Below are 230,686 nucleotides of genomic sequence, written 5' to 3'. Positions count from 1 at the left end.
TCTTGGTCTGTGCCTGCTCGCCCTGCACCAGGGCGGCATCGGCACCTCGTCGGTCGGTAGCTGGCACGGGTACCGCCGCGCCCGCCGCTGAGCGCAGGAGGGGGCGCCGCCCGGTGGGGCGGCGCCCTTCCGCGTCCGTGGGAGAGGCTCTAGCCGGATCGGGCGCCCGCCGCCACCGGCCGGCGTTCGGCGGCCTCCTCGCGGGCGGACCGGGCCGCCAGCTCGAACTCGTGCCGCGGATGCTGGATGGCGCCTATGGCGACGATCTCGCGTTTGAACAGGAAGCCGAGAGTCCAGTCGATCAGTACGCGGGTCTTCTTGTTGAGCGTCGGGACCTTGGAGAGGTGGTAGGTGCGGTGCAGGAACCAGGCGGGGAATCCGCGCAGCTGGTATCCGTAGATGTTGGCGACGCCCCGGTACAGGCCGAGGCTCGCGACCGAGCCGACGCTCTTGTGCCTGTACGGCCTGCGCGGCGCGCCGCGCAGCATCGCGATGAGGTTGTCGGCCAGCCGCGGGGCCTGCCGTACGGCGTGCTGGGCGTTGGGCGGGGTGGTCTGGCCGGGCCGGGTGAGGTCGGGTACGGCCGCGCAGTCGCCCGCCGAGAAGGCGAAGGGACTCCCCTCGACGGTGAGGTACTCGTCGACCTTGACGCGGTCGCGGGAGTCGCGGGGCAGGTCGGTGTCCTTGATCAGTGGATTCGGTTTGACACCCGCGGTCCACACCAGGGTGTCGGCGTCGAACTCCTCGCCGTCGCTGAGGACGATGTGGTGGTCGACGGCCGAGCGCAGCAGGGTGCGGGTGCGCACCTCGATCCCCCGGCTCCGCAGTTGCTGGACCGCCCACTCCCCCAGTTCGAGGCCCACCTCGGGCATGATCTTGTCGGTGGCCTCGACGAGGACCCACCGCATGTCGGAGGGTTCCAGGCTGGGGAAGTAGCGGCAGGCGTCGGCCGCCATGTCCTCGAGTTCGGCCAGGGCCTCCACGCCGGCGTATCCGGCGCCGACGAAGACGAAGCTCAGCGCCCGCCGGCGTACCCGCTCGTCGGTGGTCGAGGCGACGAGGTCGAGCTTGTCGAGCACGTGGTTGCGCAGATAGATGGCCTCTTCCAGGGTCTTGAAGCCGATGCCGTGCTCGGCGACGCCCGGGATCGGAAGGGCCCGGGAGATGGAGCCGGGCGCGTAGACCAGGTAGTCGAACCCGATGCGCCAGCCCGGTCCCTCGTGGGGCTGGAAGTCGGCCGTCCGGTCGGCCAGGCTGACCCGCACCACCCGGCCGCTGAGCACGGTGCACCTCGGCAGCAGGCGGCGCAGGAAGACCACGACATGGCGGGCCTCCACGTTGCCCCCGGCCACTTCCGGCAGGAAGGGCTGGTAGGTCATGTAGGAGTCGAGGTCGACCACGGTGACCTCTGCCTCGTCGGGGCGGAGCTTCTTCTGCAGGCGCAGAGCGGTGTACATGCCGACGTAGCCGCCTCCCACGACGAGCACGTGCGGGATTCGCTGAGTCATAGATGGGGACGTACCCCGGCAAGCACCGTTATAGGGGCATTTGCCCAAGTCCGAAGCGCATTATGACGTTTGTCCCGGCTGGCCCGGTTCGTAGTAGAAGCTCCTTCACCAGCCGCCTGACCACCCACAGGCCCATGCCACTGGTGGAGTAGTCATGGGGGGCGGTCATCCCGGGCAGCTCGTCGGGCACCCAGTAGCCGTCGTCGTGCACGTCGATGACGAGGTCGCCACCGTCGAGCCACACACGCAGCCGCGCCTTGGCCGTCCCGTGTGTCACCGCGTTGGTGGCGACCTCGTTGATGGCGAGCAGGAAGTCGCCGATGGCCTCCTCCGCCATGCCGGCCCGCCGGGCCTGCAGGGCGGCGAAGTCGCGCACGTCGGGGAGGTCCCCGACGCAGAACGTCATTTCCCGGACCGCCGCGCCGGACGGAGGCGGCCAGGGGCCGCCCCCGTCCGAAAGGAAGCGGGGAGGAGGGACTCCGTCCTCGTTCACCCGATAACCGCCTCCAACAGCGATCCGCTCTAAAAGTTCCCCCTGCGTCCGGAGTCGCCGACTACTCCGACGTAGATACTCCGGCATACACGCCCCCCGAGGGAAGTGCCCCACTCACGCACCTTCTGTTCCACGCGTGAGCTGCCCCAGGATAGGGGCCTTAATCACGCCGAGACCAGTTGCGCCCGCAGCTGGTCGAGGACCTTGCGGAGGATCCGGGAGACGTGCATCTGGGAGATGCCGAACTCCGCGGCGATCTCGGCCTGGGTCATGTTCCCGTAGAAGCGCAGCAGGAGGATGTTGCGCTCGCGGTCGGGAAGCTGGTCGATCAGGGGCTTGACCGCCTCGCGGTCGACGAGCGTGCCGAGCTCGTCGTCGTCGTCCGGGATGACCTCGCCGAGCGCCGCGGCGTCGTCGTCGGCGCCCATCGGGGCGTCCAGCGACAGGGTGCTGTAGGCGGCGGAGGCGTCCATGGTGAGGAGCATGTCCTCCTCGGAGATGCCCATCTTCTCGGCCAGCTCGGCGACGGTGGGGAACCGCCCGAGCTCCTGCGTGAAGTCGGCGACCAGGCGGTTCAGCTCCGAGCGCCGCTCCTGGTAGAGGCGCGGGACCCGGACGGCCCAGGTGCGGTCGCGGAAGTGGCGCTTCACTTCGCCGGTCATGGTCACCATGGCATAGCCTCTGAAGCTATGCCCCAGCTCAGCGTCGAACCCGTTGATCGCCTTCATGAGCCCGACGTACGCGGCCTGGAGAAGATCCTCCATCGGCTCGCCCCGGTGGCGATAGCGGCGCGCGATCTCGCGGGCCATGGGCAGGTGCATCTCGACGATCATCTCGCGCAGCCGGGCCCGCCTGGCCTCGGTGGTGTCCGGCTCGGCCAGCTCGCGGAGCAGGTCCTCGGCGGTGATCTCGGTGTCGGAGGAGAACGTGCGGTTCTCGGCAGCCATTTGCTGCTCCCTCGTATGCCTTGCAAGCGAGGCGGACCGCCTGGACCCATGCAGAGCAGACGTCGCCTCGCGTACTACTGTCGAGACGAGGCCCTCTGCTGGACCTCGGCTCCAGTATTCCCCAAAAATCAAGAGTATTGCTACCCCCCAGGCAACAGTAAGGTTGCGGTTGACCCCGTCCGGGGTTGGCGCCTTGCGCCAGGGAAGCGGCGAGGAGGCGCGTGGTGACCGTTCCAGATAGGGCGAATTCAGCCCTGACCCTTACTTCGGCGGTCGCCGAGGGGGGCATCCCCGTCGTGCACGTCAGCGGCATCCTGGACGCGACCACGCGTGAGCGGTTCACCGAGCGGCTGGCCGAGATCGCCGACGACCACGGCCCCGACCTCGTGCTCGACCTCGCCGGGGTGACCTTCATGGACTCCCGGGCGCTGGGGCTGATCGTGCACCACTGGCAGCGCACCATGGCGGCGCAGGGACATTTCGCCCTCGTCGGAGTCCAGTACTCCAACTCCAAGGTGATGTGGGTCACCGGCCTCGCGCAGCGCCTCCCGCTGTACGACACCCTGGAGGAGGCGCTGGCCGCCTTCAAGGGCTGAGCCCCCGCGCCGCGGGCGGAGCCGTCAGGACGGCGCGGCGCCGCCGTGCTTGCTCTGGTGCTCGCTGACCAGCAGCCGGGCCAGGTCGGCCACCTTGACCTGGTGGTGCTGCGACAGACGGCGCAGCTCGTCGAAGGCCGCCTCGGCCGAGCAGCCGCTCGCGTGCATGATGATGCCCTTGGCCTGGTCGATCACGGCCCGGCCGGCGAGGGCCTCCTGCAGCTGGGCGGCGTCGGTGAGCACGTCGTCGTAGTCGCTGATGTTGGCGAGCGCGACGGTGAGCTGCTCGGTGAGCAGGGTGGCGAGGGCGTCGACCTGGCCGCCCGCGAAGGCGCCCGGCCGCACGGCGTACAGTCCGAGCACGAGCGTCGCCCCGTCGATCCTGATCGGCAGCACGAGCGTGGAGCGCACGCCATGGGTGACGGCCGTGGCGGCGTAGCGGGGCCAGCGCGGGTCGACCAGCAGGTCGGGCACCAGGACGCTGCGGCCGGAGGCGAGCGCCTCGGCCGACGGGCCCTCGCCGAGGGCCTGCTCGCGGTCGACCAGCGTGATCAGGTCGCTGTGGGAGGCGACGAGCATGATGCGCTCCTCCCGCCGCAGCTCCACCGTGCCGCCGGCGCAGCCGGGCACCCCGACCGCGACGGCCTCGGTGATCCCCCGCAGCACGCTCTCAGTCGAGGTGCCCTCGTGGACGCGGCCGAGAGCCGCGAGGTCACGCGCCAGAGCCGGACCGAACATCCGCATCGTCTCCATACAAGCCTTCTGCTTCCCTGGGATGCCAGATTAATTCCAGGCACGAGATGCTCATCGAAGGGTGACCCCCGTTTGACGTACCGTCTAGCAGGGGAAGCCTTCGCTCCCCTCGGCCATACGAAGGACGTCAATTGACCGACCTGACCGATCTTCCCGCGCTCGAACAGGCGCTGAACGGCCTCACGGCCCGCATATCCTCCCTCCGCGACGCCCGGGCGGCCTACCCCAAGGAGCCGGGGCCCACTCTGGACGCCGCGCTGGTGGAGCTCGACACGGCCCGCGACCTGCTGCGGGCCGCGCTCGGCGAGCTCGGCAAGTCCCGCCGCAGGGCGGGCGGCAAGGACGGCGGCTCCAACCGCGAGCTGAAGCTGCTGCGCACGGTGTACCGCACCATGCCGGTGCCGGTGATCATCCTGGACCAGGCCGCGACGGTGCGGCGGGTGAACGCCGAGGCCTCCCGCCTGCTCGGCAGCCCCGACGGGTACCTGACCGGCCGGGCCTTCCCGCTGCTGGTCGACGTCTCCCGGCGCGCCGCGTTCCGGTCGCACCTCACCGCGGTGCTCCACACCGGGGAGACCGCGGCCTTCCCGACCCGGCTCACCCACCAGGGCCGCGCCCACAACGTCCGGCTCGTGCTGACCCAGTTGCGCATGCCGGGTGAGCCGCAGGAGATGATCGCCGCGGTGGCGCTCCCGGTCGAGGTGCGCGTGGCCGAGTCCGCGCCGGCCGAGAGCGGGCAGCGGCCGGAGGAGTCGCAGGTCTTCGCGGCCGCGCGGCGTCAGGAGCTGATGTCGCAGCTCACCCGCCTGCTGCTCGACGAGGAGAGCCTCAGCGAGCCGGTGGCCCTCATCCGGGCCGGGCGGCTGCTGGCCTCCCATACGGCCGACTGGGTGTTCGCCGACGTGTTCCGGGGCGGGGTGCCGCAGCGGTCGCTGGTCATCGGCCCCACCAACCAGCCGGTGTCGCGCCTGGTGCAGACCCTGGAGCGCATGGACCCCTCGGCGGCGCCGATCGTCTCCCAGGTGCTGGAGAGCGGGGACGGCGTGGTGCACGAGATGGTGGAGGACGAGTCGCTGCTAGGAGCGCTCCCGGACGGCGCCCCCGTGCTGCAGGCGACGCGGGCGGGCTCGGTGCTGAGCGTGCCGATCCACGCCGGCGGCGAGGTCTTCGGGGTGCTCACCCTGCTGCGGCTGCGGGAGCGGCCCCCGTTCGGCCTGGCCGACCTCGCCCTGCTGGAGGACGCCGGCACCCACATCGGGCTCGCCCTGCGGGCGCAGCGGGTCTTCCAGGGCAGGTCGCAGGCGGCCGACACCCTCCAGACCGGCGTGCTGCCGCGCACCCTGCCCGAGATCCCCGGCTACGACACCGCGGCCGCCTACCACACCGGCGCCGGCCCGAGGGCGATCGGCGGGGAGTTCTACGACGTCTTCCGGGTGAAGGACGGCTGGGGGTTCGCGGTCGGCGGCGTGGTCGGCCAGGGCGAGGAGGCCGCGTCGGTCACCGCCATGGTCCGTGGCGGCCTGCGCACGCTGAGCGTGTTGGAGGACGACCCGGGGGCCGTGGTGGCCAGGCTCAACGACGCCCTGGTCGTGCAGGACACCGGCATGTTCGTCATGGTGGCCGCCGGGTTCGTCACCCCCGGCAGGCGCGCGGGACGGGTGCGGCTGGCCTCGGCGGGCAACCACCCTCCGGCGGTGCTGAAGTCCGACGGCGGGGTGCGCTACACGCTGGGCGGCGGGATGCCCCTCGGCATCGAGCCCGGCGCCGAGATCTCCGTGGAGGAGGTCGCCGTGGCGCCGGGCGAGACGCTGGTGCTGTACTCCGACGGGCTCGCGGGCTCGCGCGGCAGGTCGGGGCAGGCCGAGCTGGCCTACGGCGAGGGGCGGCTGACCGAGGTGCTGGCGCGCTGCACCGGGCAGACGGCCTCGGCGGTGGTCAAGGCCGTCGAGGACGACCACCTGGCGTTCTGCGGCGGGCAGGTGCTGGACGAGACCACGGTCCTGGCGCTGCGCCGCACCCGCTGAGGCCTGTTCTCCGCACGAGCCCGATGCCCTCCGGCCGGACCCTGTGAGCGGTCCGGCGCTCGCAGGTCGATGAGGGCGACGTGCGGGAAACGGGCCTGAGGCCGCTGCGGGCCGGGCGCCGCGACGGGCGCCCGGCCGGCGGCCCCACCCTTCCCTTGCGAGAACTTTTCAAGATTTTTTGCCTCGAAGAGGTTTGCGTCTTTCCGGACGCCGGTACACTGTCATACAGATTTCGTGCCTAAGACGCAGGCACAACTCAGTACGTCTGTGGGCCCCGACGCGGCCCGACTTTCCTGAGGTGTGCCGTGAACATCGCCATCGTCTCTGTGCACGAACTTCCCGCCGACATCCCGGCCATCGCCCGTGAACTGGGCACTTCCCACCGGGTCACCGTTTACACCCGTCGTGACCGTGCCGACCGCAAGCCGCGTGTGAAGATGGCGGCCGGTGTGACGGTCGAATACCTGACGGCCGGCCCCGCCGAGGAGCTTCCCGAGTCCGGCGTGATGCCGTACATCTCCGACTTCAGCGCCCAGCTCGCCCAGCGGTGGGTCAAGGAGCGCCCCGACGTGATCCACGCCCACTCCTGGAGCGGCGGCCTGGCCGCGATCGCCGGAGCCGAGGGCCTGGAGACGCCCATCGTCCAGACCTTCCACCGGCTCGGCTCGACCGGCCTGCGCCCCGGCGCGAAGACGGACCCGGCGCGGGCCCGCCTGGAGCGCGCGATCGGCCGCCGCGCGAACGCCGTGATCGCCTTCTGCTGCCAGGAGGCGGACGAGCTGATCCGCATGGGCGTGCCGCGCCGGAACATCGCGGTCGTCCCGCACGGCGTCGACGTCGAGCGCTTCCGCCGCCAGGGCGCCTCGCACCCGCGGGGTCAGCGGCCCCGCCTGCTGCACGTCGGCCACATCACCCGGGGAGGCGGCGCGCACGCCGCGATCCGTGCCCTGGACGGCATCCCCGACGCCGAGCTGCTGATCGCGGGCGGCCCGGTGGCCGGCTCCCCCGACACCGAGCAGGACCTCGAGCGCCTGCGGATCCTCGCCAAGGAGGTCGGCGTCGAGGACCGGGTGACCCTGCTCGGCCACGTGTCGCACTCGGCGATGCCGAAGCTCATGCGCAGCGCCGACGTCGTGCTCTCGCTCCCGGTCGCCGTGCCCAACGGCAAGGTGGCGCTGGAGGCGATGGCCTGCGGCGTCCCGGTGATCGCCTCCGCGGTCGGCGCCCACCTCGACTCGGTCGTCGACGGCGTGACGGGCCTGCTGGTGCATCCCGGCAACGTCGCGCTGCTCGCCCGCCGCACCCGCCAGCTGCTCGGCGACCTCACCCGCCGGACCGCCCTCGGGTACGCCGGCGCCGACCGGGCGGGCTCCCGCTACTCCCTGGAGCGCATCAGCCGCGAGCTGGTCCGCGTCTACGACGGCGTGACCGGCCGCCAGCAGCCCGTGGACGTCGAGGAGACCGAGGCCGAGGCCGCCTGACGACCACCCCTCAGCACCACTCCCCCACCCGGCTGAGCCCGTGCCACCCCATCGGTGGCACGGGCTCAGTCATGCTCGCGGCCTTCCCCGAAGCCTGGACCGTGCACACTGCACAGCCACGCCGTCCGCACTGTGGAATATCAACACTGACACCTGCGTGACCGGTGCATACCGTAAGCGGCCAAGCAACAGGTTTCGCTCGCGAAGGAGGTCGGCATGGCCTCAGCTGTCGGTGTCGACGATTACGCGCTCACCAGGGTGCCCGAACGCGCCCGCTACTCCTGGTTGTCGGTCGCGGTCCAGCGCTTCGGCCAGGTCTCCGCGCTGAGCCAGTTCCTGCTCGGCGCCACCCTCGGGTTCGGGATGGGGTTCTGGCAGGCGTTCCTCGCGCTGACCCTGGGCGCCGTCATCCTCGAGGTGGTGGCCGTCTTCGTCGGGGTGATCGGGGTGCGGGAGGGGCTGTCCACCTCCATGCTGGCCCGCTGGACGGGGTTCGGCCGGGCGGGGTCGGCGGTGATCGGGCTGGCGATCGGCATCAGCCTGATCGGATGGTTCGGCATCCAGTCGGCGGTCTCCGCGCAGGGGCTGGCCGGCCTGGTGGGCGGGCTGCCCGAGTGGGGGTGGTCGCTGGTGTTCGGGCTGCTGGTCACGGCCATCGTGCTGTGGGGCTTCCATTCGATGGCGTGGACGGCCTACCTGACGGTGCCGGCGTTCCTGCTCCTGGTCGGCTGGTCGATCGTGACCGAACTGTCCCGGCACGACGTCGGCGCGCTGGTCGCCTCGCCGCCGCCGGGGCCGCACCTGACCCTGCTGCAGGGCACCACGCTGGTCGCGGGCGGCTTCATCGTGGGAGCGATCATCACCCCCGACATGACGCGCTTCAACCGCAGCGTCGCCGACGTGGTGAAGCAGACGCTGGTGGGCGTCACGCTCGGGGAGTACGTGATCGGCATGGCCGGCGTGCTGCTCGCGCACGCCGTCGGCACCAGTGAGATCACCACGATCGTCACCTCCTCGGTCGGCTGGGTCGGCATCCTGGTGATCGTCGCGGGCACCATCAAGATCAACGACTGGAACCTGTACTCGTCGGGCCTGGGGCTGGTGAGCTTCGTCGGCACGGTCTTCGGCAGGCGAGTCCACCGCGGGGCGGCCACCGCGGTCATCGGCCTGGTGGGCAGCGTCCTCGCCGCCGCCGGCATCCTGAACCAGTTCATCGAGTTCCTGATGCTGCTCGGGGTGGTCTTCCCGCCGATCGCCGGGATCATGGTGGCCGAGTACTTCGTGGTGCGGCGCTGGCGCGGGGAGCTAGAGGCCGCCAGGGCGGCCGGCGCGCTGCCCGAGCAGGCGCCCAACTGGGTCCCGGCCACCCTGGTCATATGGCTGGCCGCCGCCCTGGTCGGCAAGTTCGTCGACGTCGGGCTCGGCAGCATCAACGCCCTGGTCGTCGCGTTCGTCCTCTATGTCGCCGCCGGGAAGCTGGGGTTCGTGCGCGGCGTGGGGACCGGCCGTACGGCGGACGCCTCCGCCGTACCGGTGGCCTGAGCCAGGAGAAGGCCGACAAAGCCGTCTGAAGAGGAGTTGTGAATCTCGTGCGTATCGGCATCGACGTGGGTGGCACCAACACCGACGCCGTCCTGCTGGACGGCAGGCAGGTGCTCGCCGCCGTCAAGACCAGCACCACCACCGACGTCACCTCCGGCATCGTGGCCGCCGTCGAGGGGCTGCAGGCGCAGCGGGCGTTCGACCCGGCGGAGGTGCGGGCGGTGATGATCGGCACCACCCACTTCATCAACGCCCTGGTGGAGGCCCGCCGGCTCGCGCCGACCGCGGCGCTGCGGCTGAGCCTGCCCGCCGGCGCGTCACTGCCGCCGATGGTCGACTGGCCGCAGCGGCTGGTCGACGCGGTGGCGGGCCGAAGCTACCTCGTGCACGGCGGGCACGAGTTCGACGGCAGGCACATCGCGGAGCTGGACGAGGCCGAGATCCGCAAGGCGGCCGAGGACATGGGGCTGGCCGGGGTGCGCAGCGTCGCGATCACCTCGGTCTTCTCCCCGGTCAACGCCGAGTTCGAGGCCCGCGCGGCGGAGATCATCGCGGCGGAGCTGCCGGACGTGGCGGTCTCCCTGTCGCACGAGATCGGACGGATCGGCCTGCTGGAGCGGGAGAACGCGACCATCATCAACGCCGCGCTCCGCGAGCTGGCCGCGCACATCGTGGACGGCCTGGCGACCTCGGTCAGCGGGGCGGGCATCACCGCCCCGCTGTACCTGAGCCAGAACGACGGCACGCTGATGGACGTCGACTTCGCCCGCCGCTATCCGGTGGCGACGTTCGCCTCGGGCCCGACCAACTCCATGCGCGGCGCCGCCGTGCTGTCCGGCCTGGACACCTGCGCGGTGGTGGACGTGGGCGGCACCACCAGCGACGTGGGCGTGCTGCGGCACGGGTTCCCGCGCGAGGCGACGACCGACGTGACCGTGGCGGGCATCCGTACCAACTTCCGCATGCCGGACGTGCTGTCGATCGGCATCGGCGGCGGCAGCCGGGTCCGCGGCGACGCGGGCGGGGTGACGGTCGGGCCCGACTCGGTGGGCTACGAGCTGACGTCGAAGGCGCTGGTGTTCGGCGGCGACACGCTGACCGCCACCGACATCGCCGTGGCCGCGGGCCGGGCGCGGATAGGCGACCCGGGCCTGGTGGCCCACCTGGACAAGGACCTGGTCGAGGCCGCCCTCCGGCGCATCGCCGGCGACGTCGCCGACGCCGTGGAGCGCATGCGCACCTCCGCCGAGCCGCTGCCGGTGGTCGCGGTCGGCGGCGGCTCGATGCTGCTGCCCGACGAGCTGGGCGACGTGGGCGCCGTGCACCGGCCCGAGCACTACGCGGTGGCCAACGCGATCGGCGCGGCCATCGCCCAGATCGGCGGCGAGGTCGACCGGGTGTACGCCGTGGAGCCCGGCCGCCGTGACACCGTGGTCGACGCGGCCAAGCAGGAGGCGGTGGACCGGGCCGTGGCGGCGGGCGCGTCCCCCTCGACCGTCCAGATCGTGGACTTCGACGAGGTGCCGATCCCCTACCTGCCCGGCAACGGGACCCGCATCAGGGCCAAGGCCGTGGGCGAGCTGCAGCTGACCGACACGAAGGGACGCTGACATGCGCGAGATCACCCTTGCGGACCTGGACGACATCGCGCGCGGCGCGGCGATCCTGGGCACGGGCGGCGGCGGCGACCCGCACATCGGCCGGCTGCTGGCCGCCTCCGCCCTGCGCCGCCACGGCCCGGTGCGGCTGTGCCCGCTGGAGGAGCTGCCCGCCGACGCCTCCGTCCTGCCGGTGGCGATGATGGGCGCGCCCACCGTGATGGTGGAGAAGCTGCCGGTCACCGACCAGGTCGCCGTCGCGGCCGAGGCCCTGGCCGGCTACCTCGGCCGCGAGCTCACCCACATCGCCTGCGCCGAGGCGGGCGGGGTCAACTCGCTGATCCCCGTGGTCGCCGCGGCACAGCTGGGACTGCCGCTGGTGGACGCCGACGGCATGGGCCGGGCGTTCCCGGAGATCCAGATGGTGCTCCCCACGCTGTACGGGGTGCGGGCCACGCCCATGGCGATCGCCGACGAGAAGGGCAACCGGGCCGTCCTGGACACCGTGGACAACCACTGGGCCGAACGGCTGGCCCGCTCGGCGACCATCGACATGGGCTGCTCGGCCATGATCAGCTCGTACGCGATGACCGGCGCCCAGGCGGCCGAGTCGCTCGTGCCGGGCACCCTCAGCCTGTGCGCCGAGCTGGGCGCGCTGGTGCGTCAGGCCCGCGCCGGGCACGCCGACCCGGTGGACGCCGTGGTGGCGCGGCTGGGGGGCCGCAGGCTGTTCGGCGGGAAGGTGGTCGACGTCGAGCGCCGGACCGTGACCGGCTTCGCCCGCGGCACCGCGACGCTGTCGGGCACGGACGGCGACACCGGCGGCGAGCTGGTGCTCCGCTTCCAGAACGAGTACCTGGTGGCCGAGGTCGACGGCGCGGTGCAGGCCTGCGTGCCCGACCTGATCTGCACCCTGGACCGCGAGACCGGCGACGCCGTGACCACCGAGTCGCTGCGGTTCGGGCAGCGGGTGACCGTCATCTCCGCCCCGTGCGACCCGCGCTGGCACACCCCCGAGGGCCTGGCGCTGGCCGGGCCGCGCTACTTCGGCTACGACCTCGACCCGGTGGGGGCGGGACGGTGAGCCGGTCGCTGACCGAACAGGACCTTCCGGACCTGGCCCGCGGTGCCGCCGTCCTGGGCACGGGCGGCGGCGGCGACCCGTACGTCGGGCGGTTGCTGGTGCGGCAGGCGATCCGCGAGCACGGTCCGGTCACCGTCCTCGACCCCGACGAGCTGGCCGACGACGCCCTGGTCATCCCGACGGCGCAGATGGGCGCGCCGACCGTGGTGCACGAGAAGCTGCCGTGCGGCACCGAGCCGATCGCCGCGCTGCGCGCGCTGGAGGCGCACCTGGGCCGCAGGGCCGGCGCCACCATGCCGATCGAATGCGGCGGGATCAACTCGATGATCCCCCTCGTGGTGGCCGCCCGCACCGGCCTGCCGGTCGTGGACGCCGACGGCATGGGCCGTGCCTTCCCCGAGCTGCAGATGGAGACCTTCGGCGTGTACGGGGTGCCGGGCTCTCCGATGGCCGTCGCTGGCGAGCGCGGCGAGACCACGATCATCGACACCGGCCGCGACAACAAACGGATGGAGTGGCTGGCCCGCGGGATCACGATCCGGCTGGGCGGGGTGGCGCACATCGCCGAGTACGCGATGAGCGGCGCGGAGGTCAGGCGCACGGCGGTGCCGCGCACGCTGACGCTCGCGCTGACCGTCGGCCGTACGATCCGGCAGGCCAGGGAACGCGGCGCCGACCCGGTGGCGGCGCTGGCCGAGGCGCTGCGCGACACGCTGTACGGGCACCTGCGGGTGCTGTTCCGCGGCAAGATCTCCGACGTGGAGCGGCGCACCGAGGCGGGCTTCGCACGCGGCCGGGCGGCGGCGGTGTCGTTCGACGGCAGGCACAAGCTGGAGCTGGTGTTCCAGAACGAGCACCTGGTGGCGCTGGTGGACGGCGAGGTGCGGTGCGTCGTGCCCGACCTGGTGTGCGTGCTGGAGGCCGACCAGGCCGAGCCGATCACGACGGAGAACCTGCGCTACGGCCAGCGGGTCACCGTCGTGGGCATCTCCACCCCTGATCTGATGAGGACGCCGGAGGCGCTCGCGGTGTTCGGGCCCGCCGCGTTCGGCCTGCCCCACGACTTCAGGCCCGTGGAGGAGCTTCGATGAACGGGCGCACGGTAGTGATCATCGGCGGCGGATCGGGCATCGGCCTGGAGGTGGCCCGGCGGTCGGTGGCCGCCGGGGCCCGGGTGGTGCTCGGCGGCCGCACCCGGGCACGGCTGGAGGCGGCCGCCGCCGAACTCGGCGAGGCGGCGAGCTGGCACGTCGTGGACACCACCGACACCGATTCGCTGGCCGCGTTCTTCGCCGCGGTCGACCGCGTGGACCACCTGTTCACCCCGGCCGCCTCCTACACGGTCGGCCCGATGCGGGAGCTCGGCGACGAGGAGGCGCGCAGCCCGTTCGAGTCGAAGTTCTGGGGCCAGTACCACGCCGTCCGGTTCGCCCTGCCGAAGCTCGGCGAGGACGCGTCGATCGTGCTGATGTCAGGTGCGGCGAGCGTCAGGCCACCCGCGGCGGCCCCCGCGTACGTGGCGTGCAACGCCGCCATCGAGGGGCTCGGCCGCGGCCTGGCCGTGGAACTGGCGCCCGTCCGGGTGAACGTCGTCTCCCCCGGCACCATCGACGGCAACCTGTGGTCGCAGCGGCCGGCGGAGGTGCGGCGGGCGAGCTTCGCGCAGTACTCCCGCGACACGCTGCTCGGCCGGGTGGGCCGGGAGGGGGAGGTGGCGGACGCCGTCATGTTCCTGTTCACCGCCACCTACATGACCGGCTCGGCCCTGTACCCCGACGGCGGCTACGCGCTCAGGTGAACACGTGCGGCAAGCTGATGGGGTGCGGATCGACGTGGCGGACGTGGCGGCCCTGGAACGGGGGGTCGCCGTGCTCGGCTCCGGAGGCGGCGGGGACAGCCGGACCGCGGCGACCCTGCTGCGCCGGCGGCTGGCCTCCGGCCTCGACATCGCCGTGCACCCGATCGCCGACCTGCCGCCCGACGCGTGGATCGTCCCGGTGGGGGTGGTCGGCGCGACGGCCGTGTTCACCGAGAAGCTGCCGGGCGGCCACGAGTTCGCCGCGGCCGTCGGCGCCGTCGAACGCTGGACGGGCACCCGCGCCGACGCGCTGGTCTCCATCGAGATCGGCGGGCTGAACGGCGTGATGCCGCTGGTCGCCGCCTGCGACCTCGGCCTGTCCACCGTGGACGCCGACCTGTCCGGCCGCGGGCTGCCGCGGCTGGACCAGCTCTCCCTCGGGGCCGCGGGCCGCCCGGTCGTGCCCGCGGCGCTGGCCGAGCCGAGCGGGCAGGTGCTCCTGCAGGCCACCGGCGCGCCGGGCGACCTGGAGCGCATGGCGCGGGCGTTCCTGCCCAGCGCGGGCGGGTGGGCGATGCTGGCCCTCGCGCCGATCCGGGCGCGGGAGCTCGCCGCCTGCGCCGTGGTCGCCTCGGTGTCCTCCGCGCTGTGGCTGGGCCGCCAGGTGCTGGCCCTGGGCGAGTCCCCCGACCCGGCCCGGCTGGCCGCCGCCACGAACGGACGCGTACTGGCGCTCGGCCGCGTGGCCGAGGTGACCCGGCGCCCGGGCCCCGAACTGCACGGCCGCGCCGGATTCGCGCGGGGCAGCGTCACGCTGGCCGACCACGCCTCCGGCGCGCTGCTGCGCCTGGAGATGGAGAACGAATACCTCCTGGCGCTGCGCGACGGGCTCGTCGTGGCGTCCACCCCCGACGTGCTCGCGGTGCTGGACCGCCGCACCGCCGTGCCGATCGCGTGCGACACGGTCCGCCCGGGCATGGAGGTCATGGTGCTGCAGCTGGCGATCTCACCGTTCTGGACCCACCCGGGCAGGCTGGACGTCCTCGCGCCGCGCGCCTACGGCATCGACTGCGACCCCGCGCTGCTGGGGACGGGCCGATGACCAGCGTACGCAGGCTGCTGGCGTTGCCCGAGTGGAGCGGCGAGGTGCGTGTGCTGGCCGGATCGGCGGGGCTCGACGCGCCGGTGCGCACGGTCCGCCCGGTCGCCGGCCCGGGAGCCGGCGGTCCCGTCGCCGGCGACGAACTGGTCGTCGTGACGGGACGGCTCGACCCCGGCGACTGGCGCGTCGACGCGCTGCTGCGGCGGGTGGCGGACGCGGGCGGGGCGGGCGTGCTCGTGCCCTGCGGCCCGCCGCGCGCCACGCTGCTGCTGGCCGACCGGCTCGGGCTTCCCCTTCTCGGCACCGGCGGGGATCCGTTGGACCTGGTCGTCGCGGCGCGTCTGCTGCTGGCCGCGCCGGAGATCGACCGCGCCCGGCTCGTGCTCGCCGCGCACCGCGCCTTCGACCGGCCGTGCACCCCGGAGGAGGTGGTGCGGCGGCTGAGGGACCTGCTCGGCACTCCGGTGGGCCTGCTCGACGACCGGGGGCAGCCGCTGGCGGGCGACCTGGCCGAGCCCGGCGCCGTACGGGCCGACGAACCCGTCCCGCAGCGCGCCGACCTCCCCGACGGGGTGCTGCTCGCGCACCCGGCGCTGCTGCCGCACCCGGCGCGCCCGACGTTCTGGCTGGCCACCGAGCTGCGCGGCACGGCGGCGGCGCGCGCCGACGTCGTGCCCCCCGCCCTGGCCGTGGCGGCCGCCGCGGTGCAGCGCTGGCTGCTGTCCCACCGGCTGGAGCTGGAACGCGACGCGCGGGCGCGTACCGCGCTGCTCGGCGACCTGCTGCGCCTGGACGGCGAGCCGCCCGCCGAGCTGCGCAGGCGGGTGGCCGACGCCGGGTGGCGGCTCGGCGGCTGGCACGTCGGCATCCGTATCGGCGCGGTGTCGGCGCTCGACATCGTGGCCCGGACGGCGGAGATCTCCCGCGTCCTGCACGGCGAGGGCATCGACGCCGTCGTCGTCGAGCACGGCGAAGGGTGGACGGCGTGGACGACGTTCGCCCAGGAGCCCACCGCCGCCCGGGTGCGCGCCCTGGCGGCCGACCTGCACGCCGCCAACCGCAAGCTGCAGGGCTCGATCAGCGCCCACATGGGCGTCGGCCGGCCGCACCCCCGGGCCGACGGGCTGGCGGGCACGCTGGCGGAGGCCACCGACGCGGCCAGGCTCGCGGCGACCCGCCCCGAGACGGGCTTCTTCCTGCACGTCGACCAGCTCGGCATGGCACAGCTGCTGCTGGAGTGGACGCGGACCGACACCTTCGAGCCGGCGGCGCGCGCGCTGCTGGCACCGCTGCGCGACCAGCCGGGCGACCTGGTGCGCACGCTGTCGGCCTACCTCGACGCGGAGTCGTCGATCGCGGAGACGGCGGCGGTGCTGGGGGTGCACCGCAACACCGTGACGGCGCGGATCGACCGGATCGAGCGGCTGCTGGGGGTGGACCTGCGCCACCGCGACGAACGCCTGGCCCTCCACCTGGCCTGCCGCACGGTCACCCTCCCCGGCCGCTGACCCGGCGCCCCCGGACCGGCCGGCGCGAGGAGCACGGACCGGAAGTGTGCGGGTGTCGCTCAGCCGGAGATCTCGACGACCGCCCGCCAGGTGCGGCGGTCGTCGATCAGGGAGAGCACGCAGTCGGCCAGGTCGGCCCGGGCGACCGACCTGGCGCCGGGGAGGGGCGCGCCGATCGCCGTCCGGTACCGGCCTGTGAGAGGGCCGTCGGTCAGCATCGGCGGCCGGATGACGGTCCAGTCGGCGTCGCTCGCCCTGACGAGGCGTTCCATCTCGGCCATGTCGGCGTAACCGTGGCGGTAGAGGCGCTGGATGACGAATCGGGTGACCAGGCGCTGCGGCAGCGGGGTCCCGGGCGCGATCTCCAGGCCGGCCGAGGACAGGCAGACGAAGCGGCGCGCCCCGGCGGGGCGCATGGCCTCGAGGATGTTGGCCGAACCCTGGGAGTAGACCGTGGTGGGGTGCTTGCGGTCGGTGCTGCCGAGGCAGGAGAGCACGGCGTCGTGGCCGGGGACCGCCGCGCGCCACGTCCCCGGTTCGAGCACGTCGCCGCGGAGCACGGTCAGGCGGTCGTGGCCCCGCTCGCCGACCGAGCCGGGGTCGCGGGCGACCGCGGTCACCTCGTGCCCCGCGGCGAGTGCCTGTTGCAGCAGCCGGGCGCCTGTGCCGCCCGTGACCCCGAAGATCAGCAATCTCACGACAGCCTCGCCAGGCCCTCGACCACCGCGGCGGCCACGGCCCGCTGGCCGGCCGGGGTGAGGTGCACCCCGTCGTCGAGGTGCAGCCCGCTCTCCGTGCCGCCTATCGTGGCGGTCCGGGTGTCGACGGCCGGTTCCGGCCGGTCGAGCAGGAAGCGGGCGATGGCGTCGATGTCGCCGTTGCCCCAGCTGAGCCCGGCACGCTGGAAGTGCGGGTAGGCGGCGGCCCGCCGTTCGTCCACCGCGCTCGGCGTGAGCCAGACCCACCGGGCCGGGACGTGCGCGGCGGCCAGATCGCGCAGGGCGAGCAGGTTGCGTTCGGTCTCGGCCAGGCTGACCAGCGTGGGCCCGTCCGCGCCCCCGAGGCGCCGGGCGTCGTTGCCGCCGAGCATGCACAGCACCCAGTCGGGGCGGTGGTGGGCGAGGCCGGGCAGGCCGGTCAGGGCCTGGGTGGTGGTGCAGCCCGAGATCGCGAGGTTCGTGAACGTGATCCCGTCGGAGGGGCGCCGCAGGGAGACCAGGTGCCGCAGGATCTCGAACCAGGACAACCGGTCGGCGCTGGTGCTCTCGCCGATGACGACGACGTGGTCTCCGGGGGCGAACGGCAGCCGGTCGACCCGCTCGGCCGTCCCGGGGTCGCCCAGGAGATCGGCCGCCGCCTTCCGGACCTGCTCGTCGAAGCCTTCGAGCAGGGCCCGGTGTTCGTCGGGGTCGAGGCCGAACAGATGGGCTTCGTCGACCTTGCCGAGGTAGGTCAGGACCTTCTCGGGCTGCTGGAAGCGCACGAGACGTTCGGTGAAGGGGAAGTTCATGTGATCTCTCCGGGGTGGGGTCGTCCGGCCGTGGGCCGATGGGCTTGCCGCGGGGCGCGGCCAGGAAGGGTCATGCGATGACCCGGCCGCCGGTCAGGTCGAGGGTGACCCCGGTGACCCAGGACGACGCGGCCGAGGCCAGGTACAGCACGGCGTGCGCGACGTCCTCCGGCATCCCCAGCCGGCCGAGCGGGAACGCGCGGGCCAGCCGCTCGCGCTCCTCGTCCGGCATGAAGCGCCGCATCTTGCCGTTGAGGACCGCCGACGGCGCCAGGCAGTTGACCCGCACGCCCGCGGGCCCGACCTCGTTGGCGAGGTGCTTGGCGAGCATGATCACCCCGGCCTTGGCGGCGGCGTAGGCGGCGTTGGCGCCGCTCGGCAGCCGCCCGGCCGAGGACGCCATCATGATCACTGATCCGGCCCCGCGTTCCACCATCCCGGGAAGGAACTCCCGCACCGTGAGGAAGGCCGAGGTCAGGTCGGAGTCGATGACGGCCCGCCACTGGTCGGGGGCCAGCTCCACCGTGGGCACGGGCCTGCCCTGGCCGCCGGCGAACGGCGCGAGGACGTCCACCGGGCCGAGCGCGCTCTCCACGGTCTCGCGCATCCGCGCGACCGCTTCGGGATCGGTGACATCGCCGGGCACCGCGACCGCCTGCCCGCCGGCCGCCTCGATGGCTTCGACGACCGCGTCGATCGCCACCCGGTCGCGGCCGTTGACGCCCACCTTGACGCCGTTGGCCGCGAGGGCGCGGCTGGTCGCGGCGCCGATCTCGCCGGAACCGCCGGTGACCAGCGCGACCTTGCCGTCGAGGCCGGGGTGCCGGGGCCAGGCGCCGGCCGTCTCCGCTGCGTTCACGTCGAACTCCGTTCTCTGAGGTGAATGATTCACTATGGAGAATGATTCTGATGCGAGTACGATAGGACAGTGACCGCACCCTGGCAACCGACCGACGGCGAGCACCCCCGGCCGAGGGGAGTGGCGTTCCTGCTGGCGCAGCTCGGCGCCCACGCGACAGGGCGCTTCGCCGAGCGGGTCGGCGAACTCGGGCTGACCCCGCCCGACATCGGGCTGCTGCGCATGATCGCCACCAGCCCGGGCCGCAGCCAGCAGTCGCTGGCCGCCGATCTCGGTGTCGTGCCCAGCCGCGTCGTCACGCTGATCGACAACCTCGACCGCAAGGGGCTCGTGGAGCGGCGCCGCAGCCCCGAGGACCGCCGCAACCACGCCCTGCACCTCACCCCCGAGGCGGAGCGCCTCATGGGCGAGATCTGGCGCGTGGCCTCCGCCCACGAGGACGACATCTGTTCCGGGCTGGACGAGTCCCAGCGGGAACAACTCGCCACCCTGCTCGGGCTCATCGCCGACCGGCAGGGGCTCACGGCCGGCGTGCACCCCGGGTACCGGCGACCCGCCCACGCCCGCCGCCCCGACACCTCTCGGTGACAAGAGCCTCAGCGGGCGGCCCGATGCGACACCGAATCGCTATAAGCCGGTGATCAGGGGTGTTCGCTTGCTTTCATGGGCGCATGTCGATTCGTAACGCGTACATGATCGTAGCGGCGACGACGTTGAGCCTCTGTCCCGGTCCGGGGCACGACGGCCCGTACGGGGGCCACCCGGTCGGCGCGGCCCGCCCGCCCGCGGCGCACGGCCGCCCCTCCCCCTCGGCCCAGGACCACCCTCCGCACGCCGGCCCGGTCACCGGCCGCCCGGCGAGCGGCGGCCACCCGTCCGGGTACGGTCCCACGTCCCCTCCGCCGCCGGTGTACGACCGCCGGTACGAACGCCCCGTCCCCCCGCCCGCCTCGTACGGCCGCCCCTCCGCGAGCGCCACGCGACGCCCCGCCGTGAGCGCGCCCTCCGGGCAGGCCACCCAGCGCGTCTCGGCGCAGCCGGACGCCCGGTGGGGCACGCCGGTGCTGGTGGAGAACTTCGACGGCGGCGCGATCGACCGGAGCAGATGGGAGGTGTACGACTCCCCCGACGCCCAGGTGAACCCCCGGACGGCGCGCGCCACCACCGTTCACGACGGCGTGCTGCACATGACCGGCGGCTTCTACGGCGGGAAGGACCTCTCCGGCGGGGTCGCGAGCCACCTGTCGCAGACGTACGGCCGGTGGGAGGTGCGGTTCCGGGGCGAGGCGGGCGCCGGGTACTCCCTGGTCACCCTGCTGTGGCCGAGCAGCGAGAACGGCGAGTACTCCGAGATCGACTTCGCCGAGGTGATCGACCCCTCGCGGCGGACCGGCGGCATCTACGTCCACCGGGGCGAGGCCCCGCAGGCGCAGAGCCAGATGCGCGCCGACTTCACCCAGTGGCACACCGTGGCCGTCGACTGGCTGCCCGGCCGGCTGACCTTCTGGCTCGACGGGCAGAAGACCTGGGACTACGCCGGGCCCCGCGTGCCGGAGGGGCAGCCGATGCACCTGACGCTGCAGAACGACGTGGTGTGCAACCAGTGGTCCCCCTGCCGCAACGCCTCCACGCCCCGGACGGTCTCGATGTTCGTCGACTGGGTCAAGATCTACCGCGCGCCCTGAGGTCCGCCGAGGAGCTCGGCGGCCTTGAGGGCGAGGTGGAGGACCAGGCGGTTCTCGCCGTCGGCGAGGTCGAGCCCGGTCAGGCGCTCGGCCTTGGCCAGCCGGTAGTACAGCGTCTGCCGGTGCACCCCGAGCCGCGCGGCGGTCTCTCCCGCCTGCCCGGCCCGGTCGAGGTAGGTCTCGACGGTGCGGGCCAGCTCGGGTTCGAGCGCGCCCGCCTCGGCCGCCAGGTCGGCGAGCTGCGCCCCGGACAGGCGCGCCAGGACGCGGTGGACGCCCAGGTCGGCCCAGGCGGCGACAGAGGCGAACCTCGGCACCCTCTGGGCCACCCGCAGGGCCAGCGTCGCCTCCCGCCAGCTCCGCCACGCCTCGCCCGGATCCTCCCGGGCCCCGCCGATGCCGGCGGCCGTGCCGTACAGGGCCTGGACGCGGCCGGCGACCGCGCGGGCCTGCGCGGCGGGCGCCAGGACGGCGGTGACGGGGTCGCCGGCGTCGGCGAGGACGCCGCGCGGCAGCGTCCACAGCGGCACCACCCGGCCGGAGACGCTGTGGACGGCGATCGCGGCGACGGGCCCGGCCAGGTCGAGGCCCGCGGCGGCGCGCAGCTCGGGATCGGCCGACAGCAGGTCGCGCAGGCGCGCCCCGAGGTCGGCGCGGCTGCGGGCCTCGCGGGCGAGCACGGCCGCGGCCTGCTCGACCAGCGGCGAGACGCTCGCGAGCAGCCGGTCGTCCAGCTTCCCCGAGTCGAGCAGCCACAGATACCCGTAGGTCACCTCGCGGTGGCGCAGCGGCACGCAGACCCGGGCGAGCACGCCGAGACGCTCGTCGGCGGGGATGCGCACCGGCCCGGGCGCCGAGGCGATGCCGTACCCCTCGAAGTAGGCGCGGACCTCGTCGGAGGCGCGGCGGCGCAGGATCGACTCGCGCCGCACCGTGTCGATGTCGCCGCTCTGGGCGGCGTAGGCGAGCAACTGGAAGGAGCGGTCTTCCAGTGTCGCCGAGGCGTCGAGCACGCGGGCGATCTCGTCGACGATTTCCTGCAGGTCCACCCGCCCATTGTCATACATATGTATGAACGGGGTAGCCGTGAGCCGTGGCGGTTGTCCATGGATGCCGCTGAACTGCGGATTTAGGGTGGTGAACATGCTCGGTTCCGTACTTTTGGCGGCGTCGCGGAGTTCCCTCGCGCGCCGCGCCGTCTCCGGTCTCCCGGTCACCCGGCACGTGGTCGACCGGTTCGTCGCCGGTGAGGGCACCGCGGACGCCCTGTCGGCGGTCCAGCGCCTCACCGACGCCCGCCTCACGGTCACCCTCGACCACCTGGGCGAGGAGACCAAGGACGCCAGGGCCGCGGCGGAGACCGTCAAGGCGTACGTCGCCATGCTCGACGCGCTCCGCCCGCTCGGGCTCGGCGACCGCGCCGAGGTGTCGGTCAAGCTGTCGGCCGTCGGCCAGGTGCTCGACCAGGGCATGGCCCTCGACCACGCCAGGGAGATCTGCTCCGCCGCCCGCGACGCCGGCACCACCGTGACCCTCGACATGGAGGACCACACCACGGTCGACTCCACGCTGTCGATCCTGCGCACGCTGCGCGAGGACTTCCCCGCCACCGGCGTGGCCGTCCAGGCCTACCTGTACCGCAGCGAGTCCGACCTGCGCGATCTGGCCTACGAGGGGTCGCGGGTGCGCCTGGTCAAGGGTGCCTACGCCGAGCCGATGACGGTGGCGTACCAGAAGAAGACCGACGTCGACAAGGCGTACGTGCGGTGCCTGCGGATCCTCATGGAGGGGAAGGGGTATCCCATGGTGGCCACGCACGACGACCGGCTGATCGCCATCACCGAGCTGCTGGCCGACCGCCACGGGCGCGGCCGCGACAGTTTCGAATACCAGATGCTCTACGGGATCAGGACCGACAAGCAGGAGGCGCTCGCCATCGCGGGCTCGAAGGTCCGCGTCTACGTGCCCTACGGCGACGACTGGTACGGCTACTTCATGCGCCGCCTGGCCGAGCGCCCTGCCAACGTCGCGTTCTTCCTGCGTTCACTCCGCTCCAAGTGAGGTCTTCCATGGATGCCGTCAGCAACGTCCCCGTCCCGGCGAACGAGCCGGTGTACGGCTACGCCCCCGGCAGCGCCGAGCGTTCCGCGCTCGAGAGCCGTATCAAGGAGCTCTCCGGCGCCGCGATCGACCTGACCATGACGATCGGCGGCGAGCAGCGCATGGCGTCGGGCGCCGCGATCGACGTCGTGCAGCCGCACAACCACGCCCACGTGCTCGGACGCACGGCCGACGCCTCGGCCACCGACGTGCGTGCCGCCATCGACGCCGCCCTGAAGGCGGCCCCGGCCTGGCGGGCGCTGTCGTTCGACGAGCGCGCGGCGATCTTCCTCAAGGCCGCCGACCTGCTCGCCGGCCCGCGCCGCGCGACGCTGAACGCCGCGACGATCCTCGGCCAGTCGAAGTCGGCGCAGCAGGCGGAGATCGACGCGGCCTGCGAGCTGATCGACTTCCTGCGCTTCAACGTGGCCTTCGCCCGCCAGCTGCTGAACGAGCAGCCGATCTCCTCCCCCGGCGTGTGGAACCGGATGGAGTACCGGCCGCTCGAGGGCTTCGTGCTGGCGATCACGCCGTTCAACTTCACCGCCATCGCCGGCAACCTGCCGACCTCGGCCGCTCTCATGGGCAACGTCGTGGTCTGGAAGCCGTCCCCGACGCAGCAGTTCGCCGCGCACTTCACCATGCGGCTGCTGGAGGAGGCCGGGCTGCCTCCCGGTGTGATCAACATGGTCACCGGCAACGGCGCCGCGGTGTCGGAGGTGGCGCTGACCGACCCGAACCTGGCCGGCATCCACTTCACCGGCTCCACGGCCACCTTCCAGCACCTGTGGGCGACCGTGGGGGCCAACATCGCCTCCTACCGCGGCTACCCGCGCCTGGTCGGCGAGACCGGCGGCAAGGACTTCGTGCTCGCCCACCCCTCGGCCGACCCGGCGGTGCTGACCACCGCGCTGATCCGTGGCGCGTTCGAGTACCAGGGCCAGAAGTGCTCGGCGGCCTCGCGGGCGTACGTCCCGCGCTCCATCTGGTCGGCGATCCGCGACGAGGTGGTGGCCACGGCCGAGTCGCTGACCGTGGGCGACGTCGCCGCCGACCTGTCGACGTTCATGGGCGCCGTGATCGACGGCCGGGCCTTCGCCAAGAACAAGGCCGCCATCGACCGGGCGCGCGCCACCGACTCGATCAACGTGCTCACCGGCTCCTACGACGACTCCACCGGCTACTTCATCAGGCCGACCGTCCTGGAGGGCTCGGACCCGGCGGACGAGATCTTCGTGAAGGAGTACTTCGGGCCGGTCCTGGCGGTGCACGTGTACGACGACAGCCGTTACGACGCGGTGCTCGACCAGATGGAGAGCGTCTCGCCGTACGCCCTCACCGGCTCGATCATCGCCCAGGACCGGTACGCCATCGCCTCGGCGAGCGAGCGGCTGCGCTTCGCCGCCGGCAACTTCTACGTCAACGACAAGCCCACCGGCGCCGTCGTCGGCCAGCAGCCCTTCGGCGGGGCCCGCGCGTCGGGCACCAACGACAAGGCCGGCTCGATCTTCAACCTGGTCCGCTGGGTCAACGCCCGCGCGGTCAAGGAGACCTTCAACCCGCCGGTCGACCACCGCTACCCGCACATGGGCTGAGCCCCACCCGCGGTGCCGGGGGCGCGGACACCCGCCCTCGGCGCCACCAGGCCTCTTGGCCACCATCTCCCGCAGGGACAGCGATGCCCGGACGGTCGTGCCGACCGTCCGGGCTTTTCGCTTGCTCCGCCGCGGCGTTCACCCCGAGATGACCCCGGCCCGGGCCGCCGCCAGCGCCGCCGCGGCGGCGCGATCCGCGGCGGCGTCGTCCAGGGGTTCCCCGGTGTTGAGCAGGGCGTAGTACAGGGGCGCGGAGACGGCGGCGATCACCCGGCGCGGGTCGGTGCCGGGAGGCAGTTCGCCTCGTTCTATGGCGTCGGTGACGCAGCCGGACCACTCCTCGATGCGTACGGCGTAGAAGCGGTGCAGCGCCTGCGTGGCCTGGTCGTTGCAGAGTGAGGCGGCGATCAGCGCCTTGAACAGCCGGCCCTGGCGGGGATCGGTGAGGGTCTTGACCACCAGGCGGGCGTTGTCGCGCAGGTCCTGGCCGACGTCGCCGTTGCGGGAGCGGGGCAGGGATCGTTCGGCCATGTCCTGGAGAAGGTCGGCGGCGAGCGCGCCGGGTGTGCCCCAGCGGCGGTAGACGGTGGTCTTCCCGACGCCCGCCGCCCGCGCGATCTCGCCGAGGTCGAGCCCGTCGAAGCCCTTCTCCGCCAGGGCGTCACCGGCGGCCTCGAGGACGGCCTCGCGAACGCGGGCGGTGCGCCCGCCAGGTCGGACGGCACCGGGTTGTGGAGCGGCGGCCATGACGGACTCCTCCTCAAGGGCCCCCTTATCGGTACTTCAGTTCCCTTAGGGGCGCATCTAGTGCTACGGTTCTCTCAGTTTAACGGAACTGCAGGCCTGTTTGGCCGTCATCGGCGTTCCTGAAGGGAACTCTCTGTCATGTCCATCACGAAACCCCTGCCGGCGTCCGCGCACGAGGCGCCGCCACGACACCTGACCGGCCGCCTCAAGGTCATCCTCACGGTGCTGCTGGTCGCCCAGTTCATGCTGGCCGTGGACTTCTCGATCCTGAACGTGGCCCTGCCCCGCATCGGCGACGACCTCGGCTTCTCCCTGGCCGATCTGCAGTGGATCGCCACCGCCTTCGCCCTGTGCGCGGCCGGGTTCACCCTCTTCTTCGGCCGCGTCGGCGACCTGATCGGCCGTAAGCGCATCTTCCTCGGCAGCCTCGCGCTGCTCAGCGTGGCCTCGCTCGCCGGCGGGCTCGCCCCATCCCCCGAGGTCCTCATCATCGCCCGGATCGCCCAGGGGCTCGCGACCGCCGCCGCCACCCCCGCGGGCCTCGCCCTGCTCACCACGTCCTTCCCCGAAGGACCGCTGCGGCAGAAGGCCCTGGGCCTCAACGGCGCCCTCATGTCCGCCGGGTTCACCACCGGCGCGGTCCTCGGCGGCGTCCTCACCGACCTGCTCTCCTGGCGCTGGGCGTTCTTCATCAACGTCCCCGTCGCGCTCGCCGTGCTCGCCGTCGCGCCCGCCGTCATCGCCGAATCCCGGCCCGCCGACCGCCCCAAGATCGACCTGCCGGGCGTGCTGAGCGTCACCCTCGGGCTGCTCGGCATCGTCTACGGCCTGACCCAGGCCGGCGAGCACGGCTGGACCCACCCCCTCGCCGTGGCGGGGCTGCTGGCCGGCGCGCTGCTGCTGATCGTCTTCTACCTCGTCGAGCGCAGGGCCGCCCAGCCCCTGGTCCCGTTGCGGGTGCTCGGCAAGCGGACCGTGGCCTGGGGCAACCTGCTCGGGATGCTCGCCTTCGTCACCGAGACCTCCCTGGTGTACCTGCTCACCCTCTACCTGCAGAAGACCCTCGGCTTCTCGGCCCTGGGCGCCGGGCTCTCCTTCGGCGTCCTCGGCCTCGGGACCGTCGCCGGCGGGCTGCTCGCCCCGAAGGTGATCACCCGCACCTCCACCACGGCCGTCCTGGTCGGAGGCGGGCTGCTGCAGGCGGCCTTCACCGCCGTCCTGCTCCTCCTGGGAGACACGCCGGCCTCCATGGGGCTGCTGCTGCCCGCCACCTTCCTCGGCGGCGTGGGCAACATGCTGGTCATCGTCGGCTTCATGGTCACCGCCACCACCGGCCTGCCGGACCACGAGCAGGGGCTGGCCACCGGGCTGGCCTCGATGTCCCAGCAGATCGGGATCACCATGGGCACCCCGATCATGTCCGCGATCGTCACCGCCACGACGGGCGGCGCGGTGTCCGCGGGGGCCATCCTGCACGGCGTCACCACCGCCATCGCCGTCAACGCCGTTCTCGTCCTGCTCGGCGTCGTCATCGCCGCCGTCGCCCTGCGCACCCGGCGCGCCTGACTCTTCGGCACCCGGCGGCTCCGCCGGCCGACCGGACGGCCGGCGGCGGGCCGCCGGCCGAGGAGCCCCGCGCCGGTCGTGAACACGGCCACGGCGATCCGTTCCCGACATGAGGAGCATCCATGGTCATGCCCATGACGACCGGCGAGCGCCGGTCGTGGTCCCGGCTCGTCCTTCCCGGCGCCCGCCCCCTCCCGGTCCAGGTCTACCGACCGCAGGACCGTCCCGAGGCCGGGCTGCTGGTCTGGGCGCACGGCGGAAGCTGGCAGCACGGTTCGGCGGCCGAGTGGCACCACGCCACCGCGGCCCTGGCCGCGCACTCCGGATGGTCGGTGATCAGCGTCGACTACCGGCTCGCGCCGCGTCACCGCCACCCCAGCGCCGTGCGGGACGTCCTCACGGCCCTCGCCTGGGCCCGTGACCAGGCGGCGGGGAGCCCGCTCGCGGTGGGCGGCGACAGCGCGGGCGGCACGCTCGCCGCCTGCGCCGCCCTGGCCGCACGGGACCGCGGCCTGCCGCTGGCCGCGCAGGTGCTGGCCTACCCGCCGCTGGACCCCACATGCGGCAGCCCGTCCTACCACCGCTCACCCTCCGCCTACCCGCAGGCGTCCGTGCTGCGCCAGGCCTGGCGCGCCTGGCGAGGGACCGGCGAGAGCGCCGCCTACGACCACGACGGCACCCGCCTGTACTCGACGCCCTGGGAGGCGCCGTCCCTGGCCGGGGTCGCGCCCGCCGTCCTCGCCGTCGGCCGCGACGACCCCGTCCACGACGACGTCGTGACCTACGCGCACCGCCTGCGCCGGGTCGGCGTCCCCGTACGGCTCCTCCACCCGCCGGGCGCCGCCCACGGCGACATCCTGCGCCCGGACGGCCCCCTCATCCACCACCTCGCCCGAGCCCTGCGAAAGGACCTGCCGTGACCTCCACCGCCCCTGCCCCGCTCGAGGCGCTGATCCGCCACTTCGGCGACCTGCGCGACGGCACCCATGCCGGGCACGCCACCCGCCACGGCAAGGAGAGCGCCTTCCGGCAGGCGGTCGGCCTGCTCGACGCGCCCGCACGGCAGGTGCTCGCCGAGTTCGACCGGCACCTCCTGCTGGGGACGGGCACGATCCAGGCCACCGGTCCGCGCGCCGACACGGCGGGCGGCAGCTTCGCCGCCTGGCGGCTGTCGTGGCCGGCGCAGCGCACGGCGGGCATCGCGCCGATCACGCTGACCGCCCACTACGGCGCCGGGTTCCACCACCCGCACCTGCGGGGCGCCACGGTCGGCGAGTGGCCGCTCAACGTGACGGACGCGGAGCAGGCGGCCGAACTCGTTCCCGTCCTGCGCGCCATCGCCGCCGCCGACCTGCACAACCTCGTGTTCCAGCGCGACTGGCGCATCGTCCCCGCGATCCACCCGCGTCCGGCAGCGTCCTGATCTGGCGGAGGACGCGATCGCCGCGGCGGAGGCCCTGGACCGGAGCGACTACGCCGACATGTGCCTGGACACCGGCGGCCTCACGGTGCCCGAGGTGGCCCGGCTGATCGGCGAGCGGGCCGGGGATGGCCGGGCGCCCTGCCCGCCGCGCCGTCCCGGAATCCCCTCGGGCGGCAGAGCCGTCCGCCGGCACCACAGGTCGATGCCGCACCCGCTACCGCGCCCCTACCCGTGCTGTGGCTCTGCGGCGCGACGGCGGCCGGGAAGTCGGCGGTCGGCTACGAGATCTTCACGCAGGTCCACCGGACCGGCGTGCGAGCCGCCTACGTCGATGTGAAGCAGATCGGTGCGCTGCGTCCCGTCGCGGACGACGACGTGGGCGGCCATCGCCTCAAGGCGCGCAACCTCGCGGCGATCTGGGCCGGATACCGCGCGGCGGGCGCGCGGTGCCTGATCGTCTCCGGGGAAGCCGACTCCGGCGACACCATTCGTGCCTATGCCGAGTTGCCGCCTGGAACGGCATCGACCGTGTGCCGTCTGCATGCAGGGCCGGCGACGCTGGCCGAGCGCGTCGCGCGGCGCGGCCGGGGAGGCGGGCCGGCCCTACCCGGTGACGAGCTGAGAGGGCTGGATCCGGACGCCCTGGACCGTGTCGCCGAACGCGCGGCGCGAGGCCGAGGCGCTCGACCGTGCCGGGGCGGGTGATCTGCGCGTGGACACCGATGGCCGGTCCGTGCAGGAGGTGGCCGCGGAGATACGCGCTCGCAGCGGCGACTGGCCGGGTCGCCTCGTTTGAGGACCGTCCTGCCGGCCGGGCCGCGGGCCGGGAGGACGACGCGGCCCGGTATGGTCGCGGCGGGTGCCGGGAGGATGAACCTGAGGGCGCCGAACCGAGTTGCCGTGGAGGCCGGATGTCCGAGGACCCGCTGCCCTGGTTGGACGAGCACACTGCCGTCGTCGCGGCCGGGCCCGAGGCGCTGTGGCAGGCGACGGCCCAGGTGTTCGGCCGATCCTTCTCGCGCGGCCTCTCGGCCCGCTACGCCCGGCTCGTCGGAGCCGAGCCACTTGTGGCGACCGGGCCGTGGCCGCCCGCCGAAGGCTCGACCGTGCCGGGCTTCCGGGTCGTGTCAGCCGTATCCGGACGAGAGCTGGGGCTGGCGGGGCGGCACCGCTTCTCGGACTACACCCTGGTGTTCCGGATCGAACCGCTCGAGGCGGGCCGCAGCCGGCTGCGCGCCGAGAGCCGGGCCGCCTTCCCGGGCCGCGCCGGGCGCGGCTACCGGGCGCTGGTGATCGGCACGGGGGCCCATGTGGCCGGCATGCGCCGCCTGCTCGCCGCGATCCGCCGTCAGGCCGAGGCGCCCGAGCACGACGGGGACCGCGGATAGGGCGCACGCCACGTCACCACAGGATTCCGTGAGGGACCGCCCGCCGGCGCCGTCAGGCTTCCTCACCACCAGACCCATGCGGCTGTGGCGTCGTCGTGGCGCTTGGCTCCGCCGGGAGTGCCGTGCGCGGACTCCGCCTCCCGCACCTGGGCGATCAACCGGCCGGGTCCCTCGTTCGCGGCCGTCTCCACCAGCTGCTCCCAGGTCCGCCCGTACCACTGGACCAAGCGCGTGACCCCGTCCGTGGCCAGGAGGACCCCGCGCAGGTCCTCGGCCCGGACGGAGCCGGCGAGCGCCTCACAGGCGGCCTCCGGCCTCGTGCTCGCCACCCAGAACCCGCCCGGCCGGTTCCGCAGTGACCGCACGAGTTCGAGGCTGTAGGGCCGGCCGCCGGGCAGATGCTCGGTCCGGTCGTCATCGATCACGGTGACCGTGCCGTCGGTGAAGGCCAGCGCGACGGGCGAGTCGCACAGCACGAGATAGTCGACCGTCTCGGCACGCCGGCGGACCATGGCCACCGTCGAGGACGGCGAGTCGGCGTTGGTGAGGTCACAGCCGTCCTGGTGAGCGGCCATGACCTCGCGGACGGCTTCGGAGAGGACGTCCACCAGGCCGGACTCCGGCGTGGTGGTCAGCCCGCGGCCGAGTGCGGCGCCGAGCCGGCCGGTGAACCACGCCACGTCGTGACGGCAGCCGGAATCGACACCCGCCGGGGCGGTCGCCCCGTCCAGGACGGCGATCCAGTCCGGGCCCGCGATCACGAAGTCCTCGTTGCGGCGTCCAGGGGACGGCGCCGGCACGGTGCGGTAGGAGATGTGCACGGGAATCCTCGCTCGGGGACGGGACGGGCTCGGCCGGATGCGCCCGGAGAAGACGGAGCGACCCCGGCGGCGTTCGTCACCCCCGTGCGGTCTCCTCCGGCGCGCCGTCCCGCCCGCGTTCCGCCGCCCCCGTTCGCACGCCGCCACGGTACCGTGCCACGCCGTGGCCCAGCGCCTGGAGCGGTGCGGTGCGCCCGGTCAGGGCTCGGCGCGCACGACGTGGTCGCCCATCACGAGGAGGTCCATGCCGGATGACAGGAACGTGCGCAGGGCGTCGTCGGGGGACTCGACGATGGGCTCGCCCGCGATGTTGAACGAGGTGTTGAGCAGGACGGGGACCCCGGTGCGCCGGCCGAACGCGGTGAGCAGCTCGTGCAGCCGGGCGTTCTGCGAGCGGTTCACGGTCTGCACCCGCGCGCTGCCGTCGACGTGCGTCACGGCCGGCAGGCGGCCGGACCGTACGGGAACGACGCGCAGCATCATCGGCGAGGGGCCGTCGAGCTCGAACCAGTCCGCGGCGTGCTCCTCCAGGACGGCCGGGGCGAAGGGGCGGAAGGCCTCGCGGCCCTTCACCCTCCGGTTCAGGTGGTCCTGCATGCCCGGGTCGCGGGGGTCGGCGAGGATGCTGCGGTTGCCGAGAGCGCGCGGGCCGAACTCGCAGCGCCCCTGGAACCAGCCGACGATCGCCCCCTCGGCGAGGGCCGCGGCGGTCGTCTCCGCCGTCCGGGCGGGGGGCAGGATCTCGGCCCGGCGGCCCGCGCGGGCGACGGCGGCGCCGATCTCCCCCGCGGAGTATTCACGGCCGTAGTCGTCGCGGATGGGTTCGACCACCCTTGTGCCGGCCTTGGCGTGGTGGACGGCGAGGGCCGCGCCGATGGCCGTCCCGTTGTCCTCGCAGGAGCCGTTCATGCGGAGGTCGATGCCGAGAGTGCGCACCAGATGCTGGTTGGCGATGCCGTTCAGCGCGACCCCGCCGCTGTAACAGACGACGTCGGTCTCGTACCTGCTCCTCAGCAGCCGCACCAGCCGGGTCAGGAAGTCGTCGGTGACCTCCTGCACGTGGGCGGCGAGGTCCTCGTAGTGCTTCACGCCGGTCACGTCGCGGGCCTCGGTGTTGGGCCGCCCGAAGCGGTCGAAGAGCGCCGCGAAGTCGATCGACAGGTCGCCGTCGGGGCTCATCGTCACGGTCCGCAGGTCGCGGTGGACGGCGGGGTCGCCGAACGGAGCCAGGCCCATCACCTTGCCGGCCTCGTTGACGCCGCCGTGGCAGTAGTGCGCCGCCCACTGCCACAGGTGGCCGAGGCTCACCAGCACCTCGCCGTGCGGGGTGCGGAACACCGCGCCGGGCGGCCGGCAGGGCGCGGGACCGTGGGCGATGCGGTGGATCAGCCGCAGGTCGCGGCCGTCGTAGGTGTAGGCGGAGATCGACTCCTTGCCGGACGCGGTCACGTGGCGGACCGGGTCGGCTTCGAGCTCCTGGATGTCGAGCCCAGCGCGGTGGTGCTCGAAGGTGCCGCTGCCGTCGCAGACCAGGACGATCGACGGCTCGGCGGGCGCGTAGTGGATGACGTATTCGGCGTGCGCGAGGTGGTGCGGTACGGAGACGAACGGCGGCAGGCCCACGGGCGCGGCGGCGGGGTCCTCGAAGAGGAACCTGGCCGCGGGCTCGTACGGCGAGCACGTCGCGATGGCGTCGATGTCGGGCAGGTCGATGCCGGCCGCGCGCAGGCAGTACTCGATGACGCGGACGGCGTCGCCGGACATGCGGGACAGGTCGATCGCGTGGCGTTTGATCCGGGTCAGCCTCTCGGTCTGCACCGCCACGACCACGACACCGTCGTGGACCAGCGCCGCCGCCGAGTTGTGGCTACCGGCGATTCCGAGGATCCACATGCGCCTCGTCCTTTCCAGTGTCATGACATGCCGGCGCGGGCTCCCTCGACTGCAGCACGACTCCGGCCGCGAGCAGCCGCCGCAGCGCGTCGAGGACCTCCTGCCGCGTCGCCGTGCCGGCCGCGGAGGCCAGCAGATCGCGCACTCCCACCGGTCCCTCGGCCGCGAGGACGCGGCACACGAGGAGGTCGGCGGGGCCGGCGAGACGGCCGTCGATCGGGTAGGCCGGATCGGCGGACGTCACGGCCCGGCCGTCGCAGCGGATCAGGGGCGAGGCGAGCAGGACGACGGCGCCGGGATCGGGTTCGAGGTCCTGTGTGCGGGTCGCGTACGGCCGGATGATCGCGCGTGCCCGCTCGTCGAGCGCCGCGGGCGGGAGCGGGAGCGGGAAGGAGCGGGAGCCGGCGCCGGAGAGACGGACCGAGTGCTCCTGGACGAGCCGCAGGCCGAGGGAGGTCCACCGGTGCGGGCGTGCCGGGCGGGGACGGGCGAGCAGGCGCCGCACCTCGAGCAGCAGGTGATCGGCACACTGGTCGATCGCGTAACGATCACGTGCCCTGGCGGCCGCCGCCTCGCCCATCCGCCTGCGCGCCGGCCCGTCGGCGGCGAGGTCGAGCGCGTGCCGTACGGCGGCGGGGTGGTCGACGGCGATCCCCGCCGCGGTGACGACCGTCGGCACGCGGAACCCTGTCACGCCGTCGTCGATCGTGTCGCGGAGCCCGCCCCAGTCGGTGCCGATCACCGGCAGGCCCGCGGCCATCGCCTCGACGACGCTGAACCCGAAGTTCTCGTCGCGGTTCACGGTGAGGTTCACGCCGATGTCGGCGGCGGCGAGGACGCGCGGGAGCAGTTCCTGGGGCACGCCGCCCCAGAACGAGACGCGCCCGGCGCCGTCCCCGCCCAGGCCGGCGGCGAGCAGGTCCTTGTACGGGCCCGCGGGGACCGCCGCGAGGGGATGCGGTCCGGGCATCAGCCGGAAGTCCCCGGGAACGGGACCGACGACCCACAGACGGCACGCGGGGGCGCGGCGGGCCACCTCACCGAACACGGCCGCCACCCCGTGCACATTCTTCTCCGGATCAAGCCGCCCATGAACGACAAATACGACCTCTTCATGATTTATCCCTAAATGTCGCCTCGTGGTCGCTCGAGTTGCGGCCGCGCCGGAATAAGGGGCGAGGTCGATCCCGAAAGGAAGGACGCGGATACGCGCCCTGGGCGAGGCGACGAGCAGATCATGGACCTGACGATCGGCGGCACTGGAGAACCAAATGAGATCGTCGGGGCCGAGATACTGGTGGAAATGACGGTAGAACCAGGCTCCGCGGGGGAACTCGCCGAGCGGAAGATACACAAAGGGTATGCGTCGCCGTAATTGTCGGCGCACCAGGAACAACGCCTCAAGATCGGCCGGATGCGGCGGAAGCGACAGCACCAACGCGTCGACCTCGCCCAGCAGCTCCTCGGCGATCTCGACGGCCTGCCGCGGAGCAATGCCATAAAAATACGGAGGAAGCCGACGTAAGGAGCATTTCTGGCGCAGGCTCCGCTCCAGCAGGGAGAACAGCAATCGCGTCCCCGGAGACGCGCCGAGGCCGGACCCCTCGGTGCCGCCGTGGCGGGCGATTCCGATCACGAGACTTCTCACGGGCCTCCGCCGGGCGTCGAGGGAAACGAGCGGACTCGCAAAGGCCATAGGCGATTATGGCACGAGGAGAAGGGAATTCAAGATCTTTAATTAATGCTTGCCAGGCCATTATCCCACGGGTACGGTACACACGACATCGCCAATAGCCGGCACGGGCAATGTCGTTCACCACCAAAGCCGCGTGGCACCCCCACATCACCGAAATGGGCTCGACCGGGCAGAAACCGGCCCAGAGGGGGAAATGATGACCTCATCCGAAGAAGAAGGCGCGCCAGGCGCCGACCGTCCCAAGATCCGTCTCGTCGATCGCGACCGCGTCCAGGTCGAGTTCCTGATCGACGACCTCATCCGCCAGATCAAAGTCGAGGGCATCAGGCCCGTCGTGTCCTGCAACGGCTGCAACAGCTGCAGCGCCGCGGCTCCGGAGGTGGACCGATGACCGAGTCAAGCGGTTCCGAGCGCCGGGTTCGCAAGATCACCTCGCTCGAGGAGGCGTCGGTACAGCTGACCGACGACCACCACCTCGCCGTCGAGTTCCGCATCCAGGACCTCGTCCGGCGCCTCGCGCCCGACGGCGACCTGGTCTCCAGCTGCGGCGGCTGCAACGGCTGCAGCGGCTGCTCCATGTAACCCGCGCATGAGCGCATCCCACTCACGCCGGCGGCCGGTCCCCGCGCCGCCGGCCCGATGAACTAGAGGCGGCGGATGTGCGGCATCGCGGGAACCGTCGGAACGACCGGCGCGGGCGCGGTCGAGCAGATGACGCTCGCCCTGTCCCATCGGGGGCCGGACGGGCGCGGCTGGACCGGCGCCGGCGCCGCCCGGGTGGGGGCGACCCGCCTCGCGATCGTCGACCCCGCCGCCGGCTCCCAGCCGATCTCCGACGAGACCGGCACGATCCACCTCGTCTTCAACGGCGAGATCTACAACCACCGTGAGCTGCGCGCCGAGTTGGCCGCAAGAGGGCACCGCTTCCGTACCCGCTGCGACAGCGAGGTCGTGCTCCACCTGTACGAAGAGCACGGCGAGGGGTGCGTCCAGCGGCTGCGGGGCATGTTCGCCTTCGCCGTCCTGCACGGCGACCGGCTCTTCCTCGCCCGCGACCGGCTCGGCATCAAGCCGCTCTACTACGCGCTCGTCCCCGAGACCCCGGCGTTCCTGTTCGCCTCCGAGGCCAAGGCGATCCTTCCCCGGCTCGGGCGCCGGCCACGGCTCGACCGGCAGGCCTTCGCCGACCTCGTCGTCCTCGGCCACCTCGTCGGCGACCAGACCCTGTTCGACGGCGTCCGCGCGCTGCCGCCCGGGCACACCATGCGGGTCTCGTTCGCCGGCGCGCTCCAGGTGGAGCCACCCGCGCCGTACCACTCCTCCGACTCCGCGCGCGACGACGCGATGACCTACGAAGAGGCCGAGGAGCGTCTGGCCGCCGCGTTCGAGGACGCCGTGCGCACCCACCTCGCGGCGGACGTCGAGGTCGGGTTCACCCTTTCCGGAGGCATCGACTCCACCCTGCTGGCGCTCTTCGCCCGCGAGCAGACCGACCTCCCGTTGCGCACCTTCACCGTGGCCGACCACGCCGAGCATCCCGACATCGTGCAGGCCGAGACGGTCGCGAAGCTGATCGGCTCCGACCACCGCACCTGCGTCCTCGACGCCGGCTCCTACCTGGAGACGATCCCCGCCCTCGTCCGCTCCGAGGAAGGGCCCGCCAGTCTGTTCGGGGCGAGCTTCCAGTACCTCTGCGGGCGGATCGCGGGCGAGGTCAAGGCGTGCGTCCACGGCGAAGGGGCCGATGAGCTGTTCGGCGGGTACCCCGAGTACCTCGACCGCGGCTACCGGGCGAGGTCCTTCCAGCGGCGGCTGGGGCTGCTCAAGCGGCTCGGCACGGCGCCGAGCGACCTCGCGGCGCAGACCATCGTGCGGCTGTCGGCGGCGGGGCCGTTCGACGAGCACCTTCGCGCCGTGTTCGAGGTGAACCTCGGCGACCCGCTGCAGCGCCTGCACCTCGACGTCGTGGACCGGTGCGCCATGTCCGCCGGGCTGGAGATGCGCGTGCCGTACCTCGACGACCCCATGGTGGAGCTCGCCCGGCGCATCCCCCTGCGGCACCTGGTGCGCGCCGACATCGGCGTGCGCAAGTACATCCTCCGGCGGCTCGCCCTGCGGCGCTTCGCCCCGGTCTACGGCCCGGCGGTCGTCGACGTCGTCCTGCGCGAGAAGCTCGGCGCGCCGTCCTCCGGCGTCCGCCGGCTGCAGGAGTTCGATCAGCTGTGCGAGAGCCGCCTGCCCGGCGACTACCTCGACCGTCACGAGCTCGGCTTCTGCTTCACCGCCAAACGCCAGTTGCTCATGTTCGAGTACTTCTGCGAGGCCTTCATGGAACATCACGGCGATGTGGACGCCGTGGGCGGCATCCTCGACTTCATCGAGTCACGGGCGCGGTGCCGCCCGTGAGCCTCCTCGAGATGCAGTCGTGCCTGGCCCGGCTCTACGTCAGCGACACCTTCCGCACCCTCTTCCGCGCCGACCCGGCGGGCACGCTCGCCGGGTACGACCTCACCGCCCGCGAGGCGGCGGCGCTCGAGGCCGTCGACCAGCGGATGCTGGAGGTGTTCGCCGCGACCCTGCGCAACAAGCGGGGCAAGCGTCTGCGGCGGGCCTACTCCGCCTCGTTCGCCTGGAACCACGCGGCCATGGAGGCCGTGCTCGCACGCCACCTCGAGGTGTCCTGCGCCCGCCCGGCGGGGACCTCCCACCGGGACGTCCTCGACTTCGGCGGCTTCGCCGAGCAGACCCTGGCCGATCCCGGCCGGTTCCCCCCTGCCGTCGCCGAGCTCCTGCGGTTCGAGCGGCTGGCGTACGAGGCGACCTTCGTGTGGCGGGCCGTCGCCGGGGGCGAACACGCGCGGGAGATGGCGCCGTCCGACATCCCGGTCGTGCCGGCCGGAGTCCTGATCGACGACTTCGGCCACGACGTCGTCGCCCTCGACGCCGCGCTGCGGGCGGGCGAGGCCGCGGGGGATCCGCCGCCGTCCCCGAACACCGTGGTCTTCCGGCCGGGCCGGGACGCCGGCGAGCAGCGGATGCTCCGCGTCAACGGGGCGACCGCGCTGGTGCTCCGCCTGTGCGACGGGCGGCGGACCGCCGCCGGTGTCGTGGGCGAGGCCGAGAAGGCGCTGCGGTCCGGCGATCTGACAGCCGCCGTCCTCGGCACGCTGCGCCGGCTCGCCGGCCTCGGGGTCGTGACGGTCGCGGCAAGGGAGGCAGAGGCATGACATCTTCCGGCGAGCACCTCCCCGGCGTCCCCCACCTGGGATCCGGGCTCGGTTACCGGCGCGAGCTGCGCGACCACATCCTGCGGGCGGCCGGGCGCATCGACGTCCTCGAAATCGTCACCGAGCAGTTCATGGACGCCGAAGGCGAGCTGGAGGAACTCGCCGACCATTTCCCGGTCATCCCGCACGGCGTCGGCCTGTCGCTCGGCACCGTCGGGCCGCTCGACCGCGACTACCTGAGCCGCGTGAAGCGGGTCTGCGACCTCATCGACGCGCCCTACTACAGCGAGCACCTGGCGATCACCCGGGCGCCCGGGATCGACATCGGTCACCTGTCCCCCGTGTGGTTCGTCGAGGACCAGCTGCGCACCGTCGTCGACAACATCGCGGCCGTGCAGGACTTCCTCGGCAGGCCGCTCGTGGTCGAGAACATCTCCTACCTTCTCGAGATCCCGTACGCCACGATGAGCCAGGGCGAGTTCTTCCACCGCATGGTTGAGGCGACCGGCTGCGGCGTGCTGCTCGACGTCGCCAACGTCCACATCAACTCCTGCAACCACGGCTTCTCCGCCGAGGCGTTCCTCGACTCGATGCCGCTCCACGCCGTGGTGCAGATCCACCTGGCGGGCGGCTTCCTGGACGGCGACGTCTACATCGACGGCCACTGCGCCCGGGTGAACGAGCCGACCTGGAAGCTGCTGGAGGTGCTGGCCGAGCGGGTCCCGGTGCGGGTGAGCATCCTCGAGCAGGACGCCGACTTCCCCGACGAGCTCACGCCGATGCTCGACGACGTCGACCGGTCGCGGCAGATCATCACCGCCGCGGGAGAGGGCCGCCGGTGATCCCCATGCGCGTCTGCATCGTGGGCAAGTACCCGCCGATCGAGGGCGGGGTCAGCTCCTCGACGTACTGGCTCGCCCGGGGGCTGGCCGCGCGGGGTCACGAGGTGCACGTGGTGACCAACGCCGACGAGGTCGACGACCGCTACCGCATCACGCTCGGGCCGCGGGACGCCCCGCTGATGCAGCCGGAGTTCCCCGGCACGGGCGGGCGGGTGCGCGTGCACGGCGTGGAGTCCTTCGCCCGGCGCGCGATGGCGCACATCCCGGTCGCCGACCCGTACGTGACCCGGCTGTCCTCCCTGGCCACGGACGTCGTGCGCCGGCACGGATGCGAGGTCGTGCTCGCGTACTACTTCGAGCCGTACGGCGTGGCCGGGTGGCTCGCCTCACGGTGGACCGGCCGCCCGCTGATCGTCAAGCACGCGGGCAGCGACCTCGACCGGCTCGCCGGGGTGCCCGGCCTGGCCACGGCGTACAAAGAGGTCCTCAGGAGCGCCGACGCGGTGGTGACGCGACGTCACCTCGTGCGGCGCTTCGCGGGCATGGGTGTGCCGCCCGGCCGCATCGTCCTCGACCCGCCGTACGCCCTCGCCCCGGCGTTCCACCCCGGCGCCGAACCGCTGGACGTCGACGCGGTCGCGCTGCGCGACGGCGAGGGCAACCGGCCGCGCCCGTTCGACCCCGCGGTCCCCGCCATCGGCGTCTACGGCAAGGTCGGTGAGACGAAGGGCACGTTCGACCTGGTGCGGGCGCTCGGCCGGCTGGCCGCCGAGGGCAGGTCCTTCACCTTCCTCGCCATGGTCGGCGGCCCGATGGGCGAGCTCCTCGCGCCCGCGCTGCGGGACGCCGGGCTGGCCAAGCGCACGATCATCCTGCCGTACCTCCCCAACTGGAGGGTGCCGTCGTTCATCCGGGCCTGCACGGCCGTGTGCTTCCTCGAACGCGACTTCCCCGTCGCCATCCACGGCCCGGTCGTCGCCCGCGAGGTCATGGCCTGCGGCACCTGCCTGGTGCTGTCGGGAGAGATCGCCGACAAGCAGGGGCACGGCGACGGGCCACGGCCGGGTGAGAATCCCCTGGTCGTCGGCGACCCCAAGGACGGTGACGCGCTGACGGCCGCGCTCAGGTGGGTCGTCGACGACCCCGAGGGCGCCAGGCGGCTCGGCGCGGCCGGCGCGCAGACCGGCGGCGGCACGCCGGGGGACTTCGAGGCGTACGTCGCCGCCTGGGAGGACCTCCTCCGGCACCATGCCCGGCCGAAGGCCGCCGCTGACGGCCCGGCGGCGCCGGGTGACGTGGAGGACGTGCTCGGGCTGGTCGCGCCCTCCCTGCTGCGGTACGTGCGGGCGAGCTGGCCGTCCGCCGTGGAGGAGTTCGCGGCCACCGGCCCGGCGACCGACCCGGCCTCGTGCGGGCTGCGGTTCTGCGCGTTCCTCGCCGGCCGCCTGGCGTCGGGGCCTCTCGCCGGGTACGCGCCCGTCGTGCGGGACGCCCTGCGCTACCAGGCCGCCCGGATCCACGCGAGTCACGACATGCCGGACGCCCCGCCGCCGTACGCCGTGGTCGACCGGCTCGGCGGCCGGCCGGTCGGCGGCGACGCGGACGGCCTGTACCCCGTGCGGGCCGTCACGGCGTGGGCCGAGCGGTTCGAGCACGACGTGGCGGCGCTGTTCCCCGTGTGGGCCGACCCCGCCGGCCGCTCCCCCGCCGACGGCGAGGCCTTCCGGTCGGTGACGGCGCGGCCGATGCTGGTGCTGTTCCAGCGGCTGCCCAACCTCATCCCCCGCGAACTGGAGATCGACGAGCGCACCCTGGAGCTCCTTTCCCGTTGCGACGGAAGCCTCACGACCGGCGAGGTCGTGGCCGCCACGGCATCGGACGCCGGTCCTGAGGCTCGGGCCGCCGTCCTGGCCGCGCTCGACCGGCTGTACCGGCTGGGGGTGATCGTCTTCGGTGAGACCGATCCCGTCCTGGGGTGGCGCAAGGGGGCCCGGTCCGATCCGGCCGCGCTCCCGCCGCTGCTGCGGTCGCCCCTCGGGTGAGGCGGACGGCATGTGCGGTTTCGCCGGAACCGTGGGGGGCTCGCCCGAGCCGGGCGCGGAGGTCCACCTGCTGCGGGCCATGGGCCGCCTTCTCGCGGCCCGCGGCCCCGACGGCGAGAGCCTCCACGCCGACGACCACTTCCGCGTGGTCTTCAGACGCCTCGCCGTCAACGACCTGACCGGCGGCCACCAGCCGTTCCGGTCCCCGGACGGCCGGCTGACCGTGGTGGTGAACGGCGAGATCTACAACCACGCCGAGCTGGCACGCCGTCACGTGCCGGGGGACCGCCTTCGCACCCGCTCCGACTGCGAGATCGTGCTGCACCTGTTCGCGTCGATGGGGACCTCGGCGTTCGCGGAGCTGAACGGCATGTTCTCCATCGCCGTCTGGGACGCCTGGGAACGCCGCCTCGTGCTCGCCCGCGACCGTCTCGGCGTCAAGCCGCTGTACTACGCCGAGCTCGGCGGGCGGCTGGTGTTCGCCTCGGAGCTCCGGGCGCTGCTCGTCCACCCCGACGCGCCGAGGTCTCTGGACTGGGACGCCTTCCACGACGTGCCCGGCCTGAGCTTCCCCTACCAGCGCCCGGCGGGGCGGGCGGTCCCGTCCGGGGTCGAGGGGGTCGAGCAGGTGGAGCCCGGCTGCTACGTGGAGTGGCGTCCCGGCCGTCCGGTGACCGGCACCCGCTACTGGGAGCCCGCCGGGCCGTCGCCGGACGGGGCCGGGGACGCGGCCGGATGGATCGAACGGTACGCCGAGCTGCTGGCCGACAGCGTGCGCCTGCGGCTCATGAGCGACGTGCCGGTCGGGGTGTTCCTCAGCGGAGGGGTCGACTCGGCGCTGGTGGCCGCCCTCGCGGCGCGGCACAACGACGCGCTGGAGGCGTTCACGCTGGTGGAGCCGTCGATCACGGCGGCCGGTGATCCGGCGGCCGCCCGGTCCGCCGCCCGTGCCCTCGGCCTGCCGCTGCACGCGGTGCGGGTCGACGCCGACGCGCTCGCCTCGACCATCGGGCTCGGCCTCCCGACGCTGGAGCACCTCGTCTGGATCATGGACTTCCCGGTGTTCGACCCCGAGATCCTCTTCAAGCACGAACTCCACCGCTACGTCGCCGCGACCCGCCCCGACATGAAGGTCGTCCTGCTCGGCCAGGGCGCGGACGAGTTCGCCGGCGGGTACTCCCGGCTCGGCTCGTCCACCTGGGCCGAGTGGACCCGGCACGAGGCCGCCGCGCTGCGCCGCGCGCGGGCCCGCACGCTCGGGATCCCCGCCGCGTTCGCCCCGCTGGTCGGCGCGCGGGTCACCGACGCCCCGCCGGCGGACCTCCCCGCGTCGTCGCCCGCCTGGCAGGCGGCGCGGTTCGGCGACCTCGCCGCGCACAACCTGTGGCACGAGGACCGCACGGCCTCGGCGAGCGGCCGGGAGAGCAGGGTGCCCTTCCTCGACCACCGGCTCGTCGAGCTGCTGTGCTCGGTACCGCCCGCGCTGCACGAGCGGCTCTTCCACGACAAGCGCATCGTCCGGCTCGTCGCCGAACGGGTTCTCCCCGCCTCGATCGCCCACCGGCCCAAGACCCCCATGTACGCCACCGGCGGGCGCGGCGGGTCGATCCGGCTGCTCCGCTCGCGGCTGATCGAGGCGTCGTTCGGCGACTTCCGGGAGAAGTACCTCCGCGCGGACGACACGCTGTTCGACGAGCGGCGCCTCGTCGAGCTCCACGACCGCGCCGCCCGCGCCGGGGCGGCCGACGACGCGGCCGCCCTGCTTCTGCGGTGCATGGCCATCGCGGTTTTCGAGCGGACCTGCCGCGATCTGGCCCGGCCCGGCCTGCGGCCGCCCCTCTCCCGGGCCCTGCCGTGCCCGCTGCCGGCTCCCGGGGTCGCCGCCGGCACCGTACCGGCCCCCGAGAGCGTCCCCGGCGCCGTACCGGCCGAGGCCGCGGGCGGCGCGGCGGCGCGCCCGCTGCCCGGAGCCGCGTTCCGGCCCGCGAAGGGCGTGACCCTGGCCGTCACCACCGGCCCGGAGCGCCACCTGCTCGTCATCCACGGCGGCGGGGTGGTGGCCCGGGTCGAGCTCGCGCCGGACTGCCCGGCCGCCCGGCTCGACCGGCTGATCCGTTCCCCGCGGCTGGGCCTCGCCGACCTGGCGGCCGCCCTCGGCGTGAGCGCCGACGTGGCGGCCCCCGTGGTCGAGGCGTTCCTGGCGCGCCGCTGGCTCGTCGAAGCCACGCCGGCCGGGTGTCCGGACGCCTCGCCCGACCTCACGGCGGCGGCGAGCGGCCTCCCCGCGGGACCGGCGGCGTGAGCGGCTCCGGGGAACTCCCCGACATCTCCGGCTTCGCCCGGGTGCGCCCGGAGGCGTGGCGGGCGTTCGGACTCAGGCTGGCCGAGGTCGGCTTCGGCCCCGCCTACTGCGCGGCGATGTGGAGGGCGCCGCGTGACCGGTACCCCGGCCTGCACCGGCCGATCCACCAGTGGCGCGCGAGCGGGCTCGAGGAGCCCGCAGCCGACGTCTACCGGCTGTTCTGCCTGGGACAACCGATCGGCGAGCGGGCGGCGGCCGCCGCCCTGACCCGTCCCGTACTGGCCACCGCCCTCGACGCGGGCCTGCTGCTGGAGGCGCCCGGAGGAACGGTACGGTCGGACCTGCTGCTGCGCGCCCAGGGGGACCTGTTCGTGCTGTGCGACGACGTCACCCGGCGCGGCGACGCGGTGTTCGGCGGCGGCCTCGGCAACGAGGCCTTCCGCGGCGTGGTGTCGGCCCGCTGGCCCGCGGGTGTGGCCGCCGACATCGGGTGCGGGGCGGGCGCGGCGGCCCTCGCCCTGAGCCGGCACGCCTCCAGGGTGGTCGCCACCGACGTCAACGAGCGGGCGCTCGCGCTCGCCCGGGTCAACGCCCGGGTGAACGGCGTGACCACCGTGGAGTTCAGGTCGGGGGACCTGTTCGACCCCGTCGCCGGGGAGCGGTTCGACCTCATCGTCGCGCAGCCCCCCTTCGTCCCCCGGCCGCCGGAGACGGCCGAGGCCGCGTACCTGTACGGCGGCCGGCGGGGCGTCGACCTGCCGTCCCGGGTCATCGCCGGGGCCCCGGCCCACCTGCGGGCGGGAGGGCGGGCGGCGGTCGTCTACGAGGCCCCGGTGACCTCCGGCGGGGACGACGCCGACCCGTGGCGGCTGCCGGCGCCGGAGCCGGGCCTGTGCGGCCTGCGCCTTCTCGGCTCGCCGGTGGACGCCGACGTCTACAGCACGAGGTACGCCCTGCCCCTGCTGCGTGAGGGCGTGGCCTCCTTCGACGCCGCCGTCCCCGCCATGCGGACGCATCTCGCCCGGGTCGGGCTGGCGGCCCTCAGGCCGGCGATCGCGGTGTTCGAGCGTCCGGCGGCCACCTGCCGCGGCTGGCGGGAGACCGTCCAGGTGGACGGCAGCCTGTGGGACGGCGTCGCACCCCTGTCGATCGTGCGCCTGCTCCGCGGCATCTCCGCGGTGCACCGGGGGCGGGACGCCGTGCTGGCGGCGCCGATCCGCGTCCCGGGCGACGCCCTCGTCATCGAAGCATTCGCCGGTCCCGCGGACGTGGTCCACCTCGCCCTTCCCCCAGGGCACCTCGGCCGGACCGTGACGCTGTCCCGCGCGGACCTCGACCTGCTGCGCGGCACCGTCGCCGGCTCCCCCGACCGGCGGCTTCACGTGCGCACCCTGGCCCTGCGCGCCGGACTGTGGGACGACGACGCCTTCGACCCGAAGGACTAGACGTACCGCATGGTGATGGTCAGGCGCCGGGGTGGCCGCTCGGGCGACACGCGCAGGAGCGGGGGGACCTCGTGCCAGACCCTCGGGCCGAGGACGCTCATCGCCCCCTCGCCGTCGTAGTGCGTCTCGAGGTACCCCCCGGACAGCACGCGCAGGCCGCCGACGCCGTCGAGGGTCACCGGGAAGGTGACGTCGATGCGGTCCCCCATGTGGGCGTCGTCGTGGGGGCTGATGTAGTCGCCCTCGTCGTACAGGTTGAAGAACATGCGCTCGTAGACGGCCGGCCCGATGACGTGCCGCAGGATCGGTGCGAGCCGGTCGGCGAGGAGCCTGCCGAACTCCACGAGCCCGACCGCCCTCAGCACCGAGGCGAGGGCGTCGCCCTGGCCGTCCCGCTCCAGCGAGCCGGTGTCGACCCGGCGCAACCGCCCGCCGCCCAGCAGGGTGCCCGCCGGCCCGGTGGTGTGTGGAACCCGCACCGCGAACGCCAGCGGCGACAGGATCGGCCACAGCTCCCCGGCCAGCGCCTCGAGCGCGGCCGGCGAGACGACGCCGGGGATCCGGACGAAGCCGGCCCGAAGGAAGCGATCTCCGGCCTCGTGGGCCGGGCCGGGGCTCCGGATGATCGCTTCGGCGTGCGGCGTCAGGGCGAGCACCTCGCAGTAGCGGTCGTCCAGCGCGTCGAGGTGGGGACGCAACGTCGAGTCGATGTTCATGACGTCCTTTCGGGGACGGCCGGCCGCTACAGGGCGACGCGGCGTGCTCCGGGGACGGGCTCGGGGGCCCGGCTCTGGAGGAGGCCGAGCTTGAGGAGCCGGTGGGCCTCCTCCCACACGACCGAGGGGTCACCGCCGAGGGCGTCGGCGATGTCGCGCACGCGGAACGCCGCGCTCTGGGCGAGCAGGAGGTCGATCGCCCCCGCACGCGCGGGATGCATCGGGCGGGTGCGCAGGTGGGCGCGTACGCCGTCGACGAGCTCGGGTTCGAGGCCGGGTGCCGGGCGCAGGGGCCGCTCCCAGACGCCGCGCGGGTCGACGACGAACCCGAAGGAGAGGGTGAGCCTGCTGGTCTCCCCGGTGACGGGCGTGGCGCCGTGGACGAGCTCGGTCGGGTGGAAGGCCCACATGCCGCGGTCGGGCACGTCGACCTCGACGCCCGCGATCACGGGCATGCCCCCGCCCTCGGGCCGGCGTACCAGGACGTTGCACCGCAGCAGCGGCACGAGGCCGTCGCCGATGGGCAGCCGGGCGTCCTTGTGGGTGTGGACGTCGCCCCCGGGACCGACGCTGGTGAGGAAGGAGCCCTTGTAGGGGTCGTCGGCGAGAGCCTCGATGCCGAGCCGGGCGATCACCCTGGCGCGGATCGCCCAGAACTCCTCGGGGAGCGGGCCGAGAGGCGTGCCGGAGACGTCGGGGACCCACACCATCGCCGAGCCGGCCGCCTCGGCCCGGCCTGCGCGCGTCATCGGGGTGAGCCCCCGGTCGCCCGCGGCGAGGTAGGGGGTCGACAGCGACGCGGCGTCGACGGGGTTGCGCAGCAGCCCGCCCCGGGCACGCCGCTCGGCGGCCCAGGAGCACAGGACCTCCTGCTCGCGAGGCGTGACCACCTCGTCGAGGACGAGCACCTCGTCGAGCCCCAGGAAGGCGGGAGGCGGCGGGCCTGCGGCGTCGTCGTGACCGGACATCTGTCACTCCCACCTCTACGGGCCGTGGCGCGGCTCTCCACCGAGAGTAGTCCAGCCCGTGGAGGCTGGACAGCGTTTCGCCCACGGGCGCACTGTCCTCATCTGGCCACGTGGTCGAGGATGCCGTGCCTGCTCAGGACCGCCGCGAACCGGAGGAGGTAGCCGGTCTCGACGGGGATCTCGGCGCCGATGTCGGCGTAGGTGCGCCTGCCGTCGCAGAGGCTGAGGAGCTTGAAGGCGTCGGGGGCGAGCTCCAGGGGGTCGGACCGGTCGCCGAAGGTGAGGACGACCTTGTCCGCCGACGGCGGCAGTCCTGCGCCCGTTCCGTCCGGCGTCTGGAAGGCCAGGGCGACGCCCGTGACCCTGCGGCCGATCAGCGGGACGTCCTCGGGGCCGGGGTTCTCCAGCGGGACGGGCGTCCTGCGCGGCTGCGGGCCGTCCGGTCGCGGCGTCTTGGTGATGAGCAGGTCGCCGAGCACGAGGGCGTCCAGCCCGCATTCGAGGAAGAAGGAGAGCGCCTCCTGCGGCGACTCGACGATGGGCATGCCGCGCCTGTTGAGCGAGGTGTTCAGCAGGACGGGAAGCCCCGTCCGCCGCTGGAAGGCGCGAAGCAGCCGGAAGTACCGGGGCTCGCTCTGCTCGGTCACCGTCTGCAGGCGCGCGCTGCCGTCCTCGTGGACGACGTTGACCAGGGCTTCGCGCCACTCGGGCCGGACGTCGAAGACGAGGATCATGTGCGGGCTGTCGTGTCCCTCGCAGTCGAAGTACGTCGCCGCCTCCTGGAGGATGACCGAGGGGGCGAAGGGCCGGAAGTCCTCGCGGAACTTGATGTCGCGGTTGATGTGGTCGCGCAGGCCCGGGACGCCGGGGTGGGCCAGGATGCTGCGGTGGCCGAGCGCCCTCGGCCCGAACTCCGCGCCGCCCTGGTACCAGCCCACGACCTTGCCCTCGGCGAGGAGCCGGGCGGTCTCCTCCACCACGTCCGCGGGCTGTTCGGCCCGGACGCGGCCGCCCGCCGCCTCCACCGCCTTGCGGACCTCCTCGGCCGGGTGGCGCGGGCCGAAGTAGGTGGACTGGTCGTGGCGGACCCGTTCCCGGCCGAGCACCTCCAGCCAGCCGTAGTAGGCGCAGCCGATGGCCAGGCCGTTGTCGCCCGCGGCGGGCTGCACGTAGAGCCGGCGGAACCCGGTCTCGCGGAGGATGCGGCTGTTGGCGACGGCGTTGAGCGCCACCCCGCCGGCGTAGGAGAGATTGGGCGAGGGCCACCGCTCGTACCGGTCGCGGACCAGGTGGAGGAGGGCACGCTCGACCTCGCGCTGCACCCAGTACGCGAGGTCGGCGTAGTACTGGAAGTCGTCCTTCAGGCCCGGCCGGGAGGCGCGCGGGGCCGTGAACGCCTCGAGGGCCTCCCTTCGCACGAGCACCCGTCCCGCCTCCAGCTCGAAGATCGGCTGGTCGAACCGGCCGGGCCGGCCGTACGGCGCGAGGCCCATGAGCTTGCCCGAGTCGTCGAAGCCGCCGAAGACGTATCCGCTGAAGGCGCGGTACACACCGCCGATGGAGTGGAGGGTGCTGGGCGGCGTCACCGGCCACCCCTTGGCCCCCCATGGCGAGAAGTCCTTGACGACGGGCCTGAGGGTGCCGCCCTCGGCGGCGTAGTAGCTGTCCTTCTCGAAGTACAGGTGCCCGAGCCCGGGCGGGACGCCGGTCGGGAGGTGCGCGCCCGCGAGGTCGAGGCAGTCTTCGTGGGCGTTGCCGCAGCCGTCGACGACCAGGACGGCCGTCTCGTCGAACGGGCAGCCGCCGAAGGCGCTGTAGGCGTGGGCGAGGTGGTGGGAGATGGTGACGACGTTCGTCGCGTCGCCGAGCAGGCGGCCGCTCCCCCCGTACTCGGCGTTGCCCTCGCGGAACATGCCGAAGTTCTCGTTCTGGACGACGACCGCCACCTCGTCGAGCGTGATCCCGGCCCGGTCGAGGACGTACTCCATCGCCAGCCGGTCGTTGCCGCCGTCGTGTTTGATCCGGGTGAGGCGCTCCTTCTCGATGGCGAGCGCGATGACGCCGTCGGCGAGCAGGCAGACGGAGCCGTCGTGGGACAGACCGGTGCCGAGGACATAGGTGGGGGCCGCCATCTCGTCACCGCCCCGGCCGGTGGGGCGGGGACGTCTCCGGCACGCGCATCGCCATCGCGGATCCTCCGGCCAGGCCTGGCTTCACGGTCTGTGCTCACCTTGACACATCTCGGCGTCACAGGCCATGCCGGAAGGGGACCGGGCTCGCCCAGGGCGCGGTGATCGCCCACATGGGGCCTTCATGACAGACCTGTTGACCAGGTGTTTCGGGTTGGGTCTACTCTAAAGTTTCTTTACTTATTACGCTCATGGAGTGGATTTAGAAGTGCGTCATCTGCGTGCCGTCTGCGCGATCGCCGATCACGGGAGCATTTCCAAGGCCGCCGTCGCGCTGAAGACCTCACAGCCGTCGCTGGCGGCCCAGCTGCGGCGTATCGAGTCGATGTTCGGCAGCCCGCTGTTCGAGCGGGGCCGGGCGGGCGCCACCCCGACCCCGCTCGGCGACTGGGTGCTGGCCCGCTCCCGGTCCCTGCTGCCCGCCTTCGAGGAACTGCGCCGCGACGGAATGCGGTACGCGGGCCGCAAGCTCGTGCGGGCCGGTTGCATCTCCACCCACCTCGCCGTCCATATCGTCAAGGCGTTGCGCGAGCTGATGCCCGACGCCGAGATCGACATGCGGACCGAGGAGGCCATGGACGTGCTGCCGACGTTGCTGCGGGCACAGCGGCTCGAACTGGCGACCCTCGCCGACTACCCCGACCGCGTGCTCGTCCCGCCCTCCGGGGTCGGCTACGCCGCCGTGGCCGCCGAGCCGATCTTCGTCGGGCTGGCCCGGACGCATCCCCTGGCGGACCGGGAGGAGGTGGAGCTGGGCGATCTGGCGGACGAGCAGTGGTGCCTGCCCGTGATGATGGAGGTCGGCCACCGGGACCATTTCACCGAGGCCTGCGAGAAGGCCGGGTTCGTCCCGGCCATCGGATGCGAGGTCACCGTCAGCGTGGCGGTGGACCTCATCGCGGCGGGCCGCTGCGTGGGCATGTTCCAGGCGACCAGCAGGGGCTACCCGGGCCTCGTCATCCGGCCGCTGGCGGGCACGCCGCTGAGCTTTCGCCACCTGGTCGGCTGGACGGAGGCGGGACCGGTCGCGCCGCACATCAGGAAGCTGGTGGCGACGGTGCGGCAGGACTACTGGGCCAAGGCCGGGCAGTCGCCGGTGTACCGCGGCTGGCTGAGACGTTACGGCCCGCTCCCCCAGCCGTGACGTCCGGATGGCCATAGGGCGAACGTATGCAAACCTGCGGGGTTACCCGTTTCGCGCCCGCGGTGCCACCGTGTGGTGCAGCCCCGGCCGGGCTCCTCCCTCTAACCCCCCAAGGGACAGGAGTCACCAGGAGTGAAACCCAAGCTCAGGTCGGGCGCGCTCGCCGTCCTCACGGCGGCCGCCCTGACCACGTCCTACCTCACCGGTCAGGCGGACGCCACCGCGTCCGCCGGCCGGGAGCACGTCCCGGCCGCGGCGGGCGGCGACGGGGCCACGGCCACCGCCGGCGCCCCCGGCGCGTTCGTCCAGCCGGACCCCACCGCCCGCAAGCGGGCCATCTCCGCCGCCGCCGGCGCCCTGGCCGCCTCGGCCAAGGCGCTGCACACCGCGGACGACGACGCGTTCATCTTGGACAAGTCGGTCGTCGGCACCCGGGGCCTGCAGTACCTCACCTACGCCCGCACCCACGCGGGCCTGCCCGTCTACGGCGGCGACGTCATCGTCTCCACCGACCCGACCGGGCAGGCCGTGCAGACCGTCGTCACCGGCCAGCGCGCCGAGCTCAAGGTGGCCGCCGTGCCCCGGGTGACCGAGGACGCCGCCGCGCGCACCGCACGCCGGCTGCTGTCGCCGGTGGACAGCGTGAGCGCCCCCACGCTGCTCGTCGACGCGGCCCTCGACACGCCCAGGCTCGCCTGGGAGGTGGTGGTCACCGGCACGCGGCACGGCGGGCCCAGCGTGCTGCACGTGTTCGTCGACGCGGTGAACGGCAAGGTGCTGGACTCCTACGACGACGTCCGGGACGGCACCGGCCACTCCTTCTACAACGGCAACCCGATCACGATCCAGACGTCCGGGTCGACCGGCTCGTATTCGATGACCGACACCACCCGGCCCGGCCTGCGTTGCGGCGGCCAGGGCGGCACCGCGTACACCGGCCCGGACGACGACTGGGGCAACGCCCGCGGCACCGACCTGGAGACCGCCTGCGTCGACACGCTGTACGACGCGCAGACCGAGTGGAACATGCTGCGCGACTGGCTCGGCCGCAGCGGGTTCGACGGACGGGGCGGCGCGTTCCCCGCGCGGGTCGGGCTGGCCGACGTCAACGCCTACTGGAACGGCAGCTACACCAACTTCGGCCACAACCAGTCCAACACCCAGCAGGCCACCACGATGGACGTGGTCGGCCACGAGTACGGCCACTCGATCTTCGAGAACTCGGGCAGCGGCGGCTCGGGCAGCGGCAACGAGACCGGCGGCCTCAACGAGTCGACCGGCGACATCTTCGGCGCCCTCACCGAGCACTACGCCAACCAGCCCGCCAACCTCGACCCGCCCGACTACCTGGTGGGCGAGGAGGTCAACCTCACGGGCACCGGCGAGATCCGCAACATGTACAACCCGTCGGCGAAGGGCGACCCGAACTGCTACTCGGCGTCGATCCCCTCGACCGAGGTGCACTCGGCGGCCGGCCCGCAGAACCACTGGTTCTACCTGCTGGCCGAGGGCAGCAACCCCTCAGGCGGGCCGTCCAGCCCCACCTGCAACAGCTCGTCGGTCACCGGCATCGGGATCCAGAAGGCCGGCCAGATCTACATGGGCGCGCTCAACCTCAAGACCGTGCCGTGGACCTACGCCAAGGCGCGGGTGGCGACGCTGAACGCCGCCAAGTCGGTCTTCCCGGGCAGCTGCACCGAGTTCAACGCGGTCAAGGCCGCCTGGACGGCCGTGAGCGTCCCGGCGACGAACGACCCCACCTGCACGGCGACCCCGACCAGCGACTTCGCCATGTCGCTGAACCCGGCCTCCGGCAGCGTGCGCGCGGGCCAGTCGGTCACCACGACCGTGAGCACCTCGGTGACCCAGGGCAGCGCCCAGCAGATCACGCTCAAGACAGCGACGCCGCTGCCCACGGGCATCACCGCGAGCTTCTCCCCGGCCACGATCACCGCTGGCCAGAGTTCGACGCTGACGCTGTCCGCCGCCTCGAACGCGGCCTCCGGCTCCTACTCCGTCAGAGTCATCGGCGACGGCACCAGCGTGGACAAGGAGGCGGTGTACGGGCTGACGGTCGGCACCACCCAGCCGCCCACGTCGCCCGACATCCCCGTCGCGAACGTGGCCGCGCACCTGAGCCAGCTGCAGTCGATCGGCAACCGGCCCTCGCCCTCGGCGGCGTACACCAACGCCCTGAACTACGTGAAGGGCAAGCTGGACGCCGCGGGCTACACCACGCGGGTGCAGAACTTCACCTACAACGGCCAGACGCACTCCAACCTCATCGCCGACTGGACCGGCGGCCCGTCCGGCCCGACGCTGATGCTCGGCGCCCACCTCGACAGCGTCGCGGCCGGCCCCGGCATCAACGACAACGGCTCCGGTTCGGCCACACTGCTGGAGCTCGCGCTAACGCTGGCCTCGCGCAACCCGACCCTCACCAAGCACGTGCGTTTCGCCTGGTGGGGCGCCGAGGAGCTCGGCATGCAGGGTTCCACCTACTACGTGAACAACGGCGGCGCGACCGGCGTCGAGACCTACCTCAACTTCGACATGACGGCCTCGCCCAACGCCGGCTACTTCGTCTACGACGACGACGCCGCGCTGCAGAAGCTGTTCAACGACTACTACGCCACGCTGAGCGTGCCGACCGAGATCGAGACCGAGGGCGACGGCCGCAGCGACCACACGCCGTTCAAGAACGCCGGTGTGCGGGTCGGCGGCCTGTTCACCGGCGCCGAGACGGTCAAGACCTCGGCGCAGGCGCAGAAGTGGGGCGGCACGGCCGGGCAGGCGTTCGACCGCTGCTACCACTCGGCCTGCGACACCTACCCCTCCAACATCAACACCACGGCGCTGGACCGCAACGCCGACGCCACGGCCTACGTGCTGTGGAAGCTCGCCGTGAGCGACACCCAGACGCCCACCGACGACTACTCCGTCTCGGTGAACCCCTCGTCGGCCTCGGTGCAGGCCGGGCAGTCGGCCACGGCGACCCTGGCGACGCAGGTCACCTCGGGCTCCGCGCAGTCGGTCACGCTGTCGGCGTCCGGGGCGCCCGCCGGGGTGACGGTGACGTTCTCCCCCTCGACGATCACCTCCGGGCAGTCGGCCTCGGTGACGATCGCCACGTCCGCGAGCACGCCCGCGGGCACCTACTCGATCTCGCTGAACGCCGACGGCGCCTCCGCCGACCACTCGGCGGCCTTCTCCCTGACCGTGGGCGGCGGCCAGGGCGGCACCACGTGGCAGACCTACACGGCCTACGCCGTCGGTGACGTGGTGACCTACCAGGGCGTCAGCTACCGATGCCTGCAGGCGCACACCTCACTGCCGGGCTGGGAGCCGCCCAACGTCCCGGCTCTCTGGCAGCGCCAGTGATCCCCGGAGCGGGCGGCCCACCGCACCGCCGCCCGCTCCGGCACCCTCCGAATCCGATAAGGAGACCCCTGTGGAAGACGAGAAGTCCGGCATCACCCGCAAGGACCTGCTCAAGGCGGCCCTGGTCGCCGCCCCGCTCCCGCTGCTGGCCGGCCAGGCCCCGGCCCTCGCCCGCACGGCCGCCTCGTCCGGCACGACGCTCACCCCCACGCCGTTCTGCCACGACGGCGACGAGGTCACCCGTGAGCAGACCGAAGGGCCCTACTTCAAGCCGAACTCCCCGCTGCGCAGCACGCTCCCGGGCAGCGGGACGCCGCTGACGGTGAGCGGCTACGTGTTCGGGGTCAACTGCCAGCCGCTGGCGAACGTGCTGCTGGACTTCTGGCAGGCCGACAACAACGGCGCCTACGACAACGTCGGGTTCAACTTCCGCGGGCACCAGTTCACCGACGCGCAGGGCGCCTACAAGCTCACCACGATCGTGCCCGGCCTGTATCCCGGCCGTACCCGGCACATCCACGTGAAGGCGCAGGCGCCGAACAAGCCGATCCTCACCACGCAGCTGTACTTCCCGGGCGAGCCGCGCAACAGCACCGACACGATCTACGACCCGGCGCTGCTCATGACCGTGCGCACGGTGGGGTCGGGCAAGGAGGGGACGTTCGACTTCGTCCTGAACGTCACCGGCGGCGGCGGTCCCACCCCGACCCCGACGCCCACGCCCACGCCGGGCGGCACCTGGCAGGCCGGCCACACCTACCAGGCCGGTGACCAGGTGACCTACGGCGGGGTGACCTACCGGTGCATCCAGGGGCACACGGCCCTGGTGGGATGGGAGCCGCCGAACGTCCCCTCCCTCTGGCAGCGCGTCGGCTGACCGGGCCCTCGCACTCCTCCTCGCCCGGGTGCCGCTGCCCGGGCGAGGAGCGCGGGACGTGGAACGGGCCGACCGGTCACCGCCGGTGCCCTGAAATCATCCCCTCGGCACGATGACGCCGCTCGCCGCCCCTGGTCCACCGGACCAGTACAGCCACAGCCGTACGACGTCGGGGAAGTAGACGACCGTGGCCGTGAGGTAGGCCAGTGCGAGCACGGTCAGTGTCACCTTGACCACCGACGTCGGCACCCCCTTGACGGACGCCACGGCGGCGGTTTCGACAGCGGTCCGGCCGCGCCGTCGCCGGACGATCGACGACAGCGCGATCCCGAGCACCGCCGCAGGTACCGCGAGGACGACGCCGGGCACCGCGATCACGTGGAGGTCTTCCGCCAGGGTCGCGGCCGCGGCGGGCCCGCACCGCCCCCGCCCGCCGCCGAACACGTCCATGCATGTCGCGGCGGCGCGACCGGCGGCCACGCCCGCCGTGCCGGTCAGGCCGGTCAGTGATACGGCGAGCAGGGTCAGGGGCGGCCGCAGCCGGGTGGTCGACGCGGCCGTGACGGCCGCCACGGCCACCTGTCCGAAGACGACGATCCATATGCAGGTGTGCCAGTACACGGCCGGGAAACTCCAGGACCCTCCATCCCCGGGGGCATGCCGTAGCGCATCCGGCAGGGCCGCCCGCGCGGCGAAGGGAAGCGCCAGGCCCGCGGCGAGGACGAGCAGGCCTCCTGCGGCTCCGATGAGCAGGGAGCGCCGCAGATCCCCCAGAGTCTCGGACCGGGCCAGGACGAGGACCGGCACCAGCCACAGCAGGGTCAGGCCGGGCAGGGTCAGTGGATTGACCGTCACGCCGTCCAGCGCGGGGAAGGACACGCCGCTCGCGTAAGACCAGGCGTCGTACCAGTGGCCGTCCAGGGGCGTGCCGTAGCGGAAGAAGGGCCGCCAGATCTGCGCCACGTCGGTGTCCCTGAAGGCGTACCACGCGCTGAACCAGGCCGTGCCGCTGATCACCGCCGCCGCGGTGACGGCGGGCATGGCCCACCTTCGATGGTGATCGCTGGGCAGGACGTGGAACGTCACCGACAGGAACCACGTCGAGACCACCAGTGCCCCGGCCGCGAACAGCACGCTCGTCACGACCACCTGATCCCAGCGCATCGCCGCCACCTCGTCCCCGGCACCCGCGTCGAGGCCGGGCGTGAGGCGCCGGACGAAGAACGGCAGCAGGGAACCGGCGAGAAATCCCGTGGCCAGGACGAGCGGCGCCCCTGTCCACAGCAGCGGCCCCGCCGGCCGCGACGCTGCCGCCCGCCACAGGGACACTGTGAACAGCCCGATCAGCAGGGGGCCGATCAGAAGCCCGGTGACGAGGTCGGCCGAGAGGGTGTTCACCCACCGGAAAGTCAGCACGAGTTGCTTTTCGGCCAGCACCTGGAGGTTCACCGCGAGCAGCCCGACGATCGCCCCGATCGTCGCGAACTCCGTCAGCGAGGGCCGCAGTGCCAGCGCCGGGTGCCGGCTCACCTCGAGGCGGCGGACCGGGGAGGGATGGTCGCGCAACACCACCCATCGGGCAGCCGTCGCCGTCCTGGCCCTGTCCGCGAGCACCTGCAACAGTGATTCCAGGGCCCCGCCCTGGCGCGCGGCCGTGCTGTCGGCTTCGGTCTCGCGGGTCCGCAAGACCGCGTTGCGCGCCAGGTATATCAGCCCGGCGAGGATCGGGATCAGACCGAAGACATAGGGGTCGACAAGAGCGAACGCCACGTCGATCCCGCTGTAGAACCGGACGACGGCCCGCTCGTTGGTCACGCTGGGCGGCGCCTCTAGGCCGATGATCACCATGTCCGCCGGCAGCCGGATCACCGGAGCGGTCCACGGTAGCGTCTGGTAGACGACCAGTGCGGCGAAAGGCACGGCCGCCACGACGATGAACGACCACCATAGGCACAGGGACATGTAGGTCTTGCCCACGTCGCGGTTGCGCAGGTGTGCCAGCTCGTGCAACACGATGGCCTCCGCCTGCGGGTCGCCCCGCGACAGCCGTACGGCCAGGCCGAGATCGAGCACGATGTAGTGCCGTCCGAACCGTCCGAACGCCTGCCCGTCGCTCCCCCGGGGACGAGGGGCCAGCAGCCACGTCGGCGGGCGGGTGAGGCCCATGCGCACGCGCAGCCGGTCCAGCGCGGCCTCGGTCGACCCGTGGCGCGCCGGATCGAGGGGGCGAAACCGGCCGCGCCGGATCATCCACCAGGGGTGGAGCCAGTAGAGGGCCAGGGCGAGACCGAACAGCAGAGCCATGCCCAGGATCAGCCAGGAGGCCGCATCAAGGAAGAAGGGGCGCTGGCAGCTCTCCAGCGCCTGCCTCATCGCCTCGTACGCGCGGGCCTGCCCGGGGTCGCCGGTGCCGCTCCACGGTTCCTGGGCTCCTGGAACCGTTTCGTAGCAGTGCCATATCCCCAGAAGGTAGGTCTCTAATTTTAGCGGTATTAAGTCGTAAATCGGAGAAAATGTATATAAACCGCCAACCGTGACCGCCAGAATGAGCAGGATGAACCGGATCGTGGTTCCCGCGGGCGGCCGGTATCCGCTCCCGCACCTTCCGGTGACGCCCGTTTCCTCCACCTCTGGCGGTTCCCGCCCTTTTCCCGTTCTGTCCAGAGCGGACCCGCCGGCCGCTTCCTTCTCCCCCGGAGCAGGCTCCTTCCCGCCCGGCGCGGGCTCTCCGAACACCTCTCCGCCGCCTCTCCCGTCCGTCAGCCCTCAAGCCGGTCATCAGCCGGCCGGCCCGCCGCGGCGTCACCGGCACCGGCCGCCGGCCCGTCGACGACGCCGTTCCCCCAACGCCCCTCGACACCCGCAGCCTGACCGGCGCTCGAGGTGACCCCAGGAAGGAGCATGGCGACGACCGCGTTGGCCATGACTTCCGCCTTATCGGCCTTCGCGCCGTGCCGGCACGCGACCTCGATCGCGACCTCGCGCACCTGAGCCAGTTGCTCCGGCGTCAGTGACAGCGGCGGGTCCGAAGGTTGCCGCGGCTCCGGCGAGGGACGCGGTTCGAGGGCGGCCCTGCCGCGGTTCCCCTCGCCTGTCGCCCTCCCAAGGCCGAACAACCGTTTCAACGCCCCCGGCAGCGCCGAGGGTTTGACACCCTTCAACGTCTCGCTCACGGTGTGCTCCACGGTCGCGTTCATGACCGCCAGCGCCACCACCGACATCAGGTCGACCAGCTCGGCGGCGCCGAACCGCAACGGGCCGCCACCTGCCCCACCCCCGGTCAGCACGCGCTCCGGGGCCGCGAAGTAGGCATCACTGATTTCCGGAAAGAACGGCAGTTCTTCGGGCGCGACCTGGCGCACGATAATCTCGGCGCCATATCGGATGATTGCCTCATCTGTCATGATTTGCAGATGCCTCTTCCTGGTACCACCCAAGCGCATTCTCCCTCTACCGGGAGACATTTCGCCATTCTTCCAGAAAGTCGCGGCCAACGAAATACCGCCGCGGCCTCGTCAAGGTGATAATCCCGGCACACGGCCGGAGAAGGGCGGCTCAGCCCCGGTGTCCCCACCCGGCCACCGGTGCCACCGCCTGCCACCGGGCTCGGACCGGCGCGGCCGGGCCGCGGTCGTCCGGATCCGGGTCGTGAGGCCGCCCTGTCGGGTCACGGCAGCCGGGGCAGCAGCAGGCGGGCCACGTCGTAGGCACGGCTGATCGGGGACCGGTCGTCGCCGGGCTTCCAGTCCTCCGCCGTCCACACATCCGACATGACCGCCTTGACGAAACCCCAGGCCACGACGCGGTCCACCGGGATCGCCAGCTCGTCGGACAGCTGCTCGACCCGGGCCGGGACCAGTGCGGTCAGCGCCTCGTCGCGGTCGTCCGGATCCGGGTCGAACAGCATCGTGGCGGCGTCGTAGCCGGGGTCGCCGACCAGACCGTGCGGGTCGATCGCCAGCCAGGGCTCCCGCGTCGCGCTCAGGACGTTGTCGTGGTGCAGGTCACCGTGCAGGACGACGCGTTCGGTGGCCGAGGCGCACAGCTCGCGCATCAGCCCGCCCGCGCGCACGACGAGGTCCAGAGGCAACGGCCCGGCCTCACCGTGCGTGGCGGCGTAGTCGTCGAACGCCTTGACCTGCGACGACGCCTCCGGCAGCGGGCAGCCGGGCGGTGGTGGAACGTGCAGGCGCCGCATGACGGCGGCCAGCGCCGAGGTCGCCTCGGAGTCCCTGCCGGGCACCAGATGACGAAGGCGCCGGCCGGGGACGGCGCGCTCCAGCAGCAGCGCGCCGCGTGCGAGGTCGACGCGCAGCGGCCGGACCGCTCCGCGGCCGCCGAACGCCGCGAGAGCGGGCGCCTCCTCGGCCAGCGACGTACCGCTCGGCACGCCCAGCTTGAGCACGGCCGGCGTGCCGTCCCCGAGGACCACCCGCGTGACGTAGTGGTAGGACAGCTCGTACGGCTCCCCCACCGTCAGGTCCCAGTCGCGGGCCACGGCCTCCAGGATGGTCGGCAGCTCCGCCAGCCACCGGGCGCCGTCGTCGCCCCACACCCCCATGACGTTCCCGGCCAGTTCATCGGTCACCATGATCACCACCGTAGCGGAGCCGCGACCGCCCGGCGGCGACGCCTTCGCGTTCCGGCCGGACGGCTCCTCGCGGTGAATCGCGGGCGATCGCGGAATCGGCCCGCGCCGGCGAACTGAAAGTTTCAACTTCCCGGTGTGACGTTTTCGGACTCGAATTCGTCAGTTAATATGACGATCAGCTTTGGGAGCACTCCCACTCACCGGAACCCCCTCCCACATGGACCAGTCGTTCTACTTCTGCAGCGACGTGAACTTCACGTGACCGCGGGGCTCCGCCGGGGCACCCTCTCCCCCGGCGGAGCCCCGCCAGGGCACCACCCGCCGACGCGGCGGGAACCACGACGGGGTACGGTCACGGACAGCGAGGCCGGCGGCCGCCGGTCCTCGCCGTCGCTCGTTCGACGCCGTGACCGCCCGCCGGAAGGCCCATGATGACGATCGCGACCGCCGACCTGTACGACGAGCGGGGAGACGAGCTCGACTCCTGCGACCTGCAGCTGCGCCAGTACGGCGGGCGCCGCGCCTTCCACGGCGTGATCGCCACTGTGCGCTGTCACCAGGACAACGCCCTGCTCAAGGGCTACCTGTCCGAACCCGGCGAAGGACGGGTGCTGGTGGTCGACGGCGGCGGGTCGCTGCACACCGCCCTGATGGGCGACGTCATCGCGGGCATGGCCGTGGCCTCCGGCTGGTCGGGCGTCGTCATCAACGGAGCCGTCCGCGACGTCGCGGCCCTGGCCGCCCTCGACCTCGGCGTCAAGGCCCTGGGGTCCAATCCCCGCAAGAGCACCAAGAACGGCACCGGGGAACGCGACGTGCCGGTGAGCTTCGGCGGGGTCACCTTCCTGCCCGGGGCCGAGCTCTTCAGCGACGACGACGGCATCCTCGTCACCAGGAAGTGAACCCGCGGGACGCTCAGGCGTCCCCGGGCGGCAGCAGTTGCTCGGCCCAGATGATCTTCCCCATGGAGGTCTGCCGGCTGCCCCAGCGGTCGGCGACCTGGGCCACCAGGAGCAGGCCGCGGCCTCCCTCGTCGAAGACCCGCGCGCGGCGAAGGTGCGGGGCGGCGCTGCTGCCGTCGGACACCTCGCAGATGAGGGCGTCGTCGCGGATCAACCGCACCTGTATCGGGGCGCCGCCGTACCGGATGGCGTTGGTGACCAGCTCGCTGACGATCAGCTCGGTCGCGGGCACCATCTCCTCCAGCCCCCACGCCACCAGTTGCCGGGCCGCCGCCCGGCGCGCCTCGGGGACCGCCAGGGGCTCCGAGGGGAGCCGCCACGTGCGCACCTGGTCGGCGGCGAGCGTGGCGGTCCGGGCCAGGACCAGGGCGATGTCGTCGGCGGGGCGCTGGGTCAGCACGGCGTCGAGCACGTTGTCGCAGGTCTCCTCCAGCGAGCGGGCGGGGCCGTCGAGGGCCCGCCGCAGCAGGCCGAGCCCCACCTCGATGTCGCGGTCGGCGGTCTCGATGAGGCCGTCGGTGTACAGCGCGAGCAGGCTGCCCTCGGCGAGTTCGATCTCGACGGCCTCGAACGGCAGCCCGCCCAGGCCGAGCGGAGGCCCGGGCGGCAGGTCCACCAGCCGCACCCCGCCCTCCGCGTCGGCCAGCACGGGCGGAGGATGGCCGGCCCGCGCCATGCTGCAGCGCCGGGTCACCGGGTCGTACACCGCGTACAGGCAGGTGGCGCCGACCTCGCCCATGGTGCCCTCCGGCTGCCCCCGCGCGTCGGGGCCCTCCTCGCGGTCGAGGCGGACGACCAGGTCGTCCAGCCGGGTGAGCAGTTCGTCGGGGGGAAGGTCGACGTCGGCCAGGGTGCGCACGGCGACGCGCAGCCGGCCCATGGTCGCGGAGGCCTGGACACCGTGGCCGACCACGTCGCCGACGACCAGCGCGACCCGGGCGCCGGACAGCGGGATGGCGTCGAACCAGTCGCCGCCGATGTGGAGGCCGGAGCTGGACGGCAGGTAGCGGTAGGCGACCTCCATCGCGGGCAGTCCCGGCGGCCGTTCGGGGAGCAGGCTGCGCTGCAGCGTCAGGGCGGTGCTGCGCTCGTGGGTGTACCGGCGGGCGTTGTCGATGGTCACCGCCGCCCTGGCGACGATCTCCTCGGCCAGCAGCAGGTCGTCCTCGGTGAAGGGCTCGGACGTACGGTGCCGGAGGAAGTGCGCCAGCCCCAGGGTCGCGCCGCGTGCGCGCAGCGGCAGCAGCATCACCGAGTGGATGCCCACCTGGGCCGCGCGCGCGGCGCGCGGCGCGCACGCCCGGACCCACTCCCACAGCAGGGGGTCGTCGGGACGGTGCTTGGTGGCCCTGCCCGTCGCCAGCGCCTGGACCGGCGCGGAGCACGCCGGGTACACGCCGCTCTCCCCCTGCGCCATCACCGCCTCCGGGCAGCCCTCCAGAACCGAGCGGTGGGCCGCCCGGCGGAACTCCGCCGGCTCGTCGTACGGCACCGGTTCCGGCTCGTCGCCCCGCGCGACCGACTCCAGCAGGTCGATGGCGGCGAAGTCGGCGAGCCCGTCGACGGCCACCTCCGCCAGTTCCTCCGCCGTCCTGACCACGTCGAGGGTGCTGCCGATGCGCTCGGCGGCGTCGTTGAGCACGGCCAGGCGCCGCCTGGCCCAGTGCTGGTCGGTGACGTCGAAGACCGTGGTCGACGTCCCGCGCACGCCGCCGGTCTCGTCGGCGACCGGGGAGAAGATCACCGACCAGTACCGCTCCTCCGGGTGCCCGGGGGGCCTGCCGTAGGACTCGCGGGACACCACCTCACCGGTCCGCAGCACGTGCCGGTGGATGTCGTCGTACTCGTCGTAGGGAGGGTAGGGCAGGATCTCCCGCGGGGTGAGGCCCAGCATCTCCTCTTCGCCGCGGCCCAGCAGGCGCGTCATCCGCTCGTTGGCGCCGACCAGCCGCGCCTCGTGGTCGTACACGGCCACGGGCACCGGGAGCTGAGCGAGCGCGGAGTTCCACAACTCCGCCGCCTCCGACGGAACCAGCCGGTCGTGTCGTTCTCCCAGAGGGGGGACGATCTCGTCGTCCATGCGTTCCCCGCCATCGTTCTCGTGCGGAGCGCGGCCGGTGAGGGCCCGTCGGGACACCGGCGTCCCCGCACACCGCCCTTGCGAGCCTACCGCCCGGACCGGCCGCCCTCCCGCGACGACCCCCTGCCCGCCGACGGCGTTCTCTCACCACCAAGGTGGTACGCATCCTCTTACTTCTACTCGCACATTGAAGCAGAATTAGTAAGTGATAGCGTAGCAATATGAAGGATCACCAGGCGACGCCCCTATCCCCGCCCCAGCGAGACGGAGGTGCTCGGCGGGCGGGCGCGCCCCACTGGACCGAGCACGTGATCTGGTGGCACGTCCACCCACTGGGATTCACCGGGGCCGAACCCGAGGCCGTGTCCGCTCCGGTCCGCCACCGCCTCGACCGGATCATCGGCTGGCTCGACTACGCCGTCGAGCTCGGCGCGTCCGGGCTGCTGCTGGGACCGATCTTCGCGTCGGAGACCCACGGGTACGACACCGTCGATCACCACCGCCTCGACCCCCGGCTGGGCGACGCCGGGGATTTCGCCCGGCTGGTCACGGCCGCGCACGACCGGGGCATGCGGGTGCTGCTCGACGGTGTGTTCAACCACGTCGGCCGCGGTTTCCCGGCCTTCCGCCGCGTCCTCGCACAGGGCCTGGCGGCGCCGGAGGCGAACTGGTTCCACCTGAGCCAGCCGGACGGCGCGGGTCCCGGCGCCGAACCCGGCTACGAGACGTTCGAGGGGCACCGGCGGCTGGTCGCGCTGAACCACTCCGAACCGGCGGTGGCCGATCACGTCACCGATGTCATGTGCCACTGGCTCGACGCGGGGGCCGACGGCTGGCGCCTGGACGCGGCCTACGCCGTGCCGCCGGCGTTCTGGGCCGAGGTCCTCACCCGCGTCCGCGCCGAGCACCCTGGCGCGTACTTCGCCGGCGAGGTGATCCACGGCGACTACGCCGCGATCGTCCGCGACTCCACGATGGACACGGTGACGCAGTACGAGCTGTGGAAGGCGATCTGGAGCTCCCTCAACGACCGCAACCTCTTCGAGCTCGCCTGGGCGCTCGACCGGCACAACTCCTTCCTCGCCTCCTTCGCCCCGCTGACGTTCGCCGGCAACCACGACGTCACGCGCCTGGCCAGCGCCCTGACCGACCTGCGCCACCTGCCGCACGCCCTGGCCGTTCTGTTCACCGTCGGCGGCACCCCCGTCGTCTACTACGGGGACGAACAGGCGTTCCGGGGCGTCAAGGAGCACCGCGCCGGCGGCGACGACGCGATCCGCCCGCCCTTCCCCGCCGGCGGCCCCGGGGAGCTCGACCCCGGCGGGTGGCCGGTGTACCGGCTGCACCAGGACCTCATCGGGCTGCGCCGGCGCCATCCCTGGCTGCACCGCGCGCGGAGCCGGCCTCTGCACCTGTCCGGCACCCGGCTGGCGCTCGAGGTGAGCGACGGCCGGCAGCGGCTGGTGACCGTCCTCAACCTCGACGACGCCCCCTTCGAGCAGACCGTCCCCGGCCTCACCCGGGTGCTGGCGGGAGAGGCGGTCCTGCGCGGCGCGACCGTCACCCTGCCCGGCCACGGCTGGGCCGTGCTGGGCGACCACGACCCTCTGGAACGGAAAGGACAGTCATGACCACCTCCCCCGCACCGGCCTCGCCGCCCGCCTACCCGATGGCCCGGACGTGCCCGTACGGCTTACCGCCCGATCTCTCCCGCCTGCGGGAGGAGGAGCCGATCACCAGGGTGCGGCTGTGGGACGGCAGCACTCCGTGGCTGGTGACCCGCTACGACGACGTGCGCGCGGTGCTGGCCGACCCGAGGTTCAGCGCCGACGCCGGCCGGCCGGGGTACCCGGCGCGCGGGCCGTCCAGCCGGGCACGCCGACAGGGGCCCGGCTCGTTCATCACCATGGACCCGCCCGAGCACACCCGCCACCGCCGGATGCTGATCAGGGAGTTCACGGTGCGGCGGACCGAGACGCTGCGCCCGGTGGTCGAGGAGACCGTCGAGCGGCTCCTGTCCGGCATGGCCGCGGGCGGGCAGCCCGTGGACCTGGTCCAGGCCTTCGCGCTCCCTCTCCCGTCGACCGTCATCTGCCACCTGCTCGGTGTGCCGTACGCCGACCACGCCTTCTTCGAAGAGCAGAGCCGCCGCATGCTCGACCTCCAGGGCGATCCCTCCGCCGCCGCGGACGCGGCCCGGACCCTCGCCGCCTACCTTCGCGACCTGGTCGTCGCCAAGGCCGCCGCCCCGGGAGACGATCTCATCGGCCGGCTCGTCCTGCGGCACGTCCGTACCGGGGAGCTGACCCTGCGGGAGACCGTGGCCACCGCGATGCTGCTGCTCGTGGCCGGGCACGAGACCACCGCGAACATGATCGGCCTCGGGGTGCTGACGCTGCTGCGCCATCCGGAGCAGGCCGCCGAGATCCGTGACGCGGACGATCCCGCCGTCGCGGACGCCGCCGTGGAGGAGTTGCTGCGCCTGCTCACGGTCGCCCACACCGGCAGGCGCCGGGTCGCCGTCGAGGACGTCGAGCTGGGCGGGGTGACGATCAGGGCGGGCGAGGGCGTCATCGCCGCCGCGGACGCCGCCAACCGCGACCCCGCCGTCTTCGCCGTCCCCGACGAGCTGGACATCCACCGCGCTCCCAACCACCACGTCGCGTTCGGCTTCGGGGTGCACCAGTGCCTCGGCCAGCCGCTCGCCCGGCTGGAACTGCGGATCGCCTACCGGGCCCTGTTCCGCCGCTTCCCCTCCCTGCGCCTGGCCGTCCCCGACGACCGGCTGAGCTTCCTCCACACCATGCCCATCTACGGCGTCAGGTCGCTCCCCGTCACCTGGTGACGGCCCGGCCGGGCCGGATCTCTGGCGTAATCTGCAATATCTGTGACGTTGACGCCATCCGGGGCCCGCGACCAGCATGGAAGGCATGCAGCGGCATGTCGTGATCGTGGCCTTCGAAGGCTTCCAGCTGCTCGACCTGGCCGGACCGGCCGATGTGTTCTCCACCGCGAGCCTGCTGGTGCGGGACGGCGGCTACCGGGTCGAGGTGGCCGCCGTACGCGAAGGGCCGGTCGCCGCCGGCAACGGGATCACGGTGACCGCCGCCCGCGCGCTCGGCGAGATCGAGGGCCCGGTCGACACGTTGCTGGTCGTCGGCGGCCTGTCGGTGCCGGAGCACCTGGCCGACCGGGAGCTGGTCGGCGCGATCGCGCGCCTGGCCGCCGGCGCCCGCAGGGTCACGTCGGTGTGCAACGGCGCGTTGCTCCTCGCGGAGGCCGGCCTGCTGAACGGCCGCCGGGCGACCACCCACTGGCTCACCGCCGGCGACCTGGCCGCCCGGTACCCGGAGGTGGAGGTGGACGCCGACCCGATCTACATCGAGGACGGGAAGGTGTGGACCTCGGCCGGGGTCAGCTCGGGTGTCGACCTGGCGCTCGCCCTGGTGGCCCGCGACCACGGGCACGCCCTGGCCCGGAACGTGGCCTGCGGCCTGGTGGTGTACCTCCACCGGCCCGGCGGGCAGAGCCAGTTCAGCACGCCGATGCAGGCGATGACGCCGCGCAGCGAGCCGCTGCGGGAGCTCCAGGCGTACATCGACCTCAATCCCGCCGCCGACCTGAGCGTCCCCGCCCTGGCCCGCCGGGCGGGGATGAGCGAGCGGCACTTCTCACGGGTTTTCACCGAGCAGACCGGGCTCTCGCCGGGCAGGTACGTCGAGCGCAGCCGCGCCGACACGGCCCGGCGGCTCCTGGAGGTCACCGGTCACCCCCTGGACAGGGTGGCCAGGGAGTCCGGGTTCGGTACGCCGGAGACCCTTTACCGCGTGTTCCGCCGCCACTGGCGGATCTCACCCGGCGACCACCGTCGCCGGTTCCAGTCGAAGGAGAATCCACGTTGCGCGTCGCCATCCCTCTCTACCCCCGCTTCACCGCCCTCGACGCCGTCGGGCCGTACACGGTGATGGCCTTCGCCCCGGGGTGCACGGTGACCTTCGTCGCCGCCGAGCCCGGTCCCGTCCTGGACGACCGGGGGACCCTCAGCCTGGCGGCCACGGCCTCCTACGCCGACCTGCCCGACCCCGACGTGGTGATCGTGCCGGGCGGACCGGGGACGGGGGACGCCCTGTCCGACCCGGACCTGGTGGGCTGGATCGCCCGGGCGCACGAGCACACGCGCTGGACGACGTCGGTGTGCAGCGGGTCGTTCCTGCTGGGCAAGGCGGGACTGCTCGGTGGCAGGAGGGCGACCTCGCACTGGGCCATCCTCGATCAGCTCGCGAAGTTCGGGGCCCAGCCGGTGAGCGAGCGGGTCGTGACCGACGGCAGGATCGTGACCGCGGCGGGCGTGTCCTCGGGCATCGACATGGCCTTGGCGCTGCTCGCCCGCGCCTTCGACGAGACGACGGCGCAGGCGGTGCAACTGGTGATCGAGTACGACCCACAGCCGCCGTTCGACGCCGGCTCCCCGAAGACGGCTCCGGCGGGGCTGGCCGAGCGGGCGCTGAGCCTTCTTTAGAGCGCCTTCCTCCGCCCGGTGGGCCAGAGGTGCTCCTCGAGGCAGCGGTCGTGCTCATGGCCGCGCTCCGCTCGGCGGCGAGGGGCGCCCCTCGAGGCCCTCACTCGGCGATGGCGCGCATGGCGATGACCTTGGTGATGCGGACCCGTACGACGATCTCGCCGGGGACGCCGTTGCGCCTGCCGAACTCCTCGGCGCGGTCGGGGCCCATGTAGCGCCCGCCGAGCACCGTGGCCCATTTGACCAGCTCGTCCAGGTCGTCGGAGAGGGTCGCGGTGCCGTCGATCATGACGAAGGAGTACGGCGGGCGCTCCTCGTCGACGCAGGCGGCGAGCCGGGGATCGCGGCGCAGGCTCTTGGACTTCTGGCCGGTGCCGCTGGTGGTGAAGACCAGGTCGTCACCGTCGAGAGTGAACCAGACGGGGGTGACGTGCGGGCGGCCGTCGCCCCGCGCCACCCCGATCTTCGCCGTCCGCGTCCCCTCGAGCACGAACTCGCGCCACTCACTGTCACCCATTCGCTCCATACCGTCACGGTACCGGCACACCGCGCCGATCTCGGGCCGGACCCGCCGGAACGGTCAGCGGCGGCGCGCGGCCCGTTCGGCGGCGTCCATGGCCTCGGCCTCGTCCGGGGTGGGGGCGGAGCCGCCGAGGTGGGCGGGCTGCCACCAGGCCCCCGGGCGGCCGCCGGGATAGGCGCGCTGCACCCGCTCGAGCTGCTCGGACAGTCGGACGCGCAGGTCGGCGGTGAGCCGGGCGACGTCCTCCCCCGGCTTGGGGAACATGGGCTCGCCGACGTCGACGGTGACGGGCAGACGCCGCTGGAGGAGGTTCTTCGGGCGGCCCTTGGTCCACATGCGCTGGGTGCCCCAGACGACGACGGGGATGAGCGGCACCTCGGCGGCGGCCGCCATGCGGACCGCGCCGTTCTTGATCTCCTTGACGGTGAAGGACCGGCTGATCGTCGCCTCGGCGAACACCCCGACCACCTCGCCGGACCGCAGGTCGCGCACGGCCCGGTCGTACGCCCCGGCCCCCGCCGCCCGGTCGACGGGGATGTGGCGCATGCCGCGCATCAGCGGCCCGGAGACCGGGTGGGCGAAGACCTCCTTCTTGGCCATGAACCGCACCAGGCGGCGGGAGGGCAGCGCGCCGTACCCCACGAAGATGAAGTCGAGATAGCTCACGTGGTTGCTCACCAGCACCGCGCCGCCGCTCGCCGGCACCCGCCCGGCCCCCTCCACGGCGACCCGGAGGTCGAGCGCCTTGAACAGCCCGCGCGCGGTCGCGATCACCAGGGGGTACACGATCTCAGCCATGTACCGAACAGTAACCTACGTTCGCGTAAGTTGCGCGCGGTGTCCAGGAGCGTGCCTACTTCAGTCCCGAGAAGCTCATGGTCGCCACGAAGTGCCGCTGCGCGACGATGAACGCCACGACCAGCGGGAGCGTCGCGGCGAGGTTGCCCGCCATCAGCGCCGACCACTCGGTGTGCCGGGCCCCCGCGAAGGTGGCCAGGCCCATCTGCACCGTGTAGGTGTCCTCGGAGCTGATCGCGACGAGCGGCCAGATCAGGTCGTTCCAGGCGCCGAGCAGCGTGAAGACGGTCAGCGTGGCGAGCGCCGGGCGGGCGAGCGGGAGCACGACCCTGAAGAACACGCCGAGACGCGAGGCCCCGTCGATCGTCGCGGCCTCCTCCAGCTCCCGGGGCAGCGACAGGAAGAACTGCCGCATCAGGAAGACGCCGAAGGCCGAGGCCAGCCAGGGGACGAAGGCCGCGCCGAGCGTGTCGATCAGCCGCAGGTTCCGGAACATCATGAAGGTCGGGATCATGAGCACCTGCACCGGCACCATGACCGTGGCCATGATCAGGGCGAAGGTGACCCCCCTGCCCCGGAACCGCAGGCGGGCGAAGCCGTAGCCCGCCAGGGAGCAGAGCACCAGGTGCCCGGCCACGGCGACCGCGGAGACGATGACCGTGTTCAGCAGCCAGCGCGGGTAGTCGTCCTCGGTGAAGATCCGCTGGAAACCGGCCAGGGTGAAGTGGGAGGGCCACAGGCGCGGCGGATAGCGGTTGATGTCGGTGTCCGGCATGAACGCGGTGAGCGTCATCCACACCAGCGGCGCCACGAACACCAGTGCCGTCGGCATCAGGATCAGGTGGGCGAGCCAGTGCCGCCGCCCCTTCCCGGACGGGTGCGGGCGCCGGTGGAGCGCGGTCGTTCCGGTCATTTGGCCTCCCCCCGGCGCGAGTACCACAGGGCCAGCGCCGACACCACGAGCGTGAGCACGAACAGGCCGTAGGCGACCGCGGCCCCGTAGCCGGAGTGGAACAGCTGGAACGCCTGCTGGTACAGGTAGAAGACGATCACGGTGGTGGAGTCGAGCGGCTGCCCCTTGGTGGTGGTGTAGACGAGGTCGAACAACTGGAGCGCGTTGATCGTCTGCCAGATCACCAGGAACACCGTGGCCGGGCGCAGCTGGGGCACGGTGACGTTCGTGAACACCTGCCACCAGCCGGCGCCGTCGACCCGCGCGGCCTCCGTCAGCTCGCGCGGGATGTCCTGCAGCGCCGCGAGGTACACCACGGCCGGGAGGCCGACGCCGCCCCACAGGGAGATGACGACCAGCACGATCATGGCCTGACCGGGGTCCTGCATGAACCCCATGCGGGGCAGGCCGACCGCCTGGAGCAGCGTGTTGGCCACGCCGAACTCCGGGTCGAAGACGAAGTCGGCGAGGATGCCGGTGGCGGCGGCCGAGACGACGTACGGCACGAAGATGCAGGTGCGGTAGAACCCGATCAGCCTGATGGGCCGGTTGAGGGCGATCGCCAGCGGCAGCCCGAGGAGCACCGAGCCGGGCACGAACAGCACGGTGTACAGCAGCGTGTGCCCGGTCGCGGCCAGCAGGTCGGTGTCGCTCAGCATGTCGCGGTAGTTCTGCAGCCCGACGAACTCCCCGCCGGAGATCAGGTCTCCGTCGCGCAGCGACAGCAGCAGCGCCCACGCCGCCGGGAACAGCGACAGCCCCACGATCACCAGGGTCGCCGGGAGCACGAAGCCCCATCCGGTCAGGTCGGGCAGCAGGCGGCGGGGACCCACGCGGAGAGGCACCCGCCGCACGCCCACGGAGACGCTCATCGTGACCTCGCGAGCACCCGGCCGGACTCCTCGGCCGCCTGGTCGAGGGCCTGCTGCGGCGGCGTGCCGCCGATCATCGCCCGGGCGATGGCGTTGCCCATCTTCTCGGACAGGTCCGGATAGGCCTCCAGGACCGGGCGGGCCTGCTTGGCGTTGGCGAGGTTGGCGGTGAACACGTCCACGCCGGGGAAGTCCTTGACGAACTTCTTGTAGGCCGGCAATTCCATGGTCGCCTTGCGGACGGGGAGGTTGCCGAGGCCGAGCGTCCACCGGGCGTCCTGCTCTGGCCGTGTGAGCCAGGTCAGGAAGTCGGTGGCGGCCTTGGCCCGGCGCGAGCCGTTGTCGAACACCACCCAGTTGTCCGGACCGGCGATGGTCTCGTGGTTCCCCGCGTATCCCGGCAGGACCTGGACGCCGTAGGAGATCTTGTGCTCGATGAAGTCGAGCAGCGCGTAGGGCCCGGCGACGACCATGCCGAGCTTCCCGCTCTGGAACAGCGGCAGGAACTTCTCGCCGTTCTGGTCAAGGTAGACCGACTTGTCCTGGCGGGCCATCGCCTGCCAGAGGCCGAGCGCCTGCACCGCCTGCGGGGTGTTGACGGTCGCCTTCTTCCCGTCCGCCGAGACGATCGCACCGCCCTGCTGCCACAGCATGGGCCAGAACCGCCACGTGGTGTCCTCGGTGCCGGTGACCGGGTAGGCCGTGCCGTACACGCCCTTGTCGGGCGAGGTCAGCTTCTTGGCGGCGGCGCGGAAGTCGTCCCAGGTCCAGTCCTTGGACGGGTACGGCACCCCCGCCGCGTCGAACAGCTTCTTGTTGTAGACGACGGCGAGGTTGTCGACGATGGCCGGGATGCCGATGACCTTGTCCTTCACCTCGGCCACCGCCCGCTCCGAGGGCCAGAAGTCGTCCCAGCCGAACGCCGGGTCGTGTACGACCTTGCTCAGGTCGTACACCTTCGGGCTCTTGGCCAGGTGGGCCCCCCAGGAGCCGTACATGTAGGCGATGTCCGGGGCGTCCCCGCCCGCGAGCGCCGCCTGCACCTTCTGCAGCATGTTGTCGACGTTGGTGGTGCCGACGGCCGGCACGACCTGGACGCCCGGGTGGGTGCGGTTGTAGTCGGCCGCGAGCCCGTCGATGACCTTGGCCTGGAGCTCCACCTGGCCGTGCCACCAGACGACCTTCACCGGACCCGAGGAATCCTCGGCGGGCGCCCCGCACGCGGCGAGCGCCGCGACCGCGACGGCCGCGGCGACCAGCGCTCCCCTCAGGCGCCCGCTCACGACCGGCTCCGCAGCGGCTCCGGCAGCAGGTCGCCGTGCGCCCGCACCATGTCGTCGCACAGCTCCGCGATGGCCTCGACGGTGAGCGACGCTGCGGTGTTGGGGTCGGCCATCATGGCGTGCCGGATGTACTCCGGCCGCCCCTCGACGGCGGCGCGCACGGTGAGCTCGTTGACGGCGACGTACGCGCGGTTCAGGGCCGCGCACTGCGGCGGCAGGTCCGGCACCGCGGTGGGACGCACGCCGAGCGCGTCCACCGCGCACGGGACCTCCACGACGGAGCCCGCGGGGAGGTTGCCGATCAGCCCGCGGTTCACCACGTTGCCGTAGACCACGCGGGGAGTGCCGGTGACGATGCTGTGGATGATCTGCGGCGCGTACTCCATGGTGGCCTCGACGGCGATCGGCCGGCCGGCCCGCAGGGCGTCCCGGGTGGCCTCGTAGCGGCGCACGTTCTCCTCGCTGATGCCGATGTAGGCGCCCACCGGGAGGCGCAGCCGCTCGATCTCCTGGTCGCTGTGCAGGTACCAGGGGACGTACTCCGCCGAGTGCTCGCTGCTCTCGGTGGGATAGACCCCCAGCCGCCGGTACATGTCGACGCGGACCCGCCGCAGCAGGCCGGGGTCGCGCTCGATGGCCTCGTCGAGGAGCGGGTACAGGCTCTCCCCCGCCCGCTCGAACCGCAGCACCCACGCCTGGTGGTTCACCCCGGCCGCGAGGTAGGAGACCTCTTCCAGGGGGACGCCGACGAGCTGGGCGAGGTCGTGCATCGTCCAGTGCACCGAGTGGCACAGGCCGACGACGTTCTTGACGGGGGTGGCCGCGGCGAGGTACCAGACGTTCATCGCCATCGGGTTGGTGTAGTTGAGCAGCCAGGCGTCCGGGCACAGCTCGGCGATGTCGCGGCCGATCCCGTCCAGCACCGGGAAGGTGCGCAGCGCCCGGAAGATCCCGCCGACACCGAGGGTGTCGCCGATGGTCTGGCGCAGGCCGTGGCGCGCCGGGATCTCGAAGTCGGTCCGCGTCGCGTCGATCATCCCGACCTGGATGATGTTGATCACGAAGTCGGCGCCGTCGAGGGCGGGCCGCCGCTCCAGGTGGGTGGTGATCTTCAGCGCGCCGCCCGCGCCCTTCTCGGCGGCGATGTAGCGGGCCGCGGCCTCGGCCGTCTCCAGGCGGTCGGGGTTGATGTCGTGCAGGGCGATCTCCAGGTCGGAGCGCTCTCGCAGTTCGGGGAAGCCGAACAGGTCGGTGAGCAGTCCCTGCGTGAACTCGACGCTGCCGGCGCCGAGGAATGCGATCTTCACAAGAGGTGCACCTCGTCCCAGGTGGGCTGCGCGGCGGTACCACCCGCCGCGCGGGTCGAAAGGGTCCCGGACGCCGCGGCGACCAGGACGCTCTGTCGAAGGTCCAGGCCGCGCAGCCGGGCCGCGATGAATCCGGCATTGAAGGAGTCGCCGGCGCCGACGGTGTCGACCACCGGCCCGGCTTGCGGCAGGTGGGGCGGGAGGACCCGTACGGCCTCGCCGTCCTGCCAGGTCAGCGCCCCGGCGGCGCCGTCCTTGACGACCGGCAGCACGCCGCGCGCGGCGAGCGCCCCGGCGGCCTTCTCCAGCACGTCCTCACGGGTGATGGCCAGGGCCTCGGCGGCGTTGGGCAGCAGCACGTCCACCGCCGCGAGCACCTCCTCGAGCCCCCGCCACTGCCCCGACGGGTCGTCGTTGGTGTCCAGCGAGGTCGTACCGGGCGCCGCCCGCAGCAGGTCCGGCAGCCCGGCGGCCAGGCGCGGCTGGAGGAAGTAGGACGCCACGTGCACGTGCCGGGCGGCCGCGACGAGCCGTTCGGGCACGTCGGCGGCGGTGAGGTACGGCAGGCAGCCGGGCGCGGTGAGGATGGCCCGCTCCCCCGCGCCCTCGGTCAGCACGACGGTCAGCGCGGTCGGCCGCTCGTCGATCACGCAGTGGGAGGTGTCGACGCCGGCCTCGGCGAGCACGCCGAGGACCAGGCGGCCGGCGGCGTCGTCCCCGACGCGCCCGGCGAAGGCGGTGCGCAGCCCCAGGCGGGCGGCCCCGTGCGCGGTGATCGCGCCGGACCCGCCCAGCACCAGCTCACCGCGCTCCACAAGCTCTTCGTGCTGGCCGTACGCCGGCCGGCGTGGCGCTCCGGAGAGCACCACGTCGGGGTTGGCGTCGCCGATGACCAGCAGGTCGTACTCAGGTGCCACGGCAGGGGGTTCGGGGGGTCGCGTCGAGCTCCAGCTTCTTCTTGAGGGAGTTGAAGTTCAGGCTGTTGGCCTTGGAGCAGAACTTTGAGGTGGACAGGTTGTACTCCACTTCGAACACCGCCTTGCCGGCCTTGACGAACTGGTCGTAGCCGTAGTCACCGTTGTCGGCGGTGGTGCACTCGGAGAACTCGAAGCACTGCTCGTTCAACGCGAAGTCGAAGTAGGGCAGCAGCTTCGGGATCTGGGCGTTGTCGTTCTTCAGCGCCACCGACAGGCCGCGCTTGTGGGCCTCGTTGGCGAGCCAGGTGTTGTAGGCCAGCTGGTCCTCCGCCTTGAGCGGGAAGCCGGTCTTGTTGGTGTAGCCGTCGACGTTGTCGGGCTCGACGGCGTCGAAGCCCTTGGCCTTGCACATGTCGAGGCGGGACTTCATGATCGTGCCGAGGGTGCCGCCGTACTGGCGGATGTCGAGCCAGCGCTCGCCCTCCCAGCCGTCCAGGTTCTTGCCGAGCACCGAGGCCGGGAACTGCGCGGCGTCGGGACGCCAGTTCTCGTACGACCCGGCGCTGATGTAGCAGACGACCTTGCGGCCGGCCTTGGTGTCGTGCAGCGACTTCACCAGGGCGCTGCCGGTGTTGAACCCGTCGATGTCGTACATCTGCACGTCGAGGAAGGGAGCCGAGGGCACGCTCTTGAGCTGCCACTGCCAGCTGGTCTGCAGGGCGGGCTTCCAGCAGCCCGAGCAGGCGACCGGGTCGGGCAGGGCGGCGGCCTGGGCCTGCGCCTGGACGGCCGTCAGGGACAGGACCGTCAGCGCGATGATGGATGTCAGCCGCGATAACCGCATGGACACTCCTCGCAAACAAGTAGGTTCCGGTGAAGTGGCGTCATGCGCGCTGTTCCTCACTCTCCGCGCCGCCTTGCCAGGGACGGACGGAGTGGCGAGGCCCATGTACTCGTCAGGGCTCACGCCAGCACGCGCATCGGGTCTCCTTTCCGGCCTACCTCGAATGCCCTTCAGATTTGCGCGTTTCTGCGTGAACTTCAAGCGTTTCGAGCATAAAGAGTCGATTACGGCCGAGTGGCAGGGCGCAGCGCGCTTGCCGGATGGCACCAACGGGCAGAGATCCTGCCGAGGCCACCAACGCCGGCCGAGGGGCGAGGTCATGAAGAAGCTCATCAACAGCCCGGAGAGCGTCGTCACCGACGCGCTCACCGGCATGGCCGAGGCCCACCCCGGCCTCCTCCGCGTGGACCTCGAGAACAAGATCATCTACCGCCGGCAGTGCCCCACCCCCGGCAAGGTCGGGCTGGTCTCCGGGGGCGGCTCCGGCCACGAGCCGCTGCACGCCGGCTTCGTCGGGTACGGCATGCTGGACGCCGCCTGCCCCGGAGAGATCTTCACCTCGCCCGTCCCCGACCAGGTCGCCGAGGCCACCAGGGCGGTCGAGGGCGGCGCCGGGGTGCTGTACGTCGTGAAGAACTACACCGGCGACGTGCTGAACTTCGACATGGCCGCCGAGCTGTGCGCCGAGGACGGCGTCGAGGTGGCCACCGTGCTCGTCAACGACGACGTCGCCGTCAAGGACTCCCTGTTCACCGCCGGCCGGCGCGGCACCGGCGCGACGGTCTTCGTCGAGAAGATCGCCGGGGCGCTGGCCGAGGCGGGTGCGCCGCTGGCGAAGGTGGCCAGGATCGGCGAGGAGGTCAACGCGCGCAGCAGGTCGTTCGGGGTCGCCCTGGCGGCCTGCACGGTTCCGGCCGCCGGCAAGCCGACCTTCGACCTGAGCGACCACGAGGTCGAGCTCGGCATCGGCATCCACGGCGAGCCGGGCCGCACCCGCGCCCCCGCCGCGCCCGCCGCCGACATCGCCCGCCTCGCCTTGGACGCGATCCACGCCGACCGGCCCCTGTCCGGGGGGAACCTGGTGATGGTCAACGGCACCGGCGCCACCCCGCTCGCCGAGCTGTACATCGTGTTCGCCGAGGTCGCCGCGTACATGCGGGAGAAGGGGGCCGAGCCCGTCCGGGCCCTGGTGGGCAACTACGTCACCAGCCTCGACATGCAGGGCTTCTCGATCACCGTGTGCACGCTGAACGACGAGCTCACCCGGCTCTGGGACGCCCCGGTGGAGACCCCCGCGCTCCGCTGGGGCCGATGATGGCAGCAGACCGACCGTCACAGGAGCCGCAACCTCATGGACGCCCAGTTCTTCGCCTCCTGGATCGAGGAGACCGCCCGCGTCGTCACCGACAACCGTGACCGGCTGACGCGGCTCGACGCCGCCATCGGTGACGCCGACCACGGCACCAACCTGCACCGCGGCTTCGTCGCCGCCGTCGACGCGCTGGCGTCCGACCCGCCCGACACCCCGGGGCGGGTACTGGTCGTCACCGGCATGACGCTGATCCGCAAGGTGGGCGGCGCCGCGGGCCCTCTTTACGGGACGGCGTTCCGGCAGATGGGGGTCACCTTCGGCTCCAAGCAGGAGATCACGCTCGCCGACCTCGCGGCGGCCCTGGAGGCGGCCGTGGCCGGCGTGCGCAAGCTCGGCGGCGCCGCCGAGGGCGACAAGACCATGGTGGACGCCCTCGCCCCCGCCGCGCGGGCCCTCACCGAGGCCGCCCACGGCGGGCTGAAGACCGAGGAGGCGCTGGACGTCACCCGGACCGCCGCCGAGGAGGGCGCGCGGGCGACCGTCCCGATGCAGGCGCGCAAGGGCCGGGCCAGCTACCTCGGCGAGCGCAGCATCGGCCATCTCGACCCCGGCGCCGCCTCCAGCGCGCTCATCATCGGCGCCCTGCGGTCGGTAGCCGGCGTATGACCGGTACGCCGGCCGAGAACATCGTCGGCATCGTCCTCGTCTCGCACAGCGCGGCGCTCGCGGCCGAGGCCGCCGCCCTGGCCCTGGAGATCGCCGGCTCCTACGTCCACGTCGTCCCGGCGGGCGGCACCGACGAGGGAGGGTTCGGCAACAGCTACGACAAGGTCGCGGCGGCCATCAGGACGGTCGACCGGCAGCGGGGCGTCGTCCTCATCCCCGACCTCGGCGGCTCGGTGCTCACCGCCCGCCTGTTCGAGGAGCCCGGCTCGATCGTCATCGCCGACGTCCCCTTCGTCGAGGGCGCCATAGCGGCCGCGGTCCTGGCCGGCGCGGGCGCCACCCTGGAGGAGGTCGTCCACGCCGCCGAGGAGGCCCGGCACTACCGCAAGGCCTAGACCCGTTCTCCGCACATCGCCCCGCCGTGCCCGCGGCGAGGTTCAGGAGATCCGCTCGGTGCCGCCGCTCAGCGCCGCGGCCTCGATGGCCGCCAGTAGCCGGTGGAGGCGAGCGGCGGTGTGGAAGCTCGGCCGCGGCAGGCGTCCTTCCTCGATCGCCCGGGCGATCTCCTGGTAGAGGGCCGCGACGTTGGCGACGGGTCCGGCGGCCGGGTCGAAGGGGACGCTTCGGTAGGTGTCCGGCACCTTCACCGGTTCGCCGTCGACGCGGATGTCCCAGTCCGTCCAGTGCAGGTACTTGCCCGGCTCGGTCGGGGTGACGGTCAGCGTGCCCTTGGAGCCGACCAGCTTGACGAGGAATCCGTCCGGACCGCCGCTCCCTCCGTGTACGGCGACCGACGCCGTGGCGCCGTCCCGCAGCGTGCCGTGCAGCAGCACGTGGCCGGGCACCAGGTTGGCCACCGTCCGGCCGGTCCCGGCGACGGCGACCCTGTCATGCGGCCGGGGCAGCCTGGCGGACACCTCCACGAGCTCACCCGCCATCCGCTCCAACGTCGCCAGGAAGTGACCGGCCATGATCGTCAGCACCGTGGTGCCTCCCGCCGGATCGGTGCTCCACTCGAGCTCCGGCGGGATGCTCGGGCCGCCCAGAGGAGCCCCCGAGGCGACCATGATGGCCGACTCCAGACGCCCGATGCGGCCCTCGGCGATCAGGTCCGCGACGAAGCGGGCGTCAGGGGACTGATATCCCTGCAGGCACACGGCGTGGACCACTCCGGCGGCCTCGGCGAGCTCGGCGAGCTCGCCCGCCTCGTCGTGGTCGACGGTCAGCGGCCATTCGGAGAGCACGTGCTTGCGTGCTTCCAGCGCGGCTCTGATGATCGCGGCGTGCCCGGGCGCCTTCACCGACACCACGACCAGGTCGACGTCGCTGTGGGCGACGAGCGCCGCCGCGTCCCCGAACGCGAGAGGGACGCCGTGCGCGGCCGCCGCCTTGTCGGCGCTCGCCTGGTTGGTCGTCGCCACCGCGGTCACGCCGAACTCCGCCAGCCCGGCGAGGGCGGGCAGGTGCGAGACGCCCGCCCAGCCGCTCGCTCCGACGACTCCGACTCTGATCATACGGATGACCCCCTAGTTGTATACCGATTGGTATGAAACTAAGGGAGGCGGAGCCGGGAGTTCAAGAGGTAATGTACTGATAGGTAAAAAACTTTGAGGAGGTTCCGGCATGGCAGGCGGCCGCCCCCGCGCCTTCGACGTCGACGCCGCACTCGACCGCGCCCTGGAGGTGTTCTGGCGGCAGGGGTACGAGGGCACTTCGCTGTCGGACCTGACGGCCGCGATGGGCATCAACCGGCCCAGCCTGTACGCGGCCTTCGGCAACAAGGAGGAGCTGTTCGCCAAGGTCCTGGACCGCTACATCACCGGCCCGGGAGCCTTCGCCGCCGAGGCCCTGACGGCCCCGACCGCGCGCGAGGTCGTCGCCCGCATGGTCGGCGGAGCCGTCGAGCTGACCACGGGACCGCACACGCCTCCGGGATGCCTGAGCGTGAACAGCGTCCACGCCTGCGGCCCGGCCTCGGCGCCGGCCCGCCAGGCGGCCATCGCCGCCCGGAAGGCCGGCGAGGTGGCCCTGCGCCGGCGGTTCGAGCAGGCGTCCGACCTGCCCGCGGGCCACGACCCCGCCACCCTCGCCCGGCTCGTCCACACCATCACCGACGGCATCGCGGTGCAGGCGGCGAGCGGCCGCGGCCGCGACGAGCTGCGCCAGATCGCCGACCTCGCGCTGGGCGCCCTGTTCTCCTCGCCGAGCTGAGGACGCGACCGGAGGGCACCGCTCCCCCGTCACCCGGGGTGGCCCGCACGCGCCCGCGGAGCGGCACGGCCCTCCACGCGTTCCCCGTCATGGGTTTGAAATCGGATCAGCATTAAGGTTAGCCTTACCTAAATCGCGCTGCGGGAGCTCCGCCGGCGCGACCTCTTCGGCTCGACCTCCCCTTTTCCTGAGTCGGACGCCGTCCCCTGCCCATGAATGACGAGGAACACCCATGCCGTTCAGGTACACGCTCCCGGCGATCGCCCTCGCAGCCGTGCTGGCCCTCAGCGGCTGTTCCGGCGCCGAGAAGGAGAGCGCGGCCACGCCCGCCGCGACCGGCGGCGCGGCGTTCCCCGTGACGATCGACAGCGCGCTCGGCCAGGCGAAGATCACCAAGAGGCCCGAACGCGTCGTCACCCTCGGGCAGGGATCGGCCGAGACCGCCATCGCCCTGGGCGACACGCCGGTGGGGATCGAGAGCTACCCCTGGGGCAGCGACAAGACGGGATACCTGCCGTGGATCCACGAGGCGGTGACCAAGGCCGGCGGCATCCTGCCCAAGCAGTTCACCGGCGGGGAGGACATCGACTTCGACACCATCGTCGAACTCGACCCGGACGTGATCCTCGCCCCGTGGTCCGGGATCACCAAGGAGCAGTACGCCATCCTGTCGGACATCGCGCCCACGGTGGCCTACCCCGGCCTCCCGTGGAGCACCAGGTGGGACCAGCAGATCGAGATCATCGGTAAGGCCCTCGGCAAGCCCGCCGAGGCACGAACGCTGATCTCGCAGGTCAGGAAGCGGCTCGCCGACGCGGCCGCGTCGCGGCCGCGGTACAAGAGCGTCACCTTCTCCTACATCTACACCACGGGCCCCGGCACACTCGGCGTGTTCATGCCCGAGGAGCAGCGGGTCGAGATGGTCTCCTCCCTCGGGCTCACCGTGGACCCGGTGGTGAACACCTTCAAGGAGACCGAGGGCACCGCCTCCGCGGTCATCGGCCTGGAGAACGCCCAGAAGCTCGCCGGCAGCGACCTGGTCTTCACCTTCTACATGGACGGCAGGACCCGCGCCGAGATCCAGGCGCAGAAACTGTACGCGGCGATCCCCGCGGTCAAGCGCGGCGCCGTCGTGGCGAGCGAGGACAACTCCTTCGTCACCGCGTCGTCCATCATCAACCCGCTCACGGTGCCCTGGGTGGTCGACCGCTACCTGCCGCTGATCGACAAAGCCGTCTCCACCCTCCACGGCTGAGGCCGCACACCCTCCATGGTCACCCACAGCACATCCCTGCCGGGCGGTGCCCGCGCGAGAGGCGGCGCGACCCGGCAGGCGGTCATCCTGGCCGCCGGTCTCGCCGTGCTCGCGGCCGCCGTGCTGGCCAGCATCGCCTTCGGCAGCCGTCCCACCGCGTTCGGGGACGTCCTGCGCGTCCTCGGCGGCACCGCCGACCCCGCCACCACCGCGGTCGTCGAGAGCCGCTACCCCCGGACCGCGCTCGGCCTGCTCGCCGGGCTCTGCCTCGCCGTGGCCGGGACGCTCCTGCAGGGGGTGACCCGCAACCCCCTCGCCGATCCGGGGCTGTTCGGGATCACCGCGGGCGCGTCGGCGGCCATCGTCACCGCGACGGCGTTCCTCGGCGCCTCGGGGCAGGCGGCCGCCGTGTGGTGGGCGCTCCCGGGCGCCCTCCTCGCCGGGCTGCTCGTGTACGTGATCGGCGCGGCCGGGTCCGGGGCGGGGCCGGCGCGGCTCGTCCTCTCCGGGGCGGTCGTCTCGGCGGTGCTGACGGCGTACGTGCAGGCGGTGGCGCTGGGCAAGCCGCGCGTCTTCGACAGCTACCGCTACTGGGTCGTCGGGGCGCTCGGCGGCAGGGACTTCGACGTGTTCGTCTCGGTGCTGCCCCCGGCCGTGCTCGGCCTGCTGCTCGCGGTGCCGCTGGGCTCGGGTCTCAACGCGCTCGCGCTCGGCGAGGAGTCCGCCTCCGCGCTCGGCGCGAACCCCGCCCTGGTGCGTTCGGGCGGGCTTCTCGCGGCGACGCTGCTGAGCACGGCGGCGACCGCGGCGACCGGCCCCATCGCGTTCGTCGGCCTGGCCGTCCCGCACGTGGTGCGGGCGCTGGTGGGCGCCGACTTCCGCGCGCAGATCGCCTTCTCGGCCGTCGCCGGCCCGGCGCTGCTGCTCGCGGCCGACGTGGTGGGACGGGTCGTGCTGCGCCCGCAGGAACTGATGGTCGGCGTCGTGACCGCGTTCATCGGGGCGCCGGCCCTGCTGGTCGCCGTCCGCAGGATGAGGGGCGGCGCATGACCCCCACCCGCCCGGCGCCCCCGCCGGGTTTCCTGACGATCGGACGCAGGGTGGCGATCCCGGTCGCGCGGGTCTCCCTCGTCACCGCGGTCGTCACGGTGGCGCTCCTCCTCGCGGCGGCCGTCGCCACGCTGTCGCTCGGGCGGCTCGGCATCCCCCTGGCCGACCTTCCCGGCGCCCTCACCGGAGGCGCCGAGGGCGGCGACGCGTTCGTGCTGGAACGCCTGCGCGGGCCGCGCCTGGCCGTGGCCGCCGGCACGGGCGCCGCGCTCGGCCTGTCGGGCGCGCTGTTCCAGACGGTGACCCGCAACCCGCTCGCCAGCCCCGACGTGATCGGGCTGAACGCCGGCGCGGGAGCCGGCGCCGCCGTCGCCACGCTGCTCCTGCCGGGGACGCTGCCGCCCCCCGTCGGCGCCCTCGCCGGCGCGGTGCTCGCCATGGCGCTGGTGCATCTGTCCACCGGGGCCGGGTTCCGCGATCCGGGACGCCTCGTCGTCGCCGGCATCGGCGTCTACGCGATCGCCACGGCGTTCACCCAGTACGTCGTCTACGCGGTGGAGCGCGACAAGGCGAGCGCCCTCACCGCCTACCTCAACGGCAGCCTCGCGGCCCGCTCGTGGGAGCACGCCGCCACGATCTGGGCGGTCCTCCTGATCGTGGCCCCCCTGGTCGCCCTCGTCGCGCCGCGCCTGTGCGCCGCGGAGATGGGCGACGAACTCGCCGGCGGGCTCGGAGCCGAGCCGGCGCGGACCAGGGGCGTCGCCGTCGTCCTGTCGATCGTGCTGTCCGCCGGGGCCGTCAGCGTCGCCGGCCCCGTCGCCTTCGTCGCCCTGACCGCCCCGCAGATCGCCAGGCGGATCACCCGCGGGGCGGGCCCGCACCTGACGCTCGCCGCGCTGATGGGGGCCCTGCTGCTGGTGCTGGCGGATCTCGCCGCGCAACGGTCGCCCGTCCCCGGCAACCTGCCCGTCGGCATCTACACGCTGGCTCTCGGCGGCGCCTACCTCGGATACCTGCTCACCCGGGAATGGAAGAGAGGAACTCTATGAGCGCCGGGACGGGCCTCGGCACCCACGGCCTCACCGTCTCCTACGGGGGCGCCCCTGTGGTGCGCGAGGTGAGCGTCACCGTTCCGCGGGGGGCGTTCACCGTGATCGTCGGCCCCAACGGGTGCGGCAAGTCGACCCTCCTCAAAGCCCTCGCCCGCGTGCGGCGGCCCGACAGCGGGCAGGTGACGCTGCACGGCCGCGACCTGTGGTCGTACCGGGCGAAGGAGGCCGCCCGCCACCTGGCGCTCCTGCCGCAGACCCCGGTCGCGCCCGACGGGATCAGCGTGCGCGGCCTGGTACGGCGGGGCCGCTACCCGCACCACACCCTGCTGCGCCAATGGTCGCCGGAGGACGACGCGGCGATCGGCTTCGCCCTCGACCGCACCGGCCTCGGCGACCTGGCGGACGCCAAGGTGAGCGAGCTGTCCGGCGGGCAGCGGCAGCGCGCGTGGATCGCGATGGTCCTCGCGCAGCGCACGGACCTGCTGCTGCTCGACGAGCCGACCACCTTCCTCGACATCGCCCACCAGTACGACCTGCTGGAGCTCTGCCACGAGCTGTACCGGGACGGCCGGACCATCGTGGCCGTCCTGCACGACCTCAACCAGGCCGCCCGCTTCGCCTCTCATCTGGTCGTGATGAAGAGCGGGCGGGTGGTCGCCTCGGGCGCTCCCCCGCAGGTGCTGACCGCGCCCCTGGTCGAGGAGGTGTTCGGGCTGGCCTGCGACGTCGTTCCCGATCCGCGGACGGGCACCCCGATGGTGGTCCCGCACGCCCGCTTCCCCGGCCTGGTGCACCCGGGCGGGAGCCAGGGCACGCCGTAGCCGCCGGCGCCTCCCGGGCCGGGCGGGCACGGCCGCCGGGAGGCCGGGCACGGCCCCTACTCGGGGATGCGGGCCATCATCCGTTCCATGCCGTTGACCCAGTTGTCGCGCAGGGCGGCGGCGGCCCCGGCCAGGTCGCCGGCCTGCAGCCTCTCGGCGATGCGGCGGTGCTCGGCGGCCTCGCGCTCCAGCTTGGCGTCGTCACCGGCGAGCAGGTGGGCGTAGCGGCGCATCCCGGCCTTGACGCTGGTGATCAGGTCGAGCAGCCGCTCGTTGGGGCAGCCGCTGACCAGCAGGTCGTGCCACTCGTCGTCGTGCCGCTCGATCACCTGCTGCTCGGCCACCGGGTCGGGGAAGTCGTCGGCCATCCGGAGCAGGCCGGGGGCGATCGAGCGCAGGTGGGCGGGCTCGGAGCTCTCCAGCGCCAGCGCCTCCAGGGCGGCGACGATCGCGCACAGCTCGCGGAACTCCTTCCGGCTGACCGGCGCGAACCTGAAGCCCCGCCCCTGGTTGCTCTCCAGCACGCCCTCTCCCGCGAGGGTGATGAGCGCCTCCCGCAGCGGCGTGCGGCTCACGCCCAGTTCGGCGGCGAGGGCGGCCTCGTTGATGTCGGTGCCCGAGGCGAAGTCACCCCGGTCGAGCCTGAGCAGGAGTTCCTCTCTGATGTGCTCGCGCAGCGGACGCCGCTCGATCGGCATGACGCTCCTCACTCTCCTCCGTACCCCGCGAAGTTTATCCCTTGACGGCACTCATAATACTGTCCTATGAATTCTGCATACAAAATTCAGGGCTTTGGAGGTGACCGAAATGCTGACCCGGGTGCCGGGGCTGCTGTTCGGCGGGGACTACAACCCCGAACAGTGGCCGGAGGAGGTGTGGGCCGAGGACGTACGGCTCATGGCGGAGGCCGGGGTGAACCTGGTGACCGTCGCCGTGTTCTCGTGGTCGCGCCTCGAACCGCGGCCCGGCGGCTTCGACTTCGGCTGGCTGGACCGCGTGCTGGACCTGCTGCACGAGCACGGGATCGCCGCCGACCTCGCCACCGCGACCGCGACCCCGCCCCCGTGGCTGGTGCGCGAGCACCCCGAGGTCATGCCGGTCGACTCCTCGGGCACCCGCCTGGAATTCGGCTCGCGCCAGGGCTACTGCCCGAGCTCCCCCGTCTTCCGCGAGCACACCGTACGGCTGGCGCGGGCCATGGCGACGCGCTACTCCTCCCACCCGGCGCTGGCCATGTGGCACGTCGGCAACGAGTACGCCGACCACACGCTGGAGTGCTTCTGCCCGGTCTCCGCCGCCCACTTCCGGCGCTGGCTGCGCGAGCGGTACGGCGACGTCGACGGCCTCAACGCGGCCTGGGGCACCTCCTGCTGGGGGCAGCATTACACCGGTTTCGAGCAGGTCGAGCCGCCCCGCCGCGCGCCCGGCCCGGTCAACCCCGCCCAGGTGCTCGACTGGCGCCGCTTCTGCAGCGACGCGCTGCTGGAGTGCTTCCTGCTGGAGCGCGACGCGCTGCGGGAGATCACCCCGGACGTCCCCGTCACCACCAACTTCATGAGCATCCTGCACGGCCTGGACTACTGGAAGTGGGCCGCCGAGGAGGACGTGGTCAGTGACGACGCCTATCCCGACCCCGCCGACCCGGACGCCCACGTCGCGGTCGCGCTGAGCTACGACCTGATGCGCTCGCTCAAGGGCGGGCCGTGGCTGCTGCTGGAGTCGGCGCCCTCGGCCGTCTCCTGGCGCGAGGTCAACCTCCCCAAGCCTCCCGGGGTCATGCGCCTGCACAGCCTGCAGGCCCTGGCGCACGGCTCCGACGGCGCGATGTTCTTCCAGTGGCGCCAGGCCCGCTACGGCCCGGAGAAGTTCCACTCGGCGCTGCTCCCCCACGCCGGCACCGACACCCGCGGCTGGCGCGAGACCCTGGAGCTCGGCCGCGACCTGCGGGCGCTCGGCGAGATCGCCGGGACTCCCACGGCGGCCGAGGTGGCGCTGGTCCTCGGCTGGGACAGCTGGTGGGGGCTGGAGGCGCCGGAGTCGATGCCGTCCGACCGGCTGAAGCTCAAGCGGCTCCTGCTCGACTGGTACGCGCCGCTGCACGCCCGGGGCGTCGCCGTGGACCTCGCGCCCCCGGGCCGCGACCTGTCCGGCTACCGGCTGGTGATCGTGCCCAACCTCTACCTGTGCACCGAGGAGCAGGCGGCGGCGCTCGCCTCGGCGCCCGGCCGCCTGATCGTCGGGCCGTTCAGCGGCGTGGTCGACGCCGCCGACCAGGTCCACCCCGGCAGCGCCCCCGGCCCCCTGCGCGAACTGCTCGGCGTCCGGGTGGAGGAGTTCTGGCCACTGCCCGACGGCGCCCGGCAGCCGGTGAGGTTCACCGGCGGCGGGCGGACCGGGTCGGCGAGCACGTGGGCGGAGTGGATCAGCCCGCTGGACGCCGAGCCGCTCGCCCACTACGCCGGAGGCGACCTGGACGGCCGGCCCGCGATCGTCAGGCGGGGGCGGGCGACGTACGTGAGCTGCCTGCTCGACGACGTGACCGCGCTGCTCGACGCCGAGCTGGCCGAGGCCGGGGTGCGCCCGGTGGCCGAGGTCCCGGCCGGCGTCGAGGCCACCCGCCGGGGCGCCTACCTCTTCCTGCTCAACCACACCACCGCCCCGGCCCGGCTCACCCTGCCGTGCCCGGGCGCCGACCTGCTCACCGGACGGCGGCTGCGGGGCGAGATCGAGATCGCCCCCCGCGACGCCGTCGTGCTGAGGATCGAAGGAGACCAGTGACCCATCCCTACATCCCGAACGCCGAACCCGGGGTGCGGGCCGAGATGCTCGCCGCGATCGGCGTGGGCGACGTCGGGGAGTTCTACGCCGACATCCCCGCCCACCTGCGTCTGGACCGCGCGCTCGACCTGCCGGAGCCCCTGGTCGCCGAGCACGACCTGGTGCGGCACATGCGCTCCCTGCTGGATCGCACGGTCGACACCACCCGCGCGCTCAGCTTCCTCGGCCACGGCTGCTACCCGCACCACGTGCCCGCGGTGTGCGACGAGGTGAACGGCAGGAGCGAGTTCCTCACCGCCTACGCCGGCGAGCCGTACGAGGACCACGGCCGGTTCCAGGCCCTGTTCGAGTACGTCAGCATGATGGCCGAGCTGCTGGAGATGGACGTCGTCAACGTCCCGACCTACGACGGCTACCAGGCCGCGGGGACGGCGCTGCGCATGGCGTGCCGGCACACCGGACGCTCGAAGGTGCTGGTCAGCGGTGCCGTCGCCGACGGCAAGCTGAGCAAGCTGCGCGACTTCCTCAGTCCCGACATCGAGATCGTCCTGGCGCCCACGACGCCCGGCGGGGAGATGGGCGAGGTCGGGCTGGACGGCTCGTACGCCGCGATCTACCTGGAGACCCCGAACGTCTACGGCGTCGTCGAGACCCGGGGCCGGGAGCTGGCGGACCTCGCCCACGCGCACGGCGCCCTGCTGGTCGTCGGCGCCGACCCGATCTCGCTCGGCGTCCTCGCGCCGCCGGCCTCCTACGGCGCCGACATCGCCTGCGGGGACATCCAGTCGCTCGGCATGCACCAGAGCCACGGCGGCGGGCAGGCCGGCTACATCGCCACCCACGACGACGAGCTGGTGGCGCAGTTCCCCTCGCGCCTGTTCGGCATCGCCCCGACGGCGGTCCCCGGCGAGTACGGCTTCGGGGACGTCTTCTACGACCGCACCTCCTTCGCGCTGCGCGAGGAGGGCAAGGAGTGGGTGGGCACCGCCGCGGCCCTGTGGGGCATCACCGCCGGGGTCTACCTCGCCCTGATGGGCCCGCAGGGCATGCGGGAGCTGGGCGAGACCATCCTGGCCCGCACCCGCTACGCGATGGAGGCCCTGGCCGCCGCCGGGGTCCGCGTCCTGCACAGGGACGCGATCCACTTCCGCGAGTTCGCGATCGAGGTGGACGACTCCGCCGCGCTCCTCGCCGCGCTGCGCGAGCAGGCCATCTACGGCGGCGTGCCGCTCGACGGGCGGACGGTGCTCGTCTGCGTGACCGAGCGGCACTCGATCGCCGACATCGACCGGCTGGCGGCGGCCGTACGGCAGGCCACGGCCACGACCACCGAAGGGGACCCCCGATGAGCGGGCACGGCACCGAGTCCTTCGCGAAGCTCCCGGTGGCGCCCAAGCCGCCGCTGCGCCGCTTCCACCAGGCCCGATGGGACGAGCCGATCATCTTCGAGATGTCCCGGCCCGGACGGCGGGGCGTCGCCGTCCCCGAGCCGGGCGCGCCCGCCGTGGAGCTGCCCGAGTCCGTCCGCCGGGCCGAGCCGCCCGCGCTGCCCGAGATGGCGCAGCCGCACGTGCTGCGGCACTACCTGCGGCTGTCGCAGGAGAACCTCGGGGCCGACCTCAACATCGACGTCGGCCAGGGCACCTGCACGATGAAGTACAGCCCGAAGGTCAACGACTCCTTCGCGCGGGCCGTGGCCGAGCTGCACCCCGAGCAGCACGAGGACACGCAGCAGGGCGTGCTGGAGATCTACTGGCGGATGGAGCGCATGCTGGCCGAGGTCAGCGGCATGGCGCGGGTCTCGCTGCAGCCGGGCTCCGGATCGGCCGCGATCTACGCCAACGTCTCGATGATCCGCGCCTACCACGCCGCGCGCGGGGAGGGCCACCGCGACCAGGTCATCACCACGATGTTCTCCCACCCCTCGAACGCCGCCTGCGCCAAGACGGCCGGGTACGAGGTGATCACGCTGATGCCGGACGCCGACGGGCTGCCCGACATCGAGGCCCTGCGCGCGGCCGTCGGCCCCCGCACCGCCGCGCTGATGATCACCAACCCGGAGGACACGGGCATCTTCAACCCGCGCATCGAGGAGTTCGTGGAGCTGGTGCACCGCGCGGGCGGGCTGGCCTGCTACGACCAGGCCAACGCCAACGGCATCCTCGGCATCACCCGGGCCCGTGACGCGGGGTTCGACCTGTGCCACTTCAACCTGCACAAGACCTTCTCCACGCCGCACTCCTGCGGCGGCCCGGCCGCCGGGGCGTGTGGGGTGGCTCCGGAACTGGCGGAGTTCCTGCCGGGGCCGGTGGTGGAGCGCGAGGGCGACCGGTACGTGCTGGCGACGCCGGAACGCTCGGTGGGCAAGATCCGGCCGTTCCTCGGCGTCACGCCGAACATCGTGCGCGCCTACGCCTGGATCATGTCGCTGGGCGCCGAGGGCCTGCGCCAGGTGGCCGAGACGGCGGCGCTCAACAACAACTACCTGATGCACAAGGTGCTGCAGATCCCGGGCGCCTCGGCGCACTGGGACCGGCGCCGCATCGAGCAGGTGCGCTACTCCTGGAAGGAACTGTCGGAGGAGACCGGCGTCCACTCCGAGGAGATCGGCGTCCGGGCCGCCGACTTCGGCGTCCACTACTGGACCAGCCACCACCCCTACCTGGTGCCCGAGCCGTTCACGCTGGAGCCGACCGAGTCGTACTCGCGCGAGGACCTCGACGAGTACGCGGCGATCCTGGCGCACGTGGCCGGCGAGGCGCGCACGGATCCGGATTTGGTGAAGGGCGCGCCGTACAACTCCCCCGTCCACAAGATCGACCCGACGCCGCTCGACGACCCCGAGCAGTGGGCGCCGACCTGGCGAGCGTACGTCCGCAAGCACCTCGGCGGGAAGTGACCGGTGGAGCACCACGTGGGCGGCGCCCCCTTCACCGTCGGGCTGGTCGTCAACCCGGTCGCCGGGATCGGCGGCCCGGCGGGGCTGAAGGGCAGCGACGGGGAGCGCGTGCAGCGTGAGGCGCTGGCCCGCGGGGCCGTGCCGCAGGCGGGACGGCGGGCGGCGGCGGCCGTGCGTGCCCTGCTCGCGCGGCTGCCGGACGTCCGCCTGGTGACCGTGGCGGGCGCCATGGGCGAGGACAGCGTCCGCGCGGCCGGCGGCACCGCCGAGCTGGTGCTCCGTCCCGGCGACAGCACCGCGGCCGCCGACACCAGGGCGGCCGTGCGGGCGATGGCCGGGGTCGATCTGCTGCTCTTCGCGGGCGGGGACGGCACCGCGCGGGACGTGCTGGACGCCCTGCGGGCCCTGGGCGGGCGCGCCCCCGCCGTCCTCGGCGTCCCGGCGGGGGTGAAGGTCTACTCCGGGTGCTTCGCCACCGGCCCGGCCGCCGCCGGGCTGGTGGCGGCCGGCCACGCCGGGGCGGGCCGGGTCGCCGAGGCCGAGGTGGTGGACCTCGACGAGGAGGCCTACCGGCAGGGCCTGGTGAGTCCCCGCCTGTACGGGACCGTGAGGGTGCCGGCGACCGGTCATCGCCTGTCGGGCAGGAAGACGGGCTCCGCCTCCGCCTCTCCGGGGTCGGTCGAGGGCATCGCCCGGGAAATTGTTGCCACTATGCGACCCAATGTCCGTTATGTTCTAGGTCCCGGCGCGACCACCCTCGCCGTCGGCCGCGAGCTGGGCCTGACCACCACCCTGCTCGGGGTGGACGTCGTGGAGGCGGGGCCGTCCCCCCGCCTGACCGGCGCCGACGTCACCGAGGCGGAGCTGCTCGGCCTGGTCACCGGGCACGAGACGGCCCTCGTCCTGTCGGTGATCGGCGGGCAGGGGTTCGTGCTCGGGCGGGGCAACCAGCAGATCTCCCCCAGGGTCCTGCGGGCCGTCACCGCCGGCGGGACCGGGACCGGCCGGGCCCTGGTGGTCCTGGCGACGCAGCAGAAACTGGCCGCGCTCGGCGGCCGGCCGCTGCTCGCCGACACCGGCGACCCGGAGGCCGACCGGGCGCTCGCCGGCCACGTCCGGGTGGTCACCGGATACCGCGAAAGCACCGTCTACCGCATCGCAGCGGCAAGTGAGGAGTACCAATGAACGCCCTGGAGGGCAAGGTCGCGATCGTCACCGGCGGCGCGTCGGGCATCGGGAGGGCCACGGCGCTGCTGTTCGCGGCCGAGGGCGCCAAGGTCGTGGTGGCCGACCTCGACGGCGACGGCGCCGAGGCGACGGCCGCGCGGATCGGCGCGGCGGCGCTCGCCGTACGGGCCGACGTGTCCTCGCCGGACGACTGCGAGAACGTCGTGCGCACCGCCGTCGAACGGTTCGGCGGGCTGAACGTGCTGTTCAACAACGCCGGGATCATCCGCCGCAGCACCGCACTGGATCTCGGCGTCGAGGACTGGGACCGGGTCATGGCGGTGAACGTCCGCTCGGTCTTCCTCATGTGCAAGTACGCGATCCCCGCCATGACCGGCGGCGGGTCGATCGTCAACACCGGGTCGGGGTGGGGCCTGAAGGGCGGCGGCAACGCGCTGTCGTACTGCGCCTCCAAGGCCGCCGTCGTCAACATGACGCGGGCCCTGGCCATCGACCACGCCGCGGCGGGGATCCGCGTGAACTCCGTCAACCCCGGCGACACCGACACCCCGATGCTGCGGGACGAGGCCCGCCAGCTCGGGGAGGACTGGGCGGCGTTCGCCGCCGACGCGGCCGACCGGCCGATGGGCCGCGCCGGCACCCCCGAGGAGATCGCGCAGGCCGTGCTCTTCCTGGCGAGCGACGCCTCCTCCTACGTCACCGGTTCCGCCCTCGTCGTGGACGGCGGCGGCCTGGCCTGAGCGCCACCCCCACACACCCCCCATTTCGCAAGGAGAGACGCGTGAAGCGTGCCACAGCCATAGCGGCTCTGATGATGGTGGCGGCCACGGCCGCGTGCAGCGGCCCCGGAGCGTCCGGCTCGGGAGGCGCCGCCGGCGGGCAGGTCCTGCTGCGGTGGTCCACCTGGGGCTCCGCCGACGACATCAAGCACTTCCAGGCGTTCACCGACGACTTCGAGAAGCGCCACCCGAACATCAAGCTCAAGCTGGAGTCGGTGCCCAAGTACGCCGACTACCACCCCAAGCTGCTCACCCAGCTCACCAGCAAGACCGCGCCCGACGTCTTCTTCGTCGGCGACGACAACGTCGGCAAGTTCGTCTCGGCCGGCGTGCTCCAGCCGCTCAACACCCTGCTGGCCGGCCCCGACTCCAAGAGCAGGCCGGAGGACTTCTTCGAGGGGGTGTACGGCGGGGCCAAGAAGGACGGGCAGATCTACGGCGTCCCCAACGACACCAACCCCGAGGTGTTGTGGTTCGACAAGAAGGCGCTCAAGGACGCCGGCGTCACCGAGGACCCGGCCGCGCTGAACGAGGCCGGTCAGTGGACCATGACGAAGTACCTGGAGATGAACGCCGCGCTGAAGAAGGCGGGCAAGGCGGGCTCGATCTTCTGGAACTGGTACGGCTCGACCTACAGCGTCATCGGCGGGTTCGGCGGCAAGGTGTGGGACGGCGGGAAGTTCGTCGCGACCACCGACCCGAACTCGCAGAAGGCCCTGCAGACCCTCGCCAAGGGGTACCAGGACAAGACGTTCCTGTCGGCGGACCTGCTGCCCGCCAGCAACGGCGCCGACACGCAGTTCCTCAAGCACAAGGTGGGCTTCTACGCCGGCGGGCGCTGGATGATCGACACGATCAAGAAGGGCGGCGAGCAGGACGACTACGACATCGTCCCCTTCCCCTCCCCCGACGGCAAGCCGATGCCCGGCGCGGTCGCCGCGTCGTACCTGTCGATCAACAAGGACACCGCGCACCCCAAGGAGGCCTTCACCTTCCTGACGGAATTCGTCAGCAAGGAGGGCCAGGCACTGCGCCTGAAGGAGGGCGGCGCGGTGCCGTCGATCAAGGGCGCCGAGCAGGTCGTGCTGGACGGCTACCCGGCGCACGCGCAGACCTTCATCGACGTCCGTGACACGGGCTTCGCCAACTACCCCGAGGAGGTCGGCGTCCCGGGCCTCACCGCGGCGATCAACGACGAGCTGCTGAAGGTCTGGGGCGGGCAGGTGCCGTTCGACCAGGGCATGGCCGAGCTGCGCAAGGTCGTCGAGAGCAAGATGGGATAACCGTGGCCACGATCGCCGACGTCTCCCCCCGCGCGGTACCGGCCCCTCGGCGGGTGCGCACCCGCGACGGCTGGTGGGCCGCCTTCTTCCTCGCCCCGCAGCTGGCCGCCCTGGTCGTCTTCCTGGTCGTCCCGCTGGGCTTCGCCGTCGTGCTGGCGATGGTGCAGTGGGACGGCTTCGGCCAGAAGACCTGGGTCGGCTTCGGCAACTTCGCCGCCCAGCTCACCGACCCGGGCTTCCTGCGGGCGGTGTGGAACACCGTGAAGCTGGCCCTGCTGACCGTGCCGATCGGCCTCGGGCTGGCGCTGGCGATCGCGGTGGCGCTCAACAACATCAAGGGCAGCGACGTCTACCGCGTGCTGTACTTCCTGCCCGTGGTGACCAGTTCGGTCGCGGTGGCGCTGATGTGGCAGATCATCCTGGCCGACGACGACAACGGCGTGCTGAACGCGTCGCTGCGGCGGTGGTTCGGCGTCAGCGGGCCCGACTGGCTCGGCGACCCCGGCTGGGTGATCGTGGCCATCGCGGTGGTGACGATCTGGTCGTCGCTCGGGCTGAACGTCGTCATCTTCCTCGCCGGCCTCCAGACGATCCCGCCGCAGATCCTGGAGGCCGCGCGCATCGACGGCGCCGGCGCCTGGCGGACGTTCCGCTCGGTGACGCTGCCGCTGCTGTCCCCGACGATCTTCTTCTCGACGGTGGTCGCGGTGATCAGCTCGTTCCAGGCGTTCGACCAGATCTACGTGCTGCTCGACCCGAAGGACAACGTGGGCGCGCAGACGATCGTCTACCAGGTCTACAAGCTCGGCTTCAAGGACTTCCAGTTCGGCATGAGCAGCGCCGCGGCGCTCATCCTTCTCGTGCTGACGCTGCTGGTCACCCTCGTCCAGTTCGCGGCGCAGAAGCGCCTCGTCCACTACGACTCCTAGGGAGCCTCGATGCGACTGCGTCAGGCTGCTCTGCACGCCGCGCTGGCCGCCGGCGGGCTGCTGATGCTCTTCCCGTTCGTCTGGATGCTGCTCACCTCCTTCAAGGGCCTGCACCAGATGCTGAACGACCCCCTCGCGTGGCTGCCCAATCCCTGGCGTCCGCAGAACTACCCGGACGCGCTGGCCAAGATGCCGTTCGGCCGGGCGTACTGGAACAGCCTCTACATCGCCGTGGTGAACGTGGCGCTCACGCTGCTGACCTCCGCCATGGCGGCCTACGCCTTCGCCCGGATCAGATTCCGGGGGTCGGGCGCGCTGTTCGTGCTGTTCTTGGCCACGCAGATGGTGCCGACGCAGGTGACGGTCGTGCCGCTCTACCTGATGCTGTCGTCGTTCGGCTGGATCGACTCGCATCTGTCGCTGATCGTGCCCACCATCGCCAACCCCTTCGCGGTGTTCCTGCTGCGCCAGTTCATCCGGGCGGTGCCCGTCGAGCTGGAGGAGGCGGCCAGGATCGACGGCGCCGGGCGGTGGACGATCTTCTGGCGGATCGTGCTGCCCAACATCAGGCCCGGCCTGGGCGCGCTCGGCATCATCGTCTTCCTCACCTCCTGGAACTCCTACTTCTTCCCGCTGATCTTCCTGAACTCGCCGGAGATGGCGACGCTGCCGCTGCTGCTCAGCCAGTTCGCCGGCGAGCACCAGGCCGTCGACTACGGCCTGGTGCTCGCCGCCTCGGCGGTCTGCGTGGTGCCCACGCTGATCGCGTTCCTCATCGGCCAGCGGAAGATCATCAACTCGATGGCCGCCTCCGGCCTGGGAGGACGCTGACATGCTCGACCTGCGCGAGATGCCCTTCACCGACCGGGGCTCCCGCCTGCTGGTGACCCTCGCCGAGGACGGCGCGCTCCAGGTGGCGCGGGCGGAGTACGAGACCCCGCTCGCCGCCACCACCGTGCTCACCGGGCTGCGCCTGGTGTCCGGCGACCGCCCGCTTTCGGTCCGCCGGGCGCTGCCCGACCGGGTGGAGTTCGAGGGCGGCCCGTGCCTGGCGTTCGCCGACGCCGAGACGCTCGTGCTCACCGGCGCGCCGGGCCTCGCGGGCCTGCGGGCGGTCTGGGACGGCGGCGGCGCGGACGCCGGCGACTGCCTCACGCTCGTCGGCGACGGATCGTACGACCCCGCCGCCGTGCTCGCCCGGGCCGCCGAGAGGTGGGCGGCGTGGTTCGCCCGCATGCCGGCGGTGCGGGCCGACCTGCGGGAGCGGGCCGAGCAGGCGTGGTGGACGCTCGCCGTCAACCTGGTGACCATCCAGGGACGCGAGGCGCTCATCCCCTCGAAGTACGGATATGTCGGCTTCTGGAACTGGGACGCCTGCTTCCACGCCGTCGGGCTCCGGCACGGCGCCCCCGAACTCGCCCGGGAGCAGATCCGCATCCTGCTCGACCACCAGCTCCCCGACGGCCTGCTGCCCGACGTGATCCACGACCGCGGCGTGCTCGCCGAGACCACCGATCTCCCGAGATCGGACCACATGCGGCTCGCGCAGCACGTCGGCGGCGCGACGGACGGGGCGATCGTCGGCGGCGTCGTCCCGGTCACCAAGCCGCCGGTGACCGCGTGGGCGGTGTGGAAGGTGCACCGGGCCGCGCCGGACCCCGGCTTCCTGGCGGAGGTGTACGAGCCGCTGGTCCGCGCGCAGAGCTGGTGGCTCACCCACTCCGACCCCGACGGCGACGGGCTCGCGGAGTACCTGCACCCCTACTCCTCGGGACTGGACGACAGCCCCATCTGGGACCGCGGCCCCCGCGCCGAGCCCCCCGACCTCAACTCCTACCTGGCGGTGCAGTACGACCGGCTGGCCGACATCGCGGACGCCCTCGGGCGCGCGGAGGACGCCGAGCGGTGGCGGGGCCACGCCCAGGCGCACACCGACCTGCTGGTCCGCCGGCGCTGGAACGGCTCCCGCTTCGTCACCCTGGTCGGCCGCGCCGAGGGCCCGCGGACGGTGTCGGCCACGCGAACCCCTCTCGACCTGATGCCACTGCTGACCGGCAGGCTGCCCCGGCCGGTCGCGGTCGCCCTGGTGGCGCAGCTGCTCTCGCCGAGCTTCTGGGGCGAGGGGCCGGTGCCGAGCGTGGCGTTCGACGATCCCGACTTCGACCCGGACGCCATGTGGCGCGGCCCGGTCTGGCTGAACGTCAACCACCTGCTCGTCGACGGCCTGCGCCGCTCCGGTTTCCCGGTCGTGGCCGCCGAGCTGGCCGAGCGGACGCTGGCCATGGTGCGCGACGGCGGCGGCCTGTACGAGTACTGGAACCCGCTCACCGGGGCCCGGGCGAAGCGCGCGACGTCGGGCTTCGGCTGGTCGTCCGCCCTCTTCCTCGACCTCGCGGCCATGGCCGGCGACGACGAGGCTCAGGTGGACTGACGGACGACGAGGGCAGGGTCGAAGATCACTGAGGTGGGGGGCAGGCCCGGCCGCTCGACGTGGTCGAGGAGCAGGCGGGCCATCTCGGCGGCCATGTCCTCCACGGGATGCCGGACCGTGGTGAGCGGCGGCCGGCAGGCGGTGGCCGCGCTGCTGTCGTCGAAGCCGACGACCGCGACGTCCTCCGGGACCCGCCGGCCGTGCTGCCGCAGCACCGGGAGGGCCCCCTGGGCCATGAGGTCGTTGGCCACGAAGACGCCGTCGAGGTCGGGATGCTCGGCCAGGAGCCGCTCCATGGCGGCCTCCCCGCTGTCGTAGGTGAACCCGCCCTCCGCGCAGGGGACGTAGGCGCGGCCGTGCGCGGCCAGCGCGTCGCGGAAGCCGGCCAGACGGTCCTGACCGGCGGGCACGTCGAGAGGGCCGGAGATCGTGACGATGCGGCGGCGGTCCCGCGCCAGGAGGTGGTCGGCGGCGAGCTTGGCGCCGGCCCGGTGGTCGAGGTCGACGTAGCTGATGGGGATCGGCCGCGCGGGCTTGGCGAACAGGACGGCCGGCAGGCCCGCCTCGACCAGCAGCGCGGGGAGCGGGTCGTCGGCGTGGGTGGAGACCAGCACGGCCCCGTCGGCGTTGCCCTGCCGGAGCGAGGTGAGCACCTGCGCCTGGCTCTCGGCGGTCTCGGCGAACATCAGCAGCGGGTGGACGCCTCGGGGGCGGAGAAAGGAGACGATCCCGGCGGCCACCCGGCCGAAGAACGGGTCGGTCAGGATGTTCGAGAGCCCCGACTCGTCCCCCGCGCCCGACACCACCAGCGCGATCGCGCCGGTGCGCCGGGTGACGAGGGAGCGGGCCGCGCGGTTCGGCACGTACCCGGTCTCCTCCACGGCGCGCCTGACGGCCTCCTGGATGGCGGGGTCGACGTTGCGGACGCCGTTGATCACACGGGACACCGTGGCGCGCGACACGCCCGCCGCGCGGGCCACGTCCTCCAGGGTGGGGAGGGATTCCGACGCCGGCCGGAGGTGGGGGCTCATGGGGGCCTTTATAGCAGAGAAAGGGAGAGCGCTCTCCAAGGCGCCTCACACCCGGATCGCGGCCGAGAGCGGAAGCTCGGCGGACGAGCGGCCGGCGAGGACGGTGAAGCGTCCGGCCTCCGTGCGCCAGGCGCCGCGCTCGGTGTCCCAGTGCTGGAAGGCCCGCGCCGGGAGCCGCAGTTCGGCCTCGGCCGTCTCACCGGGCCGCGCGCCGGCCAGGGTGTAGCCCGCCAGCCAGCGCGCAGGGCGCGCGACCGCCGACCCCGGCCGGGCGAGATACACCTGGACGACCTCGCGTCCCGGCCGCGCGCCGGTGTTGCGCAGCCGCACGCGGACCGTCACGGGCAGGCCTGGGGCGGCCTCGGCGGGCACGGACAGCTCCTCGTACGCCCAGGTCGTGTAGCCCAGCCCGTGCCCGAACCAGTACGCCGGCGGCTCCGCCTGACGCAGCCAGGCGCGGTGGCCGATGTCCAGCCCCTCGGCGTAGGTGAGCGTGCCGTCCACGGGGACGGTGGAGGTCAGCGACCGATCGGCGAAGGTGACGGGCAGCCGCCCGCCGGGTTCGGCCCGCCCGAACAGGACGTCCGCCAGGCCGTGCCCCGCCTCCTGCCCGGGGAACCAGTTGAGCAGCACGGCGGGCACCTCATCCCGCCACGGGAGGGCGACGGGGCCGCCGGCGTTGACGATCACGACGGTGGCCGGGTTCGCCGCCGCCACCGCCCGCACGAGCTCGTCCTGGCGGCCTGGCAGGTCCAGGTCCGTCCGGTCGGCGCCCTCGCTCTCGGCTTCCGGGCCGGTCCCCACCACGACGACGGCCACGTCGGCGGAGCGCGCGAGGCCGGCCGCGGCCCGCACCCCGGCCGTCTCGTCCGGCCGGGGCGGGTCGGCGGCCAGCGCCGAGGCCACGCCGGTCCCGGGGTCCAGGCGCCGCCGGGACACCAGTTCGACCTCGCGGCCGGCCTCCAGCGCCAGCCGTGCCGTCCGGTACGGCGGGGACAGGTGCACGGTCGCCGGGTCGTCGGTGTCGCGCTCGACCTCCTCGTCGACCAGCACGCGGCCGTCCGCCTCCAGGGTGACGCGCCCCCAGCCCGCGACGCCCAGCTCCCACGGGCCGCTCACGTCAGGGCGCAGGAGCGCGCGGATCTCGACGGCCGCCGCGCTGGAGCGGACGGTGCGCGCGGGCTCCGGGACGTGGCCGGTCAGGCGGTGTTCGGCGTGGATCTCCCGCCCGGCGGCGTCCAGCAGCCGCACCAGCAGGCCGGGCTCGCCGGTGCGCGGGTCGCGGGCGTTGCCGGTGCCGAGGGCGGTGGGACCGGCGCCGCGGGCGACGCCGGCGGCGTGGACCACCTCCACGGTCGCGGGCAGCGCCTCGCGGACGCCGTCGAGGGGCGAGACCGTGCGCCGCGGGTACACCCCCGCGCTGCCGCCGCCCTGGACGCGGGGGGTGGCGGCGCCGGGCCCGAGCACCGCGACCCGGCGCGGGCGCGCGGGGTCCAGGGGCAGCAGCCCGCCCTCGTTGCGCAGCAGCACCGCGCTCGCGGCGACGGCGCGCCGCAGCAGCGTGCGCGCGGCCTCCTCCCCTCGTGCCGCCTCCGCACCCTCGTCCCGACCGGCCTCGCCGTCCGCCCCTTCCGCCGCTTCCGGCCTCCCGCCGCGACCTGCGCGCGCCTCGCCGTCCGCCGGCTCCGCACCCTCGTCGCGGCCCGCGCCGGCCTCGCTGCCCGGCGCGGGTCCCCGCGGGGACGACGGCGAAGTGCCGAGCGCGGGGCAGTGGGCGACCGGCGGCCAGGAGTCGTCCGCCGGGAGGTCGAGCGCGCCGACCCGGGCGGCCAGCAGGAGCAGACGTCTCACCTTGTCGTCGACCGCGGCCTCGGGCACCTGCCCGGCGCGCACGGCGGCGGCCAGCGCCCGCCCCCACGGGCCGTCCGGGCCCGGCATGGCGAGGTCCTGCGCGGCCCGGCCCGCGGCGGCCGTGGAGCGGACGGCGCCCCAATCCGACACCACCACGCCGTCGAACCCCCACTCGTCCTTCAGCGGGGTCGCGAGCAGCGGGTTCTCCGACATCGTGATCGAGTTCACCGCGTTGTAGGCGGACATGACCACCCAGACGCCCGCCGCCACCACGGCCTCGAACGGCGCCAGGTACAGCTCGCGCAGGGTCCGCTCGTCGACGCGGGCGTCGAGGGTCAGCCGTTCGGTCTCGGAGTCGTTGGCGACGTAGTGCTTGGCGGTCGCGGCCACCCCGCCCGCCTGGACCCCGCCGACGAGGGCCGCGCCGATCCGGCCGGCCAGCACCGGGTCCTCGGAGTAGCACTCGAAGTGGCGCCCGGCGAGCGGAGAGCGGTGCAGGTTCAGCGTCGGGGCGAGCAGGACGTCCACGCCCTTGCGCCGCGCCTCGGCCGCGAGGAGCCCGCCGAGCCGCGCGACGAGGTCCTCGTCCCACGTCGCGGCGAGCGCCGTCGGGCAGGGCAGGGTCAGGGAGGTGTCGCGCTCGTCCCAGCCCTCACCGCGCACGCCGGCGGGGCCGTCGGAGAACACCATGGCCCGCAGCCCGATGCCCGGCTCGGCATGGGTCCGCCACACGCTCGCGCCGGTGACCAGCCGGGACTTCTGGTCCAGATCGAGCTTGTGCACCAGGCGATCGACGTCGTCGTTGATCACACATGTTCCCTTCATCGTGGGAGATCGCTGTGCTCGAGATCCGCACGGCGTCCCCGCCCGTGCGGAGCGTGCCGAGGGCGGGGGGCTCAGCCGCCGTCCTGGATCCCGTCCAGCAGGCGGCGTTCGGCCGCCCCGCTCCGCTCGATCGCGGCGGCGAGGTCCTTCGTGGCGCGGTCCGCACCCGATAGGCGCTCCGAGCGGGACACCATGGCCGTCTGGTCGAGGTGCTCGCGCAGCCGGGTCACGAAGAGCCGGTCGAAGGCGGCGCCGGTGGTCGCCGCCAGCGCCGCGAGCTTGGCGGGGGTCACCATGCCGGGCATGTCATGGCCTTCGTGGACGTTCCGGGCGGGCAGCGCGGCACGGCGGAGCCCGTCCCGCAGGCGCCCCAGCCCGGTCGCGTGGTCCGGCCGGATGCGGCCCGCCAGCCGCCGTACGGCCGGAGAGCGCCCGCGTCGCGCGCCGAGATCGAGCAGGGGGAGCACCCGCTCCTCCATCGCGAACATCAGCTGCAGCCAGGCCCTGTCGGTGGGGTTGAACCCGGGGGCCACGGCCGCCGGAAGCGGGTGGTGCGGTGCGGGGGCGGCCGAGCGGACCAGGCAGCCTGTCACCAGGGCGAACGCCGCCCCGAACACCAGGAGCCGCGCCGGCGCCGCGGGAACGCCTCTCATATGGAGCCTCTCGATTCGGTCCGTGCCGGGCGGGGGCCTCCGGCGCCCGGCACGGTGATCACCTCCCGGAGGAGCCGGGCGTCAGGGCAGTTCGAAGTTCTCGGTGAGGGCGGCCCCGCGGTGCGGCTTGTACTGGTCGTAGCCGCGGGGGTCGCACTGCAGGCCGCCGTTGATGCAGTGGGTCACCAGCGCGTCCAGGATCGCGGGGTCGTCCCAGGCGTTGAAGAAGTCGTAGTGCCAGGTGTAGCCGCGCCCGCTGGCCAGCCGCGCCTGCGACAGGTCGCCACTGGCCGGGAAGGCGATCTTGAACTCCAGCATCGGCACGGCGACCGGGTGGCTGGCCGGGCAGTAGCCGCCGGCCGGGTAGGCCATGTGGCTCTTGTGGTCGGCGCTGTCGAGGTGAACGCCGTCCCAGCAGCTCGGCGCCTGGTAGCGCACGTTGACCTGGGTGCCCGCCGGGCACGACTGCGGGATGTCCCAGCTGTGGGAGACGTCACCGCACTCGAAGCCCTCGACCGCGCCCGGGGAGTCGCGGAACTGCTCCAGGGTCGCCGTCGGGCTGCCCACGACGAAGCGCAGCCCCTGCGGGAACGGCTGGACGCGCCAGTACTCCAGGATCCCGGACTTGTAGTAGATCACCTGGTTCCCGGTCGGCTGGACCAGCTGGTCGCCCTTGTAGAAGCTGGGGAACCAGTACGCGGACCGGTCGTGCGGGTTGGTGCAGGACGTGCCGCCGGCCAGCAGCGAGGACGCCGTGCTGCCGGCGTTGGTGGTCCTGTTGCCCACGAAGGTGTGCATGTGGGACGCGCCCGGCAGGCCGGGGAAGACGATCGGGTCGTCGGGCCGGTTGGCCGTCCAGGAGCAGTTGGCCTGGAATTCGTGGTGCGTCACCTGGTCGGTGAAGGTCGGCCTCGGCCGGGGCGTGGTCCCGTCGCCTCCGGTGCCGTACACCTTGAACTCCCACAGGGAGTAGCCGTAGCCGGTTGCGCGCGCGGTGCCGTACAGCCGCACGTACCGGCCGGTGCCGGTGACGGCGAGGGTCTGGGTGCCGCCGGTGCCGGAGGTGGTGGAGTACACGTCGGTCCAGCTCTGCCCGTCGGGCGAGGTCTGGAGCTTGAACGCCTTGGCGTAGGCGCCCTCCCAGACCAGCACGACCTGCGAGACGGTCGCCGGGCCGCCGAGGTCGACCTGCAGCCACTGCGGGTCGGCGGCGAGGCTGGACCAGCGGGTCGCGGTGTCGCCGTCGACGGCGGCACCGGCCTCGTACCCCGCCCCCTCCACCGAGGAGGCGGTGACGACGCGTCCCTGCGAGAGCAGGGCGTCCGCCGCGCGCGCCGGCGCGATCATCAGCAGCGCGGCGGCCACGACCGTGGCCAGCGCGCCGGCGAACAGGGCCAGGTTGAGCCTGGCGGGGCTTCGGGAGGATTTCATGATCTCTCCTTGGGGGACCGTCGGACGGCAAGGAGAGCGCTCTCCAATGAGAGTCGGGTCTCGGGCCGGGCTTGTCAAGGCGCGGTGACTCCGACCGAAAAGAGAAGTTCACCGCGCCGACACCTCAACCCCATGACCTGCGAGGATCCGGACCGCCCTCCGCCGGAATGTTTCGCGCGGATGAGCGGCGCATTTCTAGATCGTCGGAAATGGGCCTTGACTGGGTCCGATTTCCCCGGCACCCTCGCTGCTACGGAGAGCGCTCTCCCCTCTGTCGCCGGTGCGGCGGCCACCCCCCATGTCCCGAGGAGAGACAGTGCGTCCAGCTCGAAGTACCGGCTTGCCGCGACCAGCCCTGGTCGTCGTCGCCCTGGTGGGGCTGCTCCTTTCCGGCCTGGCCTTCACCGGCCCCGCCGCCGCGGCCGACACCCTGCTGTCGCAGGGGAGGACGGCGACCGCGTCCTCGTCGGAAGGCGCCGCCTACCCGGCCGCGGCCGCCGTGGACGGCGACACCGGCACACGATGGTCGAGCTCGTTCGGCGACCCCCAGTGGCTGCAGGTCGACCTCGGCGCCCAGGCGACGATCAGCAAGGTCGTCCTGGTCTGGGAGGCCGCCTACGGCAAGGCCTTCCGCGTCCAGACCTCGCCCGACGGGCAGAGCTGGACCGACGTGTACTCCACCACCTCCGGCACCGGCGGCACCCAGACCCTCGCCGTCACCGGCACCGGCCGGTACGTGCGGCTGTACGGCACCGCGCGCGGCACCGGCTACGGCTACTCCCTGTGGGAGTTCCAGGTCTACGGCCAGACCGGCCCGCCTCCCGGAGACGGCTGGACCGAGGTGTGGCGGGACGACTTCGCCGGCCAGAACGGCGCCTCCCCCGCCGCCTCCGACTGGATCCTGCGCACCGGCACCCAGTATCCGGGCGGCGCCGCGAAATGGGGCACCGGAGAGGTCGAGACCATGAGCGCCTCGACCGCCAACGTGTTCCTCGACGGATCCGGCCACCTGGACATCAAGGCGATCAGGGACGCCTCCGGCGGCTGGACCTCCGGGCGCGTCGAGACCCAGCGCACCGACTTCGAGCCGAAGCCGGGCGAGATGCTGAGGTTCAGCGCCCGCATCAGGCAGCCCGACGTCCCCGGCGCCCTCGGCTACTGGCCGGGCTTCCGCGCGACCGGCGCCGCCTTCCGCGGGAACTACACCAACTGGCCGTCGGTGGGCGAGACCGACATCATGACCGACGTCAACGGCCGCGACCAGCTCGCCACCACCCTGCACTGCGGCACCGCCCCCGGCGGAGCCTGCAACGAGTACGACGGCCGGACCAGCGGCTTCGCCACCTGCGGCGGCTGCCAGAGCGACTACCACGAGTACAGCCAGGTGATCGACCGGACCAGGACCGACGAGGAGATCCGCTTCTACCTCGACGGCAGGCAGACCTGGGTCGTCCGCGAGAGCCAGGTCGGCCTGGCCGCGTGGAACGCCGCCGTCCACCACGGCTTCTCCCTGCGCCTGGACCTCGCCATGGGCGGCTCGCTGCCCGACGCGATCGCCGGCCGAGCCACGCCGACGGCGGCCACCACCTCCGGCGGCGTGCTCAGCGTGGACTGGATCTCGGTCGCCCGGCAGGCGGGCACGACCCCGCCGGCCATGACCGACCCGGCAGTCCCCGCCGGACCGAGCGTCGTGAAGGTCACCGGCTCGCAGGGCGACTGGCAGCTGCAGGTGAACGGCCGGCCGTACCTGGTCAAGGGCGTGACCTACGGCCCGCCGCAGGGAGCCGCCGACGCGTACATGCGGGACCTGGCCGCGATGGGCGTCAACACGATCCGCATCTGGGGCGTCGACGACGCGGCCACCCCGGGCCTGCTCGACACCGCCGCCCGGCACGGCATCAGGGTCGTCGTCGGCCACTGGCTCAACCAGGGCGCCGACTACGTCAACGACACCGCCTACAAGACCAGCGTGAAGAACGAGATCGTCGCCCGGGTCAACGCCCTGAAGAACCGCCAGGGCGTGCTGATGTGGAACGTCGGCAACGAGGTCATCCTGACCATGCAGGACCACGGCCTGCCCGCGGACGTGGTCGAGCAGCGGCGGGTGGCCTACGCGAGGTTCGTCAACGAGCTCGCCGAGGCGATCCACGCCGCCGACCCCGGCCACCCGGTCACCTCGACCGACGCCTGGACCGGCGCCTGGGCGTACTACAAGGCGTACTCCCCGGCGCTCGACCTGCTCGCCGTCAACAGCTACGGCGCCCTCAAGAGCGTGAAGGACGACTGGGTCAAGGGCGGGTACACCAAGCCGTACATCGTCACCGAGGCCGGGCCCGACGGCGAGTGGGAGGTCCCGGACGACGTCAACGGCCGCCCCGCCGAGCCGTCCGACCAGCAGAAACGCGACATGTACACCGCGAGCTGGAACGCGGTCCGGAACCACCCCGGGGTGGCGCTCGGCATGACGGCGTTCAACTACGGGCTGGAGGACGACTTCGGCGGGGTCTGGCTGAACGTCCTCACCGGAGGGTGGCGGCGGCTGGGGTACCACGCGCTGGCGCAGGCCTACGGCGGGCAGGTCTCGGCGAACACCCCGCCGCAGATCACCTCGATGACCGTGGGCACGCAGACCGCCGTTCAGGCCGGCCGTCCCTTCACCGTGGACGCGGCGGTCACCGACCCCGATGGCGACCCGATCCGCTACAACCTGATGTTCAGCGACAAGTACGTCACCGGGAGCGGCGGGCTGCGCCACGTCTCCTTCACCCAGACCGCGCCGGGACGGTTCACCGTCACCGCCCCCGAGCAACTGGGCGTATGGAAGGTGTACGTCTACGCCTACGACGGGCAGGGCGGCGTGGGCATCGAGCAGCGCTCGTTCCGCGTGGTCCCGCCGTCGGTGGACGGGACCGACGTGGCGAAGGGCAGGCCGACCACCGCCTCCAGCCACCAGGCGACCGGCGACGGCGGGCCGTTCACACCGGACCGCGCCACCGACGGCAGCTTCACCACGCGGTGGGCCAGCGAGTGGGCCGACGCCCAGTGGATCACGGTCGACCTCGGCCAGGTCACCGCGTTCAAGCAGGTGCTGCTCGGCTGGGAGGCCGCCTACGGCAAGGCCTACCAGATCCAGACCTCGCCCAACGGCGCCGACTGGACAACCGTCTACGGCACCACCACCGGCGACGGCGGTTTCGACCAGATCCCCCTGAACGCCTCCGCCCGGTACGTACGGCTGAACCTCACCCAGCGAGGCACCCCATACGGCTACTCGCTGTGGGAGTTCGGCGTCTACAGCTGACGCGGCCGGTCGACCACCTCCGCGTCGCGGCGCGCGGGAGAGCTCCCCGCTCCCGCGCGCCGCACCACCCCCCGACGAAAGCGAAGGACATGAGACAAAGGTCAACCCCGGCCGCGCTCGCGGTCCTGGCCGCCCTGCTGGTCACGCCGTCCGTGGTCACGCCCGCGCCGGCCGACGCCTCCCAGGGCCGCGACACCGCCGCCCTCGCCGCCTGCGACACGGCCGACGCCGCGCTGAACAGGCCGGCCACGGCCTCCTCGACCGAGGGCGCGGGCACCCCCGCCTCGGCGGCCTTCGACGGCGACCCCGGGACGCGCTGGTCCAGCGCGTTCAGCGACCCCCAGTGGGTGCAGGTCGACCTCGGCGCCGTACGCGACATCTGCAAGGTCGACCTGTCCTGGGAGACCGCCTACGGCAAGGACTTCACCATCCAGGCCTCCGCTGACGGCATGACGTGGAGCGTGCTGAAGACGGTCACCGGCGGCACTGGAGGCACCGCCTCCTACGACGTCGCCGGCTCGGGCCGCTACCTGCGGATCAACGGCACCGCGCGCGGCACCGGCTACGGCTACTCGCTGTGGGAGGTGGCCGTGCACGTCACGGGCGGGGGCGACCCGCAGCTCCCCGGCGGCGGCGACCTGGGACCGAACGTCAAGGTCTTCGACCCGTCAATGTCCTCGGCGACGATCCAGGGACAGATCGACCAGATCTTCAAGCAGCAGGAGGCCGCGCAGTTCGGCACCGGCCGGTACGCCCTGCTGTTCAAGCCCGGCAGCTACGACGTCAACGTCGACACCGGCTTCTACACCTCGGTGCACGGCCTCGGACGCAACCCCGACGACGTCACCGTCCGGGGCGTGAGCGTGGACGCGGGCTGGTTCAACGGCAACGCCACCCAGAACTTCTGGCGTTCCACCGAGAACCTGTCGGTCAACCCCTACGACGGCACCGACCGGTGGGCGGTCGCGCAGGCCGCGCCGTTCCGCCGCATGCACATCCGCGGCGGGCTGAACCTCGCACCGAGCGGCTACGGCTGGGCGTCCGGCGGCTACATCGCCGACAGCAGGATCGACGGCACCGTCGGGTCGTACTCCCAGCAGCAGTGGTACACCAGGGACAGCTCGATCGGCGGCTGGTCCAACAGCGTCTGGAACATGGTGTTCTCCGGCGTGCAGGGGGCTCCCGCCACCGGCTTCCCCGAGCCGCGTTACACCACGCTCGACACCACCCCCGTCAGCCGTGAGAAGCCGTACCTCTACCTCAACGGGAACGACTACGCGGTGCTCGTCCCCGGCAAGCGCGCCAACGCGCGGGGCACGACCTGGGCGAACGGCCCGACGCCGGGCACGTCGGTCCCGCTCACCCAGTTCTACGTGGCCAAGCCCGGGGTCACGGCCGCCACGCTCAACCGGGCGCTCGCCCAGGGACTGCACCTGCTGTTCACGCCCGGCATCTACCACCTGGACCAGACGATCGAGGTGACCAGGCCCGGCACCATCGTCATGGGGCTCGGCCTCGCGACGCTGGTCCCGGACGGCGGCGTCACGGCCATGAAGGTGGCCGACGTGGACGGGGTGAAGCTGTCGGGCTTCCTGATCGACGCCGGCACGGTCAACTCGCCGACGCTCCTGGAGATCGGCCGTCAGGGCGTCCACACCGACCACGCCGCCGACCCGATCAGCGTCCAGGACGTGTTCGCCCGGATCGGCGGGCAGTTCGCCGGAAAAGCGACGACCAGCGTGGTGGTGTACGCCGACGACACCATCATCGACCACACCTGGATCTGGCGGGCCGACCACGGCGACGGCGTCGGCTGGGACGTCAACGCCGCCGACTACGGCCTGCGGGTGTACGGCGACGACGTGCTGGCCACCGGCCTGTTCGTCGAGCACTTCAAGAAGTACAACGTCGAGTGGCTCGGTGAACGCGGGCGGACGATCTTCTTCCAGAACGAGCTGCCGTACGACCCGCCGAACCAGGCGGCGTACATGAACGGCGGCGTGAAGGGCTGGGCCGCCTACAAGGTCGCCCCGTCGGTGAACACACACGAGGGCTGGGGCCTGGGCAGCTACTGCGTCTTCACCAGCGACCCCACCATCCAGGTGGACCACGGCTTCGAGGTCCCGGTGAAGGCGGGCGTGAAGTTCCACAGCCTCCTGGTCGTCTCCCTCGGCGGCAAGGGCCGGTACAACCACGTGGTCAACGACACCGGCGCCCCGGCGTACGGGACCGACACCATCCCCTCGACGGTCACCACCTATCCGTGACCCCGCCCGATCCGTGTGCCGGGGAGCGGATCCCGGCACACGGATCCCGGCGCGTTCGGCCTCACTCGGGCGCCGCGGCCGGGTACTCGGCGACCTGCCGGAAGCGGCCGTCGTCCACCACGTGGAGCGCGGTCACCGTGGCGACGTTGTCGCCGCGGTCGTCCCAGGCCGAGGGCGAGCGGTACGCGATGCCCTGGAACCGCTGCCCGCGCAGCGCCGCCGCCGTCCCCTCCCGGTCGCCGCCGGCGGCCACCGCGTCGAGCAGCATGCGGGCGGCGTCATAGGAGTTGACCGCGTAGTTGTTGACGGGGCCGTGACGCCGCTCGTACCGCTCGGCGAACTCCGATGACCCCTTCACCTCGCCCAGTTGCGGGGTGGCCGACAGTACCAGCGTCCCCTCGCCCTCGGTCGCGGCCCGCCCGGCGGGACGCAGGAAATCGGCCAGGTCCCAGCAGCCGTCGCCGGTCGCCAGCAGCCGGGTCGAGCCCTGCTCGCGCATGTGCCGCACCAGCGGCGCTCCCTCGAACGTCCCGCCGTAGAAGACCACGTCGGCCTCGCGGGGCAGCGCCGGGAAGGTGTCCTGGCCTTCCTCCACGTCGTAGCGATCCGGCACCCGGCCGCCCAGCGCGGTGAAGGCCCGCTCGATGTCATCTCGACCCCCTATCACGGCCGGGCCCGGATCAACCTTCGGCTGAACGCGTGGCGGCCGGGTCGACCTCTTGCCCGCTGCGGGCCGCGATGCCGGCCATCAGGACGCGCAGTCCCTCCTCGAACGCCGCGTCGCTGTCACCGGCCTCCCGGATGGCCGCCGCGAGGGTGGGAGTGGCCGCGAAGACGTCGGCGGTGGCCGGTGGCCGCCGGGCATCCTCGGTGTGCTCGGTCATGGCCTGTTCGTCGAGAACGAAGCCGTTGACGTAGCGGGTGATGGTGCCGATGGCGTGCAGTGCTCGCGCCGGTGTGAATCCGGCGGCGACGAGCGCGTTCAACTCGGCTTCGAACTTCTCGATGAGGGCCGGTCCCGCTCGGGTGCCGGCCACGAGCCGGGCGGCGTCCCGGCAGGACAGCAGGACCTGGCGGCGTTCGCGTGCCCGCCGGGTCAGCCATTGCGGCCAGGACTCGCCGTCTCGCGGCGGCCCGAAGTCCTGCCGCGACTGGAGCATCTGCGCCATCTCGTCGAGCAGCGCCCGCTTGCTCGAGAAGTGCCAGTAGAGCGCAGGGTTCTTCACGTTGAGGTGCTCGGCCAGGCGGCGCACGGTCAACCCGTCGAGCCCGGTCTCGTCGAGCAGGCTCAGTGCCGCGCTGACGATCTCTTCTCGGTCCACGCTGTCTCCGTTCTGAACCCTTGACAGCTTAGCAACGCTAAGGCATTGTTGCCGAGCCCAGTCATTTAGCATTGCTAAGGAGCGTGAACGATGATCCGGTCCCGTCCGGCGCCGATCCGTACTCTGCTGGCCTGCGGCCTGGCCGCGCCGCTGTTCGTCGTGGTGATCCTCATCGAGGGCGCCCTGCGCCCCGGCTACCGGTCCGTGGACCACTTCATCAGCGAACTCAGCCTCGGCCGGTGGGGCTGGATCCAGATCACGAACTTCATCGTCACCGGCCTGCTGCTGATCGCCTTCGCCGCCGGGCTGCGGCGGGCGCTGCCCACCGGTCGCGGTTCTCGTTCGGCGCCGATCCTGGCGGCCGCCTGCGGTCTGGCACTCATCACGGCCGGCGTCTTCAGCATGGACCCCACGCCCGGCTACCACCCGGACAGCTCAGTGCCCGACGAACCGACGCTCCACGGCACGATTCACGGCTTCATGCCGTTCGCCGTGTATCTCGCCCTCGCCGCGCTCGCCTGCGTCCTCGGCCGGCGTTTCGGCGCCGAACGGCGGCGCGCCTGGATGTGGTACTCCTTCGTCACCGCCGTCGCCACGCCGGCGACGTTCATGCCGGCGGCCGCGCAGTACGACTTCCAGACCCAGGTCGGCCATGGCCACGGCCTGTGGAACCGTGTCAGCCTCGCCATCGGTTTCGCCTGGCTGGGCCTGGTCGCGCTTCGCCTGATCCGGGACGCGGCCGCCAGGCGACGTGCGCCGGCGACGCCCGGCCACCGGCTCACCAAGTTCGCCTCGTAGATGGACACGGGCCCGCCTGCCCCGCTCCGAGCCCACGGCCCGGGACGAGGCGGCGCAGGCCCCCCACAGCAGCTCCGATCTCAGTCCAGGGCCGCCAGGACCTCGGCGGTGGTGCAGACGGTGGCGATGCGCGGGAAGATGTAGTCGAAGGCGAACTCATGGGCGTGCGCGTCGAGTGCCGTGACCGCGTCCTCGGGCAAGATCACCTTGAAGCCGAACTCGTCGGCGAAACGCGCGGTCTGCTCGACGCCGAAGTTCGTGGCGACCCCGGTGATGATCAGCGTGTCGATGGCGCGCTCACGCAACACCTCCTCCAAGCCGGTGTTGTGGAACGCGCCCCAGGTGCCCTTCACGATCTCCAGGTCGCCGGCCACCCCATCCACCAACTCGCTGCCCGGCGGCTGCTCCGCGACGCCCGGCCGCTCGACCCGCACGGCGACCACGAGACCTCCCGCCTTGCGCACCCCCTCGGCCAGGGAGAGGGATCGGGCGACCACGGCAGGTCCGGAATGTGGCGCAGTAGGCTGCTCAACGATGCGCGTCATCAGGTCGATGAGGACCAACGCGGTGTGGCGGGGATCCAGTTTGTCCATGATCGGCATGGTAGCGGCCACCCGTCTGACCACGCCGACGCTCAGCTCGACCGGCGGTCGCCGAGGGCCGCCCGCCAGCCGGCGCGCTCGGTCACGGCCTCGGCCTCCCCCGGGGGCTCGTCCCGGCGTCCGCCGCGGGCGAAGAACTCGGCGAGCGGCAGCGTCACGGCGCCGACCGTGACGGCGTCGGGGCCGAGCCGTCCCGGCTCGACGGTGACCCGCTCGGCGGGGTGCCGCAGGGCGTACGCCGTGGCGTGGCGCCGCACCGAGTCCAGGATGTAGGGCGCGAGCTGGAGCCCGGCCCATCCGCCGAGCAGCACGCGCTCGGGGTTGTAGAGGTTGATCAGCGTCGACAGTCCCGCGCCGAGGTACTCGGCCGTCTCCTCCAGGACGGCGGCGGCGACCGGGTCGGGGGCGCCGCCGTCCACCGGGTAGGCGGCGGCGAGCATGAGGGCGACCGCGGTCTCCTCGTCGGTGTCGGGCGGGAGCACCGCGCCGGCCTCGCGCCAGCGCTGGATCAGCGCCTCGGCCCCGGCGTACGCCTCCAGGCACCCGGGCGAGCCGCAGCGGCAGCGGCGGCCGCGGACGTGGACGGTGCTGTGCCCCCACTCCGACGCGCTGCTGCGGGTGCCCGACAGGATCGTGCCCCCGGTGACGATGCACGCGCTGATGCCCGAGCCGAACAGGACGATGACCGCGTCGCTGACGCCGCGGCCGCCGCCGAACCACATCTCGGCCCTGCCCAGCGTCTTGGCGCCGTTCTCGATGTACAGGCCCGCGCCCGGCGGGAGGTCGACCGCGGCGCGCAGCAGGGCCTCCAGCGGGACGGCGTCCCAGCCGATGGTCTGCCCGTACACCACGGCGCCGTCGGCGGAGTCGCGCTCCACGATTCCGGGCACACCGACGCCGACGCCGAGCAGCCGCTCGGGCGGGATGCCCGCCCGAGCGATCACGTCCGCCACGCCCTCGCCGATGTGCCGCACGATCGAGTCGACGTCGTAGCCGCCCTGTTCCAGGTGATGCTCGCAGCGGGCCAGCTCCGTGAGACCGAGGTCGAACAGCTCCACCGTGACCCGGGTCTCGCCGACGTCGACGCCGATCAGGTGGGCACACCCCGGGGACACGCGCAGCAGCTCGCGGGGACGGCCCCCGTCGGAGTCGACCGTGCCGGCCTCCTCCACCAGCCCTTCCGCGACCAGCTCGGCGACGATCGTGCTGATCGACCCCGAGCTCAGGCCGGTCGCGGCGCCGAGGGCCTGCCTGCTCATGGGAGCGTCGAAATACAACTGTTGCAATACCGCGCTGCGGCTGTTCCGGCGCAGGTCACGGATGGTCTGTCTGTTGGGCCTGGGCATGCGGATCCTTTCCTGACAGCAACCTATCGCGCTTGTGATCCTTGACCGGACACTTCTCTCAGGTATTAACTCAAGCTCTAAATTAAGCCATGACAGCGCTCCCATGGCTTGCACACCGCCCCCCTCGGACCCTCCCGGAAAGGGACGACTCCGCCATGCGCAGACTACGAGCCGCAGCAGCCGTCACCACTCTCGCCGCCCTCGCCGCCGCCGTCGCCGCCTGTGGCGGCGGCACCCCCACGGGCGGAGGCGGCGGCGACAGCTCCCCCAAGACGCTGACCTACTGGGCGTCCAACCAGGGTCCGGACATCGAGGCGGACAAGCGGACCCTCGAGCCCGAGCTGAAGAAGTTCGAGCAGCAGACCGGGATCAAGGTGGAGCTGGAGGTCGTGCCCTGGGCCGACCTGCTCAACCGGATCCTCGCCGCGACCACCTCCGGCCAGGGGCCCGACGTGCTCAACATCGGCAACACCTGGTCGGCCTCGCTCCAGGCGACCGGCGCCCTGCTCCCCTGGGACCAGAAGAACTTCGACCGGATCGGCGGCAAGGACCGCTTCGTCGAGTCCGCCCTCGGCTCGGCCGGCGCGCCCGGCAAGGACCCCGCCGCGGTGCCGCTGTACTCCATGTCCTACGCCCTCTACTACAACAAGAAGGCCTTCAAGGACGCGGGCATCGACAAGCCGCCGGCGACCTGGGACGAGCTGGTCGCCGACGGCAAGAAGCTCACCAAGGACGGCAAGTGGGCCCTGGGGGTGGAGGGCTCCAACCTGTCGGAGAACATCCACCAGGTCTTCGTCCTGGCCAAGCAGCACGGCGCCGACTTCTTCGACTCCTCCGGCAAGCCCGCCTTCACCTCCGACGGCGCGGTCGCGGCCGTGAAGCAGTACGTCGACTTCATGGCGCAGGACAAGATCGTCGCCCCGGGCAACGCCGAGTACGCCCAGAACCAGTCGCTGCAGGACATCGCCACCGGCAAGACCGCCATGATCTTCTGGCAGACCGCCGCGACCACGCTGAAGGCGCACGGCATGAGCCCCGGCGACTGGGGCGTCGCCCCGATCCCCGTCGCCTCGGGCGCCCCCGGGCAGGGCCAGAACGTCAACTCCATGGTGGCCGGCATCAACATGGCCGTCTTCAAGAACAGCGACAACCTCGACGGCGCGCTGAAGTTCGTGAAGTTCATGACGAGCGACGACGAGCAGAAGATCCTCAACCAGACCTACGGCTCCATCCCGCCGGTCAAGACCGCCCAGGAGGACCCGGCGTTCAACACCGAGGACCTCGCCGTGCTGCGCGACACGCTCGCCAAGAGCGCCGCCCCGCTCCCGCAGGTCCCGGCGGAGTCGCAGTTCGAGACCGCCGTCGGCACCGCCGTCAAGGAGCTCTTCGCCGACGCGGCCGCCGGGCGCCCGGTTACCACCGAGTCGGTCAGGGAGCGCCTGACCAAGGCCCAGCAGCAGATGCCGGCGCAGTGAGCGGTGCCGCGATGACCACGGCCACCGAAGGCCACGCCCCGCCGGGACGCGCCGCGCGTCCCGGCGCGGACGGCCGGCGCCGCCCGGCCCTCCCGGTACGGCTGCGGCGGGCCGGCCTGCCGTACCTGCTGCTGCTGCCCGCCGTGCTCCTGGAGCTCCTGGTCCACCTCGTGCCGATGGTCATGGGCGTCCTGATGAGCTTCAAGGAGCTGACCCAGTTCTACATCCGCGACTGGGGCGGCGCCCCCTGGACCGGGCTGCGGAACTACGGCCTCTCGGTCGACTTCAACGCCCCCGTCGGCCAGGACCTGCTGCACTCGTTCTTCGTGACCTGCCTGTTCAGCCTCCTGGCGGTCGCCCTGTGCTGGCTCCTCGGGGTGACGGCCGCGATCTTCATGCAGGAACGTTTCAAGGGCCGGGGGCTGCTGCGCGCGATCTTCCTGACGCCGTACGCGCTCCCTGTCTACGCCGCGGTCATCACCTGGGCCTTCATGCTGCAGCGCGACAACGGCGCGGTGAACCACATCCTGCACGACCAGCTCGGGCTGACCTCCGACCGCCCCTTCTGGCTGCTGGGCGGCAACAGCTTCGCCGCGCTGCTGGTGGTCGCCGTCTGGAAGACCTGGCCGTTCGCGTTCCTCATCGTCATGGCCGCCCTGCAGAACATCCCCGCGGAGCTGTACGAGGCCGCCTCGATCGACGGGGCCGGGATCTGGCAGCAGATCCGCAAGGTCACCCTGCCGTCGCTGCGCCCGATCAACCAGGTGCTGGTCCTGGTGCTGTTCCTGTGGACGTTCAACGACTTCAACACGCCGTACGTCCTGTTCGGCAAGTCGGCGCCGCGGGCCGCGGACCTGATCTCGATCCACATCTACCAGTCGTCGTTCGTCACCTGGAACTTCGGCACCGGCTCGGCCATGTCCGTCCTGCTGCTGCTCTTCCTTCTCCTGGTGACGGCGGTGTACCTGGTGGTCACCTCGCGAGGAAGGAGGGCCGCCGATGCCTGACGCGCCCGTACGGCGCTCGCCGACCGCGCCGCCCCGCTCGTTCCTGTGGGCCCGGCGGGTGTTCCTGACCCTGCTGACCGCCTTCGTGCTCCTGCCGGTGTACGTCATGATCAGCAGCTCCCTGAAGCCGCTGCGGGACGTCTCCGGGCAGTTCAGGTGGCTGCCGAGCGGGCTGACGATCCGGCCGTACATCGACATCTGGAGCACGATCCCGCTCGCCCGCTACTTCGTGAACTCGGTCATCGTGGCGGGCGCGGCGACGGCCTGCTCGGTGGTGATCGCGATCTTCGCGGCGTACGCCGTGAGCCGCTACCGCTTCCGCGGCAAGCGGATCTTCACCGTCACCGTGCTGTCCACGCAGATGTTCCCGGGCATCCTGTTCCTGCTGCCGCTGTTCCTGATCTACGTCAACATCGGCAACGCGACGGGGGTCGCGCTCTACGGCTCGCGCGGCGGCCTGATCCTCACGTACCTGACCTTCTCGCTCCCTTTCTCGATCTGGATGCTCGTCGGGTACTTCGAGTCGATCCCGCGCGCCCTCGACGAGGCCGCGTGGGTGGACGGCTCCGGCCCGATGAGCACGCTGTTCCGGATCGTCATCCCGGCGGCGACCCCCGGCATCGTCGCCGTCGCCGTCTACGCCTTCATGACCGCCTGGGGCGAGGTGCTCTTCGCGTCCATCATGACCAACGACGTGACCCGGACGCTCTCGGTGGGACTGCAGGCCTACGCGACGCTGAACGACGTCTACTGGAACCAGGTCATGGCCGCCTCCCTGGTGGTGAGCGTGCCCATCGTCGCCGGATTCCTCCTCCTGCAGCGCTACCTGGTCGCCGGACTCACGGCGGGGGCCGTCAAGTGACGGTCCCGCTCTCTCCCGAAGGGATATCAATGACCCACCCCATCGACCTCGCCGCCCTGCCCCGGGACTTCGCCTGGGGCGTGGCGACCTCGGCCTACCAGGTCGAGGGAGCCGTGGCGGAGGACGGTCGTTCCCCGTCGATCTGGGACGTCTTCAGCCACACCCCGGGCAAGATCGACAATGGGGACGACGGCGACGCCGCCTGCGACCACTACCATCGCTGGCGCGAGGACGTCGCCCTGATGAAGGAGCTGGGCGTCACGTCCTACCGGTTCTCGGTCGCCTGGCCGCGGGTCCTGCCCGGCGGCGACGGCGCGGTCGACCCGCGGGGGCTGGGCTTCTACTCGCGGCTGGTGGACGCCCTGCTGGAGGCGGGCATCACCCCCAACGTCACGCTCTACCACTGGGACCTCCCGCAGGTCCTCCAGGACCGCGGCGGCTGGCCGGCGCGAGAGACGGCCGAGCGCTTCGCCGCGTACGCCTCGGTGGTGGCCGAGGCCCTCGGCGACCGGGTGCGACAGTGGGCGACGATCAACGAGCCGCTGTGCTGCGCCTGGATCGGCCATCTCGAAGGCAAGATGGCCCCCGGCCTGACCGACATCACCGCCGCCGTCCGCGCCTCCTACCACCTGCTGCTGGGCCACGGCCTCGCCGCCCAGGCCGTGCGGGCCGCCGCGCCGGGCTCGCGGATCGGGATCGTCAACAACCTCTCCACGGTCGCGCCCGCCTCGGACTCCGAGGCCGACGTCGCCGCCGCCCGGCGCATGGACGGCCACACCAACCGCTGGTGGCTCGACCCGGTCACCGGCCGCGGCTTCCCCGCCGACATGCTCGAGGTGTACGGCGTCGACCTGCCCGAACGTCCGGGCGACCTCGCCACGATCGCCCAGCCGCTGGACTGGATGGGGCTCAACTACTACTTCCCGGTGACCGTCGCCGACGACCCCGACGGGCCGCCCCCCTTCGCCCGGCAGGTCGACCGGCCGGGCGTGCCCAGGACGGGGATGGGCTGGGAGGTCGACGCCGGCGGCCTGGAGAGCCTGATCATGCGGCTGACCGAGGAGTACGGCGCCCGGAGGATCTACATCACCGAGAACGGATCCGCCTACCCCGACACCGTCTCCGCCGACGGCACCGTCGACGACCCCGAGCGCACGTCCTACCTGGAGCGGCACCTGGACGCCTGCGCCCGCGCCGCCCGCCGGGGCGCCCCCCTCGCCGGCTACTACGCGTGGTCGCTGCTGGACAACTTCGAGTGGGCCTACGGCTACGACAAGCGCTTCGGCCTGGTCCACGTCGACTACGGCACCCAGCGCCGTACCGTCAAGACCAGTGGCCGCCGCTACCGCGACGTCATCGCGGCCCACCGCACCCACGCCTCCGACGAGGACCAGGACCCGGTGGCGGTCTCGGCCTGAGCCGCGCGGGCCGTGGGGAAGCCGATCGGCACGGCGCCCTCGGAGGCGCGGACCGATCACGGCCCGGCGGGCGTTCGCCGGGCTTCCTCCCGGCTTCCGCCTGGAATCGCACAACACCGGGGTGGCACGGCCACTCCGGCGGCCGGCGCGGGCAGGCTCGGACCGGGAACACGACGAACGGTGAAAGGGCGAGACATGGGCAGCACCCCGGCACGGATCGACGTCAGGGCCCTCAAGCTGCGCCTCGGCAAGGTCGGCGTATGGCTCGCGAACCCGGGTTTCGAGGCGGCCGACACCAGCAGGGCGGCGGCCGCCTCGATCGAGGAGCTCGGATACGGAGCCCTGTGGATCGGTGAGCTGCTCGGCGGCAAGGAGGCCCTGACGAACGCCGCCGTCCTGCTGTCGGGCACCGACGACATCATCGTCGCCACCGGCATCGCCAACATCTGGGCGCGGGACGCGACGGCCGCGGCCGCGGGGGCCGACGCGCTGAGCGAAGCCTGGGGAGGTCGCTTCGTCCTCGGTCTCGGCGTCAGCCACGCCCCGCTGGTGGCCCCACGGGGGCACGACTACGGCAGGCCGGTGGAGACCATGCGCGCGTACCTCGACGCGATGGACCGGGCTCCCTACAACGCGCCGCTGCCCGAGCCGCCGCCGAGGGTGCTCGCGGCGCTGCGGACGAAGATGCTGCGGCTGGCGGCCGAGCGCGCGCAGGGCGCGCACACCTACTTCGTCACCCCGGAGCACACCATGAGGGCGCGGGAGATCCTCGGCCCGGACCCGCTGCTCGCGCCCGAGCAGGCGTTCGTCCTCGACACCCACGCCGAACGGGCGCGCGCCACCGCCCGCGACCACATGGAGTTGTACCTGAAGCTGCCGAACTACCTGAACATGCTGCGCGAGCTGGGCTGGGGCGACGCCGACTTCGAGGACGGCGGCAGCGACGCCCTGGTGGACGCCATCGTGCCCTGGGGCGACCCGGACACGGTCGCGGAGCGGGTACGCGCCCACCACAAGGCCGGAGCCGACCACGTCTGCGTCCAGCCCGTGGCCGACACCTTGGACAAATGCGTCGAGGACCTCCGGCGGCTGGCCAACGCACTGCTGCGCTGATCGGACGGAAGCCTTGACAACGTTGTCAGGGCACCGTTTATTGGTCGTGACAACGTTGTCTGCGTATCAGGCCCGCCCGCCGTACCGGCGGCGGGTCATGTCAACGGGAGCCCCTCACCATCCCCCCGGAGGAGCACTTGTCACGTTCACTGTGCGCGGCGGCGGTGGCCACCGCGCTGCTGATCCCCTCACCCGCCCTGGCCGCCGCGCCGGCGGCGAAGGCCCAGCCGGAGCCCGCGTCGTACGTCAACACCTTCCTCGGCACCCAGGACGGCGGCCCCGACTTCGGGCACGGCGGCGGAGCCGGGATGAACTTCCCCGGCGCGGCCGTGCCCTTCGGCATGATGCAGTGGAGCCCGGACACCGTCCGCAGGTCGGGCGGCGGCTACAAGTACGAGGACAACCGGCTGCGCGGGCTGTCCATGACGCACATCAACGGGCCCGGGTGCAGCGGCGCCCAGGACTTCCCCGTCGTCCCGATCTCCGGGACGATCGGCGCCTCGCCCGCCACCCACGGCGACGACTACATCCAGACCTTCGGCCACGCCGGCGAGACCGCCTCCCCCGGCTACTACGGCGTCACGCTCGACTCCGGCGTCAAGGCCGAGACCACCGCGACGACCCGCGCGGGGATCGGCCGCTTCACCGGTCCCGCCGGGAAGCCGCTGACCCTCCTGATCAACGTCACCGGCTCGGTCAACGGGGTCGGCGACGCCGAGGCGAAGATCAGCGGGAACACCGTCAGCGGCTGGGCCAGGACCGGCGGGTTCTGCGGCACCAAGAACCAGTACTACGTCTACTTCCACGCCACCTTCGACAAGCCGGTCCGCGCCTACGGCACCTGGAAGAACGATTCGGTCGCCCCCGGCACGGCGCAGGTGAGCGGGAGGTCGGAGTCCAGGATCCCGCGGGGCATCGTCAAGCCGCACGGCCTGGCGGCGCCCACCGCGCCCCCCGGTGACGCCACCCCGCCGGGCAAGGACGGCAGGCCCACCCCCGAGCCCAGCCCCGCGCCCGACCCCGGTGCCATGAGGCGGCAGGCGGCGGCGCAGGACGTGATCGTCAAGGGTCCGGGGTCCGGCGTCTACCTGCAGTTCGACCCCGCCACGCCCGTGCAGATGCGGGCCGGGCTGTCGTACGTCGGCATCGACGGGGCCAAGGCCAACCTCAAGCAGGAGATCGGCGGCAAGGGCTTCGACCGGGTCGCCAAGGACGCGCGCGCCGCCTGGAACGAGCAGCTCGGCCGGATCCAGGTGACCGGCGGCGACGACCAGCAGAAGCGCACCTTCTACAGCAACCTGTACCACGCGCTGCTGCAGCCGTACGTGTTCGACGACGCTGACGGCACCTACACCGGCTTCGACTACCGCACCCACACCGTCAGGCGCGGCCACCACCACTACGCGACGTTCTCCGGCTGGGACATCTACCGCAGCGAGGCGCAGCTGATCGCCCTGCTCCGTCCCGACGTGGCGAGCGACATCGCGCAGTCGATGTACGACGACGCCCACTCCATCGGCGACGTCTGGGACCGCTGGTCGCACCAGAACACCATCACCGGCGTGATGAACGGCGACCCGTACCACTCGATCATCGCCAGCGTGTACGCCCTGGGGGCGCGGGACTTCGACGCCAAGGCCGCGCTCGCCGCCATGGTCAAGGGCGCCAGGCGGGTGGGCACCGACCCCGGCACGGGCTACGACGAACGGCCGGGCAACGCCGCGTACATGAAGAACGGCTACGTGCCGGCCGACCCCTCGACCACGCTGGAGTACGGCATCGCGGACTTCGGCATCGCGCAGCTCGCCGAGCGGCTGGGCGACACCGCGACGCGCGACGAGTTCATGAAGCGCGCCCAGGGCTGGCAGAGCACCTACAACCCGGCCAACGGATGGATCCAGCCCCGGTTCGGCGACGGGTCGTTCCTGCCCGGCTTCGACCCGGCGAGCCCCAACTGGTACGTCGAGGGCAACGGCGCGCAGTACCACTGGATGGTGCCGCACAACGCGCGCGGCCTGTTCGACGCCATGGGCGGCGACGGCAAGGCCGTGGAGCGGCTCGACACCTTCTTCACCGAGCTCAACGCCGGGTCCGGCAAGCCGTACGCCTACCTCGGCAACGAGCCGTCCCTGCTGACGCCCTGGCTGTACGTATGGGCCGGCAAGCCGTACAAGACGCAGGACGTCGTGGCACGGGCCCGCAAGGAGCTGTTCAAGCCGACCCCGGACGGCCTCACCGGCAACGACGACCTCGGCACGATGGGCGCCTGGTACGTGTGGGCGTCGCTCGGCATGTATCCGGCGATCCCCGGCCGGGCCGAGCTGGTGCTCAACAGCCCGGCGTTCGAGAAGATCGTCGTCACCCGGTCGAACGGGAAGACGATCACGATCGAGGCGCCCGGCGCGTCCGTACAGAACCGGTACGTGCGGTCGCTGAAGGTCAACGGCGCCGCCTCGACCAAGGCGTGGCTGCCCGAAGGGTTCAGCGGCAGGCTCGACTACACCCTCGGCGCCGAGCCCGACACCGCGTTCGGCAGCGCCCCGCAGGACGCGCCGCCGAGCTTCCAGGCGGGCGCGAAGCCGTACCTGGTGAGCGTCGAGCCGGGCGGGGCGCCGGTCGAGCCGGGCGGGACGCTCACCGCCACCGTGCAGGTGCAGGCGGCCGGCAAGGGCGGCGAGGTGCGGTGGTCGGCCACGCCCCCGGCGGGCGTCACCGTCACGCCGGCGAGCGGATCGCTCCAGGTGCCCGACTACGGCAAGGGGACGGTGCAGGTGACGGTGACCGTGGCGGCCGGCGCCGCCGTCGGCTTCACCTCGGTGCCGTTCGAGGTGGCCGGCGTCCCCGCCGGGCTCAAGCTCAACGTGGCCAGGAAGGGCACCATCGAGTGGTACCACAACAACGCGGGCGTCGGCGACGACACCGAGGCCGGGCTGGCCAACTTCGACGGGGGCGGCTGGAGCTACTCGGCGCAGGCCCTCGCCGCCGTCAAGGCCAAGCCGGGCGCGGCGCTGACCTGGAAGGGCTACACCTTCACCTGGCCGCAGCGCAAGCCCGGCGACCTGGACAACGTCCAGGCGAGCGGGCAGACGATCGACCTGGCCGGCGTGCCGCAGGGCGCCAGGACGCTGGCCCTGCTCGGATCCGGCGCGAGCGGTGACATCCAGACGAAGGTGACGATCACCTACACCGACGGCACGACGCAGGACACCACGGTCGGCTTCAGCGACTGGGCGCTCGCCAAGGACGCCTACCAGCCGAGGTTCGGCAACGAGATCGTCCTGAAGACCCCGTACCGCCTGGACGCGGGCGGCGACAAGCAGGAGATCAACGTGTACGTCTTCGCGGCCACACCTGTGCAGCTGGACGCGGCCAAGCAGGTCAGGAGCATGACCCTGGCCGCCCCCACGGGCCGCGCGACCGCCCACCTGTTCGCCTGGACCTTCGGCACCTGACCCTCGTCCTCCGGCCGTGGCGAACCCACGGCCGGGGCGCCCTTTCACCTCACCCCCCGCTCCCCCACCTCACGGCCTGGGCCCACCACCGCCGCCCCCGGTGTCCTCTTGTCGGCGCCGGGGCGGCGGGAAGGGGGTGCGGCGCAGTCGGCGCCGTGGTACGGCGGGCGGACCGGTGAAGGTGCGGTGGGAGGGGTTACCCTCGAAGGTGAGGAAGCGATCGAACGCCTGAACGCCTTTGGCCCCGCCGCACTCCTCCCAAGTGAGCAGTGCTTGGACTCGGCCCTGTGCATGGCCCGACCGCTTCCTCCGTTGTCGCCCCCCTCTCGCCGGCCGCAGGCCCCCGAAGCCGCGGCCGGCGCGCTCATGCCGTGGCCGCCCGCGCCTTGGCACGGCGCCGGGCCGGGTTGCCGCGCTCCAGCCACCACTCGACGACGAGCAGGGGCACCGTCCACCCCAGCCATCCGGACAGGCCGGAGATCGTCCAGGCCAGCCAGGTCTGGTTGCCCTGGAAGGTCGTGTCGAGCTGCGGGGTGAGCGCGATCGTGAAGACCACGATCCAGACGCGGTTGGTGATGATGGAGAACGTCGAAGTGAAGCTGCGCAGCATCCAGCGGCGGTGCTCGGCGTACCGCCGCTGCCTCGCCATCCGGTAGCCGGCGACGGTGAAGGACAGCCACAGGATCGCCCCGATCACGTCGCTGACCATCAGCATCGGCCCGAAGGGCGTGCGCGCGCCGATGACCAGGGCGGACAGGCCGGCCGGCAGCACCCCGGCGAAGACGTAGACCCGGCCGGTGTACCGGTGCGCCACCGGGTGACGCCGCCGGAACCAGGGCCAGACCTGCAGGAAGCACGTCACCATGGCCACCGACGCGAACATCACGTGGGCGACCAGCAGCGGGTAGTGGGCGGGGAAGCCCTCGGGTTGCGGGACGCGTGCGCGGGCGGGGTCGCCGGTGAAGTACGGCGGCAGCGAGAACGCGAGGAAGAGGACCGTCACGAAGCCGAGCGGCGCCATCCAGGGCCGGCGCCACCATGACTTGCCTCGCCTGGGACGGGCGGCGGGCGGCGGTCCCTGCCCTTCGGCCAGGCCGCTGGTGACATCGGCGTCTCCGTCAGCGGTCGTCGTACCGGCAGGGCTGTTAGCGTATGTCATACGCAGAGCGTAGCTCATACGCAGCAGGTAGGGAATACCCTGACGCGTATGACGTACGCACACCGATAGGATGCCTTCGATGAGCGAGAACAGCGGCCCCGAGCTTCCCCACACGCTGGAGGTCCTCTGGGGCCGGTCGAAACGGCGGGCGAGAGGCCCGGCGCAGGCGCTCAGCCTGGAGCGCATCGTGTCCGCGGCCATCGACATCGCCGACGAGGAGGGGCTGCAGGCCCTCTCGATGGCCCGGCTCGCCGAGCGCCTCGGCTGCGGCACCATGTCGCTCTACCGGCATGTCGCCAACAAGGACGAACTGCAGACCTTCATGCTGGACGCGGTCCCCAGCCTGCCCCCCGGCATCGACTGCGCGGAAGGCTGGCGCGCCGGGCTGTCCCTGTGGGCCACCGCGCTGCTCGCGGTCTACCACGAGCATCCGTGGGTGCTGCAGATCACCGGCGGGCCCCCGCTGGAACCCGGTCAGCTCGCGTGGCTGGACGCCGGCCTGCGCACCCTCGACGGCACGCCCCTGCACCCGCGGGAGAAGATGCAGGTCATCATGCTCGTGCTGCACTACGTGCGGGGCGAGACCCAGCTCACCACCGCCGCGGCGGCCGCGGGCGAGGGCCCCGGGGAGTACGGCCCGCTTCTCGCCCGCCTGGTGACGGCCGAGCGCTTTCCCGCCCTGGCCGAGGCGATCACGGCCGGGGTCTTCAGCGAGCACCCCGAGGAGGATCCGGCCACGGACACGAGGTTCGGCCTCGACCGCATCCTCGACGGCGTCGAGGCCCTGATCCGGCAGCGCTGACCTCGGCCGGCGGCGCCGCGCGCAGCGCCGCCCGATTCCGGCACCGAGCCGAAAAACGATCCGCCCGGCCGCGTGGCGGCCGGGCGGATGACGAGGACGGGGACGTCGTCCCTGGTCAGGAGCCGTAGAGGCGCTTGGCGTACTCCGGGCCGTAGTAGCGCTCCAGCTCCTCCAGGGTCTCCTCGGTGGCCTGGACGCTCTTGACGATCTGCGCGTGGGACGGCAGGGCGCCGGGGTTCCAGGTCTCGGGCTTCCACAGTGCCGAGCGCAGGAACGCCTTGGCGCAGTGGAAGAAGATCTGCTCGATCTCGACGACGAGCGCCAGGGCGGGGCGGTGGCCCTTGACGATCATCTGGTCGAAGAACGGCGCCTCGCGCACGAGGCGGGCCCTGCCGTTGATGCGCAGCGTCTCGTTGCGCCCGGGGACGAGATAGATGAGGCCGACGTGCGGGTTGTCCAGCACGTTGAGGAAGCCGTCGACCCGGCGGTTGCCGGGACGGTCGGGGATGGCGATCGTGGTGTCGTCCAGGACGAGCGTGAAGCCCGCCGGGTCGCCTTTGGGCGAGACGTCGCAGGCGCCGCCGGCGTCGCTGGTGGCGATGAGGCAGAACGGGGACGCCGCCAGCCACTCCTTGTCGCGCTCGTGCAGCGCGAACCGCTCCTTGCTGATCGCCCTCGGTATCGGCTCGCCGAGCAACTCCCGGAGCTCGGTCCTGGAAGTGATCTCCACGATTTCTGCGACCTCGGCCACCGCGTCCCCCTGCCCTTTCCAGGCGATCATTGGCGCCTCAAGCATAGTTCGCCGGTTCTGCACCACTCGGGCGCCCCCTCACGCCCCCGCTCATCCGTCACGAAGTGCGGAGGGCGAGCCGGGCGCGCAGTACCTTCTCAGCCCGATCGAGTCCCCCGGCGAGCCAGGGACCGGCCGAATCGGCGGTCACTTGTGCTTGAAGTACACGAAAAGGCGGCCGTGATTCTTGGCGTCCTTGTCGATGCGGTGGTAGAGGGCCTTGATCTCCTTCTGGTCGAGGAAACGCAGCACCTTCTTCTTGAGCTGGCCGGACCCCTTGCCCGGGATGATCTCGACCTCGGTGGCCTTCTTGCGGATCGCCTCCTGGATGATCCCGTGCAGCGCCCGGTCGATCTCTGCACCCTTGTTGTAGATGTCGTGGAGATCCAGTTTCAGCTTCACGTCGCGATTGTACGCGCCGGCGGGCGGCCGCCTTTGGAACGTTTCCGTCAACTGCGCCGATCACAGCTTCTAACCGGATCGTGTCCACATTTGGTCAGATATTGCCGCAGATCAATGCATAGATGGATCTAGGCGGTTCCTTGGTCCACATCTAGACTCCGTCTGTGTTCGGTCGCCCGGTCACGGGCGGCCGTCCGCTTGTCGCCCGACGGGGAGGGTGGGAGTCCTTCCCGTGCCTGTGGACGGGTGGCCGCGGCTCCTGCATGCCCGCTGGACGGCGAGTCCCAGTGGTTCTCCAGGAGGTGCCGTGCCAAGCAATCCCCCGCCCGCCCGCTTATCCCGCACCCGCCGCATGGTGGTCGCCGGCGCCGCTCTGGCGGTGGCCTGCGCGATGAGCCCCGCCGTCCCGGCGTCCGCGGATCCGGGTCCCACGACGGGTTCGACCAGTAAGTGGAAGGCCACTCCGCTCACCGTCGCGAACCGCGTCCAGGGCGCGAAATCCCCGAGCGGCAAGCTGGCGAAAAGCGATCAATCGCTGTTGAAGTCGACGTCCACCAAGCCGGTGAACGTCGTCGTCAAACTCGACTACGACTCCCTCGCCGCCTACAAGGGCGGCCTCAAGGGCCTTCCGGGCACGAGCCCCCAGGTGACCGGCAAGAGCCTGGACGTGAACAGCGCGCCCGCGAAGCAGTACGAAAAGCACATCGAAGGCGTCGAGAACGCCTTCCTCGGCGAACTCGGCAAGCGCATCCCCGGCGCCAGGGCCGGCCAGAAGCTCCGCACCGTGTACGGCGGCATCGCGCTGACCCTGCCCGCCGACAAGGCCGCCGAGCTGCTGAAGCTGCCCGGCGTGGCGGCGGTGCAGGAGGACAGGCTCCAGCAGCCGCTCACCGATTCCAGCCCCGACTTCATCGGCGCCCCCGCGATCTACAGCAAGCTCGGCGGCAGCTCGTCCTCCGGCAAGGGCGTGATCTTCGGGAGCCTGGACAGCGGCGTCTGGCCCGAGCACCCGTCATTCAAGGACCCGGGTGATCTGCCCGCTCCCCCGGCCACCAAGGACGGCGCGCCGCGCGCCTGCGACTTCGGGGACAACCCGCTGACACCCGCCAACGACCCGTTCACCTGCAACGACAAGCTCATCGGCGGGCGGGCGTTCCTGGACACCTACAACGCCGTCATCGGCGGCGAGGTCTACACCAGCGCCCGCGACTCCAACGGGCACGGCACCCACACCGCCACCACCTCGGCCGGCGGCCCGGTCGCGGACGCCAACCCGCTCGGCATCAGCCGGGGACCGATCCACGGCATCGCCCCCGCGGCGGCCGTGTCGGTGTACAAGGTGTGCGGCGCGCAGGGCTGCTTCCAGTCCGACTCCGCCGCCGCCATCGGCCGGGCCATCCTCGACGGTGTCCGCGTGATCAACTTCTCCATCTCGGGCGGCGGCGACCCGTACAGCGACCCGGTGGAGCTGGCGTTCCTCGACGCGTACGCGGCGGGCGTCTTCGTCTCGGCGTCGGCGGGCAACTCCGGTCCGGGCGCGGGCACCACCGACCACCGCGGCCCGTGGGTCACGACCGTGGCGGCCTCGACCCAGACGCGGACCTACCGCTCGACGGTGACGCTCACCGGGAGCGGCGGGGCGACGGCCACCGTGTCGGGCGCCTCGATCACCCAGGGCGTCTCCTCGCCTCTCCCGGTCGTGTCGGCCGCGGCGGCTCCGTACTCGGACCCGCTGTGCACGACCCCGGCCCCGCCCGGGCTGTTCAGCGGCAAGATCGTGGTCTGCCAGCGCGGCGCGAACCGGGTGCTCAAGAGCTTCAACGTCAAGCAGGGCGGCGCCGCGGGCATGATCCTGTACAACGCCACGCCGCTCGACGTGATGACCGACAACCACTGGATCCCGACGGTCCACCTCGACCAGCCCGACAGCACGACCCTGCTGAACTTCCTGGCGGCCAACCCGGGCGCGACCGCGAAGTTCACCCAGGGCACCAAGACGACCTGGCAGGGCGACGTCATGACGTCGTTCTCCTCGCGGGGACCGGGCGGCGACTTCCTCAAGCCCGACGTCACCGCGCCCGGCCTGCACATCCTCGCCGGCCAGACCCCGACGCCGGAGTCGCCCCTGGAGGGCCCGCCGGGCAACCTCTACCAGGTGATCGCCGGTACGTCGATGTCGTCCCCGCACGTCGCCGGGGCGGGCGCGCTGCTGTTCGCGCTGCACCCGGACTGGACGCCGGGGCAGGTCAAGTCGGCGCTGGAGACCACGGCGAAGACCTCGGTCACCAAGCAGGACCGGGTCACCCCGGCCGACCCGTTCGACTACGGCGGCGGGCGCATCGACCTCACCCGGGCGGGAGACCCCGGCCTGACGCTGGACGAGTCCGCGGCGGACTACGCGGCCTCGGCCGCCGACCCGCTCGACCGGATCGACCTCAACCTGCCGTCGGTCAACGCGCCGGTCATGCCGGGCGCGATCACGGCCAAGCGGACGTTCACCAACGTGACCGGCAAGACGCTCGCCTACACGGCCTCCGGCACCGCGCCCAAGGGGGCCGCCGTGGCGGCGCTGCCGCCGGCGTTCACCGTCAAGCCGGGCAAGAGCGTCAAGCTCACCGTGGTGATCACCGCGCCGGACCTCCCGGAGGGCCAGTACTTCGGGGAGGTCGACCTGAAGCAGGTCGGCGGCGACCGCGACCTGCACCTCCCGGTGGCGTTCTACCGCCAGGAGGGCGCGGTGCCGATCGACCAGACCTGCGCCCCGAGCACGATCGCCAAGAACACCGGCGAGTCCACCTGCACCGTCACGGCGCAGAACACCACGCTCAAGGACACCGACGTCACCGCGCTCACGACGCTCGACCCCAGGCTGCGGCTCACCGGCGTGACCGGGGCCACCCAGGTCGGCTCGCAGATCGCGACGGTGAAGGCCACGCTGAAGGGCCGCCAGCCCGACAAGCCGAACATCGCCCCGGGCAGCGGCCCGGCGGGCTACATCCCGCTGGACGCCTTCGGCATCACCCCGACCCCCATCGGCGACGAGGACTCGGTCAACTTCAACGTCCCGGCGTTCGTCTTCGCGGGCAAGAGCTACACCAGGATCGGCGTCGTCTCCGACGGCTACAGCGTCGCCGGCGGCACCTCCGGCTCGGGTGACATCTCATTCACGCCGCAGAACCTCCCCGACCCGGCCCCGCCGAACAACGTGCTGGCGAGCTACTGGACCGACCTGGACGGCACCGGAGCGCCCGGCGTCTACGCCGGAACGCTCTCCGACGGGGTCTCCAGCTGGATCGTCCTGGAGTGGCGCGTCCACGTGTACGGCCAGACCGCGCTGAAGGTGTTCCAGCAGTGGATCGGCGTCAACGGCAGCGAGGACATCACCTACGCCTACGACCCGTCGAACCTCCCCGGTGACCCCGGCTCCGGCGGCCTGACCGTCGGCGCCGAGAACGCCGACGGCACCGCGGGCGGCCGCATCTCCGGCCCGCCGGCCGAGGACTACAGGATCAGCAGCACGCCCGGCGCCCCCGGCGGCACGCTGACCTACAGCCTCAAGGTCAAGGGCGTCGCGCCGGGCGTCGGCTCGGTGACCACCGCGACCTCGACCCCCGAGGTGAAGGGCGTCACCATCGAAGTGGACAAGATCACCGTCCAGTGACGGCCACGGCGGGGCCCGGTGCCGGGCACCGGGCCCCGCCCCATGCCCGCCGCCCGGCGGCTCGAGGGAATCAACGGTACGACCGGGCCGCCGGCGGGAGGTCAGCTCCTGGACGGGAACCCCGGGGGCATGCGCATCGGGCCGCCGTCCCGGGGGCCGCCGTTGACCAGGACGGTGGAGCCCGCCATGTAGGCGAACTCGTCGGTGGCGAGCGAGACCACCGCCCTGGCGATCTCCTCGGGAGTGGCCATCCGCTGCAGGGCGGAGACGTTCAGCGGCCCCCACGCCCGCTTGAACGCGGTCCACAGCGCGTCCGGCAGGCCCGCCGGCCGTACCAGCGGGGTGTCGGTCGTGCCGGGAGCGATCGCGTTGACGCGGATGCCCTTGGGGCCGTAGTCCATGGCGGCGACCTCGACGATGCCCTTGATCGCCTGCTTGCTCGCCGTGTAGGCGACGCCTCCCGGCCGGCGGGACTCCGACGTCGTACAGATGATCACTCCGCGCCCCGCCTTGAGCATGTGCGGCACCTCGTACCTGATGGACAGCAGCACCCCGCGCGCGTTGGTGTCCAGCACGTCCGTCCAGGTCTCCGGGGGCAGCTCGTGCAGCGGCGCGGACCTGAGGATGCCGGCGTTGTTGAACGCCACGTCCAGCCCGCCGAAGGTGGCCACCGTCTCGTCGACGAACCGCCGGACCTGCTCGGCGTCACGCACGTCCGCCCGGGTGTAACGCGCCGTGCCCCCGGCGGCGCGGATCTCCCGCTCGACCCGCTGCCCGTTCGGGACCCTGCGCCCGCAGAAGGCCACCTTCGCCCCCTCGGCCGCGAACGCCTTGGCGGTGGCCTCGCCGATGCCGGAGGTCGCGCCGGTGATCAGCACGACCTTCCCGGCGAACCGCCCGCGCGGCGGCGCGGCGGGCGGCGGGCTGGTGGGCGGCGAGGTGAGGAACGGCGGGACGGTCACGGCCCCGGCGAGCCCTGCCGCCCCGGCGGCCGCGGCGGCGAGCCCCATGAACGCCCGCCGCCCCCGCCTCGGCGCCCCGTCGCCACCGGTACGGCCACCGGCCGTCCCGGCGCCGGACGCCGCGGGCTCCACGGCCTCGTCTGGCGGGATCGCCTGCCCGTTCTCACCCTTGCGTTCTTCCGCGGCCATGTCGTCGCCCTTCCGTCCCGGCTGGAGGATTCGCCGTCGCCGATCCCGGCGACGGGCTCCAGCCTGTCCGGACGGACAGGCGCCCACCTCATTCCCCTGGCCGCACCACCGGCCTCGCGGACGACCTCCTCCTCCCGGGGGAGGTCGTCCGCCTCAGCCGTGGAGCGGCTTGGCGTAGCAGCGGCTGCCCTCGTGGAAGCGGTAGACGCCGAACTTGGCGCACGGCTCGTAGCCGCTGGACTCGTACAGGTTGACGGCCTCGGGCTGCCTGCTGCCGGTCTCCAGCACCATGCGGACGCGGCCGGCGGCCCGGGCGTCGTCCTCCAGCGCCGCCAGGATGCGCCGGGCCAGGCCGTTGCCGCGGGCCTGCTTGACCACGAACATGCGCTTGATCTCGGCGTCGCCGTCCGAGTACCCCATCTCGTCGGCCTCCCGGGCCCGCCAGCCCCCGGTGGCGAGCGGCGTGCCGTTCTCGTCGTAGGCGACCAGGTACAGGCCGTGCGGCGGCTCGAACATGGACGGGTCCAGCGGCGTCAGGTCGCCGTCGCTCTCGTAGCGCTCGGCGTACTCACGCTGCACCACGTCGTTGAGCTTGACCGCGTCCGGGTGATCGAACGAAACACGGCGGAGTTCCACTGCTGGAAGGCCTTTCTCTGAACCGATGACCATGTTTCGGGACGATATCGCCCCCTTTGTCGCTGTTCGAGGGGGCGGTCGACTGTCGGACCGTCACTGTAAGGTGCGGCGCGTGATCAAGTTACGGGGCCCGCGGCCGCTGCGGGCGGCGCTGGCGGTGGTCGTACTGCTGGGCGGGACCGCCGCCAGCTCGGCCGACGCGACCAAGGCGGTCGTGATCGCCTGCTCGATGCTCTCGGGCGGCGGTTCGATGTCGCTGTCCTGTGGCGACCTTGAACTCGAGGCGGAGATCCGCGCGCGGGCGCTCAAGCCCGACGAGGCCCGCGCGGCCGGCTGCGAGCCGATCACCTGGGACGACGGCTCGGACGGCGGCTCGAATATCACGGCGAACCCCCCGGAGATGATCGCGACGGGCGAGCCGGAGCCCACCTACTCTCCCCGCACGCCCGACCCGGCGGTGCGGGCCCGCGTCGACCGCGCGTGGGACCGCGTCGAGCGCTGGCTCGGCGCCCACGCCTCGGCGACGCTGCGCAAGCTGAAGTTCCCCGCCACGGCGCAGGACCTCGCCCGCTGGGAGGCCGAGCGCGGCCGCAGGCTCCCCGACGACCTGTACGCCTCCTACCTGCGGCACGACGGCGCCGACGGCAACCTCGGCGACGGCTTCCGGCTGCCGCCCGCCTACGGGCTGCTCGGCCTGTACGAGATCGACTACGTGAACCGGGAGAAGTGCGAAGATCTCGTGATGGACGGCGACCGTTCCGCCGCCGACCCGGCGAAGGGGAAATGGCACGGCAGCCTCCTCCCCTTCGGGGACTCCAGCCGGGGCCAGGAGCTGTTCGTCGACCCCCGCACGGGACGGGTGGGCGAGTCGGCCTGGGGCGAGAACCTCCGCTACGACGGGCCGATGGGCTGGCCGTCCTACGCCGCGCTGCTGGAGGCCCTGGCGGGCTCGCTGGAGGCCGGCACGCCGCTGCGCGACTGGTATCCCACGGTCACGGCCACGTGCGAGCTGCGCTGGTCGCCCAAGCCGACCGGCGCGCCGCCCGCGAACTGCGCCGGCGGCCCCCGCCCGGCCCCGGCTCCGACGCCCACGCCGGCTCCCGAGCCGACGGAGGAGGAGAAGCCGACACCGGAGGAGGCGCGCGCCACCGGATGCCGCCCCGCCCGCCGCCGTCCCGTCGTCCGGATGCCCGACCCGGCCGTGGCGGCACGGGTCGAGGCCACGTGGCGGCGCATCGAGGCCTGGCTGGCCCGCAGGGCGCCCGCCACCTACCGCACGCTGCGCGGCCCGGCGACCCCGCGGGCCATCGCCAGGGCCGAGGCGGCCATGGGCCTGACGTTCCCCGACGACCTGCGGGCGTCGTTGCTGCGCCACGACGGAGCCCCCCGCTGGGGAGGGTTCGGCCCGGCGCCGTTCTACGCGTACATGCCGGTCAAGGCGGTGTACTCGGACTGGAAGATGCTGTGCGGCATCGTCCTCGACGGGCCCGCCGATATGGCCGAGGGCTGGTGGGACGGCCACCTGATCCCGTTCGCCTCCGCGATCGACGGCGGGAACCTCTTCGTCGACTCCCGCACCGGGAAGACCGGCGAGTACTTCGACGAGGAGGGCCTGACGCTGGAGGGCGACGTCGTCTGGCCGTCGTACCTGGCCCTGCTGCGCGACACGGCGGAGTCCCTGCGGACCGGCCGCCCGATCAGGGGCTGGCGTCCCAGGGTGAAGAAGGGTGAGCTCGACTGGGTCCAGGCGAAACGACGCTGAGGCGGGCGCCTCGGCATCGGAGTCAGGGCACGACGACGCACTTGACGAACCCCGGGGGGCGGTCGCCGAAGTAGGCGAAACCGGTGTCGAGGTCGTCCAGCGTGACCTGGTGGGTGACGAGGGGTTCAAGGGTCAGCCGGCGTTCGGACATCAGGCGCAGGCCCTCGGCCATCGCCTCCATCAGGCGCCACCGCTGCGGGGTGAAGCCGTTGACGATGGTCACCCCCCGGTACCACAGCTCGACGTCGAGGTCGCGGCGGCCGTCGTGGTGGTACCCGGCGACGCACAGCAGGCCGTGCTCGGCGACCAGGCCGCCCGCCAGGCGCAGCCCGGCGGCGCTCCCCGAGAACTCCACCACCACGTCGAACCGTCCGCGCAGGTCCTGCCCGGCCTCCTCCGGGGTGAGGACGTCACCGGCCCCGAGCCGGGAGGCCAGCTCACGGGCGTGCGGCAGCGGGTCGACCCCGGTCAGGACGGCGGGGGCGCGGGCCGCGGCCACCTGCAGCGCCGTGAGGCCCATGAAGCCGAGGCCCACGACGGCGACCCGCCGTCCCGGCCGCAGGCCGCACCGGGACAGTGCCTCGACCACGCAGGCGACCGGCTCGCCGAGCGCCGCCGGCGCGGCGACGTTGCCGGGCACGGGGAGCAGCGCTCCGGCCTGGACGTTCACCGTGTCGGCGAACACCGGGGAGCCGAAGCCCGTGACGCGGTCCCCGGCGGACCAGCCGTACACGCCGGGCCCGGCCCGCACGATCTCGCCGCTCAGCTCGTGCCCGAGGCGCACGGGCTGGCCGCCGTCGTGGTCCCGCCACACGGGCAGCTCCGACACGCAGACGCCGGACGCCAGCACCCGTACCCGCACCTCCCCCGGCCCGGGAGGTGCGTCGGGGGCCTCGGCGACCTCCGACGTCCGCGCCGCGACGACCTGTGAGTACCGCATCCCTACTCCTCGCTCCGCACGGCGCGCCGGGCCAGTTCGACGGCCCCCCGCACGGGCGGCGCCCGCAGGACCGTGACGGGGACCCCGGGGAGCCGGGAGGCCAGCTCGTCCTCGACCACCTCGCGCAGCCGGGGCCGGTTCACGACGACCCCGCCCGCGGCGACCACGGCCGTACTGTCGGCGCCGCGCCGGGCCAGGCACACCACGAGCCGGGCGAGGGCCCTGCCTCCGTCCCTGATGACGCCCGCGGCGAGGCGCGACCCGCGTTCGGCGGCGTCGAAGACGACGGGGGCGTGCGCGCCCCAGGTCTCCACGCCCTGGTCCCAGCTCATCACCGCCGCGAGCTCGGCGAGGCCGGGGACGCCGAACGACCGCAGAAGCGCGCCTTCGAGCTCGTCGCCGCCCGCGCCCTCGTCCGCCCGCGCGAGCACCGCGCGGGCGGCGTCGCGGACGAGCGCGGAGCCGGACCCCTCGTCGCCCAGGACCCATCCCCAGCCTCCGGCCGACATGTACCGGCCGGTCTCGCGGTGCCTGCCGACGGCGACGGCGCCGGTGCCGGCGATCAGGCCGATGCCGCGGTCCAGACCGGCCGCCGGGACCAGCAGCTCGGCGTCGTTGACGACCGTCGCGGGGACGTCCATCCCGGCCGCCAGTTCGGCGGCCAGGTGGGCGCAGTGCTCCTCGGTCTCGCAGCCCTGCGCCCCGGCGACCAGGTGGAGGATCCGCTCGCCCTCCGGCACGAGGGGACGGACCCGTTCGGCCAGCCAGGCCGCCGCGTCGCGGAAGGCGCGCGTCTGCCACCCCGAGCTCGGCAGCGTGCGTTCGGCGACCGTCAGCCCGCTGCGCGGGTCGGCCAGCCGGATGTGCGTCTTGGTGCCGCCGACGTCGACGCCGGCCACCAGCCCTGTCATCCGACCGGCTCCTCGACCTTGGTGTCGGTGTTGTCGAAGACGAAGTCCTCGATCTCCACGCCGCGCACCGCGGCGAGCGAGCCCGCGAGCCGCTGCATCACCAGCGTCTGGAGCAGGGTTCGCACGGGCAGCGGGGCGTCGGCCGGGACCGGCACCACGTGCAGCGGGCCGCCGGGGCGGACGTCGGCGGAGGTGACGCACAGGGTGAGGTGGCCGGCGCCGGCGAGGCTGCGCGCCAGCTCCACCTCGCGGCCGTCCCCCACGACGACGTGCAGGGTGCGGCCCGCCGACTCCATCTCGCCGTGCAGGTAGGTGCGGGTGACGAGCGCGGACGACGGGAGGCGGCAGACCTCGCGGAGCAGCAGCGCGCCCGCCTCCGAGGCCGAGCGCGCCGCCCCCGAGGCCACGACGTCGGCGGCGACCACGTCTCCGGCGAGCCGGGCCACCTCGTCGACGACGGGGGCGAATGCGTCCTCGTGGCGCACCAGGGCGTCCCCGATGCCGGACCATTCGGCGGCCGCCTCGCCGGGGGTGCCGCCGAGCATGGTTCGGGCGAGCATCGCCAGCGCCATGAGGGTGGCGGTGTAGCCGATGGTGGAGGCGTAGCTGTCGGGCTCGTCCCCGAGGTCGACGCAGTGGGCGACCGAGCCGGCGAGCCGCGACGGGACGACGTTCACCACGGCGGCCCGCCGTTCGCGGGGGACCAGGGCGAGGGCGTCGATGGTCTCCGGGCTGCGTCCCGACTGGGAGACCCCGATCACCAGGTCGGCGCCGGCGAACTCGACGTCCGAGACGATCTCCCCGGCCATCTCGCGGCGTGCCGGGACGCCGCCCTCGGCCAGCATCCGCAGCGGTAAGGCGAGCGCGGCGTAGCTCGCCCCGATGCCGACGAAGACCGGCCGTGCGCAGGTGACCGGCGCGCCTCCCTCGGCGCGGAGGGCGGCGAGCCGCCCGGTCAGGTGGGCGGCGACGCGGTCGAGCGCCGCCGGCTGGGCCGCCCGGCCTTCGACGTAGGAGATCCTCGTTCCGGCCATCTCAGACTCTTCCCTTTCCTGGTTCGTGGGGTGGGGCGGACGCCGTACGGACGTGCGCGCCCTGCGTGCCAGACCACCGGTTCCGAATGAAGGCCACTACAGACCACAACAGGCCGCAAATCGCCCATATAGCGACAACTGGTAGTTGGTGACTTCTCGTGCCCCGGCGGGCGGCGCGGTCAGGCGGAGGTGCCGCCCCGGACGAAGGACGTGCGCAGGCGGTACCTGTCGCCCCGGTAGGTGATGGCCGAGACCAGCACCACGCGCCCGGTCGCGTCGACCATGGACTGGTGCATGACGAGGACCGGCTCTCCGGGCCGCAGGTCGAGGTGCGGGGCGATCTCGGCGGGGCACCCCCTGGCCTCGATCATCGACTCGGCGACGACGGGTTCCACGCCGGCCGCGGCCAGCTCCTCCAGCAGCGACGCGCGGGAGAAGTCGACGGAGGGGAGCCCCGGCGCGAGGTGGAGCGCCACCCGGGAGGCGTCGACCCCTATCGGCACGCCGTCCAGCATGCGGACGCGCTCCAGCGCGAACAGGTCGGTGCCCGCGACCACGCCGAACTCGTCGGCCTCGTCGAGCGACGCGGCCCTGACCTCTGCGCGGATGATCTCGGAGGTGGAGACCAGGCCCTTGCGGCGCGCCGTCTCGGTGAACGACTCCAGGGAGTTCGGCCACTCGCGGTCGGTGCGGGCCGCGACGTACCAGCCGCGTCCGTGCGAGGAGCGCAGGACCCCCGCCTCGACCAGGTGCTGGAGGGCGCGGCGCAGCGTCACGCGGCTGATGCCGAGCTGGGCGCACAGGTCGCGTTCGGCGGGCAGGCGCCGGCCGGTGGGAAGAGCACCCTCCCTCACGCGGCGCTCGATCACCTCGGCCGCCTGCACCCACAACGGCTCAGGGCTGTCGGAGGCGATGAGAGCCGCCTGAGGCACGATGTTCACCCTGTCCATGTCCTTCCCTGACCTCATCCGTCCGCCGGCGAACACAGCGTCCTCGTCCTGACCGATCCGCGCCCCCGGCCGTCATCCATCGCGATCCCCGGCCAAACGATCGAATGCCGCGTCGATGTCACCGTCGACGCGCTGACGCGACGGATCGGCGTCGAACCACTCCAGAATCTCACGCGCCCCCTGGGCGAAGGGCACCTGCGGCGAGAAATCCGGGACCATTCGTTTGATCTTCGAATTATCATAGATCACCGAGTGGCGGAAATCCTCGGTGAGCACCGGCCCCATCCACTCGATCACCCGCCCGATGTCCTCACTCGACCGGTGCACGATTCGGGGTTCGACGCCCGCCGCGCGTGCGAGCGAGAAATGAATCTCGTCCCAGGTGAGCAGTTCGTCGGAAGTGATATGCACGCTCTCCCCGATCCCGCGCCCGTTGACGACCAGCCCCGCGAGGCCGCGGGCGAAATCACGGGCGTGCAGGAGATTCCACATCGAGGTCCCGTCGCCGTGGACGACCACGGGTTTACCGGCCCGCCAGCGCGCGATGGTCGTCCAACCGGCGAGGTTCGGAATGACGGTCTCGTCGTAGACATGGGCCGCCCGCACGATCGTCATCGGGAAGTCCTCGTCGCGAAAGGCCTGTTCCAAGACCTCCTCGCACAACAGCTTTCGCGCGGGATATTCGAATCCGCTGTTCCGCCGGGCGGAGGACTCCACGATCGGCAGCGACGGAGCGGGCCGCGCGTACACCGATCCGGTCGAGATGAAGACGTACCGCGCCGTGCGGCCGCCGAACCGCGCCACGTCCGCCCGGACGTCCTGCGGGGTGTACCCGATGAAGTTCACCACCGCGTCGAAGGTCTCCTCGCCCAGCGCGGCGCGCGTCGCCGCGTCGTCATGGACGTCGGCGTGGAGCGCCCGCACGCCCTCGGGGAGGGGACGCAGCAGCGTCCTGCCCCTGGTGAGGACGGTCAGGTCGGCGTCCCGGGCGAGGAACTCCCGGACGCAGGCGGCGCTGAGCACGCCCGTGCCGCCGAGGAACAGCACTCTGGGCCGTCTCATAGCGGCTCCTGGCTCTCGACCGGGCGCCTTCCCGTCGCGAGCCCGCGTCCGACCAGGTGGTCGTAGCAGCGGCGCAGCAGCTCGTACATGTCCTGACGGGCACGGTCGGCCTCGACGATGTTCCACCGGACGGCCGGGTTGGCGCGGGCGGCCCCGTCGACGTCGACCACTCCCCCCTCGCCGAAGGGCAGCATGAAGTCGTCCATGCCGCGGGCCGGCCCGTCCTTGAGGTGGACGAATTCGAGGCGGTCGCCGAGGGAGGCCGCCAGCGGCGCCGGTTCGAGTCCCGCCGTGCGGGCCCAGTAGACGTCGAGTTCGAGGACGACCGCGGGGTCGAGCTCGCGCAGCAGGATGTCGTAGGCCCGCTCGCCGCCGAAGACGTTCTCGAACTCGGCGAAGTGGTTGTGGTAGGCGATCCGCATGCCCCGCCCGGCGGCGTTCGCCGCCCCCCGGTTGACCCGATCCGCCCCCTCGAGGATCCCGTCGAGGGTGGTGAACTCCTCCGGCTCCAGGCTCCAGACCAGCGTCGAGACGCCGAGTTCCCCGTACTCGTCGAGGATCGCCGCGGCCCCGTCTCCTGAGGGGAAGGGGGCGTGGGCGCTGCAGATGCCGAGGCCGAGCTCGTCGGCCACCCGCCGCACGACGGCCGGCGGATGGCCGTACAGGCTGATGGGCTCGACGGCGGCGTACCCGATCGCGGCGACGCGCCGCAGCACCCCGAGCAGGTCACGGGACGCCTCCTCGTGCAGGGACCACAGCTGCGCGGCGATCGGCGGGGGCCCGCCGGTCTCCTCGCGGTTCACGCCCCGCCTCCGATCGTCCGCCCGTTGCCGAGCGGCCAGCGCGTCGACCACGACGCGATCTCCTCGTCCGGGACGCCCGCGGCCCAGAGCGTCGCCTGCCGTACCAGCTGGCGGAAGCCGGGGTTGCCCCAGGCCCTGGCGTCGTGCCCGAGCGCGATGTAGCACACGCGCCCGGCGCCGTGCCGGCGCGCGTACGCGACCGGCTCGGTGCCGGCGCCCGCCTGCCGCTCGGCGAGGACCTCGACGTCCCCGGCGTACTCCAGGACGTAGAACTCGTCGTCGATCCCGAAGTCGTCCAGGTACCGGGTCACCGGATGCCCTTCCCGCACCTTCACCTCCAGGCGCCCCTCGGACAGGCCGTCGTCGCCGTGGGAGAGGAAGCGGGAGCCGACCAGCGCGAACGCCTCCCGGTCGGCCTCGATGCCGCCCTTCCCGAACCCGAAGAGGTTGCTCGCGTGCAGCGCCACCAGCCCCTTGCCGCCCGCCACCAGATCGGACAGGGCCTTCTGCTGGAGCGGGTCGAACCTGACGCCGGAGCGGTAGAGGACGTAGACGTCCGCCTCGGCGGTCGCCGGCATGGGGTCGGCGAAGCGGTCCGTCCCCACGGCCCGCGCCGCCGGGATGCCGGCCTCGACGACCATCTCCTGCAGCGCCAGCGCGGCGCCGATCAGGTCGTGGTGGATGTCGGTTCCGTCGACGACCACCATGGCCGCCGGTGAACTCCTCAACTTCATGGCCTACCCCCGAGTTCCTTGTCGTCGCACCTGGTCAGCCAGCCTTGGCGGCCGCCTCCGCAAACTCCTCGGCCATGCGGTCGCCGCCGCCCGCCTTCCACTTCTGCACCGCGGAGGCCAGGCTGGACGGCTGCTCGCGCCCCAGGAACACCGAGGTGATCGCGTCCTGCATCTGCTTCTCCAGCGCGGAGCCCTTGGAGTTCTGCGTCTGGGAGTACAGGTGGGCGGCGGGGTTGGGCAGCAGCATCGGCACGACCTGCTTCTGCCACTCGTAGTTCGCCTTGTCGACGCCGGGCGCGCCCTGCGGGTTGCACAGGACCTGCGGGCCGCCGGCGATGTAGGCCAGGCCGAGATCCTGCTCGCGCTGCCCGCGCGAGGTCAGCACGGCGACGCCGTCCTTGACGGTGTAGTCCTCGCCCTCGACACCGTAGTTCATGACGAAGGACTCACGGGAGCCGAAGGGGGCCGCGATGTAGTCGAGGACGCGCAGGAAGCGGTCGACCTTGTTCTTGTCGCTCGTCTTCTTCAGCATCGTCATGGCGTACGCGCCGCCGCCGGTCCAGTAGATCGCCTTGCCGCCGTCCTTCTCGAACGGGACCATCATCCCGAAGACGACGTCCTTGTCGTCGGCGACGATCCCGACCGAGCGGGTGCCGTCCATCATCATCGCGATCTTGCCGGACCTGAACAGCGCGTCGCGCTGCACCTTGCCCGCGTTGGCGTCCATCGTGACGGTGGCCGGGTGGAAGTAGCCGCTCTTGTACATCCCGGCCATCTCCTGGATGGCGGGGACGAAGCCGGGGTGCTCGTAGGCGGAGGTGAAGGAGCCGTCGGCGTTGCGGGTCCACTTGTTGGGGACGCCGAACGCCATCTGCAGGAATTCGGAGATGCTGCCGCCGAAGGCGTAGACGCCGGCCTTGGGGTCGGTCACCGCCTTGGCGAGGTCCCTGAACTCGGCGAGGTTCTTCGGCTGCGCGTTGGCGCCGGCCGCCTGGATGACGTCGGTCTTGGTGTAGATCTGCACGCTGTAGACGGGGTCGGACTTCGGCACGCCGTAGATGCGGCCGTTGAGGTAGCCGTTGAGCCAGCCCGCCTCCTGGATGCCCGCCAGGTTGGGGTACTTCTTCACCGCGTCACCGGACAGGTACTCGCTCAGGTCGGTGAACTGCGTCTCGGCCAGCTGCGGGAGCCGGGCGACGTTCATGTAGAGCGGGATGGAGACGACCTCCGGGAGGTCGTCGCCGGCGACCATCGCGGGGAACTTCTGCGCGAAGTCGGCGAACGGCACCTGGACCGGCTTGACCTGGACGTTCAGCTCCTTGTTCAGCAGCTGCCAGTAGACGTTCTTCTCCACAGGGGGCGCCGGCTGCCCGAAGGTCATGACGAGGAAGTCGAACTCCCCTCCGTCCCCGACCGGGCCGTTCACCGTCTTCGGCCCGTTCAGCGGGAAGGAGTCGTAGACGTCCATGAGCCCCTGCGCGTTGCCCTCCAGGGTCGGCTTCGGCTTGACCGGCGGAACGTAGGTGGGCATGGGCACCGATTTGCCGGCGGCGGGCGCCGCCGCGCCGCCTCCCGCCCCCGGCCCGGAGCCGCCGCACGCGGCGAGGGGGACTCCGAAGGCGGCCAGGGCGGCGCCGAGTCCGGCGCCCCTGAGCAGGGTGCGGCGGCTGAGCGGGGAAGCGGGTCCGTTGTCGATGGTCATGTGCGATTCCTTCTTGCGCGGCGGGGGCTAGCCCTTGATCGCGCCGGTGAGCATGCCTTTGGACATGTGCTTGGTGAGGAACGGGTAGACGCACAGGATCGGGACCGTGGCGATCACCACGAGGGCCATCTGGATCGACTGCGCGGGGGGTGTGACGTGACCCGGGAGCTGGGTCGCGGTCGTGGTGATGGTGTTCTCCAGGACGAACGAGCGCATGACCAGCTGCAGCGGCCACATCTGGCTGTCGTTCAGGTAGAGCAGGGGGCCGAAGTAGTTGTTCCAGTAGCCGACCGCGAGGAAGAGCCCGACGACGGCGATGACGGCTTTGGACAGCGGCAGCACGATGGACCACAGGATCCGCCACTCCCCCGCGCCGTCCATGCGGGCGGCGTCGAAGAGCTCCTGCGGGATGCCCTGGATGAAGCCCCGGATGATGACGATGTTGAAGGCGCTCACCGCCCCGGGGATGATCAGCGCCCAGTAGGTGTTCAGCATGCCGAGCTGCTTGACCATCAGGTAGACGGGGATCATCCCGGGCCCGAAGAGCAGGGTGAGCAGCACGAACGTCAGCAGGCCGCGCTGGAAAAGCGAGCCGCGCCGGCTGAGCCCGTAGGCGGCGAGCACCGTGCAGAACAGGCTGAAGGCCGTTCCGGCCACGGTGATCCCGACGCTGATGACGACGGACCGCGACACCTGGGTTCCGTCGAATATCTGCCGGTAGGCGTCGAAGGAGATGCTCGTGGGCCACAGGACGTAGCCGCCGTTGGCGTCGATCTGCGCCTTGGTCGCCAGGCTGGTGGAGACCACGACGAGGAACGGGAAGACCACCACGCCGCTGATCAGGAGCAGCGCGAGGGCCTTGAGGGCGACGGCGACGGGCTTGGGCCTGCCGAGCCACACGGGACGGTCGGTGACGCTCATCGCCGGTACACACCTTCCTCACCGAGCTTGTGGGCGAGCTTGTTCGCCGCGAGGACCAGGAAGAGGCTGACGACGCCCTTGAGCAGGCCGGCCGCCGTGGCCGACCCCCAGCTGCCGTCGACCACGCCGTTGAAGTAGACGAAGGTGTCGAGGACCTCCGAGGCGCCCGGCCCGACGGCGTCCCGTTGCAGCAGGATCTGCTCGAAGCCCACGGTCAGCGAGTCGCCGAGGCGCAGGATCAGCATCAGGACGATGATCGGCCGCATTCCCGGCAGGGTGACGTGCCAGAACCGGCTCCAGGCCCCGGCGCCGTCGATGACGGCCGACTCGTACAGGCCCTGGTCGATCGCGGCGATCGCGGCGAGGAAGATGATCGTCCCCCACCCGGCGTCCTTCCAGATCGCCTGCGTGGTGAGCAGCAGCTTGAAGAGGTGCGGGTCGGTCATGATGTCGACCGGACTCGCGCCGTGCGTGATGAGGAACCTGTTGACGACGCCGGCCCCGCCCGCGATCTGCTGGAACAGCGCGATGATGACGACCCAGGAGAGGAAGTGCGGCAGGTAGATGACCGACTGCACGAATCTCCTGGCGAACGGCACCGCCACGGTGTTCAGCAGGACCGCGAGCAGGATCGGCACCGGGAAGAACAGCAGCAGCTGCAGGAAGGTTATCTGCAGGGTGTTCCACACCGCGCCCCAGAAGGCCGGGTCCTGGAACAGCGCGGTGAAGTTGTCCCAGCCCACCCATTCCGAGCCGGTGAAACCGAGGAACGGCACGTAGTCCATCCACGCGATCACGCTTCCGAGAAGCGGGATGTACGTGAACAGCAGCAGGACCACCATCGCCGGCGCCACCATGACCAGCAGCGGCGAATCACGCCATAACTTCGTGAGAAACGGGATCTCGCCTGACGCGCGGCGCGGAGCCGGGGGTTTTCCTTCGGGAGGCGATGTGACCCGGAGCGATGCTTGATTGACCGCCATGCCCACCTTCTTCATCCAGTCTCGCTCGACCGCCGACGACCAGTGGTGTTCAGGCGGATACCAGCGAAGTACCGGGACCGTACCACTTGCACCAACTAAATACAACGAGTACCTTCGCCGACGTCGGACGGCGCGATCTCCCCCGCACCGCGCCACTCGGATCGACACCTCGGGACGTACTTTGGACGCCTACTCCTCCCTCCTCCCTCGACCGTCGAAGGCCTCACCACGTCCGGGAGCATGCCGTTTAACTGCGGGAACGATTCTCAAGGTCAACGGTTCCGGCCGGACGCAAGCGATCGCGCAGAGCTTTCTCGCCGACCTCGGCGTCCCCTTCTCGCCGACATCGACGGAGGGCAGACCGCGTAATACCACTAAGACCACGTGGTTCACCGTGAGCGACCGGGACGACCACGTGCCCGGCGGTTACGAGGTGGAGATCTCCGAGGGACGTCTGGACGTCCGCGCGGGCGGGGTGGAAGGGGTCGTCAACGCCCTGACGACGCTCCGGCAGCTCCTGCCCGCGAACGCCTGGCGCCGCGGCGCGGCGCCGGAGGGCGGCTGGAGCGTGCCGTGCGGGATCGTGGCCGACCGTCCGGCGTACGCCTGGCGGGGGGCGATGCTCGACGTCGCGCGGCACTTCTTCCCCAAGCGCACCGTCCTGCGGTACATCGACCTGCTGGCGGCGCACCGCTTCAACCGCCTGCACCTGCACCTGGCCGACGACCAGGGGTGGCGCGTGGAGAGCCGCCGTCACCCCCGCCTGCACCGCGTCGGGAGCTGGCGGCCCTCGACCCGGCTCGGCCCCGACGGCGTGGCCGACGGGACCCCGCACGGCGGCCACTACACGCTGGACGACCTGGCGGAGATGGCCGCCTACGCCCGGTCGCGCGGCATCGAGATCGTCCCGGAGATCGACGTCCCAGGGCACACCTCCGCCCTGCGCGCCGCCTACCCCGAGCTGGGCGAACCCGGACGCGACCAGGCCGTCCTCGACACCGTCTGGGCCGGCGGGTCGTCCATCAGCCCGACCCGCCCGGTGGTGGCCTTCCTCCAGGAGGTGCTGGAGGAGATCCTCGACGCCACCCGGGCGCCCTACGTGCACCTCGGGGGCGACGAGTGCGACATGAGCTGGTGGGCGTCCGACCCGGTCATCGCCGCCGAGATGGCCGAGCACGGCTACACCGACGTCAAGCAGATGCACGGGCACTTCCTGCGCTCCCTCGGCGGCTTCCTGGCCGGGCTCGGCGTGCGCATGGTCGTCTGGGACGAGGCCTTCGTCACCGGCGGCGTGCTCGACGACACCATCGTCATGGCCTGGCGCGGCCACCGGGTGGCCGAGCGCGCCGCCGCGTCCCACGACGTCGTGCGGACCCCGCTGTTCCCGACGTACTTCAACTTCGACCAGTCCGGCCTGCCGCAGGAGCGCCGCTCCGAGGGCGGCCCGATCACCCTGGGCGACGTCGCGGCCTTCTCCCCCGCCCCCGGCGAGTGGCCCGCCGAACGGCGCGCCCGGGTCCTCGGCGGGCAGTTCCAGATCTGGACCGAGTGGGTCCCCGCCGAGCGGCACCTGGACTACCTCGCCTTCCCCCGCGCCTGCGCGCTCGCCGAGGTGCTGTGGTCCGGCGAGATCCTCGACCTGCCCGAGTTCGAGGCCCGTCTCGCCGGGCACCTGGAACGGCTCGACGCGCTCGGCGTGGAGTACCGTCCGCTCGACGGCCCGCACCCGTGGCAGGCCGGGGGCACCGGCGTGTGGCGGCGCGCGCAGTCGGGGCGGATCGAGGAGACCAGGAAATGGGTCGAGTCGATCTCGCACGAACCGTGAGCCGGCCCTTCCCCTGGCCGACCTCCCCTGACCGACGATCCGGAAAGCAGGCACCGATGGAACGCAAGCCGAAGCTCCTGTGGGGCACGGCCACCTCGTCCTACCAGATCGAGGGCGCCGTCGACGAGGACGGCCGCACGCCGTCCATCTGGGACACCTTCTGCGCCACCCCCGGCACCGTCGTGGCCGGGGAGACCGGCGAGATCGCGTGCGACCACTACCACCGGATGCCCGAGGACGTCGCCCTCATGGCCGGGCTCGGCATCGACGTGTACCGCTTCTCGCTGGCGTGGCCCCGCGTGCAGCCGGACGGCACCGGGCCGGGCAACCCCAAGGGCATCGCGTTCTACGACCGCCTCGTGGACGAGCTGCTCGCGCGCGGCATCCTGCCGTGGATCACCCTGTACCACTGGGACCTGCCGCAGGCACTCGAGGATGCCGGAGGATGGCCCGGCCGCGACACGGCCTACCGCTTCGCGGAGTACGCGGCCATCGCCCACGACGCGCTCGGCGATCGCGTCCGGCAGTGGACGACCCTGAACGAGCCGTGGTGCTCGGCGATGCTCGGGTACGTCAGCGGCCGGCACGCGCCGGGACGCCGGGACGCCCGGGCCGGGTTCGCCGCGCTGCACCACCTGCTGCTCGGGCACGGCCTGGCCGCCCAGGCCATCCGGGAGGGGGCCCACGCCGGCGGCCGTGCCGACGGCCTGGAGGTCGGCATCACCCTCAACCTCTCCCCCAAGATCCCCGCGACCGCCTCGCCGGAGGACCTCGCCGCCGCGCTGTGGGAGGACGGGCTCAGCAACCGGCTCTACCTTGACCCGCTGCTGCGCGGGGAGTACCCCGCCGACATCGCCGGGAAGCTGGAGGAGCTGGGCTGCCCGCTGCCGGTCCGCGACGGCGACCTGGCGATCATCGCCCAGCCGCTGGACGTGCTCGGCGTCAACTACTACTCCTCCAGCGTGGTGGCGGCGGCGCCGGCCGGGCAGAACCGGTGGCCGGGGACCGCGACGATCGCCCGGGACGTGGAGCGCACCGCCATGGACTGGGAGGTCACCCCCGAGGAGCTGACGCACCTGCTGCTGCGCCTGGAACGGGAGTACCCGGGCCCGGCCTGGTACATCACCGAGAACGGCGCGGCCTACGCCGACGAGCCCGACGAGAACGGCTACGTCGACGACGTCGACCGGGAGAACTACCTGCGCACCCACATCGACGCCGCCCTGGAGGCCCGCGAGCGGGGCGTGAACCTGCGGGGGTACTTCGCCTGGTCGCTGTTCGACAACTTCGAATGGTCCTTCGGCTACGACCGCCGCTTCGGCATCGTCCGGGTCGACTACGACACCCAGAAACGGACGCCCAAGCGGTCCGCCCGGTACTTCGCCGAACGCGTCGCCCGCGAGAAGGCCCTGGAGTCCTGAGGCGTCGATCCTGTCACCGGCGTCATCCTGTCGCGATCGGGGAGTGAGAGTTGCTGAGCATCCTGACGAGCCACCTGGGGTACAACACGCCCGGCTCGAAGAAGGCCGTGATCCTGCTGCGCGAGCCCGTGGCCGTCGAGGCCGCGTTCCTCGTCGGCGACGGCGGGGCCAGGGTCGAGCTGGAGGTCGGCCCGGAACTGCGGGTCGACCGGTGGTCGATCGGCACCTTCCGGCGCCTCGATTTCAGCCGTGTCCGGGACGAGGGCCGGTTCCGCGTGGAGGTCGTCACCGCGGGGGGCACCCACGTCTCCGAGCCTTTCCAGATCGGGCGGTACCGGTTGCACCACTCGACGCTGTCGGACGCCCTGTACTACTTCAAGGCCGTCCGGTCGAGCGGGGAGATCGACAGGAAGGACCGCCACGCCCGGTTCCACGGTGACGACTCCGGGCGCACGGTCGACGCCCGCGGCGGCTGGCTGGACGCCTCCGGCGACCACAGCAAGTTCCTCAGCCACCTCAACTACACCCGCATGATGAACCCCCAGCAGACCCCGCTGTGCGCGTGGGCGTTCATGGCGGCGCGGGACGAGCTCGGCGCCCGGCATCCCGAGCTGTGGGCGACCCTCGGCGCCCGCATGCGCGACGAAGGGCTGCACGGGGCGGACTTCCTGCTCAGGTTCCAGTCCGAGGAGGGGTACTTCTACACGGCGATCTTCGACGCGCTGACCAAGAGGCTCGACGAACGGGTGATCAACGCGCCGCTGCAGGACAGCGTGCGCACCACGCGCTGGCAGGCCGCCTACCGGCAGGGAGGCGGCATGGCGATCGCCGCCCTCGCGCGGGCCGCCACCCTGGACGACCACGGCGACTTCACCGCGGAGGAGTACTTCCGGGCGGCGTACCGGGGGTTCGCCCACCTGGAGGAGCACAACCACGAGTACCTCTACGACGGCACCGAGTCGGTCATCGACGACTACTGCGCGCTCATGGCGGCGACCGAGCTCCACAGAGCCGCCGCCACCGTGCCCGGCGCCCCGGGCCGGGCCGTGTTCGAGGAGGCCGCCGAACGCCGGGCCGCCTCACTGATGGACCGCTACACCGGGACCGGGAAGGGCTTCGGTCACCTGCGCGGGGACGCCGAGGGCCGGCCGTTCTTCCACGCCGCCGAGTCCGGGCTCCCCGCTGTGGCGCTGATGCGCTTCGCGCAGGTGCTGGACGGCTCCGCGCTCGCCCCGAGGGCGCGGGCGGTGGCGCTGGCGCTGCTGCGGGACGCGGCGTACCTGGCCGACGAGGTGGACAACCCGTTCGGCTACGCCCGGCAGTACGTGCAGCCCGCCGGGGAGGAGCCCCGCACCAGTTTCTTCTACCCGCACCGGAACGAGACCGGCTACTGGTGGCAGGGCGAGAACGCCAACATCGCCTCGGTGGCCTACGCCGCGCTGCTCGCCGCCGGGCTGCCCGAGTGCGACGCGGGCCTGCGCGAGCGGCTGCTGACCCTGGCCGAGGACCAGTTGCACTGGGTGGTCGGGCTCAATCCGTTCGACTCCTCTATGATCCAGGGGCGAGGACGGAACAACGTCGAATACTCCACGGCGTTCCAGAACGTTCCGGGCGGCATCCTCAACGGCGTGACCAGCGGGTTCGACGACGAGCACGACATCGCCTTCATGCCCGCCGAGCAGGCGGGCGGCGGCGAGACGTGGCGCTGGGCCGAGCAGTGGATCCCCCACACCGCCTGGTTCCTCCTCGCCGTCTCAGCCGTCCGCTAGGAGGCCTCGATGCGATCGGCCGAGAAGCCGGCGAAGGTCACGATCCGCCCGTACGAGCCGTTCGACCTGCCCGGCATGTACCGCGTCTGCCTGGCGACCGGCGACTCGGGCAGGGACGCCACGGGCCTGTACGCCAATCCGGACCTGCTGCCGCACATCTACTGCGGCCCGTACCCGGTCGCCGACCCCGGCCTGACGTTCGTGGCCGCCGACGAGCGGGGCGTCGTCGGTTACGTCGTCGCCACCGCCGACACCGTGGGCTTCGAGGCGTGGCTGGAGGACGACTGGTGGCCGCGGCTGCGCGAACAGTACCCCCGGGAGCTCGCCGCCGACCCCGGCGACGGCACGCAGGACCACCTGCGCGTCGCGCACCTGCACGACAGCAGGCCGGCGTCCGACGAGCTGTACGAGCGGTACCCGGCGCACCTGCACATCGACATCCTGCCGCGCGGCCAGGGGGCGGGCCTCGGCCGCGGGCTGATGGGCACCCTCATCGCGGCCCTGCGGTCGCGCCGGGTCCGCGGCCTGCACCTGGGGGTCGGCAGCGGCAATCCGGGGGCGCACGCGTTCTACCTGGCCTGCGGGTTCACCGAGGCGCGCCGCGCCGCCTGGGGGTCGACCATGGTGATGGACCTGCGCGCCGGCTGACCCGCGGCGCCGTCAGCCGTGGAGGTAGTCGACCAGGCTGGCCTTCTCCATCTCGAGTTCCTCGATCTCGCTCTTGACCACGTCGCCGATGCTCACGATGCCGGCCAGCCGGCCGTCGTCCAGCACCGGGATGTGGCGGATGCGGTGCTCGGTCATGGTCTTGCGCAGGACGTGGACGTCGGCGCCGGGCTCGCAGGTGCGGACGGGCGTGGTCATGATCGCCGAGACGGGCTCCTCCAGCACGCGCGGGCCCCGCGCGTGCAGTTGCCGCACCACGTCGCGCTCGGAGACGATGCCCTCGATCGACAGCCCGTCCTCGGAGACCACGACGGCGCCGATGTTGTGCCGGGAGAGGGCCTGTAGTAGTTCGGTGACGCTGGCCTGTGGTCGCACGGTCGCCACCGTGCTGCCCTTAGCTCGCAGGATCGCGCTGATGAGCATCGACACCACCTCATAAGCGTGGGGAGGCCGGAGAGTACCTCTGACTTCCCCACCTCAGCACATCGTTAAGCGCGGGAATCGGTAAAGGGACGAGCGGCGGGGCGGGAAACGGCATATGGCCGAAAATCTCGCAGATCAGTACTATGCCACATATCACAATGTCCACGGGCACGACGGGAACCGCGATGACCGACCAGTTGAACACCGGCAGCCACGACCTGCCGATTTCCGACGCCCTCGCCGACTTCATGACCGAGAGCTGGGCGGACACCAGCCGGCCCGGTCTGGCGCCGCTGCCGCTGGCCGCCTACACCGCCAAGCGCCGCGCCGCGCTCACCCAGCGCTTCCCCGGCGAGCGGCTGGTGATCCCGTCCGGCACGCTGAAGGTGCGCAGCAACGACTCCGACTACCGTTTCCGCGCGCACAGCGCGTTCGCCTACCTGACGGGGAGCCAGGAGCCCGACGACGTGCTGGTCATCGCCCCCTCCGGCGCTGCCACGCTGTTCACCCGCCCCCGCTCCCCGAGGTCCGCCGAGGGCGCGGCGGGCCAGGAGTTCTACCGCGACCGCCGCTACGGCGAGTTCTGGGTGGGCGCGCGCCCCACCCTGGAGGAGGCCGAGGCGCTGTACCAGATCGAGTGCGCGCCGACCGACCGCCTCCGCGACGCGCTCACGGGCCCGGCGCGGGTGCTGCGCGGCGTCGACCCCACCGTGGACGTACAGGTGGCGCCGCACGACGGCGACGCCGAGTTCGCGTCCTTCCTGTCGGAGATGCGGCTGATCAAGGACGAGTGGGAGGTGGCCGAGCTCCAGCACGCGGTGGACGCGACGGGACGCGGCTTCGAGGACGTCGTGCGGGCGCTGCCGCAGGCCCTCGCCCACCCGCGCGGCGAGCGGTACGTCGAGGGCGTGTTCGGGCTGCGGGCGCGGCTGGAGGGGAACGCCGTCGGGTACGACACGATCGCCGCCTCCGGCGCGCACGCGTGCGTGCTGCACTGGATCCGCAACGACGGCCGCCTGAACGGCGACGAGCTGCTGTTGCTGGACGCGGGCGTGGAGACCGACAACCTCTACACCGCCGACATCACCCGCACACTCCCCCTGTCGGGACGCTTCAGCCCGATCCAGCGGCAGGTGTACGAGCTGGTCTACGAGGCGCAGAACGCGGCGATGGAGGTGCTGAGGCCGGGGGCGCGGTTCCGCGACTTCCACCGCGCGGCCATGGCGGTCATCGCCGAGGGGCTGCGCGAGTGGGGCGTGCTGAAGTCCGCGGAGGGCGACCTGCACCGCCGCTACACCCTGTGCAGCAGCGGGCACATGCTCGGGCTGGACGTGCACGACTGCGCCAAGGCCCGCGCGTCGGCGTACCTCGACGGGGTGCTGGAGGCCGGCCAGGTGCTCACGGTCGAGCCCGGCCTCTACCTGCAGCCGGACGACCTGACGCTGCCGCCGGAGTTCCGGGGCATCGGCGTGCGCATCGAGGACGACCTGATCATCACCGAGGACGGCGCCCGGCTGATGTCCTCGGGCCTGCCCCGCCACCCGGACGAGATCGAGTCCTGGATGGGCGTCCTGCTGGGCTGAAGCGGCGGCCCGCATTCTCCCCCAACAATCACATATAAATCAATAAATGCCCGATTTGCGCTTCAGGGATTTTCCGGGGAAAACCAAGAAAGCGCCGATTTACCGGCCCGCCCGTCATTAAGGTGGCTGACTCGTAGAAGTCGTCCGCGAACCACGAGGTGGTCATGGCGGAAACACACGCGATCGGCCGCCGATGACGGGCGGTGAGGGCGCGGCCAGGGGCATGACGCGGCCGGTCGTACGGCTGCTCGGCCGGATCGGCGAGCTGTCCGCCGTCGCCCTGGACGGGCTGCGGCACAGCTGGGACGTCCGCACCTGGTGGTGGGAGTTCGCCGGCCAGTGCTGGTTCCTCGCCAAGGTCACCAGCGTGCCGGTGCTGCTGGTGTCGATCCCGCTCGGCGCGACCATCGCCCTGCAGGTCGGCGACCTCGCCTGGCAGCTCGGCGCCTCCTCCGCCACCGGCGGCGCGGTCGTCGCCGGAGTGGTCCGCGAGGTCGCGCCGATGGCGTCCGCGCTGCTGATCTCCGGCGCGGGCGGGTCGGCGATGACGTCCGACATCGGGGCGCGGCACATCCGTGACGAGCTGGCCGCGATGGAGGTCATGGCCGTCGACCCGGTGCGCCGGCTGGTCACCCCGCGGCTGTGGGCGGCGAGCACCGTGGCCGTGCTGCTGGTGCCGCTGGTCATCCTGTCGGCGGCGGGCGGCGGCTACTTCTTCAACGTGATCGTCCAGGGCGTCACCCCCGGCGCGTACCTCGACGGGGCGCTGTCGCTGCTGCGGCCGGGCGACCTGCTGGTGACGCTGTTCAAGGCTTGGGTGTACGGCCTGGTCACCGCCACCGTGTCGTGCCACATGGGCATGACCTGCGCCACCAGCCCGGTGGGGGTGGGCCGGGCCGTCAACCGGGCGACGGTCGTGACGTTCATGCTGGTCTTCAGCGTCAACTACGTCGTCTCGACCCTGTACTACCTGCTGTTCCCGCCGGGGTCGGCGTGACGGCGGCGGCGCACCGGCTGCTGCGGGGCCCGGCCGAGCGGCTGGCGGCCCTGTCCGAGGTGCCGGTGTTCGTGGGGCGGGTGCTGTTCCACTCGGTGCGCGACGTCGTCCTGCGGCCGAGGTTGGCCAAGGTGGTGCTGCGGCAGGTCAGCGACGTCGTGGTCGGGGTGGGCGCCACGGTCGTCGGCGGCGGCATGGTCTTCGTGGTGTTCACCATGGCGTTCTTCGTCGGCGCCACCGTCGGCCTGCAGGGCTACCAGGGGCTCCAGGCGATCGGCGCCGAGTCGTTCATGGGGCTGATCGGCAGCTTCGTCAACGTGCGCGAGATCACCCCGATCATCGCCGCGGTCGCCCTGGCCGCGCAGACCGGCTCCGCCTACACCGCCGAACTCGGCGCCATGCGCATCTCCGAGGAGATCGACGCGCTGGAGGTGATGGGCGTCGACTCCTTCACCTACCTGGTGTGCACGCGGGTCGTGGCGGCGCTGGCCGCCCTGGTGCCGGTCTACCTGATCGCGCTGTTCTCCAGCTTCTTCGCCACCCGCCTCGTCTGCACGTGGTTCTTCGGCATGGCGCCGGGGGTGTACGACCACTACTTCCACCTGTACCTGCCGGTGCGCGACGTCGTCTGCAGCGTCGCCAAGGTCGCGGTGTTCGCGTTCTCGGTCGTCGTGATCCACTGCTACTACGGCTACAACGCGACCGGCGGCCCGGTCGGCGTGGGTGTCGCGGCGGGCCGCGCCATCAGGCAGTCGATCATCGTCGTCGTGCTGCTGAACCTCCTGCTGTCCTACCTGTTCTGGGGGAACGGCGGGGGCGGGAGGCTGATCGGCTGATGCGCCGGGCACCGCTCGCCGCACGGCTCGCCGTGTCGGTCTCCCTGATCGCCGCGGTCGCCGCCCTGGCGTACGTGATCGGCGAGGCCGGGGAACCGTCCGGGCCCCGGTTCACCGCCGTCTTCGGGCACTCCGGCCAGGGGCTGGACACCAACTCCCCGGTCAAGATCAGGGGCGTCACCGTGGGCCGGGTCACGGGCGTCGAACTCGACGGCGAGGCCCGCTCCGTCGTGGCCGTGCGCCTGGATTCGGGGGTGCGGGTCCCCGACACGGCGCGGGCCACCGTCGAGCCCGTCTCGGTGTTCGGGCCGAAGTTCCTCGACCTGATCCCCGGAGCCCACGAGGGCGACGGCCCCTACCTGCGCCCCGGCGCCCGCATCCTCCGCACCGAGGACCCCGAGGACCTCGCGGGCTCCCTGGCTCGGGCCTACCGGGGCCTGGCCGCCGTCGACCCCAGGGAGGTCGCGGTGGTCGTCCACACCCTGGCCCAGGGGCTGGACGGCAAGGGCGGGGAGCTGAGGCACATCGCCGACGACGCCGGCACGCTCGCCGAGATCGCTTACCGCCACCGGGCCGACGCCCGCCGCTTCCTGGCCGACGCCGCCGCGCTGAGCACGAGCCTGGCGGGCCCGGGCCGGCCGATCGTCGCGATCGCCCGTGACGTGGAGGCGCTCACCCCCGCGCTGCTGCGACGGGCCGACGAGGCACGGGCGCTGCTGCGGGAGATCAGCGCGATCTCGGCGCTCGGCGCGCACGGCCTGAACCGGCACCGGGCCGATCTCCGGGTCGCGGTGAACTCCGGTGAACGGGCGGTGGCGCTCATCTACGCGCAGCTCGGGGTCGCCGGCGACGGCGTGCGGAGCGTGAGGCGGCTCCTCGGCCTGCTCGGCGGTCTGACGAACGCCCCCGGTCCCGCCGGGGCGAACCAGCTGCGGGTCCAGGCGTTCCTCCCCGCCGACCTGTGCGAGCTGGTCGTGGGGGCCTGCGGCCCGTCGGGCGGGAGGTGACATGGGACGCGGCGGGACACTCGCGAAGTTCGCCCTGTTCTTCGCCGTCACCGCGGGGCTGATCGTGGTCATCGCGCTGCAGATCGCCCGGGTGGGCACGGGCGGTGGGCACCGGCTCGTGGCGCGGTTCGACGACGTGTCCGGCCTGCGGGAGGGCGACGAGGTCAAGATCGCGGGCGCCCCCGTGGGGCGGGTCGACGGCATCAGGGTGGTCGACGGCAGGGCCGAGGTCGAGATGTCCGTCCGGGACGACGTCAGGATCCCCGCCGACAGCCAGGCCGCCGTGCGGTGGCGCGACGCCCTCGGGCGGCGGGTGGTCTACCTGCTCCCCGGCACGTCGGGGGACGTCCTCGGCGACGGCGCGCGTATCGCCCGCACCACCTCGGTGACCGACCTCGGCGAGCTGGTCGCCGATCTCGGCCCGCTGACCCGCAGCCTGGACCCCGACGACATCAACCGGCTTCTCACCGCCGCCGGGCGGGCCCTGGACGGCAACGAGAAGGGCATCCCCCGGCTGGCCGGCGACCTCGACGCCCTCACCACGACGATCGCCCGGCGCAGGAGCGCCGTCGAGGGCATGGTGAAGGACTACGCCACGGTCACCGGGGTGATCGCCCGCCGCGACAAGCAGATCGCCCGGCTGATCGACGATCTCGTCACCCTCGGCGACGCCTTCGACGGCAACCGCAGGCTGGTCGACGACGCCCTGGTGGAGCTGTCCGCCACCGTCCGCACCTCCGACGCGATCCTCGGTTCCAACGCCGAGGAGCTCGGCACCGTCGTCGACCGGCTCTCCCTGGTCACCTCGGGGGTCCGCCACCACATCGGCGAGATCGGGTCGGTGCTGGACGGGGTCCGGCCGCTGCTCGCCCGCGCCTTCTCCGCCACCGCCCGGGGGCACTTCGTCACCACCGCGGTCCCCTGCCTCGCCGCCGGCCCGCCGCCCTGCCCGTACCCGATGACCACTCCCCCGCCGTCGCGCGCGGCCACGGCCGAGGGCCTCCGTCACCTGCTGGTGGGCGGCCGGTGAAGTCGTTCAGGGAGCGCGACAAGGTCACCGTGGGCGCGGTGTCGCTCGCCGTCGCCGCCGCCGTGCTGACCGCGACGTTCCTCGTCGGCGGCCTCGGCCTCCTCGGCGGCGGATACCGCATGTCGGCGATCTTCCCCGACTCCGGCGGGCTGCGCGCGGGCGACGACGTCCGGGTGGCCGGGGTCACGGTCGGCAGGGTCACCGAGGTCCGCGCCGACTACGCCCATGGGAACGTCGTCGTCACCTGGCGGGTGGACGACGGTGTCAGGCTCGGCCCGAAGACCAGGGCCGAGGTGACCCTGTCGAACCTCCTCGGCGGCCGCCACCTCCGGCTGAGCGGCCCGGTCGTCCCGCCGTACATGGACACCCTCCCCGAGGAGCGGCGGGTCGTCCCGACGAGCCGCACCGGCACCCCCGTGCTGATCAACGACGCGCTGAAGGACGCCACGCGGGTCGTCCGGCGGATCGACGCCAAAGCCGTCGGCAGGCTGCTCGACGAGCTGGCGAAGGTCCGCACCGGCAGGAAGGGGCAGGTGACCCACCTGCTCGGCAACATCGGCGACCTGGCCGACACCATCGGCAGGAGCGAGCCGCGGCTGCGCGAGCTGGTCGCCAACGGCGACCGCGTCATGCGCCTGGCCGAGGCCAAGGACAGGGAGCTGGGCAGGCTCGTCGACGCCGTCCAGGCCATGCTGGACGAGCTGCGGCGGCGGCGCGACGAGCTGCGCGCCCTGCTCGGGGACGGCAGCCACCTGGTCACCAGCCTGACCAGGCTGATCGACGAGCACGAGAAGGCCCTGATCGGCACCGTCGACGACCTGGACGTGATCTCGGGCAGGCTGCGCGACGGCGACCGCGAGCTCGGCCGGACCCTCGCCTGGGCCGGGCCGACGTTCACCGGTCTGTCCACCATCGGCGGCCGGGGGCCGTGGATCGAGGCGATCACCACCGCGCTCGGCCCGGTGGACCCCGAGGTCCTCGGCCTCCTGCGCCGCCACCGGGAGGGCAGACGATGAGGCGCCTGGTGGCGGCGGCCGCCGTCGCGCTGCTCCCGCTCGCCACGGCGGGCTGCTCGGCGCCGGCGGGCGGCCCCGCGCCCTACCGGCTGGTGGCCTACTTCCCCGCCGCGCCGTCGCTGTACGAGCAGGCCGAGGTGACGGTCATGGGCCTGCCCGCCGGGTCGGTCGACCGCGTCCGGATCGAGGGCGGCCACGTCAGGGTCGAGATGACGATCGACGGGCAGGTGCCGCTGCCCGCCGACGTCCGGGCGGTGGTGGCCCCGCGGACCACCCTGGGTGAGCGCGACGTCGTCCTCTACCCGCCGTGGCGGCCCGGGAAGGCCAGGGCCGCGGCGGGCACGGTGATCCCCGAGGAGCGCACCGACCTGCCGGTGGAGGTCGACGACGCGCTGGAGGCGTTCACCAAGCTGACCGACGCCCTCGACCCCCGCCGCACGCGCGCCTTCGCCGGCAACCTCGCCGGCGGCCTGCGCGGGCGGGGCGGCGACCTCAACCGGGCGCTGTCCGCCACCGCCGGCCTGACCCGCACCCTGGCCGCGCAGGACGACGAGCTGGTCAGGCTGGCGGGCGGCCTCGACCGCCTCGCCACGAGCCTGAACAGGCGGGAGGGCCAGGTGAAGCGGACGATCGACGCCTTCGCCGCGGCGAGCTCGACGCTGGCCGGCGAGCGCGCCCGTGTCCGGGCCTTCGTCCGGGGCGTCGCGGGGTTCGTGCGGCGCGGCGAGGTGCTGGTCGCCGCCTACCAGGAACGGCTGCCGCGCGGGGTCGCCGCGCTCGCCGAGGTGGTGCTCACGCTGAAGGCCGACAGCGAGTCGGTGGCGCGGGCGATCGAGGCGTCGTCGCGCTGGGCCGACGTGATGCTCGACTCCTGGGACAAGGAGCACCACGTGATGAAGATCCGCATCGTGCTCGACGCGATGGTCCGGGCGTGGCTCACCCCTCTGTTCGACTCCCTCGGTCTGGGCGCGGTGCCGTGCCTGCCCGCCGGGCTGAGCGACTGCCGCCGGCGGCGGGGAGGTGACAGGTGAGGATCTCCCGCCGGGGCCGCGCCGCCCCGTACCGCGCGGTGACCGCCCTGCTCGCCGCCGCCGGGCTCCTGGCGGCGGGTTGCGTCCCGCACCTGCCGGGAGAACGCGCCGGAGAGCTCACGATCAGCGCGACCTTCGACGACGTGCAGAGCCTGGTGTCCGGGCACGGCGTGCAGATCTCCGACGTGCGGGTCGGGACGGTCACCGGTGTGGCCCTCGACGGGTACCGGGCGAAGGTGACGATGTCCATCGAGGACGGCCATCCCATCCCGGAAGGGACGACGGCGACCATCGCCAAGACCTCGATCCTCGGCGAGAACTACGTCGCGCTGAACGTCCCCAAGGGCCGCGGCCTCGCCACCGGGCCGTTCATGCGCAGCGGGGAGACGATCGCCGACACCTCCGTGCGGCCCGACATCGAGCAGGTCACCGCCAAGGCGGGGCCGCTGGTCGACGCCCTGGCCGCGCAGGACGTCAGCGCGATCCTGGACGCCGGCGCCACCGCGTTCGCCGGCAAGGGCGACGACCTCAACCGGCTGATCTCCCGCACGACCGAGATCGGCGCGAGCTACGCCCGGGCGCGGGGGGACATCGCCACCGCGATCGACAACCTCGCGCGGCTCGGCGCCGACCTGCGCAGGGGCGGTTCCGAGCTCGACAGGCTGCCGGGGACGCTGGAGGCGGCGACGGCCCGGCTCGTCCACGGCCGCCACCATGTCAAGCAGGCCCTCACCGAGCTCACCGGCCTCGCCCGGGCCGCCGAGGCGACCTTCCGTCCCCGGCACGCGGCCCGGCTGAGGCGGCTGCTGGACCGCCTCGGCGCGATCGCCGCCTCGACGCTGCGCGGCAAGGACGACCTCACCAGGCTGGTCGCCACGATGAACCGCTTCATCTCCACCCCGCCCGTCACCGTCGACGGCCGGTTGCTGATCTACGTGTGGCTCAGGGGACTGCTCCCGCCGAAGGCCCCGCCCCGGTCCTCCCCCGGTAGGCCGCCTGCCCGCGACGGCGGCCTGCTCGACGGCGTGCGACTGCTGCCGGAGCCGCCGCGATGAGGCCCCGCATCGTGGTCAACCTGGTGTTCTTCGCCGTGCTCGGCGTGGTCATGACCGTATGGGCGTTCAGCGGCCTCATCGAGCTCGACGCGATCACCAGGCCCTACCGCGTGGACGCCGAGTTCGCGTCCTCCCCGGGCCTGGTCGAGGGCGTCGACGTCGCCTACCTCGGCGTCCACGTCGGCAAGGTCGGCGAGATCCGCCTGGCCCCCGGGAAGATCGTCGTAGGGCTCGACCTCGGCCGTGACGTACGGCTGCCCCAGGGCGTGACGGCGGCGATCCGCCGCAAGTCGGCCATCGGCGAGCCCTACGTCGAGCTGTCGCCGCCCTCGAACGGCACGGGCGGCCCCAGGCTCGCCGCCGGGGACGTCATCCCCCTGGCCAAGACCTCGGTGCCCGTCGACTACCGGAGGGTCTTCGAGGGGGTCGGCAGGCTCCTCGGCACGGTGCCCCCGGACGAGGCCCGCACGATCGTCCACGAGCTGGCCACCGGCCTCGACGGCCGCTCCCCGGCGATCCGCGGCCTCATCGACGACGCCCACGACCTCACCGCCACCCTCGCCGGTAACGCGGGACTGCTGGACGACCTCGCCGGGCAGCTGACCAGGCTGACCGGCACACTGGCCGGCCGGCGCGACAAGATCGCGGCAGGCGTGCGGAACCTGGCCGCCGTGACCGGGGCGCTACGCCGCTCGCGGGAGGATCTCGACGCCGTCCTCGCTCGCGGGCCGTCCCTGCTGAGGCGGATCGACGGGCTGCTCACGACGGCCCGGCCCGGCCTGTCCTGCCTGCTCACCGCTGCCGCCGAGCATCCAGGCGTCGTCTTCACCCCGCGCGGCTCGCGGTACGTCCACCACGTGCTCGCCGGCCTTCCGACGGCGCTCGCGTTCGCCCGCGACATCACCGACAGGCGGGCGGACGGCGTCTACGCCAGGACGGCGTTCGTCTTCAGCGTCCCCGGGGGCCCGAAGCCCGCGGTGGAGTACGACAGCCCTCTCGCGCCGCCCACGATGCCGGCGCCACGGCACTGCCCCGAGCCGCCACGGCGGCGCTGAACCGCGAGGAGACCGACATCATGCCCGAACCCGCGCTCACCGAGGAACACCACGCGCCCCAGGCCGAGGAGGCCGCCACGCCCGTGAAGCCCTCCGGCGCTCCCGATCCCGGCGGCCCCGCGGCCCCCGTGGTCAGGCGAGGGCGGGCCCGGGCGGCGGGGGCGCTCGGGGTCGTGGCGTTCACCGCGGTGACGGCCGCCGGCGTGCTCCAGTGGCGGGAGGCGAGCGGCCTGTCGCGGGAGCGGGCGACGCGGCTGGCGGTGTCGTCGGCGGCCGCCCGGTTCGGCCGGCTCCTGCTCACCTACGACTACCGCGACCTGCGGCGGGCCCGCCAGGACGTCCTGGCCCTGTCCACCGGCGACTTCCTATCGACCTACGACCAGGCGTTCGTCGGCGGCGCCCTGCAGAACGTGATCGTCAAACTCAAGGCCGTCTCCACGGCCTCGGTGGGCGAGGTCTACGTCGGCGACGTCGACGGCGCCCGCGCCGACGCGCTCGTCCCCGTCGACCAGCAGGTCACCAGCGACGTCGGCACCCGGCGGGTGACCGGCACGTACCTGCGGCTGAAGCTGCTGCTGGACAGGGGCTCCTGGAAGGTCGACCAGGTGGTGACGCTCGGCGCGGCCGACGAGCAGGTGACCGGCAAGGACGGCACCCCGGTACCCGGGCCGGACGCGTCCCCCACCCCGCGCAGGAGCGGCTCCTGACACCGGTTCAGGCGCCGGCGCGCGGGCCGGCCGTCCGTTCGCGGGCGGGCCGGCCCGGGGTCGGGTCCAGGAAGACGTGGCTGATGTCCGGATAGCGTTCCACCAGCCGGTGCTCGATCTCCTCCGAGGCCTGCTCCAGCCGGTCCCCCGTGCACTCGTCGACGAAGTCGATCTTCGCGGCGACCAGCACGTCGTTGGGGCCGAGCATCATGGTCAGCAGCTCGACCACGCCGCTCACCTCGGGCGAGGCCTTCAGCTCGTTCATCACCTCGCGCTGCAGGCTCTGCGGGGCCGCCTGCCCGATGAGCAGCGAGGCGTTGGCCTTGATGAGGTGCAGGGCGATGCCGAGCAGCAGCAGGCCGATCAGCACCGAGGCCAGGCCGTCCCACAGCGGCGACCCGCTGAGCTGGTAACCGAGCAGGCCGATCGCGGCGATCACGATGCCGAGCAGCGCCGCGGAGTCCTCGAACACCACGGCCTTGACGGCCGTGTCGGCGGTGTTGGCGACGTACCGCCCCGTGCTGACGCTCCAGCGCTCGGCCTCGCGCCGGACCTGCTTGACGGCTCTGATGAACGAGACCATCTCGAGCACGAAGGAGATCGCGAGGACGATGTACGAGACGGCGAGGTCGGCGAGCTCCTCGCCGTACAGGATCGTCTGGACGCCGTGGGTGATCGAGAAGCCCGCGCCCACCACCAGCGTCGCGCCCGCCGCCATCAGCGCCCAGAAGAACCCCGCCTTGCCGTACCCGAAGGGGTGCCGCCGGTCGGCGGGCTGCTCGCTGCGCCGCACCGAGACCAGCAGCAGCACCTCGGTCACGGTGTCGGCCGCCGAGTGCGCCGCCTCCGACAGCATGGCGGAGGAGCCGCTGAGCAGGCCCGCCACCAGCTTCGCCGCCGCGATGGCGAGGTTCACCCCTGCCGCCACGAGGACGGTGAGGAAGCTCTCCCTACCCTCGTTCTGCTCCGTCTTGTCGCTCACGCCGCCCCTCCTTCCCCGGCGCGGCCGTCAGTATCGGCCGGAAGGGAATTTTGTTCCGCGCTCATGGGCGCGCCCGCGTCATCTGTCCGTACTGGCCCGCCGCGTCCCATCGGGAGGGAGATAGATTCACTGCATGAGCACGGCGCACTCGGAGGACCTCGAACCCAACTGGCTGAGCGACGAGGAGCAGCGGGCCTGGCGTGCCCATCTCGCCGCGCACAGGCTCCTGGAGCACCGGCTCGATCGCGACCTCCACAGGTTCGGGCTGTCGGTGAACGACTACGAGATCCTCGTCAACCTCTCCGAGAGCCCGGGTCATCGGATGCGGATGAGCGATCTGGCCGAGGCGACGATCCAGTCCCGCAGCCGTCTGTCGCACCAGATCGCCCGCATGGAGGCGGCCTCCCTGGTCGCCAGGGAGAGCTGCCCGGACGACCGGCGCGGCACCTTCGCGGTGCTCACCGAGCACGGCTGGGAGACCATCCAGCGGGTGGCGCCCATGCACGTCGCCAACGTGCGCTACCACTTCATCGACCGCCTCACCCCCGAGCTGGTCACGGCCCTGGAGGCCGCCTACACCCCCGTCGTCGAGCACCTGCTGCGCCTTCGGGCCGAGGAGCGCGCCTAGGTCCCACCCTCGCACGCCGCTCGAGCAGTAGCCCCTTCGGGCGGTTTGCGAGGTATCGGGGGCGGGGCCACCGGGATGCCCCCAAACCGATACCTGCGAATCCACTACCGCTCCCCGAACGATGGCTACCATCCGGGCTGTGTCGAAAAGGTCGCTCACTCTCCTGACCTCCACCCGCACGCCAGGCGCGCCGGCGTCCGAGGTCACCGCGGTCCGGCTCTTCGTCGTGCCGCTCCTGGCGCTGCTGTGCCTGGTGGCGGCGTGCTCGTCGTCACCGGCCGTCACGCTTCCGGCGGGCAAGGACCTGGTGGCCAAGTCCGCGCAGGCCATGCGAACGGTCAAGACCGTCGCCTTCACGATCGCGACCGAGGGCAAGCCACCCGTTCCGGTCAAGCACGCCGAAGGCACCCTCACCGGGCAGGGGGCCGCCAAGGGCACGATCCAGATCCAGGTGCTGGGCAACCTCCAGGAGCTCAACTTCGTACTGACCGGCGACACCGTCTACTTCAAGGGCCCGACCGGCGGCTACCAGACGATGACGCGGCAGCAGCTCGCCGGCATCTACGACCCGTCGGCCATCCTCGATCCCGACAAGGGCGTCGCCCACCTGCTGGCCACCGCCTCCGACCCGCGTACCGAGGCCGAGGAGAAGGTCGGCGGCACCGACGCCTACCGGGTCGCGGTCACCCTGTCGCAGCAGGTCATCGCCACGCTCGTGCCGGGCGTCGGCCAGGGGGTGAACGGCCGGGTGTGGATCGACAAGGCCACCGGCCGCCTGGTGAAGACGAGCCTGCCGGTCGGCACCGGCGCCAACGCCGGCACGGTCGTGGTCACCATGGACGACTACGACGCCCCCGTCACCATCACCCCTCCGGCCAAGCAGTGACGCTCCCCTCCCGCCGCGACGGCGACCGGCCGCCCGGCCCTTCCCACGGACGGCCCGGGAACCAGGACGACGACCGGCCGGGAACTCCCTCCACCGGCGGGGCCGGCTCCGCCGGGGCGACCCGCCGCGTGGCGCTGGGTGTCGGCGGCACGGCGGTGCTGCTGGCCGCGCTCGACGCCTACGTCGTGGTCACCGTCCTGGTCGACATCGCCAAGGACGTCGGGGTGCCGATCAACCACCTCGAGCGCGCCACGCCGGTGGTCACGGGGTTCCTGCTCGGCTACATCGCCGCGATGCCGCTGCTCGGCCAGTTGTCCGACCGGTACGGCCGGCGTCCGCTCATCCACGCCTGCCTCGCCGGCTTCGCGGCCGGGTCCGCGGTGACGGCCCTCGCCACGTCCGTCCCGGCGCTGACGGCCGGGCGTACGCTCCAGGGCATCGCGGGCGGGGCGCTGCTGCCGATCACGATGGCACTGGTCGGCGACCTGTGGGACGAGCGCACCCGGCCGGTCGCGCTCGGCGCCGTGGGCGCCGCGCAGGAGCTCGGCAGCGTCCTCGGGCCGCTGTACGGGGCGGGGCTGGCCGCCCTGGCCGGATGGCGGGGCATCTTCTGGGTGAACATCCCGCTGGCCCTGCTCGCGGCGGTGGCCGCGCACCGTACCGTGCCGCCCCCGGCGCCGCGCACCGGCCCGCGCACCCGCGTCGACGCCGGCGGCGGCCTGCTGCTGGCCCTGGCGCTCGGCCTGCTGGTGGCCGGGCTCTACAACCCCGAGCCCGACAAGGCCGTCCTGCCACCGTGGGGCGTGCCCGCCATCGCCGCCGGCCTGGTCGCCCTGGTGGCGTTCGCGGTGTGGGAGGCGCGGGCGCGCACCCGGCTGCTCGACATGACGGGCGTGCGGCGCGGCCCGTTCGCGGCGTCGCTGGTGGTGAGCTTCCTCACCGGCGCCGCGCTGCTGGTCACGCTGGTGGACGTGCAGCTCACCGCCCAGACGCTGCTGGAGGAGGACACCGTGGGCGGCGCGCTGCTGCTGTCGAGGTTCCTGGTCGCGCTGGCCGTGGCGGCGTTCCTCGGCGGGCTGCTCGCCCGGAGGTTCGGCGAGCGGGCGATCGCCGTGGCCGGGCTCGCGGTCGCCTGCGCCGGGTACGCGCTGATCTCCCGCTGGCCGATGGACCTGGCCGGCGCCGCCTATCCCCTCGGCCTGCCCCGGGTCGACGCCGACCTGGTGGTCGCGGGCCTCGGCGTCGGCGCGGTGATCGCCCCGATCTCCTCGGCGGTGCTGCGGACCACCCCGGCGGAGCGGCACGGCGTGGCCGCCGCGGCCGTCGTGGTGGCCCGCATGATGGGCATGCTGCTCGGCGTCGCCGCCCTGTCGGCGTGGGGCTTCCACCGGTTCCAGTCGCTCACCGCCCACCTGGACACACCGCTGCCGTTCGGCGTGGAGCAGGCGGAGTACGCCCGCCGCCTGGCCGAGTACACCGGCAAGGTCCAGGCGGCCCTGCACACCGAGTACACCGAGATCTTCCTGCTGACGGCGATTCTGTGCGGCGTCGGCGCCTTCGTGGCCCTGGCCCTGCCCGCCCGCGCCGTCCCGGCTCCTGCCGCCGCGCGCCGGGACGACCGGGCCGCCACCGAGCACCCCTGACCGGCCGCCGTCCGCCCCGAAGGGCCTTCATCGACCGGCCGGACGGTGGTCCGGCACCATGCGCATGCCGCCGTCCAGCCGGCCCACCGGGGGTCAGGCCTCGCCTGGGCCGCTCTCCAGCAGGCGGCCCTCCGAGAGGCGCAGCCGGCGGTCCACCCCGATCTCGGCCAGGAACCGCTCGTCGTGGCTGACCACCACGAACGCGCCCTGGTAGGCGGCCAGCGCGCTCTCCAGCTGGCCGACGCTCACCAGGTCGAGGTTGTTGGTGGGCTCGTCCAGCAGCAGGAGCTGGGGGGCCGGCTCCGCGCACAGGACACAGGCCAGCGTCGCGCGCAGCCGCTCGCCCCCGGACAGCACCCCCACGGGCAGGTGGGCGCGGGAGCCGCGGAACAGGAAGCGGGCGAGCAGGTTCATCCGCTCCGCCGGGGCCATCTCCGGCGCGGACGCGGCGAAGTTCTCCGCCACGGTGCGGTCGAGGTCGAGCAGGTCCAGCCGCTGGGACAGGTAGGCGACCCGGCCCTCGGCCCGCCTGACCAGGCCGCCCTCCGGCTCCACCTCGCCCGAGATCATGCGCAGCAGGGTGGACTTGCCCGCGCCGTTGGGCCCGGCCAGGGCGATGCGCTCGGGGCCACGGATGGTCAGGTCGACGCCCTGCCCGGCGAACAGCGGCCGTTCACCGTACCGGGCCTGCAGGTGCTCGCCGTGGAAGACGGTCCGCCCGGCCGGGACGTTGGTCGCCGGCAGCTCAAGGACGAGCTTCAGGTCGTCGCGCAGGGCGCGGCCGGCCTCGTCGAGCCTGGCCCTGGCGTCGTCCACCCGGGCGGCGTGCGTCTGGCCCGCCCGTCCCGCCGACTCCTGGGCCGAGCGCTTGAGGTTCCCGGCGACGATACGCGCCAGGCCGGCGTTCTTGAGGTTGCGGGCCGCGTTGCCCGCCCGGCGCTCGGCACGCTCCCGTGCCTGCTGCATCTCCCGCTTCTCGCGCTTGAGCTCCTGTTCCGCGCTGCGGACGTTCCGCTCGGCGACCTCCTGCTCGGCGCGTACGGCCTCCTCGTAGGCGGTGAAGTTCCCCCCGTACGAGCGGAGCTCGCCCCCGTGAAGCTCGGCGATCCGGTCCATGCGGTCCAGCAGCTCCCGGTCGTGGCTCACCAGCAGCAGGCAACCGTTCCAGTCGTCCAGCACCGCGTAGAGCCTGCGGCGCGCGTCGAGGTCGAGGTTGTTGGTCGGCTCGTCGAGCAGCAGCACGTCGGGCCGCTTCAGCAGCTGAGCGGCCAGCCCCAGCGAGATGACCTCGCCGCCGCTGAGGGTGCGCAGGCGGCGGCCGAAGTCGACCTCGCCGAGGCCGAGCCGGTCGAGCTGGGCGCGCGTGCGCTCCTCGATGTCCCAGTCGTTGCCGATCGTGGTGAAGTGCTCCTCGGCGGCGTCCCCGGACTCGATGGCGTCCAGCGCCGCGATCACCGGGGCGATCCCGAGCACCTCGGCCACGGTCAGGTCACCGGCCAGGGGCAGGCTCTGCGGCAGGTAGCCGACGACGCCGTCCACGGTGACGCTGCCGCCACCCGGCCGGTACTCGCCGGCGAGCAGCTTGAGCAGCGTGCTCTTGCCGGCGCCGTTCGGGGCGACCAGGCCGGTACGGCCGGGGCCGACGGTGAAGGACAGGTCACGGAAGACCGGGGTGTCGTCGGGCCAGGAGAACGACAGGTTGGAGCAGACGACGCAGGTGTAGGACATGCGAGAGACCTCGTAGGAGAACACGGGCGCGCCACAGCCGCCCGGAAAAAGGGGACAGGGATGCGTGTACGACGACACACGGCCGGGGCGGCAGCGGCGATCTCGCACGCCTGCCGGGCCGGTCACATCCGGGTATCACCCGGAGATGTCGTCGTCACCTGCCACGTCTGGTCTCCCTAACTAGCGATCTACGCTCCGCCTACCATACCAGCCCCTCGAACCGAGCCGGTCGGGCGACGAAGAAGCCGGCCCCGTACCGGCCCGCCGGGCGGCAGTGCCCCGCCCGCGGCCGGTCGTCAGGGCTGGAGGGGGCGCACCATGAGGTGCTCCAGCACGCCTGCGGCGTTGGGGTAGGGCTGCGTCTCCCCGGTGGCCGAGAAGCCCAGGCGACGGTACAGGCCCGCCGCGCGGTCGTTGCCGTCGACCACCCACAGCCGTATCTCGCGGTGCCCCTGTGCGGCGGCCCAGCCCACGACCCGCTCCACCAGGAGGGCTGCGGTGCCGGTGCCACGCGCGGCCGGGTCGACCCACATGCTGACGAGCTCGGCGACCCCGCTCCGGTCACCCGTCACCCAGGCGCCGGCCAGGCCGACCGCCCTCCCGGCCGCCACCGCCGCGAACCTGACGCCGTTCTCCGGCCGCAGCCGCTCGCGCCAGCGCGCCTCGTCGTACCCCAGCTCCTGTTCGAGCGTGGCCCCGAACGCCCCGGGCGCGTCCGCGAGGGCCGCGAGCCTGACGTCCCGGAACAGCTTCCAGTCGTCAGGCTCCAGGCGCGAGATCTCCACCCCGATCACCGGCGACGCATCCCCTCTCCCACGGACCCCTGCGGCCCGGAAGCCGCACGTTACGGGCCCGAGGGACGGCTCCGCCACCGAATTACGGCCGGGAGATCACTTCTTCTTCGGGTTGCCGCGCTTCTCGCGGATCTTCATCGTCACCTCGATCGGGGAGCCGGCGAACCCGAACTCCTCGCGGATGCGGCGCTCGATGAAGCGGCGGTAGGTCTCCTCGAGGAAGCCCGAGGTGAACAGCACGAACTTCGGCGGCTCGACCGACGCCTGCGTGGCGAACAGGATCTTCGGCTGCTTGCCGCCCCGCACGGGCGGGGGCGTCGCCGCCACCAGCTCCGACAGGAAGGCGTTCAGCCGGGCCGTGGGCACGCGGGTGCTCCACGACGCCAGCGCCCGCTCGATCGCCGGGACGAGCCGGTCGACGTGCCGGCCGGTCTTGGCGGAGATGTTGACCCGCAGGGCCCACGGGACGCGGACCAGCTGCCGGTCGATCTCCTTCTCGAGGTAGTAGCGGCGGTCCTCGTCGACGAGGTCCCACTTGTTGAACGCCACCACCATGCTGCGGCCCGACTCGATCACCATGCTGATGATGCGGAGGTCCTGCTCGGTGAGCACCTCCGAGGCGTCGATCAGCACGACGGCGACCTCGGAACGCTCGAGGGCGGCCTTGGTGCGCATGCCGGCGTAGAAGTCGGCGCCCTGCAGCTCACGCTCACGGCGCCGGATACCCGCGGTGTCGACGAAACGCCAGGTCCTGCCGCCCAGCTCGACGAGCTCGTCGACCGGGTCACGGGTGGTGCCCGCCATCGGGTCGACCAGCACCCGCTCCTCGCCCGCCAGCTTGTTCAGCAGGGACGACTTGCCGACGTTGGGCTTGCCGACCAGGGCCACGCGGCGTGGGCCGCGCTCGGCGCCGAAACGCTGCGGCGGGGCCTCGGGCAGCCCCTCCAGCACGACGTCGAGCAGGTCGCCGCTCGAACGGCCGTGCAGCGCGGACACCGGGTGCGGCTCGCCGATGCCGAGCGACCACAGCGCGGTGGCCTCCAGCTCCATGCGCTGGTCGTCGACCTTGTTGGCGGCCAGCACGACCGGCTTGCCCGAGCGCCGCAGCACCCCGGCCACGGCCTCGTCGGCGTCGGTCACGCCGACGGTCGCGTCGACCACGAAGAGGATCACGTCGGCCAGCTCGACCGCCACCTGGGCCTGCTCGGCGATGCGCAGCGCCATGCCCGTGGCGTCGGGGTCCCACCCGCCGGTGTCGACGAGGGTGAACCGGCGGCCCCGCCAGTTGCCTTCGTAGGTCACGCGGTCGCGCGTGACGCCGGGCACATCCTCCACGACCGCCTCGCGGCGGCCGATGATGCGGTTGACCAGCGTGGACTTGCCCACGTTGGGCCGCCCCACGACGGCGACCACGGGAAGCGGGCCGGAGTCCGGCTCCACCTCCGTCGAGGCGCCGTCGTCTTCGAATTCAGCGAGGTCGGCCGCGATCCAGCCGTCCTCGTCGCCGTACTCCCCCGTCACGTCACGTCCGTTTCCATTGATGCCCACCCTTCGCCCGCGGCTCGGCCGCAGCCGGCGCACGGGTCAGGTGCGCTCTTTCACAAGTCTCAGCACCTCGGAGATGACCTCTTCGAGGTTGAGCTCCGTGGTGTCCAGTTCGACCGCGTCGGCCGCCATGACCAGCGGGTCGGCCTTACGGGTCGAGTCGAGGGCGTCGCGCCGGGCCATGTCGGCCTGCTGGGTCTCCACCGTCGTGCCGGTGAGCTCGGCGGTGCGGCGCCGGGCGCGGGCCTCGGGGCTCGCGGTGAGGTAGATCTTCACCGGGGCGCCGGGCGCGACCACGGTGCCGATGTCGCGGCCCTCGACGACGATGTCACCCTCGCCGATGATGTCGCGCTGCTGGGCGACCAGCCTCGCGCGGACCTCCGGGACGGCGCTCACCGCGGACACCACCGAGGTGACCTCCTGGGTGCGGATCGGCGCCGAGACGTCGACCCCGTCGACCGTGATGCCCGGGGCGTCAGGGTCGACGGCGATGACCAGCTCCGGCTCGGCGGCGCGATCGGCGATCGCGGCCGGGTCGGTGATGTCGACACCGTGTTCGAGCATCCACCAGGTCATCGCGCGGTACATCGCCCCGGTGTCGAGATAGCGCAGCCCGAGCGCTCGCGCCACTCCGCGCGACGCACTCGACTTGCCCGACCCCGAAGGGCCGTCCATGGCGACGACCAGTGCGGTCACGGCATCTCCCTCTGCGTCCCGATTGAGTTGTCCGCAAAGAGGGTACCGGGAATCGTCCGCCATCCGGGCATCGGAGGCCCTTCAGGGGACGTGCCATCCGTGCGCCCGAAGGGCCTCGGCGAGAACCTCGGCCGCCTCCGGCTGGACGGACAGATCCGCGGCGCCCAGGGGCAGCCCGGGGGCGTGCTCCAGGCGGACGTCCTCGATGTTGACCCCGGCGTCCTTGGCGACCTGGAACAGGCGCGCCAGCTCGCCGGGACGGTCGCCGACCAGGACCTGGACCACGGCGTACGCCCGCGGGGGGCCGCCGTGCTTGCCCGGGATGCGGCTCTGACCGGCGTTGCCGCGCCTGAGCAGCTCGGTGACCCGGCCGATCGCCGTGCCGTCCTCGACGGACACCGCCCGCAGCGCCGCCGCCGCCTCCGCCAGGTCGGCGGCCACCGACTCCAGGATGTTCGCCACGGCCCGGGCGTTGCCCGAGAGGATGACCGTCCACAGGTCGGGGTCGCCCCCGGCCACGCGGGTCACGTCGCGCACACCGGGCCCCGAGAGGCCGAGCGCGGTGTCGGAGGCGTCGGCCAGGCGGGCCGCCACGGCGGCGGCCGCCACGTGCGGGGCGTGCGACACCAGGGCCACGGCCTCGTCGTGCCCGGAGGGATCCACCTGGACGGCGTTGCCCCCGCACAGCTCGATCAGGGACAGCACCGCCCGGACGGCCTCGGGCGCGGCGTCGGGACCCGGGCAGTACGCCCAGGGGCGGCCGAGGAACAGGTCGGCCCGCGCCGCCGCCGGCCCCGAGCGCTCCCGTCCCGCCAGCGGATGGCCGGCCACGTAGCTGGTCATGTCGCAGCCGAGCTGGACGGCCTGCGCGATGGGCAGGGCCTTCACGCTGGCCACGTCGGTGTAGAAGCGGGCGGCCTCGGTCTTCTGGAGGTCGAGCAGCCACTCGGCCACGAACTGCGGCGGCACGGCGATCACCGCCAGGTCGACGCGCCCTTCACCGGGCCGCCACTCCTCGCCCGCGCCCAGCTCGCACGCCACCCGCACGGCCCCGGCGTCCTGGTCGGCGAGCTTGACGGTCAGGCCGCGCTCGCGCAGGGCCAGCCCGACCGACGTGCCGATCAGGCCGGTGCCGACGACCAGGACGCTGGCGATGCTCGGGGACGGGGTGCTCACTGGGCGATGTCCACTCTCAGGGCGGCCGCGCCACGCAGGTAGACGTGCTGGATCTCCTGACGGGGCCGGTCGGTCTCGACGTGGGCCATCAGGCGCACCACGCGCGGCAGCGCGCCGGGCACGTCGATCTCGCTGGCGCAGATGAGCGGCACGTCGTGGAAGCCGAGCTTGCGGGCCGCGAGGGCCGGGAACTCCGCGGTGAGATCGGGCGTCGACGTGAAGATCACGCTGATGACGTCGTCGGTGGTCAGCCGGTTGCGTTCCATGACCTCGCTGACCAGTTCGGTCACCCCGGACAGGATCGCCTCCCGATCGTCGGCGTCGATCTGGATGGCGCCTCGGATCGCCCGCACCATGTCGTCCCCTTCACCAATCGCCGGCGAGCGCGCCCGCCGTCCGCGGCACGTCCCCGCCTCCACCGGACCAGCCTGCCCGGCGTATCCGATATCGATATCCATCCGGCACCGGGCACTCCCACCCGGCACCGCACCCACCCGGCCCCGAGCGTCCCCGCCCGGCACCGCCGTCCATATGCACGACACCGAGCGTCCCCGCCCGATCCCGCTGTCCATATGCACGAAACCGAGCATCCCTGCCCGATCCCGCTGTCCCTGCATGCACGGCACGAGCACCACTGCCCGGCCCCGCTGTCCGCGGCGGCGCGGTCCAGCGGTCCAGGCGCCTCGGCCCGGCGCCGCACCCGTGTCCGTACCGGATCGAACGCGCCGGGCGGAGGGGGCGATCTTCGCCCCCTGCCAGGAGGAAGTGCCCGCCGCCGGCCCAGGAGGACCGCCACCTCTCACGTGTCAGCCCGCACGGACCCGGTCCTGACGGTCGGCGAAGGGTCGATCACTGGATTTCGTGGCGACCGCGCCGGATCGATTCGATTTTCGCACCCAACCGGACGGTTCACGCCGGTTCCCGTACAGCGCGACGCTCGACCGGGTTGCCGGGCGGAGCCGCGCGGTGTGCGAGCCGTCCGGACGGATTCGCCCGGACGGACCCGCTATATGTCCGTATCCGGACAGGTTACATTCCCACGGTGGCGTAAAGGTCGCCGACCTCTTTGAGGGTGAGCGCCCGGACGGTGCCCGGCTTGAGCCTGCCCAGCTTGACCGGCCCGAACTCGATGCGGGCGAGGTCGATCACCGGGTGGCCCTCCTGCTCCAGCATGCGCCGGACGACGTGCTTACGGCCCTCGTGGAGCACGACCTCGACCAGCGCCTGCTGGCCGTGCTCCTGGACGACCGTGAACTCGTCGGCCTTGACGAGGCCGTCCTCGAGCTCGATGCCCTTCTTCAGACGGCGGCCGAGGTCGCGCGGGATCGGTCCGGGGACCTTGGCCCAGTACTTCTTCTGCACGCCGAAGCTCGGGTGGGTCAGCCGGTGGGCCAGTTCCCCGTCGTTGGTGAGGATGATCAGGCCCTCGGTCTCGGTGTCGAGACGCCCCACGTGGAACAGCCGCTCGGTGCGGTCGGCGACGTAGTCGAACAGCGACGGCCGGCCCTCGGGGTCGGACATGGTGCTGACGACGCCGATCGGCTTGTTGATCGCGAAGTAGACCAGATCGGGCGCGGTCGGGATGCGCTTGCCGTCGACGTGGATCACCTGCTTGGCGGGGTCGACGCGGGCACCGAACCTGCGGACGACCTGCCCGTCGACGGTGACCCGGCCCTGCCCGATCATCTCCTCGCAGGTGCGGCGGGCCGCCACTCCGGCCGCTGCGAGCACCTTCTGCAGCCGGGTACCGCCGGGGACCTCGGTGGTGTCGCGCTCGTCGGCGTAGTCGGCAGGGTAGAAGTCGGGGTCGCGCAGCGGCTGGCGGGAGGTCTTGAACGCCCCTCCCCGCTCGGGCCGCGCGGTGGGACGTCCGCTCCGGCCGGCCGAGATGCCGCCGCGGGACGAAGAACCCTCCGCGGAACCGGCGCGGCCGCGACCGCCCTCGGAGCGGCCGTACCGGCCCCGGGAGCCGCCTGCGACGCGCCCGATGGTCTGCACCTCGTCACGCCGGTCGCCACGCCCGTGGCCACGGCCCGCGCCCCGCGCGTCGCCGCGCCCGGCGCTCCCCGCCTCATCGCGCCCGTAGCCGCGCCCGGCGTTCCCCGCCTCGCCGCGCCCGTAGCCACGGCCCGCGCTCCTCGCGTCGTCGCGGAAGCGGGTCTCGCCGCCTACGGGACGGTCGCGCCCGGTGTCGTCCCGGCCGTACCGGGCCCGCGACCCGCCGCGCTCCTCACGGAAGCCGGACCGCTCTTCACGGAAGGCGCCGCGCCGGTCGTCGCCGCCCCGGCCCGCGCCGGAGAAGCCCCTGTCGCCGCCACCGTACGAACCACGGCGGTCGCCACCGAACGCCGCTCCGCGCTCCTCACGGGACGAACCACGGCGGTCGCCGCCGAACGCGGCTCCGCGGTCCTCGCCGAAGGAGCGGCGACGCTCGCCGCCGAAGGCGTCGTCGCGGCCGGATTCCCGGCGGTCGCCGCCGTACGCTCCGCCGCGCTCCTCGCGGAACGACCCGCGGCGGTCGTCGCGGAAGGATGCCCGGCGGGAGTCGTCGCGCCCGGTGTCGCCGGACCGACCGTAGCGGCCCTTGGAGCCCCCCGGCGAGGGCCGGGAGTCGCGATATCCGCCGCCGGGACGGGACTCGCCGCCCGAGCGGAAGTCGCGGTCGTCACCCCGGCCCTCCGGCCGGCGCCCGCCCCCGCGCCGCTCGGCGCGGAAGTCGGCCCCCCTGCCCTCGGACCGGAAGCCGTCCCTGCGCCCCTCGGACCGGGAGCCGTCCCTGCGGCTCTCGGGACGGAAGCCGTCCCTGCGGCCCTCCGGACGGGAGCCGCGGCCCTCGGACCGGAAGCCTTCGCCGCGGCTCGTGGACCGCGAGCCCTCGCCGCGGCCCTCCGGACGGAACGCGTCGCCACGTCCCTCGGAGCGGTAGGCGTCGCGGCGGTCGCTCCCACCGCGGAAACCGCCGCGGGAGCCGCCGGTGGCGCCTCCCCGCGGGCGGCCTCCGCCCCGGAGACCACCGGAACCGGCCCGGAAGCCGCCGCCGCCTCGGGAGCCCGAGCCACCGCTCGGGGCGCCGCCGCGTCCTCGACCGCGTCCATCACCGGACGGGGTACCACGCCTGTTGTTCACTTCGATTGCTCCTCTAGGGTTTCCACGTCGGGGAGGAAGGGCGCGAGCGGAGGCAGCTCGTCGAGGCTCCGCAGCCCCAGTCTCTCCAGGAAGTACGAACTCGTGCGGTAGAGCACCGCCTGGCTCTCGGGATCGGTGCCGGCCTCCTCGACCAGCCCGCGCGCCGCGAGCGTGCGCATGACGCCGTCGCTGTTGACGCCCCGGATCGCCGCGATCTTGGCCCGGCTCACCGGCTGGCGGTAGGCCACGACCGCGAGGGTCTCCAGAGCGGCCTGCGTCAGCCGGGTCTGTTGCCCGTCGCGGACGAAACGCTCCACCAGCGGAGCGCACTCGGCCCGCGTGTAGAAGCGCCAGCCGCCCGCGACCTCTCGCAGATCGAAACCGCGTCCGGCCGCGGTGTATTCCGCCGAGAGCGCGCGCAGCGCCTCGGCGACCTCGCGCGAGGGACGCTCGAGCACCTGTGCCAGCGTGACCTCGGCGACCGGCTCGTCGACCACGAGCAGGATGGCCTCCAGAGCCGCCCGCAGGCTCGGCTCCGCCGACTCACCGGATCCGAAGGGATCGACCGGCCCGGCCTCAGAATGCTCGCCGGGCTCGCCCGGCTGTACGGGCCCGGACGTCGCGGGCACCTGGACGGGTTCGGCCGTCTCCTCAGGAGTCATCGCTCGCTGCCTCTTCGCTCTCTCGGCTCCCGGCGCCCCGGGCGTCGTCGCGGCCCGGTGGGCCCTCGCCGCCCGAAGGCCCCTCGTCGTAGTCGTCGGCGACCGCGATGTCTCCGTCGTCGGCGCCGGTCCAGGTGACGTGCAGATCTCCGAGCGGCTCTATCTGCTCGAAGGAGACCGCGGCCTCCCGGAACAGCTCCAGGATGGCGAGGAAACGCGCGATGACCTCGAACGTGCCCGCGCAGTCGGCGGTCAGGGCCCGGAACGTCGCCCTTCGCATGCGCCGGAGCCGTTCGACAAGGATAGCCGCTTGCTCGCGGACGTTGGCGACCGGTTGGTAGATGTGGGCGGTGGAGACCGAGGGCGGGAGCTTGGGCGTGAACGCCCTGGCGGCGATCTTGGCGAGCCGCTCCGGGCCGATGCCCAGCACCAGCTCGGGCAGCAGGTCGGCGAACTGCGGCTCCATCGGCACCAGCCGGGGGAAGCGGCGGGCCTCCTCGGCCATGCGGCCGGCGAAGACCTTCGCGACCTCCTTGTAGGCGCGGTACTGCAGGAGGCGGGCGAACAGCAGGTCTCGGGCCTCGAGGAGGGCGAGGTCCTCTTCGTCCTCCACCTCGCCGCTGGGCAGCAGCCGCGCGGCCTTGAGGTCGAGCAGCGTCGCGGCGACCAGCAGGAAATGGCTGGCCTGGTCGAGATCCCACTCGGGGCCGCGGGAGCGGATGTAGGAGATGAACTCGTCGGTCACCTGGTGGAGGGACACCTCGGTGATGTCGAGCTTGTGTTTGGAGATGAGCCCGAGCAGCAGGTCGAACGGCCCCTCGAACACCTCCAGATGCACCTGGAAGGCGTCGGGCCTGGCCGCCTGGCCGGTCGCGGGCTGTTCGGTCACCGCCCCATTGTTCCGCACCCGGGTGGCGCCGGACGTCACTTGTCCACAGGCCCGGCGCATGTCGCGCCGTCGAGCCCGGGTTTTCCACAGGCCGGGCGGCCCGCGCTCAGGGCTAGCGTGTGGGCCAGCGGGCGAGGATCTCGCGGGCGAGCTCGCGGTAGGCGGTGGCGCCCATCGAGGCGGGGTCGAACTGGGTGATCGGCTCACCGGCCAACGTGGCGTCGGGGAACCGGACGGTGCGGTTGATCACCGTGTGGAAGACCTTGTCGCCGAACCCCTGCATGATCGTCTGGAGGACCTCGCGGGCGTGCAGCGTACGCGGGTCGTACATCGTGGCGAGGATGCCGTCGATCTCGAGGTTCTTGTTGAGGCGCTCCTGCACCTTGGTGATCGACTCCATGAGCAGCGCGACGCCGCGCAGCGCGAAGAACTCGCACTCGAGGGGCACGATGACGCTGTGCGCGCAGGTCAGGGCGTTGACCGCGAGCAGGCCCAGCGACGGCTGGCAGTCGATCAGGCAGATGTCGTAGTGGGGGAGCAGCGGCTCCAGCGCCCGCCCGAGGGCGTACTCGCGGGCCACCTCGTTGACCAGCCTGATCTCGGCGCCGGACAGGAAGATGTTGCTGGGCAGGAGGTCCATGCCCTCGACGCTGGTGGCGAGCAGGACGTCCTCGGGCGTGACGTCGGGCTCTTCCATGATCAGGTCGTAGACCGTGGCCTCGAGCGGACGCGGGTCGATGCCGAGGCCTACCGACAGGGCGCCCTGCGGGTCGAAGTCGACGAGCAGCACCCGCTGGCCGCACTCGGCGAGCGAGGCTCCGAGGTTGATGGTCGTGGTGGTCTTGCCGACGCCACCCTTCTGGTTGACCATGGCCACGACCCGCGCGGGACCGTGGGTGGTCGGCGGGACGGGCTCCGGGAAGACGGGACGCGGCCGCCCGGTGGGCCCCAGAATGCCGGTGTCACCCCAGGCGTCGGGGGCACCGGGGATATCCCGGAGAGAAGCGTCTGTCGTCGCAGTCACCAGTTGAACCTCCCTGACGGCCCCGAACCGGACCGTCCGGACGGACACTATGGGCTCGGCACGTATGCGGCAAGGCGACGCGCCCTAGAGCTATGAACTTGGATGCCCGGCCCTGGGGCGGGCCGAGGCGTATGCCTCGCGGAGGCTGTCGACCGCGATCAGCGTATAGACCTGGGTGGTCGTCACCGAGGCGTGGCCGAGCAGTTCCTGGACAACCCTAACGTCCACACCTCCGTCAAGGAGGTGGGTTGCGAACGAATGGCGCAACATGTGCGGGGAGACCCCGTCGAGCCCCGCGCGCTCGGCGGCCGACTGGAGGACCTCCCAGGCCCCCTGACGGGTCAGGCGGCCGCCCCGGGCGTTCAGGAACAGGGCCGCCGTCCCACGCCCCTGAGCGCAGATGAGGGGCCGCGCGCGGGTGATGTACGCCCGCAGGGCCTCGCGGGCGTACCTGCCGAGCGGGACGACCCTCGTGCGGCCGCCCTTGCCGCGCAGCCGCACCTGATCGGGCTCGACGTCGTCGACGGCGAGCCCGACGGCCTCGGAGATCCGCGCGCCCGTGCCGTACAGCACCTCGAGCAGGGCGCGGTTGCGGTGGGTGAGCGGCGCGTCGCGCGGACCGGCGGCGGCGATGAGCCGCTCCACCTCGGCCACCCCGATGGCCTTCGGCAGGTGACGCAGCCTGGTGGGCGGGTGCACCCCGCGCGCCGGGTCGTCGGCGCAGACCCCCTCCCGAACGGCGAAGCGGTGGAGCCCGCGTACGGCCGAGACCGCCCTGGCCGCCGAACCGGCCGCCAGGGCGGGGTGCCGCTCGTCGCCTTCGCGCAGAGCGGTCAGGAACGCCCGGACGTCGGCCTCGGCGACCTCGGCCAGGGACAGGCGCCCGCGCGAGCGCAGGTGGAGGAGGTACCGCCTGAGATCACGCCGGTAGGAGGCGACCGTGTTGGCCGCCAGGCCCCGTTCGACGGCCAGATGGGCGAGGTAACCCGCGAGCACGGCCTCGGCGTCGGCGTAGGGGCTCAGGACGGAACCTCCTGTCAGGCCTCCTCAGCGTCGGCGGGACGCAGGGCGGTGAAGCCGTCCGGCAAAGCGGCGTACGCGGCGAGAATACCCGCGACGGCCGGTGCATTGTGGATCATTCCGTTCAGTGCCCGGTCGACCGCCTCCGCCAGAGGCACCCACACCACCGGCATGTCGGTCTCCTCGTGGTGACCGACATAGTCGTTCTCCTCCTCGGGGATCTGCGAGAGATCGCGGGCGAGGAAGACGCGGATGCGCTCGTTCGTGCTGCCCGGCGAGGTGTGGATGTCGAGCAGGGTGTGCCAGGTCTTGGCGCGGTACCCCGCCTCCTCGGCCAGCTCACGCGCGGCGCAGTCGACCAGCGGCTCGCCCTCGACGTCGCGGATGCCCGCGGGCAGCTCCCACAGCAGCGCCCGCACCGGGTGGCGGTACTGCCGCAGCAGCAGCACCCGGTCGTCCTCGTCGAGGGCGACCACGGCCACCGAGCCGGGGTGCACGGCGTAGTCGCGGTCGGCGACGTCGTCCCCCGGCATCCGGACGGTGTCGGTGCGCACCGAGATCACGTGGCCCTGGAACCGCTCCTTGGTGCCGAGCACCTCCCAGGAGGCGGGAGTGTCGCGGACGTCGTCGACGCCCGGCCGCTCCGTGGTGTCGCTCACGCGCCCCGCCCCGCCTTCGTGACGCTCTCGCGGATGTCGGCGTACGTCAGCGCCGCCTCGATGAGGCCCCTGAACAGCGGATGCGGCCGGGTCGGGCGGGAGCGGAACTCGGGGTGGGCCTGGGTTCCGACGAAGAACGGGTGGATGTCGGAGTCGAGCTCGGCGTACTCCACCAGCCGCCCGTCCGGGGACAGGCCGGAGAACACCATGCCGATCCGCTCCAGCGGCTCGCGGTAGGCGTTGCCGACCTCGTAGCGGTGACGGTGGCGCTCGTCGGCCACCGGCGTGCCGTACAGCCTGCGGACGATCGAGCCCTCGGCGAGCTTGGCCGGGTACAGGCCCAGGCGCATGGTGCCGCCCATGTCGCGCTCACCGGCCACGACGTCCTCCTGGTCGGCCATCGTGGAGATCACCGGGTCGGTGGTGTCGGGGTCGAACTCGGCGCTGTTGGCGCCCTCGATGCCGGCGAGGTTGCGCGCGGCCTCGATGACCATGCACTGCATGCCGAGGCAGATGCCGAGCAGCGGGACGCCCCGCTCGCGGGCGTGCCGGATCGCGCCGAGCTTGCCCTCGATGCCCCGCACCCCGAAACCGCCGGGGATCAGCACGCCGTCGACGCCGTCGAGCTCCCGGGCGGCGCCCTCGGGGCTCTCGCAGTCGTCGCTCTTGACCCACCGGATGTTGACCCGCGCGTCGCAGGCGAAGCCGCCGGCGCGCAGCGCCTCGGTGACCGAAAGGTAGGCGTCGGGCAGGTCGATGTACTTGCCGACCAGCGCGATCGTGACCTCCTTGGCCGGGCGGTGCACCCGGCGCAGCAGCTGGTCCCACTCGTGCCAGTCGACGTCGCGGAACGGCAGGCCGAGGCGGCGTATGACGTAGGCGTCCAGGCCCTCGGCGTGCAGCACCTTGGGGATGTCGTAGATGCTCGGCGCGTCGACGGCCGACACCACGGCGTCCTCGTCGACGTCGCACATCAGGCTGATCTTGCGCTTGAGCGAGGTGGTGATCGGCCGGTCGGAGCGGCAGACGATGGCGTCGGGCTGGATGCCGATGCTGCGCAGCGCGGCGACGGAGTGCTGGGTCGGCTTGGTCTTCAGCTCGCCGCTCGGCCCGATGTACGGCAGGAGCGAGACGTGCAGGAAGAACACGTTGTCGCGCCCGACCTCGTGGCGCACCTGGCGGACCGCCTCCAGGAACGGCAGCGACTCGATGTCGCCGACGGTGCCGCCGACCTCGGTGATGACCACATCGACGTCGGGGCCCGCCATGCCCCGGATGCGGTCCTTGATCTCGTTGGTGATGTGCGGGATGACCTGCACGGTGTCGCCGAGGTACTCCCCGCGCCGCTCCTTGGCGATGACGTTGGAGTAGACCTGGCCGGTGGTGACGTTCGCCGACCCGTGCAGTTCGGTGTCGAGGAAGCGCTCGTAGTGGCCGACGTCGAGGTCGGTCTCGGCTCCGTCGTCTGTGACGAAGACCTCACCGTGCTGGAACGGGTTCATCGTCCCAGGGTCGACGTTGAGGTAGGGGTCGAGCTTCTGCATGGTGACCCGGAGGCCGCGTAGCTTCAGCAGGCGCCCCAGGCTCGAGGCTGTCAGCCCCTTGCCGAGACTGGAGGCGACGCCTCCGGTGACGAACAGATGCTTGGTGTTTGCGGCGCTGCGCAAGGAGGGTCTCCCGTGGTCCGTCGTGATCGTGGCCGTCCCGACGGGCGACCGCGTGTCCACGGGCTCTCAGAATATCAAAGGACGCTCGCGAAGTGCCCGAACATCCCCTGGGCGTCCGTTCCCACCAAGATGACCAAGCGGTAACTTTTCCGATTATGTCACCCCGTGATGCACTACGCCGGATCTTCAGCGGCCTGATTCACCGTGCCTGGGCGGCGATCCGCGCGACCGGCGCGGTCACCCCCAGTACCCCCGCGGGGTTCCGGTTCCGCCGTCTGGGAGAGGGGACGTGCCTCTCCTTCCCCCAGGGCGCGATCTTCGGAGAGGCCTGGATCGAGATCGGCGACCACACGCTGGTCGGGGAGCGCGTCTCCATCTCGGCCGGCATGGGCCCGGGCGTCGACCTCGGGCCCGACTCGATCGTCCGCATCGGCGGCGGATGCTCCATCGGGCGCGGCAGCCACATCGTGGGCCACCAGTCGATCGACATCGGCGACAACGTGTTCACCGGCCCGTACGTGTACATCACCGACCAGAACCACGTCTACGACGACCCGGAGATGCCCATCGGCCGCCAGTGGCCGCGCAACAGCGCGGTGTCCATCGGGCCGGGATCCTGGCTGGGCACCGGGGCGATCATCCTGCCGGGGACCCGGATCGGACGGCAGTCGGTGGTGGCGGGCGGGGCGGTGGTCCGCGGGGAGTTCCCCGACCACTGCGTCATCGCCGGCGTCCCCGCCAAGATCGTCCGCCGCTACTCCCCCGAGTCCGGCTGGCACTCCCCCGGAAGCCCGGCCTCCCTGACCGGCCCCTCCACCGGAACCTCTGACGCCGTGGAGCCCGGCCCTGCCGCCGTCGGGGGCGCCCCGGACGACCCGAGCGCTCTCGGCGCCCTCCTCCCGGGCGCCTGACCCACCCCCTCGTCCGCCTCGGCTCCCGACCCGCCGGGCGGGCCTGGACCAGGCCGGGCCCGGGAAGTTACCGTCGCGGCATGCGGACGGCGATCTGCGAGAGATTCGGTGTCGAGTTCCCTCTGTTCGCGTTCAGCCACTGCCGCGACGTGGTCGCGGCCGTCACCAACGCGGGCGGGTTCGGCGTACTGGGCGCGGTCGCCTACTCCCCCGAGCAGCTCGACCGCGAGCTGTCCTGGATCGACCGGCAGGTGCGCGGACGGCCGTACGGCGTGGACGTGCTGGTCCCGTCCAACATCGACCCGTCGGCCGCCGCCCCGGGCGCCCGGGTCCTCGACTCGATCCCGCAGGTCCACCGCGACTTCGTCGCCCACCTGTTCGCCAAGTACGGCGTCAGCCCGGACACGCCCTCCGCCCGCGGACCGTCCAGGAACGCCGACCAGGCGGGGTGGAGGGTCACCCGCGGCGGTGCGACGGAGCTCATCGACGTCGCCCTGTGCCATCCGATCCGGCTGATCGCGAGCGCGCTCGGCACCCCGCCCCCGCTCATGGTCGACAGGGCGCGGGCGGCGGGGGTCCCGGTGGCGGCCCTGGTCGGCACGGTCGAGCACGCCCACCGGCAGGTGGCCGCCGGGGCCGACATCATCGTCGCCCAGGGCACCGAGGCCGGAGGCCACACCGGCGAGGTGTCGACCATGGTCCTGGTGCCCCAGGTGGTCGACGCCGTGGCGCCCGTCCCCGTGGTGGCCGCCGGAGGGATCGCGAACGGACGGCAGATGGCCGCCGCCCTCGCCCTCGGCGCCGAGGGCGTGTGGTGCGGCTCGGTCTGGCTCACCACCGAGGAGGCCGAGACTCCCCCGGTCGTCAAGGAGAAGATGCTCGCCGCGACCTCGCTCGACACCGTCCGCTCCCGCTCGCGGACCGGCAAACCGGCCAGACAGCTGATCTCCGCGTGGACCAGGGAGTGGGACGAGGCCACCGAGAGCCCGGGCGCGCTTCCCATGCCTCTGCAGATGCTGCTCGCCGAGGGGGCGCTCGCGCGCCTGGCGGGCGCGGCCGAGAGGGGCGAGAAGGGGGCCCGGGAGCTGGTGAACTACTTCGTCGGCCAGGTCGTCGGCCAGCTGAACCAGGTCAGGCCGGCTCGCGAGGTCGTCTACGAGATGCTCGAGGAGCTCGCCGGGACGATCGAGCGGATGAAGCAGCTCACCAAGTCCTGACCGCTCCCCTCCGGGCTGTTCAGCCCCCCGACCGGCCTCCCGCTCACCTGCTCCCCCCGGCCCCTGAACCCGGCCCGCCACTCCCCGGTCGGCCGCCGAGCGGGGCGGGACAGGGGCGTCTCCCGCGATCTTGTACGGCAGCGGCCGTCGGCCGTGAATGGGCTCGGGAACGCGGGGCAGGGAGTATTCGTCTTGACTTTCAGGACGCGAGGCGTGGGGAGGTTCGATGCTCGCGGCGCTCACCGGCCTCGGATTGTCGACGGCGGCGGGGCTCAACGCCTACATCCCGCTGCTCGTGGTCGGCCTTCTCGCCGAGTTCACCGACGTCATACGCCTGCCGCACGAGTACGCGTGGCTGACGAGCGGCTGGGTGCTGGCGGTCATCGCGGTCCTGCTGGTGGCCGAGATGGTCCTCGACAAGGTTCCCGTCGTCGACCACGTCAACGACATGATCCAGACGGCGGTACGGCCGGCGGCGGGCGGGGTCGCCTTCAGCGCCACGCAGGCGGCCTCGCGGTTCGACCACTCCGCCTGGATGGCCGAGCATCCATGGGCCAGCTGGGCGCTGGGCATCGTCGTGGCCCTCGCCGTGCATCTCATGAAGGCCTCGGCCCGCCCCGTGGTCAACGTCTCGACCGCCGGCTTCGGCGCCCCGGTCGTCAGCACGGTGGAGGATGCGGGGTCGCTCGGCATGAGCCTGATCGCCGTCTTCTTCCCGCTGCTGGTGGTGATCGCGCTGGTCGTCCTGGCGGTGCCGGCCTGGCTGATCTTCCGCCGCCTCCGCAGACGCCGCGCCGCCAAGGCGAACCGCCTCCGCCACGGCGCGCAACCCACCTGACCCGCGTCGTCCTAGCTCCTGCGGAAGGCGTCGGCGTGCGCGTTCGCCCACTGCCCGAAGGTGCGGGGTGGGCGTCCGGTCACCTCCTGCACTGTGGGAAGGATCCGCGACTCGTCGAGTGTGCCGTCGGCGAAGAAGCGGAAGAACGCGTCGACGTACTGCGCGGGCATGGCCGCCTCCATCTCGGCCCGGGCCTCGGCGTTCGCCAGGCCCGCGCAGCGCAGGTCCCTGCCCAGCACCTCGGCGAGGACGGCGACCTGGTCGGCGGGCAGCAGCGCCTGCGGGCCGGTCAGTTCGTGGATCAGGCCGTCGTGCCCGTCGTCCAGCAGCGTCCGGGCCGCGACGGCGGCGATGTCGAAGGGGTCGATGGCGGCGGTACGCACGTCGGCGAACGGCACGCGCACCACGTCCCCGGCCGCGAGCTGGGGCAGCCAGCGCAGGGCGTTGGACATGAACGACCTCGGCCTCAGGATGGTCCAGGGCAGGCCCGATGCCCGCACGGCCCGCTCGGAGAGGGTCATGTAGCGGGAGACGGCGTTGGACATGTCCTCCAACGCGGCGGAGCCGCCCGACAGCAGCACGACCCGCCGTACTCCGGCCCCACGGGCGCGGGCCAGCAGGCCCGGCATGTCGTCGTAACCGGGCAGGAGGAACAGGCCGTGGACGCCGTCCAGGGCCTCGGTCAAGCTCTCCGGCCGGTTCAGGTCGCCGCCGGCCGGTTCCGCGCCGAGCGGCAGGGCGGCGCGGGCCGGGTCCCGCACCAGCGCCCGCACCGGTTCACCCGCCCCGATCAGGGTCTCGACCAGTTCCGCGCCGACGTTCCCGGTCGCACCCGTCACCAAGATCATTTAATTCCACCTTCGGGTCTACGCGGCACGGATGAGTCCGGCCGCCAGGGCGATGAGCGCCCCCGCGAGAAGCAGGGCCCCGGTCCGCGTGAGCGCCGTGCCGTACGAGGCGCGCCCCTCCTCGCCGACGGCGAGGTGGACGAAGAAGCCGCCCGACTGCGCCAGCACCCCGGCCAGCAGGGCACCGCCGCACAGCCACTCCAGGCCGTCGGGGAAACCGGCGCGGGGCAGGTACAGCAGGTAGACGAGCGAGAGCACCAGGAGCACACCCGCGTGCGCGTGGCCGGCGCGGAAGAAGCGTTCGCGCAGCGCACCGAGCCTGTCGCGGTCGATGGTGATGAAGCGAAGCAACGCGTGCCCGCCGAACTCGACGGTGACGATCGACAGGATCGCGACGATCGGCAGGACTTCGGTGGGCTCCATCAGTGCGCCTCGGCAGGTGCGAGGGCCGCCGCTCGGGGCGGTGGAACGTCGCCGGTCTGGCCCATCAGGTCTCCTAGCTCACAGAACGGCCGTGGCCGCGGAACGCGGCGGCGCGTTGGGGGTCTTGATGCATGGAGATGGTGGCAGGAGACCGGGAACGGCCAATAGTGTCCCAGTAACCGGGCGGATATGCATTTCGCACGGATGTACGGGACCGTGCCGGCGTCCGGCCAGGGAGATCCGGGTTCGTGCGAGAACCGGCCTAGATCCAGCCGGACTCGGTGGCGATCCGGATGGCGTCGACCCGGTTGCGGGCCCCCAGCTTGGTCACCGCCGAGGTGAGGTAGTTGCGGACCGTGCCGTAGGTCAGGAAGAGGCGCTCGGCGATCTCGGCGGGTGGCGCGCCGGTGGCCGACATGCGCAGCACCTCGGTCTCACGCTGGCTGAGCGGGCTCTCCGGCGTCTCCAGCGCGACCAGCGCCAGCGCCGGGTCCACCGCCCGTCCCCCCGCCGCGACCGTCCTGATCGCCTCGGCCAGCTCGGCCGGCCGTATGTCCTTCGGCACGAAGCCCGCCACCTGGGCGCCCAGCGCCCTGCGCAGGACGCCCGGCTTGGTGAGGGCAGTGAGGATCAGGACGGCGCATCCGGGCAGCGCCCTGCGCAGCTCGGCCGCCGCCGCGACGCCGTCCAGCCCCGGCAGATCGATGTCGACCACGGCCACGTCGGGCCGGTGCTCCAGCGCCGCGGGCACGATCTCCAGACCGGAGACGACCCCCGCGACCACCTCGATGTCGTCCTGCAGTGACAGCAGTTCGACCAGTGCTTCACGGAGGATGTGCATGTCCTCCGCGACGAGCACGCGAATCACGGCTCCTCACCCTCCCGGTCTTCGCACCGACAGCCTCTGGGCAACCATCTGATCTCAGCCAAGGGAGAGCCGGCCGCCCGCGACGGAGCCGGAGCCTTCCCGGCCGCCACCGGGGTCGGCCGGTGCCGCGAACTCGGCGAGCACCTCGAAGGTGTCACCGGCCCGGTGGCCCGCCGTCACCCGACCGCTGGTCCGCTTCGCGATGCTGTCGAGCCCGGTGCCGCGCCGTTGCGGCGGCTCCGCTCCCTCAGGCACGGCGGCACCGTCGTTGACCAGCCGTAAGCGTACGTCACCTGCCGTGCCCGACACGGTGATCTCGCAGGTGCGGGCCTGACTGTGGCGCAGGACGTTGGTGACGCCTTCCCGGAGCACGGCGGCCAGCGCGGTGTCGACCGCCGCGGGAAGCGGGCCCGTCTCGACGCGCACCGCCGCCGTGATCCCGGCGCTCGCCAGCACCTCGCGGGCGGCGTCGATCTCACTGCTCAGCCGCAACTCCACCCGGTCGCCGCTGATGGAGTCGAGCTCCGCCAGGGCCCGTTCGACCAGTGACCCGAGTGCGGTGATCTCGGTTCCGGCCCTCGCGGGGTCGGTGCCGAGCAGGCGTTCGGCCACCTCGCCCTTCAGGGCGACCGCCGACAGGCTGTAACCCAGGATGTCGTGCAGGTCACCGGCGATCCGCAGTCGTTCGCGGCGCACCGCCGCCTCGGCGAGCTCGTGCCGCGCCCGCTCCAGCACGGTGAGAAGCCCGCTCAGCCGTCCGAGGCAGTACACCAGCCACATGATCATGACGTGGCCGCCGAAGTAGGCCAGCGCGGCGGGGAGGTCGTCGATGAACAGGTAGTCGCGGTCGATGCGGTGCAGGAACCAGGCGAGGTGTCCGGCGAGGACGACTCCGACGATCAACCATGAGCGCGGCGGCCGCACGTTGAGCAGCAGTTTGCCGGTGAAGATGCTGAGCAGGCGGTCCCAGGCGTCGGGGACGACGGACAGGGGCAGCAGGATCAGCAGGCTCTGCGCGACCAGCACCGCCCGCGACGGCGGGAGCACCTGGAGGATCACGATGACGATGAGCAGGACGGCGGCGAAGGCGAAGGCCGGCCAGTCGCCGGGGCGGACGTAGGCCAGGCTCTTGAGGACGAGCACGCACTGGATGACCAGGACCGCGAGCAGCACACGTCGCGCCAGCCGTGGCGACTCGATCTGCGGCAGGGCCGAGGCGGGCGCGTCCGCGCGGTAGGCGCCGGCCGTGGCGCGCACCTCCGCCAGCGTACGCCGGGCGAGTCCGATGCCTTCCCGGAGGGAGTGCCGTGCCTCCTCCGGCTCCTGCCGGGCCGCCGTCCGCATCCGGAAGACGATCGCCTGGAGTTTCCCGCCGAGCAGGTGCCGCAGCTCTCCGTCCAACCGCAGGCGTTCCCTGGACAGGGCCGTCCGGGCCAGTTCCTCGCGGGTCCGGTGCAGTCTCGTGACGGCCATGACGAGCCTGGACAGGCCGAAGACGATGAGACCGTCGTCCGCTGTGACGATCATGTACCCGAGCCCGGCCTGGACCTCCTGCCCGGGAGCGGCGTCGTAGCCGAGGATGAAGACCGAGGCGCCGCCCGCGGCCACGATGAGGACGAACAGCGGCCAGGCGATCCGTGTGGGGAGCGCGCACAGCACGGCGGCGGCCACGGTCCACGGCATCCAGTCCCAGGACTCGCCGACGAACGGGAACGGCAGGAAGTAGAGCAGCACCACGGCGGCACAGAGCCCGTATCGGACGGCCGGCCTCCAGCACCACATCGCCAGCGCGATGAGCGGCGGATAGGACGCCATCGGGAGCAGCACGCCGAGCAGGCGGGCGCCGTCGTCCAGCGCGCCGAACGCACGGATGTAGACGAGGATGCCGAACGAGACCCACAACATGGCCCTGGCCAGCCGGAGCGGAAGGTCTTCCGCCGATCGCCCCACTCGCCGGGACCCTCCCGTGAACGGTGCAAAATGCACCTCTTGCCGATGACGGGGACACTATCAGGCACGCTTCCCGCGATGTCACGATCTCGTACGCCGCCGGCTGGATCGCCCCGCGTCGGCCCGGCCATCCGCGGCACAAGATCGTTCATGTCGGAAGCCCCTGCGAACGGAGAGCACGGGCGGCATGGCCACACCACCCCGCCCACCGGCCTCCCGCAGCCCATGGAGACAACCATGCTGAACAGACTGTCCCTGTCCGTCGTCTCGGCCGTGGCCGTCCTGGCCCTGACCGGCACGCCGGCCGCCGCGACGGCACCGGTCACCACCGCGGCGCCGCTCAGCGCGACGGCCGTCCGGACCCACGGCGCGCCCGCCGATCCGCTTGCGCCCGGGCCCTACCACCGGCGGCTCGACCCGCTGATCGGAACCTGGAAGGCCACCAAGTACAACTACATCCTCGGCCGCGACGGCGAACCGGTCGTCTCCCGCGACATCACGGTCAGGACGCGATGGATCGCCAAGACGGGCGGCCGGTTCCTGGAAGAGAAGACCGAAGGAGTCCTCGGCGGGCACCCCTACTACCGGCTAGGCATCCTCGGCTTCTCCAACATCGACCGGCGCTACGAGTGGACGACCTTCGACAGCGTCACCCCCACCGCGATGACCTACCGCGGCCCCGCCGTCACCAAGGTCGGCAACCGGCTGTCGCTGCCGGGGAAGTTCACCGATCCCGGAGTGCTCGGGCCCAAGTACGTCGGGAAGACGATACCGATGCGCACCGTGATCACCATCAGGTCCAACGACCGGCACACCTTCGAGCTGTACTTCTCCCCGCCCGGCCAGTCAGAACGCCTGGTCGACCGCGTCGTCTACACCCGCAAGGCCGAGTAGGCGCGGTCAAGGAGCCGCACCCGGCCTCGCCAGGCGAGACGAACACGGCCCCGGCAGGCCGGGGCCGAAGCGCGTTCACCCGGCGGACCACGCTGATCAGTGCCTGCTCGGCCCGGCGGCGCCGCGGGCTCCGTCCGCCGGGGTGAAGACGTTCCCGCGGACGGTCTTCGCGGAGTCGCCCAGGATGGGGGTGGTCAGTGGACTCCGGCCTCCCGCATGTCGCGGAGTTCGCGCTTGAGCTCCTTGATCTCGTCGCGCAGGCGGGCCGCGACCTCGAACTGGAGGTCGGCGGCGGCGGTGTGCATCTGCTCGGTGAGGGACTCGACCAGCGACTCCAGCTGAGCCCGGGGCATCTCGCCGGCGATGGCCTTGGCGTGCTGGCCGGCCTGCCGGGCCATGCCGGGGACGGGGGCCTTGCCTCGGCTCTGCTGGCGTCCCGCGCCGAGCAGCTTGTCGGTGTCGGCGTCCTCCCTCGCCAGGGAGTCGAGGATGTCGGCGATCTTCTTGCGGAGCGGCTGCGGGTCGATGCCGTTGGCCTCGTTGTAGGCGACCTGCTTGGCCCGGCGCCGGTTGGTCTCCTCGATCGCGCGCTCCATCGACGGCGTCACGCGGTCGGCGTACATGTGGACCTGGCCGGAGACGTTACGGGCGGCACGGCCGATCGTCTGGATGAGCGAGGTCTCGCTGCGGAGGAAGCCTTCCTTGTCGGCGTCGAGGATGGCCACCAGGGACACCTCGGGCAGGTCGAGGCCCTCACGCAGGAGGTTGATGCCGACCAGCACGTCGTACTCGCCCATGCGCAGCTCGCGCAGCAGCTCGATGCGGCGCAGCGTGTCGACCTCGCTGTGGAGGTAGCGCACCCGGATGCCGAGCTCCAGGAGGTAGTCGGTGAGGTCCTCGGCCATCTTCTTGGTGAGGGTGGTGACCAGGACCCGCTCGTCCCGGTCGGCCCGCTCGCGGATCTCGTGCACCAGGTCGTCGATCTGCCCCTTGGTGGGCTTGACGATGACCTCCGGGTCGACCAGGCCGGTCGGGCGGATGACCTGCTCGACCACCTCGCCCTTGCTGCGGCCGAGCTCGTAGGGCCCCGGGGTGGCCGAGAGGTAGACAGTCTGCCCGATGCGCTCGAGGAACTCCTCCCACTTCAGCGGCCGGTTGTCCATCGCCGACGGCAACCGGAAGCCGTGGTCGACCAGGGTGCGCTTGCGCGAGGCGTCGCCCTCGTACATCGCGCCGATCTGGGGGACGGTCTGGTGGGACTCGTCGAGGACCAGCAGGAAGTCTTCGGGGAAGTAGTCGAGCAGGGTGTTGGGCGCCGTGCCGGGCCCGCGGCCGTCGATGTGGCGGGAGTAGTTCTCGATGCCGGAGCAGGTGCCGACCTGGCGCATCATCTCGATGTCGTAGGTCGTGCGCATGCGCAGCCGCTGCGCCTCGAGCAGCTTGCCCTGCTTCTCCATGGTCGCCAGGGACTCTGCCAGCTCGGCCTCGATGTCGCGGATGGCCCGCTCCATGCGCTCGGGGCCGGCGACGTAGTGGGAGGCGGGGAAGATGTAGAGCTCTTCGTCCTCGGTGATGACCTCGCCGGTGAGCGGGTGGAGCGTGGCGAGCTTCTCGATCTCGTCGCCGAACATCTCGATGCGCACCGCCAGCTCTTCGTACTGCGGGATGACCTCGATGGTGTCGCCGCGGACCCGGAAGGTGCCCCGGGTGAAGGACAGGTCGTTGCGGGCGTACTGCATGTCGACCAGGCGGCGCAGCAACTGGTCGCGCTCGATCTCCTGGCCGACCTTGAGCCGGACCATGCGGTCGACGTACTCCTGCGGGGTGCCGAGACCGTAGATGCAGGACACCGAGGCGACCACGACGGTGTCGCGGCGGGTGAGCAGCGAGTTGGTCGCCGAGTGACGCAGCCGGTCGACCTCGTCGTTGATCGAGGAGTCCTTCTCGATGTAGGTGTCGGTCTGCGGGACGTACGCCTCGGGCTGGTAGTAGTCGTAGTAGGAGACGAAGTACTCGACGGCGTTGTTGGGCAGCATCTCGCGCAGCTCGTTGGCGAACTGGGCGGCCAGGGTCTTGTTGGGCTGCATCACCAGAGCCGGGCGCTGCAGCCGCTCGATGAGCCACGCCACGGTCGCGGTCTTGCCGGTGCCCGTCGCGCCCAGCAGGACGTTGTCCTTCTCTCCGGCCTTCACGCGGCGCTCGAGCTCGGCGATGGCCGTCGGCTGGTCGCCGGAAGGGGTCATGTCGGTGACGACCTGGAAGGGAGCCACCTTGCGCTGCAAATCAGTTACCGGCCTCACGTCTCCATAACCTACGCCGCGCCACCGACAATTCCGCCCGCCCCCGCCCGGGTGGAGCCCGTCACCGCCCGGCGGAGCCCGTCACGGGGAACGCGCCGCCGCGGCACTGGCCCATCTTTGACCGTCTCGTTACCATGACCACGGGGCTTACTGATCGTCGAGGCGGGGCGGGCGCCGTGAAGCGCATGGGGAAGTTCTTCGCGTGGGTGGGCAAGAACGCCGACGGCGTCATCGCCCTCGTGCTCGCCGTCTTCATCGCCTTCCTCGGCCTGACCGACAGCGACCGGATCCTCGGCCAGCCGAAGAACGACCTGATCAGCGGCGTGACCCTCCTCGTCCTCGGCCTGCTGACGGCGGCCATCCTGCGCGACCGGTGGCGGCAGGAGCCGATGGAGGAGACGATCAGGGAGAACTTCCGCACCACCTCCGGGGCGCTCGCCGACCTGCCCGCACGGCTCGACCGCCTCTCCCACCTGGAGAGCGTCGTGGAGAGCGCCCGGCGGGTCCTGGACGACCTGCAGGTGGTCCAGGTGCTCAACGGCGCCGACGAGATCGCGCACGCGCACGCCGAGGCGCGCCGCTCCACCGACCGCTGGATGTTCAAGGGCGGCACCGGCACCTACGTCAGGGCCGTCACCCTGCCCGACCTGGTCGCCGCCGCCCGGCGCGAGCGCAAGGCGCTGCTCGTCCGCCTGGAGATCATCGACCCGACCCACATCGGGGTGTGCGAGGCGTACGTCCGCTTCCGGCGCTCGGTCTCCGACGTGCCCGACGGCACCGGCGAGTACTGGACGGTCGAGCGCACCCGCAAGGAGTCGTACGCGACGATCCTCGCGGCCTGCTGGCACCGGCAGCGGTTCAGCCTGCTCGACATCGACCTCGGGCTGTCGGCGACGATGACGACCTTCCGCTGGGACCTGTCGGCCAACCACGTGATCATCACCGTGGAGGATCCGAACCGCGCGCTGATGAGCAGGCGCGGCAGCTTCTACTACGACCACTGCGCCACCGAGCTGCTCTCCAGCCTCGACCAGGCCAGGCGGGTGCCCGTGGAGGCGGCGAAGGCGGCGCCGCTGAGCGACGAGCCCACCGTCGACGAGGTCCGCAAGCTGTTCGAGGTGCTCGGCCTCGGCCTGCCGAAGTCCTACGGCGACCGCGACGTGGTCGAGATCACCCGCAAGGCCATCCGCGCGAAGAATCCGTACTCGGTATGAAGTACCAGGAGCTGTACGACGAGCTGACCTCGGGCACCGTCTCCCGGGGGCTCCGCCGCTGGGTGCTGTGCCTGCTGGACGACATCGCCGCCGGAAGGTCGCCGATCAAGGCGGTCCGCCACCCGCTGGGCTTCGTGTGCCTGCCGGTGGAACGCGGCGGCGAGAACGGCGTCTGCGTGCACCTGTGGTCGGGCGAGTTGCGGCGCGCCGGGCGCACCACCTCCGACGTCCACTGCCACAGCTGGGACCTGGTGAGCTACATCCTGTACGGCCAGGTGCGCAACGAGATAGCCACGGTCGACGACGACGGGGCCGCCACCCACCGGGTCCTGGAGGTGGTCAGCGCGGGCGACGTCGACAGCATCAGCCCGACGGGGCGCCTGGTGAGATACATCGGCGGCGTGTCCGGCACCTACGGCGCCGGGGAGGTCTACAGCCTTCCCGCCGGGGTCTTCCACCGCAGCGTGATCCCCGAGGGCACCGAGACCGCGACGATCGCGCTGGGCAGCGGGCGCGCGGGCGCGTCCGACCTGTCCCTCGGGCCCCTCGACACGCGCCCGCACCGCGTCACGAGGCAACGCTGCGACGATGAGGAGACCGCGCGGGCCGCCCGGCTGGCCGCGGAGCACATGGCGCGCACCTAGGAGGCTCGCATGGATCTCGACCACGCCCGGCGGGTGGCGGTGAGCGCCGCGGAGGCGGCCGGGACGCTGATCAGGGAACGCGCCACGGGTGAGCTGGGCACCCGCGCGAAGGGGAACGCCGGCGACATCGTCACCGATCTCGACCTCGCGTGCGAGAAGCTCCTGCTGGAGCGCATCCAGGCCGCCTTCCCCGGTCACCGTGTGGTCGCCGAGGAGTCCGGGGTGTCGGGCGACCCCGACGGCGAGTGGACGTGGCTGGTCGACCCTCTCGACGGCACCAACAACATCGCGATCGGCCTGCCGCTGTACGTCGTCGGGCTCGCGCTGTGCCACGAGGCCCTCCCCCAGGTCGGCGTCGTCCACGACCCGGTGGGCCGCCAGACCTGGTCGGCGGTCCGGGGCGCGGGCGCGTACGGCCCCGGCGGGCCGCTGACGTCGGGGCCGCGCCGGGCCTCCTCCCGGAGCCCGGTGCTGGCCTGGACGCAGGGGCACGGCGTGAACCGCGGCGACCCGAAGGTGCGGGCCCTGAAGTCGTCGCTCGACCTGCGGGCGCGGCGGGTGCTGCAGCTGTGGGCGCCGCTGCTGGGATGGGTCCTGCTCGCGAGAGGTGACATCGACGGGGTGGTGGGGTACCACGCCGAGGCGGTCGACCTCCCCGGCGGCCTGCTGATCGCCCAGGAGGCCGGCGCGTGCGTGCGCGGGTTCGACGGGAGCCCCTTCGACGGGCGTACGGACCTGCCGGCGCACCGCCGCAGCTTCGTCGCCGCGCGTCCGGGGCTGGTGGACGAGCTGCTCGGCCTGGTCGCCTCCGCCGAGGACGAGGCGGGGCGGCGGCTCGCCCCGTGACCCTCGGGGACCGAGGGCCCGGCCGTCACGCCGTGAGCAGCAGGGCGCCGATCGTGGCGGCGATGCCGGCCACGGCCAGGCAGACGCCCGTCAGCACGAACTTCACCAGCGGCACCTTCACCTCCCGGCGGCGGCACCACTCGAACCACAGCAGCGTGGCCAGCGACGCCCACGGCGTGATCACCGGCCCGACGTTGGTGCCGACGAGCAGCGACAGGAGCTGGTCGTGGTTGGCCGGCGGGATGACCCGTTCCCCCGCGTAGTAGGCGGGCAGGTTGTTGACGATGTTGGACAGCCCCGCCCCCGCCGCGGCCGCGCGGTAGTCGCCGAGGCCGTCTCCGTCGCCGCCGACGATGGCCCGCATCAGGTCGTCCAGGCCGTACCTGCTGAGCGTGGGCACCACGAGGAAGAGCCCGGTGACGAAGACCAGCAGCTGCCAGGGGAACAGGCTCCAGGTGAGCTTGGAGCGGTCGCGCCAGGCGAAGGCGGCGATGACGACCACGGCGGCCACCGCGGCGGCCACGCCGATCTGGACCCCGGCGAGGATGGCCGCGATGAACAGTACGCAGGCCCCGGCGGCGACGGTGAACAGCACCGGGTCGCCCATGGGGGCCTGCGGCGGCGGGTCGTACCGGTCGGCGCCGCGCTCGCCGCGACGCCAGTAGAAGATCCACAGCAGGACCATGGTCACCGCGATGGCGGCGGCCTGCGGCGCCCACATGCGGCCGGCGAACTCGCGGGTGGACAGGCCCACGCGCCCCATGGCCAGCAGGTTGGTCAGGTTGGACACCGGCAGGAGCAGGCTCGCGGTGTTGGCCAGCCAGATCGTGGTCATGGCCAGGGGAAGCGGGGCGATGCGCGCCCGTGGCGCCAGGGCCAGCATGACCGGCGTCAGCAGCACCGCGGTCGTGTCGAGGTTCAGGAATATCGTGATGAACGAGGCGAACGCCGTGCACAGCAGGAAAAGGGCGGCGTAGTTCCCCCGTCCGGCGATCGCCACGCGGCTGGCCAGGACGTCGAAGACGTTCGCTTCCTTGGTGAGCTCGGCCAGGATGATCACCGCGGCCAGGAACAGCAGGAGCGGCCCGATGCGGCGGATGTTGTCGGCGGCCTCGGCGGCGGGCAGCAGGCCCGTGACGACGCAGCCCACCCCCACGACCAGCAGACCGATACGCACGCCATCGAGGGTGGTGAGCCGCCGTATCACGTAGCACATGATTCCACACCCGCAAGAGATCAAAAGCCTTCGAAAGCCCGCCCGCCACGGGCGATAATGACGGCCGGTGAACCGATCCGCCGGCGGCGTGGTCATAAGGAAGGGGGCCTCTCACCGCACGGAGACCGGCCCCCGCGAGCGGCCACAGCAGGGACGCGACGGTCGCGGCAAGGGCCCGCGAGGCGGATGGACGGGCCGGGCGGCGGTCCCGCACGGGGCCGGTGGGGCGAGGAGTGGGGAGCGGGCATGGACGGGCGGGACGGCACGCGGATCGACATCTTCGTCAGCTACTCCCCCGCCGACGAGCGCTGGGCCGGCTGGATCGCCTGGCAACTGGAGGCGGCGGGCTACCGCACGATGCTGCAGGCCTGGGACTTCGTGCCCGGCACCAACTTCGTCGACTTCATGGACCGCGGCGTCAGCGAGGCCGCGCTGATCGTGGCCGTCCTGTCCCGCAACTACCTCGGCTCCCGATTCGGACGGCAGGAGTGGCTCACCGCTTTCCGCGCCGACCCCGACAACCCGGGGAACCGGCTGGTGACCATCCGCATCGAGGACTGCCCGCTCGAAGGGCTCCTGTCGACGATCACCTGGGTCGACCTGGTGGGCGTCACGGACGCCGACGAGGCCCGGGAGCTGCTGCTCAGCCGCATCGGCCACACCCTGGCCGGCCGGGCCAAGCCCGCCGAACAGCCGGGCTTCCCGGTCGTCCCCGCCAAGACGATCCCCGGCACGCTGGTCGCGGAGCCGGCGCCGCCGGTCACCGTCGAGCGCGGGAGGCTTCCGGAGCCGCCGCGGATGCCGCCCCTGCGCAGGACGCCGGTGGCGCCACCGGCCTTCCCCGCGGCCGGCGCGGCGGGCCGGGAGCGGAGCTCGATCACGTTGCTGCACGTCGCGGGCCCGCGGTTCGGGCGCGGCCTCGCCGAGGCCGACGAGCCGCTCGGCGCGGGCGAGCTGCAGTCGACCGTCTGGGCCGACCTGACCCGACTGGCCGACGCGGGCGTGCCCCGGCCCGACCTGCTGCTCGTCACCGGCGACATCACCGAGTCGGGCGGCGTCCGCGAGTACGGCGAGGCGCTGGCGTTCCTGACCGGCCTGCGGGTGCTCCTCGGCCTCGAACCGCGGCGGCTCGTCATCGTCCCCGGCCCACGCGACATCACCAAGGCCGCCAGCCGGGCCTACTTCGCCACCTGCGATGCCGACGACGTGACCCCCCAGCCTCCGTACTGGCCGAAGTGGCGGCACTTCTCCGGCCTGTTCAAGGACGTCTACCAGGGGCTCACCGACCCCGAGTTCGACAGCGCCCAGCCGTGGAGCCTGTTCGCCGAGCCCGAGCTGCGGGTCGTGGTGGCCGGGCTCAACTCCACGATGGCGATGAGCCATCGCGAGGAGGACTCCTACGGCCTGCTGGGGGAGGCGCAGGCCGCCTGGTTCGCCGAGCGGCTGCGCCCGTTCGAGGAGACGGGCTGGCTGCGGGTGGGGGCCGTCGGCCATCCCCCCTCCGCCCTGCGCGACGCCGGCACCCTCGAACGGCTCCTCGGCACGCGGCTGAACCTCCTGCTCCACGGCGGCGGCCCGGACGAGATCGGCCGGCTCGGCGAGGTCCCCTGCGTGCCGTCCCTCGCGCCCGGGCGCCACCAGATCCTCGAGATCACCCCCGACGTCGTACGACGGTGGGCGCGCGACCGCGCGGAGATCTCGGCGCCGGAGGAGTTCCCCTACGCCCGCCGCGCCGTGCACGGCGCCTTCCCTCCCCTGGCCGCCGCGGTCGAGGGGCCCGCCCGCGATCCCCTCTCGGCCCCGCCGGCCACCGGCGGCGAGCCCGAACGGCAGGCGAGCCCGTCGAGCCTGCTGCTCGACCGCGTCGCGGAGGTCTGCGAGACGCGCAGCGAGCGGGCAAAGATCCGCAAGGTGCCGGGCGACCCGCCGCACCTGCTGGTCACCACGGCCGAGGACGGCTTCGTCCGCCAGCAGCTCATCGGCGCGCACGCCGGCCCGCTGACCGCCGAGGAGGTGAGCGCGTTCCTGCGGCACGCCCACGCCGCGGGGCTCGATCACGGCTCGGAGCTGGTGTACCAGGGGCCGACGCCGCCCCGTTCCGTCCGTGACGACGCGCTGCGCCGGGGCGTGCGGCTGCGCAGCTTCACCGAGTTCCAGGGGCTGCTCGACCTGTCCGACCACGTGGCCGACCAGACGGCCCGCCTGCGGAGCGACCGGCGCTACCCGCCCGAGCTGTACGTCCCGCAGCGCTTCCGGGAGGTCGACCGGGCGGGGCAGGGGGTGCGCGACGACCTGGTCGACGAGCTCATGCGGCTGCTCGCCGCCGACCACGGCCGGTTCGTGCTGCTCCTGGGCGACTTCGGGCGGGGCAAGACGTTCGCGCTGCGCGAGCTGGCCCGCCGGATCCCCGCGGAGCTGCCCCATCTGACCCCGATCCTCATCGAGCTGCGGGCCCTCGACAAGGCCCACTCGGTGGACGGCCTGGTCGCCGCGCACCTGGCCAACCACGGCGAGGAGCTGATCGACCTCAAGGCGTTCCACTACATGCTGCGCCAGGGGCGCATCGTGCTGCTGTTCGACGGGTTCGACGAGCTGGTCACCCGGGTCACCTACGACCGGGCCGCCGACCACCTCGACACCCTGCTCCAGGCCGCCGAGGACAAGGCCAAGATCATCGTGACGGGCCGCACCCAGCACTTCAAGTCGCACGCCCAGATTCTGACGGCCCTCGGCGAGCGGGTCGGCACGCTGCCGAACCGGCGGGTGCTGAGCGTGGAGGAGTTCACCCCGGCGCAGGTGCGCGCGTACCTGGTGAACCGGTACGGCGGCGACGAGCGGGCCGCCGACGACCGGCTGAGCATGCTGAACGGCATCTCCGACCTGCTGGGACTCGCGCAGAACCCCCGCATGCTCGGCTTCATCGCCGACCTGCCCGAGGAGCGGGTGCGCGCGGTGGCGCAGGCCCAGGAGACGATCAGCGCCGCCGACCTGTACGGCGAGATCCTCGACAACTGGCTGGTGTACGAGGAGCGGCGCACCCACGGGGTCCCCGGCTCAGCGGAAGGGCTGAGCGCCGCCGATCTGCGGCGCGCGGCGACGACGCTGGCGCTGCGCCTGTGGGAGAACGGCGAGGCCTACCTGCAGCCGTCGGAGCTGACCGAGGTCGCCCAGACGCTGGCCGAGGTCGCCGACAGCCGCCTGTCGGTGGGCCAGACCGCCCACGCGATGGGCACGGGCAGCCTGCTCGTGCGCACCGACGAGGGGCTCTTCGGCTTCATCCACTCCTCGGTGATGGAGTGGCTCGTCGCCGCGCACATCGCCGGCACCCTGGGCGAGCACCTCGCCCGGCGTCCGCTGTCCGCGCTCACCGTCGACTTCCTGTGCGACCTGGCGGACGCCGCGCGGTTGCAGGCCTGGGCGGCGTCGACGCTGGCCGATCCGGAGGCCGACGACACCTCCCGGGCCAACGCCATCAAGATCACCACCCGCCTGCGCACCCCGGCCCGTACCGACCTGCGAGGCGCCCGGCTCCACGGCGAAGATCTCTCCTACCGCGAGTTCGCCGGGGTCGACCTCACCGGAGCCGACCTGAGCGACACCCAGCTCGTCGGCGCGAACCTCTCGCGCGCCGTCCTGCGCGACGTCCGCCTGAACGGCGCCCGGCTCGACGAGGCCGTCCTCGCGGGCGCCGACCTGCGCGGCGCGGACCTGACCCGGGCGCGACTCTCCCGGGCCGACCTGCGCGACATCGCCACCGAGGGCAGCCGCTGGGACCGCGCGGCCCTGATCGACGTCACCGCGTCCTCCTCGCTGGCACGCGACCCCGCCCTGCACGGCGCGGCCATCGCCCCCGGCCACCCGGTGACGGCCGAGCTGGCGCCCCCGCTGATCGGCGTGCCGTACGGGTACCACTTCCAGAGCAGCCGCCTGCCCCAGCCCGTCGCCTACAGCCCCGACGGCGGCCTGCTGGCCCTCGGCAGCGAGGACGGCGGCGTGCTGGTGTGTGACGGCACCACCGGCGCGCCGCTGCGCACCCTGCACGGCCACCGGGGGCGGGTGTACAAGGTGGTGTACGGGCCGGGGCTGCTGGTCACCGGGGCCGGCGACGGCACCGTCCGGCTGTGGGACCCTCTCACCGGCGAGATCCGGCACGTCCTCACCGGGCATCCTGAGGGCGTCTGGCCGGTCGTGGTGAGCCCCGAGGGCGACCTCGTGGCCGCGGGCGGCGCCGACGGCGTGATACAGGTGTGGTCGGCCCGCACGGGCGCCCCGGTGGCCTCGCTGCCCGGGCACACCTCGCCCGTCTACAGCGCCGTCTTCCTGCCCGGCCGGCTGGTGACCGGTGACGCCGCGGGCGCCGTCCGGGTCTGGGACCTCGCCACCGGCACGCTCGGCCACACCCTGACCGGGCACCGCGGCACGGTCTACCGGCTGGTGCTCAGCCCGGACGGGCGGATGCTGGCGGCGGGCGACCACACCGGCGCGATCAAGATCTGGAACCCGGCGACGGGCGAGGAGCTCCACGAGCTGCGCGGGCACGCCGGCCGGGTCTACGCCCTCGACTTCCACCCGTCGGGGAAGATCCTCGCCTCGGGCGACACCTCCGGCGGCCTGCGCCTGTGGGATCCCCGGCACGGCGAGGCGCTCGCCACCTTCCAGGGGCACTCCGGGGCCGTCTACCAGGCGCTGTTCGACCCCTCGGGCGACACGCTCGCCACGGGCGACAGCGACGGGCTGGTGCGCCTGTGGGATCCCGTCACCGGGCGGCAGCGGGCGGAGCTCACCGGCCATCGCGGCTCGGTGTGGCCGTTCGTCTTCCGCCCCGACGGCAGGCAGCTGGCGACGGCCAGCAACGACGGCACCGCCCGGCTGTGGGACACCGAGACGGGCCAGTGCCGCCACACCCTGCGCGGCCACGGCCGCCGCATCACCGCCGCACGCTTCAGCGCCGACGGCACGATGCTCGCCACCAGCGGGAACGACGGATACGTGCGCCTGTGGGACCCGCGTACGGGAAGGCGGCTGCGTGAGCTCACCGGGGCGGCCGACCGGCTCATCTCCGTGATCTTCAGCCCGGCCGGTCCGGCGCTCGCCACGGCCAGCAACGACGGCGGCGTCTACCTGTGGAACCTCGCCGGCGGCGGCTTCGAGCGCGAGCTCAACGTCGAGACCGACCACGTCTGGGCCGAGGCCTTCAGCCCCGACGGGGAGATCCTCGCCACCGCCAACGACGACGACAGCGTCCGCCTGTGGTACCGCACCTCGGGCCGCGAGGTCGGCAACCTCGCCGAGCACCGGGGACGGGTGCGCTCCATCGCCTTCAGCCCCGACGGCGCCACCGTCGCCACCGGGTGCGACGACCGCATGGTGCGATTGTGGGACGTCCAGTCCGGCATGCGGCTGGCCACCCTCGAAGGGCACACCGACCGCGTCTACGCCGTCCGGTTCGACCCCTCCGGCAGGCTTCTCGCCAGCGCAGGCAACGACGGCACGGCCCGCGTCTGGGAGCTCGGGCCCGGCGGCGCCCCCTGGTCGACCGGCCATCTCCACACCCTGCGGCGGCACACGGGGCGGCTGTGGACGGTCGACTTCAGCCCCGACGGCCGGCTGCTCGCCACGGGCGGCGACGATCTCGTCGTACGCCTGTGGGACGCCGCGTCCGGGCGGCACCTCCACACGCTCGTCGGCCACACCCGCCGTGTCTGGTCGGTGGCCTTCAGCCCGGTGGGCGACCTGCTGGCCAGCGCCGGGGACGACGGGGTGGTCATCCTGTGGGACCTCACCGGCGACACCCCCGTCCAGCGGGCGACACTCCTCGGCCTGCCGGAGGGCTGGGCGGCGCTCAGCCCCGACGGCCGGTACAAGATGGAGGGCGAGGTGGCGGGCCAGTTCTGGTATGTGATCGGCATGTGCCGGTTCGACCCCGGCGAGCTCGACCCCTACCTCCCCACCGTCCGCCAGATCCCCCTCGACACCGAATTCTGACCCACCAGGCCACTGCCGCCGCCGACACGGCGGGGAGCAGGTACGGCGAAGGCGGCGCCGGGTGCGGTGGGCGAGGTGGTCAGGGCTGAGGGGTGGCCTGGCGCTCGAGGAGGTCGGTCCAGACCTCGGCCACGCGGGTGTCGAGGTCGGGCAGGGTGCCCTCGTTGGAGATGACGATGTCGGCGACCTTGAGGCGGTCCTCCCGGGAGGCCTGGGCCTTGATGCGGGCGCGGGCGTCCTCCTCGCTCATCCCCCTCCGCTCGGCCAGCCGGGCCAGCCGCACCTCGTCGGAGGCGTCGACCACGATGACCACGTCGTACATGGGCGCCAGGTTGTTCTCGGCGAGCAGCGGCACGTCGTAGACGACGATGGACCCCTCGGGGGCACTGTGTTGAAGCTCGGCGACCCGCTCGCCGACCCTCGGGTGGACGATCGCGTTGAGCCGCGCGAGCTTCTCGGCGTCCGCGAACACGATCTGCCCGAGCTTCTCGCGGTTCAGGGAGCCGTCCTCACGCAGCACCCCCTCGCCGAACGCCTCCACGATGAGCGCGAGACCGCTCGTCCCCGGCTCGACCACCTCACGCGCGATCTTGTCGGCGTCGATCACCAGGGCGCCGCGCTCGGCGAGCCGCCGCGACACCTCGCTCTTGCCCGACCCGATGCCGCCCGTCAGCCCGATCTTCAGCATGCAGGGAAGGGTAGCGGGCGCTCGGCGGACTTGCGCAGGTGGACCAGGGTCAGGTGTTCGTGCACGCGCTCCCGCCGCGTCTCACGGTAGCCGAACCTGCGGTACAGCCGGAGGTTCCCCTCCGACAGGTGGCCGGTGAACAGGTCGAACGCGTCCACCTCCGGCCCCAGCCGCTCCTCGGCCGCCCCGAGCAGCGCCGATCCGATCCCCAGGCCCTGCTGGTCGGGGGCCACCACCAGCCGGCCGACGAGCCCGGTGCGTCCGGACGACCGGGCGCGCACCGCGCCCACGATCCGGCCGCCGGCCAGGGCCTTCAGGACGGTGCTCTCCTCGATCGAGGCGCGCATCTGCTCCAGCGACTCCACCAGCGGGGCGATGAACGGATCTCCGTACAGCTGTGCCTCGCTCACGTACGCCGCCCGCTGAACGGTGAGGATCTCCCCGGCGTCCTCGGGATTCGCCCGCTCGATCAGTATCACCTTCCAACTCTAGAGCCGGGCGTGAACGGCGTCAGCCGGTACGAGAAGGGCGAAAAGCCGGCAGGCAACGAAAAGAGGACCCCACGGATCGTGGGGTCCTCTTTCACGAGGTCACCTCAGAGCGTCAGCTCTGGCCGCCCGCGAGCTTCTCGCGGAGCGCGGCCAGGGCCTCGTCGGACGCCAGGGCGCCCGAGGCCGGAGCCGAACCGCTGGAGGTCTGAGGAGTCTCGCCGGAGTAGCTGGACGGACCGGCCGCCTCGGCCTCCTCCTGACGGGCCTTCTCGATCTGCGACTTGTGGGCCTCGAAGCGGGTCTGGGCCTCGGCGTACTGCCGCTCCCACTCCTCGCGCTGCTTCTCGAAGCCCTCGAGCCACTCGCCGGTCTCGGGGTCGAAACCGTCGGGGTAGATGTAGTTGCCCTGCTCGTCGTAGGTCGCCGCCATGCCGTACAGCGTGGGGTCGAACTCGACCTCGGCGCCGACACCCTCGTTGGCCTGCTTGAGCGACAGCGAGATGCGGCGACGGTCGAGGTCGATGTCGATGATCTTCACGAAGATCTCGTCGCCGACCTGGACGACCTGCTCGGGGATCTCGACGTGGCGCTCGGCCAGCTCGGAGATGTGGACCAGGCCCTCGATGCCCTCCTCGACGCGGACGAACGCACCGAACGGCACCAGCTTGGTGACGCGGCCGGGGACGACCTGGCCGATCTGGTGGGTGCGGGCGAACTGCTGCCAGGGGTCCTCCTGCGTCGCCTTGAGCGACAGGGAGACCCGCTCGCGCTCCATGTCGACGTCGAGAACCTCGACGGTGACCTCCTGGCCGACCTCGACGACCTCGGAGGGGTGGTCGATGTGCTTCCAGGAGAGCTCGGAGACGTGGACCAGACCGTCGACGCCGCCGAGGTCGACGAACGCACCGAAGTTGACGATCGAGGAGACGACGCCCTTGCGGACCTGACCCTTCTGCAGGGTGTTGAGGAAGGTCTGGCGGACCTCCGACTGGGTCTGCTCGAGCCAGGCACGACGGGAGAGAACCACGTTGTTGCGGTTCTTGTCGAGCTCTATGATCTTCGCCTCGAGCTCGCGGCCGACGTACGGCTGCAGGTCGCGGACCCGGCGCATCTCCACCAGCGAGGCCGGGAGGAAGCCGCGCAGGCCGATGTCGAGGATGAGGCCGCCCTTGACGACCTCGATGACCGTACCGGTGACGATGCCGTCCTCGTCCTTGATCTTCTCGATCGTGCCCCAGGCGCGCTCGTACTGCGCACGCTTCTTGGACAGGATGAGGCGGCCTTCCTTGTCCTCCTTCTGGAGGACGAGGGCCTCGACGTGCTCTCCGACCTCGACGACCTCGGCCGGGTCGACATCGTGCTTGATCGAGAGCTCACGCGAGGGGATGACACCCTCGGTCTTGTAGCCGATGTCGAGCAAGACCTCGTCTCGATCGACCTTGACGACGGTGCCTTCGACGATGTCGCCGTCGTTGAAGTACTTGATGGTCTCGTCGATCGCGGCGAGGAAGGCCTCCTCGGAACCGATGTCGTTGACCGCTACCTGCGGGGTGTTCGAGGTGGCCTCAGTGCTGCTCGTCATGTGTGGAATTGCTCCGAACGCGGACAGATGTCGATGTGGCGGACGCGCGGCAGGCCCTCTTTATCGTTCAAGCCGAAGATGGTCTCAGAGACCCGTGGTCGACATGACCGAGCGCGAGCCCGCTCCGTCCGAGGCGCACGCGAGCCCACAGCGCAGCGATCAGCATATGAGAGAGACGTGGGCGTGGTCAATCCGGCCTGGGTACGCACGACCCCATAAGCCTCTAATAGGTGATCGCCACCCCACCGAGCTTTGCCTGGATCTTACCCTGAAATCGACGCGGCATTGCGATGTGCGAACGATCGCCGTCCGAGGTGTAACGCCTGTCGGGGTGCTTGTCCAGCCACTCCAGCCAGTACTCGGAGCACCATCGGCGACACTCCCCTTTTTTACCGTTGGACTGGATTCGTGGGATGTTGTACCGGTCGTAGCTCTTCGCGAAGGGCGAAATCGCCGGCTCGGCCCCGGCCAGGAAGACCGCGTCGAAGTGGTACGACGTCCCGTCCCACTTGCCCTCGTGCGCGGCCGCCCGCTTCCTCGGCCTGCTGCCGTACGGGAGCGCGAACGTGGCCGAGTCCGGCGCGCCGATCTTCCGCAGCAGCCGCTCCTCGCGCACGATCGACTCGGCGACCCTCTTCTTGCTCAGCGTCCACAGGTCGGGATGGCTCCAGGTGTGGTTGGCCACCTCGAAGCCGCGCTCGACGAGCCACCGCACGGCCGCGGCCTGCTGGTCCTTGTCGAAGAGCCCGAAGGGGTTCTTGTTGACCCAGAAGGTGGCCACCGGCCGGAAGGCCGGGAACTTCGCGGCCACGTCCAGGATGATCTGGACGGCGGTGTCCTTCTTCGGCTGCCCCTGGTCGTCGAGGGCGAAGTGCGTGGGGCTGCCGTCGTCGAACGTCAGCACGACCGGGTGGGCGCCGGCCGGGATGTCGATGCGCCCGGCCACGTAGTCGGCGGCCGTGATCGGCACGTAGCCGCCCCTGGCCAGCCTCTCCAGCTCCTTGCGCAGCTGGGACGGCGTACGGTCGATCGAGGCGAGCCGCTTCTTCATGATCCGGTGGTACATGATCACCGGCACGAGCCCCAGCTCGTTGGCCTTCACCTGCCGGGCCGACTCCGGGGTCGCCGGCGCCGGCGACGAGGGGGCGGGGGTCGGGGTGGCCGGCTTGGCCATCGGCCGCGCCGCCGGCCGGACGTTCTTCTTGCCGCCGAAGGGGAGAACCAGCAACGCGACCACCGCGATGATCATGACACCGATGTTCACGATGCCGATGAGGCGCGTCAGTCCGGGCGTGCTGCGCACAGGTGTTCTCCTGGGTCGGCGGCAGGTCGGCTTTCCCTACAGGACAGGCAAACTCGGCCCGGTCCCGAACCAGCGTACACGTCTAGCATGTGCTGAAATTTGGTTGTGAACTGGAGCTTGCGTGCGTGCGGCCGCCACGGCCATGTGACCTATGCCCCCGCGGAGGAGGAGCTTCGCAAGCGCCTCCGGGCCGAGACCGCGCTCGGCGAGGCGTGGCGCTGCCTGCGGTGCGGCGACTTCACCCTCGGCGCGCCGCACGGCTCCGGGCCCGCCGAGGACGCGCCCATCGTGCTGCGCGGCCAGGCGCTGCGCGACGCCACGATCCTGCGGCTCATCGCGGTGTTCCGGTGGCTGAAGGCGCTGCTGGTGTTCGCCGCGGCCTTCGGCATCTGGCGGTTCCGGGCCCACAAGGACGCCATCAACCTGGCGTTCAAAGAAGATCTTCCGTTGTTCCAGCCGATCGCCCACAAGCTCGGGTGGAACATCGAGGAGTCGGGCGTGGTGCACACGATGCGCACGGTGCTGAGCGCCCGGAACACGACCCTGACGTGGATCGTGCTCGGCCTGGTGATCTTCGGCGCGCTGCTCACGACCGAGGGCGTCGGCCTGTGGCTGCTCAAGCGCTGGGGCGAGTACTTCGCGGTGGTCGCGACGTCGCTGTTCGTCCCGATCGAGGTCTACGAGCTCGTCGAGAAGGTGACCTGGCTGCGGATCGTGATCCTGATGATCAACATCGCCGCCGTGCTGTACATCCTGCTGTCGAAGCGTCTGTTCGGCCTGCGGGGCGGGCACGCCGCCCACGAGGCCGAACGTCACGAGAGCAGCCTGCTGGAGGTGGAGGCCGCGGCCCTCGGCCGTTCACTCACCTCCCACCACCGGGCCGCCGCCACCTCCGACTGACCCTGCCGGAGGTGGGGCGGGCGGCTCGAAAGCCCGCGGCCGGGGTCAGTGGCCGGCGTCCTGCCAGGTGCGGCCGACGCCCACCGAGACGTCCAGAGGGACGCGGAGGTCGTACGCGGCGCACATCTGGGACACCACCAGCTCGCGCAGCGCCTCGAGCTCGCCCGGCGCGACCTCGAACACGAGCTCGTCATGGACCTGCAGCAGCATGCGCGAGCGCAGCTCCCGCTGGTGCAGCGCGCGTTGCACGTGGAGCATGGCGACCTTGATGATGTCGGCCGCCGAGCCCTGGATCGGGGCGTTGAGGGCCATGCGCTCGGCCATCTCGCGCCGCTGCCGGTTGTCGCTGGTGAGGTCGGGGAGGTAGCGGCGGCGACCGAGGATGGTCTCGGTGTAGCCGTCATGGCGGGCCTGGGCGACGATCGCGCCGAGGTAGTCGCGCACGCCGCCGAACTCCTCGAAGTACTCCTCCTTGAGCGCGCGGGCCTCGGCGACGGGGATGTTGAGCTGCCCCGACAGCCCGAAGTCGGACAGGCCGTAGGCGAGGCCGTAGTTCATCGCCTTGATGCGTGCCCGCAGCGCGCCGTCGACCTGCTCGGGCGGCAGGTCGAACACCCGGGCCGCGGTGGCCTGGTGGAAGTCGTGCCCCGACTCGAAGGCCGCGATCAACGCCTCGTCCTGCGAGAGGTGCGCCATGATGCGCAGCTCGATCTGGCTGTAGTCGGCCGTCAGCAGGCATTCGTACCCCTCGCCGACGACGAACCCCTGCCGGATGCGCCGGCCCTCGGCCGTGCGGATCGGGATGTTCTGCAGGTTGGGCTTCTCGGACGACAGACGGCCGGTGGCCGCGATGATCTGGTTGTAGGTGGTGTGGATCCGCCCGTCGTCGGCGATCTCCTTGATGAGGCCCTCGACGGTGGTGCGCAGCTTGGTCTGGTCGCGGTGGCGCAGCAGGATCGTGGGCAGCTCGTTGTCGGTCTGGGTGGCGAGCTGGGCCAGCGCGTCGGCGTCGGTGGTGTAGCCGGTCTTGATCTTCTTGGTCTTCGGGAGCCCGAGCTTGACGAAGAGGATCTCCTGGAGCTGCTTGGGCGATCCGAGGTTGAACTGCTCGCCGACGACGCGGTGGGCCTCCTCGACGGCCTGCTTGACGGCGGCCCCGAACTCGGCCTCCAGGCCCGTGAAGTAGTCGCGGTCGGCGGCGATGCCCGCGCGCTCCAGCTCGGCCAGGACCCGCACGAGCGGCAGCTCGACCTCGCGCATCAGCCGGATGCCGCCGCGGGGCTCCAGATGGGCCTCAAGGGCGTCGGCGAGGTCGCGCACGGCCTGGGCCCGGACGGCGAGCTCCTCCCCCACGTTGTCCTCGGGGTCGTCGAACAGCGCCGCCTGGCCGCCGTTGTCGGTCTCGGCGCGCAGCTCGCGATGGAGGTAGCGCAGCACCAGATCGTCGAGGGGGAAGGAGCGCTGGCCCGGCATCGCCAGGTAGGCCGCGAGCGCGGTGTCGCAGGTGAGCCCGCGCAGGTCGAGCCCCTGCGCCCACAGTGCGAGCAGGGGGCCCTTGGCGTCGTGGAGGGCCTTCGGCTTGGACTCGTCGGTGAGCCAGGCGCGCAGCGCCGCCTCGTCGCCCTCGGTGAGGCCGGTGAGGTCGATGTAGGCGGCCCGCTGCCGCCCGTCGCCGTCGGCGGGCACGGCGACGGCCAGGCCGTCGAGCCGGCCCGTGCCGCTGCCGTGGGTGCCCTTCACGGCGAGCCCGGCACGGCCCTCGGGCACGCCGGCGAGCCACGAGGCGACCTCATCGGGGCCGAGGGCGGCGACCTCGACGTCGAACCCCTCCTCGGCCTCCGGCTCGGGGGTGCCGATGCTCTGGTAGAGCCGGTCGCGCAGCACGCGGAACTGCAGCGTGTCGAACAGCTTGTGGATCTCGTCGCGGTCCCAGTTGCCCATCTTGAGCTGCTCGACGTCGACGTCGAGCGGCGCGTCACGCCGCAGCTCGGTGAGCTGGCGGTTGTGGATCACCTGGCCGAGGTGCTCGCGGAGCTTCTCGCCGACCTTGCCCTTGACCTCGTCGACCCGCCTGACGAGCTCGTCGAGCGAGCCGAACTCCCGGACCCACTTGGCGGCGGTCTTCTCTCCCACGCTCGGGATGCTCGGGAGGTTGTCGCTGGGGTCGCCGCGCAGGGCGGCGAAGTCGGGATACTGCACGGGCGTCAGGCCGTACTTCTCGACGACGGCGTCGGGATCGAACCTGGTCATGTCGCTGATGCCGCGGCGGGTCATCAGCAGGGTGACGCGTTCGTCGACGAGCTGGAGGGCGTCGCGGTCGCCGGTGACGATGAGGACGTTCATGTCCCGCTCGGAGGCCCGGTGCGCGAGCGTCGCGATCAGGTCGTCGGCCTCGTACCCCGGGAGCGAGAGGTAGGGCAGGCGCAGCGCGTCGAGCACCTCGAAGATCAGGCTGACCTGGCCCCGGAAGTCCTCGGGGGTCTCCTGGCGATTGGCCTTGTAGTGCTCGTACGCCTCGTGCCGGAAGGTGGGCTCCGACCGGTCGAAGCAGACGACCACGTGACTCGGCTGCTCGTCGCGCAGGACGTTGATCAGCATGGAGGTGAAGCCGTACACCGCCTCGGTGTGCTGGCCGTCGGTCGTGGTGAGATTGGCGTCCTTCAGGGCGTAGAAGGCGCGGTACGCGAGTGAGTGCCCGTCCAGCAGGAGCAGGCAGGGACGGGTGGGGGTCGGTTCCTTCTTCGGCACACCCGCAGCCTAGTCTGCATGTCCGACAGAACACCCCTGCCTGTGCATATGGAGGGCTCCCCTTGACCATGACGAACCCCGACGATCCGGCGCGCATCTCACAGCTGTACGGCGACGACTACAAGCGGAGCCTGATCGGGAGCATGGGAATCGAATTCCTGGAGGCCTCGGCCGAACGGGTGGTCGCGCGCATGCCGGTGGAGGGCAACACCCAGCCGTACGGCCTGCTGCACGGCGGGGCGTCCTGCGTGCTGGCCGAGACCATCGGCTCCACCGGGGCGGCCCTGCACGCCGGGGAGGGACGCATCGCCGTCGGGATCGAGATCAACGCGACCCATCACCGCTCGGCGACCTCCGGGTACGTCACGGGCGTGGCGACGCGGTTGCACGGCGGCCGGAGCCTGGCGACGTACGACATCGAGATCACCGACGAGCAGGGACGCCGGGTCTGCACCTCGCGCCTCACGTGCATGCTCCGTGACGCCCCGTGATTTTCGGGCCGTAACGGGGTACGATTTCCGACTCTCTTTGCACAGCGGGCTCAAAGCTCGCTAGCGTTGTCACACCGAGCCCGTGGGTGATCGAGTAGACAACGTGTGCGGCCGGGGAAGCCCTACATGGCCCCAAAGATCACCTGCGGGCTTATTCATGCCCAGGAGCGCGAAGCGGCCCCCGCCGGCCCGGTGACGGGTGGCGGGGGCCGCTTCGCATGACGGCTAGGCGTCCAGCGGCTCGGTGGCCGAGGCCTCGTCGTCCTGCGAGTGCGTCGGGTCGAGCACCCGCCGCAGGAACGTGCGCGTGCGCCCGTGCTGCGGGTTGCCGATCACCTGGTCGGGCGGCCCCTCCTCGACGATCACGCCGCCGTCCATGAACACCACACGGTCGGCCACCTCACGCGCGAAGCTCATCTCGTGGGTGACCACCAGCATGGTCATGCCGTCACGCGCCAGGTCGCGCATGACCGACAGCACGTCGCCCACCAGCTCGGGGTCGAGGGCCGAGGTGGGCTCGTCGAACAGCATCAGGTCGGGGTCCATGGCGAGGGCCCGGGCGATCGCCACGCGCTGCTGCTGCCCGCCGGACAGCTGCGGCGGGAAGGCGTCGCACTTGGCCCCGACGCCGACCTTGTCGAGGTTCTCGCGGGCGATGCGCTCGGCCTCGTCCTTCTTCCGCTTCAGCACCCTGCGCTGGGCGATCATGACGTTCTGCAGGACCGTCATGTGCGGGAAGAGGTTGAACGACTGGAACACCATGCCGAGCCTGCGCCGGGCCGCGTCGATGTCGACGTCGGGGTCGGTCAGCTCGACGCCGCCCACCACGACCTTGCCCCTGGTGGGCTGTTCGAGCAGGTTCACGCAGCGCAGCAGCGTCGACTTGCCCGAGCCCGAGGGGCCGATCACGCAGACGACCTGGCCCTGGTCGACGGTGAAGTCGATGCCCTTGAGCACTTGGAGGTCGCCGAACGACTTGTGCAGATCCTTGATCTCGACCGCGTGCGCCATCGGGATCACCGTCCCTTCGACTGACGCTTCTCGAGGCGTCCCGCGAGGTAGCCCAGCGGGATCGTGACGAGCAGGTACGTGAGCCCCACCACCATGATGGGGGTCGCGTTGCTCGTCGTCGACGCCAGGTCGTTGCCGAACTTGGTCAGCTCGACGTATTCGCCGCTCACCCCGAGGAACAGCACCAGCGAGGAGTCCTTGAGCAGCGAGACGAACTGGTTGGTCGTCGGCGGGATGACGATGCGGATCGCCTGCGGGATGACCACCGAGATCATCGCGCGCGAGTGCGACATGCCGAGCGAGCGCGCGGCCTCGGTCTGCCCCTTGGGAACGGCCTGCAGGCCCGCCCGCAGCGTCTCGGCCATGTAGGCCGCGCTCACGATGGTCAGGCCCAGGATGCCCTGGCCGTACGTGCCGCCGGGCACCTCGAAACCGGGCAGCGCGAGCGGCAGGAAGAGGATGAGGAGGAAGATCAGCAGCGCCGGGAGGCCCCGGAAGATCTCGATGTAGATGATCGCGATCCAGCGGTACGGCCGCACCGACGACAGCCTCATCAGGGCCAGGATCAGACCGAGGATCGACCCGAAGACGAAGCCGCCCACGGTGTAGATGATCGTGTTCTTCAGCGCGACCGTGAAGACGTCGGGCAGCGACTGGCCGGCGACGTCCCCCTTGGCGAAGTTCTCGGCCAGCCCCTTCCAGTTGGTCAGAAGGGCGATCGCGATCACCGCGACGATCAGGACGGCGTACTGGACACCCCGGCTGATCTGCTGTTTCTTACGTGGGCTGAGACCGGCCCGGCCGGGCGCCTGCCCGGCGGGACCGGCCGGCCCTGCCGTCGTGGACTGGGTCATGGATTCAGGACGTCCCCAGCTCGCCCGGCTTCTTGCCGAACCACTTGACGTAGATCTTCTCGTAGGTGCCGTCGGACTTGGCCTTGGCGATCTCCTCGTTGATCACCTTGGCCAGGGCGTCGTTGCCCTTCTTCATGCCGATGCCGTACTGCTCGCCGGTGTTCAGACTCGCGATCAGCTCGAACTTGGAGGCGATCTCGGGCTTCTTCAGCCAGGTGAGCACGACGGGGAGGTCCTGCACGATGACGTCGGCCTGACCCGACTGCAGGCCGAGCAGCTCCTTGGGCGAGTCGGCGAACTCGGTGGGGTTGAGACCCGCCTTCTTGACGTAGTCGAGGCCGGTCGTCGAGGCCTGCGCGCCGAGCTTCAGGCCCTTGGCCTTGATGTCGTCGAGCGACTTGGCGCCGGTGCCCTTCTTGGCGAGCAGCGCCTGCGTCGCGTCGAAGTAGGGGTCGGAGAACAGCAGGTTCTTCTTGCGCTCGTCGGTGATCGTCATGCCGGCCGCGGCGACGTCGCACTTGCCGGCGTTGAGGGCGGCGCCACTCTTGATGACGGCGAAGTCGATGTCGACGATGTCCTGCGTCACGCCGAGCTTCTTGGCCGCGAGGTCGACGATGTCGACGTCGAAGCCGACGGTCTTGTCGCCCTGCTTGAACTGGAACGGCTCGTAGGGCAGGTTCGTGCAGGTCGTCAGCTTGCCGGGGTGGACAAGCTTGATCCCGCCGGCGGCGGCACCGGACGAACTGGAAGTGGTCGCGCTGGTGTCCGATCCGCCGCCGCAGGCGGAGAGAAGGCACGCGGCGCCCACGGCAAGCGCCCCCAACGAAGTCACACGGCGACGCTTGGACCAAAAGACCACAACGTCCTCCTCTTAAGCTCTATGTCGGAGTTAAGTTAAGTTACCGTAACCCTGGCCATGGTGTCGCACCTGGTCACCAGGGGTATTACCGGAAAGAAACGATCGCACAACAGCTACGACATCCTGGCGCTCCCGGCTTCTCGGCGAGCTAGGGTGCGACCGTGCGGGCACCTTTTGTTCTGACAGGTTTTGCCGTAGCTGTCACCTTTTTACTGTCCGGTTGTTCCAATGGGCCCGCCACACCGGCGGCGACGTCCACTCGCACACCCGTCTACGAGCTACCGCAGCGCCCCGTGCGCCTCGACGAGCGGGCTCTGCACGTCAAGCCGGTGGTCGACGGTGACACCCGGTTCTCGCTGCTGGGGATCACCGTTGCCATGCCCCAGCTGACCGGAAGTCATGCCGACGTGGCGGCCAAGGGGCAGTTCGTCCGCATCCGCGTCTCGGCGGTCAACAACGGCCGGACGAGTGCGCTGCTCGACCTGCGCAAACAGCAGCTGCTGGCGACCGACGGCAAGACCTATCTCCCCGACTACGACGCCATGACCATCAAGCGCCAGCCGGAGAAGATCGACCTGGGCGCCTCCGACCTGTTCGAGTTCGACCTGTGGTACGACATCCCGAAACAGGCGCGCCCGACGGCGCTCGTGCTGTACGGCGGGGCGACGCTCACCGACCTGAAGGACCTCGAAGGGGCACGGGCCGAGCTCCCCGGCTGAGCGGTCTCGGGGCGCGGTGCGACCCGGCCGGGCGCGACGCGCCGCGCCGTCCGGACGACTCTCCGGCTCGCACGCGGCCCGACGGAAGGCTCCGGGCGGGCCGCGCGCGAGCGGACGGTGCGGCTACTGGGCCGCCGCGCCGAGGTCGCCGCCGAGGTAGGCGGCGCGGACGTCAGGATCGGTCAGCAGGTCCTGCGCCGGGCCGCTCTTGATGACCTTGCCGGTCTCCAGCACGTAGGCGCGGTGGGCGACCTGGAGCGCCTGCACGGCGTTCTGCTCGACGAGCAGGACGGTCGTGCCGCGCTTGTTGATCTCCTTGATGATCTCGAAGATCTGCGCGACGAGCAGCGGCGCGAGGCCCATCGACGGCTCGTCGAGCAGGAGGACCTTCGGCTTGCTCATCAGGGCGCGCCCGATGGCGACCATCTGCTGCTCGCCGCCGGACATCGTGCCGCCCGCCTGGTTCTTGCGCTCGGCCAGCCGCGGGAAGAGCTCGAAGACCTCGTCGAGCTCCTTGCTCAGGTCGCCCTTGCGGGAGTAGGCGCCCATGAGCAGGTTCTCCATGACGGTCATGCCGGGGAACACCCCGCGACCCTCCGGGGACTGGCCGATGCCCGCCACCACGCGCTTGTGGCCCGGCATCTTGGTGATGTCCTGCCCGGCGAACGTGATGCTGCCGGTGGTGACCGGGCGCACGCCGGAGACGGTGCGCATCGTGGTCGTCTTGCCGGCGCCGTTGGCGCCGATCAGCGTGACGACCTCGCCCTGGTCGACCTCCAGCGAGACGCCCTTGAGAGCCTCGATCTTGCCGTAGTGGACGTGGATGTCCTTGACCTCAAGAAGCATCTGCCGGAGCTCCCAAGTACGCCTCGATGACCTTCGGGTTCTGCTGAACCTCGGCGGGCAGCCCTTCAGCGATCTTCTGACCGAAGTCGATCACGGCCACCCTGTCGCTGATGCCCATGACCAGGCTCATGTCGTGCTCGATGAGCAGGACGGTGCGGCCCGCGTCGCGGATCTTGCGGATCAGCTGCTGCAGGCCGACCTTCTCGGCGGGGTTCATGCCGGCCGCGGGCTCGTCGAGCAGCAGCAGCTTGGGCTTGGTGGCCAAGGCCCTGGCGATCTCCAGGCGTCGCTGGTCGCCGTAGGGGAGGTTCTTGGCGGTTTCCTCCGCGCGCTGGGCGACGCCGACGAACTCCAGCAGCTCCATGGCCTCCTCGCGGCCCTTCTTCTCCTCCTGGCGGTGCCAGGGAAGGCCGAGGATGGCGCCGACCGCCCCCGTCTTGTGGTGGGTGTCGGCGCCCACCATGACGTTCTCGAGGGCCGACATGTTGTGGAACAGCCGGATGTTCTGGAACGTGCGGGCGATGCCGCGCTTGGTGACCTGGAAGCGCTTCAGGCCGTTCAGGGGCTGGCCCGCGAAAAGGATCTGCCCCTGGGTGGGCCGGTAGACGCCGGTGGTCACGTTGAAGACGGTGGTCTTCCCGGCGCCGTTCGGGCCGATCAGGGCGAAGATCTCGCCCTCGTTGATCGTGAGGTCGAGGTTGTTGATGGCCACCACGCCGCCGAAGCGCATGGTGACGCTCTTGATCTCGAGCACCGGGCTCACTTGGCCACCTCCGCCTCGACGTGGGCGTCCGGGCTCGCCACTTCTCCGCCCATCGATCCCATTCCGCCGGATCCTTCGGCCATCTCGGCCCGTCTGCGCCGCGAGGGGAGCAGGCCCTCAGGCCGCAGGATCATCATGATGACCAGCACGGCGCCGAAGATCATGTAGCGGTAGTCGTGGAACTCGCGGAACCGCTCGGGCAGCCAGGCGATGAGGAAGGCGCCGACGATGACCCCGGGGATGTTGCCCGGGCCGCCGAAGACGACGCAGACCAGGATGGTCGCCGACAGCAGGAACGGGAAGTTCTGCGGCTGGATGTAGTTGATCTTCGCGGCCTCGGCCACGCCGGCGAAGCCGCCGATGCTGGCGCCGACGAAGAAGGCGAGCAGCTTGAACTTGAAGGTCGGCACGCCCATCAGCTCGGCGGCGTCCTCGTCCTCGCGGATGGCGGTCCAGGCCCGGCCCACGCGGCTCTTCTCGAGCCGCCGCGACACGATCACCACCAGGGCGATCATGAAGACCACCAGGTAGTAGTACGAGACGGGGTTGGCGAGGCTGAACTCCAGCCCGCCGATGGCCGGGGGCGTCGGGATGCCGAAGATGCCCTGCGCGCCGCCGATCTCGTTGGTGTTCAGGGCGACGATGCGGACGATCTCTCCGAACCCGAGGGTGACGATCGCGAGGTAGTCGCCGCGCAGCCGCAGCGTCGGCCCGCCGAGGACCACGCCGGCGACGGCCGCGAGCACGATGCCGAGCACCAGACAGGTCCAGAACGACCAGCCGTGCTTGGTGCCCATGTACGCCAGGCTGTAGGCGCCGATGGCGAAGAACGCGACGAAGCCGAGGTCGAGCAGGCCCGCGTGGCCCACCACGATGTTGAGGCCGAGCGCCAGCAGGATGTAGATGCCGATCGGGTCGAACAGGATCGTGGCCCAGTCGGCGTCCGGCGACATGAACGACGCGATGCCGTCGTTGGGCAGCAGCAGCGCCAGCACGATCACCAGGACGTAGACGATCCAGCGCTGGTAGCCGGGAGCGGTGGCCCAGCGGTCCCTGACCTTGTCGAAGGTCCCGGAGATCTGGCGGGTGGACGTTTTCACATTCATCATGCGCGCGCCTGCTGAAGGGATTCACCGAGGAGGCCGGTGGGACGGAACATGAGCACGATCACCAGGACGACGAAGGCGATGACGTCCTTCCAGTCGGAGCCGAAGAAGATGGCGCCCCAGTTCTCGATGAGGCCGAGCAGGACGCCGCCGACGAGGGCGCCGCGGAGGTTTCCGATGCCGCCGAGGACGGCGGCGGTGAAGGCCTTGATGCCGAGAATGAACCCGATGTTGAACTGGGTGTTCTCGACCTCCATCGTGAACAGCACCGCCGCCACGCCGGCCATCGCGCCACCGAGGAGGAACGTCATGCGGACGATGGTGTCGATGTTCACGCCCATCAGGACCGCGGTCTCGGGGTCCTGCGCCGTGGCGCGGATGCCGCGGCCGAGCTTGGTGCGGTTCACCAGCTGGTCGAGCGCCACCATCATGATCACCGCCGCCACGATGATGATGATGTGGTCCAGACGCACGTCGGCGGGGCCGATGCTGAAGATCGTCTCACGCTGGACGATGCGCGGCAGGGGCGTCTGGTTGCGGCCCGGCAGGTTGAACACCTTGGGGAGGACCACCAGCGCGAAGAACTCCTGGAGGAAGAAGGACGCGCCGATGGCGGAGATGAGCGCCGCGAGCCGCGAGGCGCCCCGCTTGCGCAGCGGCCGGTAGGCCACCTGCTCTAGCAGGACCGCCGCACCGCCGGAGACCGCCATCGCCACCACGAAGAGCAGGACGAGCACGCCGACGAGTGCTATGCCGGTGAACGGATGGGTCACCGTCATCAGGTGGGTGAGCGTGAACAACGACGCGAACGTACCGATCATGAAGATCTCGGAGTGCGCGAAGTTGATGAGACGCAGAACGCCGTAGACCATCGTGTAGCCGAGGGCGATCAGCGCGTAAATGGCTCCGTACGTCAGACCACCGACGGTCGACCCCGGAAACTGCTGGAGGAAATCGTGCAAAGTGAGCCGCCTTCAGGACGGGGCGGCAGGGCCGCCCGTGCCAGGGGCGGGAACGGTGTGGTGTTCCCGCCCCTGGGCTGTCACAGTTTCGAAACCGGAAGACCAGGCCGGACCTAGCTCTTCAGCGTGGCCTCGTCCGACTTGCCGAGCCACTGGAGGGCGCCCTGGACGACCTCGTAGATGTGGATCGTGGTCGAGCCGAGCTCACCGTTGTCGGCCCACTTGATCGGCTTCGAGACGCCGTCCGCGGAGTACGTCTTGAAGAACTCGTTGATCTTCTCACCGGTGGTGTTGCCGGCCTTCACGGCGGCGACGAAGGCCTGCGCGGCGTCATAGCCCTCGGTCGAGTAGATCGCCGGGTCGACGCTGTACTTCTTCTTGTAGTTGTCGACGAAGCTCTTCAGCTTGGGGTCGGACTGCTCGCCGAAGGGGATGAAGCAGGGGCAGGCGAGCACCGCGCCCTCGGCCTGGGCCGCGCCGGCGCCCGAGATGAGCTGGGCGTCGAGCGAACCGTCACCGGAGGCCCACAGGGCCTTCACGCCGCCGTCACGCAGCTGCTTGAGGAGCTTGCCGCCCTCGGAGTAGTAGCCGCCGTAGAAGATGACGTCCGGGTTGGCGGCCTTGACCTTGGTGACCGTCGAGGAGAAGTCGGAGCTGGCCTCGTCGATCTGGTCGCGCTCGGTCGGGATGCCCTTGGCCTTGAACTCGTTGAAGGCCGAGTCGCCGATGCCGACGCTGTAGGCCTTCTTGCCGTTGATGACGTAGGCCTTCTTCGGCGTCTTCGCCTTGATCATGAAGTCGGCGACGCCCTTGCCCTGGAACTCGTCGGTGGCCACCATGCGGTGCCAGAACTTCCAGCCGTGCTGCGACAGGGTGGGCCGGGTCGCCGAGGGGGTGAGGCTCGGGATCTTGCCCTGCTCCAGAATGGGGTCGGCCGCCTCGGACTCACCGGAGAAGGCGGGGCCGATCATGCCGACGACCTTGTCCTTGGAGATCGCCTGGGGGGCCAGGGCCGCCGCCTGGTTCTCCTTGCCCTGGGTGTCGTAGGGCACAAGCTCGATCTTGGTCTTCGGGTTCGTGGCGTTGTACTCCTCGAACGCCAGCATGGCGCCGTTCTTCGGCGGGATGACGATAGCCGAGTCGGGGCCGGTGAGGTCGCCCATGAAGCCGATCTTGACGGTCGTCGCCGAACCGGAGTCGCCACCGCCGGAATTCGACCCGGAGCCGCTGCTACCGCAAGCGGCGAGTCCAACGGTAAGTGCCGCACCGACGGCGAGCACGCCCCCGAGGCGAGCAATCTTGGGCCGCAAGGTTGCCTTCCTTTCGCCTGATCCGCGTCGGGATCGGGTTCACAGAGCCGCCCCTGGCGTCGGGCCAGGGGTCGTGACGTGCATTACACCCAGCCGAAGTCACAGGTCGGTACAGAGACCCATCACGTTACCGCTTCGTTATCACACCGGTCCTCTTCGGCGATCGACTGGAAAAGTAAAGGTCACATCGGTCGCGAAAGCATCCGAAAGATCGTTTGAAAGGGTGTTAGATGGTGTGTTTCGACCACTGAGCGGACGCCGGCTTGACAGCACGGCGGAAGAGGCAGCCGCCCCGGCCGGCGCCCGGCGGGATCACACCGGCACGCCGCCCGCGGCACGGCACCGTCACGGGTCAGGACTCCGCCGGTCCCCCGGCCGCCGCCTCGTCGACCACGAGCTGGGCGACCTGCCGCATGCTCATGCGGCGGTCCATCGAGGCCTTCTGGATCCAGCGGAAGGCCTGCGGCTCGGTCCAGCCGTGCTGGGCCATCAGCAGGCCCTTGGCCCGCTCCACGAGCTTGCGGGTCTCGAGCCGCTCCCCCAGCGTGGTGACCTCGCGCTCCAGCGCGGCGATCTCCTCGTGGCGGCTCACGGCCATCTCGATGGCCGGGACCAGGTCGGACTTGGTGAACGGCTTGACAAGGTAGGCCATGGCCCCGGCGTCCCTCGCCCGTTCGACCAGGTCGCGCTGGGAGAACGCGGTCAGGATCAGGCAGGGCGCCACACGCTCGGACACGATGCGCTCGGCGGCCGAGATGCCGTCGAGGATGGGCATCTTGACGTCGAGGATCACCAGATCGGGGCGCAGCTCCAACGCCAGCTTGACGGCGCTCTCACCGTCGCCCGCCTCGCCGACGACGGCATAGCCCTCCTCTTCCAGCATCTCCTTCAAATCGAGGCGGATCAGAGCCTCGTCTTCCGCGATCACCACTCGCCGCTGCGTACTCACGACCAAGAGAGTACCGACGTCCGCTAGATTAGGGGCACGAGCGTGATCCGCCGCCCCGATAGACCAACGGCAGAGTCAATGGCCTCAAAATCCATCAAGTGTGGGTTCGAATCCCACTCGGGGCACACCGTACATCTACACGGGCCTCCGCGCTCCGCGGAGGCCCGCCTATCGTTCGTGTCATGGCCGCCACCTCTTCTATGGTCTCGCTGTCGAGTGTGATCTTGATCTGGGCGACGCTGACCGTGGGGTCGTACCTGATGTCCAGCCGGAAGACCTCGAAGAGCTCGCGCTGATGCCGATCAGCCGGTCCTGCTTCCTGACGATCTCTCCGGGCGTCCGGGTGAGGGCGCGGCGACGGGAGTCCCAGTCGTCGCTCACCTCCTGGTTGACCTTTGGCAGATCGGCGGCGAGCAACTCATGACGCCGCGCTCCGAAGACGCGCCGCTGGAACAGGTCGTAGACGGCCTCCAGGATGGCGTCCTCGCGAACACGCACGGCCGGGGGGTGACCGCGGAACCGGTCATCCCTGTGCCGGATCCGATCGGGCTGGCAGACGTAGCGCGTGATCGGCGTATCGGGCCGCCGGTCATCAGTCTGGCCGTACATCCGCCGCCGGCAGAGGCCACAGGAGATGAAGGAGCGCAAGAGGTATGTACGAGCGGTTCGGGGATGCTTGTTCGGCACAGCGCTCGTGCGTGATTTGCGACGCATGGCGCCGATCTCCTGGGCCTGGTCGTACATCTCCCGTGTGACCAGCGGCTCGTGGGTGGGCTGAGGCGACCGGACCCAGGCGCTGGGCGGGTTGTCCATGCTGCGCTTGCCGCCCCGGCGGCTGGTGGTCGCCTTGCGGTTCCACACCATGTAACCGGTGTACTTGGGGTTGCGCAGCATCTCTCGAACCCCGGAGCGCGACCAGCAGTTACGTCCGCGGAAGTTGGGATTGAGCGACTCGGGCGGCGGATACCGCTCATGGTGGGCGTTGAGCCGGTCGGCGATGTCGCCGTAGCCCAGGCGCTCCATGACCCGCCAGATGAAGATCTGCGACCCGGTCGATGGATTCGCAGATGACCGCGTCGAAGCGCCGGTTACTTCTCTCGGCCTCCGCCAGGAGGTCTTGAATGCCTCCGTCGCGCGGGATCGGGATGTTGAAACGCTCGTGCGCGGTGCTGTGTCCGCGATCCTCCAGGTTCTTGCGGCCCGATTCGACGTCGTAGAAGTGCGCGACGATGAGAGCGCCGGGCGGCAGAGCCGCCCGGCTGTTGTCGAGCTGACGGGGAAGCGAGAGCGTGGGGTCCTGAAGGTCCTCGGTGGAGGTCCTCCCCCACCGGGCGACCCGCAGCCCGTCAAAGGGATCTTCGCGCTCTCCCGCCCTGCTCATCGGCATCCTCTCCGTTGGGGTGCTTGCTCAGCCACAAAAGGACCTTGTAGACCAGGCGAGCTTCCACCTGGTGCTCATCGGCCCGCCGCCGGAAGACCACGAGCGCCGGCGACCGGTGGTCGTCGTGGACATGTGAGGCGGTGTGGCTGCTGCTCCACGTGCTCGGCGATGGAGTTCGCGTCCGTGGGAACTCGGCGTGGCGAAGGCGGACGCGGTGCGGGGCGGCCTGCGGTGCCGACTTGAGGCGGTGGAGCTCGCGCCGCCCCAGGGGTCCCCGAGGCGGCAGGACGAGTTCATCGTGTCAGGGCTTGAGGGGCGGGGCGACCGCGATGGCGTCGATCTCGAAGAGCATGCCGGGGAGGGCGAGCGCGGCCACGCCGGTGAGGGTCTGCGCGGGCGGGCGGGTGCCCCAGATGCGGCCGATGTGCTCCGCGAGCACGGCTAGCTTGTCCGCGTCGTGGTCGACGATGTGGGTGCGGATCTGGACGACGTCGGCGAAGCCGAGGTCCACGGCGGCCAGGGCGGTGCCCAGGTTGGCCAGGGACCGTTCGACCTGCTCGCCGAAGCTGGGGGAGGTGACGTGCCCCTGCTCGTCGGAGGCGTACTGGCCGGCGATGAAAACGAGGCCTCCCGGTGCGCGGACGACGTGGCTGTAGCCGAAAGCGACCGGGGCGTGCAGTCCGGCGGGGTTGACGATGCGGTGCGTCATGGTGATACCTCTCTTTGTTGGGTGATCAGATGGGCTTGCGGGACGTGGCGACGGCCGCAGCGGCGACCAGCGCGAAGGAACCGGCGACCCACAGGACGCCGGTGGCGGCGACGCCGTCGACTGTGGCGCCGCCGATCAGGGCGCCCAGGGCAATGGACAGGTTGAAAGCGGCGACGAACAGGGAGGAGGCGGCTTCGCCCGCGCCAGGGGCGGCCTTGAGCATCCAGGTCTGCAGACTCACCGACACCCCGCCGTAGACCAGCCCCCAGGCGACCAGCAGCGCGGACGCGGTCATGGGATCGGTGCCGAGCAGGGCGAACAGCGCCGTCACGGCCGCGAGGCCGGCGCAGATCGCCAGGAGAGTGCCGCGCAGGTGCGCCGCCACCCGCGAGCCGGCCGCGAAGTTGCCCGCGATGCCCGCGATGCCGTACGCCATCAGCAGGCCGCCGATGAGGGCGTCGTCCACCCCGGCCGTCTCGCGCAGCACCGGACGGACGAAGGCGTACGCGGCGAAGTGCCCGGTGATCAGCAGGAACGTGACGAGCACGCCGATCCGCACGCCGGTGTTGCGCCGCAGCAGCCCCGGCAGTTCCCGGAAGGAGAGCGCGCTCTGGGACGGCAGCGGCGGCACGAGGACGAGCAGGGCGGCCAACGCGGCGAGCCCGAGGATCCCGACCGCGGCGAACGCGGTGCGCCATCCGCCGAGGTCGCCGATCAGCGTTCCGGCCGGGATGCCGGCGACGGAGGCGCTGGAGACCCCGCCGAACACGATCGCCGTGGCCCGGGGGACGTGCTCGGCGGGCACCAGCCGTACCGCAAGACCGCCCGCGATGGCCCAGAAGCCGCCGACGCTCACGCCGATGGCCAGGCGCGCCATCAGCAGGACGGCGAAGTGCGGTGCCGCGGCGCAGACCAGATTGGCGGCCGACATGAGGCCGACCAGCGCCGCCAGCAGGACCCGCCGGTCCACCCTGGCGGCGACAATGGTGACGACGGGCGCCGACGCGGCGGCGACCAGGCCAGGCACGGTCAGCATCAACCCCGCCGTCCCGTCGGAGACTGCGAGGTCGGAACCGATCGGTGTGAGCAGTCCCACGGGCAGCAGTTCGGACGTCATCAGCGCGAAGATGCCGAGCGCCACCGCCAGGACCGCCGGCCACGTCCGGTTGAGCGACCACGGTCTACCCCTAATCTGACTAGGAAACATCCAGAATTTCTCCCGTGAAAAGCCCTCTCCGGGGAGAGGGCGGTCTTCAGGTGAGTGTGTTGGTCAGTCCGTGGCGGGTCTGCCCGGGAACGGCGGGGAAGCGCTCCTCCACCGTCGACTTGAGATCGGCGAGGGTCCGCCCGGCCAGCTCCCGCCGCCAGCTCAGCTCCGCCTGGCGCATTGTCTGGGAGATCACGCAGGTCTTCCGGTAATCGACCCCGGGTACGCCGCCGGGGCCCCGCCGGAGGATCTCGGCGCACTCGAACGCCTCCTGCGGACCCTCGATCGCCGCCACCACGTCCAGCACCGTGATCTTTCCGGGGGCGCGCGCCAGCCGAAAGCCGCCCCGCGGCCCGGGCGAGGAGACGAGGATCCCCGCTCGCACCAGCGCCTGCAACTGCTTGTTGAGGTAGGCAGGCGGCAGTTCGTAGAAGCCGGCCAGCGTCGAGGTGGGCACCGCGCGATCCTCCTCCACCCATGCCAGGTTCAGTCCACCGGCCGCGACTCGGACCGCAGCGGCGCGACAGCGGCAGGTCTTCAGGCGGCCAGGCCATGGGTGGTTAAGTCGATTTGGAGAAGTCCCGGCCGCTGCCGTGGCCGTATCGACGGTCCCGTGCTTGTCCTATGGCCTCGCGTCATCACTGCGGCGACCTTGCGACCTGCGACTCAGGAGGTCACCGGCTGAGCTTCCGCACGCAGCGGCACCAGCGCTGCGGACCAGGCGATGATCTCCTCCAGCATCCGGGTCAGCGTCTCGGCGTGATGCGGGGCAGGAGTGCAAGTGCCCGGATCGGTGGGGTCGGTCGGATCGGTGAAGGTGAAGTCAGTGAACATCGACAGCGCGACCTGGGTGGGCACATCGGCGACCTTCAGCTCGCCCATGACCTGACGTAGCTGCTCCACCGCACGAATTCCGCCGCTGGTGCCGTAGCCGACGAACCCGGCGACCTTGTGCTGCCATTCGGCAAACAGATAGTCCAGGGCGTTCTTCAGCGCGGCGGGGAAGGAGTGGTTGTACTCGGGGGTGACGAACACGAACGCGTCGAACGCCGCGACCGCCTGGGACCAGCGGCGAGTATGGGACTGGGCGTAAGCGCCGAAGGCGGCCGGGACCGGTTCGTCCAGCAGCGGCAGATCGAAGTCGGCCACATTCAGGATGTCGATGCTGGCACGGCCGCCGGCGACGGCCGGGGAGGCGGCGGCCGTGTCAAGGGCCCAGCGGGCCGCGGCGGTGCCGCGGCGTCCGGGGCGGGTGCTGCCGACGACGAGAGCGATGCGGATCATCAGGGTCTCCTTGGGGAAGTGGTGGAGCGGCCTCACCGGGACTGGTAGGCCCCAGCCGGTTCCAGGTGGGTCACGGTCGGCGGCTGGGTGCAGATCCCGTTCAGCGCGGCCCGGTAGCGCTGGAAGGAAGGCAAGTGGTGATGGGCGGCCTCGGCCGGGCCACCGTCGGACTCGATGATGGCCAGGAACTGGCAGGTGCCCTCCAGGCGGAAGGTCTCATAGCGCAGCCGTGGCGGTCGGCTGCGCTCCAGGTCCGCATAGACCTGTCGCAGCAGCTCGATGCTGTGGTCGACCAGTTCCGGTTGAACGGTGTAGCGGATCATCACGCGCATGCGGGCTCCCGGTGGCACGGCGGTACAGGCCAATTTCGTCAGACAAGCTGTCTTTAGCCGGACATGCTGTCTTCCATCGGACGTGCTGTCAAGCGAAGCGGTAGGGTCATGGCATGCCTGTCACCCGTAAGTACGAGCAGCGGCTGCGGGCCAAGGCCGCCGACCAGACCCGGCGGCGCATCCTGGACGCCGTCTACCAGCGCCTCGTCGAGGCACCCTCCGAGCAGGTCAGCATGGACAAGGTCGCCAAGCTCGCGGAGGTGTCCCGCTCGACGATCTACACCGTCTTCGGATCACGCGCGGGCCTGTTCGATGCGCTCGGTATGGACCTGCTCCACCGCGGCGGCTTCACCGACATGGTCGCCGCCGTCCTGCAACCCGACGCCCGGCGCGGGCTCCGCGACGGGATCACCGGCAACGTGCACATGTACGCCGCGCACCGCGACGTGCTACGCGCCCTGTTCTCCATGGCGCAAATCGACGCTGACGCCGTCGGCGACAGCATCCGCCGCCTGGAAGACGGCCGCGCCCAGGGCATGAACGACCTAGCCCAGCGACTCCACGACCAAGGCGCGCTCCGCGACGAGGTCACCATCGAGCAGACTGCTCACCTGCTATGGCTCCACACCAGCTTCGACGCCTTCGACCTACTGTTCACCAGACGATCACTGCCCGCCGACACCGTCGCCACCCTGCTGGCCGACGCCGCCGAGCACGCCCTGTGCCGCCCCGCGTAACACCACCCAGCGCTACAACCGCGGCCGCCGCAAACTCGACTCTCACGCCGCCTACCGCATGGCCGCCATCCTCGGCGGCGGCGCCTGATGACCGGCGACACCCCAGCCTTGCGCGGCCGCCCCACCGCGACCACCGGAGCGCGCCCTGCAATCGGTTCCGTCTCGGCCTCAACGTCGACCAGACTGTAGGGCCGTTGCCGAAGGAGCACTACACAATCGTGGCCAACTTGAAGATCGAGCCGTTGGAACTGCGCCGCATGGTGGAGGCGGGAAGGCCCTACCGGGAGATCGCCGGGCACTTCGACGTCAGCATCAGTGGTGTGCAGCAGGCCGTAGAACGGATCGGCCTCCAGAAGAAGAGCCTGAGCCATAAGGACTTCTTGCCATGGACTCTGGCCAAACAGCACCGCCACTCCGGTCCTGCCACCAACCTGCGGGTGCTGAGCAATGTGGCGCAAGGCAAGGCCGTCCTTGAGGTGAAATTGAACACGGCGCTCAGGTGGGCCGCTCGGCTGTGCCGTGAAGGTCTAGACATCGACTACAGCTCTGACACCGGCTTCTTCGAGAGGCGCGCCATCGGCGAGCGCTGGCACATTGCGATGGTCCTCGACACGGTAGACCGGGCAAGCGCCTCAGCGACGGCGCGCCTCACGCCGAGTGACCTGGCCCGATGACCGGCGTGCACGAGGCCCTGGCCGTCATCGCCGCCTCCGCCCGCGCGGCCTACGCCGGCGGCGCACACCTGCGAGTGCGTTCCTCGGGAATCGTCCATCAGGTCGCGATGACCCGCTGGCTGGGCGGTCAGCTCATGCCCGGCCCGGCGTGCATGGTCGGCGTCAGCGGCTGGGACCCCGGCGCCGCCCATCCCGACCGCGGCGAGGTAACCTGCCGGCGCTGCCTGAAGCTTCACCGGGACGAGTCCCCCACCGACCAGATGGAGCTGTTCGCCCTGTCCGGCGCGGACGACGAGCCAGAGCCGGAGCAGCTCACCGCCTGGTAGCAATAGCGGCGTGGCGGCTGCGTGAAGACCGGGCTCTCCCGGCTTTTGGGATGCCCATGTACGTGCGATCTCGCAAGAAGGCCCTGGCCCACCCCAGTACGACAGCCGAAACGAAAGGCCGCTCGGTCGCCCATCACCTCGATTCCTTCGCGGCCGCGTATTCGGTGGCGGCGGCTGCGCCCGCGCGGGTCGCACCGAGCCTGGTGGTGATCGCCATCGCCTCCTCGGCGCACTTCGTCGCCTTTTCGGTCGCGCCGAGCAGGCGCCACGCGCGGGCCAGGTTGGCGAGAGCGTCTGCTTCGGTCCTCCGGAAGCGGGCCTGGCGCGCGCGTTCGACGCTTCGCTCCAGCAGATCCACCGCCTCCTCCAGACGGCCGAGGTCGGTGTAGATCATGCCGAGCCGCTCCAGCGCGGTGCACGCGTTGTAGTCGTCGCCGGTCTCGTCATACCAGGCCAAGCCTTCTTGGGTGCAGCGGATGGCTTCGTCGTACTGGCCGAGCTCATGGTGCGCCCAGCCCATGGCTCTGATGGCGAACACCTCGCCGACGACGGCGCCAATCTGCCCGGCCACCGCCTTCTGCTGCTCGAAGCACGCGATCGCCTCCTGCGGGCGGTTCTGTATCAGATAGGTGTAGCCGAGGTTGCCCAGCGCGCGTTGCTCGCCGAACCGGTCGGCGATCTCCCGGCAGATGGACAGCTCCGTCACCTGGTGCGCTTCGGCCTCTTCCAGACGCCCGATTTCCCTGAGCGCGAGGCTGATGCTGCCGTTGGCGTAGGCCTCCGAACGCCGGTCACCCAGCCGCCTGGTCAGCGGGATGGCCTGCTGGTGGAGTTCGACGTTGTCGTAGAAGTAGCCGTCGACGTTGAAGAACCAGTGCAACGCCAGGGTCAGCCCGAGACCGAGGCGGGCATGCTCGTCCGGGCCGTGCCATGACTGCCGGACGACAGCCATGATGTTGCTCCGCTCCGCCTCCAGCCAGCGGTGGGCCTCCTCCGAGCCCGTGAACCGGTGCGGCGTCGCGGGCACGTCCGGGACGGGGAAGTGGGTGCGGCCCGGGTAGACCAGGTGGGTCGCGGTGCGGACGGTGGCGAGGTAGTGACCGAGCAGCCGGGTGATCGCAGCGGTGGCCTCGCTCGCAGGAATCATCTCGGTGGCCAGTTCGTGGCTGAACAGCCGGATCAGGTCGTGCATGTGGTAGCGGTCGGGTCCTGTCGGCTCGACCAGGTGAGCGTCCAGCAGACGCTCGATCATCCGCTCGGCCTCGATCGCCGGGGTGCCGGTCAGCGACGCCACGACGGTGGCGTCGAGGTCGGTGACCGGCGTCAGCCCGATCGCGCGCAGCGCTCGCGCGGCCGCCTGGTCACTGGGATCCTGGCTGCGATGCAGGACGGTGTGACTCAACGCGAGGCTGCTGCGGACGGCGAGGTCGCCGGCGGCGAGTTCGGTGAGCCGGTGCCGCTCGTCTGCCAGGCGGTCCACCAAGTGCTGGATGCTCCAGTTCGGCCGAGTCTTGAGCCGGGAGGCGGCGACGTGCAGTGCCAGGGGCAGGTGGTCGCACAGCGCGGCCAGGCGGGCGGTGGCCGACGGGTCGGCCACCGCCCGGGTGTCTCCAATGAGGTGGGCGAGCATCGCCCGGGAGGCGTCCGGAGTGAGCGGGTTCAGGTGGAGATGAGCGACGCCGTTCAGGGTGGTCAGGCCCGTGCGACTGGTGAGGAGCACGGCCGTGCCGGACGCAGCCGGCAGCAGGGGACGTACCTGTGCCGCGCTCGCGGCGTTGTCCAGCACGATCACCATCCGCCGGTCGGCCACCAGGCTGCGGAACACCGCTGCCGCTTCCTCGACATCGGACGGCACGTCGGCGGACGCGACGCCAAGCGCGCGCAGGAACCGGCCCAGCACCTCGCAGGGCGTGAGCGGCTCCATGTCGGACGTCGCACCGCGCAGGTTCACATACAACTGTCCATCGGGGAAGCGGGCGGAACAAAGGTGCGCGGCCCGCACCGCCAGCGCCGACTTACCCGCACCGGGCGGGCCGTGAATGACCACCATGGGACCTGTGCCGGCTTTCTGGGCTGCTTCCAGCACTTCGCCCAGCATGGCGAGCTCGCCCTCGCGGCCGACGAACGTGGCGACGTCCAGCGGTAGCTGCCGTGGGCTGACGGCAACCTCCACCTGAGCCTGGGCGATGACGACGCCGGCCGACGGGGTCAGTGCCGGGTCCGACCGGAGAATCCGGCTCTGCAGAGTCTGCAGCGGAGCACTCGGCTCGATGCCGATCTCCTCGACCAACCTGTCACGCAGACGCTGGTAGGCGGCGAGCGCGTCCGCCTGTCGGCCGTCCTGATAGAGCGCGAGCATCAACTGCCCCCACATCCGCTCCCGCAAGGGGTGCTGGACAATCAGGCTCTGCAGCTCTCCGACGACCTCGGTGTGCCGCCCCAGGGCGAGCCGCGCGTCGAAAAGCTCCTCCACCGCCGCCAGCCGCTGTTCTTCCAGCCGCTGCGAGGTGGCGACGAGCACAGCGCCCGTGAGCGGAACGTTTTCCAACGCCGACCCCCGCCACAGGCCCAACGCCTCTTCCAGCCGGCCCGCCGCCGCTCGCAGATCTCCCCGCCGACGGTCGCCGACGCTGTCGGCGACCAGCCGCTCGAACGTCAGCATGTCCAGGCACTCCGGCTGTACGTCGATCACGTACCCGCGGGGATCGGTGGTGATCGGCGCCATCGCCGGGTCCGCCGGTGACAGCAGACGGCGCAGCGACCATGTATACGTCCGCAGATTCGACACGGCCGACTCCGGCGGGTGGGCGCCCCACAAGCCGTCCATCAGACTCTCTACCGAAACCAGCGTATTGGCCCTGGCCAAAAGAGTGGCAAGCAGGAGACGCAGTTTCGGGCGGCCGATTTTTACCTCGCTGCCGTCGGCGATGGTCACACCTAACGGCCCAAGCAGGCGGAACTGCAATCCACGCTCTCCTCTCCCGAAGAAGACCAGCGTAACCGCCTCGACTGTGGTGAAAGGTCTTCGATGTGAGCGTGTCAGAGGAGACGCGGGCCAGTAACCGGCGCGCCATCAGCTATGAATTTCCCTCTCACATCTAGCCGACTTGCGCGGTGTATCGACGTTAGAGCGTGAGTGTAACGTCTATCGCTACGTTGAGCAGGACCCGAATCAGTAATACATTCTCTGCCGCGAAAGGAGTATCAGATGCGCAAATCCGCTCATTCGGCGATCGCTGGTCTCTCCGTCGATCTACGGTGATCGCGGTCAATCTGCTCGACATCACCGCGTCGACCTCGCTGTACCTCATCCCTCCGGATTCGTTAATCCTGGGCGTGGCTGGACCGTGCCTACCGACTCTTTCTGAGTGGGACATCCGCAAAAGCCATCTGCCATAGACAGGAATTCACTCGCAAGTTCATAAAGAGTGAAGGAGTTCTCCGCTATGCGCATCAAAAGTCTCGCACTAGCTGCAGCCTCCATGACCGCCCTGGCTGCCTCGATCGTCATCGGCCCCTCCGCGCAAGCCGCCGCCGCGCCTACCTGTACTGGCTATGCGAACACCCCGGCGTACTCGTCGCCCTCGGTGACCGCCTACGGGGGCGCCACCTGCACTGGTAGCGTCTACGAGCTGGAAGTCTGGGTCAGCCTCAAGAGAGACGGCAGCTTCGTCGGAGACATTGGGCTCTGCAACAGGAATAACACCACTTCCTGCGCCGCAAACACTTCCTCCAACAACATCTCCGGGAACCAGGTGTGGTGCAGTTACGTTGAGACCAGCTATAGGGTCACCCCAACGGCCGATGTTCGCTACGCTTCGGATGTCCAGAAATGCGAGAGCAGCTCCTGGATTGCCAAACCTAAGTAGCGGTGATCTAGCCCAGTAAAGTATCAGGTCGAAATTAAGCGGAATAACGGGCAGGATCGGCAAGTCGTCGGATCGGTCAAGTCGACCTGAACTCCTCCTTATGGCCGACATCCCCTTAAGGCGCAATCCCCTGGATTCGCACCTTAAGGGGATGTCGGCCTAAATCTTCGCTATTTAAGTGTGTGACTCAACAGCAAAAAGTCCTGGCCGTCATCGCCGACTCCGCACGCGCGGCCTACGCCGGTGGCGCGCACCTACGGATGACCCGCTGGTTGGGCGGCGAGCTCATACCCGGCCCGGGCGCAGGTCGCGCAGCGGCGCGGTCAGCACATGAGGCTCGGGTTCGCGCTCCAGCCGGTGCGCCGCGCGATCCTCGCCCGCCGCGCCGAAGGCCAGTCCCTGCGCGAAATCGCCCGCGGTGTCGGCGTCAGCCTCGCCGTCGTGCATGCCGAGGTGAAGGCCGCCGAAACCGGCACCTAGCACCAGCCCTAACCACGAAGCCCACCGAGCCATATCTGCCCGATTTTCGGCGGATGCTACGACGACCCCCTTCCGTGTGATCAAACGCGGAGCGCTGGTGCGCCGAGCCAAGTGCGGAGGGCTTGCTCGGCGGGCGCGGGGCTGGTGGTGCCGTTGGTGGCCCATGCGACGTAACCGTCGGGACGTACCAGCATCGAAGGACCTGACGTCGTCGCCATGATCACCTTGATGCGATCCGCCCATCTGTCTCCCAGCGCCCGCAGGTCGTGGTCGTCCTCGTGTGTCACCAGCAGCGCCTGGCCGGTGCGGCAGTGCTCAGCCAGGTGGGTACCGTCCGGCAGGGGCAGGTCCGGCGCCGGGTGCCCGACCAAGGGATGATCGCCGGGGAGATCGTAGCCCCGTCCAATGCCTGAGATCTGCTTGAGCACGTACGTCGCCCCACAGGTGGTGTCCAGCAGTTCGCTCGTCACCTTGCGCAGTGCCGCGGTGCGGGTGTCGGCCCGGCCAAGAGCGGTCTGGGCGTCGCTCCAGCCCTGCACCCACGCGCCGATGGGGTGCCGCTCGGCCGAGTAGGTGTCCAGCAGGTCAGCCGGAGCCCATCCTCGCACCGTGGCCGCGAGCTTCCAGCCGAGGTTCATCGCGTCGCCGATGCCCAGGTTGAGACCCTGCCCGCCGGCCGGGGAGTGGATGTGCGCGGCGTCGCCGGCCAGCAGCACCCGGCCTCGCCGGTAAGTTGCGACCTGCCGGGTGGCGTCGGTGTAGCGGGTGCCCACGACCACCTTGGTGATCTCGACGTCGACGCCGGACAAGCGCAGCAGGCTGGCTCGGATTTCCTCGGCGGTCACCGGCGTGTTCCTGTCTTCGACCTGCCCGTACTCCACGGTGTGGATCCGCCGGGTACGGGCCCGTGAACGTAGGAGCCCTCTGCTGTACGGACCCAGTCGCCGAGCGGGAGCCGGGTCGGGTCGGTGAGCTCGACCATCGCCTGGCGGCCGAGGAACTCGGCGTCGGTGCCCGGGAACGCAAACCCCGCCCCGGCAGCCTGCGCTGGATGGAGACCTGGCTGACCGCCGTCGACGGCCTGGGGCTGGACGCCGACGAGATGCTCACCGCCATCGAGACCTTGCGGCTCTTCATCACCGGAGCCGTGCTGGGGGAACTGGCCGCGCGAGTTGCGGGCCTGGACATGGACCGCTGGATGGCCGGGCAAGGGTCCTACGGAGACGCCATCGTGAGAGGCGACCGCTATCCACGGGTCGCCCGCATCATGCGCGAGGCCAAGGGGCCGCACGCCCGCGACCGGGCTGAACGGACATTCGCCAAGGGTGTCGAGCGCATCCTGGACGGCATCGTCACCGGCTGACGGCAGTCGGCGAAGGCGCTGCCGATTCAGGGGCGAGCGTTGGTCGATCTCTCCGTTGCCGAAAGAACGCCCCCGGGTAGAGCGAGGTTGTCGACGAAGGCCTCGGCGGGCAGCAACGGATGGGCCGCTCGCCGAGGCCTTCGCCCGGCACAGCGAGGGCGGCCCGCCCCGCGGACGCGAAGACCTCGCGGGGCTTCTGAGGACGGTCCCGCGAGGTCTTTGACCGGCGATCCGTCCGGGCCGCTCGGCGCGTTGCCGAACAACTCGCCGACCTGTTGAGCTTTCGCCGCATCGCCGATGTTCTGCCCTACCGTCGGTCCTCGAACGCCCTCGAACGCCACGTCATGCTCGACGGCGTCTCACGCGGGCCCCGGGTCTGCCCCCCGGGGCCCGCCAGGTTGCCGAGCGGCGATTGCCGGATTGCGCTTATAGGATCAAGCACGGCCGCCTGCGGCCACCAGTTGCCGAAAGATTCCTAGCACCCGGCCCTGCTAGACCTAGCACCCCCGCTAGCACCCGATCACGGGCCCGGCCAGGCATCTAGCGGCCTAGCACCCGATCTCGCCAGGCCCCGGAAACGGCCCCTGAACCGCTCTTCGGCGCACCCCCTCTAAGACCGCTAGGCCCCAGCCCACAGCCCTTCCACGCCCTCTAGAGCCCCCTCTAGGCTTAGACCCGCCCGCCTCTAGACCTAGACCCCTCACGATCCCCAGAGCCTCACACCGAGGCATTTCCAGTGATGGCCATTGCTGCGCAAGCTGCTTACGCGAAGGAGGCGCGCATCGACAAAACTTGATGTGGACGGGGTTTCGAGGACGGCGCAGTCGAAGGCGACAGGCCAGGTATCGGTGTGGATGGCGATAGCCAAGGGGGTACGGGCAGGTCCGGAGTTTTTCGTGGACTCGTGCGTATCGGGCAAGTCCAAGCTCCGGCCCGGCGATCTGCCCGCCCCGAGCAGCTCCAACTGGAAGTAGCCGGCAATGAGTGAGACATCGCCGAGCAAGCCGAGATGGTCACGGCGGATGTGGCTGGCCGCTCGGGCTGCCGCGGTCGTTCTGGGAGCGGTGCTGCTGGTGGCGTTCTCGCTCACTGATTTCGTGGCCTGGGCAGAGTCCCCTCAAGGGCTTGGGCAGCCAGGCCAAGCGTGGGTGGTGGCGCTCGGGCTGGCCGTCTCCCCGGTCGTGTTGGCCCTGAAGGTCGGAGACGGGTGGCGGCGTGATCGTCTTTGGCGGCGACGTCCTTGGGGGGCGTTCGTCGCCGCATGGATGATCATCGTTATCGGCGCCGTCGCCCAGTGGGAGGTCGGCCGTCTGTGGCCGGAGATTCTCCTCAGGCCCGTAACGCTGGCCATCATGCTCGTGATCATCGGCCCGGAGAGCATGCGCCGTCATTTGGTCACTGTCATCCGCCGGGTGCTGGCGGCGCCCATCTGGATTATGGGCTGGGCGTTGGACACCAGCGACTCTCCCTACCGCAAGAAGCTCTCAGGAGTGATCGTGCTGGCAGGGTATCTGTCCTGGGTTGCCGGGCGATTCTTCGACGCAGCGTTTGCTGACTTGACCGGGTACTTCACGTCGATGTCGACCAGCAACGACGTCTGGTCGTGCATCTATCTACCGCCGAAGCTGTCCAGCCAGGTGGGGACACCGCTGTGGCTACACGTGGCTTTCTCGGCGACACTGCTCGTTCTTGTGCTGTGGGCGTTCGGACTATTGGTCGCCACTCGAGTGCTCCTGTGCGTGTACGTGGGCGTGGTCGTTGTCTGGAACGCTTGCCAGGCAGCGCGCCTGGGCGGCGTAAGGGCCTACACAGCATCAATTTCGGACATCGACGACATCTGGCAGCGCATCTATCTACCGCCGAAGCTGTCCAGCGAGATGGGGACACCGCTGTGGTTGCACATCGCGTTCTCGGCGACTCTGCTCTTCGTTGTACTGGTGGTGTTCTTGCAGGTGGGTGGGTGGATCCTTATCCAGTTCGTGAAGCAGGAGCGCTATGGGTACCCGACCGCTTCCGACAGGTAACCGAACAGAATCGGCGCTCGCCGAGCTCGTCGCCCAGGCTCACACCACCGGCGCCGACCTCACCGGCGAGGCCGTCGCCGAGTTGCTCCGCCGGGCCGTGACCCCGAGGCCCGCACCACTCCGGCCCCGCTCCCCCACCCGGCGGACGAGTCGGACGAGGACCCGTCGGCCCGGGAAGGCCGGCGGATGGTCGAGGCGACGGCAGACAGCGCGGCCGCGCTCGGAATGATCTGCCTGGAGATCGCTCCCGCCTACATGTCGGAGGCCGAGGCATCCCCGATCCTCGCCCTCTACGCCGAGGAGATCGGCCTGCGCCTGGACGACGTGCTCGCCCGGCGGCGCTACGCCATCACCGGCGACCGGCGATGCCTGAAACGCCTTGGGCTGAGGCCGTAACGATCGCCCACTGCGGTACCCGCCGCTCATGAAGGAGAGTCATGGCCTTCGCCGCTCACAACGATCCGCAGTGGCAGGCTCAGGCACTGGACGCGCTGGCCGAGATCCAACGGCTCTGACCGGATCCGCGGCCCCCGGCTCCCCTTGCCGATCCGCACGCTCCGCAGGTTCCGGGCGCGGGCAGCATGGACCGGCGCCGCCCGGGCGGTTACGGTGCAAGGGTCCGACTGCACGGCAGTACGTCCGAGGCCGTGGTGTACCAAGCCCCTGTGCAAGGAGGACCCCCGATGTGCGGCATCGCCGGATGGGTCGGCTTCGACCGCGACCTCACCGCTGAACGCGCCACCGCCCAGGCCATGACCGAGACCATGAGCTGCCGCGGACCCGACGACGCGGGCCTGTGGCTGGAACCGCACGCCGCGCTCGGCAACCGCAGGCTCGCGGTCATCGACGTCGAAGGCGGGCACATGCCCATGACGGCCGCGGACGACGCCGTCGTCATCACCTACAGCGGCGAGGTCTACAACTTCCGCGAGCTGCGGGCCGAGCTGGAGGCCAAAGGGCACCGGTTCACCACCAGGAGCGACACCGAGGTCGTCCTGCGCGGCTATCTCCAGTGGGGCGAGGGCGTCGCCGATCGGCTCAACGGCATGTACGCCTTCGCGGTGTGGGACGCGCGCCGGCAGGAGCTGCTGCTGGTGCGCGACCGCATGGGCATCAAGCCGCTGTACTACTACCCGCTGCCGGGCGGGGTGCTGTTCGGCTCCGAGCCCAAGGCGATCCTGGCCAACCCCCTCGCCGAGCCGGTGGTGGACGCCGACGGGCTGCGCGAGCTGCTCACCCTGGCCCGCACGCCCTGGCAGGCGGTCTTCAAAGGCATGCGCGAGCTGCGGCCGGGCCACCTGCTGCGCGTGCGCCGGGAGGGGCCGTCCCCGCGCCGGTACTGGGCCCTTTCCGCCCGCGAGCACACCGACGACCTCGACACCACCGTCGGCACGGTGCGCGAGCTGCTGGAGGACATCGTCAGCCGCCAGCTCGTCTCCGACGTGCCGCTGTGCAGCCTCCTGTCGGGCGGCCTGGACTCCAGCACCATCACGGCGCTGGCCGCCAGGCGCGGGCCGATCCGCTCCTTCGCCGTCGAATTCGCCGGGTACACCGAGAGGTTCCAACCGGATGAGTTCCGCGGCGACCCCGACGCGCCGTTCGTACGGGAACTCGCCGGACATGTCGCGTCCGACCACACCGACATCAGCCTCGGCACCGAGGAACTGGCCGATCCGCGGCTGCGGGCGGCGGTGGTGCGCGCCTGGGACGTGCCGCACTTCCTCGGCGACATGAACTCCTCGCTGTACATGCTGTTCCGGGCGGTCCGCGAGCACTCCACCGTGGCCCTGTCCGGCGAGTCGGCCGACGAGGTGTTCGGCGGATACCCCTGGTTCCACGTGCCGCAGGCGGTGGAATCCGGCACCTTCCCGTGGCTGGCCATGGTGATGCGCGAGCACCACCCGGCCGACCTGTTCGACAAGGCGCTGCTCGACCGGCTCGACATGCCGTCCTTCACCGCCGACGGCTACCACGCGGCGCTGGCCGAGGTGCCCCACGTGCCGGGGCAGGACGGCCGCGAGCGGCGGATGCGGGAGATCTGCTACCTGAACCTGACGCGGTTCCTGCCGGTGCTGCTCGACCGCAAGGACCGGATGAGCATGGCGGTCGGGCTGGAGGTGCGGGTACCGTTCTGCGACCACCGCCTGGTGGACTACGTGTTCAACACGCCCTGGGCGATGAAGACGTTCGACGGCAGGGAGAAGAGCCTGCTGCGCGCCGCCGCCGCCGACCTGCTGCCCCCGTCGATCCTGCGGCGCGTCAAGAGCCCCTACCCGGCGACCCAGGACGTGGCCTACGAGCAGGCGCTGCGCGACCAACTGCGCGACCTCGCCACCGCCGGGGACGCGCCCGTCCTGCGGCTGCTCGACCCGGGCGCCGTACAGGAGGCGACGGCGGCCCCCGCCGGGAAGGTGAGCACCACGATGACCCGTTTCGCGCTGGAGCTCGCCCTCGACCTGAACATGTGGCTGGAGTCCTACGGGGTGCGCCTGGAGATCTGACGAGTGTGATCACCTGTGGTCGGGAATCCTCAGGGGACATTGGGGGTATATACCCCTACTGCGCCGCATCACGAGGTCCTACATGGTCTTCTGTGTGAAGAAGATGATGACGGTGATGGCGGGGGGCCGGCTGACCACCGCGGCAGTGTCGACCGGGTGCGGGTTGCAGAACATCACGCAGGCGACTGATCAAGCGACCCTCGATTACAAGGTGCAGGAGAAGGTGGCCGGCCTGGTCGTGGTGGCGGCGCGGGCGACACCGTGATCAGCCAGGCGGACGGCGGTGTCGTCAAAGTGAGGGAGACCCTCCGCTGGTCGTCGGGCAAGCCCACCTGGTCGAGGCGGTCGAGTCCGGGCTTCTCGCGATGGCCGACCTGGACCTGGCGGTGGGCATGGTCCTGCGGACGAAGTTCGAGCTGGGGCTGTTCGAGCGGCCCTACATCGACCTGGACGCGGTGCCGGAGACTCTCGACTCCGCGCAGACCCGCGGTCTGGCTCGCGAGATCGCCGAGCGGTCGGTCGTCCTGCTCCGCAACGAGCCCGTCAAAGGCGTTCCCCTCCTCCCCCTCGACCCGGGCACCGCGACGATCGCGGTGATCGGCCCGAACGCCGACCGTCTGCTGGGACAGCTCGGCAACTACAGCTACCCGGTGCTCGACAGCATGGCCAAGCGGTTCGCGCTCGCCGCAGACCCGGCGGCTCGCGCGGACGAGGCCGCCGAATTCGGCGGCTCGACGGGAGCGGACCAAGCCCGCCTGATGGTGGAGTCCGTACCGGTGGTCACGTTTCTCGACGGGATCCGCGACCGGGCCCGCGGTGCGACGGTGCTGTACCAGCCCGGATGTCGCGTGCAGGACGAGGACCGCTCGGGCATCCCCGCGGCCGTCGAAGCGGCGAGGTCCGCGGACGTCGCCGTGGTCGTCGTCGGGGACCAATCGGGTATCAACGCTTTCGGCACCATCGGTGAGGGCCTGGACAGCGCCACGTGCGAGCTGCCCGGCGTGCAGCGAGAACTGGTCGAGGCGGTACTGGCCACAGGCACGCCGACCGTCGTCGTGCTGAGCCACGGCCGGCCCTACTCGCTGCGCTGGATGGCCGACTCCGTTCCCGCGATCGTGACGAGCTGGTTCGGCGGAGAGGAGGCCGGCAGTGCCGTCGCCGCCGTGCTCTTCGGCGACGTCAATCCCGCAGGGCGGCTGCCCGTCTCGTTCCTCGACTTCGGCGGTAGCGCGCCCCTGCCCTACCGGCGAGCGGCGCAGACGCCCGCGTACATCGAGGGACGCGCGGGGGCCACATTCCCGTTCGGGAATGGTCTGAGCTACACGACCTTCGCTTACCGTGACGTCGAGATCGACCGGCCGGACGTACCGACCGACGGTGAGGTCGAGCTGTCGTTCACGGTGGTGAACGTCGGAGATCGTGCCGGTGACGAGGTCGTCCAGGTGTACGGGCAGGACATGATCGCACGGACCGTGCGGCCCCGGCGCAAGCTGGTCGCGTTCCGGCGGGTGTCGCTGGAAGCCGGCGCCGCGGTGCGGGTCACGGCGACGGTACCCGCGAGCATGTTCGCGCTGTGGGACCTTGACGAGGGCCGGCTCGTCGAGCCCGGGAAGATCAAGTTCTTCATCGGCGGGTCGTCCGCGCAGATACACCTGCGCACGTCGATCACGCTCACCGGTGGCGTTCACCGGACGGGCCCAGGCCGCGCTCTTACGAGTTCGGTGTCGGCGATCCCGGTCGCCCCCGACGCCGAGTCGGCCACACGGAGCGCGGCCGCGCGCGCCGCCGCGCTGCGGACAGCGGCTCCGCTCTCCGGCGACAACACCGTCCTGGAATGGCTCGAGCACCCGATCGGCGGCGACCTGCTACGCGCCTGCTCCAGGGAGTGGACGAAGAGACGCTCGCACCGGCGTTCGGAATGTCGCTCCAGCAGATGGCGATGTACAGCGGCGGCCGGATCGCTCCCGAGACCGTCGATCGGCTCGTCGCGGAGGCGCACGCGCAGATGACGACGCCACAGCGCGCCTAGCAACTCGCTGATCACCGAGCCGGCACCTCCACCTGAAGACAAGGTGTGACCCCAACGTCCCGCTCACCGCGCTGGCGATCGGGCTGTCCTTCCCGCTGATCGCCCCCGACCCCGCCGTCCCGCGCGGGCGCGTGTTCGACCTGCCCGGCGCGCTGACCGCCACGGTCGGCGTGACACTG

General features: G+C 71.9%; 200 protein-coding genes and 1 tRNA gene (1 of these 201 cut by a window edge). 105 read left to right on the top strand and 96 right to left on the bottom strand.

The features are described 5' to 3' along the window. A protein-coding gene (locus KIK05_RS14700; protein WP_214411247.1) for a hypothetical protein crosses the window boundary here: on the top strand, window positions 1-91 show its end. Its footprint begins 95 nt before the window's first position; only the last 91 of its 186 coding nucleotides appear in the window; its start codon lies off the left edge, out of view; it ends in the stop codon at window positions 89-91. Window positions 92-149: 58 nt separating this feature from the next. Here KIK05_RS14700 and KIK05_RS14695 read toward each other — a convergent pair whose 3' ends face one another. The 3 genes from KIK05_RS14695 to KIK05_RS14685 form a co-directional block, all read right to left on the bottom strand. Then, window positions 150-1,508, bottom strand: a complete 1,359-nt coding sequence (locus KIK05_RS14695) for an NAD(P)/FAD-dependent oxidoreductase (protein ID WP_214411246.1) — start codon at window positions 1,506-1,508, stop codon at window positions 150-152. Window positions 1,509-1,536: 28 nt separating this feature from the next. Beyond that, complete coding sequence (locus KIK05_RS14690) at window positions 1,537-1,914, bottom strand: ATP-binding protein (protein ID WP_250562774.1); 378 nt, start codon at window positions 1,912-1,914, stop codon at window positions 1,537-1,539. 251 nt (window positions 1,915-2,165) lie between these two features. After that, on the bottom strand, window positions 2,166-2,948 hold the full coding sequence (locus KIK05_RS14685) for a SigB/SigF/SigG family RNA polymerase sigma factor (protein ID WP_214411244.1): 783 nt from the start codon (window positions 2,946-2,948) through the stop codon (window positions 2,166-2,168). A gap of 224 nt (window positions 2,949-3,172) precedes the next feature. Between KIK05_RS14685 and KIK05_RS14680 the strand changes: the two genes are divergently transcribed. Then, entirely contained in the window at window positions 3,173-3,544 is a 372-nt protein-coding gene (locus tag KIK05_RS14680; protein ID WP_308249917.1) for an STAS domain-containing protein, read from the top strand. 24 nt (window positions 3,545-3,568) lie between these two features. On the opposite strand, the gene KIK05_RS14675 is transcribed toward KIK05_RS14680, so the two are convergent. Continuing rightward, window positions 3,569-4,297, bottom strand: coding sequence for a GAF and ANTAR domain-containing protein (locus tag KIK05_RS14675; protein WP_250562773.1), 729 nt, complete (start codon window positions 4,295-4,297; stop codon window positions 3,569-3,571). A gap of 131 nt (window positions 4,298-4,428) precedes the next feature. On the opposite strand from KIK05_RS14675, the gene KIK05_RS14670 reads away from it, so the two are divergent. The 9 genes from KIK05_RS14670 to KIK05_RS14630 all read left to right on the top strand — a co-directional run bounded on the left by KIK05_RS14670 (window position 4,429) and on the right by KIK05_RS14630 (window position 16,434). After that, window positions 4,429-6,321 (top strand): SpoIIE family protein phosphatase, encoded by a 1,893-nt coding sequence (locus KIK05_RS14670; protein WP_214411242.1) that lies wholly within the window; start codon window positions 4,429-4,431, stop codon window positions 6,319-6,321. Between the two features lie 305 nt (window positions 6,322-6,626). Continuing rightward, window positions 6,627-7,802, top strand: a complete 1,176-nt coding sequence (locus tag KIK05_RS14665; RefSeq protein ID WP_214411241.1) for a glycosyltransferase — start codon at window positions 6,627-6,629, stop codon at window positions 7,800-7,802. A 216-nt stretch (window positions 7,803-8,018) separates the two neighbouring features. Then, window positions 8,019-9,344, top strand: coding sequence for a purine-cytosine permease family protein (locus KIK05_RS14660; protein ID WP_214411240.1), 1,326 nt, complete (start codon window positions 8,019-8,021; stop codon window positions 9,342-9,344). A gap of 38 nt (window positions 9,345-9,382) precedes the next feature. Continuing rightward, complete coding sequence (locus tag KIK05_RS14655; RefSeq protein WP_443729119.1) at window positions 9,383-10,954, top strand: hydantoinase/oxoprolinase N-terminal domain-containing protein; 1,572 nt, start codon at window positions 9,383-9,385, stop codon at window positions 10,952-10,954. 1 nt (window position 10,955) lies between these two features. Beyond that, window positions 10,956-12,026, top strand: a complete 1,071-nt coding sequence (locus KIK05_RS14650) for an S-methyl thiohydantoin desulfurase family protein (RefSeq protein ID WP_214411239.1) — start codon at window positions 10,956-10,958, stop codon at window positions 12,024-12,026. After that, entirely contained in the window at window positions 12,023-13,117 is a 1,095-nt protein-coding gene (locus tag KIK05_RS14645; protein ID WP_214411238.1) for an S-methyl thiohydantoin desulfurase family protein, read from the top strand. The genes KIK05_RS14650 and KIK05_RS14645 overlap by 4 nt, the downstream gene beginning before the upstream one ends. Then, window positions 13,114-13,824, top strand: a complete 711-nt coding sequence (locus tag KIK05_RS14640) for an SDR family oxidoreductase (protein WP_214411237.1) — start codon at window positions 13,114-13,116, stop codon at window positions 13,822-13,824. Before KIK05_RS14645 ends, KIK05_RS14640 begins: the two co-directional genes overlap by 4 nt. Before the next feature lie 4 nt (window positions 13,825-13,828). After that, the gene (locus KIK05_RS14635) at window positions 13,829-14,926 is read left to right on the top strand and encodes an S-methyl thiohydantoin desulfurase family protein (RefSeq protein WP_214411236.1); all 1,098 of its coding nucleotides are present in this window, start codon (window positions 13,829-13,831) and stop codon (window positions 14,924-14,926) included. Further along, window positions 14,923-16,434: a helix-turn-helix domain-containing protein gene (locus KIK05_RS14630; RefSeq protein WP_214411235.1), complete on the top strand. Its 1,512-nt coding sequence runs from the start codon at window positions 14,923-14,925 to the stop codon at window positions 16,432-16,434. Before KIK05_RS14635 ends, KIK05_RS14630 begins: the two co-directional genes overlap by 4 nt. A 59-nt stretch (window positions 16,435-16,493) precedes the next feature. On the opposite strand, the gene KIK05_RS14625 is transcribed toward KIK05_RS14630, so the two are convergent. From KIK05_RS14625 to KIK05_RS14615, 3 genes are all read right to left on the bottom strand, one after another. Beyond that, the gene (locus tag KIK05_RS14625; protein WP_214411234.1) at window positions 16,494-17,132 is read right to left on the bottom strand and encodes an NAD(P)-dependent oxidoreductase; all 639 of its coding nucleotides are present in this window, start codon (window positions 17,130-17,132) and stop codon (window positions 16,494-16,496) included. Next, the gene (locus KIK05_RS14620; RefSeq protein ID WP_214411233.1) at window positions 17,129-17,944 is read right to left on the bottom strand and encodes an SGNH/GDSL hydrolase family protein; all 816 of its coding nucleotides are present in this window, start codon (window positions 17,942-17,944) and stop codon (window positions 17,129-17,131) included. Before KIK05_RS14620 ends, KIK05_RS14625 begins: the two co-directional genes overlap by 4 nt. 70 nt (window positions 17,945-18,014) lie before the next feature. Further along, window positions 18,015-18,803: an SDR family NAD(P)-dependent oxidoreductase gene (locus KIK05_RS14615; RefSeq protein ID WP_214411232.1), complete on the bottom strand. Its 789-nt coding sequence runs from the start codon at window positions 18,801-18,803 to the stop codon at window positions 18,015-18,017. 69 nt (window positions 18,804-18,872) lie between these two features. Between KIK05_RS14615 and KIK05_RS14610 the strand changes: the two genes are divergently transcribed. Together KIK05_RS14610 and KIK05_RS14605 are read left to right on the top strand one after the other, a co-directional pair. Next, the gene (locus KIK05_RS14610; protein WP_214411231.1) at window positions 18,873-19,391 is read left to right on the top strand and encodes a MarR family winged helix-turn-helix transcriptional regulator; all 519 of its coding nucleotides are present in this window, start codon (window positions 18,873-18,875) and stop codon (window positions 19,389-19,391) included. 83 nt (window positions 19,392-19,474) lie between these two features. Beyond that, the gene (locus KIK05_RS14605) at window positions 19,475-20,488 is read left to right on the top strand and encodes a glycoside hydrolase family 16 protein (protein ID WP_214411230.1); all 1,014 of its coding nucleotides are present in this window, start codon (window positions 19,475-19,477) and stop codon (window positions 20,486-20,488) included. On the opposite strand, the gene KIK05_RS14600 is transcribed toward KIK05_RS14605, so the two are convergent. Beyond that, window positions 20,473-21,537 carry a PucR family transcriptional regulator gene (locus KIK05_RS14600; RefSeq protein ID WP_308249916.1) on the bottom strand — a complete coding sequence of 355 codons (1,065 nt, stop codon included), beginning with the start codon at window positions 21,535-21,537 and terminating at the stop codon, window positions 20,473-20,475. The genes KIK05_RS14605 and KIK05_RS14600 overlap by 16 nt on opposite strands. A 94-nt stretch (window positions 21,538-21,631) precedes the next feature. Between KIK05_RS14600 and KIK05_RS14595 the strand changes: the two genes are divergently transcribed. Both KIK05_RS14595 and pruA read left to right on the top strand, forming a co-directional pair. Next, complete coding sequence (locus KIK05_RS14595) at window positions 21,632-22,549, top strand: proline dehydrogenase family protein (RefSeq protein ID WP_214411228.1); 918 nt, start codon at window positions 21,632-21,634, stop codon at window positions 22,547-22,549. Between the two features lie 8 nt (window positions 22,550-22,557). Beyond that, window positions 22,558-24,183 (top strand): L-glutamate gamma-semialdehyde dehydrogenase, encoded by a 1,626-nt coding sequence (gene pruA / locus KIK05_RS14590; protein WP_214411227.1) that lies wholly within the window; start codon window positions 22,558-22,560, stop codon window positions 24,181-24,183. Window positions 24,184-24,321: 138 nt separating this feature from the next. On the opposite strand, the gene KIK05_RS14585 is transcribed toward pruA, so the two are convergent. After that, entirely contained in the window at window positions 24,322-24,930 is a 609-nt protein-coding gene (locus KIK05_RS14585) for a TetR/AcrR family transcriptional regulator (RefSeq protein ID WP_214411226.1), read from the bottom strand. Between the two features lie 138 nt (window positions 24,931-25,068). Here KIK05_RS14585 and KIK05_RS14580 point away from each other — a divergent pair, with 138 nt between their 5' ends. From KIK05_RS14580 to KIK05_RS14560, 5 genes are all read left to right on the top strand, one after another. After that, the gene (locus KIK05_RS14580; RefSeq protein WP_214411225.1) at window positions 25,069-26,496 is read left to right on the top strand and encodes an MFS transporter; all 1,428 of its coding nucleotides are present in this window, start codon (window positions 25,069-25,071) and stop codon (window positions 26,494-26,496) included. Window positions 26,497-26,618: 122 nt separating this feature from the next. Beyond that, window positions 26,619-27,416 (top strand): alpha/beta hydrolase, encoded by a 798-nt coding sequence (locus tag KIK05_RS14575; protein WP_214411224.1) that lies wholly within the window; start codon window positions 26,619-26,621, stop codon window positions 27,414-27,416. Continuing rightward, window positions 27,413-27,919 (top strand): hypothetical protein, encoded by a 507-nt coding sequence (locus KIK05_RS14570; protein WP_214411223.1) that lies wholly within the window; start codon window positions 27,413-27,415, stop codon window positions 27,917-27,919. Before KIK05_RS14575 ends, KIK05_RS14570 begins: the two co-directional genes overlap by 4 nt. A 231-nt stretch (window positions 27,920-28,150) precedes the next feature. Further along, a complete protein-coding gene (locus KIK05_RS14565) occupies window positions 28,151-28,624 on the top strand; it encodes a hypothetical protein (protein ID WP_214411222.1) in 474 nt (157 codons plus the stop codon). A gap of 206 nt (window positions 28,625-28,830) precedes the next feature. After that, window positions 28,831-29,307, top strand: a complete 477-nt coding sequence (locus KIK05_RS14560) for a hypothetical protein (protein WP_214411221.1) — start codon at window positions 28,831-28,833, stop codon at window positions 29,305-29,307. A gap of 62 nt (window positions 29,308-29,369) precedes the next feature. On the opposite strand, the gene KIK05_RS14555 is transcribed toward KIK05_RS14560, so the two are convergent. The 3 genes from KIK05_RS14555 to KIK05_RS14545 form a co-directional block, all read right to left on the bottom strand. Continuing rightward, the gene (locus tag KIK05_RS14555; RefSeq protein ID WP_214411220.1) at window positions 29,370-30,128 is read right to left on the bottom strand and encodes a protein phosphatase 2C domain-containing protein; all 759 of its coding nucleotides are present in this window, start codon (window positions 30,126-30,128) and stop codon (window positions 29,370-29,372) included. A 198-nt stretch (window positions 30,129-30,326) separates the two neighbouring features. Further along, entirely contained in the window at window positions 30,327-32,021 is a 1,695-nt protein-coding gene (locus KIK05_RS14550; RefSeq protein WP_214411219.1) for a carbamoyltransferase family protein, read from the bottom strand. After that, entirely contained in the window at window positions 31,996-33,717 is a 1,722-nt protein-coding gene (locus KIK05_RS14545; protein WP_250562772.1) for a glycosyltransferase family 4 protein, read from the bottom strand. The genes KIK05_RS14550 and KIK05_RS14545 overlap by 26 nt, the downstream gene beginning before the upstream one ends. Window positions 33,718-33,913: 196 nt before the next feature. On the opposite strand from KIK05_RS14545, the gene KIK05_RS14540 reads away from it, so the two are divergent. The 8 genes from KIK05_RS14540 to KIK05_RS14505 all read left to right on the top strand — a co-directional run bounded on the left by KIK05_RS14540 (window position 33,914) and on the right by KIK05_RS14505 (window position 43,575). Continuing rightward, a complete protein-coding gene (locus KIK05_RS14540; RefSeq protein WP_214411217.1) occupies window positions 33,914-34,108 on the top strand; it encodes a hypothetical protein in 195 nt (64 codons plus the stop codon). Next, window positions 34,105-34,299, top strand: coding sequence for a hypothetical protein (locus tag KIK05_RS14535; protein WP_214411216.1), 195 nt, complete (start codon window positions 34,105-34,107; stop codon window positions 34,297-34,299). The genes KIK05_RS14540 and KIK05_RS14535 overlap by 4 nt, the downstream gene beginning before the upstream one ends. Window positions 34,300-34,374: 75 nt before the next feature. Continuing rightward, a complete protein-coding gene (gene asnB, locus KIK05_RS14530) occupies window positions 34,375-36,123 on the top strand; it encodes an asparagine synthase (glutamine-hydrolyzing) (RefSeq protein ID WP_214411215.1) in 1,749 nt (582 codons plus the stop codon). Continuing rightward, entirely contained in the window at window positions 36,120-36,944 is an 825-nt protein-coding gene (locus KIK05_RS14525; RefSeq protein ID WP_214411214.1) for an Os1348 family NHLP clan protein, read from the top strand. The genes asnB (KIK05_RS14530) and KIK05_RS14525 overlap by 4 nt, the downstream gene beginning before the upstream one ends. Then, window positions 36,941-37,786, top strand: a complete 846-nt coding sequence (locus KIK05_RS14520) for an MbnB/TglH/ChrH family RiPP precursor modification enzyme (protein WP_214411213.1) — start codon at window positions 36,941-36,943, stop codon at window positions 37,784-37,786. Before KIK05_RS14525 ends, KIK05_RS14520 begins: the two co-directional genes overlap by 4 nt. A gap of 5 nt (window positions 37,787-37,791) precedes the next feature. Beyond that, window positions 37,792-39,828, top strand: coding sequence for a glycosyltransferase (locus KIK05_RS14515; protein ID WP_214411212.1), 2,037 nt, complete (start codon window positions 37,792-37,794; stop codon window positions 39,826-39,828). Window positions 39,829-39,838: 10 nt separating this feature from the next. Then, window positions 39,839-42,130: an asparagine synthase (glutamine-hydrolyzing) gene (gene asnB, locus KIK05_RS14510; protein ID WP_214411211.1), complete on the top strand. Its 2,292-nt coding sequence runs from the start codon at window positions 39,839-39,841 to the stop codon at window positions 42,128-42,130. Beyond that, complete coding sequence (locus tag KIK05_RS14505) at window positions 42,127-43,575, top strand: methyltransferase (protein ID WP_214411210.1); 1,449 nt, start codon at window positions 42,127-42,129, stop codon at window positions 43,573-43,575. The genes asnB (KIK05_RS14510) and KIK05_RS14505 overlap by 4 nt, the downstream gene beginning before the upstream one ends. On the opposite strand, the gene KIK05_RS14500 is transcribed toward KIK05_RS14505, so the two are convergent. The 3 genes from KIK05_RS14500 to KIK05_RS14490 form a co-directional block, all read right to left on the bottom strand. After that, on the bottom strand, window positions 43,572-44,291 hold the full coding sequence (locus KIK05_RS14500) for a 2OG-Fe(II) oxygenase (RefSeq protein WP_214411209.1): 720 nt from the start codon (window positions 44,289-44,291) through the stop codon (window positions 43,572-43,574). The two genes, KIK05_RS14505 and KIK05_RS14500, sit on opposite strands and share 4 nt — an antisense overlap. Window positions 44,292-44,317: 26 nt before the next feature. Next, window positions 44,318-45,259, bottom strand: a complete 942-nt coding sequence (locus KIK05_RS14495; RefSeq protein ID WP_214411208.1) for a hypothetical protein — start codon at window positions 45,257-45,259, stop codon at window positions 44,318-44,320. Window positions 45,260-45,357: 98 nt separating this feature from the next. Beyond that, a complete protein-coding gene (locus KIK05_RS14490; protein ID WP_214411207.1) occupies window positions 45,358-47,391 on the bottom strand; it encodes a carbamoyltransferase family protein in 2,034 nt (677 codons plus the stop codon). A gap of 253 nt (window positions 47,392-47,644) precedes the next feature. Here KIK05_RS14490 and KIK05_RS14485 point away from each other — a divergent pair, with 253 nt between their 5' ends. From KIK05_RS14485 to KIK05_RS14475, 3 genes are all read left to right on the top strand, one after another. Continuing rightward, window positions 47,645-48,592: a LysR family transcriptional regulator gene (locus tag KIK05_RS14485; protein WP_308249915.1), complete on the top strand. Its 948-nt coding sequence runs from the start codon at window positions 47,645-47,647 to the stop codon at window positions 48,590-48,592. Between the two features lie 132 nt (window positions 48,593-48,724). Next, window positions 48,725-51,973, top strand: coding sequence for a M28 family peptidase (locus tag KIK05_RS14480; RefSeq protein WP_214411206.1), 3,249 nt, complete (start codon window positions 48,725-48,727; stop codon window positions 51,971-51,973). A gap of 70 nt (window positions 51,974-52,043) precedes the next feature. Continuing rightward, window positions 52,044-52,850, top strand: coding sequence for a dioxygenase family protein (locus KIK05_RS14475; RefSeq protein WP_214411205.1), 807 nt, complete (start codon window positions 52,044-52,046; stop codon window positions 52,848-52,850). 96 nt (window positions 52,851-52,946) lie between these two features. Here the strand turns inward: KIK05_RS14475 and KIK05_RS14470 are convergent, their stop codons facing one another. The 3 genes from KIK05_RS14470 to KIK05_RS14460 all read right to left on the bottom strand — a co-directional run bounded on the left by KIK05_RS14470 (window position 52,947) and on the right by KIK05_RS14460 (window position 57,441). Continuing rightward, window positions 52,947-55,223 carry a M48 family metalloprotease gene (locus tag KIK05_RS14470; RefSeq protein WP_214411204.1) on the bottom strand — a complete coding sequence of 759 codons (2,277 nt, stop codon included), beginning with the start codon at window positions 55,221-55,223 and terminating at the stop codon, window positions 52,947-52,949. A gap of 386 nt (window positions 55,224-55,609) precedes the next feature. After that, window positions 55,610-56,287, bottom strand: a complete 678-nt coding sequence (locus KIK05_RS14465; RefSeq protein WP_214411203.1) for a hypothetical protein — start codon at window positions 56,285-56,287, stop codon at window positions 55,610-55,612. Window positions 56,288-56,517: 230 nt separating this feature from the next. After that, complete coding sequence (locus KIK05_RS14460) at window positions 56,518-57,441, bottom strand: aminoglycoside phosphotransferase family protein (protein ID WP_214411202.1); 924 nt, start codon at window positions 57,439-57,441, stop codon at window positions 56,518-56,520. A gap of 431 nt (window positions 57,442-57,872) precedes the next feature. Between KIK05_RS14460 and rraA the strand changes: the two genes are divergently transcribed. Beyond that, a complete protein-coding gene (gene rraA / locus KIK05_RS14455; RefSeq protein WP_214411338.1) occupies window positions 57,873-58,343 on the top strand; it encodes a ribonuclease E activity regulator RraA in 471 nt (156 codons plus the stop codon). A gap of 13 nt (window positions 58,344-58,356) precedes the next feature. Here rraA and KIK05_RS14450 read toward each other — a convergent pair whose 3' ends face one another. Continuing rightward, entirely contained in the window at window positions 58,357-60,483 is a 2,127-nt protein-coding gene (locus KIK05_RS14450; RefSeq protein WP_214411201.1) for a SpoIIE family protein phosphatase, read from the bottom strand. A gap of 221 nt (window positions 60,484-60,704) precedes the next feature. On the opposite strand from KIK05_RS14450, the gene KIK05_RS14445 reads away from it, so the two are divergent. From KIK05_RS14445 to KIK05_RS14430, 4 genes are all read left to right on the top strand, one after another. After that, entirely contained in the window at window positions 60,705-62,114 is a 1,410-nt protein-coding gene (locus KIK05_RS14445) for an alpha-amylase family glycosyl hydrolase (RefSeq protein ID WP_214411200.1), read from the top strand. Then, window positions 62,111-63,328: a cytochrome P450 gene (locus KIK05_RS14440; protein WP_214411199.1), complete on the top strand. Its 1,218-nt coding sequence runs from the start codon at window positions 62,111-62,113 to the stop codon at window positions 63,326-63,328. The genes KIK05_RS14445 and KIK05_RS14440 overlap by 4 nt, the downstream gene beginning before the upstream one ends. A gap of 85 nt (window positions 63,329-63,413) precedes the next feature. Then, complete coding sequence (locus KIK05_RS14435) at window positions 63,414-64,448, top strand: GlxA family transcriptional regulator (protein ID WP_214411198.1); 1,035 nt, start codon at window positions 63,414-63,416, stop codon at window positions 64,446-64,448. Then, a complete protein-coding gene (locus KIK05_RS14430) occupies window positions 64,382-65,002 on the top strand; it encodes a DJ-1/PfpI family protein (RefSeq protein ID WP_214411197.1) in 621 nt (206 codons plus the stop codon). Before KIK05_RS14435 ends, KIK05_RS14430 begins: the two co-directional genes overlap by 67 nt. 100 nt (window positions 65,003-65,102) lie before the next feature. Here the strand turns inward: KIK05_RS14430 and KIK05_RS14425 are convergent, their stop codons facing one another. From KIK05_RS14425 to KIK05_RS14390, 8 genes are read right to left on the bottom strand one after another with little or no spacing between them, the layout of a single operon-like run. Beyond that, window positions 65,103-65,528: a PPOX class F420-dependent oxidoreductase gene (locus KIK05_RS14425; protein ID WP_214411196.1), complete on the bottom strand. Its 426-nt coding sequence runs from the start codon at window positions 65,526-65,528 to the stop codon at window positions 65,103-65,105. Between the two features lie 54 nt (window positions 65,529-65,582). Continuing rightward, complete coding sequence (locus KIK05_RS14420) at window positions 65,583-66,323, bottom strand: lysophospholipid acyltransferase family protein (protein ID WP_214411195.1); 741 nt, start codon at window positions 66,321-66,323, stop codon at window positions 65,583-65,585. 55 nt (window positions 66,324-66,378) lie between these two features. Then, window positions 66,379-67,236 (bottom strand): carbohydrate ABC transporter permease, encoded by an 858-nt coding sequence (locus KIK05_RS14415; RefSeq protein ID WP_214411194.1) that lies wholly within the window; start codon window positions 67,234-67,236, stop codon window positions 66,379-66,381. Continuing rightward, window positions 67,233-68,147, bottom strand: coding sequence for a carbohydrate ABC transporter permease (locus KIK05_RS14410; RefSeq protein WP_214411193.1), 915 nt, complete (start codon window positions 68,145-68,147; stop codon window positions 67,233-67,235). Before KIK05_RS14410 ends, KIK05_RS14415 begins: the two co-directional genes overlap by 4 nt. Then, window positions 68,144-69,430 (bottom strand): ABC transporter substrate-binding protein, encoded by a 1,287-nt coding sequence (locus KIK05_RS14405; RefSeq protein ID WP_214411192.1) that lies wholly within the window; start codon window positions 69,428-69,430, stop codon window positions 68,144-68,146. The genes KIK05_RS14410 and KIK05_RS14405 overlap by 4 nt, the downstream gene beginning before the upstream one ends. Then, on the bottom strand, window positions 69,427-70,737 hold the full coding sequence (locus KIK05_RS14400; protein ID WP_214411191.1) for an alpha-glucosidase/alpha-galactosidase: 1,311 nt from the start codon (window positions 70,735-70,737) through the stop codon (window positions 69,427-69,429). The genes KIK05_RS14405 and KIK05_RS14400 overlap by 4 nt, the downstream gene beginning before the upstream one ends. Then, window positions 70,734-71,654: a carbohydrate kinase family protein gene (locus KIK05_RS14395; RefSeq protein WP_214411190.1), complete on the bottom strand. Its 921-nt coding sequence runs from the start codon at window positions 71,652-71,654 to the stop codon at window positions 70,734-70,736. The genes KIK05_RS14400 and KIK05_RS14395 overlap by 4 nt, the downstream gene beginning before the upstream one ends. Then, window positions 71,644-72,498 carry an endo alpha-1,4 polygalactosaminidase gene (locus KIK05_RS14390; protein ID WP_214411189.1) on the bottom strand — a complete coding sequence of 285 codons (855 nt, stop codon included), beginning with the start codon at window positions 72,496-72,498 and terminating at the stop codon, window positions 71,644-71,646. Before KIK05_RS14390 ends, KIK05_RS14395 begins: the two co-directional genes overlap by 11 nt. 319 nt (window positions 72,499-72,817) lie before the next feature. Here KIK05_RS14390 and dhaK point away from each other — a divergent pair, with 319 nt between their 5' ends. The 3 genes from dhaK to KIK05_RS14375 are packed head-to-tail and all read left to right on the top strand — an operon-like array spanning window position 72,818 to window position 74,871. Next, complete coding sequence (dhaK, locus tag KIK05_RS14385) at window positions 72,818-73,813, top strand: dihydroxyacetone kinase subunit DhaK (protein WP_214411188.1); 996 nt, start codon at window positions 72,818-72,820, stop codon at window positions 73,811-73,813. 36 nt (window positions 73,814-73,849) lie between these two features. Further along, window positions 73,850-74,476: a dihydroxyacetone kinase subunit DhaL gene (dhaL, locus tag KIK05_RS14380; protein WP_214411187.1), complete on the top strand. Its 627-nt coding sequence runs from the start codon at window positions 73,850-73,852 to the stop codon at window positions 74,474-74,476. Beyond that, the gene (locus KIK05_RS14375) at window positions 74,473-74,871 is read left to right on the top strand and encodes a PTS-dependent dihydroxyacetone kinase phosphotransferase subunit DhaM (protein ID WP_250562771.1); all 399 of its coding nucleotides are present in this window, start codon (window positions 74,473-74,475) and stop codon (window positions 74,869-74,871) included. The genes dhaL and KIK05_RS14375 overlap by 4 nt, the downstream gene beginning before the upstream one ends. A gap of 42 nt (window positions 74,872-74,913) precedes the next feature. Here KIK05_RS14375 and KIK05_RS14370 read toward each other — a convergent pair whose 3' ends face one another. After that, on the bottom strand, window positions 74,914-75,990 hold the full coding sequence (locus tag KIK05_RS14370) for a Gfo/Idh/MocA family protein (protein ID WP_214411186.1): 1,077 nt from the start codon (window positions 75,988-75,990) through the stop codon (window positions 74,914-74,916). 109 nt (window positions 75,991-76,099) lie between these two features. On the opposite strand from KIK05_RS14370, the gene KIK05_RS14365 reads away from it, so the two are divergent. From KIK05_RS14365 to KIK05_RS14345, 5 genes are all read left to right on the top strand, one after another. After that, a complete protein-coding gene (locus KIK05_RS14365; protein WP_214411185.1) occupies window positions 76,100-76,687 on the top strand; it encodes a TetR/AcrR family transcriptional regulator in 588 nt (195 codons plus the stop codon). Between the two features lie 232 nt (window positions 76,688-76,919). Continuing rightward, window positions 76,920-77,942, top strand: coding sequence for an iron-siderophore ABC transporter substrate-binding protein (locus KIK05_RS14360; protein ID WP_214411184.1), 1,023 nt, complete (start codon window positions 76,920-76,922; stop codon window positions 77,940-77,942). Window positions 77,943-77,957: 15 nt separating this feature from the next. Further along, window positions 77,958-78,992: a FecCD family ABC transporter permease gene (locus KIK05_RS14355; protein ID WP_214411183.1), complete on the top strand. Its 1,035-nt coding sequence runs from the start codon at window positions 77,958-77,960 to the stop codon at window positions 78,990-78,992. Further along, window positions 78,989-80,041: a FecCD family ABC transporter permease gene (locus tag KIK05_RS14350; protein WP_214411182.1), complete on the top strand. Its 1,053-nt coding sequence runs from the start codon at window positions 78,989-78,991 to the stop codon at window positions 80,039-80,041. Before KIK05_RS14355 ends, KIK05_RS14350 begins: the two co-directional genes overlap by 4 nt. Continuing rightward, window positions 80,038-80,865, top strand: a complete 828-nt coding sequence (locus KIK05_RS14345; protein WP_250562770.1) for an ABC transporter ATP-binding protein — start codon at window positions 80,038-80,040, stop codon at window positions 80,863-80,865. Before KIK05_RS14350 ends, KIK05_RS14345 begins: the two co-directional genes overlap by 4 nt. A gap of 56 nt (window positions 80,866-80,921) precedes the next feature. Here the strand turns inward: KIK05_RS14345 and KIK05_RS14340 are convergent, their stop codons facing one another. Beyond that, the gene (locus KIK05_RS14340; RefSeq protein ID WP_214411180.1) at window positions 80,922-81,563 is read right to left on the bottom strand and encodes a GntR family transcriptional regulator; all 642 of its coding nucleotides are present in this window, start codon (window positions 81,561-81,563) and stop codon (window positions 80,922-80,924) included. Between the two features lie 109 nt (window positions 81,564-81,672). Between KIK05_RS14340 and KIK05_RS14335 the strand changes: the two genes are divergently transcribed. From KIK05_RS14335 to KIK05_RS14295, 9 genes are read left to right on the top strand one after another with little or no spacing between them, the layout of a single operon-like run. After that, window positions 81,673-83,643: a beta-galactosidase gene (locus KIK05_RS14335; protein ID WP_214411179.1), complete on the top strand. Its 1,971-nt coding sequence runs from the start codon at window positions 81,673-81,675 to the stop codon at window positions 83,641-83,643. Next, entirely contained in the window at window positions 83,640-84,992 is a 1,353-nt protein-coding gene (gene gcvPA, locus KIK05_RS14330; protein WP_214411178.1) for an aminomethyl-transferring glycine dehydrogenase subunit GcvPA, read from the top strand. The genes KIK05_RS14335 and gcvPA overlap by 4 nt, the downstream gene beginning before the upstream one ends. Next, window positions 84,989-86,542: an aminomethyl-transferring glycine dehydrogenase subunit GcvPB gene (gene gcvPB, locus KIK05_RS14325; protein WP_214411177.1), complete on the top strand. Its 1,554-nt coding sequence runs from the start codon at window positions 84,989-84,991 to the stop codon at window positions 86,540-86,542. The genes gcvPA and gcvPB overlap by 4 nt, the downstream gene beginning before the upstream one ends. A gap of 3 nt (window positions 86,543-86,545) precedes the next feature. Beyond that, the gene (locus tag KIK05_RS14320) at window positions 86,546-87,727 is read left to right on the top strand and encodes an ATP-NAD kinase family protein (RefSeq protein ID WP_214411176.1); all 1,182 of its coding nucleotides are present in this window, start codon (window positions 86,546-86,548) and stop codon (window positions 87,725-87,727) included. Then, the gene (locus KIK05_RS14315; protein ID WP_214411175.1) at window positions 87,724-88,470 is read left to right on the top strand and encodes an SDR family NAD(P)-dependent oxidoreductase; all 747 of its coding nucleotides are present in this window, start codon (window positions 87,724-87,726) and stop codon (window positions 88,468-88,470) included. The genes KIK05_RS14320 and KIK05_RS14315 overlap by 4 nt, the downstream gene beginning before the upstream one ends. Window positions 88,471-88,511: 41 nt before the next feature. Beyond that, complete coding sequence (locus KIK05_RS14310; protein WP_308249914.1) at window positions 88,512-89,792, top strand: ABC transporter substrate-binding protein; 1,281 nt, start codon at window positions 88,512-88,514, stop codon at window positions 89,790-89,792. A gap of 2 nt (window positions 89,793-89,794) precedes the next feature. Further along, window positions 89,795-90,721: a carbohydrate ABC transporter permease gene (locus KIK05_RS14305; RefSeq protein WP_308249913.1), complete on the top strand. Its 927-nt coding sequence runs from the start codon at window positions 89,795-89,797 to the stop codon at window positions 90,719-90,721. A 9-nt stretch (window positions 90,722-90,730) separates the two neighbouring features. Beyond that, the gene (locus KIK05_RS14300; RefSeq protein ID WP_214411174.1) at window positions 90,731-91,552 is read left to right on the top strand and encodes a carbohydrate ABC transporter permease; all 822 of its coding nucleotides are present in this window, start codon (window positions 90,731-90,733) and stop codon (window positions 91,550-91,552) included. 1 nt (window position 91,553) lies between these two features. Beyond that, a complete protein-coding gene (locus KIK05_RS14295) occupies window positions 91,554-93,152 on the top strand; it encodes an amylo-alpha-1,6-glucosidase (protein ID WP_214411173.1) in 1,599 nt (532 codons plus the stop codon). Here KIK05_RS14295 and KIK05_RS14290 read toward each other — a convergent pair. The 4 genes from KIK05_RS14290 to KIK05_RS14275 all read right to left on the bottom strand — a co-directional run bounded on the left by KIK05_RS14290 (window position 93,140) and on the right by KIK05_RS14275 (window position 98,943). Continuing rightward, window positions 93,140-94,183 carry a LacI family DNA-binding transcriptional regulator gene (locus KIK05_RS14290; protein ID WP_214411172.1) on the bottom strand — a complete coding sequence of 348 codons (1,044 nt, stop codon included), beginning with the start codon at window positions 94,181-94,183 and terminating at the stop codon, window positions 93,140-93,142. The two genes, KIK05_RS14295 and KIK05_RS14290, sit on opposite strands and share 13 nt — an antisense overlap. 45 nt (window positions 94,184-94,228) lie before the next feature. Continuing rightward, window positions 94,229-96,859: a glycoside hydrolase family 3 C-terminal domain-containing protein gene (locus tag KIK05_RS14285; RefSeq protein ID WP_214411171.1), complete on the bottom strand. Its 2,631-nt coding sequence runs from the start codon at window positions 96,857-96,859 to the stop codon at window positions 94,229-94,231. A gap of 71 nt (window positions 96,860-96,930) precedes the next feature. Then, window positions 96,931-97,512 carry a DUF305 domain-containing protein gene (locus KIK05_RS14280; RefSeq protein ID WP_214411170.1) on the bottom strand — a complete coding sequence of 194 codons (582 nt, stop codon included), beginning with the start codon at window positions 97,510-97,512 and terminating at the stop codon, window positions 96,931-96,933. A gap of 81 nt (window positions 97,513-97,593) precedes the next feature. Beyond that, a complete protein-coding gene (locus KIK05_RS14275; RefSeq protein ID WP_214411169.1) occupies window positions 97,594-98,943 on the bottom strand; it encodes a DUF1996 domain-containing protein in 1,350 nt (449 codons plus the stop codon). A gap of 340 nt (window positions 98,944-99,283) precedes the next feature. Here KIK05_RS14275 and KIK05_RS14270 point away from each other — a divergent pair, with 340 nt between their 5' ends. Together KIK05_RS14270 and KIK05_RS14265 are read left to right on the top strand one after the other, a co-directional pair. After that, window positions 99,284-102,244: a discoidin domain-containing protein gene (locus tag KIK05_RS14270; protein WP_250562769.1), complete on the top strand. Its 2,961-nt coding sequence runs from the start codon at window positions 99,284-99,286 to the stop codon at window positions 102,242-102,244. Between the two features lie 89 nt (window positions 102,245-102,333). Next, window positions 102,334-104,511 (top strand): discoidin domain-containing protein, encoded by a 2,178-nt coding sequence (locus KIK05_RS14265; RefSeq protein WP_214411167.1) that lies wholly within the window; start codon window positions 102,334-102,336, stop codon window positions 104,509-104,511. A 61-nt stretch (window positions 104,512-104,572) separates the two neighbouring features. Here the strand turns inward: KIK05_RS14265 and KIK05_RS14260 are convergent, their stop codons facing one another. Continuing rightward, a complete protein-coding gene (locus tag KIK05_RS14260; RefSeq protein ID WP_214411166.1) occupies window positions 104,573-105,178 on the bottom strand; it encodes an ABC transporter substrate-binding protein in 606 nt (201 codons plus the stop codon). Between the two features lie 13 nt (window positions 105,179-105,191). After that, on the bottom strand, window positions 105,192-105,833 hold the full coding sequence (locus KIK05_RS14255) for a TetR/AcrR family transcriptional regulator C-terminal domain-containing protein (RefSeq protein ID WP_214411165.1): 642 nt from the start codon (window positions 105,831-105,833) through the stop codon (window positions 105,192-105,194). Between the two features lie 90 nt (window positions 105,834-105,923). Here KIK05_RS14255 and KIK05_RS14250 point away from each other — a divergent pair, with 90 nt between their 5' ends. Next, window positions 105,924-106,631: a DUF998 domain-containing protein gene (locus KIK05_RS14250; protein ID WP_214411164.1), complete on the top strand. Its 708-nt coding sequence runs from the start codon at window positions 105,924-105,926 to the stop codon at window positions 106,629-106,631. Between the two features lie 80 nt (window positions 106,632-106,711). Here KIK05_RS14250 and KIK05_RS14245 read toward each other — a convergent pair whose 3' ends face one another. Both KIK05_RS14245 and KIK05_RS14240 read right to left on the bottom strand, forming a co-directional pair. Continuing rightward, window positions 106,712-107,224, bottom strand: a complete 513-nt coding sequence (locus KIK05_RS14245) for an isochorismatase family protein (RefSeq protein ID WP_214411163.1) — start codon at window positions 107,222-107,224, stop codon at window positions 106,712-106,714. A gap of 41 nt (window positions 107,225-107,265) precedes the next feature. Next, entirely contained in the window at window positions 107,266-108,579 is a 1,314-nt protein-coding gene (locus KIK05_RS14240) for an ROK family transcriptional regulator (RefSeq protein WP_214411162.1), read from the bottom strand. Between the two features lie 155 nt (window positions 108,580-108,734). Between KIK05_RS14240 and KIK05_RS14235 the strand changes: the two genes are divergently transcribed. From KIK05_RS14235 to KIK05_RS14210, 6 genes are all read left to right on the top strand, one after another. Continuing rightward, window positions 108,735-110,054, top strand: a complete 1,320-nt coding sequence (locus tag KIK05_RS14235) for an ABC transporter substrate-binding protein (protein WP_214411161.1) — start codon at window positions 108,735-108,737, stop codon at window positions 110,052-110,054. An 11-nt stretch (window positions 110,055-110,065) separates the two neighbouring features. Continuing rightward, window positions 110,066-111,061: a carbohydrate ABC transporter permease gene (locus KIK05_RS14230; protein ID WP_214411160.1), complete on the top strand. Its 996-nt coding sequence runs from the start codon at window positions 110,066-110,068 to the stop codon at window positions 111,059-111,061. Then, entirely contained in the window at window positions 111,054-111,923 is an 870-nt protein-coding gene (locus KIK05_RS14225) for a carbohydrate ABC transporter permease (RefSeq protein ID WP_214411159.1), read from the top strand. Before KIK05_RS14230 ends, KIK05_RS14225 begins: the two co-directional genes overlap by 8 nt. 29 nt (window positions 111,924-111,952) lie before the next feature. Beyond that, window positions 111,953-113,341, top strand: a complete 1,389-nt coding sequence (locus tag KIK05_RS14220) for a GH1 family beta-glucosidase (RefSeq protein ID WP_214411158.1) — start codon at window positions 111,953-111,955, stop codon at window positions 113,339-113,341. A gap of 195 nt (window positions 113,342-113,536) precedes the next feature. After that, window positions 113,537-114,454: a TIGR03620 family F420-dependent LLM class oxidoreductase gene (locus KIK05_RS14215; RefSeq protein ID WP_250562768.1), complete on the top strand. Its 918-nt coding sequence runs from the start codon at window positions 113,537-113,539 to the stop codon at window positions 114,452-114,454. 137 nt (window positions 114,455-114,591) lie between these two features. After that, window positions 114,592-117,906 carry a GH92 family glycosyl hydrolase gene (locus KIK05_RS14210; RefSeq protein ID WP_214411157.1) on the top strand — a complete coding sequence of 1,105 codons (3,315 nt, stop codon included), beginning with the start codon at window positions 114,592-114,594 and terminating at the stop codon, window positions 117,904-117,906. Between the two features lie 364 nt (window positions 117,907-118,270). On the opposite strand, the gene KIK05_RS14205 is transcribed toward KIK05_RS14210, so the two are convergent. After that, window positions 118,271-119,065 carry a DUF2306 domain-containing protein gene (locus KIK05_RS14205; RefSeq protein ID WP_214411156.1) on the bottom strand — a complete coding sequence of 265 codons (795 nt, stop codon included), beginning with the start codon at window positions 119,063-119,065 and terminating at the stop codon, window positions 118,271-118,273. A gap of 79 nt (window positions 119,066-119,144) precedes the next feature. Between KIK05_RS14205 and KIK05_RS14200 the strand changes: the two genes are divergently transcribed. Further along, window positions 119,145-119,867 carry a TetR/AcrR family transcriptional regulator gene (locus KIK05_RS14200; protein WP_214411155.1) on the top strand — a complete coding sequence of 241 codons (723 nt, stop codon included), beginning with the start codon at window positions 119,145-119,147 and terminating at the stop codon, window positions 119,865-119,867. A gap of 115 nt (window positions 119,868-119,982) precedes the next feature. On the opposite strand, the gene KIK05_RS14195 is transcribed toward KIK05_RS14200, so the two are convergent. Further along, entirely contained in the window at window positions 119,983-120,648 is a 666-nt protein-coding gene (locus KIK05_RS14195) for a pyridoxamine 5'-phosphate oxidase family protein (RefSeq protein ID WP_214411154.1), read from the bottom strand. Window positions 120,649-120,804: 156 nt separating this feature from the next. Continuing rightward, the gene (locus KIK05_RS14190; protein ID WP_214411153.1) at window positions 120,805-121,059 is read right to left on the bottom strand and encodes a Smr/MutS family protein; all 255 of its coding nucleotides are present in this window, start codon (window positions 121,057-121,059) and stop codon (window positions 120,805-120,807) included. A 307-nt stretch (window positions 121,060-121,366) separates the two neighbouring features. Between KIK05_RS14190 and KIK05_RS48105 the strand changes: the two genes are divergently transcribed. After that, window positions 121,367-124,720 carry a S8 family serine peptidase gene (locus KIK05_RS48105; RefSeq protein WP_308249912.1) on the top strand — a complete coding sequence of 1,118 codons (3,354 nt, stop codon included), beginning with the start codon at window positions 121,367-121,369 and terminating at the stop codon, window positions 124,718-124,720. Window positions 124,721-124,821: 101 nt separating this feature from the next. On the opposite strand, the gene KIK05_RS14180 is transcribed toward KIK05_RS48105, so the two are convergent. Together KIK05_RS14180 and KIK05_RS14175 are read right to left on the bottom strand one after the other, a co-directional pair. Then, window positions 124,822-125,871 (bottom strand): SDR family NAD(P)-dependent oxidoreductase, encoded by a 1,050-nt coding sequence (locus KIK05_RS14180; protein WP_214411152.1) that lies wholly within the window; start codon window positions 125,869-125,871, stop codon window positions 124,822-124,824. Between the two features lie 153 nt (window positions 125,872-126,024). Next, entirely contained in the window at window positions 126,025-126,540 is a 516-nt protein-coding gene (locus tag KIK05_RS14175; protein WP_214411151.1) for a GNAT family N-acetyltransferase, read from the bottom strand. Window positions 126,541-126,619: 79 nt separating this feature from the next. Here KIK05_RS14175 and KIK05_RS14170 point away from each other — a divergent pair, with 79 nt between their 5' ends. Then, on the top strand, window positions 126,620-128,269 hold the full coding sequence (locus KIK05_RS14170; RefSeq protein ID WP_214411150.1) for an SMI1/KNR4 family protein: 1,650 nt from the start codon (window positions 126,620-126,622) through the stop codon (window positions 128,267-128,269). 22 nt (window positions 128,270-128,291) lie between these two features. Here the strand turns inward: KIK05_RS14170 and KIK05_RS14165 are convergent, their stop codons facing one another. The 10 genes from KIK05_RS14165 to KIK05_RS14120 all read right to left on the bottom strand — a co-directional run bounded on the left by KIK05_RS14165 (window position 128,292) and on the right by KIK05_RS14120 (window position 138,183). After that, a complete protein-coding gene (locus KIK05_RS14165; protein WP_214411149.1) occupies window positions 128,292-129,209 on the bottom strand; it encodes an alcohol dehydrogenase catalytic domain-containing protein in 918 nt (305 codons plus the stop codon). Between the two features lie 2 nt (window positions 129,210-129,211). After that, entirely contained in the window at window positions 129,212-130,120 is a 909-nt protein-coding gene (locus tag KIK05_RS14160; RefSeq protein WP_214411148.1) for an N-acetylglucosamine kinase, read from the bottom strand. Then, complete coding sequence (locus KIK05_RS14155) at window positions 130,117-131,154, bottom strand: SIS domain-containing protein (RefSeq protein WP_214411147.1); 1,038 nt, start codon at window positions 131,152-131,154, stop codon at window positions 130,117-130,119. Before KIK05_RS14155 ends, KIK05_RS14160 begins: the two co-directional genes overlap by 4 nt. Window positions 131,155-131,333: 179 nt before the next feature. Continuing rightward, on the bottom strand, window positions 131,334-132,095 hold the full coding sequence (locus tag KIK05_RS14150) for a GntR family transcriptional regulator (RefSeq protein WP_214411146.1): 762 nt from the start codon (window positions 132,093-132,095) through the stop codon (window positions 131,334-131,336). Between the two features lie 81 nt (window positions 132,096-132,176). Next, window positions 132,177-133,166 carry an NAD-dependent epimerase/dehydratase family protein gene (locus tag KIK05_RS14145; protein WP_214411145.1) on the bottom strand — a complete coding sequence of 330 codons (990 nt, stop codon included), beginning with the start codon at window positions 133,164-133,166 and terminating at the stop codon, window positions 132,177-132,179. Beyond that, entirely contained in the window at window positions 133,163-133,969 is an 807-nt protein-coding gene (locus KIK05_RS14140) for a sugar phosphate isomerase/epimerase family protein (protein WP_214411144.1), read from the bottom strand. The genes KIK05_RS14145 and KIK05_RS14140 overlap by 4 nt, the downstream gene beginning before the upstream one ends. Then, the gene (locus KIK05_RS14135; RefSeq protein WP_214411143.1) at window positions 133,966-134,703 is read right to left on the bottom strand and encodes a ThuA domain-containing protein; all 738 of its coding nucleotides are present in this window, start codon (window positions 134,701-134,703) and stop codon (window positions 133,966-133,968) included. The genes KIK05_RS14140 and KIK05_RS14135 overlap by 4 nt, the downstream gene beginning before the upstream one ends. A 34-nt stretch (window positions 134,704-134,737) precedes the next feature. Beyond that, window positions 134,738-136,405: an extracellular solute-binding protein gene (locus tag KIK05_RS14130; protein WP_214411142.1), complete on the bottom strand. Its 1,668-nt coding sequence runs from the start codon at window positions 136,403-136,405 to the stop codon at window positions 134,738-134,740. 27 nt (window positions 136,406-136,432) lie between these two features. After that, window positions 136,433-137,326: a carbohydrate ABC transporter permease gene (locus KIK05_RS14125; protein ID WP_214411141.1), complete on the bottom strand. Its 894-nt coding sequence runs from the start codon at window positions 137,324-137,326 to the stop codon at window positions 136,433-136,435. Continuing rightward, the gene (locus KIK05_RS14120; RefSeq protein ID WP_250562766.1) at window positions 137,323-138,183 is read right to left on the bottom strand and encodes an ABC transporter permease; all 861 of its coding nucleotides are present in this window, start codon (window positions 138,181-138,183) and stop codon (window positions 137,323-137,325) included. Before KIK05_RS14120 ends, KIK05_RS14125 begins: the two co-directional genes overlap by 4 nt. A gap of 307 nt (window positions 138,184-138,490) precedes the next feature. Here KIK05_RS14120 and KIK05_RS14115 point away from each other — a divergent pair, with 307 nt between their 5' ends. Genes KIK05_RS14115 through KIK05_RS14100 form a run of 4 tightly spaced genes read left to right on the top strand, consistent with a single transcriptional unit; the run spans window position 138,491 to window position 143,972 of the window. Beyond that, on the top strand, window positions 138,491-140,134 hold the full coding sequence (locus KIK05_RS14115; RefSeq protein WP_250562765.1) for a beta-N-acetylhexosaminidase: 1,644 nt from the start codon (window positions 138,491-138,493) through the stop codon (window positions 140,132-140,134). Window positions 140,135-140,190: 56 nt separating this feature from the next. Then, entirely contained in the window at window positions 140,191-141,555 is a 1,365-nt protein-coding gene (locus KIK05_RS14110) for a GH1 family beta-glucosidase (RefSeq protein ID WP_214411138.1), read from the top strand. A 50-nt stretch (window positions 141,556-141,605) separates the two neighbouring features. After that, a complete protein-coding gene (locus KIK05_RS14105) occupies window positions 141,606-143,324 on the top strand; it encodes a glycoside hydrolase family 9 protein (protein ID WP_214411137.1) in 1,719 nt (572 codons plus the stop codon). A 9-nt stretch (window positions 143,325-143,333) separates the two neighbouring features. Next, window positions 143,334-143,972 (top strand): GNAT family N-acetyltransferase, encoded by a 639-nt coding sequence (locus KIK05_RS14100; RefSeq protein WP_214411136.1) that lies wholly within the window; start codon window positions 143,334-143,336, stop codon window positions 143,970-143,972. Window positions 143,973-143,984: 12 nt separating this feature from the next. Here KIK05_RS14100 and KIK05_RS14095 read toward each other — a convergent pair whose 3' ends face one another. Beyond that, window positions 143,985-144,413: a CBS domain-containing protein gene (locus KIK05_RS14095; RefSeq protein WP_214411135.1), complete on the bottom strand. Its 429-nt coding sequence runs from the start codon at window positions 144,411-144,413 to the stop codon at window positions 143,985-143,987. Window positions 144,414-144,598: 185 nt separating this feature from the next. On the opposite strand from KIK05_RS14095, the gene KIK05_RS14090 reads away from it, so the two are divergent. The 10 genes from KIK05_RS14090 (at window position 144,599) to KIK05_RS14045 (ending at window position 154,730) form a co-directional block, all read left to right on the top strand. Next, window positions 144,599-145,996 (top strand): aminopeptidase P family protein, encoded by a 1,398-nt coding sequence (locus tag KIK05_RS14090; RefSeq protein ID WP_214411134.1) that lies wholly within the window; start codon window positions 144,599-144,601, stop codon window positions 145,994-145,996. 193 nt (window positions 145,997-146,189) lie between these two features. After that, the gene (locus tag KIK05_RS14085; protein ID WP_214411133.1) at window positions 146,190-146,993 is read left to right on the top strand and encodes an MlaE family ABC transporter permease; all 804 of its coding nucleotides are present in this window, start codon (window positions 146,190-146,192) and stop codon (window positions 146,991-146,993) included. After that, window positions 146,990-147,829 (top strand): ABC transporter permease, encoded by an 840-nt coding sequence (locus KIK05_RS14080; protein WP_214411132.1) that lies wholly within the window; start codon window positions 146,990-146,992, stop codon window positions 147,827-147,829. Before KIK05_RS14085 ends, KIK05_RS14080 begins: the two co-directional genes overlap by 4 nt. Beyond that, window positions 147,829-148,836: an MlaD family protein gene (locus tag KIK05_RS14075; RefSeq protein ID WP_214411131.1), complete on the top strand. Its 1,008-nt coding sequence runs from the start codon at window positions 147,829-147,831 to the stop codon at window positions 148,834-148,836. Before KIK05_RS14080 ends, KIK05_RS14075 begins: the two co-directional genes overlap by 1 nt. Window position 148,837: 1 nt before the next feature. Continuing rightward, a complete protein-coding gene (locus KIK05_RS14070; protein ID WP_214411130.1) occupies window positions 148,838-149,866 on the top strand; it encodes an MCE family protein in 1,029 nt (342 codons plus the stop codon). Next, a complete protein-coding gene (locus KIK05_RS14065) occupies window positions 149,863-150,882 on the top strand; it encodes an MlaD family protein (RefSeq protein WP_214411129.1) in 1,020 nt (339 codons plus the stop codon). Before KIK05_RS14070 ends, KIK05_RS14065 begins: the two co-directional genes overlap by 4 nt. Further along, window positions 150,879-151,913, top strand: a complete 1,035-nt coding sequence (locus tag KIK05_RS14060) for an MCE family protein (protein ID WP_214411128.1) — start codon at window positions 150,879-150,881, stop codon at window positions 151,911-151,913. Before KIK05_RS14065 ends, KIK05_RS14060 begins: the two co-directional genes overlap by 4 nt. Then, on the top strand, window positions 151,910-152,968 hold the full coding sequence (locus tag KIK05_RS14055; RefSeq protein WP_308249911.1) for an MCE family protein: 1,059 nt from the start codon (window positions 151,910-151,912) through the stop codon (window positions 152,966-152,968). Before KIK05_RS14060 ends, KIK05_RS14055 begins: the two co-directional genes overlap by 4 nt. After that, complete coding sequence (locus KIK05_RS14050) at window positions 152,965-154,023, top strand: MCE family protein (RefSeq protein ID WP_214411127.1); 1,059 nt, start codon at window positions 152,965-152,967, stop codon at window positions 154,021-154,023. The genes KIK05_RS14055 and KIK05_RS14050 overlap by 4 nt, the downstream gene beginning before the upstream one ends. 20 nt (window positions 154,024-154,043) lie before the next feature. Further along, window positions 154,044-154,730, top strand: coding sequence for a hypothetical protein (locus KIK05_RS14045; protein WP_214411126.1), 687 nt, complete (start codon window positions 154,044-154,046; stop codon window positions 154,728-154,730). A 7-nt stretch (window positions 154,731-154,737) separates the two neighbouring features. Here the strand turns inward: KIK05_RS14045 and KIK05_RS14040 are convergent, their stop codons facing one another. Beyond that, window positions 154,738-155,712 carry a cation diffusion facilitator family transporter gene (locus KIK05_RS14040; protein ID WP_214411125.1) on the bottom strand — a complete coding sequence of 325 codons (975 nt, stop codon included), beginning with the start codon at window positions 155,710-155,712 and terminating at the stop codon, window positions 154,738-154,740. A gap of 133 nt (window positions 155,713-155,845) precedes the next feature. Between KIK05_RS14040 and KIK05_RS14035 the strand changes: the two genes are divergently transcribed. The 3 genes from KIK05_RS14035 to KIK05_RS14025 all read left to right on the top strand — a co-directional run bounded on the left by KIK05_RS14035 (window position 155,846) and on the right by KIK05_RS14025 (window position 158,869). Continuing rightward, entirely contained in the window at window positions 155,846-156,340 is a 495-nt protein-coding gene (locus KIK05_RS14035) for a MarR family winged helix-turn-helix transcriptional regulator (RefSeq protein WP_214411124.1), read from the top strand. A 139-nt stretch (window positions 156,341-156,479) separates the two neighbouring features. Next, complete coding sequence (locus tag KIK05_RS14030) at window positions 156,480-157,226, top strand: LppX_LprAFG lipoprotein (RefSeq protein WP_308249910.1); 747 nt, start codon at window positions 156,480-156,482, stop codon at window positions 157,224-157,226. Then, window positions 157,223-158,869 (top strand): MFS transporter, encoded by a 1,647-nt coding sequence (locus KIK05_RS14025; protein ID WP_214411122.1) that lies wholly within the window; start codon window positions 157,223-157,225, stop codon window positions 158,867-158,869. The genes KIK05_RS14030 and KIK05_RS14025 overlap by 4 nt, the downstream gene beginning before the upstream one ends. A gap of 93 nt (window positions 158,870-158,962) precedes the next feature. Here the strand turns inward: KIK05_RS14025 and abc-f are convergent, their stop codons facing one another. The 13 genes from abc-f to pyrG all read right to left on the bottom strand — a co-directional run bounded on the left by abc-f (window position 158,963) and on the right by pyrG (window position 173,855). Continuing rightward, window positions 158,963-160,597, bottom strand: coding sequence for a ribosomal protection-like ABC-F family protein (abc-f, locus tag KIK05_RS14020; protein ID WP_214411121.1), 1,635 nt, complete (start codon window positions 160,595-160,597; stop codon window positions 158,963-158,965). A gap of 296 nt (window positions 160,598-160,893) precedes the next feature. Then, a complete protein-coding gene (locus tag KIK05_RS14015; protein WP_214411120.1) occupies window positions 160,894-161,391 on the bottom strand; it encodes a GNAT family N-acetyltransferase in 498 nt (165 codons plus the stop codon). A 96-nt stretch (window positions 161,392-161,487) separates the two neighbouring features. Next, on the bottom strand, window positions 161,488-162,879 hold the full coding sequence (gene der / locus KIK05_RS14010) for a ribosome biogenesis GTPase Der (protein ID WP_372455590.1): 1,392 nt from the start codon (window positions 162,877-162,879) through the stop codon (window positions 161,488-161,490). Window positions 162,880-162,975: 96 nt separating this feature from the next. After that, a complete protein-coding gene (cmk, locus tag KIK05_RS14005) occupies window positions 162,976-163,632 on the bottom strand; it encodes a (d)CMP kinase (protein ID WP_308249909.1) in 657 nt (218 codons plus the stop codon). 81 nt (window positions 163,633-163,713) lie between these two features. Further along, complete coding sequence (locus tag KIK05_RS14000) at window positions 163,714-164,808, bottom strand: prephenate dehydrogenase (protein WP_308249908.1); 1,095 nt, start codon at window positions 164,806-164,808, stop codon at window positions 163,714-163,716. Beyond that, complete coding sequence (aroH, locus tag KIK05_RS13995) at window positions 164,805-165,164, bottom strand: chorismate mutase (RefSeq protein WP_214411117.1); 360 nt, start codon at window positions 165,162-165,164, stop codon at window positions 164,805-164,807. Before aroH ends, KIK05_RS14000 begins: the two co-directional genes overlap by 4 nt. Window positions 165,165-165,837: 673 nt before the next feature. Beyond that, a complete protein-coding gene (locus KIK05_RS48855; protein ID WP_308249907.1) occupies window positions 165,838-167,934 on the bottom strand; it encodes a pseudouridine synthase in 2,097 nt (698 codons plus the stop codon). Beyond that, on the bottom strand, window positions 167,931-168,596 hold the full coding sequence (gene scpB / locus KIK05_RS13985) for an SMC-Scp complex subunit ScpB (RefSeq protein WP_214411116.1): 666 nt from the start codon (window positions 168,594-168,596) through the stop codon (window positions 167,931-167,933). Before scpB ends, KIK05_RS48855 begins: the two co-directional genes overlap by 4 nt. Then, the gene (locus KIK05_RS13980; protein WP_308249906.1) at window positions 168,586-169,485 is read right to left on the bottom strand and encodes a segregation and condensation protein A; all 900 of its coding nucleotides are present in this window, start codon (window positions 169,483-169,485) and stop codon (window positions 168,586-168,588) included. Before KIK05_RS13980 ends, scpB begins: the two co-directional genes overlap by 11 nt. 112 nt (window positions 169,486-169,597) lie before the next feature. After that, the gene (locus KIK05_RS13975; RefSeq protein ID WP_214411114.1) at window positions 169,598-170,509 is read right to left on the bottom strand and encodes a ParA family protein; all 912 of its coding nucleotides are present in this window, start codon (window positions 170,507-170,509) and stop codon (window positions 169,598-169,600) included. A 90-nt stretch (window positions 170,510-170,599) separates the two neighbouring features. Beyond that, window positions 170,600-171,505: a site-specific tyrosine recombinase XerD gene (locus KIK05_RS13970; RefSeq protein WP_308249905.1), complete on the bottom strand. Its 906-nt coding sequence runs from the start codon at window positions 171,503-171,505 to the stop codon at window positions 170,600-170,602. 41 nt (window positions 171,506-171,546) lie between these two features. Beyond that, on the bottom strand, window positions 171,547-172,188 hold the full coding sequence (locus tag KIK05_RS13965) for an NUDIX domain-containing protein (protein WP_308249904.1): 642 nt from the start codon (window positions 172,186-172,188) through the stop codon (window positions 171,547-171,549). Further along, window positions 172,185-173,855, bottom strand: a complete 1,671-nt coding sequence (gene pyrG, locus KIK05_RS13960; protein ID WP_214411113.1) for a CTP synthase — start codon at window positions 173,853-173,855, stop codon at window positions 172,185-172,187. The genes KIK05_RS13965 and pyrG overlap by 4 nt, the downstream gene beginning before the upstream one ends. A 155-nt stretch (window positions 173,856-174,010) precedes the next feature. On the opposite strand from pyrG, the gene KIK05_RS13955 reads away from it, so the two are divergent. From KIK05_RS13955 to KIK05_RS13945, 3 genes are all read left to right on the top strand, one after another. Further along, the gene (locus KIK05_RS13955) at window positions 174,011-174,766 is read left to right on the top strand and encodes an acyltransferase (protein ID WP_214411112.1); all 756 of its coding nucleotides are present in this window, start codon (window positions 174,011-174,013) and stop codon (window positions 174,764-174,766) included. Window positions 174,767-174,846: 80 nt separating this feature from the next. Further along, window positions 174,847-175,983 carry a nitronate monooxygenase gene (locus tag KIK05_RS13950; protein ID WP_214411111.1) on the top strand — a complete coding sequence of 379 codons (1,137 nt, stop codon included), beginning with the start codon at window positions 174,847-174,849 and terminating at the stop codon, window positions 175,981-175,983. A 226-nt stretch (window positions 175,984-176,209) separates the two neighbouring features. Next, window positions 176,210-176,821, top strand: coding sequence for a DUF4126 domain-containing protein (locus KIK05_RS13945; protein WP_214411110.1), 612 nt, complete (start codon window positions 176,210-176,212; stop codon window positions 176,819-176,821). 11 nt (window positions 176,822-176,832) lie between these two features. On the opposite strand, the gene KIK05_RS13940 is transcribed toward KIK05_RS13945, so the two are convergent. The 4 genes from KIK05_RS13940 to KIK05_RS48850 all read right to left on the bottom strand — a co-directional run bounded on the left by KIK05_RS13940 (window position 176,833) and on the right by KIK05_RS48850 (window position 180,910). Continuing rightward, complete coding sequence (locus tag KIK05_RS13940) at window positions 176,833-177,669, bottom strand: NAD(P)H-binding protein (RefSeq protein WP_214411109.1); 837 nt, start codon at window positions 177,667-177,669, stop codon at window positions 176,833-176,835. A gap of 18 nt (window positions 177,670-177,687) precedes the next feature. After that, window positions 177,688-178,092, bottom strand: a complete 405-nt coding sequence (locus tag KIK05_RS13935) for a hypothetical protein (RefSeq protein WP_214411108.1) — start codon at window positions 178,090-178,092, stop codon at window positions 177,688-177,690. 262 nt (window positions 178,093-178,354) lie between these two features. Further along, window positions 178,355-178,960 (bottom strand): response regulator transcription factor, encoded by a 606-nt coding sequence (locus KIK05_RS13930; protein WP_214411107.1) that lies wholly within the window; start codon window positions 178,958-178,960, stop codon window positions 178,355-178,357. A 54-nt stretch (window positions 178,961-179,014) separates the two neighbouring features. Next, entirely contained in the window at window positions 179,015-180,910 is a 1,896-nt protein-coding gene (locus tag KIK05_RS48850) for a sensor histidine kinase (protein WP_214411106.1), read from the bottom strand. A gap of 237 nt (window positions 180,911-181,147) precedes the next feature. On the opposite strand from KIK05_RS48850, the gene KIK05_RS13920 reads away from it, so the two are divergent. Further along, on the top strand, window positions 181,148-181,804 hold the full coding sequence (locus KIK05_RS13920; RefSeq protein ID WP_214411105.1) for a DUF1579 family protein: 657 nt from the start codon (window positions 181,148-181,150) through the stop codon (window positions 181,802-181,804). Between the two features lie 194 nt (window positions 181,805-181,998). Here KIK05_RS13920 and uvrB read toward each other — a convergent pair whose 3' ends face one another. Beyond that, window positions 181,999-184,104, bottom strand: a complete 2,106-nt coding sequence (gene uvrB, locus KIK05_RS13915) for an excinuclease ABC subunit UvrB (RefSeq protein ID WP_214411104.1) — start codon at window positions 184,102-184,104, stop codon at window positions 181,999-182,001. A 185-nt stretch (window positions 184,105-184,289) separates the two neighbouring features. On the opposite strand from uvrB, the gene KIK05_RS13910 reads away from it, so the two are divergent. The 3 genes from KIK05_RS13910 to KIK05_RS13900 are packed head-to-tail and all read left to right on the top strand — an operon-like array spanning window position 184,290 to window position 186,808. Continuing rightward, window positions 184,290-185,318, top strand: a complete 1,029-nt coding sequence (locus KIK05_RS13910; RefSeq protein WP_214411328.1) for a hypothetical protein — start codon at window positions 184,290-184,292, stop codon at window positions 185,316-185,318. After that, window positions 185,315-185,962, top strand: coding sequence for a hypothetical protein (locus KIK05_RS13905; RefSeq protein WP_214411103.1), 648 nt, complete (start codon window positions 185,315-185,317; stop codon window positions 185,960-185,962). Before KIK05_RS13910 ends, KIK05_RS13905 begins: the two co-directional genes overlap by 4 nt. Window positions 185,963-185,971: 9 nt before the next feature. Further along, window positions 185,972-186,808 carry an inositol monophosphatase family protein gene (locus KIK05_RS13900; RefSeq protein ID WP_214411102.1) on the top strand — a complete coding sequence of 279 codons (837 nt, stop codon included), beginning with the start codon at window positions 185,972-185,974 and terminating at the stop codon, window positions 186,806-186,808. A gap of 25 nt (window positions 186,809-186,833) precedes the next feature. Here the strand turns inward: KIK05_RS13900 and KIK05_RS13895 are convergent, their stop codons facing one another. Beyond that, window positions 186,834-187,985, bottom strand: coding sequence for an ArsB/NhaD family transporter (locus KIK05_RS13895; protein WP_308249903.1), 1,152 nt, complete (start codon window positions 187,983-187,985; stop codon window positions 186,834-186,836). A 285-nt stretch (window positions 187,986-188,270) separates the two neighbouring features. Here KIK05_RS13895 and KIK05_RS13890 point away from each other — a divergent pair, with 285 nt between their 5' ends. After that, complete coding sequence (locus KIK05_RS13890) at window positions 188,271-194,009, top strand: WD40 domain-containing protein (RefSeq protein ID WP_214411100.1); 5,739 nt, start codon at window positions 188,271-188,273, stop codon at window positions 194,007-194,009. Window positions 194,010-194,088: 79 nt separating this feature from the next. On the opposite strand, the gene coaE is transcribed toward KIK05_RS13890, so the two are convergent. The 4 genes from coaE to KIK05_RS13870 all read right to left on the bottom strand — a co-directional run bounded on the left by coaE (window position 194,089) and on the right by KIK05_RS13870 (window position 198,073). After that, on the bottom strand, window positions 194,089-194,697 hold the full coding sequence (coaE, locus tag KIK05_RS13885; RefSeq protein WP_214411099.1) for a dephospho-CoA kinase: 609 nt from the start codon (window positions 194,695-194,697) through the stop codon (window positions 194,089-194,091). Then, complete coding sequence (locus KIK05_RS13880; protein ID WP_214411098.1) at window positions 194,691-195,176, bottom strand: GNAT family N-acetyltransferase; 486 nt, start codon at window positions 195,174-195,176, stop codon at window positions 194,691-194,693. The genes coaE and KIK05_RS13880 overlap by 7 nt, the downstream gene beginning before the upstream one ends. Window positions 195,177-195,300: 124 nt before the next feature. Then, window positions 195,301-196,770, bottom strand: a complete 1,470-nt coding sequence (gene rpsA, locus KIK05_RS13875; RefSeq protein ID WP_214411097.1) for a 30S ribosomal protein S1 — start codon at window positions 196,768-196,770, stop codon at window positions 195,301-195,303. 223 nt (window positions 196,771-196,993) lie between these two features. Next, window positions 196,994-198,073, bottom strand: a complete 1,080-nt coding sequence (locus tag KIK05_RS13870) for a polysaccharide deacetylase family protein (RefSeq protein WP_308249902.1) — start codon at window positions 198,071-198,073, stop codon at window positions 196,994-196,996. A gap of 105 nt (window positions 198,074-198,178) precedes the next feature. On the opposite strand from KIK05_RS13870, the gene KIK05_RS13865 reads away from it, so the two are divergent. Beyond that, window positions 198,179-198,973, top strand: coding sequence for a DUF2127 domain-containing protein (locus KIK05_RS13865; protein ID WP_214411096.1), 795 nt, complete (start codon window positions 198,179-198,181; stop codon window positions 198,971-198,973). Window positions 198,974-199,018: 45 nt separating this feature from the next. On the opposite strand, the gene polA is transcribed toward KIK05_RS13865, so the two are convergent. Next, entirely contained in the window at window positions 199,019-201,721 is a 2,703-nt protein-coding gene (polA, locus tag KIK05_RS13860; protein WP_214411095.1) for a DNA polymerase I, read from the bottom strand. Between the two features lie 143 nt (window positions 201,722-201,864). Between polA and KIK05_RS13855 the strand changes: the two genes are divergently transcribed. Continuing rightward, window positions 201,865-202,212, top strand: a complete 348-nt coding sequence (locus KIK05_RS13855) for a PaaI family thioesterase (protein WP_250562784.1) — start codon at window positions 201,865-201,867, stop codon at window positions 202,210-202,212. Between the two features lie 225 nt (window positions 202,213-202,437). On the opposite strand, the gene KIK05_RS13850 is transcribed toward KIK05_RS13855, so the two are convergent. The 3 genes from KIK05_RS13850 to KIK05_RS13840 are packed head-to-tail and all read right to left on the bottom strand — an operon-like array spanning window position 202,438 to window position 204,909. Beyond that, window positions 202,438-203,223, bottom strand: coding sequence for an amino acid ABC transporter ATP-binding protein (locus KIK05_RS13850; RefSeq protein ID WP_214411094.1), 786 nt, complete (start codon window positions 203,221-203,223; stop codon window positions 202,438-202,440). A gap of 5 nt (window positions 203,224-203,228) precedes the next feature. Next, complete coding sequence (locus KIK05_RS13845; protein WP_214411093.1) at window positions 203,229-204,077, bottom strand: amino acid ABC transporter permease; 849 nt, start codon at window positions 204,075-204,077, stop codon at window positions 203,229-203,231. Between the two features lie 4 nt (window positions 204,078-204,081). Beyond that, complete coding sequence (locus tag KIK05_RS13840) at window positions 204,082-204,909, bottom strand: ABC transporter substrate-binding protein (protein WP_308249901.1); 828 nt, start codon at window positions 204,907-204,909, stop codon at window positions 204,082-204,084. A gap of 320 nt (window positions 204,910-205,229) precedes the next feature. Here KIK05_RS13840 and KIK05_RS13835 point away from each other — a divergent pair, with 320 nt between their 5' ends. After that, window positions 205,230-205,655, top strand: a complete 426-nt coding sequence (locus tag KIK05_RS13835) for a DUF4352 domain-containing protein (protein WP_214411091.1) — start codon at window positions 205,230-205,232, stop codon at window positions 205,653-205,655. A 123-nt stretch (window positions 205,656-205,778) separates the two neighbouring features. Here KIK05_RS13835 and KIK05_RS13830 read toward each other — a convergent pair whose 3' ends face one another. The 6 genes from KIK05_RS13830 to KIK05_RS13805 all read right to left on the bottom strand — a co-directional run bounded on the left by KIK05_RS13830 (window position 205,779) and on the right by KIK05_RS13805 (window position 211,591). Then, the gene (locus tag KIK05_RS13830) at window positions 205,779-206,501 is read right to left on the bottom strand and encodes an ABC transporter ATP-binding protein (protein WP_214411090.1); all 723 of its coding nucleotides are present in this window, start codon (window positions 206,499-206,501) and stop codon (window positions 205,779-205,781) included. Beyond that, a complete protein-coding gene (locus KIK05_RS13825) occupies window positions 206,491-207,231 on the bottom strand; it encodes an ABC transporter ATP-binding protein (protein ID WP_214411325.1) in 741 nt (246 codons plus the stop codon). Before KIK05_RS13825 ends, KIK05_RS13830 begins: the two co-directional genes overlap by 11 nt. A gap of 29 nt (window positions 207,232-207,260) precedes the next feature. Then, a complete protein-coding gene (locus KIK05_RS13820) occupies window positions 207,261-208,373 on the bottom strand; it encodes a branched-chain amino acid ABC transporter permease (protein ID WP_214411089.1) in 1,113 nt (370 codons plus the stop codon). Continuing rightward, window positions 208,370-209,332 (bottom strand): branched-chain amino acid ABC transporter permease, encoded by a 963-nt coding sequence (locus tag KIK05_RS13815; RefSeq protein WP_214411088.1) that lies wholly within the window; start codon window positions 209,330-209,332, stop codon window positions 208,370-208,372. Before KIK05_RS13815 ends, KIK05_RS13820 begins: the two co-directional genes overlap by 4 nt. 113 nt (window positions 209,333-209,445) lie before the next feature. Then, on the bottom strand, window positions 209,446-210,612 hold the full coding sequence (locus KIK05_RS13810) for a branched-chain amino acid ABC transporter substrate-binding protein (RefSeq protein ID WP_308249926.1): 1,167 nt from the start codon (window positions 210,610-210,612) through the stop codon (window positions 209,446-209,448). A 382-nt stretch (window positions 210,613-210,994) separates the two neighbouring features. Next, window positions 210,995-211,591, bottom strand: a complete 597-nt coding sequence (locus KIK05_RS13805; RefSeq protein ID WP_308249900.1) for an ANTAR domain-containing response regulator — start codon at window positions 211,589-211,591, stop codon at window positions 210,995-210,997. Between the two features lie 52 nt (window positions 211,592-211,643). On the opposite strand from KIK05_RS13805, the gene KIK05_RS13800 reads away from it, so the two are divergent. Continuing rightward, window positions 211,644-211,716: transfer RNA gene (locus tag KIK05_RS13800), tRNA-Leu, on the top strand. 73 nt (window positions 211,717-211,789) lie between these two features. Here KIK05_RS13800 and KIK05_RS13795 read toward each other — a convergent pair. The 7 genes from KIK05_RS13795 to KIK05_RS13765 all read right to left on the bottom strand — a co-directional run bounded on the left by KIK05_RS13795 (window position 211,790) and on the right by KIK05_RS13765 (window position 216,504). Beyond that, a complete protein-coding gene (locus KIK05_RS13795) occupies window positions 211,790-212,614 on the bottom strand; it encodes a recombinase family protein (RefSeq protein ID WP_214411086.1) in 825 nt (274 codons plus the stop codon). Beyond that, complete coding sequence (locus KIK05_RS13790; RefSeq protein WP_214411085.1) at window positions 212,562-212,972, bottom strand: recombinase family protein; 411 nt, start codon at window positions 212,970-212,972, stop codon at window positions 212,562-212,564. The genes KIK05_RS13795 and KIK05_RS13790 overlap by 53 nt, the downstream gene beginning before the upstream one ends. A 301-nt stretch (window positions 212,973-213,273) precedes the next feature. Next, a complete protein-coding gene (locus tag KIK05_RS13785; protein WP_214411084.1) occupies window positions 213,274-213,681 on the bottom strand; it encodes a RidA family protein in 408 nt (135 codons plus the stop codon). Between the two features lie 25 nt (window positions 213,682-213,706). Further along, a complete protein-coding gene (locus KIK05_RS13780; protein ID WP_250562762.1) occupies window positions 213,707-214,798 on the bottom strand; it encodes an MFS transporter in 1,092 nt (363 codons plus the stop codon). A 136-nt stretch (window positions 214,799-214,934) separates the two neighbouring features. Continuing rightward, on the bottom strand, window positions 214,935-215,363 hold the full coding sequence (locus KIK05_RS13775; protein WP_308249899.1) for an RrF2 family transcriptional regulator: 429 nt from the start codon (window positions 215,361-215,363) through the stop codon (window positions 214,935-214,937). 191 nt (window positions 215,364-215,554) lie between these two features. Further along, window positions 215,555-216,172 carry an NADPH-dependent FMN reductase gene (locus tag KIK05_RS13770; RefSeq protein ID WP_214411082.1) on the bottom strand — a complete coding sequence of 206 codons (618 nt, stop codon included), beginning with the start codon at window positions 216,170-216,172 and terminating at the stop codon, window positions 215,555-215,557. Between the two features lie 32 nt (window positions 216,173-216,204). Then, window positions 216,205-216,504 carry an NIPSNAP family protein gene (locus KIK05_RS13765; protein ID WP_214411081.1) on the bottom strand — a complete coding sequence of 100 codons (300 nt, stop codon included), beginning with the start codon at window positions 216,502-216,504 and terminating at the stop codon, window positions 216,205-216,207. Window positions 216,505-216,617: 113 nt separating this feature from the next. Here KIK05_RS13765 and KIK05_RS13760 point away from each other — a divergent pair, with 113 nt between their 5' ends. From KIK05_RS13760 to KIK05_RS13750, 3 genes are all read left to right on the top strand, one after another. After that, window positions 216,618-217,241: a TetR/AcrR family transcriptional regulator gene (locus KIK05_RS13760; protein WP_214411080.1), complete on the top strand. Its 624-nt coding sequence runs from the start codon at window positions 216,618-216,620 to the stop codon at window positions 217,239-217,241. Window positions 217,242-217,459: 218 nt separating this feature from the next. Continuing rightward, window positions 217,460-217,915 (top strand): hypothetical protein, encoded by a 456-nt coding sequence (locus tag KIK05_RS13755; RefSeq protein WP_214411079.1) that lies wholly within the window; start codon window positions 217,460-217,462, stop codon window positions 217,913-217,915. Continuing rightward, window positions 217,912-218,241 carry a hypothetical protein gene (locus tag KIK05_RS13750; RefSeq protein ID WP_214411078.1) on the top strand — a complete coding sequence of 110 codons (330 nt, stop codon included), beginning with the start codon at window positions 217,912-217,914 and terminating at the stop codon, window positions 218,239-218,241. Before KIK05_RS13755 ends, KIK05_RS13750 begins: the two co-directional genes overlap by 4 nt. Window positions 218,242-218,374: 133 nt before the next feature. Here the strand turns inward: KIK05_RS13750 and KIK05_RS13745 are convergent, their stop codons facing one another. Continuing rightward, the gene (locus KIK05_RS13745) at window positions 218,375-221,176 is read right to left on the bottom strand and encodes an AfsR/SARP family transcriptional regulator (RefSeq protein ID WP_214411077.1); all 2,802 of its coding nucleotides are present in this window, start codon (window positions 221,174-221,176) and stop codon (window positions 218,375-218,377) included. 511 nt (window positions 221,177-221,687) lie between these two features. Between KIK05_RS13745 and KIK05_RS13740 the strand changes: the two genes are divergently transcribed. Next, complete coding sequence (locus tag KIK05_RS13740; protein ID WP_214411076.1) at window positions 221,688-222,110, top strand: hypothetical protein; 423 nt, start codon at window positions 221,688-221,690, stop codon at window positions 222,108-222,110. 330 nt (window positions 222,111-222,440) lie between these two features. Beyond that, complete coding sequence (locus tag KIK05_RS13735; RefSeq protein ID WP_250562761.1) at window positions 222,441-222,590, top strand: helix-turn-helix domain-containing protein; 150 nt, start codon at window positions 222,441-222,443, stop codon at window positions 222,588-222,590. Between the two features lie 80 nt (window positions 222,591-222,670). Here the strand turns inward: KIK05_RS13735 and KIK05_RS13730 are convergent, their stop codons facing one another. Beyond that, the gene (locus KIK05_RS13730) at window positions 222,671-223,471 is read right to left on the bottom strand and encodes an FAD-dependent monooxygenase (protein WP_372455588.1); all 801 of its coding nucleotides are present in this window, start codon (window positions 223,469-223,471) and stop codon (window positions 222,671-222,673) included. 26 nt (window positions 223,472-223,497) lie between these two features. On the opposite strand from KIK05_RS13730, the gene KIK05_RS13725 reads away from it, so the two are divergent. From KIK05_RS13725 to KIK05_RS13700, 6 genes are all read left to right on the top strand, one after another. Then, window positions 223,498-223,953, top strand: a complete 456-nt coding sequence (locus KIK05_RS13725; RefSeq protein WP_214411075.1) for a TetR/AcrR family transcriptional regulator C-terminal domain-containing protein — start codon at window positions 223,498-223,500, stop codon at window positions 223,951-223,953. A gap of 980 nt (window positions 223,954-224,933) precedes the next feature. Further along, on the top strand, window positions 224,934-225,977 hold the full coding sequence (locus tag KIK05_RS13720; protein ID WP_214411074.1) for a hypothetical protein: 1,044 nt from the start codon (window positions 224,934-224,936) through the stop codon (window positions 225,975-225,977). 186 nt (window positions 225,978-226,163) lie between these two features. Then, on the top strand, window positions 226,164-226,373 hold the full coding sequence (locus KIK05_RS13715) for a hypothetical protein (RefSeq protein WP_214411073.1): 210 nt from the start codon (window positions 226,164-226,166) through the stop codon (window positions 226,371-226,373). A 287-nt stretch (window positions 226,374-226,660) separates the two neighbouring features. Next, on the top strand, window positions 226,661-228,478 hold the full coding sequence (asnB, locus tag KIK05_RS13710; protein ID WP_214411072.1) for an asparagine synthase (glutamine-hydrolyzing): 1,818 nt from the start codon (window positions 226,661-226,663) through the stop codon (window positions 228,476-228,478). 94 nt (window positions 228,479-228,572) lie between these two features. Continuing rightward, on the top strand, window positions 228,573-228,743 hold the full coding sequence (locus KIK05_RS13705; RefSeq protein ID WP_214411071.1) for a hypothetical protein: 171 nt from the start codon (window positions 228,573-228,575) through the stop codon (window positions 228,741-228,743). A 100-nt stretch (window positions 228,744-228,843) separates the two neighbouring features. Continuing rightward, on the top strand, window positions 228,844-230,487 hold the full coding sequence (locus tag KIK05_RS13700; protein ID WP_214411070.1) for a glycoside hydrolase family 3 C-terminal domain-containing protein: 1,644 nt from the start codon (window positions 228,844-228,846) through the stop codon (window positions 230,485-230,487). The last annotated feature ends 199 nt before the right edge of the window (window positions 230,488-230,686 follow it).

It is taken from the genome of Sphaerisporangium fuscum, from assembly GCF_018531465.1.
GTDB lineage: Bacteria > Actinomycetota > Actinomycetes > Streptosporangiales > Streptosporangiaceae > Sphaerisporangium > Sphaerisporangium fuscum.
Note: the sequence above shows the minus strand (reverse complement) of the source record. Positions and strands in the feature narration are given on the sequence as shown.

Bases quoted from the DNA above. Each gene is read 5' to 3' on its own strand.
- KIK05_RS14695 (WP_214411246.1), bottom strand. From the start codon at position 1,508: ATGACTCAGCGAATCCCGCACGTGCTCGTCGTGGGAGGCGGCTACGTC.
- KIK05_RS14690 (WP_250562774.1), bottom strand. From the start codon at position 1,914: ATGACGTTCTGCGTCGGGGACCTCCCCGACGTGCGCGACTTCGCCGCC.
- KIK05_RS14685 (WP_214411244.1), bottom strand. From the start codon at position 2,948: ATGGCTGCCGAGAACCGCACGTTCTCCTCCGACACCGAGATCACCGCC.
- KIK05_RS14675 (WP_250562773.1), bottom strand. From the start codon at position 4,297: ATGGAGACGATGCGGATGTTCGGTCCGGCTCTGGCGCGTGACCTCGCG.
- KIK05_RS14660 (WP_214411240.1), top strand. From the start codon at position 8,019: ATGGCCTCAGCTGTCGGTGTCGACGATTACGCGCTCACCAGGGTGCCC.
- KIK05_RS14650 (WP_214411239.1), top strand. From the start codon at position 10,956: ATGCGCGAGATCACCCTTGCGGACCTGGACGACATCGCGCGCGGCGCG.
- KIK05_RS14640 (WP_214411237.1), top strand. From the start codon at position 13,114: ATGAACGGGCGCACGGTAGTGATCATCGGCGGCGGATCGGGCATCGGC.
- KIK05_RS14630 (WP_214411235.1), top strand. From the start codon at position 14,923: ATGACCAGCGTACGCAGGCTGCTGGCGTTGCCCGAGTGGAGCGGCGAG.
- KIK05_RS14620 (WP_214411233.1), bottom strand. From the start codon at position 17,944: ATGAACTTCCCCTTCACCGAACGTCTCGTGCGCTTCCAGCAGCCCGAG.
- KIK05_RS14605 (WP_214411230.1), top strand. From the start codon at position 19,475: ATGTCGATTCGTAACGCGTACATGATCGTAGCGGCGACGACGTTGAGC.
- KIK05_RS14595 (WP_214411228.1), top strand. From the start codon at position 21,632: ATGCTCGGTTCCGTACTTTTGGCGGCGTCGCGGAGTTCCCTCGCGCGC.
- pruA (WP_214411227.1), top strand. From the start codon at position 22,558: ATGGATGCCGTCAGCAACGTCCCCGTCCCGGCGAACGAGCCGGTGTAC.
- KIK05_RS14585 (WP_214411226.1), bottom strand. From the start codon at position 24,930: ATGGCCGCCGCTCCACAACCCGGTGCCGTCCGACCTGGCGGGCGCACC.
- KIK05_RS14580 (WP_214411225.1), top strand. From the start codon at position 25,069: ATGTCCATCACGAAACCCCTGCCGGCGTCCGCGCACGAGGCGCCGCCA.
- KIK05_RS14575 (WP_214411224.1), top strand. From the start codon at position 26,619: ATGGTCATGCCCATGACGACCGGCGAGCGCCGGTCGTGGTCCCGGCTC.
- KIK05_RS14560 (WP_214411221.1), top strand. From the start codon at position 28,831: ATGTCCGAGGACCCGCTGCCCTGGTTGGACGAGCACACTGCCGTCGTC.
- KIK05_RS14550 (WP_214411219.1), bottom strand. From the start codon at position 32,021: ATGTGGATCCTCGGAATCGCCGGTAGCCACAACTCGGCGGCGGCGCTG.
- KIK05_RS14545 (WP_250562772.1), bottom strand. From the start codon at position 33,717: ATGGCCTTTGCGAGTCCGCTCGTTTCCCTCGACGCCCGGCGGAGGCCC.
- KIK05_RS14540 (WP_214411217.1), top strand. From the start codon at position 33,914: ATGACCTCATCCGAAGAAGAAGGCGCGCCAGGCGCCGACCGTCCCAAG.
- KIK05_RS14535 (WP_214411216.1), top strand. From the start codon at position 34,105: ATGACCGAGTCAAGCGGTTCCGAGCGCCGGGTTCGCAAGATCACCTCG.
- asnB (WP_214411215.1), top strand. From the start codon at position 34,375: ATGTGCGGCATCGCGGGAACCGTCGGAACGACCGGCGCGGGCGCGGTC.
- KIK05_RS14520 (WP_214411213.1), top strand. From the start codon at position 36,941: ATGACATCTTCCGGCGAGCACCTCCCCGGCGTCCCCCACCTGGGATCC.
- KIK05_RS14515 (WP_214411212.1), top strand. From the start codon at position 37,792: ATGCGCGTCTGCATCGTGGGCAAGTACCCGCCGATCGAGGGCGGGGTC.
- asnB (WP_214411211.1), top strand. From the start codon at position 39,839: ATGTGCGGTTTCGCCGGAACCGTGGGGGGCTCGCCCGAGCCGGGCGCG.
- KIK05_RS14500 (WP_214411209.1), bottom strand. From the start codon at position 44,291: ATGAACATCGACTCGACGTTGCGTCCCCACCTCGACGCGCTGGACGAC.
- KIK05_RS14495 (WP_214411208.1), bottom strand. From the start codon at position 45,259: ATGTCCGGTCACGACGACGCCGCAGGCCCGCCGCCTCCCGCCTTCCTG.
- KIK05_RS14490 (WP_214411207.1), bottom strand. From the start codon at position 47,391: ATGGCGGCCCCCACCTATGTCCTCGGCACCGGTCTGTCCCACGACGGC.
- KIK05_RS14470 (WP_214411204.1), bottom strand. From the start codon at position 55,223: ATGAGGCAGGCGCTGGAGAGCTGCCAGCGCCCCTTCTTCCTTGATGCG.
- KIK05_RS14460 (WP_214411202.1), bottom strand. From the start codon at position 57,441: ATGGTGACCGATGAACTGGCCGGGAACGTCATGGGGGTGTGGGGCGAC.
- rraA (WP_214411338.1), top strand. From the start codon at position 57,873: ATGACGATCGCGACCGCCGACCTGTACGACGAGCGGGGAGACGAGCTC.
- KIK05_RS14450 (WP_214411201.1), bottom strand. From the start codon at position 60,483: ATGGACGACGAGATCGTCCCCCCTCTGGGAGAACGACACGACCGGCTG.
- KIK05_RS14445 (WP_214411200.1), top strand. From the start codon at position 60,705: ATGAAGGATCACCAGGCGACGCCCCTATCCCCGCCCCAGCGAGACGGA.
- KIK05_RS14440 (WP_214411199.1), top strand. From the start codon at position 62,111: ATGACCACCTCCCCCGCACCGGCCTCGCCGCCCGCCTACCCGATGGCC.
- KIK05_RS14435 (WP_214411198.1), top strand. From the start codon at position 63,414: ATGCAGCGGCATGTCGTGATCGTGGCCTTCGAAGGCTTCCAGCTGCTC.
- KIK05_RS14425 (WP_214411196.1), bottom strand. From the start codon at position 65,528: ATGGAGCGAATGGGTGACAGTGAGTGGCGCGAGTTCGTGCTCGAGGGG.
- KIK05_RS14420 (WP_214411195.1), bottom strand. From the start codon at position 66,323: ATGGCTGAGATCGTGTACCCCCTGGTGATCGCGACCGCGCGCGGGCTG.
- KIK05_RS14415 (WP_214411194.1), bottom strand. From the start codon at position 67,236: ATGACCGGAACGACCGCGCTCCACCGGCGCCCGCACCCGTCCGGGAAG.
- KIK05_RS14410 (WP_214411193.1), bottom strand. From the start codon at position 68,147: ATGAGCGTCTCCGTGGGCGTGCGGCGGGTGCCTCTCCGCGTGGGTCCC.
- KIK05_RS14390 (WP_214411189.1), bottom strand. From the start codon at position 72,498: ATGCGGTTATCGCGGCTGACATCCATCATCGCGCTGACGGTCCTGTCC.
- dhaK (WP_214411188.1), top strand. From the start codon at position 72,818: ATGAAGAAGCTCATCAACAGCCCGGAGAGCGTCGTCACCGACGCGCTC.
- dhaL (WP_214411187.1), top strand. From the start codon at position 73,850: ATGGACGCCCAGTTCTTCGCCTCCTGGATCGAGGAGACCGCCCGCGTC.
- KIK05_RS14375 (WP_250562771.1), top strand. From the start codon at position 74,473: ATGACCGGTACGCCGGCCGAGAACATCGTCGGCATCGTCCTCGTCTCG.
- KIK05_RS14370 (WP_214411186.1), bottom strand. From the start codon at position 75,990: ATGATCAGAGTCGGAGTCGTCGGAGCGAGCGGCTGGGCGGGCGTCTCG.
- KIK05_RS14365 (WP_214411185.1), top strand. From the start codon at position 76,100: ATGGCAGGCGGCCGCCCCCGCGCCTTCGACGTCGACGCCGCACTCGAC.
- KIK05_RS14360 (WP_214411184.1), top strand. From the start codon at position 76,920: ATGCCGTTCAGGTACACGCTCCCGGCGATCGCCCTCGCAGCCGTGCTG.
- KIK05_RS14355 (WP_214411183.1), top strand. From the start codon at position 77,958: ATGGTCACCCACAGCACATCCCTGCCGGGCGGTGCCCGCGCGAGAGGC.
- KIK05_RS14350 (WP_214411182.1), top strand. From the start codon at position 78,989: ATGACCCCCACCCGCCCGGCGCCCCCGCCGGGTTTCCTGACGATCGGA.
- KIK05_RS14345 (WP_250562770.1), top strand. From the start codon at position 80,038: ATGAGCGCCGGGACGGGCCTCGGCACCCACGGCCTCACCGTCTCCTAC.
- KIK05_RS14340 (WP_214411180.1), bottom strand. From the start codon at position 81,563: ATGCCGATCGAGCGGCGTCCGCTGCGCGAGCACATCAGAGAGGAACTC.
- KIK05_RS14335 (WP_214411179.1), top strand. From the start codon at position 81,673: ATGCTGACCCGGGTGCCGGGGCTGCTGTTCGGCGGGGACTACAACCCC.
- gcvPB (WP_214411177.1), top strand. From the start codon at position 84,989: ATGAGCGGGCACGGCACCGAGTCCTTCGCGAAGCTCCCGGTGGCGCCC.
- KIK05_RS14315 (WP_214411175.1), top strand. From the start codon at position 87,724: ATGAACGCCCTGGAGGGCAAGGTCGCGATCGTCACCGGCGGCGCGTCG.
- KIK05_RS14300 (WP_214411174.1), top strand. From the start codon at position 90,731: ATGCGACTGCGTCAGGCTGCTCTGCACGCCGCGCTGGCCGCCGGCGGG.
- KIK05_RS14295 (WP_214411173.1), top strand. From the start codon at position 91,554: ATGCTCGACCTGCGCGAGATGCCCTTCACCGACCGGGGCTCCCGCCTG.
- KIK05_RS14290 (WP_214411172.1), bottom strand. From the start codon at position 94,183: ATGAGCCCCCACCTCCGGCCGGCGTCGGAATCCCTCCCCACCCTGGAG.
- KIK05_RS14285 (WP_214411171.1), bottom strand. From the start codon at position 96,859: ATGAAGGGAACATGTGTGATCAACGACGACGTCGATCGCCTGGTGCAC.
- KIK05_RS14280 (WP_214411170.1), bottom strand. From the start codon at position 97,512: ATGAGAGGCGTTCCCGCGGCGCCGGCGCGGCTCCTGGTGTTCGGGGCG.
- KIK05_RS14275 (WP_214411169.1), bottom strand. From the start codon at position 98,943: ATGAAATCCTCCCGAAGCCCCGCCAGGCTCAACCTGGCCCTGTTCGCC.
- KIK05_RS14265 (WP_214411167.1), top strand. From the start codon at position 102,334: ATGAGACAAAGGTCAACCCCGGCCGCGCTCGCGGTCCTGGCCGCCCTG.
- KIK05_RS14250 (WP_214411164.1), top strand. From the start codon at position 105,924: ATGATCCGGTCCCGTCCGGCGCCGATCCGTACTCTGCTGGCCTGCGGC.
- KIK05_RS14245 (WP_214411163.1), bottom strand. From the start codon at position 107,224: ATGGACAAACTGGATCCCCGCCACACCGCGTTGGTCCTCATCGACCTG.
- KIK05_RS14240 (WP_214411162.1), bottom strand. From the start codon at position 108,579: ATGCCCAGGCCCAACAGACAGACCATCCGTGACCTGCGCCGGAACAGC.
- KIK05_RS14235 (WP_214411161.1), top strand. From the start codon at position 108,735: ATGCGCAGACTACGAGCCGCAGCAGCCGTCACCACTCTCGCCGCCCTC.
- KIK05_RS14230 (WP_214411160.1), top strand. From the start codon at position 110,066: ATGACCACGGCCACCGAAGGCCACGCCCCGCCGGGACGCGCCGCGCGT.
- KIK05_RS14225 (WP_214411159.1), top strand. From the start codon at position 111,054: ATGCCTGACGCGCCCGTACGGCGCTCGCCGACCGCGCCGCCCCGCTCG.
- KIK05_RS14220 (WP_214411158.1), top strand. From the start codon at position 111,953: ATGACCCACCCCATCGACCTCGCCGCCCTGCCCCGGGACTTCGCCTGG.
- KIK05_RS14215 (WP_250562768.1), top strand. From the start codon at position 113,537: ATGGGCAGCACCCCGGCACGGATCGACGTCAGGGCCCTCAAGCTGCGC.
- KIK05_RS14205 (WP_214411156.1), bottom strand. From the start codon at position 119,065: ATGACATACGCTAACAGCCCTGCCGGTACGACGACCGCTGACGGAGAC.
- KIK05_RS14200 (WP_214411155.1), top strand. From the start codon at position 119,145: ATGAGCGAGAACAGCGGCCCCGAGCTTCCCCACACGCTGGAGGTCCTC.
- KIK05_RS14195 (WP_214411154.1), bottom strand. From the start codon at position 120,648: ATGATCGCCTGGAAAGGGCAGGGGGACGCGGTGGCCGAGGTCGCAGAA.
- KIK05_RS14180 (WP_214411152.1), bottom strand. From the start codon at position 125,871: ATGGCCGCGGAAGAACGCAAGGGTGAGAACGGGCAGGCGATCCCGCCA.
- KIK05_RS14175 (WP_214411151.1), bottom strand. From the start codon at position 126,540: ATGGTCATCGGTTCAGAGAAAGGCCTTCCAGCAGTGGAACTCCGCCGT.
- KIK05_RS14165 (WP_214411149.1), bottom strand. From the start codon at position 129,209: ATGCGGTACTCACAGGTCGTCGCGGCGCGGACGTCGGAGGTCGCCGAG.
- KIK05_RS14160 (WP_214411148.1), bottom strand. From the start codon at position 130,120: ATGACAGGGCTGGTGGCCGGCGTCGACGTCGGCGGCACCAAGACGCAC.
- KIK05_RS14155 (WP_214411147.1), bottom strand. From the start codon at position 131,154: ATGGCCGGAACGAGGATCTCCTACGTCGAAGGCCGGGCGGCCCAGCCG.
- KIK05_RS14145 (WP_214411145.1), bottom strand. From the start codon at position 133,166: ATGAGACGGCCCAGAGTGCTGTTCCTCGGCGGCACGGGCGTGCTCAGC.
- KIK05_RS14135 (WP_214411143.1), bottom strand. From the start codon at position 134,703: ATGAAGTTGAGGAGTTCACCGGCGGCCATGGTGGTCGTCGACGGAACC.
- KIK05_RS14130 (WP_214411142.1), bottom strand. From the start codon at position 136,405: ATGACCATCGACAACGGACCCGCTTCCCCGCTCAGCCGCCGCACCCTG.
- KIK05_RS14125 (WP_214411141.1), bottom strand. From the start codon at position 137,326: ATGAGCGTCACCGACCGTCCCGTGTGGCTCGGCAGGCCCAAGCCCGTC.
- KIK05_RS14120 (WP_250562766.1), bottom strand. From the start codon at position 138,183: ATGGTGGCGCCGGCGATGGTGGTCCTGCTGCTGTTCACGTACATCCCG.
- KIK05_RS14110 (WP_214411138.1), top strand. From the start codon at position 140,191: ATGGAACGCAAGCCGAAGCTCCTGTGGGGCACGGCCACCTCGTCCTAC.
- KIK05_RS14100 (WP_214411136.1), top strand. From the start codon at position 143,334: ATGCGATCGGCCGAGAAGCCGGCGAAGGTCACGATCCGCCCGTACGAG.
- KIK05_RS14095 (WP_214411135.1), bottom strand. From the start codon at position 144,413: ATGCTCATCAGCGCGATCCTGCGAGCTAAGGGCAGCACGGTGGCGACC.
- KIK05_RS14090 (WP_214411134.1), top strand. From the start codon at position 144,599: ATGACCGACCAGTTGAACACCGGCAGCCACGACCTGCCGATTTCCGAC.
- KIK05_RS14085 (WP_214411133.1), top strand. From the start codon at position 146,190: ATGACGGGCGGTGAGGGCGCGGCCAGGGGCATGACGCGGCCGGTCGTA.
- KIK05_RS14075 (WP_214411131.1), top strand. From the start codon at position 147,829: ATGCGCCGGGCACCGCTCGCCGCACGGCTCGCCGTGTCGGTCTCCCTG.
- KIK05_RS14070 (WP_214411130.1), top strand. From the start codon at position 148,838: ATGGGACGCGGCGGGACACTCGCGAAGTTCGCCCTGTTCTTCGCCGTC.
- KIK05_RS14060 (WP_214411128.1), top strand. From the start codon at position 150,879: ATGAGGCGCCTGGTGGCGGCGGCCGCCGTCGCGCTGCTCCCGCTCGCC.
- KIK05_RS14050 (WP_214411127.1), top strand. From the start codon at position 152,965: ATGAGGCCCCGCATCGTGGTCAACCTGGTGTTCTTCGCCGTGCTCGGC.
- KIK05_RS14045 (WP_214411126.1), top strand. From the start codon at position 154,044: ATGCCCGAACCCGCGCTCACCGAGGAACACCACGCGCCCCAGGCCGAG.
- KIK05_RS14035 (WP_214411124.1), top strand. From the start codon at position 155,846: ATGAGCACGGCGCACTCGGAGGACCTCGAACCCAACTGGCTGAGCGAC.
- abc-f (WP_214411121.1), bottom strand. From the start codon at position 160,597: ATGTCCTACACCTGCGTCGTCTGCTCCAACCTGTCGTTCTCCTGGCCC.
- aroH (WP_214411117.1), bottom strand. From the start codon at position 165,164: ATGGTGCGGGCGATCCGAGGCGCCATCCAGATCGACGCCGACGATCGG.
- scpB (WP_214411116.1), bottom strand. From the start codon at position 168,596: ATGACTCCTGAGGAGACGGCCGAACCCGTCCAGGTGCCCGCGACGTCC.
- KIK05_RS13955 (WP_214411112.1), top strand. From the start codon at position 174,011: ATGTCACCCCGTGATGCACTACGCCGGATCTTCAGCGGCCTGATTCAC.
- KIK05_RS13950 (WP_214411111.1), top strand. From the start codon at position 174,847: ATGCGGACGGCGATCTGCGAGAGATTCGGTGTCGAGTTCCCTCTGTTC.
- KIK05_RS13945 (WP_214411110.1), top strand. From the start codon at position 176,210: ATGCTCGCGGCGCTCACCGGCCTCGGATTGTCGACGGCGGCGGGGCTC.
- KIK05_RS13940 (WP_214411109.1), bottom strand. From the start codon at position 177,669: ATGATCTTGGTGACGGGTGCGACCGGGAACGTCGGCGCGGAACTGGTC.
- KIK05_RS13935 (WP_214411108.1), bottom strand. From the start codon at position 178,092: ATGGAGCCCACCGAAGTCCTGCCGATCGTCGCGATCCTGTCGATCGTC.
- KIK05_RS13920 (WP_214411105.1), top strand. From the start codon at position 181,148: ATGCTGAACAGACTGTCCCTGTCCGTCGTCTCGGCCGTGGCCGTCCTG.
- KIK05_RS13910 (WP_214411328.1), top strand. From the start codon at position 184,290: ATGGGGAAGTTCTTCGCGTGGGTGGGCAAGAACGCCGACGGCGTCATC.
- KIK05_RS13905 (WP_214411103.1), top strand. From the start codon at position 185,315: ATGAAGTACCAGGAGCTGTACGACGAGCTGACCTCGGGCACCGTCTCC.
- KIK05_RS13900 (WP_214411102.1), top strand. From the start codon at position 185,972: ATGGATCTCGACCACGCCCGGCGGGTGGCGGTGAGCGCCGCGGAGGCG.
- KIK05_RS13890 (WP_214411100.1), top strand. From the start codon at position 188,271: ATGGACGGGCGGGACGGCACGCGGATCGACATCTTCGTCAGCTACTCC.
- coaE (WP_214411099.1), bottom strand. From the start codon at position 194,697: ATGCTGAAGATCGGGCTGACGGGCGGCATCGGGTCGGGCAAGAGCGAG.
- rpsA (WP_214411097.1), bottom strand. From the start codon at position 196,770: ATGACGAGCAGCACTGAGGCCACCTCGAACACCCCGCAGGTAGCGGTC.
- KIK05_RS13855 (WP_250562784.1), top strand. From the start codon at position 201,865: ATGGGAATCGAATTCCTGGAGGCCTCGGCCGAACGGGTGGTCGCGCGC.
- KIK05_RS13850 (WP_214411094.1), bottom strand. From the start codon at position 203,223: ATGGCGCACGCGGTCGAGATCAAGGATCTGCACAAGTCGTTCGGCGAC.
- KIK05_RS13845 (WP_214411093.1), bottom strand. From the start codon at position 204,077: ATGACCCAGTCCACGACGGCAGGGCCGGCCGGTCCCGCCGGGCAGGCG.
- KIK05_RS13830 (WP_214411090.1), bottom strand. From the start codon at position 206,501: ATGCTTCTTGAGGTCAAGGACATCCACGTCCACTACGGCAAGATCGAG.
- KIK05_RS13825 (WP_214411325.1), bottom strand. From the start codon at position 207,231: ATGCGCTTCGGCGGCGTGGTGGCCATCAACAACCTCGACCTCACGATC.
- KIK05_RS13820 (WP_214411089.1), bottom strand. From the start codon at position 208,373: ATGATGAATGTGAAAACGTCCACCCGCCAGATCTCCGGGACCTTCGAC.
- KIK05_RS13795 (WP_214411086.1), bottom strand. From the start codon at position 212,614: ATGGAGCGCCTGGGCTACGGCGACATCGCCGACCGGCTCAACGCCCAC.
- KIK05_RS13790 (WP_214411085.1), bottom strand. From the start codon at position 212,972: ATGAGCAGGGCGGGAGAGCGCGAAGATCCCTTTGACGGGCTGCGGGTC.
- KIK05_RS13785 (WP_214411084.1), bottom strand. From the start codon at position 213,681: ATGACGCACCGCATCGTCAACCCCGCCGGACTGCACGCCCCGGTCGCT.
- KIK05_RS13780 (WP_250562762.1), bottom strand. From the start codon at position 214,798: ATGACGTCCGAACTGCTGCCCGTGGGACTGCTCACACCGATCGGTTCC.
- KIK05_RS13770 (WP_214411082.1), bottom strand. From the start codon at position 216,172: ATGATCCGCATCGCTCTCGTCGTCGGCAGCACCCGCCCCGGACGCCGC.
- KIK05_RS13765 (WP_214411081.1), bottom strand. From the start codon at position 216,504: ATGCGCGTGATGATCCGCTACACCGTTCAACCGGAACTGGTCGACCAC.
- KIK05_RS13760 (WP_214411080.1), top strand. From the start codon at position 216,618: ATGCCTGTCACCCGTAAGTACGAGCAGCGGCTGCGGGCCAAGGCCGCC.
- KIK05_RS13750 (WP_214411078.1), top strand. From the start codon at position 217,912: ATGACCGGCGTGCACGAGGCCCTGGCCGTCATCGCCGCCTCCGCCCGC.
- KIK05_RS13740 (WP_214411076.1), top strand. From the start codon at position 221,688: ATGCGCATCAAAAGTCTCGCACTAGCTGCAGCCTCCATGACCGCCCTG.
- KIK05_RS13735 (WP_250562761.1), top strand. From the start codon at position 222,441: ATGAGGCTCGGGTTCGCGCTCCAGCCGGTGCGCCGCGCGATCCTCGCC.
- KIK05_RS13720 (WP_214411074.1), top strand. From the start codon at position 224,934: ATGAGTGAGACATCGCCGAGCAAGCCGAGATGGTCACGGCGGATGTGG.
- KIK05_RS13715 (WP_214411073.1), top strand. From the start codon at position 226,164: ATGGTCGAGGCGACGGCAGACAGCGCGGCCGCGCTCGGAATGATCTGC.
- asnB (WP_214411072.1), top strand. From the start codon at position 226,661: ATGTGCGGCATCGCCGGATGGGTCGGCTTCGACCGCGACCTCACCGCT.
- KIK05_RS13700 (WP_214411070.1), top strand. From the start codon at position 228,844: ATGGCCGACCTGGACCTGGCGGTGGGCATGGTCCTGCGGACGAAGTTC.